We start from the raw sequence: 230,686 nt of genomic DNA, 5'->3' as shown, positions 1-230,686 counted from the left end.
GCCAAACAAATTACTGAAAAATTGTGAAATGAAATAAAAAAAAGGCCATCTGAATTCAGATAGCCTTTTTTTATTTATAAGTTCTTATTTATAAGTTCTTTAATGGAAGGATTAGAAGGTCTTGGAGCATCGGCACTGATGATATTTCCGTTTTTGTCAATCAATATAAAACGCGGAATAGATTTAATTCCGTATGCGTCAGAGAAAGCACGCTCTGCCTCGGATTCAGCATATAATTGAATTCCGGAAGGTTTTTTAGTTGATTGAAAGTCAATCCATTTTTGTTTGTCTTGGTCAATTGAAATACTAACAAACGCAACATCTTTTCCGTGGTACTCTTTCTCAAGTTCTTGAAGAGCAGGCATTTCATTCATACAAGGAATGCACCAAGTTGCCCAAATGTCAATATAAACTAACTTTCCTTTTAGTTTTTCAAGAGAAGTTTTGCCGCCTGCAAAATTTTCAAAATCGAAAGTAGGAGAAGGTTTTCCCGGAGCTATATTTTGGAAAAGTGAAATTTTTGCTTCAGATTCTTTTATCAAATCTTCTTTTTTTGAAAATTCTTTAACAACGCTTAATATTTTTTCATTTACCTCAGAAGAATTTCCGGCAGATAACCCTTGAGCCAGAATTTCAGAAAGGTGTTTTTTGATATTTTCAGATTTTAAACTACGTACATAATCAGCCAAATCACCCCAATTTGAATCGTTTGAATCAAGTTTTGAATAGAAATTATCGGTTAACAATCGTACATATCCGGAATAAAGCTCAAAATCTTCGGCATTATCGTAGTTTATTTTTGCAAGTTCTTCCTCAAATTCAGCTGGGCTTTCAATGTTATTTCCCGTCAAACTTTGATGAACTCGTGAATAGGCAGATTTCAAATGCAAATTGAAGTACTCGATAGACTTTTTCTCTGCTGAAACGAAATTGTCCGACAGACCTTTATAGTTAGCTAAGAAATTGGCATACTTGTTATTAACATCAGCTAATGAAGTTTTGAATTCATCAAGATTTTTTGAAAATAAATCGGAAAACTCTGCTTGCATATCTCCGTCAAGCTTTGTTTTATCTCGCAAATAAGCACTTGCAATGGTGTCTTTTCCTGAAAATTTAACCTCGGCAGGCACTTGTGAAAAATCGACTTCAATGTTTAGTCTATCCCCTTGTTCCAAATATAAAGGAACGTAGAATCCTGTTTCGCTGAAAATTGTGTAATAGCTTGATTTACTGAGGGTATCAGAGAAACTGCCATCAGGATTAATTTTCAGGTTTTTCTCATCATTTCCTCCGATTAAATGAAAATTACCTCCATTATGATTTTTAATTTTTCCGGAGATAATGATGTTTGCTTCTTTTTTTTCACAAGCAACAAAGCTCAATGTCGCAAGCGATAGAATAAATAGTTTCTTCATAAGAATAATATAATGTATATGTAAATTTCAGGCGAAGATACGATAATTTTTTATTACAAACAGAAAAGAATTACAGATTTTGTGAAAATAACTTATTAACAATCTGTTTATAAGAATTCAAAAATTAAATTGTTAATTTGTTTCTCAGTAGAAAAACCCCGATAGAGCAATCCAAGCAGCGTTTTGGCTGACAATAATTTTTGTATTGTTGTAATATAACTTGAGTGTCAAATGCTGATTCTGAGTGCTTTCCTAAGTTTTCAAATTTTTCGGTGATAGCATTTTTTTCCGGAGCAATACTTTGCAAGCTTAGTATTAATGATGAAGTTATATCTTTATTCAATGATTTGAAATACAGGTATTTAATGGGGATGATTGTGTTTATCCAAATTAGTTCAATGAGGGAGTTAGAAATTTTCTTTTTCGTTTTTGGGGAAGTTTTTCCAAAAGTGTAATGAGTGTCCCAAAATTCAGAAGTGCCTACGCAAAAAATCTTTTTCAATTCGTTTACTTCTTGAATTTCAATGATTTTTGAGAATAAACTTTCCGTTTTTTCGTACAATTGTGCTAATTGTGAAAGCCTAATAGTAGGGAATCCTTGCGGTCTTAGTTTTGAAAAATATACATTTGTTACAGAAGGTTTTAGGTTATATTTGCTTTTTAGATATTCATATTCTTTGGATAAGCTTTTGAAATAGAATTCTTCGTATGTATCTGATAATAAGTTTGATTGACCAAAAAATAGAGCTTCCAGATGAAGAGGAACATTTCTTTCTTTACGAATGATTGAAAAATCAATGGTTTTGCCCATTTCAAGGAAAATTTCACCATTTACGGCTCCTCCAAAATTTTTTAAAAGCATCAAAAAAAGTACTTTTTCCCAATCCGATTGAGTTTGTTTTAGGAGATTTTCAACGTAATCAGATTTTTGTTTCAGTCGTTCCGTAAATAAGAAATCATTCCAAGATGAGGAAATCATTTTTTCGGCTTTCGGATAGAATTTTTCGCAACTGATAAAATCATTTTTTGATAGTAAAAGTTTCTTGTAGTTATTTACTATTTCTGTATCAATTTGATTTTTAAGCTCTAACGTCGGGATTATTTGTTGATTGCTATTGAAAACTTCCACGTCGTGTTCCCAAACCACGTGTAAAATGACATTGTTATAGGCTTTGTCTTGTTCGTGACGATGAGCATACCAATGTGATGATTTTAAGTGAATTTCTACATTTCCAGCCCATAATTGCTCCCCGATTTTTAGCTGTGCATTGAAAAAATCAGGACCCGAAAGAAGATTATGTTCACCAATTGATTGAATAAAGAGGTTTTCCCCGGAAGTTAGGACAGAGTTTTGCGGAATTTTTCCGTATTTCCAGAGATATTGCAGGAAATCTTCTTTCATAAAAATCTCTAATTCAAATCGTTTTCGATAATATTGATAAGTTCTTCGTCGGTTTTAAAAGCAACGAAATTACCATTTTTGATATATGAGATTTTCCCTGTTTCTTCCGAAACAACAAGAGCACTTGCATCTGTTTTTTCCGAAATTGAGGTCGCCGCCCGATGCCGTAATCCGTAATGTTTTGGGAGTCTGTTTTCTCCGGCAACAGGTAAAATTACACGAGTTGCTACAATATAATTACCGCTAATTACAATAGCACCATCGTGTAAAGGACTGTTTTTGAAGAATATACTTTCTATTATTGGTTCTGAAACTTGTATGTTAACATCATCACCGGTTTCTTTTACAAAATTTAAAGGGATGTTTCTTTCCAGTACGATTAATGCCCCCGTATTTGTAGAACCAAGCTTTTTACATACTGAAATTAAGCTTCTTACATCTAAATTTGATTTGTTTTTGGCAGTTTTTAACGATTGGAAAACTTTGAAAAATTTGTTTCGGGCAGCGATATTTGTAGAGCCAATCGTAAGTAAAAATTTTCGTATTTCTTCCTGAAAAACCACAATCAGAGCAAAAACACCCACACCGATAAATTGCCCTAAAATGCTACTAAGTAATTGCATTTGCAAGGCTTCGGTAATTTTCCAGATAAGATAAATAATCACGATTCCCAAAAAAATATTAACGGCAACCGTACCTCGAGCCAATTTGTAAACGTAGTAAAGTAACAACGCAACTAAAAGAATATCAATTACATCTACTACGGTAAAATCTAAAATATCAAATATTTTCAAAGGACTTATGTTTTTAAATGATAATTATATTTTTGAAGAAGATACCTTCATCTTGAATTTTCTGTAAAAATACAATAAAATCTTGAAAGGAAATATCTCCGCTTACTGAAATTGTGTCAGGAACATCTGATTTTTTATTTTTAATATTATCCGAAAAATCGGATAAATCCTTTTTTTTCAGAATGTTATCTGTATCACTCTTTTCTTTTGATATATAAAAATGTGTTTTGGTAAACTCAAGAAATTTGAGTTTTTTGTCACCCATATCAGCTACAGAGAAAAAGTTTCGGGAATCGGGATTTTTGTGAATGTTAGGAGCATCTTTCTTTTCTTGAAGCTCAACAATGTTTTTTCCTGCTTCGGTGAGCGATAAACGTCTGTCTATATTGAAAACCCAATGCGTTGAGGTTATCAAATTATTTCTGTTCAAATCCGCTTTTTGTGTAGTTTCATCAAAAAAAACATAAATCACGGAATAATCGTTGATTTCTGTCATCAAATTGCATTGATGAACTTGCGGTAGCCAAACGTCACGTTTGTTGCAGGAAATTAGAAACAACGTAAGTATGATAAGTGTAATTTTTTTCATCTGTTAAAGGTTTTATTGAAAATTTTGACGCACTCTTTGGCTTCTTTTACATCGTGTACTCGAAGAATGTTAGCTCCTTTCATTAAAGAGATTGTATTTACAACCGAAGTAGCGTTCAAGGCTTCATTTGAATTGATTTCCAGTAAATTATAAAGCATTGATTTACGGGAAATTCCAACCAAAATAGGAGTGTCTAATTCTTTGAAAAGATTTAATTTTTGTAATATTTCGTAGTTTTGGTCTAATGTTTTGGAAAATCCGAAACCGGGGTCGATAATAACATCATTGATACCGAAACTTTGAGTTTTTGCTTTAATTTTTGAAAAATAATAAATCATTTCGGTGATAATGTTTGTGTAATTTGTGTGGCTTTGCATCGTTTGAGGTGTCCCGACCATATGCATAGCGATGTAAGGCACTTGAAATTCTGCTACCACTTCAAACATTTGATTATCAAGGTTTCCTCCAGAAATATCATTCACGATACAAGCTCCTTCAAGTAGGGACTGCCGAGCCACTTCACTGCGAAAAGTATCGACAGAAAGTTTGATTTTCGGGAAATGCTTAACAATTGATTTCACAACGGAAATTACTCGTTCCAATTCTTCTTCCTGCGATACTTCTTTTGCATTGGGTCGAGAACTATATCCGCCAAGGTCAATAAAATCAGCTCCTTGCAAGAGCATTTCTTCTGTCCGATTTAAAACATCAGCCTGAGTAACACGACTACTTTGAAAAAAGGAATCAGGTGTTATGTTCAGAATTCCCATTACTTTGGGAGTTTCCAGCGAAATCAGTTCTCCGTTACAATTGATATACATTTTTTCAAAAAATCAGAAAGAAATTAACAATCCGCAATATTTACAGCCACAGCCAAACCGCCTTCCGAGGTTTCTTTGTACTTGGAATTCATATCTTTAGCGGTTTCCCACATAGTGTTTATTACCTTATCAAGAGGCACTTTTGCATTTTTTGGGTCGGTTTCGATTGCTAGTTCAGCGGCGTTAATAGCTTTGATAGCTCCCATCGCATTTCGCTCAATACAAGGTACTTGCACTAATCCTCCGATAGGGTCGCACGTTAGCCCCAAATGATGTTCCATAGCAATTTCGGCAGCGACCATAACTTGTTCGGGCGAGCCTCCCATTAGTTCGCACAATCCAGCTGCTGCCATTGCCGAAGATACGCCTATTTCGGCTTGGCATCCTCCCATTGCAGCGGAAATCGTAGCTCCTTTTTTGAACAGACTGCCAATTTCGCCTGCAACCAGCAAAAATTGTTTTACATCTTCCTCCGTAGCACTGTGATTCTCAATGACTAAGTAATACAAAAGCACGGCGGGAATTACACCTGCACTTCCGTTGGTCGGAGCTGTAACCACACGCCCTAATGAAGCATTTACTTCATTGACAGCCAGAGAGAAGCAGTTTACCCATTTTAAAATTTCTCGAAATTTGATTTCCGTTTTTTTGATGGAAGTGAGCCAACTTTTAGGACTGTCGTAGGTAACTACCCCAATCAGGTTTTTGTGAATATCATAAGCACGTCGGCGCACGTTTAGCCCTCCCGGAAGAATTCCTTCGGTGTGGCAACCGATGTAGGTACATTCAAGCATTGTATTCCAAATACGAAGCAATTCGTTATGGATTTCTTCATCTGAACGCAATGACCTCTCATTCTGATAAACGATTTCAGAAATTTTTTTACCTTCTTTATGGCAATATTCTAAAAGTTCAGTGGCTTTATCAATAGGGAAGGGAAATCTTTTAGTGCTTTCAGTTACAGGAGTTTCTTCTCCTTCCTTAACAATAAAACCTCCGCCAATGGAGTAAAAAGTAGATTGATATTCAAAACCTTCACCCCAAGCAGTAAAAGAAATTCCGTTGGAATGAAAAGGCAAAGAATTTCGATTAAAAACGATGTCTTCCGCGGGGTTGAATTTGATAATGAATTCGTTACCCAAACAAATTTCTTGATTTTTGTTTATAGCTGTGATAATCACGTCTAAACTTTCAATAGGAACATACTCAGGGTCAGCACCGCTAAGCCCGAACATTACCGCCAAATCCGTTGCGTGCCCTTTTCCCGTTAAGGAGAGAGAACCGTACAAATCCACACGTACTTTTTGGGCTTTATCGAGTAGTTTTTCCGATTTTAATTCTTTCAGAAAGGCTTCGGCAGCTCGCCAAGGTCCTAATGTGTGTGAACTTGAGGGTCCAACACCTATTTTTAACATATCAAAAACGCTGATACATTCCATAAAAATCAAAGTTTATTTACGAAGAGGCAAATATAAAGTTAAAAGTTAAAATTGAAAAGTGAAAAATAAAAAGAATATAAAATATTTTCCATCTATTATTTTTAAAACCAATAACCTACGTTGAAAAACCAGATAGCTTTCTTAATTTCAGGAGAATAGGTACATTTCAGTTCAATAGGCCCTAAGACGCTATCAACACTGTAACCGATTCCATAGCCCGAAAAGTCAGGGTAGGACTTCCAATTTAAGCTATCGAAGAGTTTGTTATCCACTTTGGCAAAGTTTGCGTGAAGCAATATATGATGTTGCTTGAAGTGATTGATATCAAGCGTAATATCAGCTTTTAAATAATTCTTTTCACCAAAACTTAAAAAGTCATATCCGTAAAAAGGAATGTAATTACTGAAAGCATTTTTGTTGTATCCTCCGAAGAAGAAATCCAAGGAATACACATTTGTTCCTCCGAGAGTGAACCCTCCGCTAAAATCCAAACGTGTTGAAATCCTTGAAGATAAAGGAATTGCGAAACCTAATTCTGTTTTTCCCATTGAAAATTGATTGAAGTTCTCGTACGCACTTCCTAATAAATACAAATTAAAAACCGAATTGAAATAAATTCCTTTGGTCGGGAAAAAAGCGTTGTTGTACGAGTCATATTTCAGATAAGCGTATGTGCTTCCGAAGTGTGAATTTTCTCGATAGGAGGAGTTGTTATAATTTGTTTTTGAGTAAAATACGTTTTCAGTTTCGATTTTAACTTTTCGATGTTCCAAACCTAATCCGAAAACAAATCCGTTGCCTAAAAGTGTCTGAAAATAAACTTGGTTAATCCAATCGGCTGCATCAACGTTCAATTTATTGATGTTTGAAACCTCAATATCATAATTAGCAACCAAACTGGGATTGATTTTTCTGCCAAACTGACTGAATTTTGACCGAATTCCGTAACTGATATAAAAACCCTTATCTACAAAATAATCAAACTGATAGCGTAAATTATCTCCCAAAACAATATCTAACGACAGAAAATCATCGGTTTGCAGAGCGTAATGCTTTGTATAATTGAACAGAAAGCCTGTTTTGAACAGATTATCGTAATGTAATCCGAATTTCAAGAAAGTGCGTTCAGGATTTTCTTTTATCACAAAATCAATGTGTTCGCCCTCGTACGTATGCCGAATTTGGTGATTTATGGAATGAAAATTTCGAGTAGCCATCAGGTTAGAGATTCCTTCTTCGAGTTCTTTGAAAGAAATTTTCCTGTCGAGTTCTTTCAGGTGTAGTTTTCCTCTTAGATAACTTCGGGAATAGTGCTTATTTCCGTGAAAATGAATATTTTTTAAGTAAAAAGAATCTATTTTTTCAACTTTTTCTCTCGTGTAATTTTCCTTTTTTTGAAGAGAAGCGATTTTCTTTAGGCGTTCTAAAAACTGTCTTCCGGCAATCTCTCCGTTTTTGATGATGGTATTTCCTTTGTCAAAAGAAACTACGTTGAATCCGTGTATGTCAGGTTTTATGTAAATATCTGTTTTCTCGGCTTTTTCGGTCATATCGTTTACCATTGGGAAAGAGCTTATTTGTGATAATATCCCGAAAACGGAAGCGAGTTCTTCCCTTGTATATAAAGGACTTTGGACGTCAACTCCTATGATAATATCCATTCCTTTGGCTTTAACTTCATCGATAGGATAATTATTTACGATTCCGCCATCTGTCAGAAATTTTCCGTCAATTTCCACCAAATCAAACAATGAAGGAAAAGCACCACTTGCCATAATGGCTTTGGGCAGAAAACCTCCTTCCAGATGCATTGCTTTGCCCGTTTCGATATCCGTTGCCACACACAAAAACGGAATGGGAAGCTTTGAAAAGTCGTAAATATCGCTCACGGGATACAATAATTTAACAAATTCGTTGTATAAATTTTGCCCTTTTGAAACGGAACGAGGGAAGCCCAGTTTGAAGTTGTTGAACGGAAGAGCCACAGCATATCTGTCGTGTAAATATCTCTCGTGCAGAGATTTCGCTCGTCTGGAGGTTTGGTCTTGCAATAGTTTTTTAAAGTCCAATTGCTGAAAAATAGAATCCAATTCTCGTGCCGAGTAACCAGCGGAGTACATTGCCCCCACGATGGCTCCCATACTTGTCCCTCCGATGTAGTCAATGCGTACGCCTGCTTCTTCCAAAACCTTCAGAACGCCAACGTGAGCCAATCCCTTTGCACCGCCACCGCTGAGAACAAGCCCTACTTTTAAGTCTTTTTCGGGTTTAACATTCTGTGATACAACGAAATTGGAGATAAAAAAAACTAATATGAATAGAAATTTTCTCATCTTTTAAAGATTTAGGCGAAGATACAAAAAATGATTGCAAAAACAAAATTTTTTTAAGTACGATTTGTTTTAAAATTTTACATTAGAAGATGTATTTTTCTTAAAAATGTACAGAATTGAAACTTTTTTTGAGAATTCTTTTCCAGATTTGTATTTGTTTTCATTGATTAAAATATAATAATTTAAAATATTTTTAGAATTAAAATTCAAACGTACGAAAAATATACTTACCTTTATCGCAAACAAATTGATTCAGCATTATGAAGTACGAGAAAAAAGCAACAGGAAATCTTCAAGGCTTGGAAGATTCGGCAAGGAAAATTCACGAATCGTTGAAAGCTTTGAACGAACGTTATTACAATATCAATTCTCTGGCAAGATATATTGATATTTATCGACTTTCACAAAACGACCCTATTGAATTTTGGGAAACTATCGCCAATAATAATTTCCAGTGGAGAAAAAAATGGGATAGTGTTTTGGAATGGGACAAGGAAAAATGTGATGTGAAATGGTTTTCGGGAGCAAAACTCAACATTACAGAAAACTGCATTGACAGGCATCTTGCGGATAAGGGCGAACAAACCGCTATCATTTGGGAGCCTAATGACCCTTCAACGCCTCCAAAACATTTGACATACAATGATTTGGCAAGAAGCGTGTACCGAATGGCAAATGTGCTTAAATCACAAGGAATAAAAAAAGGCGACCGCGTTTGTATTTATTTACCGATGATTCCTGAGCTGGCTATTTCCATTTTGGCTTGTGCCAGAATAGGGGCGGTGCATTCGGTGGTGTTTGCAGGCTTTTCCTCCGCATCACTCGCCTCTCGGATTAATGACGCCGGTTGCAAGATGGTCATCACAGCCGACGGAGGTAGCCGTGGAGAAAAAACAAATGCTTTGAAAAGTATTGTTGATGAAGCCTTACTGTCAGCAGAAACTGTTGAAAAAGTATTGGTTGTGAAGCATTCTAATTTGGAGGTACAAATGAAAGAAGGCAGAGATATTTGGCTGGAAACTTTGTTTAATGAAGCATCAGAATTCTGTCCGGCTGAAAATATGGAAGCCGAAGATATGTTGTTTATTCTATATACTTCAGGTTCAACAGGAAAGCCCAAAGGCATCGTACATACAACGGCAGGTTATATGGTTTATAGTGCTTTTACGTTCAAGAATATTTTTCAGTATTCGCAAGGAGATGTTTATTGGTGTACTGCGGATATTGGCTGGATAACAGGACATAGTTACATCGTGTACGGACCTTTGCTAAATGGAGCTACAACCGTTATATTTGAAGGAACTCCGTCATATCCTGATTACGGAAGATTTTGGGAAATTGTTGAAAAATACAAAGTTACTCAGTTTTATACGGCACCTACGGCTATTCGTTCGTTGGCAAAACAATCATTGGAATTTCCTGCCAAATACGATTTGTCTTCACTGAAAATTCTGGGTTCGGTGGGTGAGCCTATCAATGAGGAGGCTTGGCACTGGTACAACGACCACATCGGGAAAAAATCCTGCCCCATTACCGATACTTGGTGGCAAACAGAAACCGGCGGAATTATGATTGCACCCATTCCGTTTGCAACTCCCACAAAACCAACCTATGCCACTTTTCCCTTACCGGGAATTTTCCCTGTGCTGATGCAGGAAAATAAAGAAGAAATCACTGAAAATTCAAGAGACGGACATTTATGTATCGAATTTCCTTGGCCTGGAATGGCTCGAACGATTTACGGAGACCACCAGCGTTATATCGACACGTATTTTTCTGCCTACGAAGGGAAATATTTTACGGGCGACGGAGCATTTCGTGACGAGGTGGGATATTACCGAATAACGGGACGTGTAGATGACGTTATCATCGTTTCAGGGCATAATCTGGGAACAGCTCCCATTGAAGATGCTATAAATGAGCATCCTGCGGTGGCAGAGTCAGCAATTGTTGGTTTTCCTCACGATGTTAAAGGAAACGCCCTCTACGGATTTGTTATTCTGAAGGACGAAACTCGCGTTCAGGATAATGTGCGACGTGAGATTAACAAGCTGATAACCGACAAGATAGGAGCAATCGCCAAGTTGGATAAAATTCAGTTTGTGAAAGGGTTGCCTCGTACTCGAAGCGGAAAAATTATGCGTCGGATTTTGAGAAAAATAGCCTCAAACGATATATCTAACTTAGGAGATACCAGCACGTTAGTGAATCCGGAAATTATAGAAGGAATCATTCAAGAAGCACTTTAATTTTAATGAAAAAAGAGAAAGGCAAAGGTTCATACTTTTGTCTTTTTTCTTTCTGTTTCCAAAAAATACAAAGTTAAATCTATCTGTAAAATAATGAGTTAAAGAAATAACTTAGAAGAATCACTTGTAAAAATGAATTACAGCAATTTTAAAAGTTAGTATGATGAAAGAGCTTAAATAAGTTTTAGATAAAACAAAGCTTGTTTATAATGTTTAGATGTATTGAATTATATCGATTATCTCGTTAAAAAGATGCTTTTTTATAAGTGTAAAATTGAAAGAACTTCAAAATTTACTTATGTTCAAAAGCAAGTAACTCAATGATAATAAAATTTATATGGGTTTTATTTTATTTTTTGAAGAAAATATTTAACTTTGCCTCGTGTGTGTTGTTATATCACTATTTTATGTAGAAAACTGACAATCAATTGAATAATAGCTTAAAATGAACGTTGTATTTTTTGAAAAAATAAGCATATCTGACACTGTTTTTAAAATAGATTGCTCATTTGACTATTTTCGTTCGGACTTGGTTGAAAATCAACGAAATCAAGCCCGAGTGAAAGGTTTGTCTCCTTTGCGTATTTGAATGTTTTTCAGCATTTTAAAAGATTGATTTCTTTTACAAAAATGATTGAAAAACAGTTGTTTATTTTATTCTTCAAATTATATTTAAAACAATGAAAAACAAATACATAGACTTAATAGACCAAACTTATTATTTTCCGCAAGAAGAGTTCAGATTAGAAGGAGATGAGCTTCGTTTTCACGACATTGATTTGATGGAACTTGTACGCCAGTACGGGGCACCGCTCAAATTTATGTATCTCCCAAGAATTTCTGATAATATTCAACGAGCAAAACGCTGGTTTGAAAAAGCCATCAAAAAACACAGATACAAAGGAACTTACAATTATTGCTATTGTACTAAAAGTTCTCATTTTAAGCACGTTATGGTGGAGGCTTTGAAAAATGATATTCATTTGGAAACCTCATCTGCCTTTGATATTGATATTATCAATAATTTAATAAAAGAAGGACGAATTACAAAAGATAACTACATCATTTGCAACGGATTCAAGCGTAATGGTTACATTGATGGCATCGCGGATTTGGTAAATCGCGGATTTGATAAATGTATGCCAATTATTGATAACTATGAGGAAATCAACCTTTTTGATAAAAAGATTGAAGGACAGTACAATATAGGTATCCGAATTGCTTCGGAAGAAGACCCTCGTTCAGAGTTTTATACCAGTCGTTTGGGAATTGGTTATAAAAACATCGTTCCGTTTTACAACAGGGAAATCAAGGATAATAAAAAGGTGACTCTTAAAATGTTACACTTTTTTATCAACACAGGGATTAAAGATAATGCTTACTATTGGAATGAGCTTTTAAAATGTTTGAAAGTATATATTCAGCTCAAAAAAGTAGCTCCTGAGCTTGATAGCTTAAACATTGGAGGAGGATTCCCGATTAAGAGTTCTTTGGCGTTTGAATACGATTATGCTTATATGGTTGATGAAATTATCCGTCAGATAAAAATCGCTTGTGAGCAAGAAAAAGTTCCTGTGCCTAACATTTTTACAGAATTTGGAAGCTTTACGGTTGGAGAAGCCGGTGGTGCGATTTATGAGATTATGTACCAAAAGCAACAAAATGACCGCGAAAAATGGAATATGATTAATTCATCTTTCATTACTACATTGCCTGATTCTTGGGCTATTAACAAAAGGTTTGTGTTGCTTCCAATCAATCGTTGGTATGATGAATACGAGCGTGTATTGCTTGGCGGGCTTACTTGTGATGGAGACGATTATTACAACAGTGAACAGAATATGAACGCGATTTACTTGCCTAAATATAACAAAAACAAGCCTTTATATATCGGATTTTTCAATACAGGAGCTTATCAGGATACTATTGGTGGAGTAGGTGGGTTGCAACACTGTTTGATTCCGCAGCCAAAAATCATTTTGATTGACAAGGACGAAGAAGGAAAAATAAGTACGCATTTATTTATGGAACAGCAAAAAGTTGAAGAAATGCTGAAAATATTAGGATACTAAGTATATGAAATAAAAAAAAGTGGAAGTTTTAAACTTCCACTTTTTGTTTGCAATATTTTTCTTAAAAATTGGTAGTGATATTAAGCGTAAGCCCAGCTGATTCCGGCACGATACGGCAAACGCCACCCACGCACAGCACACCTCCACGTTGTCTTCCGTAGCTTAGAGCCACTCGCGTAGCTTTGTAGGAGAAGGATGTCCCAACGTTGTAATAATGAATTCTTTTGGCTTTGTCATCGTTTCCGTAATTGTACAAATCACTTACAAAAAACGACCATCGTGCATTGGGAATGTATTCCAAAGTATTGCCTATCCAATTTTTCAAATCTTCATTAGCCCACTGATGTTGCATTTCCAATCGAATGGATTGTGTATCAGAGAGAAAATAAGTTCCTTCGGCAGAAATGGTATGAGCTTTTACCTGATACGGTTTTTGAATAATCAAAGAACTGTTGTAATATTGATTCAAGTACGAAAAAATAGTGGTGAAATGGTCAGAGAAAGGTTTTCGGTATTCGATAGCGATATCGTGATAGTATTTCTCCCCAAACCCGATAATAGGGCTGCTTAGTTCCACTTCTTCATTTTTGATGCCGTATTTGTCGGTTACTATGGTGGTTTTCACGTTGTTTTTAAGTCCCGCCCAATACGAACCATTTATAGCAAAACTTGCACCCGTTGAACCACCTAAAAATGAACCGGACGGAGCTTCGTAAAAGAGGTCAAACTGCCCACCGATTTCTCCCTGCTTTTTAAAATAACTATAGTAAGCCATTTGCGGTTGAGCCTGATATACATATATGTTTTGCAGGCTGTGTTCGTACTGTTTGGTTAGTGCGGGAATGTAATTTATCATTCCGTAATTGTAAACATTATCCACTAAATTTCGTTGTGAGAAAAATCTGAAATTTTCCAATCGGCGGAGGTTTAGGTTGAAAGCAACATTGTCTCCGTTGTTGTATCCCATATTGAGTAACAGCGCATTACCGGCACGATTGATTTTGGGGTAGAATTCCTGCAATTCGTAGTGAATGTCTTTGGTTTTATACAAATATTCTCCGCTGAAATTGAATTTTTCTCCGCTGTAATCGGTTCGGAAACCAAAAATGGAAGTATTTTTTTCTGACTGAGGTTGTTTTTTGGAAATATCTTCGTTTCGTATTGTGAACAAGCCTCCGATTTTTAGCGTATATTCTTCTTTTTTAAGTAATTGGCTTATATCTAATTCGGCATCACTTCCTAAAATAAATCCTTTGGAAAAGTCGAATCCCATACCAATGCGTTGCCTTCCACCAAGAACTTTCAACTGAAAAATATCTTGTAAATTCCATTTGATACGTCCGCCGAAAAGAGCGTTATTGATGCCAAGAGCTCGGTCTTCCCAAAAACGAAGTGCCAGTCCGCTCCCGAATTGCTCGTAGAAATGTCCTGCGGTGATGTCAATTCCTTTTTGAAGATTGTTATAACGAGCGAAAGCCGTACCGATGTGATAATCTTTGAGTTGCGGATTATAATGAAGTAATGCTTTTGGAGCGTACGACTCGCCTTGTAGCCCAAATTCAAAATTTTTGATACGATAATCGATTTTCAGATAGTTATTGGAACGGAATCGATTTTCGGCTTCAAATTCATCTAATTTAATTTGGTTGTCATCGATGTAGTATTGTGAATTTGATTCAAAACCGACGCGGAGTTGCGAAAAACCCATTGCCGAAACCAAACAAAATCCGCAGGTTAGTAAATATTTACGCATAATTATTTTGATAAAGATTGTAATTTCTTATAAATTTCAGTTTCGATACCCGGCGTGTAACCCGAATGTACGAATACCACTTTGCCTTTGTGCAAAATAAGTGTGTATGGAATGTTGGCAACGTTTAAGGCTCTTTTCAGCTCGTGGTTGTCGTCCATAAGTATGGTGTATTGCCATCCGGCTCCTTTCACTTGTGATTTTACGCGATTTTTGGTTTTGGCATCGTCTGTGGAAACGGCGATTAGCTCCGCACCGAACTCATTTTGCCACTGTTTGTAGTGTTTGCTGAATGTTTTCAGTTCTTTGATGCACGGAGCACACCACGTAGCCCAAAAGCTCACGATAACGGGATTTTGTTTGGAATTGTACTCGGAAAGGTTTACTGTTTTTCCTTGTAAATCTTTCAGTTGAACATTGGGTAGCGACGCTTGTGCGAAGCCAAGAGTACTAAAAAGTACCACTGTGAGTGTAGTTAAGATTTTCATTGTTATTATATTTTTTCTAATAAAAAGCCCGCAAAGGTATATAAAAATGGAGAAAATACATTAAAGTTTACTTTTAATTTTTATCTTTGCACCGCATTTAAATATTATAATAACAATGAGAAAAAGTTTTTTATCAGGTTTAGCCGTAGTATTGGCTTCTTTTTTAGTGGTTTCTTGTAGCAAAGATGACAACTCTTCTTCAAATGAGGTAGAGGAAAGAAATGAAACAAAAGAAAATGAGGAAAACAACCCTTCAGCAGAGGATAAACGTCCTTTTGTTTATAAGGCTTTAGTAGAAGATGTTACGGGTAGTTGGTGTCCTCCTTGTTTATATATGATTGAGGCTATCCGCGAAGCAAAAAACTCAACCACACCGCTTAAGGAAAGATTTGCAGTTGTTGCAATCCACGATTCAGGTGGAAGGTATGATCCTATGGAAATTAGAGGAAGTGATGCAATATTAAGGCATCTTACCACTCTACCAAGTAATGATTCTGAATTTCCTTTTCATTGGAGTTATCCGTGGCTTAGGTTAAATAGAGATCAAGAGTTGTTTAAAAGTAATGCAGCTCAGCATATTTTTGAACGCTTAGAAAAAAATCTAACTTCGCCTATAGGAATAAAAATATCCTCTAAGTTAACAGAAACAGGTGGTACAGTTTCGGTTAGTTTTAAAACAGCAGAAAACGGACTAAAAGATTTGAAATATAACGTCTTTATAACAGAAGATAATATTACATACTATCAAGCTGGCTCAGGAGACTATAATTTCAGACACGACGATGTGTTGAGAGCTTTTTATGGAGATGGATCGGGTAATGCGTTGGAAACATTAACTGTAGGAAAGGAAGTTACGAAAGCCGACTTAAATTTTTCATATAATTTAATGAGTAGAGAGAAGTTAGCTAACGTAAAAGTTGTAGTTTTTGTTACCAACAAAAATAAAGCTGTAGTTAACGTTCAGGAAGCCAAAGCCAATGAAACTAAGGATTATCAGTACGCAGAGTAATAAAATACAAAACATAAATTAGCAATAAGTCTTGATGTGAAGCATCAGGGCTTATTTTTTTATATCTTAAATAAAACCAAAAAGAGTAGCTTTTTTGTTTCTAAAAGCGTACATTTGCCTAAACAAAATATAATTAAGGATATGAAAAGATTACATTACTTTAGGTTGGTTATTGTTCTGGCAGTAATTCTGACGGCGTTTTCTTGTACGAAAGATAACAACAATTCGGAGGAAGGGTACTATTTCAAGGCAAAAATTAATGGTACTAAAACGCAAGCCATCTTGCATCACGCAGCTATTGGCGAGGCGAACGGAAAAGCAATTTTGTTTTTGTATGGCAGATGGGGCGAAAAACTTGTTCACGGGATAGACATCAAGCATTTTGGTTTCCCGAGAGCCGCAGGAAGCTATACCATTGATAATAAAGCCGAAATGGTGAAAGCATCGTACCGAACCAATGAAGAATTATTTAATTCTTCGCAGGGAAAACTTATGATTGAAAGTATTACTGATAACACCATCAAAGGAACATTTGAATTTACTTCGGGAGATGCAACTATCACAGAAGGAGAATTTTATCTTCCTCTGCTGAATGTAGGAACCGTAAACACTCCGGAAATAGATGTGGAAATAAAAAGCATTCTTTCCGAAATAAAACCTGAAGACCTTGAGCGACTTAAAGAAGGAGGAATGGCGATTCACGAAGGAAACAATCCGCCGAATATTGAGGGCATCTATCTGTCATCGCCTCACATTTTGATGCAACCTTACCCGGGTGACAATTACAAAAAAGGACACCAATGGAATGATTACACGTACCGAATTTCAACTCAGAAAAATGGGCACGCTACTTTGGATTATAAGGCGGCAGATGCTAACCTCAGTGGTGCAGGTGTTTACATCACCGGAAGCGGTAATCGGTTTACGCTATATGCACGAATGTACGGGCAGGAGAAAAACGTAAAAAATGCTAATATCGTTGTGCTTTCAGGAGAAGTTACTCCCGAGGGGATTAAGAATTTCACCTCTTCATATGTGCTTATTTGGAAGCAGGGCGACAGCTCCAACACCATACTAATGCCTGTGGGAGCACATCGGGTGAGTGGCGATAAGGACGGAATGGCTCAAAGAGTGAGTACTTATTAAAGAAATTGATTGTCGTCACTGTTAGTTTGTGTATTTTTGCAACGATATGAACGATAAAAAATCTTAAAACCGACTGAAAAGCAGTCGGTTTTTTTGTAATAGTCAATTCTCCTCAAATTGTAGGGCTTTAAAATCCTCCTTTGAAGGAGGTGTCCGAAGGACGGAGGATGTTGTACTGACAAATACATCCCCCTGCCCCCTTGAAAGGGGGAATCGTAGCGACAAATGATTGTAAGTTAGTTATAAATAAAAATCTATAGCAGGAAATGTCACTCCGAGCGTAGTCGAGGGGAAAAGGTAATGGGCTTCGACTTCGCTCAGCCTGACAGATGGTGTTCTGTTTTGGTTTTAGTGTCACCCCGAGCGTAGTCGAGGGGAAAAGAGGAGGGGCTTCGACTTCGCTCAGCCTGACAAGTGTTGTTCTGTTTTGGTTTTAATGTCACCCCGAGCGTAGTCGAGGGGAAAAGGGAAGGTTCTTCGACTTCGCTCAGCCTGACAAGCGTTATTCTGTTTTAGTTTTAGTGTCACCCCGAGCGTAGTCGAGGGGAAAAGAGGAGGGGCTTCGACTTTGCTCAGCTTGACAAGTGTTGTTCTGTTTTGGTTTTGTACTTTATCTTTCTGAAATAAATAAAAATTTTAACAGAACAGTAATAGCACCTCAATAATTGTTAAAATATTTAACAGGAAAACATCAGCACCTCAAGAATAGTTAAAATCTGTTATAGGAATAATGATAGCACTTTGAGATTAGTAAAATTCTGCAACAGGAAATCATCAGCACTTTGAGGTTAGCAAAATTCTGCAACAGGAAATCATCAGCACTTTGGGGTTAGCAAAATTCTGCAACAGGAAAATATCAGCACTTTGGGATTAGTAAAATTCCGTAATAGGAAAAATATTTCCTAATTCGGATTGTGAAAAAAATGTCTGCGGAAATAATCTTCACAATGATAAATAAAATAGAAAAATATTCTTTTCTTTTGAAAATCAGAAAATAATAACTATCTTGCCGGCAGTAATCTTTTAAAAATACAAGAAATGATAAAAACAACCTACCTTAAAGAATTACGGCAGAAGGATTATACACAAGTATTGCTTAATATTTGCACTTTTGCCAAACAAGAAGACTTGGAGACGTTGCAGTTGAAGACAATTTTTGACGTATTTGAACAAAAAGTGAAAGTGCTTGATAGTTCCACTTCCAAAGAAACTACCAAAGAGGAAACAAAAATAGTAGAAGAAACTGATTTGGCAAGAGATAGAACTTTCACGGCAATAACAAGTGTAATACGTGCTTATTTTCTTTCGCCCGATGATGCTCAAGCAGGAAGAGCCAGAAAACTTATTGATGAGATTGAAAAATACGGCAAAAAGATTACAAAACAGTCTTTTAAGTCCGAGACTACTTCCATTCGGAATATTATTAACGATATTAATCAGTCCGAAAAGCTAAAAGGGACTATTTCTGAATTGCATCTGGAAGAATGGCTTACGCTTTTGGGCAAGCAAAATGAGGAATTTGAAAAGATTTACAACGCTCGTACTGAAAAAATGTCGGAAGAGGAAACTGGTAAATCTAAAATTGCCAGAGCCGAAGCACAGGAAAGTTTTGAGCATTTTGCTAAGGCAATCGGTGCGTATGCTTTCGTTCGTGGGGAAGCTCCTTATAAAAGTCTTGCCGATAAAATCAATACCGAAATAGCACAGGCGTTGAGCAATATCCGCAAAAAGCGTAAAAAAGACACCAAAGAAGAGCAATAACATTCTGAAAAAGAATTGAATTGTACAATATGCAAGAAAGTCTTTTGATAATTGAGAGTAAATAAAATTTTAATCGGTTATGAAAAAAATATTGACATTATTAGTTATGGTATTTTTATCTTTTAGTTGTGCTAAAAGTAAATTCAATGATACTAAAAAGGTTAAAGGCGTTTGGATGCTGGAGAGTTCTTCTAATCAATTTGAACCTAATGTAAATTTATCAGATTGTGAAAAGAAAACATTTTATAAGTTTGATGATGATTCCGTTTTTTTGTCTCATTCTTTTATAAAAGAAGGAAATTGCGAAACGATTAAAAGTAAAAATAGCTCATATAGGGTAGAAGATAATCAGGTTTATATCAATGATGACCAGTATTTATCAATTTCGGTAGAAGGAGATAAGCTCACAACCCGAACAACAACTAAAAGAGGTATTGACCCTGTAGTACACATATATAGAAAAGTGAAGTAAAATATGCATCATTTGGCTAAACAGGCAATAAACAAATGTTTTTCAGAGTCTTTTTGTATGGAAGATATGCAATGTTATATGTAAAAAAGTGTATCTTTGCATCAAAATTAAATAGTTAAAATAGATAAGAAATGAATAAAGGACCTATTTCACAATTTATAGAGAAGAATTTTTTGCATTTCAATGCAGCAGCGTTGGTAGATGCGGCGAAGGGGTATGAAACGCACCTTTTGGAAGGCGGAAAAATGTTGGTTTCGCTTGCTGGGGCGATGAGTACTGCCGAGTTGGGTATTTCATTGGCAGAAATGATTCGTCAGGGGAAAGTGGATATTATCTCGTGTACGGGGGCAAACCTTGAAGAAGACGTGATGAACCTCGTGGCACATTCGCACTACAAACGCGTCCCCAATTATCGCGACCTTACCCCGCAAGATGAGTGGGAATTGCTTGAAAATCATTACAATCGTGTAACAGATACGTGTATTCCAGAAGAGGAGGCTTTCCGCCGTTTGCAAAAACATTTGGAAGAAGTTTGGCACAAAGCCGAAAAGAAAGGAGAGCGTTACTTCCCACACGAATTTTTGTATCAGGTGGTAAATTCGGGAGTGTTGGAACAGTATTATGAAATCGACCCCAAAAATTCTTGGATTGTAGCCGCAGCGGAAAAGAATCTTCCGATAGTATGCCCAGGTTGGGAAGATTCCACCACAGGTAACATTTTTGCTTCCAACGTGATAAAAGGTAAGTTAAAAGCCTCGACCGTGAAATCGGGGATTGAATATATGGTGTACTTAACGGAGTGGTACAGAGCTAATTCTGGCGGAAAAGGCGTAGGTTTCTTCCAAATAGGAGGCGGTATTGCGGGCGACTTCCCGATTTGTGTGGTTCCGATGATGTACCAAGATTTGGAATGGACGGACGTACCTTTTTGGGCGTATTTTTGCCAAATTTCGGACTCTACAACAAGTTATGGTTCGTACTCAGGAGCGGTTCCGAACGAAAAAATCACGTGGGGGAAATTGGACATTAACACCCCGAAATTCATCGTGGAGTCGGACGCTACCATCGTTGCTCCGCTGATTTTTGCCTACATCTTGGGGCAATAAATTGTTGTGTTTTCATATTAATTTAAATTTAAATATTTAATTCGGAGGTTGTTCATTTTTTGAGCAACCTCTTTTTGTATTAATTGTATAATATTAAGAATATTGTTTCTCTATATTTGATGTTGGTACTAATCGGATAAATTATATCAACGAAATTAACATTTTTGTTTTGTATGTTTTTGATTTTTAGTGTTTAATGCTAAAATAAAGATTTTGATACTCATAAATGATTTATTATTAGTTGTTTGTCTTTTTTTATTGTTATAAAATAGTTAAAGCTAAACATTTAATAGGATAGTAAAACAATTATATATACCTTTACCTCAGAAATTAAAACTATAAAAGTGATGAAAAAAACATTTTTTTATGTAGTGTTTTTGTTGGTGGTAACAATCACTACGAGTTGCGTATTGTTAAATCCGGTGTATGATAATTTAAAGTTGAGTGCTTCGGAAGTAACTGTTGAGGAAGGAGATAAAGCTGCCTTTGAAATTATATCAGGAAGTGGAGATTATTTGATAACTGTTGTAGATACGAGGATAGGAGTTGCTACTTTGTCGGGGACTACCGTTGTTATTAAAGGCATTAAGGAGGGCAAAAGTTCAATAATAGTATTTGACAAAAATACTGATGAACGGGCAGTTGTTGAAATTAATATAACTAAACTAATTCCGAGAATGACTTTTACAACTACTGAATCCATAGGAAAGATGTTTACATTAGGACTTTTGGGTTCTGAATACAATGGAGGGGAATTGCCTAACAATGTATGGATTGACATTAATAATAATGGTATGAAAGAAAAGGGGGAAGACTTATCTGAAATTCAAAGGGAATATGAACACAACTTAGGATATGTTCTCGTAAACTACCCCAGAACTCATATTTATGCCTTTAAATTACTCTCACAAACGGTTACTATTTATGGAGATGTGGCTCATTTAGATTTTTTAAATTTAGGAGAAGTTACGAAGCCTTATTATGAAAAAGATTATCCTAATATGCATTCTGGCTCCGAGTATAAAAAAAATCCTACGAAACTTACTTCATTAGAAGTTAAAAAGAATAAAAAACTTGAAGTACTCCGATGTGGTCTAACAGGGATTTCAACATTAGATGTAAGAGGAATGAGATTGTCGCTATTAGATTGTTCGAAAAACAACCTAAAATCATTAGATGTTGGAGGTTCAAGTATTTCTGTTTTACGTTGTTCTGATAACCAATTGACGTCTTTAAAGTTAGGCTATGTAGAAAGACTTAATTGTGAAAATAATCAGTTAGCCGATTTAGGCAATTTAGAATTGGTAAAAAGGCTGTTATGTGCAAACAATCAATTGACGACTTTGGCTTTCAAAGGCGGTTCTATTGAATATTTAGATTGCACTGAAAATAGAATAAATGCAGAAGCTATGGCTAATTTGGTTAATAGTTTACCTTTTGGAAAAATTGAGTATGAAAGGGTTGGATTGGATGGACTTCTATATCCCATACAAAATATTATCATCACCAATTCCAATTCACCTACTGAAAAAAATCAAATTACGCCAGAAAATATTGCTGCTTTGAAAAAGAAACAGTGGAAAGTAGGCTGGACTGACCACACCGATAACGGTAAATTCAAAGAATATTAGTAATTGTTATCAATTTTATAAACAAAAAACCTTGAATTTTTCAAGGTTTTTTGCTTTTTTTGTGTTTTAAATTTTTAAATTCTATGAGAGCTATTTTCTTTCTTTTTGTAATTGTATTTATTTCCTGTCAACGTACAGAGAATCAGTATTCTGAAATCAAACCTAATGAGAAACTAACCAATTTTGTTAATCCGTTTATAGGTACAGATGGTCCGGGAAATACATATCCAGGGGCTACGGTTCCTTTCGGAATGGTACAACTAAGTCCGGATATCGGGATACCTGGTTGGGACAGAATTGCGGGTTATTTCTATCAAGATAGTATTATTTCGGGTTTTTCGCATACACATCTCTCGGGTACAGGAGCAGGTGATTTGTATGACATTTTAGTGATGCCTACTAACAGCCGATTTAGCGAACGGATTAAAGAAAATTCATATAAACCTTTTTCAAAGTTTAGCCACGACAGGGAGGCAGCCACAGCAGGATATTACACAGTGGATTTGCTCAGTTACGGAATCAAAGCTGAATTAACAGCTACTGAACGCGTTGGTATTCACCGATATACATTTCCAAAAGATGAACATACAAAAGTAACCGTTGATTTAGGATTTGCGATGAATTGGGACGCTCCCACTGATACATATATTAATGTGGTGAATAATACTACCATTGAAGGGTATCGCAAGTCCACAGGTTGGGCAAAAGACCAGCGGATTTATTTCGTAATGGAATTTTCGAAGCCTTTTTCGGGGTATGTTCTTTTTAATGACGAAAAAGAAACTACCAATCCCACAACGGGAAAGAACACGCGAGTGGAGTTGTTATACAATACGGAAGAGAATGAGCAAATAATCATAAAAACAGCACTTTCCACCGCTAATCTGGAAGGAGCGTATGCTTCAATGCAAACCGAAGCGACTGATTTTGACTTTGATAAATATCGTAAGCAAGCCAACGAAGCTTGGGAAAAAGAATTACAAAAAGTGCGAATCGTATCCGATGACCGCGACAAGAAGACGATTTTCTATACAATGCTGTATCAATCAATGCTATGTCCTACCCTTTTGAGCGACCCTAACGGAAACTATAAAGGTGCTGATAATCAAATAAGAAAAGCAGAAGGCTTCCGACGTTATGATACTTTTTCACTCTGGGATACATTTCGTGCCACACATCCGCTTTTTACCATCACACAACCTGAACGCACAAATGATTTCATTCAATCGCTTTTGGCACATTATCAAGAAACAGGCAGGCTTCCCGTTTGGTCAATGCAAGGAAACGAAACCAATATGATGATAGGCTATCACGCTGTTCCTGTGGTGGTTGATGCGTATTTTAAAGGTTTTTCTATGAATCCGGAATTAGCATATAAAGCTTGTAAGGAAAGTGCAATGGTTGATGAACGTCAGATAGATTTGTACAAAAAATTAGGTTATGTCCCCACCGATGGGCATCACGAAAATTGGTCGGTTTCCAAAACGGTAGAATATGCCTACGGAGATTGGTGCATTGCGATGTTTGCCAAGGCTTTAGGAAAAACTTCTGATTATGAATATTTTTTAAAACGCTCTGAAAGTTGGGGAAATCATTATGATGAAAAATCAACTTTTCTTCGTCCGAAAGATAGTGAAGGTAAGTTCGTAAGTCCTTTTATTCCAAAGGAATATACTCCTTATTTTTGTGAAAGTAATGCGTGGCATTATTTCTGGTTTGTGCCTCAAAATATTCCTGCATTGGTAAGGAGAATAGGAGGGAAGGAGCGTTTTGAACAAAAATTGGATTCGATGTTTACATATTATCCGTTTCCTGAAGATAAACTCCCGATTTTCAGTACCGGAATGATAGGGCAATATGCACACGGAAATGAACCAAGTCACCACGTTGGATTTTTGTACAATTATGTGGCAAAACCATCAAAAACGCAAGAAATTACGCAACGAATTTTGAAAAGCCAGTACAAGAATAAGCCTGACGGACATTGTGGCAATGAGGACTGCGGACAGATGTCGGCTTGGTTTATTTTCTCTTCCTTAGGATTTTATCCTGTAAACCCTGCTCAAGGAGTGTATTTATTTGGAAATCCGTATTTTAAGCAAGCTGAAATTCAATTGGCAGAGGGTAAAACATTTGAAATTAAAGCCAATAACTTTTCTGAGCAAAATAAATATATAAAGGCAATATATTTGAATGGAGAACCTTATAAAAAGCTTTATATCAGGCATAAAGATATCGTCGAAGGGGGAACATTAACCTTTGAAATGAGTGATGTGCCTAATGATGAAGTTTTAGGAAAGTACGAATTACCGGAAGTTAATACGGTTTATTAATGTGTATTTGGTAAAACGTTTCGGTATTCATTTAAAAATAATTATCTTTGCCCACAAAATTAAGAAACTATGAGTGCTATTGTAGCTATTGTGGGTCGTCCCAATGTTGGAAAATCGACCTTTTTTAATCGACTTATAAAACGCCGTGAGGCGATTGTTGATGCCGTAAGCGGAGTTACTCGTGATCGTCACTACGGAAAAACGGACTGGAATGGAGTTGAATTTTCGGTTATTGATACGGGAGGTTATGTTGTAGGGAGTGACGATATTTTTGAAAAAGAAATAGATAATCAGGTTAATTTAGCCATTGAAGAAGCTGATGCCATCATCTTTATGGTGAATGTTGAAGATGGAGTGACAGGTATGGACGAAACTGTAGCTGATTTACTCCGACGCTCCAAAAAGCCAATATTTCTTGCTGTAAATAAGGTGGATAGCAATAATCGTATTGCTGATGCACAGGAATTTTACGTTTTCGGATTTGAAAATCTTTATACGCTTTCGAGCATCAACGGAAGCGGAAGTGGTGAACTTCTGGACGATTTGGTTAAAGTATTGCCCGAGCGTGAAAGCAAGCAAGAAGAGGAACTTCCTCGCTTTGCTGTGGTAGGTCGCCCAAATGCCGGAAAGTCCTCATTTATAAATGCTTTGATAGGAGAAGACCGATACATTGTGACGGATATTGCGGGAACAACACGTGATGCTATTGATACTAAATACAATCGTTTCGGATTTGAGTTTAATCTGGTTGATACGGCAGGAATTCGCAGAAAATCAAAAGTTAAAGAAGATTTAGAGTTTTATTCCGTAATGCGTTCAATCCGAGCTATTGAACATTCTGATGTTTGTATTTTAATGATTGATGCAACTCGTGGATTTGAAGGACAAGACAGTAATATATTTTGGCTTGCTGAAAGAAACCGAAAGGGAATTGTAATTTTGGTTAATAAATGGGATTTGGTGGAAAAGGGAAACAACACTACCAAAGAATACGAAGCCTTGATTCGCAAGGAGATAGCTCCCTTTACCGATGTCCCAATTATATTTGTGTCGGCACTCAATAAGCAACGTATTTACAAAGCCATAGAAACCGCTGTTGAGGTTTACAAAAATCGTTCAAAACGTGTTGCCACACACAAACTTAATGAGGTTATGTTGCCTATTATAGAGAATTATCCGCCACCGGCAATAAAAGGTAAGTATATCAAAATCAAGTACTGTATGCAGTTGCCTACGCCAATGCCTCAGTTTGTGTTTTTTGCTAACTTGCCTCAATATGTTAAAGAACCTTATAAGCGATTTATTGAAAATAAATTGAGAGAAAATTTTAATTTTAACGGAGTTCCGATAGATGTGTATTTCCGACAGAAGTAAAATAAACGAAAAAAACAGAGATTTGATTTTTCAAATCTCTGTTTTTTTATTAAGCTTCGCAACTGCTACAATTTACGAAATTCATTATCATTTCTTTTGCAACGGATTGACTACGTTGGTAGTACAAAGTTTTTACTCCCAATTTCCAAGCCTCAATCATTACTTTATTAACATCTTTGATAGGCATTATTGACGGAATATTCAAATTTAAACTTTGTGTTTGGTCGATATAAGCCTGACGCTGTGCAGCTTGTGTTATAATTTCCATTGGGGAAATTTCTTTGAATGTCTTAAATACATTTTTTTCTTCCTGCGTAAGCTCTGCCAGATGTTGCACCGAACCGTCATTTAATCGGATGCTACGCCAAGTATCTTCATTGTTTATGCCTTTTTCTTCTAACAATTGTGTTAAATATTTATTCTTACGCATAAAGTTTCCTTTTGCCAAACCAACTTTGTAATAATTGCTTGAATACGGCTCAATTCCTGGGGAAACTTGTCCTAAAATAGCTGAACTTGAAGTAGTTGGAGCAATAGCCATTGTGGTGGTATTTCTTCGTCCGTAACCTTTTAAAAGCTCAGGTTCACCGTAGATGTGTGCTAATTCCTGAGTAGCTTTGTCGGCTTCTTCGCGGATATGCTTGAAGGCTCTCGCGTTGAACTGCGTTGCTTCGAAGCTCTCAAACGGAATCATATTTTTCTGTAAATAAGAATGATATCCTAAAACTCCCAAACCTAAAGCTCTATGACGAATAGCAAAATTACGAGCCGATTGCAAATAGTAATTATCTTTGGTTTTTTCAATAAATTCGGAAAGAACCGCATCTAAGAAGAAAATAGCCAATTTCACGGCTTTTGTATCTTTCCACTCATCAAATAACTCCAAATTCATAGAAGACAAGCAACAAATGAATGATTCATCAATTCCTGACGGAAGCATAATCTCGCTACATAAATTGCTTGAACGAATCACCATATTTTTGTCTTTATATACTTGCGGACGCTTGCGATTTACGTTATCGGTAAAGAAAATATAAGGTAATCCTTTTTGCTGACGACTTTCCAGAACCCTCGCCCAAAGTTTACGTTTTTCAATATCGCCATCAATCATTTCTTGCATCCAATAATCAGGAACACACAAACCGAAGAAAAGATTTTGTATAGGGAATCCTACGTCTTTTATTTGAAGAAACTCCTCAGCATCAGGGTGGTCGATATCCAGATAAGCCGCAAATGCACCACGACGAACACCTCCTTGCGAAACCACGTCCATAGCCGAATCAAACAATTTCATAAAACTTACCGCCCCGCTCGATTTTCCGTTATCGGTCACTGCCGAACCACGGCTGCGTAGCTCTCCGAAATAACCTGAAGTTCCACCACCTATTTTTGTTTGCATAATCACCTCGCCCAATTTGTGAGTGATTCCTTCAATACTGTCCGGAACGTGAACATTAAAACAAGAAATAGGCAAGCCTCTTTCCGTTCCCATATTTGCCCAAATAGGGGAAGAGAAACTAATCCAACCTTTGGTAATCATCTCCTTGAAGGCAGGTTGCAACTCAGGTTTATAAAGCCTGCGAGCTGCAGCGTGTGTGATGCGGTCAATAGCTCCTTCCACAGTTTCTCCCTTTAGTAAATAACCTCTGTTGAGGATTTGTTCAGACTCTTCATTGAGCCACCATATGTTGGTTTCTTCGTTCATATTGACTTGTTCTTTAGTGTTATCTGATTAATTTTATATTTATTTTTTCCTTTTTTTTGTTTTTATTTTCCGTTACTGACAGAATTTTATCAATTGCTGAAAATTATTACACTTCTTTCAGTTTTAATTCTTTTTTCAAGAAATTTTCGAGCGACTCAAACTCAAAAATAAATCCTGTTTGTTTCATTTTTTCATTAGAAACTCGGCTTCCTTCAAGCAAAAGTACCGAAGCATCTCCAAAAATCCACTTTACTAAAAAAGCGGGTACGTTAGGCAAATATATTTTCTTGCCGAGATGTTTCGCTAAAAGATGTGTCATTTCCTGATGTGTAACACTCTCTGATGCAACCACATTGTACGTTCCTTCAAGTGAGTTTTCAATGGCATATTTCACAAATCGGCACACGTCATTCATAGCCACCCAAGGGACATATTGTTTACCACTTCCCAGAACTGCTCCTAAACCTAACTTTATGGGTTGTAGTATTTTAGGAAGAGCTCCGCCTTCTGTGCTGAGAATCACCCCAAAACGTAATTTTGTTACTTGTGTTGCTACTTCACGGAATGCATCTGCTGCTTGTTCCCATTGTAGGCAAACATTGCTTAAAAAATCGTTTCCGTGCGGGTTGCCTTCTTTGTAAATATTCTTAGTTGTTGTAGTTCCGTAGAAACCTACTGCCGAAGCACTTATGAAGGACTTCAATTTGATATTTTCACTTTTTAACTTCTCCAAAAGAAACTTTGCGGATTGAACCCTGCTGTTTATAATCCTCTGTCGTTGTGTTGCCGTCCAACGTCCTTCAGCAATCGAAACTCCAGCCAAATGCACGATATGTTTTACCCCAATTAAGCTTCTTACATCCAAGTATCCTTTATCGATATCCCACTGATAATCATTAGGGTTTCGTGCTTTTCGCGTCAGAAATCGTACTTCGTAATCAGAGCGTAGCAAACTTGCTAACTGTTTGGATAACATTCCGTTAGCTCCAGTAATAAGTACGATATCTTTTTCTTTTTCCAATTATGTTATTGAATTATTTCTGCCAAAGATAAAACCATAGAAATTAATTTTCGTACTATAATGGAATAACTTTTCAACAAAGGTTTTAACAATTTTGACAAGTGTTCGTAAATCAATCTTTTATAAAAAATAAAGTGAGTGATTTTTGTTCACTCACTTTACGTATGATTATTTCAGAAGCAAAATTAAGCTTGCCGACGAAATTGTATTTATTTTGTAAGTACTCCTATTTCTGCAAAAGTAGCTCTGTTTGAATCATCAACAACGGCAGTAGAACTTAGTCTGATGAATTTAGCCTTTTTGGCATCGAAATGGATTCGTTGCTGAATAGGATTATTTTTGATGTTTCCGAACTCGCCTTCAGAGGCTTTTACCCATTTTTTTCCATCAAGGCTTACTTCAAATACGTAATGGCTAATAGTTCCCGAAGCCCATCTGTCTTGTGATGGTAAATATGTAAATCCTTTTAATTCAAGTACTTCGCCTAAATCAATTGTAACAGATTGTTTTACACCTTCTTGAGGAGTTGAAAACGAAGAGCTATGATTTTCATCAATAATGCTTGTAGCTTTTGATAAATCACCTGAACTAACAGCGGTTACAGTCCATAATTTTTTTGAAACATCTACTTGATGAGTTGATACATCACTGAATTTGTTTCTTACTCTGTCAAAAGCGATGGTTTTCAATGTTGTAGGCTCGTTCAAAAAGAATGGATTTTCGTATTTCAGAGAGTTTTCCGTAGGATTTGTTCCATCCAAAGTATAGAAAATTTCTGTGTTTTTTTCCGGAGCAGACAATGAAATTTCACCGTCTTTAGTTCGTTTGAATTTAGGTGCAACCAGTAGGTTAGGAGCATTGTAAATTCCAATGTTTGAAATGATAGGAATATCTTTTGAATCAATGATTGTAAAACGAATTTTGGAAGTAGTGACAGGCTCAAAACGCAAAATACGTTTGTAACCGATGGTAGTTTGCTTGTCAATTGTATTCCATTGTCCGTTTGCTTGATACTCAAGTTTAAATTCTTTAACTCTCTGTCCTAAAGGAATGTACTCCTGAATTAAAAATCGGTTGAAGGTTGTAGGCTCATCGAAAGAAAACTCCAACATAGCAGTTTTGATACCTTCATCGGTTGTCCAATATGTGCTGTTGTCTTCATCAGCCACGTTTTTTACATCAAAAAGAGAGTGTTTTTCTCGTACGTTAGAAGCCTCAATTTTTGCTTTAGATATCAGGTTATCAATAAAATCGGCATCAATTACGGATTTTAATTCCATTAATCGTTTCACATCATTTTCGTGAACTAATCCTCTGGTATCAACAGGTAAATTTAGCAATAAAGTGGCATTTCTTCCCACAGAATTGTAGTAAATTGCCACGACCTCTTCCAATGAACGCACTTGGTGATCTTCACGTTTGTGGTAATACCATCCCGGACGAATTGATACATCAGCCTCTGCAGGAATCCATTTGTCTCCGTCTTCATCTCCTTTTTGCAGATGTTCACGTTTGGAGTGTCCAGCCCAAGTGTTATCATTATTGAAAGAAGCCCAATTGGTTTCTGTCCCGAAGCCGTATTCGTTTCCAATCCAGCGAACGTCAGGACCTCCATCTCCAAAAATAACAGCATTGGGTTGTAATTCTCGCACAATTTGCGTTACCTTATCCCATTGATAATAAGTTTTGGAGTCAATTTTACGAGTTTCATTCGCTCCACCATAATAGCCTGAACCCCCGTTAGCTCCGTCAAACCAAACTTCAAAAATTTCTCCGTAATTTGTCAGTAATTCACGAAGTTGGTTGTGGAAATATGTGACGTATTCTTCTTTTCCGTATGCTGCGTGGTGTCTGTCCCAAGGCGATAAATATACACCAAATTTCAATCCGGCTTTTTTACAAGCTTCAGAAAGTTCTTTTAGCAAATCTCCTTTTCCGTTTTTCCAAGGAGAATTTTTTACAGAATGCTCAGTGTAAGCAGAAGGCCATAGGCAGAATCCGTCGTGGTGCTTAGCTGTGATGATAACTCCTTTCATACCAGCACTTTTGATGACTCTAACCCATTGATTTACATCTAAGTTTGTCGGATTAAATTTTTCAGGTTTTTCATCTCCCAACCCCCATTCCATATCGGTAAAAGTATTCATATTGAAATGAATAAAAGCATAATATTCCAACTGATGCCAATCTAATTGACGTTGTGAAGGAATTGCCCCGACCGCTTGAGGTTCTCGGATGGTTTTGCAGGAAAATAGTAGCCCCGCAATGGCTAAAAAAGCTAACGTTTTTGTAGTTTTCATTGTAATAAGTATTTAATTAAGCTAAATTATATATTTTTTGATGAAATATTAATTTACATTATATTTTCTAAATCTTGTAGGTTATTTGTTGATTTTGTGTCTTTATTATCGGTTTTTTGAATTGTATCAGGTTGTGATTTAATGTATTGCATTTGACTTTCCAAGTCACTATCATAAAAATTATTAATTCTCAAGATAATATCATTAAAGGTATTTTGCATATTTCTGATACTTTTCTGGACGTCTTCTTTTTGAAAATTAGGGTTATTTTTCACATTATCAGCGAGTTCTTTTACCTGAGCCTCAAATAATCGGAAACGAGCCTTTACCGCAGGTGCTTCAATTTTTTCAGGAAAAGCATCTTCCGCAAGTAGTTGTTTGAGTTCCTCTTCAATTTGTATAAGCCAAAAGAACACAGTGTAGTAAGAACTTTCCACAGAGGATTGCTCTTTGATAATTTTGTCAGAATATTCGCCAATTTTTGAGAAATATTTTGTTGGAATTTGAAGAGTTGGACGATAAAAAAGAATATTATCTCCATTTTTTGAATCTTCTTCAAAAGACAATTTGATACCGTGTATACCTTCATTTTTCGGAACGAATGTGAGCTGGAGTTCCTTCCAATTATCATCAAGTAACTTGATTTTCTTCGTATTAGTGTGTTCAACGTAGGAACTATCCAAAACAAAAATTTCTTTAGACAAATCTTCTTCTTTTTCAGAAAATCCTAAAGTCACCGTGTTATAATTCAAGTTTTTTACAAAAACAGAAAATGTATAAGGAATATTTTTAACCAGAAATTTATTCCATTGTATGAAAGAAAACTCTTGATCCTTTTTTTTCTCTAACCGAAAAATAGTGTCTTTCAGGTCATTATGAGTACGCCAATCTCGTTCAACAGTGGCATTTTCGTGAATGGTTTTTTTATTTGTCGGAGATAAACGATTGTAAATCAATAAGGAATCAGGGTTTGAATTTACAAGATTTTCGGTATTTTTGATTTTTGAAGGAGCCATACTAACGATTACTTGCATCAACGATTGAAATGACTTCCAGCTTCTAATATCGGATTGTGCATTTGCAGAAATATCCACAATGCCGAACTCTTCAAACTCAATGGACTTTACCTTATGCTCCTTAGGTAGTTTGCTTGTGCCTGTATTGTTTCTACAAGAATATGAGGCTGTTAGTAATATTATGATAAGTAACCGATATACCATATCCACATTTTTAAGAGTCCAAAGATAAGGCTTTAAAATGAGAAAAAAAAGAGAAAAATAGTTGATTAATGCAATAGTTTTGAACAAAAGATATAAAAATATAGCCAAGTTATGGAATAACCTGGCTATAATAATAAATCTAAAAACCTAAATGACTATTTAGCTAACTTGTTCAGATGTTTTGCTAAACTACTTTTTAAATTTGATGCTTTATTGCTATGAATAATATTTTTCTTAGCTAACTTGTCAATCATTGAAACAACTTTTGGGAAAAGCTCTTTAGCTTCATCCAAATTCTCTAATGCACGTAACTTTCTAACAGCGTTACGAGCTGTTTTGTGTTGGTAACGATTGCGCAGACGAGCAGCTTCGTTTCTTCTAATTCTCTTTAATGCTGATTTATGGTTTGCCATTTTTGATACTTTCTTTATTTTTTAGTTGAAAAAGATATAGGTTTATATCTAAAAAACTTTTGTAGTCCGTAGGGGAATCGAACCCCTGTTACCAGGATGAAAACCTGGCGTCCTAACCCCTAGACGAACGGACCTTAAAAACAAAACTATTATTCTATGTTACGAAAATTTGTAGTCCGTAGGGGAATCGAACCCCTGTTACCAGGATGAAAACCTGGCGTCCTAACCCCTAGACGAACGGACCATTTTTCAGAACTTACAATGTTACATCTGCTTCATTGCGGTTGCAAATGTACAACAATTTTTTATTCCTGCAATAGCTGCGACGAAAAAAAATAGTTTTTTTTTATAATTCATTTTTAATTATCTGATAATTAGTTTTTTATATTTTGTGTTTTTGATGAATTATTTTTCAATAAAAGTAATTTTGAATCAAATTAGAAGCTTTTTTGAAAATGATTTGCAGATTGTGATTAGAAATTTGCTTTCTCAGAACTTCATTTAATCCGCTGGTTTTTTAATTTATTCCTTACATTACTATAGTGTCATATTATGTTAGAATTCGTTTTAATATTTCAAATAATAAAATATTTATAATAATAGGAATAATATTGTTGATAATTTTAAATTTTTTGTCTTGCACTGTTAATTTTTTTCTTAAAATGTTGTTTATTGATGTGTTTTTTCTTATTTTTGTCCCTGAATTTTTAATTTTTAAGTAAAAAGATAGGATTAGATGAAGCAAACAAAATTATTTAAAGAATTTTTTAATAGTGAAAAAGCAGGTGGAATGGTGCTTATTTTTTGCACAGCGATTTCGTTACTTGTTGCAAATAGTTCTTTTGGAGAGGGGTATCTTGGTTTTTGGAATACTCATTTTCAAGGGCATAGCGTAGCTCACTGGGTGAATGATGGATTAATGGCAATATTCTTTTTGCTTATCGGTTTGGAATTGGAAAGAGAAGTATATAAAGGTGAGTTGTCCAACATCAAAGATGCCTTGCTTCCTATTTTTGGAGCATTAGGGGGAATTTTATTACCGGCAGGAATTTATCTTCTGTTTAACTTTGGAACTGAAACTCAGTCGGGAGCGGGAATTCCGATGGCAACGGACATTGCTTTTGCTTTGGGGATTTTAGCTTTGTTAGGAAACAGAGTTCCGGTGTCGTTGAAGGTTTTCTTGACTGCGTTGGCTGTAATTGATGATTTGGGTGCGATTATTATCATTGCCATATTTTACACGAAGGAATTATTCTTGTCCAACCTTTTCATAGCATTAGGTATTTTTGCTTTTTTATTGGTTTTAAACAGATTAAAAGTACGAAATTTGATTCCTTATATTATAGGCGGTGTTGTTATGTGGTACTTTATGCTACATTCAGGAGTTCACGCTACTATAACGGGTGTGTTGCTTGCCTTTGCAATTCCTTTTGGAAATGGAGATGAAAAATCAACATCGTACGTGTTGCAACATTTTCTACATAAGCCGGTTGCCTTTGTGATTCTTCCTATTTTTGCGTTGGCTAATACGGCAATTTTGTTTAGTGGAAGCATTACCGAAACACTAACAGAAAATTACAGTTTGGGAATATTGCTTGGTTTGGTAGTGGGTAAACCTTTGGGGATATTTTTATTGACATTTTTGGCTGTAACTTTTGGGCTTTGTAAGTTGCCTTCCGAATTAAATTGGAAATCCATATTCGGAGTAGGACTTTTGGGAGGAATCGGATTTACGATGTCGATTTTTATAACATTGTTAGCTTTTGATAATGAGTTGATTATAAATAACGCAAAATTAATTATCCTAATATCTTCATTGGCTGCGGGTATTCTTGGTTTTGTCACATTAAAATTGTCATTAAAATCAAAAATAGTTGCGGAAGAATAAAATTTGTTGCAGATTATCAGTAAATTACAGATAAATGTAATTTAGTTTTTGTATATGAATTCACTGAAGAAATTTGGATATTTGTTTGAATTTCTTCGGTGAATTTTTATTATTATGATTTTTGAAAATGAAAAAGAATAGTTATCAATTTCGTAAGGCTTTGCCGGCTGATTTCTGTGAAATTTGGGACATTATTTTGTTTGCAAAGGAAGTGCGTAAACGAGAAGGGAGCCAGCAGTGGCAGGACGGTTATCCGAATGAAAAAACAATCCGTAATGATATTGAAAAAGGATATGGAAATGTGATTGAATCCGAAGGGAAAATATTAGCGTATTTTGCTTTAATTTTTGATAAAGAGCCTGCTTATGAAGTAATTGAAGGCAAGTGGAGAACACAAGGAAGTTACGCGGTTGTGCATCGAATGGCTGTGGCCAAAGACGCTAAAGGCAAGGGAATAGGCAAAGAAATTCTTAAAAAAGTTGAAGAAATAAGCATTCAAAATAATGTTTTCAGTGTACGTATCGACACCAATTTTGATAATATCCCGATGCTCAAAATAGTTGAAAAATTGGGGTATGTGTATTGTGGTGAGGTCTATTTTAGAGGTTCTGCACGCAAGGCTTTTGAGAAAGTTTTAGTCACCTCGGGAAATTTGTGATTTTACCTAATCATTTGATAGGATTAACTGTTTGATAAACAAAAATTTCTCATTATATTTGCGGGTATAATTAATCTTTTTTGGATGGAATTAATTGATTATTTGCGTCAAGAAATAAAATTAGCGAAGCCTCTTTTGGAAGAAGTTGATAAAATATTTGATTATCAGGAGGTAAAGAAGGGAACGATTCTTTTTAAGGAAGGAAGCAAGTCGCAACAGGTTTTCTTTTTTGAAAAAGGACTGGCACGGATGTTTTATCAGAAAGATGGCAAGGACATTACTCATTTCTTTTTTTCGGAGGATATGTTTTGTCTTTCAACACAAAATATTTTTCTGCAAGAAAGACATTTTCAAAATATAGAAATACTGGACGATAGCATATTAAGGGTTGCTAATTTTGAAGATATAGAAAATTATTTAGAAACAATTCCTCAAATTAATAGATTGATTTTTAAGGAGTTTAGTAATTACATACAAATGCTAAATCATAAAATTTATGGTTTGCAATTTCAAACGGCGGAAGAGCGTTACCTGCATTTGCTTGCTCAGCATCCGAAAATTTTGCAACGGGTTTCGCTCGGGCATATTGCTTCCTACTTGGGAATTACGCAGCAAACTTTGAGCGTAATTCGCCGAGAAACGGCTAAAAATAAGTGATTTACGTTTTGTAAAGCTTTTTTAATAAATATTAAAAATTTTGAAACAAACACAGGCTATTTTTGCCACCGAATTTTCAAAAACATTTTTATGAAATATTCTTTCACAGTTATTATTGGATTGTTAGCGATTAATGTTTCTGCCCAAAGTCTTTCTTTTTCAGAGGCTTTGGATAAAATGTATGGCAGAAACCAAAAGCTAAAAGGTGTTGAAAAGCAACAAGAAGCGTCGGTTTTTGAGCAAAAATCGTACAGAGGATTGTATTTTCCTCAGGTGGGGCTCAGTGCGAGCTATTTGCATATGAGTGATGCTTTGTATTTGGATATGAACGGAACTCGTGACAAAATAGCACAAACCCTTTCTACTTTGCCTCCGTCACCAATTTTAGGACAATTGCTCACTCCTATGATGCCTCATTTTCAGCAAGATTGGAATTACAAATTTCAAGAACCTGATATTTTCAAATTTACGGCAGACCTTAAATGGGTGCTATATGCAGGAGGAAAGGTTCGTGCTGCGAACAAAGTAGGTTCTTTCAAAGCTGAAATCGCTAACGAGGAATTGGAAAAAACTGAAAATGCACTCATTTCGGAGTTGGCTGAACGTTATTTCCAAACGCAATTGGCACAGTCCGCAATTGAAGTACGTCAGAAGGCGTTGGAATCTGCTAAATCTCACTATATCAATGCTCAAAAACTTGAAGCAAACGGAATGATTGCTCCAATCGAAACGATGCAAGCAGAAAGAGCAGTTACCGATGCCGAGAGAGAGCTTTTGGCTTCACAGAAGGATTTTGAACTTGCTCAAACGGCTCTTTGGGGAGTGATAGGAGGGGAGCAAGGAGGTGTTTTTACACAACTTTCAACCGAATTATTTGAGGTGGGAGTACTTAAACCATTGGAATTTTACCAACAACAAGCAAAAGAAAATTACCCTGCCATAGTTCAAGCCCGATTGAAAAAACAAATGGCAGAGCAGAATATCAAGGTGCAACAATCGGGTTTTTTGCCGGATGTGGCTGTGGTTGGGAAAAAATATATTTGGGAAAAAAACTTACCTATTACTGAGCCTAACAATTGGTATGTAGGAGTTGGGCTTCAGTGGAATTTGTTTAATGGTTTTCAGGATAAAAATCGCATAGCACAAGCAAAATCTGTTAAGGAAAGTGCGGAACTTCTGACAGCCCAAGCAGAAAAAGATATTCAAACTTTGGTCAAAAAATATTATACCGAAATACAAAAGCAGCAAGAACAATTACAAAGTTTAGAAAAAAGTGTGCGTTTTGCTGAAGAATTGGTTCGTGTGCGTCAAAAATCTTTCACGGAAGGATTCAGTAATTCCACCGATGTAGCAGATGCAAATCTTTATTTGGCGGCGATTAAAATAAAACGCTATCAGGCGATGTTTGAGATGGATAAAGCTCTTGCACAACTTCTGGAAACCAGTGGTTTGAGCAAAGAATTTGTAAATTACGTAAAGTAAATTTCAGAAAGATTACATAATATTAAATACAAAATTCGTACAAAAAAATTAAGAAATGAAAAGAGGAAATATAACAGGAATCATCACCACAATAATCATTTTTCTACTTGTTATCGGAGTATCCGTTTGGATTTTTAGCAGTTCCGAGCCTATTTACTTGCAAGGACAAGTGGAAGCTAAACAGATAAACGTAGCTCCTAAGGTGCCGGGAAGGGTAAAGGCAATTTATAAGAAAGAAGGCGATTTGGTTGAGGCTGGTGATTTGCTTTTGGAACTTGAAAGCACAGAACTTGATGCCAAACTTTCACAGGCTCAGGCTGCCCGATTAGCTGCTCAGGCTCAGTCCAATAAGGCGCAAAAAGGGGCAAGAGCAGAACAAATACAAGGAGCTTATAATGTTTGGCAGCAAGCTCAGGCAGCGGCTAATTTAGCTGAAAAAACGTACCAAAGAGTGAGCAATCTTTATGAAGATAAAGTTCTTCCCGCACAAAAAAAAGATGAGGCTTACACACAGATGATTGCTTTGCAAAAACAAGCACAAGCAGCTCATTCTCAGTATGAAATGGCAAAAAACGGAACTCGTTCTGAGGATAAAGAAGCTGCACAGGCTTTGGTAGCGCAAGCCCAAGGAGTAATCACTGAGGTAGAAGCTTACAAAGAAGGAGCAAAAGTATTTGCTCCGTCACGTGCTGAAATCCAGACGATTATCCCCAATGAAGGAGAAATAGTTAATGCGGGTTATCCTGTTATGAATCTTATCGACCCGACAGATAAATGGGTGGTTTTCAATATCCGAGAGGATAAAATGAATCAATTTAAAATGGGGGCAAAATTCAAAGCGATTGTTCCGGCATTAAACAATGAAACTATTGAATTGGAAGTAAAGCACATAGCCTTACAAGCCGATTTTGCTACTTGGACGGCAACAAAAAGTAAAGGTGATTTTGACCGAAAAACGTTTGCTATCAAGGCTTATCCGGTTCGTGATGTGAAGGATTTGCGTGCAGGTATGTCGGTTTTGGTTGCTGAGTAATTTGTGAGGAAGAAATTCCTTACTTAATGATTTTCCATTATGAAGCATTTTTTATTTATTTTCTACAACGAGTGGAAGAATCTTCTTTTTGCACCCAAACGCCTATTTTACGTATTGGTATTGCCTCTGTTGCTTTTCACTCTTTTTAGTTTGCTCTTTAAAAGTGAAGTACCAAGGGATTTGCCAATGGCATACATAGATAGAGATCAAACTCAACTTTCTTCAAAGTTGGTAACTATGCTTGACGCTACTCCTTCCATTCGGATGGCAGTTCCCGTAACAGATGAATCGGAAGCTAAAAAACTTATTCAGCAACAGAAAGTTTTTGGATTTATAGAAATACCTTCGGACTTCCATAAGAAAATTTTACAAGGAAATTTTCAAGAGGTCGTTTGCTATACCAATGGTCAGTTTATTATGGCTTCGGGATTGATATCCAGAGATTTTCAAACCACTCTCGGTACTTTTTCCGCAGGTGTTGCTATGCAAAAGAAAACTCAAAAAGGAATGCAAACTCAAAAGGCACTTGCTGAGGCACAACCCATATTGATAGATGAGCACGTGTTGTACAATCCGTTTACTAATAACGCTTTTTATTTGCTTACGGCTCTTCTCCCGATGATGTTACAAATGGTTGTGATGATGGTAACTGTGTACGTTTTGGGGATAGAATTTCGATATCATCAAGGAAAATATTGGCTTGAAAAGAGTGGAGGAAATCCTGCTATAGCGCTGATAGGCAAGTTGTTACCCTACACGATTGCTTTATTTTTTGTGTCGTGGTGGATGAACTTTTTGCTGTTCAAACTCGTGGGAGCTCCTTTGCAAACAAGTATGTTTTCGGTAACTTTGATAACTTGTCTTTTAGTGGTAGTTTATCAAATAATTGGAATTACCATTGCTTCCGTTATTCCTGATTTTCGTACGGCACTTACCATAGGGAGCGGATTTACAGCCATTGCCTTTTCTTTTTCCGTATATACATTTCCTGTGGAAGGATTACCGGCTTCGATGCAGTATTTGGCAAATGTGTTTCCGTTTACACACTTTTTGGAATATTACGTGAACAGAGCAGTTAAGGGAATACCGTTCTTATTCACTTGGAAACCAATACTATCGTTGAGCCTTTTTATGTTGCTATTTGTATGGGGATACGGAAAATTTGTAAAAATGATTAAAAAAGGAGGATATGAAAAAGCTTAATGAATATTCGCAAGCATTTATAAAAACATTTTTCTGGGAATGGAAATACATTTTCAGAGATAAAGCGGTGTTTTCATCCTTCATTTTGGTCGCTGTTTTGGTTTCTTTTTTATATACATATTTGTATTCGAGAGAAACGTTGCAAGAACTTCCCATAGGAATAGTAGATGAAGATAATACAGCCGGTAGTAGGCAATTTTTACGTATGTTAGATGCTACAAGTCAGGTGGTTATTACCGGTTCGTATGCAAACTTGCAAGAGGCTGAACAAGAATTTAAAAAACAACATATCAGAGGAATTGTTGTTGTTCCTAAGGATTTTAACAGAGATTTGCAACGAGGCGAACAACCCGTAGTTTCCGTCTTTACAGATGCTTCATATTTATTGTATTACAAGCAGGTTTTGACAGCAACAAAAGTGAGTGCAACTTATATGAATGTGGGAGTGCAACTTAAAAAAACAGCATCACAGGGGAAACTTCCTTCACAAGCTAAGGATGATACTCTTGCGGTGGGAGGAAAGGTTGTGAGTTTGTATAATCCTTCGTTGGGATATGCTACTTTTTTGATTCCCGCAGTTTTGGTAATTATTTTCCAGACAACAATTTTAACCGCAATAGGAATTTTAGGCGGAACGATGCGTGAAGAAAAGAAATTTCATAAACTTTACGCAAATTCGGAAGGATTTATCGGTTCTTTATTCATAGTAATGGGAAAGGCAACTGCATATTTGATTATTGGATTGATAATTCTTTTGATGATGCTTGGTATTGTGATGCCAATTTTTGGAATTCCAATGCGTAGCGGTTTTATTTCTGTGGTAACGTATATGATTCCTTTTCTGTTGGCTGTAGTATTTTTGGGTATTTTTCTGGTTAATTTCTTCAAAAAGAGAGAAGATGCCATATTGCTGGTGATGTACACTTCCATACCTTCTATCCTTTTAATTGGGATTGCGTGGCCTCCACAAGCGATGCCTCAATGGTTGGAAAAACTTAGTTACCTTATTCCCACTACATTAGGAGCAAAAGGTTTTGTGTCATTGACTCAAATGGGAGCAACTTTACCAACAATACAGAATTTCTGGTTTGGAATGTGGGCATTGTGTATTCTTTACTTGGTTTTGGCAGTTTTTTCTATCAGAAAAATGGTAAATGAATAGCAATTTTTTTCTATTTTTGCCAAGATTTTTACTAAAAAAGAATAAAATGAAAAAAAGATTACTATCAATAAGCTTTCTTGTTGCTTTGGTTTTTTCAGCTTGCAACAACACCAAAACAAAAACAAATTCGTCTGCTGAAAATACGGAATCAAACACAGAAATCACCGAATTTATACCGCTTCCTGAGGAAACTATCGTTACTAATTCCGAAGATGATATTCAGGTTTATACCGTGAAAATTGGGAATGACCCCGAAAAAAGCCACCTGACGGCTTCGTTTCCTATTACAGCGTATGATTTTGTAAATCAGAATGAAAGAGCTTTTACAGAAACCCTTGTAAACGAATTTAAGCAAACCTTTAAGGAAGACCAAAATCAAGAATCTGTGTCGAGTTTGGATTTCAATCAACATTTTGAAGTGAAATACCATACGGAAGATTTTATGATTTTTCTTCACGAGCGAAATGTTTCTTACGGAAATACTTACGATGATTCGTTTGTGGCTTCGGTTTTCGATTTGAAAAACAAAAAGAAACTTCAACCCGAAGATTTTTTCAAAAGCAAGGAAAGTTTTGAGCAATTTACTCAAGAAATTAAGAATATTGCTCGTGATTTATTGAAAAAACGCGTGCAAGAATCTCCAAACTACGCTAATGACGATGAGCGAAACGAGGTAATACAATCTTTGGAAGAGGCACTAACAGAAGGCACGCTTCCTACCGAAAAAAATTACGATGCGTTGTTCTTTGATGAGAAAGGTGATTGGTACGTTCTTTTCGATAAATATCAGATAGCCAGTGGTTCAATGGAAAATTTTTCGGTGAAAATCCCTCAAAATATTATTGAAAAATATGTAGCGGATACCTTCTTAAAAATTTTCAAGAAAGAAGAAGTAACTGCTCAGATTTCTGACGTAAACATTTCTGAACCAGTGTATTCGGAAGTAGATTGTTCTAAAGTTCCGTGCGTGGCACTTACTTTTGACGACGGACCTTCGGTGTACACTTCGCAACTATTGGACGTCTTAAAAGAAGAAAGTGTAAAAGCTACTTTTTTTGTGTTAGGAAAATCGGCATCGGTTCAAAAACAAACGCTTAAGCGAATGGCAGAAGAGGGGCATAACATTGGAAATCACTCATATGACCACAAGGATTTTCGTAAAATTTCTGATGAAGAAGCATTACGGCAAATAAAACTAACCGATGACATCGTAGCGGGAATCACGGGCGAAAAACCCCGATATTTTCGTTTTCCGTATGGGGCTCACACTAAGGAAAATTTGGCAATGGTGGGCAGACCTGTGATTATGTGGAACGTTGACCCATTGGATTGGAAATATCGCGAGGCAAGTCGCGTAGCCGAAGCAATGTCAAAAACTTCGCCACAAGGAATCATCTTGGCACACGATATTCATAAAAGTACTGTTCAGGCTATTCCGCAGGTAATCAAAAACTTGAAGGCACAAGGATACCAAATTGTGTCGCTTGATGATTTGTTCCGTCAGAAAGATTTGAAAAACGGACAGAAATATTCCAGTGGGAAATAAATTTCTTAAACGAAGAAAAATATTTACAAAAATTTGGATAGAATAAAAAAAGTCGTACATTTGCCCACATACACTGATAAAGTGAGTTATAAAAATAGAAAAGAAAAATGAATTTTATTAATACAAATAACCGTTGGTGGAGCAATTGCAGTCTCATAAAAAGGGAGTGTGATTGATTTTTTGTATTTGTAAAGTTTCAAGAAAATATAAAAGTCATTAGGGTACTTCCTAATGGCTTTTTTTATTGCTGTTATTTAAGTAAAACAATATTAAAATTTTAGATATGGAAAAAAAGTATTTTGAAAAACAAGCAGTTATTAAAGTGTCGCCATTGGCTGAAATGTTAAATTATCAAGGATATTACGGGGAATACGGAGGAACTCACGTACCGCCAATGTTGGAGGCTAAATTAAAAGAATTGAGTGATTTTTTTGATGAAATTACCAAATCAGAAGCTTTTCAGGAAGAGTTTGTTGAGATATTAAAAGACTTTGTAGGCAGACCGTCATCTCTTTATTTTGCTAAAAACTTGAGTGATTATGTCGGTTCTAAAATTTATCTCAAACGTGAGGATTTGAATCACACAGGTTCGCACAAAATCAACAATGCCATTGGGCAAATTTTGGTAGCAAAAAAAATGGGAGCGAAGGAAATTATCGCAGAAACCGGAGCGGGACAACACGGGGTAGCAACTGCCACAGTGTGTGCATTTTTGGGCTTGAAATGCAAAATTTTTATGGGGGCGGTAGATATGAATCGTCAGGCTTTGAATGTACGCCGTATGCAAATGTTGGGAGCAGAGGTAATCGCTTGTACATCAGGAAATCAAACTTTGAAAGATGCTGTTGATACGGCTTTGAATTATTACATCGAAAATCCGGAAAGTTACTATTTGCTTGGTTCTCACGTAGGTCCGCATCCTTATCCTAAGATGGTGGGATACTTTCAAAGTGTAATCGGAAATGAAGCAAGACAACAAATTTTGCAAAAAGAAGGACGTTTGCCGGATAGTATTGTTGCTTGTTTGGGAGGCGGTTCTAACGCAATAGGTTTATTTTCAGCTTTTTTGGAAGATAAAGATGTGAAAATTTATGGAGCAGAAGGCGGAGGAGAAGACACCTATCAAAACACTGCAGCAACGCTTAATTATGGGAAACCAATTGTTTTTCAGGGGACGTATTCCTATTGTTTGGTGGATGATAAAGGAACTCCAATAGCTTCAAAATCAATTGCTGCAGGATTGGATTATCCTGGAATTAGTCCGCAACACGCTTATTTGAAAGACACAAAAAGAGTTGAATATCATTCTGTTACTGATAAAGAAGCTATTGAAGCTTATAAACTTTTATCTCGTTTGGAAGGAATTACACCTGCTATTGAATCTTCGCACGCTGTGGCATTGGCGATGAAACTAATGAAAAACAAAAATCAATTGGTGATTGTAAATCTCTCAGGAAGAGGAGATAAGGATTTAGAACGAGAGGTATAATTAAAAAGATAAATCATTTTCTGATTTTAGAAAAACAAAAAAGGAATCGAAATTTTCGATTCCTTTTTTATGTTTATTTTATTTATGTCCGAAAGGGCATTTCATTTCTTTGTGTGCAACAGGACCTAAATTCAGTGCAGGATGTTCGTAGGTTAAAACCTCTTGCATAGTAAGTCCGAGGGCATCAGCTACTCCTTTAGCATACGCAGGGTCAGCGTGATAGCAGTTGCGGATATGTCGGATTTGAATGAATTTTTGAGCTCCGCCGATGGCTCTTGCCGTATTTTCAAACAAAGCTTTTTTCTGCTCATCATTCATCAATTGGAATAATTTACGTGGTTGCGTGAAGTAATCATCATCGTCCTCACGGAAATCATAATTGTAGGCATCTCCGTTAAGTGACAAAGGTGGCTCTTGGAATTGCTTTTGCTCCTGCCAAACTCCGAAGCTGTTCGGTTCGTAATGCTTGGTAGAACCGTAGTTACCGTCCACTCGCATTGCACCATCTCTGTGATATCCGTGTACGGGACATTTAGGAGCATTCACCGGAATTTGATTGTGATTTACGCCCAAACGGTAACGGTGCGTGTCTCCGTAAGAAAACAAACGACCTTGTAACATTCTGTCAGGTGAAAAACCAATTCCCGGTACTACATTCGCAGGACTGAAAGCTGATTGTTCCACTTCGGCAAAGTAATTTTCAGGATTTCTGTTTAGTTCAAATTCTCCCACGGGAATCAAAGGAAAGTCTTTTTTGTACCAAACTTTTGTTAAGTCGAACGGATTATATTCCAAATTACGAGCTTGCTCTTCTGTCATAATTTGCACGAACATTTTCCATTTCGGGAAGTTTCCGTTTTCAATAGCTTCGTACAAATCTTTTTGGTGTGATTCTCTGTCCATTCCCACCAACTTGGCAGCTTCTTCATCGGTTAGGTTTTCAATTCCTTGTTGTGAAACCAGGTGAAATTTTACCCAGTGGCGTACTCCTTCTTTATTTATGAAAGAAAAAGTATGACTACCGAATCCGTGCATTGTGCGGTATGATTTTGGGATACCACGGTCACTCATCACGATAGTAACTTGATGAAGTGCCTCAGGAAGCAACGTCCAGAAATCCCAGTTGTTATCCGCAGAACGCATATGAGTTCGTGGGTCGCGTTTTACGGCGTGATTCAAATCGGGGAATTTCAAAGGGTCGCGAAGAAAGAACACAGGCGTGTTGTTGCCCACCAAATCCCAGTTTCCTTCATCGGTGTAGAATTTCATTGCAAAACCACGGATATCACGCTCAGCATCAGCAGCTCCACGCTCTCCGGCAACAGTAGAAAAACGTACGAACATTGGTGTTTCTTTCCCGATTTCGGCAAAAATAGAAGCTTTCGTATATTTAGTAATGTCGTGTGTTACTTTGAATATCCCGTAAGCCCCTGAACCTTTGGCGTGCATTACTCGCTCAGGAATTACTTGACGGTCAAAGTGAGCCATTTTCTCTAAAAACCACACATCTTGCAAAAGAGCAGGACCTCTTTTGCCTGCGGTCATCGTATCTTGATTATTAGCAACAGGAGCTCCCGTTGTAGTTGTCAGTTTGTTGTTGTTCATTTTTATTCTCTATTTGTTTTGTGGTGCAAAAGTAGTGCTATGTTTTTTCTATAAAAGGCTTTATCGACTGTTATTTTTTATATCAAAATAGATTTTTCTTATATATTTTAAATTATTCTATAAGTTTTTATAATGGTTGTTGATTTTCAGTTGAATAAAAAAATATTATTAATCTTACGGAAGATGGAAAGTAAAAGCGTTGGAAAATTATTTTCAAAAAATTATTTTTGCAGTGGATTTTTTAAGAATTACTCATACAATCTCTAAAAATAGAATTTTAATTATTAAGGAATAAGTTAAATAAGTGAAACAAAAGGAAGAACAAATAACGCAGTGGATTGAAATTTATTCAAAAGCATTGCTTAACAGGGCTTTATACTTGGTTTCGGATAAGGAAGATGCGGCTGATATTGTGCAAGAGGTTTTTCTTGTGGCTTACACTTCGTTTGATTCTTTTCAGGGAAAAAGTAGTCCGCTTACGTGGTTATACAATATTCTTCGCAATAAAATCGCTGATTTTTACCGTAGTAAATATAAAAATCCCGTCAATACCAATCTTTCCGATTTTTTTGATAAAGAAGGCTCTTGGGCGGACCAAAGCGTCCTTAACTTTTGGCAAGAAATATCTGAAAATTCCTCAGAAAAAGAAGATTTTTCACGAGTTTTGGAGGAATGTATTGAAAAATTGCCACCACGATGGAAAATTCTCGTCAAACTTTATTATCTGGAAGAGAAAAAGACGGAAGTAGTTTGTCAGGAAATGGAAATTTCAACGACTAATCTGTGGAAAATATTGCAAAGGAGTCGTTTACAGCTCAGAAAATGTTTGGAAATTAATTGGTTTGGAAATGTTTAGCAGAATTATACATTATTTTATATTGCCTTGTAGCGAAATTTCATTGCTCATTGAAAAGAAAACAGCGGGAAAAATTTCTTTCTTTGAAAAAGTGCGTCTTTTTTCACATTTGAGGGTGTGTCGCCTTTGTGAGATGTATCATAAAAAAGTGATATTTTTGGATAAATCACTTCAAAATACAGAAATTGGTGAAAAAAAAGTTGCTTTTGATGATTCTGAAATTCAGTTATTTAAGAATAAAATGAAAGAAAATATAAAAAAATAGTTCTTTTTTCTGTCAGGTTTCTAAAAAGTTACCGACTATGAGAATGTACGATTAATCATACGTTTTTATAAAATAACTTTTTAATAATTGAACCAGATGGAAAAACAAACTTCAAATTGTCCGTTGTCGGATGAAAAAATCTACAAAATAGGTTATTATGTATCTCTTTTCGGGATAGCTTTAATATTGTTTTGGATAGGAATTTTCAAATTCACAACCGCTGAAGCCAATGCGATAAAACCTTTGGTGGAAAATCATTTCTTAACATTTTGGGCATACGATTCGATGAGCGTACAAACGGTTTCAAACCTCGTAGGTATCGTTGAAATTACATTGGCTTTACTGCTTTTACTCAGTCCGTTTTTTCCAAAATTAGGAAAATATGCTGCTTACGGAATGGTAGTAACCTTTTTAGTAACAATTAGTTACTTGTTTACAACTCCGAATATGTGGCGAAAAGTAGAATGGCTTCCCATTACGGATTTTTTTATATTGAAAGACGTTGTGTTATTGGGTTTTAGCCTAATGCTGGTAGGAAAACAAGCGAAAAAATAATTTAAAATTAAATATCAAAATGAAAAATATAACTACTTTTATGGCGGTATTGCCTATGATGATTTTGCTTACAAGTCAATGTAAAACATCAAAAGAATCAATGAAAATGCAAGAATCAGGAATGAAAATGCAAAATATGGAAATGAAAACAACGAATAATAAAAAGAATATGAAAGAAATTTACTTTGCGGGAGGCTGTTTCTGGGGAACGGAGCACTTCTTTAAGCAAATTCGTGGTGTGGTTGCCACTCAGGTTGGATATGCCAACGGAAATACGCAGAAACCAAGTTATGAAGAAGTATATACCGATAAAACGGGGTTTACGGAAGCAGTGAAAGTCGTGTACAACCCAAAAGAGGTTGATTTACAATTACTTTTAGATTTGTTCTACGAAACGATTGACCCAACCAGTTTAAACAAACAAGGAAACGATATAGGAACGCGTTATCGCACAGGGATTTACACCATTGATGATTCCGATAGAAAAATGATTGAGAAATCACTTAACGAATTGGCTTCCAAATATAATCAGCCGATTGTGGTGGAGAATTTACCATTGAAAAACTTCTATGATGCGGAAGAATATCATCAGAATTATTTGGATAAAAATCCAGATGGATATTGTCACATAAATCCCAAATTGTTTCAAATAGCGAAAAATGCCAATCCGATGCCCCAAGCAAACGAAAAATCTTATGAAAAACCAACTGATGAGGTTTTAAGAAGTAAACTTACTGAAATTCAGTACGATGTAACGCAGAAAAATGCTACAGAGCGTCCGTTTGATAATGAATATTGGGATGAGTTCCGCGAAGGAATTTATGTGGATATTACCACAGGTGAACCACTTTTTATTTCAACAGATAAATTTGAATCGGGATGCGGTTGGCCAAGTTTCTCTAAACCGATTGATAAAAAACTCATTGCCGAAAAAATAGATAAATCGCACGGAATGACCCGTGTAGAAGTCCGAAGCAAAACAGGTGATGCCCATTTGGGACACGTTTTTACCGATGGACCTTCTGATAAAGGTGGGTTGCGTTACTGCATCAACAGTGCTTCTTTGCGTTTCATTCCAAAGGAAGAAATGAAAAAAGAAGGTTACGGAGATTACTTGAAGCTTTTGAAATAATTACTTGATATAGAATTATACAGAAAAGGACGGAAATTTATAAATTTCCGTCCTTTTTGTTTTGAAAATATTTGTTAATCTCTTAAAGTTGCACCTAACTTTTCTCCAAATTTTTGCAGTAAATTTTGCATTGATTTGTCAATTTGTTTGTCTGTCAGGGTTTTATTAATATCTTGAAGTGTGAAGCTCACTGCGTAACTTTTCTTGCCTTCCGGAAGTTTATCTCCTTGATAGACATCAAATAAGCTTACATTTTTCAAAATAGATTTTTCCGTTTCAAAGGCAATTTTATAAATATCGCCGAATGAAATATTTTCATCAAGAAGCAGAGCCAAATCACGTCTTACTTTCGGGAATTTAGAAATTTCTTGATAAACAATTTTCTGATTTTTAATGCTTTCAAGAACTACATTCCAACAGATATCCGCAAAGAGAACTTCCTGTTTGATGCCGAAATTTTTGAGAACCTTACCTTTGACTACCCCAATAGTGCCCAGAAAAGTCTCTCCTAAGAACCATCGGAATCCTTCTTGTACAAAAGAGTTATTCTCACCTAATGGCTTTATAGCAACATTTTTCAGCCCCAAACGCTCAAAAATCGCTTCGATCGTTCCTTTTAAGAAGAAGAAATCTGTCTTTTCAGAAGAAATATTCCAGCTCTCATTGTTCTTATTTCCAGTTGAATACACAATTAGATGCTTGCCTTCATTGTACTGTCCATTCTCAAAATGATAACTTTTACCAAATTCGAAAAATTTCAAATCCGAGCTTTTGCGATTGATGTTGTATTCAATTACTTCCAACCCTGAGAACAGCAGATTTTTACGCATAAAGCTTAGGTCATTACTCAACGGATTAAGAATTTTTACCGCTTTTGTTGCATCTTGTTCGTAATCTGTAATGACTTTCTCAGGAACAAGACTGTTTGTCATAATTTCAAAGAAACCTTGCCCAACAAGCTGATTTGCAACGATATTCTGCACATTATGGTCATCAAATTTTGATGAATGTGACATTGAAGCGTTGGTTTTTTCCGAAAAACTAATGTTATTATAGCCGTAAACGCGTAGTATTTCCTCAATAACGTCAGCTTCTCTCTGAACATCAACACGATACGAAGGGATTAGAAGCCCTAAACCTCTTTCAGTAATTGAATTTACCTTAATATCTAACGAATGCAGAATGTTCTTAATTGTCTCAGTTGGAATAACTTGCCCAACAACTTTGTTTACCTTATCAAAAGCCAAGAAAACTTGAAAATCTTCTTGTTTTTTGGGATATAAATCGATGATGTCAGAAGAAATTACTCCTCCGGCGATATTTTCTATCAAGATGGCTGCATACATCAAGGCATATTTTACGTCATTGATATTGATTCCTCTTTCAAAACGAAAAGAAGCATCAGTGTTGATTCCGTGTCGTTTAGCAGTTTTTCGAACCGAAATTGGGTTAAAATAAGCACTTTCTAAGAAAACAGTTCGGGTGCTGGTTGTCACACCTGAATTAAGCCCGCCGAGTACTCCTGCAATACATAGAGGTTTTTCGGTATCGCAAATCATCAAATCTTCCGCATCAAGAACGCGTTCTACTCCGTCCAAAGTGGTGAATTTTGTTCCTGCTTCCGCTTTTTTAACGATTATTTTTTTGCCGACGATGTGATTTACGTCAAAAGCGTGAAGAGGCTGTCCAAGCCCGTGAAGAACATAATTTGTTATGTCAACTATGTTATTTTTTGGAGTTAATCCAATGGCTTTGAGCTTGTTTTTTAACCATTCAGGCGATTCGGCAACCTTCACATTACTGATGGTAACACCTGCATATCGTGGTGCTAAATCTTTGTTTTTAACTTCTACATCAATTTTGGCTAACCTATTATCTACGTGGAACTTAGTCACAGAAGGAGTGATTAATTCCAAGTTCGTTCCTCGTTGCATCAAGCCTGCACGCAAATCACGAGCAACGCCGTAATGGCTCATTGCGTCGGCTCGGTTGGGAGTTAGCCCAATTTCAAAAATTTCATCACTTTCTACTTCAAAAACTTCACTGCAAGGAGTTCCCACTTCGTATTTGTTGTCCAAAACTAAGATTCCGTCGTGTCCTTCACCCAAGCCAAGTTCGTCTTCAGCACAAATCATCCCGAAGCTTTCTTCTCCTCTTATTTTTCCTTTTTTGATTTCAAAAGGCTTACCTTCTTTATCAAAAAGAACTGTGCCAATTGTTGCTACGGGTACTTTCTGTCCTTTGGCAACGTTAGGAGCGCCACAAACAATCTGCAATACATTTCCTTGCCCGATATCTACTTTGGTTACTTTTAGTCGGTCGGCATTTGGGTGCTGTTCACATTCTAAAACGTGACCAACCACAACCCCTTTGAGTCCTCCTTTTATGCTTTCGAAAGGTTCAACTCCTTCAACCTCAAGACCTAAATCAGTTAGTAGAGCACTTGTTTGCTCGGAAGGTAAATCAATTTTAATGAAGTTTTTAATCCAATTATATGAAATTTTCATAGTGTGTTTTTAGTAAAATTAAATCATTTTTGATGAGGTGCAAATTTACAATTTTCTTATGAAAGAAAAATAGTTTTTCTGCTGAAAAAATCGAAAAATTAATCACAAAGAATACAATTTATATTCTGCCTCGCTTCCGATTTACCAAACGGATATTAAAAATCTCCGTAATTCACTTGAAAACAAGGTAGTCCGAGTTCTTTTCGCCACATATCCACCACTTGATTTCTGTCGTCCAAAAGAAATTCTACAAAATATTTTCCTTGAATTTCTTTTTCAAAAATTTCCCGTTTAATGATACTATCTTTACGGAAATCATTTGCATTTCGCATTATAAGTAAATCATAATCAATGAGATGCTTTTCTAAAAAGCGGATAGTAGGCTCACGGTAAATATTTTCTCTACCTGAAAGTAAAATTACCTTATATCCCTCATTTTTAGCCATTCTCAATACTTTCGCGACAGGTTCGTTTAGTAAATCGTTATCACAAGTCGAAGCATTATAAGGGTCACGACCATTCAAAAGAGAAAGTGTACCATCTAAGTCACAAATCACGGCTTTTGGTAGATTTTCACTTTGCGTAACGTATTTAATTTCAGTTTCTTTCAATCTTTTTGGAATTGGCTTGAAATCAAATTTTTCTTTCGTAAAACGCAGTTGATTGACATATTTTTCAATCACTCCTTTTGAAATGAATTTCCCGATTTCCGCATTGCGTTTGTCGCAACGTGATACAAGTTCTTCGAGCGGTAAATCGAATACTTTAAACTGAATATCAGCATATTCTGTGTAAGTTTCTACCATATCTTCGATGGTTCGAAGTCCGCAATTTGTGGCATCAATTATTACGTTGGTTTTACTTTTCAAAAGTGCAATTGTGGAGGCTTCTACCATTTTTGAAATACGCTCTTCATAGAAGGAATTCATTTTCGTGTCCCCGAATTGCATCATCCGAAAGTCATCACGATTCACACGCACCCAATTATCTTCAGTACGCAAAAAATATTTAGCGAAAGTGGATTTTCCTGACCCGGGGGCTCCCACCAAAATAAGCAATTTCGGAAATGTATGTTTATTAATATTTTGTCGTGTCATAGTCTGCTATCTAATTGTTTTTCAATTTCTTCTCCTAAAATTCTGTCAAGTACTAAATTTTTGAAGTAATAATTTTCCTCATCAATTTGATTGTAAGGCATTTTAATCATTTTTTGATTGATAGCCCAATCATTGATGGAACATTTTAATTTTGATTTTATGTTTCTTTTTGCAATATTTTCCTGTAATCTATCCTGAAAATCAATTCCATAGACAAGCGTTAAGTAATCATTATTCCGAACTTTGAACGCCGGAGGCATTCCGGATAAAAAAGCAGTTCGGGGTTTTATCATCACGCCTTCTTCATTGCTTTGATTTACTTGATTTACCCAAAGCTGAATTTCTGGAAATTTTTGTTCGAAATCTTCCTGATTTTCAAATTTATAGTGTAAAAAATCATCGTCATTTACTTGTTTGAAACTTAAATTGTCATTTATAAAAGTTTCCGAGCCATCTGAATGAATTTCTTTTAAGATGTTGAAAGGTTTGAAATACATTTCATCATCTTTTCCGAATACATCTAATTGTTTTTTAAATAATTGAATGTTATTTTGATAATTCTCCAGATTTAAAAATTTGAATTTTTTCACCGATTCATACTGACGGATAACGTGCATCGGATATTTTTCTTTTAACTCCTTCGATGATAATGTTTTAGAGTCTTCCGTGAAAGAAAGAAATTCAGGAGTTTGCTTGATTTTGTTTAATTTTTCGTACAAATCAGATTCTTTTAAATAATCACAGTGGATTTGGTGCGAAATATAATATCCTGAAAATTCATTGTTAATCAACCCTTTACCTAAAACTGACCAAGGCATTAATTCCGATTGAATAACACGAATTTTCGTATTTTCCCACGAAAACCGAGCGTGAAGTCCTTTTAAAGCATTGAGCCATTTTTCTTTATCCAAATGATTAATTTGAAATCCGTTTCGGCTTACTAAATAGCTTTGTTCCAGATTTTTATGTAAATAAATATCACAGTATGAACCCATATATTTCTTCTGAATTACAATCTCTGAAACTCCAGCATTTAAAAACCACAAAATTCCTTCGTATAGGCTTTCTATCTCATTTCTTTCCAGTGACTTAGGAGCTGGAGAAATAGTCGGAGAAAAAGCATTTATCTTATTTTTACAGAACCAATCAATTCTTTTTTTAATGATATTTTTATCTTCCATTGCTGTTGATTTTATTTTCTATTATTCTCAATTACAACTGCTTGCGTTGGGCAAGTTCCATTGATTTTATCACCAATGCCGTGAAAAGTATATTTGTAATTTTTTCCTTCCAAGCAATTTTTCACGAAATTCTCAAATTCGGATTTATTCCATTCAAAATGATGGTCATTGTGTCGCATATTGTCCTCATTTTCAAAATAATGTATGTTGAATTCACTATTTGGTGTAGTGATAATTAATTTGTTGAAATTGAACGATAAACATTGCTTTACTAAGTGCTTGGCGTCTTCAGGAGTGTTATGCTCAATGACTTCCGTAAGTAAAATATTTACAGGCTTATCGTATTTAAAATCAGATAAATCACTGAAGAAAAATAAGTTTTCAGCATCGAATTTTTCTTTAAAATTTTCAGCAATTTTTTGTACTTCAGGGTCTGTATCCACCGCAAAATAAGGATGATTATAATTATAATTTTTTCGCATAAATCGGCGGTAATATTTCAACTCGCCACAACCAATATCTAAAATAGGAAAATCAAATCCTAATTGATTGACAGCAAAATCCATACGGCTTCCGTGTGTATCCGCAAATTGGAATTCAATTTCAATGTTTTGCTTGCGGAAATACGCCTCAAACATCGGTTTGATTTCATTTAGTTGGCGTTCACTTTTCACCGCTTTTTTAATGAATAAGTAAAACACGAAATAAGGAACGTTATCAATATTTGTTAAAATACGAGCATATTTTTGAGCAAAAGAATCATCAATGTACGTAAATTCCCCGTATTCATTGGTAATATGGACAATTACAGCGATGAAACTCAGTAAATTGAAAGCCTCAAAAACGTTTCTTCCTTGTATGGAAAGACTGACGTTGTTCCCAATTAAAGGAGTGATTTTCACGTTTTTGAAATATTTTTCCATCAAAAAATGTCCGTGTTTGTACCAAGAAGAATTGATGTACATATTTTTTACCTCGATGTTACATTGTTCTGTATCAACTTCTTGCTTGGTTTTGTTCAACCATTTGACGGATTGATTGAAATACGTTTCTTTGTCTTGCAATAAATCTTTAAAAAGTTCGTTACAAATGTGCAGAATTACAAGCGGAGAGCAATAGCTTTGAAAATCAATCTGGTTGTTTTCCTCTGGCAAATAGCTGTATCGCGTATCCTGAAAAATAACATCGTAACGATTTGAATTTAAGGCATTTCCTATGATTTGTCCGTTACGCAGTGATTTGGCATAAATCCCGAAATCGGTGTTTGGGTTTTTGTTAAGGACGTCCAGTAATTTCGGGTTTTCTGATTGAATTTGTATAATCATTTCCTTGATATTTAAGTTAAAGAAGTGAAATTTCTTCTTCTGTTGGTTTGACGATGCAAAATAAATAATATGGTACGCAATCTTTTTGCGTAGATAAAATAATTTTATTTTTTTCAATAATTTTTTGTAAGTATTTAATTTTGAAGATAGTCAAAAGGTAAAATTAGGTTATTTATTGTCTTTGTTTTATGTTGATAATCAGTTTTTTATAAAAATATTGCATTTTTGTTATGAATAAATTGAAAAAATCAAAATAGTTTTTTTACATTTGTCAATCAGGATTATAAATTAATTACAAATGAATTTACACGAATATCAAGGAAAAGAGATACTTTCAAGTTTTGGCGTACGTGTACAACGCGGAATCGTAGCACAAAGCCCAAAAGAAGCGGTAGAAGCAGCAAAACAGCTAACAGCCGAAACGGGAACGCAATGGTATGTAGTTAAAGCTCAAATTCACGCGGGCGGACGCGGAAAAGGAGGCGGGGTAAAGTTAGCCAAGGGATTGCAAGAAGTTGAACCGCTTGCACAGCAAATTATTGGTATGAACTTAGTTACACCACAAACGCCACCAGAAGGTAAAAAAGTACATCAGGTGCTTATCGCTGAAGATGTGTATTATCCGGGAGAAAGCAAACCTGAAGAGTTTTATATGTCTGTTTTGCTTGACCGTTCCAAAGGAAAAAATATGATTATGTATTCAACCGAAGGAGGAATGGATATTGAAACAGTTGCTGAAGAAACTCCTCATTTGATATTTACTGAAGAAATTGACCCGGCTGTGGGGTTGTTGCCTTTCCAAGCTCGTCAAATTGCTTTCAACTTAGGGCTTTCGGGTGATGCACAGAAAGAAATGGTGAAATTTGTAACAGCGTTGTACAATGCGTATGTTTCTTCCGATTCAAGTCTTTTTGAAATTAATCCCGTTTTAAAAACTTCTGACAATAAAATTTTGGCTGTAGATGCTAAAGTAACTCTTGATGATAATTCGCTTTATCGTCATAAAGATTATGCTGAGTTACGTGATTTGCGTGAAGAAAATCCGATTGAAGTGGAGGCTAAAGCTGTGGGACTTAACTATGTAGCTTTAGATGGAAACGTAGGATGTATGGTAAACGGAGCCGGACTTGCGATGGCAACAATGGATTTGATTAAGCAAGCAGGTGGTTCTCCGGCGAATTTCTTGGATGTTGGAGGAACTGCTGATGCCAAACGTGTGGAAACGGCTTTCCGTATTATTTTGAAAGACCCAAATGTAAAAGCGATTTTGGTTAATATTTTCGGTGGAATTGTACGTTGCGACCGTGTGGCACAAGGTATCGTAGATGCGTATAAAAATATGGGAGGAGACATTAACGTGCCAATCATAGTGCGTTTACAAGGAACCAATGCCGAAATAGCCAAAGAGATTATTGACAATTCGGGCTTGGCGGTGCATTCGGCAATTTTATTCCAAGAAGCAGCTGACAAAGTTAAAGAAGTACTAAAATAAGAAATTATTTTACCGAATAAATTTTAAGGATAGAGTTCATTCTCTGTCCTTATTTTTTTATGTTTTTAAGAAAGTGAAATCAAGCAAAAAATAATTAAATTCCAGAAAGTTATTTGTTAAAAAATAATCTGATTTTGAATTTTGATATTATATCTTTATTTATTTGAAAATCAAGTTTTTTGAATATCTCATATTGCTTAAATTTTAACACGTGAACTAAAATAAAATAGTTAAATAAAAAATATTGTTGAAAAAATAAATGTGATTTTCCATAAAACTTATATATTTGCACTTTGTCGTTATTGTATGCATAGGTATTTATATTACATAGCAATTCTTTTAGGGATGCAGGCAGTGACAGCCCAAACGCACGAAATAGGTGTTTTTTTGGGTGGTAGTAATCCTATTAGTGACGTTGGAAGAACGCATTATGTGCTTCCTAACAAGTTGGCTTTTGGAGGTTTATATAAGTGGAATTTTCACGACAAAATGGCTTTGCGTTTGCAAGTAAGCACAACTAATTTGACAGGAAAAGACAAACAATCTGATGTGGTGGGGAAAGTGAATCGAGGTTTTTCTTTTTCCAACAAGATTGTTGAAGCGAGTTTGGGAGCAGAGTATAACTTCTTCAAATTCAATATGCATAAACCTCTTGACAGACCCATAACACCTTATCTATTTACGGGAATTTCCTACATTGAACACGATGATTTGTACTTCGAAAGTTTATTGATAAGGCAACAGGAAGCGAGAAAAACATCAAAAATATACAGCACTTGGGCTCTCCCTGTTGTGCTTGGCGTAAAAGCAAAAATGGGAATATATTTTGTAGTGGCAGTTGAGGTAGGAACACGTTTTACTTTCACAAACAACTTGGACGGAAGTACTCCTAAATATGGTGCGTCGTTTGGAAATGTTGCAACTAAGGATTACTATACTTTTTCAGGCGTTACCTTAACTTACACATTCGGAAGAAAACCGTGTTATTGCAATTAGGATTAAAAAGAATATGGAAGAGATAACAAATTATCCTAAGCATCTTGCCATTATTATGGACGGTAATGGTCGTTGGGCAAAAAAGCAGGGAATGATGCGAATTTTTGGTCACGAAAGTGCAATGAAAGCAGTAAGGCAAACCGTAGAATATTGTGTGGAAAACAATATTGGATACCTTACTTTATATGCCTTTTCAACAGAAAATTGGAATCGTCCTGCTATTGAGGTAAATGCCTTGATGGAGCTTTTGGTTAAATTCTTAAAAAAGGAATCGAAATCGTTGAATGAGAATAACATTCGTTTAAAAACAATAGGAAGATTAGACCATTTTCCTAAAAAAGCGAAAGAAACATTATTAGAAACAATTGATAAACTGAAGAATAACACAGGATTAATACTCACTTTGGCTTTGGGCTACGGAGCTCGGGAGGAGCTTTCTACGGCTATAAAAAACATTGCTACGGATGTGAAAAACGGAGTTATTTCTGCAGAAAATATAAACGAATCTGTAATTAATTCGTACCTTTACACTCACGATTTGCCAGATGTGGATTTGCTTATCAGAACAAGTGGTGAGTATCGCATTAGTAACTTTTTGTTATGGCAAATTGCCTACGCCGAATTGTATTTTACAGATGTGCTTTGGCCTGATTTTAACAAAAATCACTTAAATGAGGCGATATTAAATTATCAAAAAAGAGAGAGAAGATTTGGAAAAACAAGCGAACAACTTAAGTAAACGTATGTCATTGAAGAAATATTTATTTATAGCATTGTCTGCAATCGTAGGACTTGTAAATGCTCAAGAGGAAGAGAGATTATCAATAGAGAATGGGAAAAAATATATCATTGGAGGAATTGAGGTAACAGGTTCAAAACGTTACAATGCACAAACTATCTTGACTACTTCGGGGCTGAGAGTGGGTGATGAAATTATTATTCCCGGTGAAAAATTCAGTGCTATAATTCACAAATTATGGGGCTATAAGTTGTTCAGTGACGTAAATATTTATATCCAACGAATAGAAGGAGATAAGGCGTTTTTGGAACTCGCCATTAAGGAAATTCCGTCACTTATCGATGCAAAAGTAACGGGAATTCGTGAGAAAAAGGCTGAGGAAATCATAAAAAATGCCAACTTAAAAAAAGGAACGAAGGTAAACGAGAGTTTCATTGCAGATACCAAAAACTACATTATTAATAAATATCGAAAAGAAGGATATCTCAATACAAAAGTAACCATTGATACTAAGGTAGATACCACAGATGCCAACGGAGTAAATATGTTGGTTCATATTGATAAAGGAAACAAAGTGAAAGTGGACAAAATCACTTTTGCAGGTAATGAAAAATTTTCTGATGAAAAACTTCGCAGAAAGCTCAAAAACACAAAGCAACGCACTTTTGGTCGTTTTTGGAAACGTTCAAAGTATGTAGCTAAGGATTACGATGAGGATTTGGTGTCATTGGTCGATTTTTACAAAGAAAATGGATATCGAGATGCCCGAGTTGTAAGTGATACACTAACATATGATGCTGAAGGTAATGTAAATCTGAACATTGCTTTGGAGGAAGGACACAGATATTACTTTGGAGATATTCGCTTTTTAGGAAACTCGGTGTATAATGACCGAATTTTACATCAAATTTTAGGTATCAAAAAAGGAGATGTATATAATGGTGTTCATCTTAAAAAACGCCTTCAGGACCAAACTAAACCTGATGCGGAGGATGTTTATAACTTATATCAAAATAGCGGATATTTATTCGCACGGGTTATTCCTGTAGAAACTTCTGTGGTAAATGACACAATTAATTTTGAAGTGCGAATTTCCGAAGGAAAGCCTGCGTATTTTAATAAAGTTACAGTAGTAGGAAACCAACGCACTAATGACCACGTGATTTTCCGTGAGTTGCGCACACGTCCGGGGTATTTATATAACAAAGATGCTGTAGTACGTACAATTCGTGAATTAGGTCAGTTGCAACTTTTTGATGCTCAGAATATTGTTCCTGATTTGAAAAATGCCGATGATGTTGCAGGTACAGTGGATGTTGAGTATAACCTAACAGAAACAGGTTCCAGCCAAATACAGTTACAAGGTGGTTACGGTGGAGGTTCTTTCATCGGTACATTAGCATTGGTTTTCAACAACTTTTCTATCAGAAATATTTTTAACAAGAAGGCTTATGATAGAATGCCGATTCCGATGGGTGACGGACAGAATTTATCTCTTAACATACAAGCCAGTAGATATTACAGAACGTACGGATTCTCATTTACGGAACCTTGGTTCGGAGGGAAACAACCTGTACAATTTTCAATTTCATTCAATCGTACGGAGCAATTCGGGTATAATTACTACACGTATGATGTGGATAGAAGCAAAAGAGTTTTCATAACGGGAGCAAGTGTAGGACTTGCAAAACGCCTCAGAGTGCCAGACGATTATTTCCAAATTTCGCACGCATTGAGTTATCAACATTATGATTTGAGAAACTATTCGTTAGGATTGTTTACATTCAATGAGGGAGAGTCTAACTCTTTGGCTTACACGGTTGCTTTATCGAGAAATTCAAGCGGTCCGAACCCTATTTTCCCGATGTCGGGTAGTAGTTTTTCAATCAGTGCGAAGGTAACACCTCCATATTCACTATTTAATAACGTGGATTACAAGTCGTTATCTGCTGAAAGTTCACAGGCAGAAGCCAACAGAGATACTGCAAAAATGGCAGAAATTGACCAAAAACGTTTCCATTGGTTGGAATTCTACAAAATAAAACTTAACGGAACTTGGTACACAAATATTTATGACAAATTAGTATTGAAGTTCGGAGCTGATTTCGGGTACTTAGGTGCATATAATAAAGATAGAGGAATTGTACCTTTTGAAAGATTCTTTATGGGAGGTGATGGTTTAGGGTATTATTCAATGGACGGACGGGATAACATTCAAATGCGTGGATATACGAATTATTCACTTTCATCGCCTGACGGAGAAAATATTTATAACAAATTTTCTTTGGAGTTGCGTTACCCAATTACGTTGAAACCGATGGCGTCAATTTATGGGTTAGCCTTTGCTGAAGGAGGAGGGACTTATTCAGGATTTTCAAATTTTAATCCTTTCCAAATCAAGCGTTCAGCAGGATTGGGCTTGAGATTGTTTATGCCTCAATTTGGTATGTTAGGAATTGATTTCGGTTACGGATTTGATAAGCCGTTAAACTCAAATACCAATGGCGGTTGGCAAACACATTTCATTTTCGGACAGCAATTCTAAAAATTTGGCACGATATTTTCTATGCAATAAATAGAAGAACGTATAAAAGTTTTTTAGCTATGATAAAACTAAAACATATCTTGCTTTCGGGCTTGTTCTTAACGGCAAGTTTTATATCCGCTCAAAAAGGAGTTAAGATTGGGTATGTGGATATGGATTTTATTTTGTCAAATTTGGAGGAATATAAAGTAGCTAATGAACAATTTGCCTTGCAAGTGAATGGCTGGCAACTTGAGATAGAAAAACGCCAGAAGCAAATTCAAGATGAAAAAGATAAGCTGGAGGCTGAAAAATCATTGTTAACGGCTGAACTCATCAAGGATAAGCAACAAGAAATAAGCCTGCTTGAACATAATTTGAATGCTTATAAAGAGCAAAAGTTTGGAGCCGAAAATGGAGAGTATGTCACTCAAAAATTTATGTTAGCCAAGCCAATTCAAGACCAAGTGTTTAATATTGTTCAAGAAATAGGAAAGCTCAGAAAATATGATATGATTTTTGAAAAAAGTGAAGTTTCGATGCTTTATTCAAACAATCAGCATAATTTAACCAATGTTGTGCTTCGGATTTTGAGAAGAAAAGACAATGCGGAGGACAGAAATAAAGAAATAGGGGAGCTTTTAAAGGAAAGTTATGATTTTGAGTTTGTTGATGAACGAACAAAAAAACGTAAAGAATTAGAGCAAGAAAAGGAAAGAAAAAGAGCTGAGTACGAAAAGGAAAAGCAAAAACGCATAGAAGAAACACGACGCAAACGAGCGGAAGAACAAGCACAGAAAGAAAAAGAAAAAGCTGAACGCTTACAAAAACAACAAGAAGCAAAACAAAAAAAGAATAAATAGAGTACTAACATTAATAATTTATAAACACAAGTAAGATGATGAAAAACTTTAAAACAATTATGATTGCATTGGCTCTTGTATTAGGAGCAACATCAATGGCTACTGCACAAAACAAAATAGCCCACATTGATACACAAAAGCTTTTGGAAGAAATGCCTGAAAGAAAATCGGCTGAAGCTCAATTGAAAAAATTACAACAAACTTATGAGGCTGATTTTCAAGCGTCAATTAAGGAACTTCAAACCAAAGCTCAAGCGTATCAGAATGAGGTGTCTGCTTTAACAGAAGCTCAATTAAAAGCGAGAGAGTCAGAATTCCTTAAAAAATCAGAAGAACTTCAAACAATGGAGAACAATCTGCGTCAGGCACAGCAAACAGCTTCTATGACAATTCAGAAAAAACAACAAGAATTGATTGAGCCAATTTTGAAAAAAGTAAGAGCTGCTGTTGAAAAAGTTGCTGCTGCACAAGGAATTCAATACGTTTTGGATTCAAGCAATGGTTCAGGAGTGATTGTAGCTAAAGGAACTGATTTATACAGTGCAGTAAAAAAAGAATTAGGATTTTAATTGTCCATAATATACAAATAATTTTAGTTAAAAGTGTTCGTGTTTTGCGGGCACTTTTTTATTTTTGTATTATGATTAATAAAGAAAAGCCAATAGGATTATTTGATTCAGGGGTAGGAGGAACCACTATTTGGAAGGAAATAGTAAAACTTATGCCTTATGAAAATACATTGTTTCTTGCAGATAATAAAAACGCTCCGTATGGAGGAAAAACGAAAGAAGAAATTATCGTTCTATGTGAAAAAAATACGGAATTTCTGCTGGAAAAGGAAGTTAAAATCATTGTAGTTGCTTGTAACACAGGAACAACAAATGCGATATCACATTTGCGTGCCAAATACAAAGATATTTCTTTCATTGGCATAGAGCCGGCTATTAAGCCTGCCGGATTACAAAGTATTACTAAAAAAGTTGGTGTTTTGGCAACTAAAGGTACACTTTCAAGTGAATTATTTATGAAAACGAGCAATGATTTGATTAAACGAGAAGGAATTCAAATCGTTGAAAAAATAGGGGAGGGGTTAGTCAATCTTATTGAAAAGGGACAGATAGAAAGTCCTGAAATGTTTGAATTATTAAAGAAGTATTTGCTCCCTATGGTGGAAGAAAATATAGATTATCTTGTACTTGGTTGTACTCATTATCCGTATTTATTGCCTCAAATCCAAAAGATTATCCCAGAAAATATAAAGGTGATAGATTCGGGATATGCCGTTGCAAAACAGACAAAAAACATACTTTCACAAAGCAATCTGTTGAACGATACTAAAAACAAACCCCATCACATTTGGTTTAGTGATGGGGATTTATCTGTTTTACAACAATTTGCACCAAATATAGATAATTTGGAACTTCAAAAGATTTAAAAATCAATCTGTCCGAAATCGTCTCCGTCACTTGATTGTTCGTCTTTTTTACAATCAACGGGGATTTCCATATTTTGAGGAGAAGGAAAAGCAGCTTTTGACACACTTAATTCTTTGTCTTCATAGCATTTTTTCATATAATATCCCCAAATGGGTAGTGCCATTGTTGCTCCTTGCCCATAGGTAGTGCCTTTAAAGTGTACGGCTCGGTCTTCGCCACCTACCCAAACTCCGGTAACCAAATTCGGAACCATTCCCATAAACCAACCATCACTGTTGTTTTGAGTTGTTCCTGTTTTTCCTGCAATTGGATTCGTAAAGGCATACGGATAGCCTGTCATCACATTTTTGTACAAACTGTTATAAGAATCAGCTCCTTTGGTTCTGAGTCTTGCTCCCGAACCATATTGCGTAACTCCTTCCATTAAATTTACAACAGCACGAGCCACATCAGCACTTACAACATCGTGAGTTTCAGGAGTGTTTTCAAACAGAACGGTTCCGTTTTTATCTTCAATACGGGTTACCAAAATAGGTTTGACATATACGCCTTCGTTGGCAAATGTGCCATAAGCTCCTACCATTTCGTAAACCGTAGCATCAGAAGTACCCAAAGCAATTGAAGGCATTTCCGGAATTTCAGAGGTAATTCCTAAATTTCTAACCATATTAATTACAGGAACAGGACCCACTTTATCCATCAGATTAACTGTAATGGAATTGACTGAATTTGCCAGAGCATACTTTAGTGTCATCATTTTACCTGAGAACTTCCCGTTGGAATTTTTAGGACACCAAGCAGTTACGTTTTGATATTTTCCTTCTTCGATACAAGTTTGAATATCAGGTAATTCGTAGCAAGGAGAATAATGTAATTGATCGATTGCAGTTGCATAAACAAAGGGCTTGAATGTAGAACCGGTTTGTCTGGCACCTTGAATCACTTGGTCATATTGGAAATGCTTGTAGTTAATGCCTCCCACCCAAGCTTTTATGTGTCCCGTTTGTGGCTCCATTGACATCATTCCCGTACGTAAGAAAGCCTTATAGTAAAGAATAGAATCCTTTGGAGTCATAATCGTGTCTTTTTCGCCTGCCCACGAAAAGATTCTCATTTCCGCTTTCTTCGTAAAAGATTCTTTGATTTCATCTTCGGAATATCCTAAAGATTTCATTTTTCTCCATCGTTCGGAGTTTTTCATTGCCCTTGTTATCAAGGTGTTGAACTCATCTTTGGAAATATCTAAAAACGGATAAGTTTTATTTTTAGTAGGATTATTTTCTGCATCAAAAGCCTTTTGAAGTCGCATCATATGCTCTTTTACAGCCATTTCCGCATAAGTTTGCATTTTGGAGTCAATGGTTGTATAAACTTTCATTCCGTCCAAATACAGATTGTGTTTTGAGCCGTCTGGTTTAGGATTTTTTTCAATCCAATCTCGCATATATGAACGTAAATATTCACGAAAATAGGTAGCAATTCCTTCATTGTGGCTTTCGGGAGTAAAGTTAATTTTCAGAGGAATTTGTTGCAGAGAGTCTCTCATTTTATTGCTAATGTATTTATTTTTAGCCATTTGTGAAAGAACTACATTTCGCCTGTTTGTAACTCCTTTTGGATTTCGCACAGGATTGTAAAGGGAAGAGTTTTTAAACATTCCTACCAACACAGCACTCTCTTCAATCAATAAATCTTGTGGTTCTTTATCAAAAAAGATACGTGATGCGGAACGGATTCCATCAGCTTGATAACCAAAATCATATATGTTGAAGTACATCGTCAGAATTTCTTCTTTAGTGTATTGAGTTTCCAAACGTGTGGAAATCACCCATTCTTTAATTTTTTGAGTGTAACGTTCCAGTCCGCGAGCTTTTGTTCCGTGAAATAGCTGTTTTGCAAGCTGTTGCGTTATTGTTGAAGCCCCTCCTTTGCTTCCCAGAAAAGCAATGGCACGCAATGTTCCTCGAGCATCAATTCCTGAATGTTCATAGAAACGCTCATCTTCAGTGGCAACTAATGCATCAACTAAATGCTTTGGTAAATCCTTGTATTTCACAGGAGTACGGTTGTCGTCCAAGTAAAATTTACCCAACGTTTTTCCATCCGAACTAACTATTTCCGTAGCTAAATTGGTTTCAGGGTTTTCAAGTCTTTTAAAATCAGGCATTTCTCCTAAGAATCCCCAAGAAGCAAACATAAATAAAAGCACCACGAATATTATCCCTCCGGCAAATATCCGCCAGAACCATTTTACAAAAAAGCTTTTATTTTTTTTTGTATTATTTGTATTTTTTGCCATAAATGTTTGGATATCAAATTTTTGATTTTATAAATTTAATTGGCTGCTTCTATTCGCAAACCTACCTCTGTAATTCCTTCCAGAAGTTCAATTCCTTCATTTTCACCTATTTTTCGCATTGCTTGCTCTATTTTTATGGTGTATTTTCCTTTGGAGGGAAAGTTGAAATTTTCTTTGTACCAGAGTTTACTTTCCTTAACGGCAGAAAAACCATAGCCAAGCCATTCTCCTTCAGGGGTTGCCATTTCGTATTGTAAAGTATCTACAATTACTTTGTTGTCAGGTTGTTCTAATTTTGTGATTATGAATAAGTTACTAAATTCGTACTTTTCATCATTACGTAACATTATGAACAGATTTTTCTTAGCAATTGTGTCCGTTTGCTCAAGTTGAAACAGAACAGGTTTCCCCTTTTCCCAACCGTTGGAGAGAGAAACATACTGGCTATACTCAACATTATCGTTGCAACCGGTTAGAAAAATAAGTATAAATAACGTTTTTAAGAATCTCATTTTTAGGTTTTTAACAGTTTTAAGAAACTCCAAAAAGAATAGTATTATTTTTCTTTATTTGTATTATTTCTGTTGTTTGGTCTCTTTTTGGTATTTGGTTTCTTTGATTCGTTTGTGTTTTTTAAATTTTTTTGAGTATTTTCTTTATGAGGATTTGGCTGTTTTTGTTCTTTCACATTTTTCGGGAGATTATTCTGACTTTCTCCTTTCTGTTGATTTGGATTTTTCGCCTGTTTTTGATTTTTCGGGCTTTTTTTACCTTTTTTTCGTTTATTGGCTTTGTCAAATCGGGTGATATCCTCCTCAATCATTTCTTTACCTCCGTCGTTGCCCAAAGTAGCCGACATCCCAACTCCGTCACTTACAATGGCATAACTATCCAAAGAAACCACTTTTTGCTCTTTTTCGTTCATAGTAATGATTTCTTTCACGCTATCAACGGAAATTTTGTACCAATTTATCGGGTCGTCATCATAGGTGAACCACATAAATCGTTTGAAAATATCTATTTTTTGGCAACTTGCTCTTCCTTTTTCGGTTACGAGTTTGACTTCTGTTTTTGGAAAATCCTGTAAAGCATCAAGATACGTATCTAATTCAAAATTAATGCAACACTTTAGTTTTCCGCATTGTCCGGCTAATTTTTGAGGATTTAATGAAAGTTGCTGATAACGAGCCGCTGCCGTAGTTACCGTTCTGAAATCAGTTAGCCAAGTGGAACAACAAAGTTCCCGTCCGCATGAGCCAATCCCGCCCAAGCGAGCTGCTTCTTGGCGAAATCCAATTTGTCGCATTTCTATTCGGACAGAAAAAACCCGAGCCATATCTTTTATCAACTGACGAAAATCAACGCGTCCTTCCGCCGTATAATAAAAGGTAGCTTTTGAGCCATCTCCTTGAAACTCAACATCTGATATTTTCATTTCCAAACCTAAAGCAATAGCCAACTCACGTGATTGCTTTTGAACGGCTTCTTCTTTGTTTCGAGCTTCTTGCCAAATATCAATATCTTTTTGATTTGCTTTACGATATATTTTCGGAACGCCATCACTTTTCCAATCAATTCGATGCTTTTTCATTTGTAAACGAACTAGTTCGCCCGTTAGTGTGATAATGCCTACATCGTGTCCGGAATTGGCTTCGGTAGCAACGACATCACCTATTTGCAGAGGGATATTATCGCTATTTCTGAAATATTCTTTGCGGCTGTTTTTAAATCGAACTTCTACGCAGTCAAATTGTTTTTGCCCACCTGGTATTTGCGTGTTAGAAAGCCAATCAAAAACGGCTAATTTTCCGCTTCCACAGCCGCCTGTTCCGCAACTACCTGTTCCACAGCCACCTTTTTTATTTTTTGTTGTGCAATTATTGCAACTCATCCTTTTAATTCTATGTTTTTTTGCAAGAGAATAATAAAAAATATGATTTATCTCTTGTTTTATTAAGTTAGTTAAAATTGTATAATTATTAGTTTTTCCTTCCAATGAAGGAACTTCAAACTGCAAAAATACATTTTTTATTTTACTTATAATAATAAGCAGACAGGTTTTTTGTGTTGCTTGGTATTGAGTACGAATTAATGCGTAATAATTGTTTTATTACGAAAGCGGATTATTTTTTTGAAAAAAATGAATGTTAAAAGTAATTCAGAATTATTTTAAATAAAAAAAATATTGTACCTTTGTACGAAATTAAAATTAATATTCATATGAAAAAAGTATTTTTAGTGGCTCTTATGGGGGCGTTTATTGTATCGTGTGGTAATACGGAAACTAAGAAAAACGAGGCAAGTTCTTCAATGGAAGCAACTCACAATCACGACCATTCAATGCAAGAACAAAAACCGGCAGCAACAGAACAAAAAGTTGAAGATGGTGCAATTGTGTTGGAAAGTACCGACCAAATGACTTTTAGTACAAACGAAATCAGAGTAAAAGCAGGTGAGAAAGTAACCTTGACTTTGAAACACGTTGGTAAAATGAAAGTGGAAGTTATGGGACACAATTTCGTGTTGTTGAAACAAGGAACTGACCTTGCTGCTTTCGCCGGAAAGGCAATGAATGCAAAAGATACAGATTATGTACCTGCCGGAAGCGATGAAGTTATTGCTCATACTAAGATGATTGGTGGTGGCGAGTCAACAACAATCACATTTGATGCTCCAGAAAAAGGAACTTATGACTTTATGTGTTCATTCCCTGGGCATTATGCAATTATGAAAGGTAAATTTATTGTTGAATAAATAAAAAACAATTTATTATCTACGTTAGGCTATCCTGCTTTTTGGGTAGCCTTTTTGTTTTAAATTAATTTTTCGTACTTTTGCAAAACCTGATGAATGGGGTTTCTCAATAAAAAAAGATAAAAGAATAAAGAAGTAAAACTATGAAAGTTAGGATTTTCTATCTGAGGAAAAATAAAAAATACAATTACACACCTCGATATTATGAAGGCAAGGATTTGGGAAATCCGTATGAGTTTGATTCACGCATACGAAAAGACCGTGAAACGCAAACCAATCATTTCACTGTGGAATGGCAAGATATCCGAAAGGAAAGCCGTAACCGCAAAAACAGAGAAATCAACAAAACTTTTTTGGTAGTTTTGGCTATACTGATTTTTTTAGCCCTCTATTTTCTTGATTTTGATATATCAATATTTAAAAAGTAACAGAAAAAGAGTCTTTTATTTAAAAGTTTTGAAAACAAATACGCAATGTTTTTAAACTTTTTTGACTTCAATTTATGACAGATATAATTCGCTTATTACCAGACCACGTAGCTAACCAGATTGCAGCAGGAGAAGTGATTCAGCGTCCCGCCTCGGCTGTGAAAGAATTGCTTGAAAATGCCATTGATGCCAAAGCTACAGAAATTAAACTTATTATTAAAGATGCGGGAAAAACTTTAGTGCAAGTTATTGATAATGGGATTGGTATGAGCGTTACAGATGCTCGCTTGGCTTTTGAACGTCACGCAACTTCAAAGATTCAAAAAGCGGAGGATTTGTTTCATTTACAAACAAAAGGATTTAGAGGTGAGGCTTTGGCTTCAATTGCCGCAATTGCTCACGTAGAGCTAATTACAAAACGCCCATCTGATGAATTGGGAACGGAACTTCGCATTGAGGGAAGCAAAGTTACTTATCAGGAACCTTGCGTAACTGCCAACGGAACTTCCATTGCGATGAAAAATCTGTTTTTTAACATTCCGGCTCGTCGGAATTTCTTAAAATCTGATTCTGTGGAACTTCGGCACGTGCTAGACGAATTTCACAGAGTTGCATTGGCTCATCCGAATATCCATTTCTATTTTTATAATAATGGAAGTGAGCTGTTTAACTTGCCCGTTGCAAATTTCAGACAACGGATAGTTCACATATTCGGTGCTAAAACAAATGAGAAATTAGTTCCTGTTGAGGAAGAAACTCCTATACTGAAAATCAGCGGATTTATTGTAAAACCCGAATATATCACAAAAAGCAAATCATTACAATTTTTGATGGTTAATCATCGTTTTGTGAAAAGCAGATACTTAAATCACGCAATTACAACGGCTTATGAAGGCTTGATTAACAGTCAGCAACAACCCGATTATTTCATTCAGCTTGAGGTTGACCCTTCTTCCATTGATATTAACATTCATCCTACAAAAACTGAGGTTAAATTTGAGGACGAACACAGTATTTATGCTCTTTTAAAATCGGCGGTGAAACACAGTTTAGGGCAATTTAACATAGCTCCGACACTTGATTTTAACAGAGATGCTTCTTTTGATATTCCGTACAATTACAAGGATAAAGAGCCTGTTTTTCCGAAAATAGAAATAGACCCCGATTTTAATCCGTTTAAGGAAGAAATAAAGCCAAAATCATCATATTCAAGTAGTTATTCACATCAATCAAAAAAGCAACCTGCTTGGGAAAGCCTATATTCGGAAATAGATTCTGGGCTGAATAATTTTGAGTCTCAAGTGATTGAAAGTAAGCTGTTTGATACTGAAACTCCAATTTTGCAAACAGGAAAAAAAATCATTTCCTTTGGGAGGAAGTACCTCGTAACGACATTGGGAGGAGAATTAATTGTGGTTAATATTCATCGGGCACATCAACGTGTTCTGTATGAGGAATTTATAAAAACCTTACAATCAAGCAGTACGGCAAGCCAACAGTTGATGTTTCCTATTGAACTTTCTTTTTCAAAACCCGAAATTGAAAGTATTTTAAAATTGAAACAATTTTTTGAGGATATTGGATTCATAATTGATATTGAAGCAGATAAAGTTATTTTGACCGGAATTCCGCTTCATATTTCGGATAGCCAAATACCGGAAGTTTTTTCGGAAATAGTACAACAACACATTGAAAATGTATATGGAGGAGAAAACTCTCAAAAAGAGGCATTTGCAAAAAGCATTTCTAAAAATTTGGCTGTAAAAACAGGGCAAACTCTAACGGAGGAAGAGCAAGAAACTTTACTGAATAATTTGTTTGCTTGTGAAGAAAGTTTAACTTCGCCCTCTGGAAAACGGATTTACAGCACATTTTCACTAACTGATATTGATAAATATTTTTAATTTTAAAAAATTATGGAACGCATAACGCAGACAGTCAAGCACTTGATAATAATAAATGCTATTTTATTTGTCGTTGTACAATATAACCTTATTCCAAGCTTAAATCTAAAGGAAATAACTCCTATCTATTTCTTTGAAAATCCGCAATTTAATTGGTGGCAAGTTATTTCTCATATGTTTATGCACGGAGATTGGGCTCATTTATTCTTCAATATGTACGCACTTTGGGCTTTCGGAAGTCCGCTGGAACATATTTGGGGAAGAAATAAGTTTTTGTTTTTCTATCTTTCCTGCGGAATTGGAGCTGCACTGATACATTCTGGCGTAAATTATTATTATTTCCAACAAGGTCTTCAGGCTTTGGAAGAGACTGGATTTTCTGCCGAAATGGTAAAAAGTGTTTTAGCCGAAGGTAAATACAACACAGCTTGGGAGCAAATCATTTCAAAAAGCACTTTTGATGATATGATGTCAGCGTATTTCACGCCAGCTGTTGGGGCTTCGGGGGCGATTTACGGTATTTTAGCAGCATTTGCAATGATGTTCCCTGATGCCAAATTGATGCTTTTCTTCATTCCTTATCCTATAAAAGCAAAATATTTTATCCCGATTATAGTTGGTTTGGACTTATTTTCAGGTGTTACGGGATTTTCTGTTTTCGGAGGAAATATCGCACATTTTGCCCACGTGGGAGGAGCTTTAATGGGCTTTTTGATGATGTGGTACTGGAGAAAAAAATCATTTGACCAGAACCGTTGGGATAGAAGATAATCAAGGTAAGATAAAATTAAATTGGAAGCTAAGATATTGATAAATAATTAATTATTTTGCTTCTGTTTATAAAATAAAGATAAAATCAATTATGCAATTTTTTTCAGAAGAAGAAAATTATTCTGTTTCAAAATTCGAGTCAATGTTGCAACAAAATCATATTTTGTTTTTTGATGTTGATGAATTTGAAGAAATCATTGAATATTATTTGGAATTAGGAAAAATGAGTAAAGCCAAGCACGCGTTGCAAATTGGTTTGAATCAACATCCTTCGGCTATATCATTGAAACTCTTGCAGGTAGAGGTAATGATTTTTGAAGATGAATTGCAACAAGCATCGCTTATTCTTAACGAATTGGAGTTGCTTGAGCCTTCAAATTCAGAGGTTTACGTGCAGAAGGCAAATCTGTATTCCAAACTTAATCAACACGAAAAAGCAATTGATTTGCTAAAATTCGCACTTCCTTTGGCTGATGATTTGGTAGATGTTTATTCGCTCATCGCAATGGAATATCTTTTTATAGAAAATTATCAAGAAGCGAAAAAATACTTCAAAAAGTGCTTATCAGAAGATATTGAGGACTATATGTCGTTACAACAATTGCTTTTCTGCTATGATATTTTGGAAGAAAATGATGAAGCAATTGCCTTTTTGAATTCGTATTTGGATAAAAATCCGTATTGCGAAGTGGCTTGGCATTATTTGGGAAAACAGCATTTGGCAAAAGAGGAGCTAAATGAAGCGTTGAGATGTTTTGACTTTGCCATAATAAGCGACGATACTTTCACGGGAGCTTATTTTGAAAAAGCTAAAGTGTTGGAAAGGCTTGAAAATTATCAGAAAGCTATTGAAAATTACAAGATTACACTCACATTAGACGATGCTTCTCCTTTGGTGTATTTGCATATCGGGCGTTGTTTTGAGAAAATGAACGACGATGCCACTGCTGAACAGTATTATTTTAAAGCGGTTCACGAGGACCCTCAATTGAGTAAATCTTGGCTCACGTTGGCTGAGTTTTACTACCTTAGGGGGAATCATTCCAAGGCTTTGAAGTATATAAACAAAGTGTTGCTTCTTGAGGACAACAATCCGTATTATTGGCGTCGTTGTGCCGAAATTAATTTCTGTTTGCAGGATTATGAACGAGCAGAATATGCTTTTAGTCAGGCAGTTGAGTTTGGTGATTATTCGTTAAATACGTTGATTAATTGGACGGATTTGTTATTATTAAATGAAAATTATGCCAAAGCCTTGTCCGTTGCCTCAGATACGATGCGCATTTTCCCTGATGATGTGACTACTTTTTATCGCTTGTCAATTGCTTTTGCTGGTATTGGAAACTTCTTGGAATCAGAGCGTTATTTGAAAATTGCTTTCGAGAAAGGAAAAGAATGGATTGCTTTTTTCGATAAAAAATTCCCAGCTTTTTTTAGTTTGGATTTTGTAAAAGAAATAATGAAGAAAAACTAAAAATGCGATATTTCATAGAATTTTCATACAACGGGAAAAATTATCACGGATGGCAGAACCAACCACATTCGGTTAGTGTTCAGGAAGTTATGGAGAAAAGTTTGAGTACACTTTTACGAACTCAAATAGAAATCGTTGGAGCTGGACGAACCGATAGCGGAGTGCACGCTTTGCAAATGTTTGCCCATTTTGATGTTGAAAATCCTATTGATAATCAGTTGGTTTACAAATTGAATGCTTTTTTGCCTAAGGATATTGCCATTTACAAAATTCATCGCGTGAAGGACGATGCACACGCCCGATTTGATGCGATAAAAAGAACCTATGAATATCACATTTGCACAAAGAAAGATGCATTTCGTTATGAATCAAGTATGTATGTGAATCTTCCGTTAGATGTGCAAAAAATGGAAGAGGCGGCAAAACTTCTTTTTAAATATGTTGATTTTCAGTGTTTTTCAAAGTCAAATACGGATGTGAAGACTTATAACTGCAAGATTTATGAGGCTTTTTGGAAACAAGAAGAATCGCTTTTAATTTTTACGATTTCAGCTGATCGTTTTTTGCGAAATATGGTGCGAGCCATCGTGGGTACGTTGATTGATGTAGGGCTTGGAAAAATATCCCTTCTTGATTTCCAGAAGATTATAGAGAGTAAAAATCGTTGTAGGGCGGGGGCTTCCGTGCCTGCTTGCGGTCTTTTTTTGAAAAAAGTAGAATACTCTGAAAATATTTTTCTTGTAAACGATTAATTATCAAAAATTTTCATAGCCTCGTTATAGCTACTCTCAAAAGCCAAAAGATTTAATTGAGTTGAAATTTTCTCCTTCTGAAAGTAGGAAATTAATTTTTCGGTAGGCATATTCCCAACAAGTTCATCTTTTGCCATTGGGCAACCTCCGTAACCACGAATAGCTCCATCGAAACGCAAACATCCTGATTTATAGGCATTATCTACTTTTTCAAACCAATTATTAACGGATGTGTGAAAATGAGCTCCAAATTCCACATTTGGATATTTAGGAATCAGGTATGAAAATAAGTTGGTAATCACTTCGCCAGTGGCACTTCCTACAGTATCGGAAAGCGAGATAATTTGAACGCCTTTTTGGGTAAGTTTTTCAACCCATTGTTCTACAATTTCTTCATTCCAAGGGTCACCATAAGGATTTCCAAAGCCCATTGAAAGATAAACAACCAATTCTTTTCCGTGTTTTTCGGTTTGATTTTTAATATAATCCAAAGTTATGAGGCTTTCGGCTATGGTTTTGTGTGTGTTACGCATCTGGAAATTTTCCGAAATGGAAAACGGATAGCCCAGATAATCAATTTGTTGGAAGGATAAAGCCTCATCAGCACCTCGTTGATTGGCAACAATTGCGAGGAGTTTGCTCTTGGTTTTGCTAAGGTCTAACTTCTCAAGAACTTGCGATGTGTCTGCCATTTGCGGAATTGCTTTGGGCGACACGAAACTTCCAAAATCAATAGTGTCAAATCCCACATTCAGAAGCGATTGTATATAATCTATCTTCTTTTCTGTAGGAATAAAATTTTTGAATCCCTGCATTGCATCACGTGGGCATTCAATTATTTTTACACTATTTTTTTTAGAATTTTCCATTATTTCGGATTAAATTTTCAATGAAATCATCTGTAATATCATTCATAGAATGGATTAGCAAATCGGATTTTGAAAGGTCTTGATTTCCCGAATTTGGGTTTTTGAATCCGATACAATTCATTCCCGCACTTTTGGCGGCTTGCACTCCGTTTTTGCTATCTTCAAGTACCCAAAAGTTTTCAGGTTCAGCCTGATACCACTGAGCTACTTTAAGAAAAATTTCTGGAAAAGGTTTGCTGAATTTCACATCGTCACCACTGATAATTACATCAAAAAAATGACTGATATTTATCTTTTCGGTGAAATAATCAATTAATTTTCGTGAGGAAGAAGAAGCCAAAGCCAGTGAAAATCCACGGTTTTTTAGTTTTTGTATGACGTTTTTAACTCCTTGTACTTCAATGACTTCTATTTCTTCAAATCGATTGTAAAAATAACTTCGGTGAAATTGCAATAATTCTTCAGCCTGTTCGGAACGATTGGCATCGTGCTTTATTTTTTCCCACATAGGGATTGCGGACATTCCTGTCAGAGTTTCTTCGATGTAGCTTTTAGGGAACGGAATTTCAAGTTGTTGAAAAACTTCGTGAATGATTTGACAATGCATCGGCTCACTATCCACCAGCACTCCGTCCATATCAAAAATAAAATATTTCGGATTCATTTTTCTGTAATGTTTCAGAGCCAAAAGTAGTATTTTATTTAATGATTAACAAATTGCAAAAATCATAACTTCACAGTTCTCAAACGCAAAGCATTGGCTATCACACTTACCGAACTGAAACTCATTGCCAAAGCTCCTAACATTGGTGACAGCAAAATTCCGAAAAAGGGAAACAAAATTCCCGCTGCGACAGGAACCCCAATGGTGTTGTAAATCATTGCAAAGAATAAATTTTGTTTAATATTCTTCACCACGGAATGACTTAGTTTTTTGACCTTTACAATTCCGCTTAGGTTGCCTTTTACCAGCGTAATTTCAGCACTTTGTATGGCTATGTCGGTGCCTGTTCCCATTGCGATACCCACATCGGATTGTGCAAGGGCGGGAGCATCGTTGATACCGTCACCCGCCATCGCTACGATTTTTCCTTGTTGTTGCAGTTTTTCCACCTCATTTTGCTTATCTTGAGGCAACATTCCGGCTTTGTAGTTTTTTAGCCCGATTTCATCAGCTACGGCCTTTGCCGTGAACGGATTATCGCCCGTTAGCATCACAATTTCTATCCCGAGTGATTGCAGATTTCTCAAAGCCTCTTTCGTTGTTGTTTTAATTGGGTCGGAAATAACCACAGCTGCAATAATTTCCTTATTTTCAACCAAAAAAGAGACTGTTTTCCCTTTTTGTTGTTCTTGTTTTACTTGTTTGTTTATCGAAATGGGAATCAAAATACCTACATCGGCGATGAGTTTGTCATTTCCAAAGTAATATTTCTTCTGCCCAAAAGTTCCCGAAACACCTTTGCCTGAAATGGCTTTGAAATGTTCTATCTCAAAAGAGATTACATTATTCTGCTTGGCGTAATCATTAGTAGCTTTGGCAAGTGGATGCTCGCTATTTTTGTTCAGAGAATAAACGATGCTTAGTAACTGGTTTTCAGTGTAGTCAGAAAAGGAAATTATCTTCTCCAAACTCGGCTTTCCTTCGGTTATAGTGCCTGTTTTGTCAATAATGAGCGTATCGACAGAGTTCATACGTTCCAAAGCCTCCGCATTTTTGATAAGAATCCCGTTTTGAGCTCCTTTTCCGATACCGACCATCACTGACATCGGTGTAGCCAATCCCAAAGCACACGGACAAGCAATAATCAGCACTGCGATGGCATTCACTAAGGCGTATGTATAGGCGTTTTCCCCTCCGAAGACCATCCAGAGGATGAATGTAATCATCGAGATGATAACAACGATGGGAACGAAGTACGATGAAATTCTATCGGCGAGTTTTTGAATTGGGGCTTGGCTTCGGCTTGCTTTCTGAACCATATCTACAATTTGGGAAAGTAATGTTTCTGCTCCTACCTTTTTGGCTTGCATTATAAAACTGGTTGTGCCGTTGATTGTTCCTGCCGAAACTTGGTCTCCCACTTGTTTTTCAACGGGAATAGGCTCGCCTGTAATCATACTTTCATCAATGGTTGCCGTACCTTGCGTAATTTTTCCGTCAACGGGAATTTTGTCACCCGGTTTTACTCTTAAAAAATCATCTTTAACTACTTCATTGATAGAAACTTCTATTTCCTCACCATTCACAATTTTGATAGCAGTATCAGGAGCTAATCCTAATAATGTTTTGATGGCATCTTGTGTTTTTCCGTGTGCCGAAGCCTCCAACAGTTGCCCGAGCATTACTAAAGTGAGGATAACGGTTGTAGCCTCAAAATAAACGTGAACCGCTCCGTGATGTGTTTTGAACTGAGAGGGAAACCAATTGGGGAAAAGCATTCCTACCACACTGAAAACCCACGCAATTCCTGCTCCAATTCCGATAAGGGTAAACATATTGAAGTTAAACGACTTCAAACTTTTCCACGCTCTGACAAAAAATATATTACAGAAGTAGAACACAACAGGCACAGAAAGTACAAATTGCACCCAATTCCAATATTTTTGTTCCATTAACTGGTAAAGAATGTTGTTTGGAATCATTTCGCTCATTGCAATAATGAAAATAGGAATGGTAAAAGCCACCGAACCCCAGAATTTGAATCGAAGTTCTTTTAATTTTTTGGCTTCAGCGGAGTTTCCATTGGAAGTAAAGGCTGAAACTTCCTCCACCAAGTCCATTCCGCAGATAGGACAATCGCCCATCTTGTCATAAGTCTTGTCGCCTTCGCATTGCATTGGGCAATAGAAAGTTACATTGCCTTTTTTAATATTTTCGGTTGCTTTTGAGGTGGTCTCGATTGCCTGTTCAAAGGTTTTGCATAAAGTATAGTGAGTACCTTCCAAACTTCGGCTTAATTTGGCAAACGAAACAGGTTTTGACAGACGAACAACAACCTTTTTTTCCTTTACATTGACTGAAATTTCCTGAACGCCATTTATCTCCTGCAATGCTTCACGAACCGTGTTTTCGCAACCCGAACAACTCATTCCCTTTACGAAGTATGTGTAGGTTTGTGCTTCTTTCAAATCGGTATGAATGCTATAATTTGTGCCTTCCAATGCCTTTTCGAGTTGGTTGAAAGGAATTGCTTCATCGGACTCTATTTCAGCTTGTTGTGAATCCAAGTCTATTTTTACAGAATGAATATTTGTAATACCTGCAAGGGCTGTTTGCACTGTCCCAACACATCCGTAGCAACTCATTCCTTTGATGTAATATATCTGTTTCATAGTATTTTACGATTGATTAGCTATAGTTAATGATTTGTTATAAATAAATATTGTACAAAGTTATAAAAAAAATGAAATAATGGAAGTAAGTCTTCATTTGTAAGTAATGGTTTATACCTTTTTATACTTTGGAATATCTTTTTAATTATCAGAAGAATAAGTTTAATGATAAAGAGTATAAAATAAATATTTGTAAATATCTTTTTTGTTTAATATTTAGTTTCAAAAATATTGTAGAATATTTTTCTGATAATCAATATAATTTTTAAATTATTTCAGAGTATATTTACAATAATAATATTTATTTTAGAAATATTCCAGATGATATTTTAGATATATCATATGACCTATGAGGTATTTCGGATAACCTTTTTAATGATAATTAATACCTCGGAGATTATAATTAATACCTCGGAGGTCATAATTAGTACTTTGGAGGTTATAATTAGTACCTCGGAGGTCATAATTAGTACTTTGGAGGTCATAATTAGTATCTCCGAGGTTATCCAAACCATCTCCGAGGTCATCCGAATCGCTTCCGAGGTTATCTGAACCACTTCCGAGGTTATTCGAACCACCTCCGAGGTCATCCGAACCACTTCAAAGGTCATATTTAATATTTTTGTAATGAGACGAAAGAAAGAAAATAAAGTGAGGGAAAGATATTAAAAAATCCGTTCTGTAAAATGGATTTACAAAACGGATAAACAATGATTTATGAAGAATTTTTTAATTGTTTTTTCGTCCAAAATCGGCAGGAATTTCGCCCCACGCTTTGGTTTCCCATTTCAAAATATGGTTCGGGAAGGTGTTTTCGTGCAACCAAATTTCGGCACGGTCAATAAGTTCAAATATTTTTTGATTTTTATCGTTTTCCTTAACGTTGGTTTTGCATTTTTTTTGTCTGACCCAATTAATGGCAATCCGGCTATCAGAATAAACAGGCATTGTTTGGTTGTGTTTTTTAAGCAGTGCCAGTGCGTGGACAATTGCCAGAAATTCGCCAATATTGTTTGTTCCTCCTTGCATTGGCGGAATTCTGAAAAGCTCTTTTTGGGTCTGCGTATCAACTCCCCGATATTCCATTACACCCGGATTACCGCTACAAGCGGCATCTACCGCAATGGAGGGTACTTTTGGTTTTCCGATTAATTTTAATTCATTATCAGAGAGTTCCGATTTAAAAAATGTTTTACCTTTGTAATTATCAAAACTTTCGGAAAAAGCCTTCCGAGCAAGTTCCGAAGAGGGAAAAGCTTTATATTTAGCATTCGGGAAACCTTCCACAGCCTTTTTGCACTGCTCCCACGAGGAGAAAACGCCTGTTTTATGTCCCTCCCAAACAACGTAAAATTTCTTTTTAGCCATTTTCATTGAAATTGGACAAAGGTAACCATTTTACCGAAAAAATAAAGCCTCTTTTTTGCAGAAAGCTTTTTTGGAAAATGTAAAATAAACATTTATTTTTGCCAGAGTTGCCAGTATAACCTGATAATAAGTATTATAAATATCATTATGAATACTATTTTTACGATAGGAATTTTTCTTTCGCTGTTTTTGGCTTTTTTGCTATTTACTAAGCGGAATAAAACCTTGTCCGATACCGTTTTATCAATATGGATGTTATTTATTTCGATACATCTACTGAGCTACAATTTGTATTATTTGGGGTATTGGAAAGTATATCCGCATTTGGTGGGGCTTACACACCCGTTTCCGTTGCTTCACGGACCGTTTTTGTATCTGTATGTTGTATTTTCATTGCGTTCAGACCAGAAATTTCGCTGGAAGGATATGTTACATTTCCTGCCTTTCGTGATTGACTACTTAGGAATGTTTCCGTTTATTTTTGGTTACACGGCTCAGCAGAAATTGCTTATGGATAGCCAAGATATAAACAGCGAATATCAATGGTTTTTTATTATTTCGTTGGTATCTTTTGTTATTTCAGGTATTACGTACCCTGTTTTATCATACCGTAAAATCACGAATTATCAGCAACTTATCAATGAAAATTTCGCTTATGAAGAAGGGATAAGTTTGCGGTGGCTCAAGGTATTCATTATGGGGCTGGGAATCATTTTTTTAGTGGGAACTATCATCATTTTGATGCGTGAGGTATTCCAAATTGATTTTGGATTCAATTCGGATTTAATTATTTTTGTGCTAATTGTGTTATTGGTGTTTCTGATTGGTTTTTCGGGCATTCGTTATCAGGGAATTTTTACGGAAAAAGCCATAAAGGAACATAGCATCGTTGAAGTAAAAACAGTTTCGGAGTACAGAAAGTCAGGTTTGAAGTCCGATGAAGTTACACAATTGCATCAAGAGATGTTATCGTTAATGAAAGAAAAGAAACCATATCTTGAACCTAAATTAACGTTGAGCCAATTGGCAGAACAATTAGCGATTTCTTCCAATAATTTGAGTCAGGTTATTAATCAATGTGAAGGTAAAAATTTTTATGATTTTGTGAATAGTTACCGAGTTGATGAATTCATAAAACGAGCCACGAATGATAAAAACAGAGGATTAAATCTGCTCGGGATTGCACTTGATTCGGGGTTTAATTCCAAATCTTCATTCAATCAAGTATTTAAAAAGCATACGGGAGACACTCCTTCTAATTATTTGAAAAACAATATTTAATATTATCTCGTTCAAAGAAAACACGTCCAATCCTGCCCGATTGGACGTATTTTTTGTCTGCATATATAGGTCTGGACGATTGTTTTTTATTTTTCTGGCAATTTTGCCGAAAAAAGATTAACGATGAAACGATTTATTTATTTTATGCTGATTGTTTTTTTGAATTTGGGAGGTTTCATAACATATGGACAAGCACCCATTTTTCAAAATTTGAAAGGAAAAGTATTTGACGCGAACACTCGCGAACCACTTATGGGAGCCACAGTAGTTATTGAAAATTCCGATCCTGTATTGGGAACAACTACCGATGTTGAAGGAAATTTTTTCATTGACAAAGTACCGATTGGGCGACAAACAATAAAGGTTTCGTTTATTGGATATGAAAGTTCAATTATTTCAGAGTTGATGATTACCTCATCAAAGGAAGTTGTGCTTGAAATTGCCTTAAAGGAAAACATTACCCAAATGGAAGAAGTTGTGGTACAGGCATCTCTTCAAAAGGAACGTCCGCTTAACGCGATGGCAACCGTTAGTGCACGGTCGTTTTCGGTAGAAGAAACCACTCGGTATGCAGGCGGAATGAATGACCCGGCACGTTTGGTTTCTGCTTATGCTGGAGTTACAACTGGTAATTTACAGGATAATTCTATTATTGTTCGCGGAAATGCTCCGCAGGGTGTTGCTTGGCGATTGGAAGGTGTTGAGATTCCTACGCCACATCATTTTGCCGGTGCGAATGTTGCCGGAGGTGGTATTGTTACACTTTTTAGCAATCAGGTGTTGGGCAATTCCGATTTTTTCACGGGAGCTTTCCCCGCCGAGTATGGTGATGCGTTGGCGGCAGTTTTCGATATGAAATTACGAACAGGAAATGCTTCAAAACACGAACATACGGCACAAATCGGTATTTTAGGACTTGATTTTTTTTCAGAAGGACCTATTTCTAAAAAAAGCGGTGCATCTTATATTTTTAATTATCGCTATTCAACTTTTGGTTTATTGGGAGATTTGAATCTTATTCCGTCAGAACAAAAACTTAAATATCAAGACCTTTCTTTTAAATTTAATTTTCCTACTAAGCGTTCCGGAACGTTTTCTTTTTGGGGAATTGGAGGTATTGACCACACACATAAAAGTGTTGAAAAGAATCCTTCCAAATGGAAAGTTGATTTTGACCGCATTGAGAACAATTGGGATACACATCTGGGAGCAACTGGGATCACGCACCGAATTAGTACGGGAGGAAATTCGTTTTTACAATCTAATTTGGCTTTTTCCGGAGTAAGTGCTTTTATCAAAACAGAACGATTAGGCGATGATTTACAGAATTTTACTCCTGATATGGATTTGAAAAATATTACAAAAACTTTCACACTTGCCTCTACATTCAACCAAAGATTTTCCTCCAAGTCGATGCTAAAGGCTGGATTTACATATAAAAGGTTATTTTATAACTTCGATTTGAGTAGCACACAAGACCATAACTTACCGCTAACTTACGCACAACTTATTGATGATGATGGATATACAGATGCTCCTGAACTTTTTACTCAACTGAAATATAATCTTTCTTCTACCTTTTTGTTTAATGTAGGTTTGCACGCAACTTATTTTGGGTTGGGTAAGGAATTCGTTTTGGAACCTCGTTTTGGTGCACAATGGGCTTTCCACCCGAAACATAGTTTGAGTTTAGGATATGGGAAGCACAGTCGTCCTGAATCATTAAATGTATATTTTCTGAAAATCAATAATGAAAGACCTAATAAGGAACTAAAACTTCCTAAGGCTCACCATTTTGTGTTGGGATATGACTGGAAAATTGGTCAAAATCTCCGTTTAAAAGCAGAGGCATATTACCAGCATATTTATGATGCATTGGGCGAGGAGGGAAGTTCGTATTCGCTTCTTAATTTTAAACAAGATTATGGACTTAACAAGAAGTTGGAAAACAATACTTTAGGAAGAAATTATGGAATAGATATCACCCTAGAAAGATTTTTGAATAAACACTATTATTATCTCCTAACAGCCTCATTATTTGATGCTCAATATAAGGGAGGAGATAATATTTGGCGAAATACACGTTACAACAAAAATTATGTGTTTAATGCTTTGTTCGGAAAAGAATTTTTCTTTAAAGATAATCGTAAAGTGTTGGATATCAATGCGAGAGTAACATTGACGGGAGGTGAAAGGTATTCTCCCATTTTAGAGAATCATTCCATTGCAAATGAACGAATTATCACTGATGAAACTCGTGCTTTTGAGGAGCGTTTTCCAGCCATTTTGTATGCCGATTTTACATTGAATTACAGAATAAATCATCGTAAAAGTTCCAGTGTTTTTTCTTTTCAGATGAAAAATATTTTTGGAGCTCCAATTTATTTGGGACATAACTACAACTTTATTACCAAGAAGATACAGTTTGACAAAGCCAATATGGTTATTCCGAATATTAGTTATAAAATAGAATTTTAATTTCCCCTTAAAAAGCAAAGAAATACAGCACTTTAGCTGTATTTTTTGTTTTTATTTATTTGCCAATAAAACAGATTTATTCATTTAAACTGGATATTTCTGCAAGTTATTATGTATCAAATATTTTAAATGGAAAGGAGACGGATACTTTTTAATTTCCCTAAAATTCCTATCTTTGCCCGCCGGAGATAACTCATTGAATATTAATCAAAACAAAAAATACGGAAAAAATCGGTATGATAAAAAAAATTACAAATCACAAAATATTTAAACTTTTTAAAATCACTTCATTAGAATTTTTGGACGATAACTGCCTGAAATTAAGTGCTTCGTTGTCCTACTCCACGATTTTCGCTTTGCCTTCTTTGGCTATTTTGATTATTTCGTCAGTGGGATTGTTTTATGATGCCAATGAGGTCTCGTCCGAATTTTTCCATCAACTTGCTGATTTAGTGGGAGAAAAATCGGCTTTGCAAATTCAATCGGTTATTGATAACATTCAAATTGACGACTCGGGAAGGATAGCCCAATGGATAAGTATTGCGACACTTATTTTCACAGCTTCGGCGGTATTCGCTGAAATTCAGAGTTCTATAAACTATATTTGGGAACTGAAAGCCAAACCTCAAAAGGGAATTTTACGCATTATCATCAACCGATTGCTTTCCTTTGCGATGATTGGAGCTTTGGGTTTTGTACTGTTAGTCAGTTTGTTAATAAACACATTTATTGATATTTTGTTCAAACAATTATCACGAATGTTTTCGGAGAATTCAGTTTATCTTGCCCAGATTTTCAATATTGCAATTGTTTTTTCGATAGTTACGATTATATTTAGCTTCATTTTCAAGACCTTACCTGACGGGAAGTTAAAATGGAAGGATACGCTCATTGGGGCAGGATTTACTTCTATTTTGTTTATGTTGGGTAAATTTGTAATCGGGAATTATTTGGTAAACACTGCTAAATTAGATGTTTACGGAGCGGCAGGTTCTGTTTTGGTTTTGTTGGTATGGGTTTATTATTCGGCAATCATACTTTATTTCGGAGCAGTGTTTACCAAAAACTATTCGGAAATGTACGGAATTCCCATAGAACCAAGTAGTTATTCCGTTCGTGTTATCATAGAGGAAAGAGAGGTGGATTATGCCAAACAGCCTTCGGAAATTGCTGAAAAACACGAAGATATGTCCAACAAAAGAAAGAAAAATAGCTAGAAAGTGAAGCTGATTTTTCTTCCTGAAAAAAGAATTTTTTTATCAAAACCGCATCATCTTTCCGAAATAAAAAATCCGTTTTTGGAGGTGGTTGTACTGCAATTTGTTAAATATAAATTCTTTTTCAAGAAAAAAGAGTATTTTTGTCCCATAAATTTATGCGTATGATATAAAAAAAACAGAATTATAAATATAAAATATTTTGCGTTAGCTTTTATTCTTAGTAACAGAAATTTCGCCAAAAATTCAAATTAGGAAAAGCACAGAAAAGTTTAAAGGGTAACCTGCGTTTAGCGTGGGCTTACTTGTTTTTCTGTGTGGGCGTTTGGCGATGCCCCTGTTACGGATAAGTGGCTCACGCTGCTTTTATTAACATTTTTAAGTAACAGAAATTTCGCCAAAATGACTGAACACATTAAACTTCCGTATGATAGCATCATACAAGGGGATTGCATTGACATTCTCAAAACGCTCCCTCCCAATTCTATTGATTTAATATTTGCCGACCCTCCCTACAATATGCAAACGGAGGGCGAACTGCTACGAACCGACGGCTCTGCTTTCAGTGGAGTAACCGATGCGTGGGACAAATTTGACAGCATAACCGATTACGACCATTTTTGCAAACTTTGGCTTACCGAATGCAAAAGAGTACTCAAAAATGACGGTTCTATTTGGGTAATTGGTTCATTTCAAAATATTTACAGATTAGGATACATTATGCAAGATTTAGGTTTTTGGATTTTGAATGATGTTGTATGGTCAAAGCCCAATGCTGTGCCTAATTTCGCAGGTACTCGTTTTCAAAACTCACACGAAACGCTTATTTGGTGTGCCAAATCCAAAAAATCCAAATATCAATTTAACTACAAAACAATGAAAAGTCTCAACGGAGACAAACAGATGAAAAGCGTTTGGGACATCGGAATTTGTATCGGAAATGAACGACTGAAAGATGAAAACGGACAAAAAATTCATTCCACTCAAAAGCCTGAAAAACTGCTTTATAATATCATTCTTTCATCTACCGAGCCAAATGATGTGGTTTTAGACCCTTTCTTCGGAACAGGAACAACTGGGGCGATTGCAAAAAAACTCGGACGGCGTTTCATCGGCATTGAGCGAGAGGATTTTTACATAAAACACGCTGAAAAAAGAATCCGAAATGTGGCTACTGAAATTGATATGGTTTCCAAATTGGAATTGGAAGTAAAACCGCCTCGAATTTCAACCAAAGAACTCATCGTAAAAGGATTTTTAACCGCTGGGCAACAGTTGTTTAGCAAAGATAAACGCTTTTCGGTAACGCTCCAACAAAACGGAAATGTTTCCGATGATGAGGAAACGCTTTCCATTCATAAAATGTCTGCCAAATTATTAGGACGAACCAATAACAACGGCTGGGATTATTTTTGGACAAATCACAACGGAGATTTTGTAAGTATAGATTCATTAAGGTATTTAGCTGATAAACAATAAGATGTATGATTTTAGAATACGAATATTTTAAGAATCTTCTCAATCAAAAATTGTTTGAAGACAGTTACAGTGATTTGCTACGAAAAATAGCCGAAAATCCTGATAGATACATCGGTATATTTCGCCCAACAAAGCCGAAAACCAAACTCATTCAGAACATTACACAGTCGCACGAAATCCGTTTTGGCGATGCGTTAGAATATTTGTTTGAGAAATATTTTCAAACCGTTGGCTTTACGCTTTTGCCCAAACGCTTTCGCAATAGTCAGGACAAGGAATACAATATTGACCAACTTTTTAGCGATGGAAACACCATTTTTATGATTGAACAAAAAGTGCGAGACGACCACGACAGCACCAAAAAAGTGGGGCAATTCAATAATTTTGAAAGTAAATATTTTGAATTAACGCAACTTTATCCCACGCATAAAATTGTTCCAATAATGTGGTTTATAGATGATTCGCTCCGTAAAAACAGAAAATATTATCTTTCCGAGTTGGAAAAAATGGCAAATGATTACGATTGTGAAAATTATCTTTTTTATGGGGAAGAAATTTTTGGTGAAAAGGGTGGAATTACGACTTTTGACTTTTCGATTTGGCAAGAAGTATTGCAATATCTGGAAATTTGGAAAAACACTTTGCCCGATATGCCGGAAATTAATTTTGACCACAAAGCCAATGAAGTTTTTGAGGAAATAAAAAATTTGCCTCCTATCGTTTTTCGTAAAATATTTGGAAATGAGGAAGTTGTACAGCAAATATTTCCGATTATTTTCCCCACAGGCGAAACACTGAATTTGTTACAAAATTATTTCCAAAGTAAAGCAGATAAAATTTATAACACACTGGCAATGACGCTCCAAGATGTTTTAGCCCTCGGAAATCAATGATAAATCAGGAACGAAAAATTTTTCGTTCCTTTTTTGTGGTTTCAATCTCAAAACCGCACCATCGTTCCAAAATAGAAAATCCGTTTTTGGAGGTGGTTGTAATGTAAATTTGTGTAATTCGAATTGTAATACACCGAAGCAGAATTATTGAAATTCAGTAAGTTATTAACTGAAACAAAACCAATCACAGCAGTTTTTCCAATGAAGAAAAGTCGGTTTGCTGAAAAATCCAAGCGTTTATAATGAGGCATTTCAGCGGAATACCAATCGCCGAAAATCGGTTGAAAATCATTGGCTTGTGGATTAAAAACTGCCGACTGCACAGGAGTAAAACGATTTCCCGGACGCGTGGCAAAAACCAACGAAGCCGTAAACCATTTCGGATTTTTGTAAATTAGTTGCGACTTGATAAAATATTTTAAGTTTAAAGGGGTGTTATATTTTTGATTTCCAATAGCATACTTCTGATTTAGAAAAGTATTCGATATTGAAAAAGAAAATTGATGATTCAATTTAAAATCCACAGAAGCCTCACTTCCAAAGGTTTGTGTTTTATCAAATTGCTCGTAATGATTGGTTACAATATCGCCCTTATCCACTTTGTAATACACTGCCGAAGACAAGATAAAACGCTCATTTTCAAAGGAATAGTCCAAAGCAAATTGACTGCTAATCAGCACATTAAAATTCTGAATGACATAATTCGGCGTGGTGTAGCTGTGGTATTTCCCTGTACTGAAAAGCAAACGATGTTGATTGTTTGGTGTGTAATTGGCTGAAAATTGGTAACTTACAAAATTTTTGCTATCCTTGTGAAGAAAAATATTTTTCCGTAAAGCCGATGAAAAATTCCACTGATTATCAGGCGAATAATGGGCGTACAAATACGGCTCTACATAAAAAAAGTCAGTTGTTTTTTGATTGGTAACTATCGGACTATCAGGTTTCAAACTGAAATAAAACTGCGGAAAAACAGCATCATATCGGTAACGAAACACCGAAGTATCGACTCCGTATTGCAGGGTGAAATTTCGTGAAAAACGCGTTTTGAAACTTAATCCATTGAAAATCTGAAAATTATCAATTTTGGAATTCATATTTCCGTAGCGAAAACCCGAGTCGGAAAAATCCACCATTGAAGCCCAACGAATTTTGGTTTTTTGCGTAAAATAATCCAAATTATTCACCGAAAAAAAGCGTTTTTTGGAGGCTTCAACATCACCTGAAAAATTTAAAGAACGATTCAAAACCGAATATTTTTCATCAATAAAATAATTAAATGTATTGAAAGACAGATTTTCATTGATTTTCAGATGGGTATTCGCACCCAAATCAAAAGTGGAAAAATGATGCAGTTGGTCTAAACTTTTTTTGTTCAGTCCGATGATGGCATCGCTACATTGATAATTGGCATAAATTTGTGTAAAACTCTCATTGCCAAGTGATTGATTCCGCATCAAACCAACATTGGAAAGTGCCAAAGCGATTTGGGTAAATTCGTTAATAGGTTGGGTTTTGGTTTCAATTTCCACCAATCCTGCACTCGAATTGCCAAAATTCAAAGGCGGATTACTCGAATAAACATATTGTTTATCAATGAGTTCCGTATTGAAAAGCGAAAAATTTCCCAAGCCATCATTTCGGCTGAATCGCACAGGATTCAGCACAGGCGACCCATTGAGATAAACCCTTGACCTGTCGGGACTTCCGCCTCGAAGCGAAGGGTTAGCACTTTCGTCCGTATTGGTGGAAGCAGGAAGCGTGGTTATGGCTTTGAGCGGGTCGGCATTGGCGGCAGGATTGAAATAAATATCCAACGAATTGAGTTTTTTTACTGCAAATTTTTCGGAAATAGGGTCTTTTTTCACGATGATAACCTCTTCCAATTGGTGGGTTTGTAAGCTATCTTGTTGAGCTTGTACAAAACTGAATATTAACAAATTAAGTGTAATAAATAATATTTTCATAAGATTCAAAGTATGTAGGGAATGGATATATCCATTCCATTTGGGTAATCTGTTCTGTGGGGGAATACATTCGTTTGGTTGATATGAACGGCAGAGATGTATCTCTGCCCTACCGCATTGTATTTTTTCTATTTTTCGGAAAATTCTGCGTGAAATTTTTTCTGTAATTCGTTGGCTTTTTCTTTCTGATTTTCAGAAGAATACCATTTTAAAAGACTTTGGTAGGCTTCCTTTTTGCCCCAAGTGGGCAGGTGGTCGGGATTTTGGTTCGGCTCGGCGAGGGAAATGGCTTTCAGTAGCGAGGTTTCCGCCTTTTTGCCACCGCCGTACTGCTTGGGCGTGTGCGTGTCGTAATTGCCTTCCACATAGTACAAACGCGGATTTTCCTTTTGCAAACGAAAACCTTTTTGCAGGTTTTGACGAATTTCGGCATCAATTTGCATCGCTTCCATTTGGTTTTTCATAAAGACAAATGACAGACTTAAATTATTGGCTAACAGGGCGTAATCTTCGGCGTTTTTATTTTTCTTATCTTGCAGAATATCAATGCTTTTTTGATTGTATTCACTCGCTTTTTCTTTATTATCTGTTTTCAAATAGAAAATGGTTTGATAAAAATTCAAATAAGATTTCCAATACAAATTCCATTGGCTATTTTCCTTATTTTCAGAAAGCTGTTTTTCCAAATTTTCTAACGGAAGTCCATTTTTGGTCGTAAAAGCCTCGCCTAAAGCGGTTTCTATTTGTTGTTGAATGCCATTGAGCGAAGACTGATTTTCTATTGTCTGAATTTCAGATTGTTGTGTACTTTGAGCTTGTGTATTGATTGCAAGAAATGAGCAAACCACAGCAAAAACGATGTTTTTAAAATTTCTGTTCATTGTATTTATTGTTTATAAATTAGTTTATTTTGTAAAGTAAAATTGTAAAAAAATATTATTTTTCCTCTTTCTCCATCAACTCTTTGATTTTGCGTTCTTCCCAATTTTTTCCAAAGAAAATATTAGGGGCAAATACTTTAAAAGCGTGCGAAACCAGCCCAATACCCCAGCCGAAAATCACCCACAAACACCATAAATGATTGGGATTTTGATAGAGATTCAGCCCAACAAGAAAGGTGTTTACCACAATGTAAACCGCCAAATGATTGTAGAATTTTTTGAGTTTCTTCACTCGCTTTTGTGCTTTTCTGTAAGCGTTTTGTTCTGTTGTGTTCATCATATTCAATTTTAAAATTATTTTAAATAACCTTTTAACGCCTCTACATATTCTTCAAAGGCTTGTAATCCCTTGGCAGTAAGAGCGAGTTCAGTGTTGGGATAATTATCTTTAAATGATTTGGTTACAGTAATGTATCCCGCTTTTTCGAGTTTGCCTATCTGCACACTAATATTGCCCGAAGTAGCTTGGGTGACTTCTTTCACTCGGTTGAAGTCTGCCTTTTCCTCCGAAACCAAAAGCGACATTATTGCCAACCGCAACTGCGAATGCAAAAGGGGGTCTAAATCTTTAAACATTTTTTCTTTTTTTATAATCGGAATGCAATTGAATCCCTGGAATTAAAAACAACAAGGCAGCCAAAACTACGGTCATCAAAATGATGTAATATCCATAATTAACAAACAACGAACTGTAAACCAAAGCAAAGGAAATCAGCGAAGTGCTTACCCAAAGTCGATTTTTCAGCTGTAATGCCGTTGCCAAAGAAGCCATTGCAAAGGGGAGGTATATCAGTATAATAATCCACTTGGAAGATTGCGTAAATCCGCCTACCATTGCACCGATTCCCGCCACGAGCCAAAGCCAGCCCATCCAGTCGATGCTTTTGCCTTGTTTTTCGGCTTTTATGCCTTCTCGCATTTTAGCGACAAAGGTAAAAATAAATCCCAAAGGCATCAAAATTGCCCACACCAATCCTGATTTATCAAAATGAAAATCAAATTGATACATCAGGAAATGTATAGTTCCCGCCAACATAATAAGTACGCCCCAAAAGATGAAGAAAAATCCGTTTTGTTCGTACTTTTGTTTCCGCTGATTGATGATTTCCTGAATGATTTTCAGGCTGTCGTTAGGTTGTAATTGTTCCATTTTTTTAATTTTTTTAGGTTGATGATTCTACTTTTAAATTTGGTTTATTTTGTAAACTAAGTTTTCAAAAAAATATTTCTTTCTCTTTGATGGTGCAAATGTAAATAAGTTTATTTTATAAACCAAATTTTTTTATCAAAAATACATTAATTTTTAATTCCATAAATAGAAAAGAGATTACCCTAAAACTGAGTAATCTCTCTTTATAAAAATAATTGGTTGTTACTTATTGATATATAACCAACTTGCTTTGGTGTGTTTCTTGTTGTTGTCATCAGTGTATTCGATGATATAGAAATATGTACCTTGTGGCAATTTCTCAGGTGCTTTAACCGTTACTCGTCCATTTGAAATCGCTCTGAATACATTATTTACATTGTCATACCCTTTCGCATCGAATACTTTAACTCCCCAACGATTATAAATTCGGACAGTATTATTAGGAAATTTCTCTATCCCTTGAATATGGAAATAATCGTTCAATCCATCTTCATTCACAGAAATAGCATTATAAGGTATAACTTCATTCAACACTGTAATTGTTACTTTTGCTATCGAACAGTTGCCCATTACATCACAAAGCTCATACTCGAAGGTATCTACTCCTGCATAATCTCGGTTAGGTGTATAGACAACCTCGTCATACGATGGATCATCAGGCGTTCCGCTATTCTTGATAACAACTGTTCCGTTCTTAGGTTGTGTCACAATATTCAATGTTCCTACCGTTGGCACATTCTCATCATTAGCAACAACAGGTATCGTGACAGGTGAATTAGCTACTGTTTCTTCAACATCATCCTTCGCCACAATAGGAGTCGTAGGTGTCGTCACTGCCGTAACTTCTATCGTTGCCGTTGCCGTATCGCAAGTAATTGTTCCTGATTTTGTACAAATTTCATATACAATAACATAAGTTCCCGTTGGTGTTCCTGAAGGTACAGTCACATCTCCTGTCGAGGGATCTAACACCGGTACTGTCGTTCCTGTTGGCGTTGAACTTACCGTTATCGTTACATCAGACGTTGTTGGTGTATTCGTACCAATTCGGTCATTATGCAACACATTTATTATCGTTGCACTTTGGGTAGTCGTTACTGTTACTGAATCGTCATTCGCAGTTACTACTGTTGGTATTGTCACCTCCGTAACTACTACTGTTACCATAGCCGTATCACAATTGGCAGGAATAGCTCCTTTTTCACAAATCTCATACGTAAAGGTATGTGTACCCGATACCGCCGTGTTGCCAATGGTTAATGTTCCATTAGGATTTAATGTTACGCCAATCGGTAAGCCCGTAGCAGTTACACTAACCGTAGCCTCCGTTGGAATGTTGCCATTGAGCTGGTCGTTTTCAAACACCGTCCTGCTAGTAGTTCCTACCCCTTGTACGCCAAAGTTATCATCAACCGCGTCTATATTCTCAATGGTAATGGTTACCGTAGCTGTATCGCAAGGAGTACCATTTACTTTTTCGCAAATCTCATACGTAAAGGTATGTGTACCCGATACCGCCGTGTTGCCAATGGTTAACGTTCCATTAGGGTTTAATGTTACGCCACTCGGTAAGCCCGTAGCCGTTACACTAACCATAGCCTCCGTTGGAATGTTGCCATTGAGTTGGTCGTTTTCAAACACCGTCCTAGTAGTAGTTCCTACCCCTTGTACGCCAAAGTTATCATCACCCGCGTCTATATTCTCAATGGTAATAGTTACCGTAGCCGTATCACAATTGGTAGGAGTAGCTCCGTTTTCGCAAATCTGATACGTAAACGTATACGTGCCAGATACTGCCGTATTGCTAATAGTTAATGTTCCATTCGGATTGAGTGTAATCCCCATTGGTAAAGCCCCCACAGCAGATAATGTTACTGTCGAGGTAGTTACTCCTATACCACTTAGCGTGTCTCCCCCAAAGACAGTTTGTGTAGTAGTTCCAGGGACTTGTACGCCAAAATCATCATCAACAGCATCTATCACGTTCTCTACTTTTATCGTTACCGTTGCCGTATCGCATAAAGAAGGTACTACTTTCGAACAAATCTGGTAATTGAAGCTGTAATTACCACTTGGCGTACCCGAAGGCATATTAACGATTCCCGTTATTGGGTTTAATGTTATGCCCGATGGCGGAGTTCCAATAGTGGTAATGGTTACACTATTAGTCGAAGACAAATATTCTCCATTGTATTTGTCATTATTCAATACACTACCCGTATTGCCTCCTGCGGTTACCGTAAAATTATCATTATCAGCATTGATGTTTTTAACCGTTAATGTTACCGTTGCCGTATCGCAAGGCGAAGCATTTACTTTATCGCAAATGGTGTAAGTAAGCGTATGTACTCCCATTGGTACGTCATTACCAATATTTACTTTACCATCTGCCGCAATGGTTATTCCACTGTGCGAACTAATCACATTGCTAATCGTTACATTGGTAGTGGTTGCCGAAGCTGTTCCCAAGGTGTCGTTATCCAAAATGCTTCCCGTTGTGGTTGTATTTGCTTGCACTACCCCGAAATCATCATCAACAGCATCAATGGTTATCAATTTAATAAACGCCGTTTTAGTGACCGTATTACCAAAAGTATCTGTTGCTGTGATAGTTACCATTACCGTATTGCCCGATACATTACACCAATCTGTAGGCTTAACCACAGCGTAGTTGTTCGTGGTATTAGCTATCGCTCCACAAGTATCTGTAACGGTAGTTGTTGACAACCAATTATTTACCTGATTATCAATATCAGTAGCTTGACAACTAATCGTTAAATCTGCTAAATTACCAATGGTCGGTGCGATGGTGTCATCAATGATAATACTTACAGGCACTTTATCACTTTCACATCCCTCTGCATTTATTTGGCTTACGTATTTGGTAACCACGGTTTTAGTTGTTACATTTCGTGAAATCGTTGGTGTGGCTGTTAGGTGAGTAGGTGATGTAGCCGTATCATACCAACGTAAGGTATGTCCTGCCGTTGGCGTTGCCACAAAGTTTACTGTATCCGCGGAAGTACAAAATACCTGATTGGTAACCGCAGGAGGGGTCGGAACAGGAAGTGCTACCTTAGCTTGGAAAGGCGTAGAGGCTACTGTACAAGTTCCATTTCTCACTTCTAACGTATAACTTGTTCCGAGTATCATACCTGTAATGGTATTTCCGCTTAGGGTAGCAGTATTAGGCGTTAAGGTATAAGTATAACCGCCGTTATAATTAGTGATAGTAGCCGTTGTTCCATTTATTCCGCATTGAGCATCAGCCACTTGTGTTGTTGGTGCTGCCAAATCATTTACAGTAACGGTATAAATATTCCCCGTAGTTGGTGTAGTTACACAGCCCGAAACACTTTTTACTGAAACCACTTGCAATATTTGGGTGGCGGTTGCCCCACTTACCGTATGGGTATAAACCCCACTTGCGGGTAAAGTGATGGTTGAAGGCACTCCATTTACCGTATAATGTACTTCTTCATTGGGTACTCCTACGAAAGTGAATTTCACGTCCTCACCACATTCCACCGATGAAGGGATGGTTACCGTTGGCAAGGTGGCAACTATACCCGTAACTTCTACTTTTACAATATCGGTATATGTAGGTACGTTACAAACCTTATCAACGGTTACCTCCACGAAGTAGTATTTCGCTCCTACGTTTGCTGTGGTAGACGTATAGGTTGAAACCTCCCCTCTATCAAGCGTTTGAGTGTGTACCAGGGTAGCTCCTACCGTTCCGTTGTAGGTGTTTTCAAACCATTTGTAAATCATTTTACCTGCGGTTGGCGGTGATGTTGAGTCGCCCGAAGCCGTTAGTACCACCTGCACTCCCGAACAAACGGTATGCGACACGGGTTGTGTAACAATACTGGTTTGATTGAAATTCAAGGTAATATTCCTCCACGATGAAGGGCAACTGCCTTCTTCCATACGGTATCGATACACTTCGGAAGTGGTAAGAGCATAATTATCGGGCAATTCTGCTGAAGTTTCCACACCGCCTATCACACGAATCAGATAAACTTTTGGGTTTGAAGTACGTCCAAAAATTTGCCGTAGCCTTGCTCTTACATCTTGTATTGTTACTCCGTTAGCACAAGTGTCATAGCTCAAATCCACTAAACGAGGGTCATCGGTGCCATCTGGATTTTTGTAAGTTGATTTTTTTACAATTCTTACTCTGGCTATGCTGGAACAGTAATTGGTTCTGTTTATTTTGTAAAAAATATCTTTACTGCCTCCAACAAGGTCAAACTGGTGAATGGGCGTATTACCTTGTTGGTCGCTAAAAAACTCAATGACATCAGTAGTTCGTGCCGCATTGTGAGTTTTTACAAACGTTGTCAAATCGTTAAAATGTGTCGCTCCAAAGGTTACAAAGTTAGTCAAATTCGCATCACAAACGTTAAAAGTATTGTGAGCTGCAGAAAGGTCTTTGGGCGAAATATTTCGTTTAACCGTTAAAGTGGCTGTTTTAGTAGCTTCCAAACCACAGGCGTTTGAAACCGTATAGGTAAAGGTAAACGTTCGCCCTTCTAATATAGGTGTCATATTGCTGTGCAACGCTATATGCCCGTTTTTTGAAACTGGATACATCCCCGAAACTTCTCGGATAACGCCGTTGGTATAGCCCGAAGCTGTCGCATTGTTATGCACCGTGGCAAACAAATTAGTACGCACATCATAAGAAGTTTTACCGTTTAATTCCGAAGCACACAACATCACATCGGTAGCGTTTGCCGTTAGTACAGGGGCTGATGCGGTACTTCCCGTTAGCTGTACTTCATATTCGGCAGGGATACACAAAGTGAAAGACGCATCTTTCGGAGCTACTCTTAATTTGTACTTATGAACAAAATCTGTAGCTTGTAGATTGCTCACCTGCAAAGTAGGTGAATGGGATAAAATGGTGCTTGGGTCGTCTTCACGGAACCATTCATAAGTATAAGCCAACGACAAATCGGGTACGGAAAGGGTAGTCGAAGTGCCTTGGCAGTACTCGGTGCGGTCGGTAGTAATGACAAAAGGTGTAAAATTTCGTATTTCCACATCTTTGGTTTCCTGGCTGCACACATCTTCCACCGCAAATTTGTACGAAGCCGAAGGATCGGTCTCCGTGATAGTGAACTTCCCTGTTGTATTCGTAATAGGCATAAAAGAAGTATCCAAGGATCCTCCTACGCTTCTGCTCAATATTTTATAGGTAAACGGAGGCGTTCCTCCATTTGCAACTACCATAATGTCGTACTGATTTAACCCACAAGTAGCACCCACTATATCCACAAGAGTTGGTAGAGCTGAAAGTGCTCGGTACTCGCCTATCACTTTTGAGCACATAGCAAGAAGTCCTGTAGTAGCGGTCAATTCTATCACTCGATAACGGGTATAGAGTCTATAATTGCTATGTAATAATTCCTTAGTAGTATTTCGTTTTCTGTCTGACAAAATATCACTGTAAGGATCTGCATTAGGGTTTATCATATTTACCCAACGGGCTTGTATCTCGTCATAGCCTTGTAACACATACTTGCGATTGTAGTTGTCTTCAATGGCATCATAAAGCTGTATTTGAACTTTACAACCCGTTACGACTGAAAAACGAACCTTAGGGTCGGGGGTTGGCGGACGTACCGTTACTACTTTATTAACTACATCTTTCTGACATTCAAAGCCTAATGCCGATAGGGTATATGTACCGAAAGGTAAACCGTGAAGTACGCGTCTTCCATTGGTTACAACCGTCCATTGGTCGTAGTCATACTCTTGGGGTACGGCAAATGTTCCCGAAGTGCCCGGTGCAGGCGTAAAACTCGTGATACGGATTTTCTTCGGAGTTCCGGAGTTGCCAGTTTCAAGAAAACCAATGCCATAGCTTTGATTTTCACAATAATAGGTGCTATAAAAATAACTTGTATTAGATACTCCCGCCGGATTTTGTAAATCGGTTATGGTAATTTGGCGTTGAACTTCAAAGCCACAACCCGCGTGTACATAGGTAAACTTATAGTTTCCTAACAACAGATGCGGATGGCTTACCAAAACAAAAGGTCTATGGTCTAACTGACCATATTTGTAATATCTCCCGCCAAAACGATGGTTTTTTGTGAAACCTGCCGCCACGGGGTCAAACCCTGCGGGTGCTTCGTCCAATACTATGTATGCAGGTTTATAAAACCATTGTATGGAGGCATAAATATAGGTTTTTCCGCAAGCGTCATAGTGCCGGTTAAGACTTGCCCACTGGTTAAAATCATCCTCTTTTGTTTTTACATTCTCGGTAAGAGGAGCTAAATTATTCACCCCACAAGCGGTAGTAACTTGGATATTATGCACCCAACTACCACTTTCATACGGGATTTGCACTCCGTCACCAAAGAAATTTTGCCTACCTGGTAAATTATGTCCAAAATAGATACTTGCTTGGTTATGATCATACCACGCATAGGTGGCTAATTCAGTTCGGTTATTGAAAGTACGTGTCATCGCATACGATGCCCCGTTGGGGGAAGTAAGCGTATAGGACACCGTCATCGGGTAGGGAATGGCATCGGTATACCAATGCTCCCTTGACATTTTTATTCCGCGTTGTAACCTAACAAGCCCTCGTCCACACTCATCGGTAGGATTTATGTAAGAAGCCCCCCCAATAGGTCCTATTGAAAAAAGTTGACCTTCTATTTTAAAACTTATGGTACGCCCTTGCCCACAGGCATCTTTCACGTACATTGCATAATTTCCAGCAGGCAAGTTTTCAAACACATTGTTTCTTTGTTCGGGTCGGGTTACAGGTCCGGAGGTAATTTGAAAAGTAAACGGGTAGGATACCCCTTTAGTAATATTTACGATAGCTCGCCCTGTATTGACTGCACAAATTGGCGGTTGTCCAGTAATGGTGTATTCAATACCTGGTGGGTTAGGCACTTTTGCATCCTTTACAGTTACCATTTTTTCATAAAATGTAGCAGGATTAGTTTTTAACTCGGCACGAATAACGTAGGTCTTGCTACCTTGTATGGTTTGTAAATCATTTCTGTCTGCAGTAGCTGTCTGAAAAGTAGATTGCGTGGAAAGTTTGTGATAAAAATTATAGTCATTATTGTTGCCTCCTATAATTTGGTAGTAAATTCCACCCGAGTTATCGCAATACTCATCACGTACACGGGTTTGTAGATGCACTTCAGTAGTTGGTTTTACCTCAAAGGTAACGTCATTTGCTACCTTGAAGCTACAACCACCCGCAATGGCGTGTATTTCAAAAGTGGTATTCTCAGCAAGGTTGCCCACAGGAATCGTAACGATAGACATTTCAGGGTCATAATTCCCCGAAAACCAATACCCTGTGGTTTTGTTCACTGCAAAATAAGTTACGTTAGTAGCCATACGTGAGTTATCCAAATAGATAACAGCATTTGTTCCTGCCTCAATGGGTGAAAACACACTTGCCTTAGTCTGTTTAATTAACCCGTCATAATACGCATTGCAATCGCCAGAAGGCGTTGGTCGTGTCGCCGGAGGATTTCCTTGACCCCAAATCATAGAGCTAACGAAAAGGAAAAATAACTTAAAGAATATTCGCATTGTGTTTAAAAATAAAGTATAATATGCTAAAAATAAGTATTTTTACAAAAAATAGATAAAGAAAACTACATTTGCTTTTATCAAACTAAGGGCAAAATTAAGAAAAAATTCAAATAAAAAAGTTATTTATTTTGTTTTTTTGAAAAAATTATAACTTTATTTATGGAAAATGAAGAGAATGAAAACAATTATGTGAAATGTATTTCACTTCTAAGATTATAATACGATATATAAATGCAAGCTACAATTTGCCTTAAAAAATATACCAAAAGAATTGTGTAGATATGTTTAAAAATGAATGTAAAATTTATAAATCAAAAACAGAACTTCTTTTAGTGTAAAACAAATCCTTAATACGGAGTAAAAAAGCCAACAAAAGATATATTCCAAACCAAGCTCCAAGAGTAGCAAACGCACTGTAAATAAAGAAGATACGAACATCTTTGGCACGCATTCCTAATTTTTCGGATAGGCGAGAAGAAACAGCAAAACCGTACTTTTCAAGGAAAAAACGAAAATCTGAAAGATGTTGATTCATAATAGATTGGTTTTTAATTCCGTCGTAAAAATAGAAAAATAATTTGATAATTGAAGAATATCTGTACGATTTTTCAAAAATAAAAAAATCGGAAAAACTTAGCTTCCCGATTTCTGACAATATTGTAAAATTAAAATTATTGTTTTAGCAGCTCAAAACTCACGTTAATTTTGGCACTGATGGCGATGTTTCCGACAGCTAAAGTTTCTTTTGAGGAACTGGTATTTTCTGCCAAAGCAATAAATTCACCACTACGCGGCATAGTTAAACCTGATGATAATTCGCTAACTGATAGTGCTTTACCGATATTTTGATCTAAACTTACAGCATAAAAAAGTGCTTTTTGTCGAGCATCTTCTACGGCTGCCAAGCGAGCTTCACGCAAAAAATTTTCTTTATTTTTTACATCAAAAGAAATGTTATCTATTTGATTTACACCTGCTTCAAAAATGGCCTCCATCAGAGATTCATATTTGCTGATGTCCTCTAACTTGATTTTAATGCCTTGCGATATATAATATTTGTACGTTTTGGTATTATAGTCGTAGTGTTTTGTTAATGAAACGTGGCTGGTTTGGAAATTCTCCAAAGGTAATTCATTGGTAAGAATTTGGATTACTTTAGCAACGGTTTCGCCATTTTTCTGTTTAAGATGTTTTATATCATTTCCTTCATTTTCAATGCTTAATGAAATATTTACAATATCAGGCTTGGCGTAAACGATTCCTTCTCCCGTAACGCTTACTGTTGGAATAGATTGTGCTGAAATCATAGTAGATACCAATGAAAATAATAATAAATAAGGTTTCATAATCTAATTATTTTGAATTTTTTGTTTTTTAGTCAATTTGTGTGCCAATATGGTTTATCTTTCCAATTTTTTACGAAAAATAAATAGTAACGCTATGGGAATCAGCATTCCTCCAACCAATAAAGGTTCTCTGCTAATTAGCGATGGTTGGTAGGCAAGAGCATAAATAAGTCCGCCCACAGCTCCTCCAAAATGAGCCGAATGTCCGATGTTATCCGTGCGTGATTTCATTCCGTAAATTGAATAGAGCAAGTAACCGATTCCGAAAATATATGCCGGCATCGGGATTACAAAAACTATAATCATCATATTGGGATTGAACAAAATAGAAGCATACAAAATCCCTGTAACAGCTCCGCTTGCCCCAACTGCAGTGTAGTAAGGTTCGTTTCGGTGAAGGAATAACGCAAACAAACTTCCTAAAATCAGAGAGAAGATATAAATGAGCACAAAATGCGTGATTCCTGCGTATGCAATGACAACATCGGCAAAGAAAAACAGCGTTATCATATTGAAAATAAGATGTTGCCAATCGGCGTGAAGAAAGCCACTGGTTAGCATCCTGATGTATTCGCCACGCTGAACTTCACGAACGCCAAACTTATATTTGTTAAAAAATGAATAATCCTTAAAACCTTGCATAGAAAAAAGCACATTGGCAATAATTATGGCAAGGGTAGCTAAACTTAAATCTCCCATTGTATTGAATTTTTTCGGACAAATATAATTATATTTGCAGAAATTTTTGATATAAATGGATTTGTTGGTATATATTTTGGCATATCCCATTATTTGGATATTGTCAAAACTTCCTTTCCGATTGCTGTATGTAGTATCGGATTTTGTGTATTTTGTGGTATATAAACTATTGAAATTCAGGGCGAAAGTTGTTCGTAAGAATTTGAATATTGCCTTTCCTTTTAAAACGCAAACGGAGTTACTGAACATCGAAAAAAAATTCTACAAACATTTCTGCGACATATTTCTGGAAATGATAAAATCCTACGGAATGAGCGAGAAAGAAATGAAACAGCGGATGACTTATACCAATTTGGAAATATTCAAAGAGAAAAGTATTGAAAACCGAAGTGCAATCCTAATGTGCGGGCATTATGCAAGTTACGAATGGTTGCTTTCGCTGGCTTACAATTTAGAGCATAAACCTTACGCACTTTATACACCACTGAGTAACAAGTATTTCGACCGACTTGTTCAAAAAGTACGAATGAAACACAAAAGTTTTTTACTTTCGCGATACAGAGCTTCTGTGGAAATGAAACGACATAAAGATCAGGGACTTATCTGCTGTTATGGCTTCGCTGCCGACCAAGTGCCGAACAATTCCAAAAGTTATCGCCGACCGTTTTTGGGGCTTCGAGTTCCTGTGTTTACGGGTGCCGAACGAATGGGAAAACAGCTTAATGCAGTGATTTTGTTTGCAAACATCCAGAAAATTAAGCGTGGATATTACCAAACTACTTTTGAAATTTTGTCAGATAATCCTACGCAAGTTCCCGATTATCAAATAACTGATATGTTTTTTGAACGATTGAATCAGCAAATCTATAAGCAACCCGAATATTATCTTTGGACACATAATCGCTTCAAAAGAATGTAATTTTTAGCAAGGACAGAAATAATATTATATTCCAATAAGTTTCAGAGCTTTGACAAACATTTTTTTAATTCTGAAAAAGAAAAAACCACAACTAACACAGATTAGCCATAGGAATTTATTTGCATCTATGATAATTTATGTCAGCTGTGGGATTTCAACAATCAAACTTTATTTTTTATTACTTTTTTGAAATTTTAAACACAAGTGATTGTAATGGAGCAATATCCACACGCATTTTACCTTGTCCGTTTTGAATGTTGAGTGTGGTTTGCTGCTTTTGATAAAGTGCATCGTTTGCGGTGTATGCTCCATCGTTCAAAAACCAACTTCCAACTACAAATTGCGGAATTTGTAAATCGAACCCAAAACCATCAGTATCACTGAAATTCACTACGATAATCCACTGATTTTCTTCATCGCCGCGTACAAAGGCATATACTTTGTCGTTGTAGAATTCCGTATTTTTTCGGTTATGTTCGTGAATATCAGCGTAAAATCCGTTTACGTCCAAGTTCAGCAAACGTTTGTAAAAATCACGTAATTGTTTCTCATTTTCAGAAAGTTGACCTCCGTCAAATTGCTTGTTGTTCATCCAACGTTGGTGTGCAGGAACGCCTACATAGTCGAAAATTGAAGTGCGTGACGGACTTCCGAAACCGCCTCGTTCTGCTCCTTTTTCGCCCACTTCTTGTCCGAAATAAATCATTACGGGAGCATCGCTAATAAGTGCAGAAACTGTCATCGCAGGCTTTGCTTTTTCGGCATATCCTGCAAATTCAGGTGATGCAATACGTTGTTCGTCGTGATTCTCCAAAAAGTGAAGCATATTTTCGGAAATATCAGCTAACTCCTTCTGAATAGGAGCAATAGCATCTGTTGAACGTCCGTGTGAAATGATGCCTCGCAATGTATCATACAATTGTACTTTATCGTACAGATAATCCATTTTTCCTTTTCGGATATAGTCGCGATAGGCTTTCGGATTATAGATTTCCGCCAGCAAAAACGCATCAGGATTTTTCATTTTAATGTTGGAATTCAGATAGCTCCAAAATTCCACGGGAACCATCTCTGCCATATCAAAACGGAATCCGTCCACACCCAAACCAAGCCAAAATAAGGCAATATCTCTAAATTTCACCCACGTATTCGGAACGGTTTTTGTTTCCCAAAATTGGAAATGTGCTTTATAGTCTTTGTCATTGAAGTCGTCGGAAAGTTCAGGAAAATCTTTTGTGCCATCGGGTCGCACTCCGAAATTGAGCTTCACTGTTTCATACCAATCGTTGAAATCAGGTTTGGATTTTCGTGAGCCATTGCCTGTCCATTTAGCAGGAAATTCTTGAAATTTGTGGTCGTTGGCGATAGGTTCACCTCCCAAGGGCAAATATCCTTCCATATAATCAGGCACTTGAAATGCTTCGCCAGGATTGTAGTAAAAATTATTGTTTACATCGTACTGAACGGAAGTATCGTCATCTTCTCCAAATCCTTTGATTCCTTGAGGTTTAGAAATGCTTTCGTACTTTCGAGCCACGTGATTTGGCACAATATCGATGATTACTTTAAGTCCGTTTTTATGAGTGCGTTCGATTAGGGCTTTGAATTCTTCCAATCGGTTTTCAGGGTTGTCCGCCAAATCAGGATTCACGTTGTAGTAGTCCTTCACGGCGTAAGGCGAACCTGCACGCCCTTTTACCACTTCCGGAGAGTCGTTTGATACGCCAATTGCAGTATAATCGCCCACCAAAGCGTGATGCGGAACGCCTGTAAACCAGATATGTGTAGCTCCTAAATCTTTGATTTCTTGCAGTGCTTTATCCGTAAAATCAGAGAATTTACCCACTCCGTTTTCGTGTTTTGTTCCCCAAGGCTTGTTCGTGTTGTTGGTGTTGCCGAAAAGGCGTGTAAATACTTGATAAACTACTTTTTTGTTGCTTTCTTTCATCTGCTTATTAGTTTTTTCTTCTTTATTTTTACAAGCGGCTGCAAAAAAAAGAAAAATTAAGGAAGAAAGCATTAATGTTGAAATATTTTTTTTCATATAAGACAGTTATATTTTTATGTTGCATAAATTTTTATTCTGGTAAAGCACGCCATTTGTGCAATATGTGGGTGTAAAGTAATACAAATAAAAATCCTAATCCAAAAATAAAGTAGGACACTGGTATAAAATTATGTTCAAAAAAATCAGAATTAGTTATTAATACCACAAAACCAAAGGTTGCTGGTACAAAGAAAAGCAGTGAAAAATTTAAAAGAATGCCAGAATACAACTTTCTTACTTGTGTTACAAGACCAAAAGAAATTACGATAATGCCATATGCCGTAATGATGTACAACCAAAGAATAGATGAGTGACCTCCACCCAAGGCCATAATTAGTGAAAAAATACCTAACACGAGTACCAATATCCCCGAGAATATAATGGTAAAGAGTAAAGTTCGTAAATTAGTTACACGAAAACAGAAAATCAAAGTAGATAGTATAAATATTAAAGGGATGTAAGCTAGAATATTTTCAGTCATAGAAAAATTCTCAATCATTCTGAGATTTTCTGTCAAATTATCTGTTTTACTATCGTAGTATTGGTGCTCGTCGTAGCCAGAATGGTCAACTGTAGCGGTTGTTTCTGTAGTCTCACTGTTATTATCATCAATTGAAGTGACTGATTTTAAAGTATCTAGTTTTTGATGAGACAATACTTTGGCGGGTTCTTCAAAATCTGTTGAGAGACCATCCAACACTTGGGGGCTAATTTTGTTTTGTTGCTGGAAAGGGAATTTATCACTTAATTTTTTGATATAATCATCTGTGTAGTATATGTTTACTCTGGTTTTTACTCCCAAGCTGAAGGAAATTGAAAACAGTGTTGAACAAGATAAAATAATGAAATACTGCACAAACTGCCCGAAGAGTTTCAATGGACTACTCGGGTAAAAGTTCTTAAATGCATTATGTTTAAATAGCATTACCAACCATCCTACAATCAGTAAGATGGAAATTATTAAATGCAATAAAAATGGTGTCACGAAGTATTCATCTATATGGGGACTGTAATAATACCTTATTAGTTTTTCTTCATCAAGCAATAGCCAGCCAAGCATAAAAAAGAATGCGTGTATAGGCAAGCTTATGATTAAAATCCAACATAATTTGGTATTCCAAAGAGAAGGAAATCGTTCCAGCAAAAATTTTTCTATCTTATTGTACATATATTCAATTGATTAATTGACGAAAAAACGTCGGGTTGAACTTGAAATGTTACGCAAATATGTGATACTGATTTTTGATTTTCCTAAATTGCTTAGTACTTCTGATAAATCGGTATTGGTTTGAAAATAAGCAATATAAATTCCTCCGTTGTAATTAAGTTTTTCAAGAGGAAGTGAGGCAAAGGCACTGATGAGTTCCTCGCGAGAATTGGTGGTGTCAATTTCAACAATCAGCGGGTTGTCAATACTTTCCTGTTTGCTTTGTGATGAGTTATCAGTATATTTTCCGTTTTTCAGGAAAATAACTTTGTCTGAAATTTTTTCAACTTCGTACAATTGCTGTGAACTTAAAATCAAAGCGATAGGATTATTAACAGAATTGGCAATCATTTTCAGGTCTTCCAAGATGATCTGTTGTGCCATTACATCCAAATTTCCTAATGGTTCATCAAGCAGTAATAATTCAGGTTTACGAAGCAATGTACGAGCAAGTTCAAACCGCATTTTATACCCTGATGAAAGCTCGCTCCATTTGAGGTCTTTGTATTTCCAAAGTCCTAAACGTGCTATCATCATTAAGGTTCTTGTTTCGTTTTCCTTGGGGGGAATGCCGTAATTTGCCAACACAAACTTCAGATTTTCTTTGAGGCTTCCATACCATTTTGCAGTACGTTGCGGGATGTAAACGAGCTTGGTTTTCAGGTCATACTCGTTTTTTGAATTTTCCCTGAAATTATATTCAAGTGTACCGATGTTAAACGACAAATCGTTGGCTAAAATACGCAGCAGGGTAGTTTTTCCATTACCATTTTCTCCTACGAGTCCGTAAACTTGTCCTTTTTTTATTTCTACTGAAATCGGACCTAATACAAAGCTACCCAAGCCGTATTGTTTTTGAATGTCTTTTGCCACCAAAACGGCTTGTTGGGTGTCTACTTCATTGACGCTGTGTTTCTCTATATTGGCAAGCAATGTTTTGGCTCGTTCTACAAATTCAGTTGTGTTTGTAGGATTGTTTTCTTTCCAATCGGTTAGTGCAATGGCTTGGTTGTAGATTTCCATACTTTGGGTATCGGTAGCACAATCAAGCAATTTGCGAAAGCCTAATGAAATATCGTTATTTTCAATGTTTTGTAAGGCTTGTTGTATGCGTTGTTGATGTTTTGACATTTTTTAATACATATTTATTATTACTTAAAAAGTTCTTCTGGCTTCGCTCAGTAAAATAGCGGTTGCGGTTGCAACATTCAGGCTTTCAGTTTGTTGTAATTGTCCAAAACGAGGAATTGTGATTTTTTTTGTGGCAAATTTAAAGATTTCTTCGGAAATTCCGTTGGCTTCGTTGCCCATTACTAAGATAAGATTCTCAGGAAAAGGAGTTCGATACACACTTTCTCCGCTCATCGCCGTAGTATATACGGGTAATTTGGTATTGTTTAGAAAGTGCTGTAAGTCAGTGTAATGTACGTTTACCCGAGTTAGCGAACCCATTGAGGCTTGCACTACTTTTGGATTATAGCAATCTACCGTTTCTTGGCTGCAAACCAATTGATGCACGCCAAACCAATCACAAATCCGAATGATAGTTCCCAGATTTCCAGGGTCGCGAATGTCGTCCAAGGCAACGATAAGTCCTTTATTTTTAATGGGTTGTTCGGTAGGGATTTTGAAAATAGCAAAGCCTTCATCAGGATTTTTGAGCGAACTGATTTTCTTTAATTCTTCTTTTGTGGTGATAGTTGTTTTGTTTTTCGGTAATTTTTTGGAGAAGTATTCCGTAACAAAAATTTGCTCGACATCAAAGTTTGGTTGTAGAAACTCAAGAATTGATTTTTTGCCTTCTACTATAAACATTTGATGCTGAAAACGATATTTTTTTTGTTGTAACTTCTGAATAAGTTTAATTTGATTTTTGCTAACCATAAAAAATATGTATTTTTGAGCCCTAAAAACAAAAGTTTGTGAGATTATTTATTCCTAAAATATTACTCTTTGCGTTGGTATCTGTTTTGTTATCAGCCTGTAACGCTGTAAAAAGGGTTCCTGAAAACTCGTATTTGCTCAAAGAAAATACCGTTTACGTAAATGATAAAAAAACAGAAGACGCAAAGATAAATAATTTTATTTTACAAAAACCAAATGCGTCTTTGTTTGGGTTGCCTTTGGGGTTGTTCATATACAATGCCGCGAAACCAAATCCTGAGGAAGATTTTCAAGATTGGCTTGACGAACACCCGAAGTGGAATAGCACTTTGGAAAGGATATTGTCACAAAAACAAGTAAGAAGATTAAAACAATCCTTCCTTGTTTCAGGGATACATAAGCAGCTGAAAAACATTGGTGAAGCTCCTGTTATTTTAGATAGCTCGAAAATAAAATCAAGCGTAAATTACTTAAAATCATATCATAACAGTATCGGATATTTTAATTCTACTGTGAAAGATAGTGTTACCTATAATCCTAAAAATAAGAAAAAACGAGCAATTGTTTCTTATCATATTCAGACCGGAGAGCGTTATTATTTGGATACTTTAAAAACTTCGATAGCTTCTTCGGAGATTGATTCTGTGTATGATACACATTTATATAACAGTTTTTTGAAGTCGGGAAATCCGTATCAATTAAGTGATTTTAACAGCGAACGCAGCCGCCTTACAACTTTATTTCGGAATAATGGTTTTTATACATTTCAGCCAAGTTCAATAAATTTTGAGATTGAGCGTGACACGATTCAGGAAAATAAAGACCAAAAACTTGACGTAACAACCGTTATTGATGATTTGATTGAGCGTGATGGGGATATTATCACTAAAAAAGTTTATAAAGTTCATTACCTTAACAACATTCGAATTTTTACCGATTATGATTACACTATGGATCCAAAAACTTTGGATTCAATTACTTATAAGGATATAACAATATTTTATAAAGATAAATTGAAATACAAACCTCGTATTTTGAAAATGGCTTCAGCTTTGGAAAAAGGAGCAACTTATTCAGATGAAAATAGAGGACTTACCTATAAGCAAATCAATAATTTACGTATTTTTAAATATCCGAATATTGAGTTTAAATATGCTGAAAATGATACACTTCAGAAAAGTTTAGATGCCAATATATATTTAGCTCCGTTGGATAAATTTTCGCTTCGGCTTACAAATGAAATAAAACGCTCTGAAATTGAACGAATTGGTATAACATTAGGGACTTCATTTGCAACGAGAAATGCCTTCAGAAGAAGTGAAATATTGGAATTGAATTTGCAGGGGACTTTCGCTTCACAAAGAAATTCAAGTGAGAAAAGATTTTTCAATATGTCAGAAATCAGCGGGGATATTCGTTTGGTTTTTCCTGAGATATTGTTCTTTTTAAATACAACTAAAATAATCCCATATTCGATGACTCCGCAAACGATGTTGCAAGTGGGTACGAGTTACCAAACCAACATCGGTTTAGATAAGCAAAATGTAACAGGAGTATTGCGATATTCTTGGAATCCACGAAATGATAAAGCCGTGTTTGATTTACTGAATGTTCAGTACGTACATAACTTAAATCCGGGGAATTTTTTCAACATTTATAGATCTACTTACGATCGATTGAATACAATTGCTAAAAAATACGCACTTGACCCCTCGTATTTAGATGATCAAGGAGATTTGATTGTAGAAAAAGGCACATCAGGATTTTTCAAGGATATTATTAATCAGAGAGTAACTCTTAAAGAGGAAGATATAACGCCAATTTTGAGTATAGGACAAAGACAAGAAAGGCTTACGCGTAATGATTTCATTCTTTCAACAAGTTTTACTTATGTATTCAATAATAATTCGCAGTTTTTCCAGAGAGATTTCTCGCAATTCCGTGTGAAGTTGGAAAGTGCGGGTAGCTTGTTGAACTTATTTTCAAGTTTGTATGGTGTTGTAAAAGAGGAGAGCAATCCAAGAAAATTTTTGGGAGTTGAATACGCTCAATTTGTAAAAACAGAACTTGATTACATTAAGCATTGGCCAATAGGGGAGCAGAGCTCTTTAGCGTTTCGTGGCTTTTTAGGAGTTGCTATTCCGTACGGGAACTCAAAAAATATTCCGTTTTCACAAAGTTACTTTGCAGGAGGCTCAAGTGATAACCGCGGATGGAGAGCTTATAGTTTGGGACCAGGAAGCAGTGAGTCTATCTTGGATTACAATGAGGCAAATATGAAACTTACACTGAATTTGGAATATCGTTTCCCGATAGCAGGAAGCTTTAAAGGAGCGATTTTTACCGATGCGGGTAATATTTGGAATGTTCTTGATGATGTTTCATTTGATTCGTACAAATTCAAAAATCTTTCGTCATTGAAGGATGTGGGAGTGAGTTCGGGTTTAGGACTTCGGTATGATTTTGGATTTTTTGTTTTCCGATTGGATGTCGCAAACAGAATATACAATCCGGCAAATCCGTTGGGAAGTCGTTGGTTTACGGATGTATCCTTAAAAAATTTGGTTTATAACATAGGTATTAACTATCCTTTTTAATGAATTTTTGAAGATAGGCTATAATTGCTAAAATGTTTATAATCGGAATATATAAAACCTAAAAAAAATAATATTTAATGCTCTTTTAAATTATTTTTCTATTTTTGTTGCGGAAAAAACGAAATATTGTTTTTACTACAAACGAAAAAAATAGTTTTTTGTTTTTTACAGTATTGGTTTTTAGGAATTTAAAAGTACAAAAGTGAAATTTACAGCTTTACAAATAGCAAATATATTGCACGGAGAAGTAGAAGGAAATCCTGATGTAGAGATATACAAACTTTCGAAAATAGAGGAAGGAGAGGAGGGAAGTATTACTTTTTTGGCAAATCCGAAGTATAAAAATTATATATATACTACAAAAGCCTCTGTAGCAATAGTTAATAAAACTTTTGAGACGGAAAGTGAGCTTTCGGTTACTTTGGTTAAGGTGGATGATGCTTACTCGGCTTTTTCAAAATTGTTGGAGTATTATAACCAGATAAAGCTAAACAAAAAAGGCATTGAAGAGCCTGTTTTCATCTCAAAATCAGCACGAATAGGAGAGGATGTGTACGTAGGGGCTTTTTCCTACATCGGAGAAAATGTGGTTATAGGCAATAATGTAAAAATTTATCCTAACACTTATATAGGTGATAATGTGACCATTGGCGATAATACCACGTTATTTGCCGGCTGTAAGATATATTCCGAAACGGTTATAGGTAAGCATTGTACGCTACACGCAGGAGTCATATTAGGTGCTGACGGCTTTGGGTTTGCTCCCGTTGAGGAAGGTTTTTACAATAAAGTTCCGCAAATTGGAAATGTGATTATTGAAGATTACGTTGATATAGGAGCTGGAAGTACCATTGACCGAGCTACTTTGGGTTCGACAATTATCCGTAAAGGTGTAAAATTAGACAATCAAATACAGATAGCTCATAATGTGGAAATTGGCAAGAATACAGTAATTGCTGCACAAACTGGTGTGGCGGGTTCTACCAAAATAGGAGAAAGCTGTATGATTGGCGGTCAGGTAGGGATTGTCGGGCATTTGAATATTGGAAATCGGGTGAAGATTCAAGCACAATCAGGTGTTATCAGAAATGTAGAAGACGATGAAGTATTGCAGGGTGCGCCGGCAATAGGATATTCTGATTATAATAAATCATATGTGATTTTCAAGAAGTTACCATCTTTGATGAAGCGATTTTTAGATATCGAAAAAAAATATTTGGAAAATAAATAAAGTCTTATGGTAAAGCAAAATACTTTAGCAAGAGAGATTAGTTTAGAGGGAGTAGGTCTGCACACAGGGCAAAATGTGAAAATGACATTGAAACCGGCTCCGGTAAATCACGGATATACTTTTGTTCGTGTTGATTTAGAGGGTTCTCCTGTAATTGAGGCAGATGTCAATTACGTAACAAATACCGAAAGAGGTACCGTTTTAGAAAAAAAAGGTGTCAGAATTCAGACTTGCGAACACGTTTTGGCGGCTCTCGTGGGAATGGATTTGGATAATGTTATCATCGAGCTAAATGCTTCAGAACCACCGATTATGGATGGTTCGGCAAGATATTTTGTAGAAGCCATAGCAGAAGCGGGAATTCAAGAGCAAGATGCACCACGAGAGGAATACGTTGTTAAGGAAGTGATTTCGTATGTAAACGAAGAAACAGGAAGTGAGATTACTGTGATACCTTCTGATGAATATCAGGTAGCTACAATGGTTGATTTCGGAACGAAAATCTTGGGTACGCAAAATGCCTATTTGAATAAACTTTCTGAGTTTAAAGATGATATTGCTAACTCACGCACATTCAGTTTTTTACACGAGTTGGAAATGCTTCTTGACCACGGGCTTATCAAAGGAGGAGACTTGAACAACGCTATCGTTTATGTAGATAAAGAAATTTCGGAAGAAACGATGCAAAAGCTGAAAAAAATCTTCAATAAAGAGGATATTTCTGTTCAGCCAAACGGAATTTTGGATAATCTGAAATTGCATTATTCCAACGAAGCTGCTCGGCATAAACTCCTTGACGTGATTGGAGATTTAGCTTTGGTTGGTACACGTATACGAGGGAAGGTAATTGCCACAAAACCAGGGCATTTTACCAATACACAGTTTGCTAAAAAATTATCGAAAATTATTAAAAACGAACGTAGAAATAATGTTCCTTCAATTGATATAAATCAGCCTCCGTTGATGAATATCAATGATATAACAAAATTATTACCGCATCGCCCACCGTTTTTGTTGGTTGATAAGATTTTTGAACTTTCGGATAAGCACGTTATCGGGTTGAAGAATGTAACAATGAACGAGCCTTTTTTTGTGGGACATTTCCCAGGAGCTCCTGTAATGCCAGGAGTTTTACAAATTGAGGCAATGGCACAAGCAGGTGGTGTATTGATTTTGAGTACAGTACCTGACCCTGAAAATTATTTGACATATTTTATGAAGATAGATAATGTTAAATTTAAAGTTCAGGTAATGCCAGGCGATACGCTCATTTTTAAATTGGAGCTTTTAACGCCTATCAGAAGAGGTATTTGCCATATGCAAGGGTATGCTTATGTAAACGGAAAATTAGCAACCGAGGCAGAGTTGATGGCTCAAATTGTGAAAATTAAATAATTAAAAGGCTATGAATCAACCTTTGGCGTATGTGCATCCCGGAGCAAAAATAGCTCAGAATGTGGTAATTGAACCTTTTTCAACCATTCATAATAATGTTGAAATTGGTGAAGGCACTTGGATAGGACCTAACGTAACGATTATGGAAGGGGCGAGAATTGGGAAGAATTGCTCTATCTTTCCTGGGGCTGTGATTTCTGCGATTCCTCAGGATAAAAAATTTCAAAATGAAGAAACTGTCACTATTATTGGAGACGGAACAACTATCCGAGAGTGTGTAACAATCAACAGAGGAACGGTTGACAAGATGAAAACTGTGGTAGGGGAGAATTGCTGGATAATGGCTTACAGTCACATCGCTCACGATTGCATCGTAGGAAATCATTGTATATTTTCAAATAACACTACTTTAGCAGGTCATACTATAGTGGGTGATTACGTGGTTCTGGCGGGGATGGTTGCGGTTCAGCAATTTACCACTATTGGAAATCACGCATTTGTAACGGGAGGGTCTTTGGTTCGTAAAGATGTGCCACCTTACGTGAAAGCAGCCCGTGAACCGCTTTCTTACGTGGGAATCAATTCCGTTGGCTTGCGAAGAAGAGGTTTTACTCCAGAGAAAATCAGAGAGATACAAAATATTTATAGGATTATTTTCCAAAAAGATTTCAATACCACACAGGCACTTTCCATAGTGGAAGCAGAAATGGAAGCTACTCCTGAAAGAGACGAAATTTTAGACTTCATCCGTAATTCCTCACGAGGTGTAATGAAGGGTTACACGGGAGGAAGTATGTAGAACATATTGTGCTTCTGTGTTTTATGAAGAAGTTTCGATATCATTTATGAAAAAGTAAAAAATTTAATAACAATTAATTATAATAGATGGCAACAACAGCAGATATTAGAAAAGGATTATGTATCCGTTTTAATCACGACATTTACAAAATAATCGAATTTTTGCACGTTAAACCTGGAAAAGGACCCGCTTTCGTTCGTACAAAATTGAAAAGCGTTACTACGGGAAAAACTCTTGATAATACATTTTCGGCGGGACATAAAATTGACGATGTACGTGTAGAAACACGCTCTTTCCAATATTTGTATGAAGAAGGAGATGATTTTGTATTTATGAATACAGAGGATTACAATCAAGTAAATATCCGTAAAGATATGCTTGATAATCCTGAACTACTTAAGGAAGGAGAAATAGTAATGATTATTTTTAATGCAGAAGATGAATCTCCTCTTTCTGTAGAAATGCCTGCCAGTGTGATACTTACAGTAACTCACGTTGAGCCGGGAGTAAAAGGAAATACGGCAACCAACGCCACAAAACCAGCTACTGTGGAAACAGGTGCAATCGTGAACGTTCCGTTATTTATCAATGAAGGTGACCGCATTAAGGTTGAAACTGAAAAGGGAACATACGTGGAAAGAATGAAAGATTAACTATCTTTTTATATGTAAAAAATCCGAATTTCATAACGAAATTCGGATTTTTGCTTCTATTTAGTTATGACAATATTTCTCAATAGCTATTTTACATTCTTCATTGAAAAGTTTTTCTAAGTCGTTGATTTTAAGTCGAAGTTCCAAAATATCACTTTCTTCTGAAATATTGTTCAAATAGTTTAATATTTCTACTTCTCTTTTAGCGTTTATTTGTCCGAACATACTTCGCATTTTATGGGCAATGGCTCGGATATTTTCATATTCTCTAATATTTGCAAATTGCTTCAAATTTGAAATGTTTTTTACAGAATCGTTTATAAAAGTTTCATAAAGAGCAATAATAGCATCTTTATCATCTCCCATAAATTGTTCCAAAACCTCAGGACGATATTCCACAGAATCAACAACTAAAGGAGGAGGTGCTGCAAAATTATTGGTTTCTATTTTCGGGAAAAATGAATTCAACTTCTCATAAAATTGCTGAGGAGTGAAAGGTTTTGGTAATATTCCTGAAAAACCGCTTTGTGTATAGAAACTCTCGGGAACGTCTTTTCTGCCCGTAATAGCCAACACCGGAATAGGATTGTCTTTATATTGTTCATTGAATAACGTAACAAAGTGAAAACCATTCATTTCAGGAATCTGAATATCCGTGATAACCATATCAAAATTGAGTGAATTCATCTTGGAAAGAGCTTCTTTTCCGTTGCTAAAAGGAGTAACTTTTATGTTTTTCTGATGTAAAAGTTCCTGAATAAGTCCTAAAATGGTGGCATCGTCATCAATTGCAAGAATTTCGATTTCGTTAGGAGCTTTGTCAGAAGTCCATTTGTTTGAAACAACTTTCTGATTTTCAGTAACTTTTTCAGATACAAAACGGAAAGTAAACGTACTTCCTACATTTTCTTCACTTTCAAGACTTATTTTTCCTTTTAGCAAATGAGCCAATTTTTGTGAAATATGCAAACCTAATCCTGAACCTCCGTAGCGTTTTGAAACATCTGTGTTGGCTTGCGTAAATTCGTCAAAAATGTGAGCCTGTTGTTCTTTTTTTATACCGATTCCGGAGTCTGAAACCGAGATGATAATTTCGGAAGCCTTGTCGGTGAAAGGTTTTGCTTCGGCTTTAATGCGAATTTCTCCTTTTTCAGTGAATTTAAAAGCATTGGAAATCAGATTGTAAAGAATCTGTCTGATACGATACGAATCATTTGTAAATTTACTATTGCGAATTGTATCGGAAATTTCCATTGACAAGGTGATAGGTTTGGATTTGTATATAGACTTCACATTATCAGATACTTCCTTGATAGTGTCAGCAATATTTATAGGAACCTTTTGTATCGTAATTTTTCCCGCCTCCAACTTGGAATAATCCAGCAGTTCATCAACCAACTTTTGAATATACTCCGAAGAATATTTGATATGTGAAAGATAATTTTTGCCTTTTTCCGTAATGTCTTGTTTTCTAAGGAGTTCGGAGTATCCTATTATAGAGCTGAGAGGTGTTCGCAAATCGTGGCTAACCATAGAAACGAGTTGCTCTCTACTTTTTAATAAACGATTGGTTTTCAGGTTTGCTGTTTCCAATTCTTGCCGGTAAGCCTGAATTTTCCAAAAGTCCCTTATTATAATAAAGGAAAGTAAAACGGTGACAATTATCGCAAAGACATAAGAAAGAATCAGGAAAGACTTACTTTTTTTGAAAATAATTTGTCGTTCATTGTTAATTTCTTGTGAACTTTTTAGTATATCTTCTTCAAAATCAGAAAGTAAATCGCCAATTTTCTCCGACATACGATTGTCATTATGCCAAAGAGTTTGTATTTTTTCGTTTTGCTTATATTTATATTTTTGAGTTTCTCGATGAACTTTATTTAACAATTTTAAGGTTTCCATAACAGTTTCATCAAACTTTGACTGATTCCGAGTGGGAGGAATTTTTATGTCCTTATATCGTTTTAAGATGGAAGGAATATCTTGTTGTGTTTCACTTTCCGTACTTGTTGAATCTCTTCTGGGGCCTATCCTTTCTTGACTTGTTACAATGTTGTCATTCAGCAGAAAATGCCCAAGTGAAGGCTCCAAGCTCGAAAGTTTTTTGATGGCATTACGAATGGTAATTGATGAAACATCACTACGCTGAATGGCTTTCAATTCTTGAAGGTTTTTACTTTTTAATTGAATTAACATCTGCACAGTATCAAGCATTTGCAAGTGTTTTTCAGATGTAATGTTTTTTCTGAATTTGATAATACTATCTTCCAGAATTTTATTTTTTTCCAAAAAAGATTTAAGAGCTTGCTCATCATCAGTACGGATTGCTATTTTTCCGGCACTTTCCGTTTCATTCATAAGAGTTAGTATTCTGCCGATTTTCAGCATTTTATCTCTATTGGATTGGTTTATGTTTTCTGATGAGGTTAATTTTTGAATTTCTTTATAAGTAACAGCCGCAACCGTTGCAGATGTTAATATTAACAGAAGATATCCTAAAATTATTTTTAATGTTATTTTTTGGGATTTCATATATTTTCTAAGCTAAAAATTTAACTCTAACAGCAAAAGTAACATTTTTTTATGATTTAAAATAGCATTTTGTGAATTTAAGGATTAAAATTGAAATTTGTTTGGAAAAACATTTTTTTTTTCATAAAATTGCAGTCGCATAAATAGAATAGTTTTCTTTTTATAAATGATTGATTTTAAACAAATTATATTTAATACAACTACACAAATATGGGTTTTTTTGACTTCTTAACGGAAGAAATAGCAATAGATTTAGGAACAGCAAATACATTAATCATTCATAATGACAAGGTGGTGGTGGATAGCCCATCGATTGTCGCTCAAGACCGAACTTCACACAAAATTATAGCAGTAGGCAAGGAAGCTCGGTTAATGCAAGGAAAAACACACCCTAACATTAAAACAATTCGACCATTAAAAGATGGAGTAATTGCTGATTTTGATGCTTCGGAGCAAATGATTAGTATGCTTATCAGAAGTGTACCTGCATTGAAAAGGCGTTTTTTCTCTCCCTCATTGCGTATGGTGGTTTGTATTCCTTCAGGAATTACAGAAGTGGAAACGCGTGCCGTTCGTGAGTCGTGCGAGCGTGTAAACGGAAAAGACATTTATCTTGTTCACGAACCGATGGCGGCAGCTATTGGGATTGGATTGGACATTATGCAACCTAAAGGGAATATGATTATTGATATCGGAGGGGGAACTACAGAAATTGCCGTAATTGCCTTAGGAGGAATCGTTTGTGATAAATCTGTGAAAATTGCGGGTGATATTTTTAACTCTGATATTGTTCATTATATGCGTACTCAACATAACCTTTACGTAGGTGAAAGTACTGCTGAAAATATCAAAATAACGATTGGTGCAGCCACAGAAGATTTAGACCTTCCGCCAGAAGATATTATGGTGCAAGGGCGTGATTTGCTAACAGGAAAACCTAAACAAGTGCAAGTTTCATATCGTGAGATGGTGAAAGCATTGGATAAATCCATTTTGCGTATCGAAGATTCCATTATGGAAACATTGTCACAAACACCGCCTGAATTAGCTGCAGATATCTATAACACAGGGATTTATATGGCTGGTGGTGGAGCTATGCTACGAGGTTTGGACAAGCGAATTTCTTTAAAAACCGATTTGCCGGTTTACGTAGCAGAAGACCCATTGCGTGCAGTAGTTCGTGGAACGGGAATCACTTTGAAAAATATAGATAAATTCAGAAGCATACTTCTTAAGTAATAGTTTATGATTTTGAAATTGTAAGGTGTAGGATGTTGAAAGCTTGCACCTTACAATTTGTCTTTTAAAAATATGTAATTTAGAGCTTATGCAACAAATCATTTTGTTTTTTATTCGTAAAAGAAACTTTTTTGTGTTTTTGTTGCTTTTTTCTTTTTCTATCTTTTTGATTATCAAAGATAATTATTATCCACAAAGCAGATATATCAATTCCGCTAATGCTATCTCGGGGAGTTTGTATAATTTTTCAAGCTATTGGGCTCAGTATTTTGATTTAAGAGGTCAAAATACTCTTCTTAGTGAAGAAAATAAGCAACTTCGAAGCAAAATATTTGCATTGGAGAATCAGCTCAAACAAAGCACTTTAGCCGATAGCCTGCCTTTTTTTGATGCAAATCAATATAAAGTTTACACAGCTAATATTATCAAAAATAGTTTCTTGCGGAAGAAAAATTATTTGACAATCGATAAAGGAGAAGAAGAAGGAGTAAAACAAGATATGGGAGTGATTTCTCCTAAAGGAATTGTGGGAATTGTTGAGAATACTTCTGGTCAGTTTGCTACTGTTCAGAGTGTTTTGAATATAAAGTCTTCTTTGAATGCAATGGTAAAAAGAACAGGGCATTTTGGTTCACTCAAATGGAACGGGCAAGAACTAAATATTGTTCAATTGGTGGATATCCCTAATATTGCTCCAATTCAAAAAGGTGATACTATTGTTACGGGAGGAATGTCAAGCATTTTCCCTAAAGGAATTCCTGTTGGGCGTATTATGAACATCACCAGAAGCCAAATGGATAATTCCTTTGTTATTGATATTAAGTTGTTTACAGATATGTCAAATGTAGATTTCATTTACATAATTGAAAATAAAGACAAAGAAGAGATTAGTAATTTAGAAAGCCAAAATCCTAATGAATAATCTTTTTATTAAAAATACTTTTTTATTTATTGTGCTGGTACTGTTACAAGTACTTGTATTTAGTAATATTGGTTACTTGGGATATGCAAACCCGATGGTATATCTACTTTTTGTAATTATTTATCCATATAGAGAATCCAAAATACAATTTTTGTTTGCGGCTTTTCTGATAGGTTTGTGTATTGATATTTTCTCAAACACGGGAGGAATTCACGCAGCCAGCACGGTTTTTGTTGCGTATGTTCGTGCGAGAATATTAAAGTTTGTATTTGGGAATAATTTTGATTTTCAGGAGATAAAACTTTTACAATATCCTCCTGCAAAAGTATTTTCCTATACAACAATTATAGTTGTATTACATCATACGTTGTTTTATTTTCTCGAAATATTTAACTTCAATCATCTGTTTACAACTTTTGTGAAAATAGGAACTGCCTCTGTTTTTACAATTATTGTGTGTTTGCTAATTACGTACATATTTAGGAGCCAGAAGAAATGAGAAAGTACTTGCTGTTTATCATAATTATCTTAACATCAATCGTTTTTGTGATTCGTTTGGTGTATCTTCAGGTTGTGGAATTTGATGAAAATTCACGTCCTGATGAAGATGTTGCGGTTGAGGTTGTTTACGATTATCCGGAGAGAGGCTATATTTACGACAGAAATGGGCAACTTCTGGTTTCGAACCAACCGGCATACGATGTTATGGTAATTCCTAATGATGTTAAACAATTGGATACGTTGGAGTTATGCGGATTATTAGCAATTTCAAAAGAAGATTTTAAAGAACGTTTACAAAAAGCAAAAAAATATTCTTATCGCAAACCATCTGTTTTGGTAAATCAGCTTTCAAAGGTTGATTATGCTGTTTTGCAAGAAAAATTACGCAAATTTGATGGTTTTTACATCCAAAGACGTTCTTTACGTCATTATTTAACACGTAATGCGGGAAATGTTTTGGGGTATATAAGTGAGGTAAACGAATGGGAACTGAAAGAAAATTCGTACTATATCGCTGGGGAATTGGTTGGACGTCAGGGAGTTGAAAAACAATATGAATCTTTTTTACGAGGAGAAAAAGGAGTTCGCTATTTTCAAAAAGACAGACATAATCGCCAGATAAGCAGCTACAAAGACGGGATGTTGGATACACTTCCTGTTATGGGGCAGTCTCTACAATTGACTTTAGATATTGGTTTACAAGCTTATGGAGAAGAATTAATGCAGAATAAGCGAGGTGGTATCGTAGCAATCGAACCTAAAACAGGAGAAATATTAGCACTAATTTCCGCTCCTACTTTTGACCCTAACTTGCTTGTCGGGAGGCAACGCTCGAAAAACTATACGGCTCTTTATCAGGATTCTATAGCTAAACCTTTGTATGATAGGGCTTTACTTGCTGAATATCCACCAGGTTCTCCTTTTAAGGTGATTAATGCACTGATAGCCTTGCAGGAAAACGTGATAGCTCCTTCAACTTCCTTTGGTTGTGGAGGAGGATATCGCTACGGAAATCGTATAATGCGTTGTCATTGTGGACGTTCAAGTAATGATTTGCTACACGGCATTGCACATTCTTGCAACGCTTATTTTGCTAATTCATACAGGCGTAGTATTGAAAAATATGGCAAACCTTCCGTTGGAATGGATGCGTGGAGCAAGCACGTGAAAAGTTTTGGTTTGGGTGGCTTTTTAGGAAGCGATTTTCCCACAGGGCGACCCGGAAAAATTCCGAATACAGCTTTGTATGATAGGCAATATGGGCAGGGCCGTTGGGCGGCAACGTACAATATTTCAAATGCGATAGGGCAGGGAGAAATATTGACAACTCCGATACAACTTGCTAATGTAATGGCTATTATAGCCAACAGAGGGCATTTTTACACGCCTCATATCGTAAAGAAAATAAACGATGAGGTTACACCATTTAAGGAGTTTACAACAGTCAAACGGACAACTATTGATAAAGAACATTTCGAGCCTATAATCCAGGGAATGAATACTGCATACAATTCGGGGACTGCACGAGGGACAAGAATAGAAGGAATTGATATTGGGGCAAAAACGGGAACTGCTGAGAATTTTGTCCGAATTAACGGAAAGCGAATGCAACTAACCGACCACTCCATTTTCGTAGCATTTGCACCAATTGATGACCCTAAAATAGCAATTGCCGTTTTTGTGGAAAACGGATATTATGGGGCGAGAGTAGCGGGACCAATTGCTTCGCTGATGATAGAGAGATATATTAAAGGTGAGGTCTATCGTTGTGATTTAGAGAAGCGAATGCTTGAAAAGAGCTTGGAGGAAGAGTATGCAAAACCATACAGCGGGCAGCCTTTCCGTATCAATCAATAGGAGTTAATCGACTTTGCAAGTCAGTAAATCTTAATTTTATGATGCAGAAATTCTGCTTAAAAAAATCCTCAAAAATATGAAATACTTCATTTTTTTGATTTTTGTAATTTATTAATAATCAAAATGTAAATGTTTTATATATAATTTTATAACGGACTATTTTTCAAAATAGTTTTGTGATATTGGATTTTTGATTATATTTGTCACTATCTATTTCTTAATGTTACGGAAGTGTAAAAAATGCTTTCTTTTTTTAAGAAAATTTTAAAAATAAAAACATACATAAAAAAATATGAAATTTATTGTATCAAGTTCGTACTTATTAAAAAAATTGCAAGTAATAGGAGGTGTTATTAATAGCAGTAACACAATGCCAATCCTTGATAATTTTTTATTTGAATTGACTCCTAATGTGCTAACTATTTCAGCATCAGATTTGGAGACAACGGTTAAAGGAGCTTTAGAAGTGGAATCAGATTCGGAAGGAAGCATTGCAGTACCCGCAAAGCTGTTGATAGAAATATTGAAAACTTTTGCTGAACAACCACTTACATTCATTGCAAAAGATAATAATACAATAGAAATCAGTTCAACACACGGAAAATACTCATTGGCATACTTGGATGGAGAGGAGTTTCCAAAACCTGTGAGTTTGTCCGAAGCCAATAAAGTGACTTTACTTGGAGATGTTCTGGCTACTGCAATTCAAAAAACGATTTTTGCTGTCGGAAACGATGATTTGCGTCCTACAATGAGCGGAATTTTCTTTGAATTCAATGAAGAAGGTTTGACTTTTGTGGCGACAGATGCTCACAAACTGGTAAAATATCAGCGTACGGACATCAAAGCGACAGAAACTTCAGAATTCATTATGCCTAAAAAGCCTTTGAATTTGTTGAAAGGAATTTTGGCTGGAAGTGAAACAGAGGTTACTGTTGAGTACAACGAAAGTAATGCTAAGTTCTCTTTCGATGGAATGGAATTCATTTGCCGCTTGATTGATGGAAAATATCCGAATTATGATGCGGTAATTCCGAAAGAAAATCCTAATAAGTTGACGGTTAATCGTGTACAGTTCTTAAACTCAGCACGACGTGTTTCAATCTTCTCGAACAAAACTACGCATCAAATCCGTTTGAAGATAGCAGGTTCTGATTTACAGGTTTCAGCAGAGGATATTGACCACAGTAACAAAGCAGATGAGCGTTTCGCTTGTAATTATCAAGGTGATGATATGGAAATCGGGTTCAATTCTCGTTTCTTGATTGAAATGCTCAATAATTTGGATTCAGATGAAGTAATGCTTGAAATGTCAATGCCAAACAGAGCAGGGATTTTAACACCTCTTGATGGATTAGACCCAGGAGAAAGAGTGCTAATGTTGGCTATGCCTATAATGTTGAATAACAACTAATTGAAAACATCGATTAAAAAAGGGAATAAATTTTTTATTTATTCCCTTTTTTTGCTTTTTACTCAATTTCAGCATTCAAGCCGGCATCTAATAAGGCAAGGCACATTGGTCTTAATTTTTCATAACTTCCTGATTTTACATCACATTTTCCTTTGAAATGAACTATTATGGTACATTGTTCGGCTTGGTCATAAGTGTGCTTACAAACACTGACCAAGGTTTCGATAACGTGGTCAAAGGTGTTCACATCGTCATTGTACAAAATAAGATGGCATCCATCATCCAAGAGTTCTTCCGTGGAAGTTTCATTCTGTGTTTTTTCTTGGTGATTGAAAATCATAGTTTTAGGGATTTTAAATTTTTCTAAATTTCAGAGCAACCCATTGGTTACGTTCCAGCTTCTCTGCAAATTCTAAATTGTTTTCGTTACATTTATCTGTTATTGCAGGCACATCGGATTCATAAAATCCGCTTAAGAAAAGCATTCCTCCAGAGGATAGACTTTTTGCATACTGAGGAATGTCCGAAAGTAAAATATTTCTATTAATATTGGCTATAATAATATCAAAATTCTCATTGTCAAGTAGTGAAGCATCACCTAATTTTACGGTAATATTTTTACAATTATTTCGCTCCGCATTTTCAAGGGAATTTTCAACACACCAATTGTCAATGTCAATAGCGGTTATGGATTTTGCACCTCGTTTTTCAGCCATAATAGCCAAAACACTTGTTCCGCATCCCATATCTAATACTTTTTTCCCTTTCAAATCAGTGCTTAGCAGGAATTGTAACATCATATATGTGGTTTCGTGATGTCCCGTGCCAAAGCTCATTTTTGGTTCTATAATGATGTCATAAAGGGTGCTGGGAAGTTCGTGAAAAGGAGCCCGAACTGTGCAAATATCATCAATAACAATTGGGTTGAAATTTTTTTCCCACTCCTCGTTCCAATTGATTTGCTCTATGGTTTTGAAAGTGTATGAAATTTTAAATTCAGGCGATTGTAAAATATAAACATCATTCAAAATATTTTCATTCCACAAATTTTCCTGAATATAAGCCAATATTCCCCTTTCGGAGTCCACAAAACTCTCAAAACCACATTCCGCCAATTCAGCAACCAAAATTTCAGAAGCTACGCCAAGTGGCTCAATTGTAAAATCGTATTCTATGTAATTATGCATTTCCTTGATTTTTTACTCCATTTTCTTTTTGCGAAGTTCAAAGTTTTTACCTAAGTAAACTTTTCTAACTATTTCATCTTCAGCAAGTTCTTCCGGAGTTCCTGCTTTCAAAATACCTCCTTCAAACATCAGGTAAGTTCTGTCTGTAATTGAGAGAGTTTCCTCAACACGGTGGTCGGTAATTAAAATTCCAATATTTTTGCTTTTTAGTTGAAATACAATAGATTGGATATCTTCAACAGCAATTGGGTCAACGCCTGCAAAAGGTTCATCAAGCAGAATAAACTTAGGGTTTGTAGCCAAGGCACGAGCAATTTCGGTACGTCTTCTCTCTCCTCCAGAAAGCAAATCTCCTCGATTTTTTCGGATGTGTCCCAAACTGAATTCTTCAATAAGCTCATCAACTCTTTTTTGTTGCTCTTTTTTAGATAGTTTGGTAAGTTGCAACACACTTTTGATGTTATCCTCAATGCTTAGTTTTCTAAAAACAGAAGCCTCTTGTGCCAAATACCCAATTCCGTATTGTGCACGCTTGTACATCGGGAAATTTGTAATATTCTCACTGTCAAGGTAAATTGTTCCTCCATCTGGTTTGATTAAACCAACAATCATATAAAAGGAAGTTGTTTTTCCAGCTCCGTTTGGTCCTAAAAGCCCAACGATTTCCCCTTGATTTACTTCCAAGGAAACACCCTTAACAACTTTTCTTCCTTTATAGATTTTAATAATGTCGTTTGCAATTAGCTTCATTTCGTATAATTAAAAAACTAAAAAATTATGTGCAAAAAAAGATTCTGCCGGAATTTTTTGGTAAATAGAGTTTTTAGATTTCTGACTAAAATTCAAATCGGTAGGGCATTTCGTCCAATTCGGTTTCCAAATCCACCCAATCGTGAACTTCAGTTACCAAGCTGTAAACCATTTTCTCAGTCAACACTTTTCCTTCATATATATCAGAAATTGTTTGTTCTGACATATCCTCTCTTAAGAAAGTTTCATCTCCGAAAAAGTCAATTGCCCAATTTTTGTATTCTTCTGGTTTGGTGGTAATTTGGTCAAATTTATGAATAAATTCGTCAATTTCAAAATTTTCCTCACAATTCCAAGTCTCCCCGTCCAAAGACCAAATTACAAACGGAATGGCGGCATCCGAGAAATTTTTGCGATAGTAAGGAAGAAAAACTTTAGGAATTCTTTTTTCAAATGACTGATTGTCAGATTCTCCACTTTCTTCCGAATTTGTTGACGGAACGATTAAGCAAGCTTTATCAATAAAGTAAAATGAGAGTGAAGTGCCATCTTCTTCTTCAAATCCGAGTCCCCATTGAGCTTCAATTCCATCGTATTCTTCTTGATTGCTTTTGTAGTAAGTGTGGTACGTTTCAAATTCATAACCACAAATAATCCAGTCAATTACAGCTCTGCCTTTGCAAATCTGTTTCAACGTTTTCACGTTGGGTAGTTGTTGTAGGTAGGTTTTACAATCCATTGAACCTTATTGTATTATAAATTAAAATTTTTGATTTTATTTTTTGAAAATCTGAATTTGTTATGCATTAAGCTCAGATTTTTTCGCTTTTTCATCTTTCTTTATTACGTATTTTGAAATGAAAATACTCAATTCATATAGCACTAATATTGGGATAGTTACAATAATTTGGCTGGTTACATCGGGTGGAGTGATGATGGCTGAGATAATTAAAATAACTACAATGGAGTGCTTGCGATATTTCCGCATAAAGGACGGCGTTACTAATCCTAATTTTGTTAAAAAATAAACGATTATCGGAAGCTCAAAAACCAATCCGCAAGCAATTACAGATGAGCGAACTATGGAAATATACGAACTTAAATCAATTTGGTTTTGAACTTCGCTACTCACCGAATACGAACCCAAAAAATTAACGGAAAGCGGAGCTATTAGGTAATATCCGAACAAAATTCCGGAGAAAAACAATGCGGAAGCAACAATTATGAAGCCACTGGCTAATTTTCGTTCGTTTTCGTAAAGTCCGGGACTTATAAATTTCCAAAGTTCGTAGAGAATATAAGGAAAGGCAACGATGACTCCAGTCCAGATGGAAGTCCAGATGTGGGCTGAAAACTGCCCTGCCATCGTTCTGTTTTGTAATGTAAAAGGCAGTTCTTGAGCACAAAAAACACTTTCATAATCAAAGAGTTGCCCGAGTTTACAGAACATTCGGTATGTGAAAAAATCTCCTTCTTTTGGTCCAAAAATGATTGCAAAAACGTAATTTTTGTAAATAAAAGCAAGGACAGCGACTATTAAAATAGCCATCGTTGAACGAATTAAATGCCAACGAAGCTCTTCTAAATGGTCTAAAAAAGACATTTCATCTTTTTGATTTGTCATATTTTCTTAAACTGAAAAACTTTCTTTTGATGGTTAAAATACTGTGCAAATATACATTTTGTTTTCAATTTTCAGCATTTTTAAAAGGAATTTTTTGCGATGATAAAAATGCAGAAATTACTCAGAGAAATTAAATCGTTTTTTGTGATTCTAAATGCTTCTTTCCCAGTGAGTTTTGAACAGACGAAGTTCGTCCCAAGTGTATTTTCCGTTGAGTTTTTCAAATATATTTCCGAGCGAATGATTCTCTTCTTCATTGAAAATATTATTGAGCTCCTGTATTGTCGCTTCCGGCAAAATATCCGAAACCATAACTTTTTCTTGCTCAACGAGTTTTATTAAATGACGATAAACGGTGGCTTCGGTAAGCATTCTTTTTTCGGCAACAGATTTTATGGAGCGAGTAGCCTCCCAAAGTTGTAGCGTGACCTCGTAAGTGGAGGTTTTCTCTTTTTGAGATTTTGTTTCTTCCTTACTGATGTCTTCTGCTACAAAAAGTTGTTTTTCTTTTAAATATTTTTCTACTTTTGATATTAATTCTGTTCGCATATTTTTGAATTTTTCAGAATTAATATTCTCATTTTCAAAATCTTTTCCTTTTTTGGATAATTCAATTAATTGTTTGGTTTTTAAAAGATTTCGAATGATCTTTGAAGTAACGTCTTCCAAATCAGATAATTCATCTTTGAATTGCTTAACTTTTTTCAAAGCTCCTATTTCGGCATACGTACGCAAAATTTCATACCAAATTTCCTTCAATTGTGGCATAAAATAGGAGTATGCCTTCTCAAAACGTTCATAAATAAACGCAAATTCATAGCTTGAAACGAAAATGTTTTTCAGCTGTGAGGTGAATTTTTCAGTAATTTGCGTTAATTCAATGACTTGTGATAATTTTTCATTTGCCCAATTTTTATACGTATTTTTTTTGCCGATGTCACCAATGTAACTCGATTTGTGTAAGTTCCACTGTGATAGGAAGTTATCCCATTGAAAGCATTCTAAAATAGATTTTTCCAAAAATTGCTTTTTGCCCGTTTTGCAAGCGTTAAGTATTTCATTTTCAGAAGCTTTGTTTTTAGCGTATTGCCTTACATTTTCATTGTTATCGATTCCGTGTTCGTTGACGGAAGAAAGTAAAACCAAGCCATCCAAAGAACGCAAGCGAGAAAAAGCTACGTAAGCCTGCCCTGAAGCAAAAACCTTGTCCAAATCCAAAGCCGCCTTTTCAAAGGTAAGTCCTTGACTTTTATGCACTGTAATTGCCCAAGCCAATCTGAGCGGATACTGGGTAAACGTTCCTAATCGTTCTTCTTCAATGTCTTTCGTATTTTCGTTTATGCGGTAGCGAATGTTCTCCCATTCATAGCGTTCCACGTTGATTGTTTTTCCGCCATCTAACTGTACTTCAATCTCATTTTCGGAAAGAGAAGTTATTGTTGCCATTTTTCCGTTGAAAAAAAGTTTTTCGCCAGATAAATCATTTTTGATAAACATAACTCTTGCACCTTTTTTCAAACGGATTTCTTTCTCAATAGGATACATATTTTCAGGAAAATCACCAACAACGATGGCTTCATAGGTGAATTCTTTCGTTGTTAGTTCGCTCATTTTCTTGTTGTTAATGGCGTCTGCTTTGGCGTTGTGTGTTGTTAATGTTATGAAATCATTTTCAGGCTTGAAATTAGGTTTTACATATTGTTGTAAATATTGTATGTCTTTTTGTGTTAAATTATTGTCTCTTAAATTGTTAAGAATAGAAATGAAATGTTCATCCGATTGACGATATATTTTCTCCAGCTCAATGTAAAGTAACGGATTTTGCGAAATTACTTTTGATTGGAAGAAAAACATTCCGTCGTAGTACATTTTCAAAATGTCCCATTCATCGTTTTTTACCACAGGCGGAAGTTGCAGTAAATCACCGATAAACAAGATTTGCACTCCTCCGAAAGGGAATTTATTTTTGCGAATGGTTTGTAGCATAAAGTCTATCGCGTCCAAAACATCGGCACGTAACATACTCACTTCGTCAATTATTAAAAGTTCCATACTTTCAATAATTTGACGTTTGTTTTTATGCATTTTGAAGTGCTTTCGCAGCGAAGTTCTGTTTTCAAATCGTGCATTTTCGCTTACAACAGGAGGTGTGGACGAAGTTGGCAAAAATGAAGCAAAAGGTAGCTGAAACATCGAATGAATTGTAACGCCTCCCGCGTTAAGTGCAGCAATGCCCGTTGGTGCTACCACAACAGTATTTTTGTGGCACGTTTCGATAATTTTACGCAGTAGGGTAGTTTTTCCGGTTCCTGCTTTTCCCGTTAAAAAAATATTTTGATGAGTTTGATTAACTAATGTAAGAATTTGCTTTTCCATAAAAAAATCGGTAACGAGCAAAAGTAATAAATTATTTTGGAAGTTGGATTTTTATAAAAAGAAAGAAGTTGCCTTTTCGGGCAACTTCCTCTGAAATATCGTTTTGTATTTTTACCAGAAAATAGCGTATAAAGCTACTAAAAGTATGATAATTACGTAAGAAGCAATATTGAAAGTTGAATCTGTTTTGAAAGTATTTTTATCAATGATAATGGCTTTTTCATTGATAGCACCTTTATTTTCAAAATGACTCACAACGGCAATAATCAGCATTGAAACAATCCAAGTAATCATCATTTGATGCATCCACGGAAGTGTAACGAACAAGCCACTTAAGGCAGAATCAGCCATCCAACCATTAGGACCTATTTTGAAATAGAACGCAATTAAAGTAGAAAGAAGTATTCCCCAAATTGCTCCTTTGTTCGTAGCTCGTTTATAGAACAATCCCATCATAAACACGGCTAAAATTCCAGGGCTTACAAGTCCGGTGTATTCTTGAATATATTGGAACATTTGGTTAATTCCTCCTAATGCGGGAGCTACAACCAAAGCAATTATTAAAGCCACAGCTGCCGAAATACGTCCTACGCTAACTAATTGTTTTTGAGAAGCATTCGGGTTAAGATTCTGTTTGTAAATATCCATTGTGAAAATCGTAGCCGTTGAATTCAACATCGAAGCCAATGAAGAAACAATCGCCGCTGCCAAAGCCGCTACAACCAATCCTTTCAATCCCGTTGGAATAAAGGTTTTGATAAGCCAAGGGTATGCGTTATCATTCATTATAGCTCCGTTTGCTCCCGTGAAGGCTTCTTTCACGCCATCAATAGTAGCTGTTCCTGCTTGGTTTTGATACATAACGTAAGCTACAATCCCCGGAATTACCACCAAAACAGGCACAATCATTTTCAAGAAAGCCGCAAAAACGATTCCTTTTTGTGATTCTTTCAAAGATTTTGCAGCCAAAGTACGTTGAATAATATACTGATTGAATCCCCAGTAGTACAAGTTTGCTACCCAAAGTCCGCCAACAAGAACAGCGATTCCGGGCAAATTCATATATTCCGGATGCGATTCGTCTAAAATCATTTTGAAGTGGTCAGGTGCAACGTCAAAAATATGTTGCAAACCGGTTATCACTCCGCCTTGAGGTGTTACATTATCCAATGCGATGTAGGCAGTGATAAGCCCCCCCACAACAAGTAACGCCACTTGAATAACGTCCGTCCAAGCAACAGCCGAAAGCCCTCCCCATAGCGAGTATGCCGCCGCAAAAAGAGCTAAACCAACCATCGCATAGAAAGGATCAACGCCCAAAACTACTTGCAAGGCTTTTCCTCCTAAGAACAAAACGCTGGTAAGGTTCACGAAGATGAATAAGGCAACCCAGAAAACAGCAAGAATAGATTTCAAGTTGGTGCTGTAACGTTTTTCGATGAATTCGGGAATGGTGTACAATCCTTTTTCAATGAAAATAGGTAAGAAATATTTTCCTACGATAATTAATGTAAGAGCAGCCATCCATTCATAGGAAGCAATTGCTAAGCCCAATGCAAACCCTGAGCCCGACATCCCGATGAACTGTTCTGCGGAGATATTTGCAGCAATTAACGATGCCCCAATCGCCCACCAAGGAAGGGATTTACTTGCCAAGAAATAATCTTCCGCAGTTTTCCCCGAATCCTTTTTGTTGCGTGACACAAAAAGCCCCACACCGAGAATAACTGCCGCATACAATGCGAAAATTACATAATCTAATGTTGTAAATGAATTCATATATTAAAATTTTAGTATGTTTTTATTTTTTCGGGTGCTAATTTAAGAAATTTTTATTTATGATTTAGTATTTCCCCCGAAAGATTTAAACATTTTAAAGATTAATGAGCTTAATCAGGTAGATTATATCTTAATAAGATTGTTATATAATTACCTTTATGTTCGGGTTGATTTCTAATAAATCTTTGATAAAATCTGATTCATTTTCAGGAGAAACTTTAATAGTCTCGTATTTGTTGTAAAGAATTTCAAGTGCTTTACTACTTGGAGCGGTGGCTCGGTCTGTTCCCGTAGCTATAAAGTTATTACTTTTTTCTATTTTTCGGATGGTCTTTACGTCAATTATTCTGTTGATAAATGCAGCTGAAACAAATAAATTTTCACCTGAAATAATGTAAGTTACATTCTTATGAATTTGAGAAAGTCCCCATAATAATGGAGCCATAAAGATAGGAACTATCAAAATTAAAAACCAAGGAAAATCCTGAATAATTATAATAGCAACCGAAAATATCATCATCGCAGATAACTGAATAATGAAATTCGATTTAAAATTAGTTTTAGCTTTATACAATTTCATTAGTTTAATTTATTTTTATTTTCCAAAAAATAAAAGCCAAATGAAATAATGTTTTCACTTGGCTTTCTGATGATTATAATTCACGAGTGCCGTCACCGATGCTCACGTCATACACCGATGGGGCGTACCCGATTTTTTGCGTATAGCTTTCGATAATGTGTTTTTTATAAGCTTCTACTCGGTTGTTTTTAACCAGTGCAATGGCACAACCGCCAAAGCCCGCTCCCGTCATACGAACGCCTGTAACTCCGTCAAAATTAATACTTTCCAAATAGATGGTATCCAGTTCCTTACCTGTAACTTCGTAATCTTCCATTAAGGATTTGTGTGAGGCAGACATCAACTCGCCAAAACGCTTCACATCGCCCGATTTTAAGGCTTTTTCGCTTTCTTTTACACGTAAATTCTCATAAATCACGTGCTTAACTCGTTTTTGCATCTCTTCTGTAAGTTCGTTTTTGTGCGCTTCAAAATATTCGGCGGGAATAGAACAAAGGTCTTTGAAATTGGCGTTTTTGTTGAAGATTTCCAACGCTGCCTCGCAAGTAGCACGACGCTCATTATATTTGGAATCCGCCAGTTTTCGTTCTTTATTGGTGTTGATAATCAGTAATGTATCTTCTTTTAGAACGAAAGGCGTATAGGTATAATCCAGCGTTTGGCAATCCAAAATGATGGCGTGGTCTTTTTTTCCCATTCCGATGGCAAATTGGTCCATAATACCACAATTCACGCCCACGAATTTGTTTTCTACGTTTTGTGAAATTTTCACCAACTCGATTTGATTTTTACCCAATCCGAAAAGCGAATTCAAAGCGAAGGAAGTCACCAATTCAATCGAAGCCGAAGAGGAAAGTCCGCCACCGTTTGGAATATTTCCGTAGAAAAGAAACTCCATTCCGTTGAATTTCACGCCCTGACGCGTAAAATAGTCGATGCAACCCAGCGGATAATTTATCCAAAGGCTTCCGTTTTTGGTATATCCTTCGTGATTGATAGTTACTTGGTGTGCCGATTCCGGAAAGTTTAAACTCTTGAATGTAAATGTATTGTCGTTTGTTTTCCGAACTGCTAAGTAAGTTCCGTTTTCAAGAGCACAAGGCATTACAAGTCCGCCATTGTAGTCGATGTGTTCGCCAATCAAATTCACGCGAGCCGGTGCAAAAAACACCTTATCGCAAGGTTTTCCGTAGTTTTTCTGAAATTCTTCTTGTATGTATGTTTTCATTTTTTGAAATATTTTTGTCTGTTTTGTATTATTTAGAGATACTTTTTTAATTTATCTATTTTGGGTTTCTTTTTCGGGAAAACCCCGAAGGTTCGGAACGCGTGTTTTTACCTTTCGGGAACATCCCGACGCGTGCCTTCCGATGTTTTCTTTAATCGGGAAAACCCCGAAGGCTCAAAACGTGTGTTTTCGTTCTTTTTATAAATGTATAAAGCTTCGGAACACGTGTTTTTTAGCTTTTGATAAATGCCCGAAACGAGAAATCTTGCGTTTTGATGCTTCGGGCATTTATTAAATGATTTACTTCTTTCGTTTTGACTCTAAAAACTTACTTTATTTCACTGAACTTAAACACGGTAAAGTGTTTGTATTCTTGCCCTGGGTTCAGCTGTGTGGATTGAAACTGTGGATAGTTCAGTGCATCGGCAAAACCTTGGCATTCAAAGCAAATACCTGCATTTTGTCCGGTAGATTTTCTGCCTTTAGGATGCAATTCAGGCACATAATATCCGCCATAAATGTGAAGCACAGGATGATTAGTTCGTACGTCCATACGGATGCCGCTATCGTTGCAAATTAGTGACCCAACGGTTTCATTTTCCGAAACTTGACGTGGGAAAGCGTTGTCAATATCGGGATGAACGGGTGTTGGTTTGCGATAATCCCAATGAGTGCCTTCCACGAGGAGTAATTCGCCCGTTGGGGAATAATCGGGGTTTAGTGGAGAAACTTTATCGCCGTTAATTTGCAAATGGTGATTTAAAACGTTGCTTGAATCAGTATTGAGGTTAAAATAAGCGTGTTGGGTCAGGTTCAGGATAGTGGGTTTGTTGGTTGTTCCGTGATAATCCACCCGAAGTTCGTTGTCATCGTTAAGTGAATAAGTTACTTGTGCGGTAACTTCGCCAGGGAAGCCTTCTTCGCCATCGGCAGAAACATATCGGAAAGTCACTGACGGAATTGGCTCATCTTTCACCGAAACGAGTTCCCAAACTTTGCTGTCAAATCCTTCAAAACCACCGTGTAGTTGTGCTCCGTTGTGATTTACGGTCAGTTGCAACGTTTCGCCGTTAAGGGTGGTTTTTCCGTTTTTGATACGTCCGGCATTTCGCCCGATAATCGCCCCGAAATACGGATATTCTTTGCGATAATCCGAGCTTAAATATTCTTCTAAGGTATCGAACCCAAGTACGGTTTCGATGTTTTTTCCGTCTTTTGGAAATTTAATGGAAGTGATGATGCCACCGAAGTTAGTTACCGATACTTCCATAGCGTTTTTGTTGGTTAAGGTGAAGAGTTCTACCTTTTTATTTTTGTGAGTTCCGAATGGTTTTTGTGTAATATTTTTCATTTTCAAAAATTTTGACGAATGTACGAAAATTTTGCCAGAGCACAATATTTTTCCGTGCAGAAATATCCAAAAACAGAAAATATTTTTTCTCTTCCGACGAAAACTGCTATCTTTGCAAAAAAAGTTTTAGAATGAAATCAGAGCAAGAATTGACTGAATTTTATGAGCGTTTAAAAAAAGAATTGGAAGAAACTACTTCTTTCCCAACGATGTATCTGTATAAGTTTATCATACCTACCGATGCTCAAAGATTAGAAACACTTAATTCAATTTTCAAGCAAACCAATGTAGAGATAAAAACTCGACCTTCCTCAAACGGGAAATATACGGGCGTTTCCGTGTCTGTTCTTTTACAAAATCCGGACGAAGTGATTCATTATTACAGAGAAGCGGGCAAGATAGAGGGAATAGTTTCGTTATAGGAAATTGCAGAAAATTAAATTTTAAAAGCTAAAGAATTTAAAAAAATGGAGAATCAAAATACACAGAATATGTCCGAAAATATGGGCTTGGAATATAACACGGAAAGAACTCCTTTGATAATCCCCGAGTACGGAAGGCATATACAAAAAATGATTGAAAAAGCCATAACGATTGAGGATAGGGAAAAACGGAATAATACCGCGAAAAGCATCATAGCCGTGATGGGAAATATGTTTCCTCATTTGCGAGATGTTCCTGATTTTCAGCATAAATTGTGGGACCAGTTGTTCATTATGTCGAAGTTTCAACTTGATGTGGATTCTCCTTTTGAGAAACCGACTTCTGATGTGTTAATCAAACATCCTGATATTCTTCAATATCCGCAAAATCATCCAAAATACAGATTTTACGGCAACAACATTAAAAAAATGATTGAAGTTTGTGTTGGCTGGGAAGAAGGTCATCTGAAAGAAGCACTAAAATACGCAATAGCTAATCATATGAAGAAGAGTTATTTAACTTGGAATAAGGAAGCTGTTGAAGATGAAGTGGTTTTTCAGCATTTGTACGAGCTTAGCGATGGTAAAATTGACCTTGCCAAAACAAAAGAATTTCTGACAAACAGTAACGAACTTATCAAAACCAAGCAGAATTTAACGAAAAGAGCTTCAGGGCAAACTAAAAAAGCAAAGAGAACTAAAAATACTTGATTATGGGCGTATTTAAAATTGAAGGAGGACATACACTAAAGGGTGAAATAACTCCGCAAGGGGCTAAAAATGAGGCTCTTCAGGTTTTGTGTGCAGTATTGCTTACAAACGAAAAAGTGACCATTCACAATATTCCTAATATATTGGATGTTAATAAATTAATCTCCTTACTTGAGAATTTAGGAGTTAAAATACAGAAGTTAGGCAAAGGTTCGTATAGTTTTCAGGCTGATGAGGTTAATTTGCAATATTTGAAATCAACAGCTTTCCAGTCCGAAGGGCAAGGTTTGCGAGGCTCAATTATGATTGTGGGACCGCTTCTAACACGTTTCGGGGTGGGTTATATTCCTCGTCCGGGCGGAGATAAAATCGGTCGTCGCCGTTTAGATACGCACTTTGAAGGGTTTATCAAATTGGGAGCCGATTTCAATTATGATAAAGAGCATCAAACATATAGCGTAACTTGCAATCGCCTTAAAGGAGCAGATATGTTGCTTGATGAAGCCTCTGTGACAGGGACTTCAAACATTATTATGGCTGCGGTTTTGGCAGAAGGAAAAACAACTATTTACAACGCTGCTTGTGAACCTTATGTACAGCAATTATGCCGGATGCTTAATTCAATGGGAGCTGATATTCAGGGGATTGGTTCTAACTTTTTGACCATTAACGGAGTTGAAAAGCTCTCGGGATGCACGCACACACTTCTGCCGGATATGATTGAAATTGGTAGCTGGATTGGGTTGGCGGCTATGACCCAAAGCGAGATAACTATAAAGAATGTAGGTTGGGAGCATTTAGGTCTGATACCCAATGTCTTCCAGAAGTTGGGAATTACACTTGAGCGTAGAGGCGATGATATCTATATTCCGGCTCATACGAAAGGATATCAAGTTCAGAATTATATAGATGGCTCTATTTTAACGGTTTCCGATGCTCCTTGGCCAGGCTTCACTCCCGATTTATTGAGTATCATATTGGTAATGGCAACTCAGGCACGCGGTGAGGTGTTAATTCATCAAAAAATGTTCGAAAGTCGTTTGTTCTTCATTGATAAACTGATAGATATGGGAGCTAAAATTATTTTGTGCGACCCGCATCGGGCTACGGTTATCGGTAACGATTTTAAATCGCCACTAAAAGCTACTTTGATGACTTCACCCGATATCAGGGCTGGGATTGCTTTGCTGATTGCGGCTCTTTCTGCCAAAGGAACTTCTACCATTTATAATATAGAACAAATAGACAGAGGTTACGAGAACATTGACGAGCGTTTAAGAGCTTTGGGAGCGAAAATAATTCGTGTTAATTAACAGAGAATAAATACTTTATATATAATTAAAAATGCTAATCATAGGAATTACGGGAGGAACAGGATGTGGAAAAACAACTGTTGTAAATCAGATAGTTAAAGAATTGTCAGGAAAGGAAGTAACGGTAGTTTCACAGGATTCATATTATCGGGATATGAGTCATTTGCCTTATTCTGAAAGGGTTAAAGTTAATTTTGACCATCCGAGTTCTATTGATTTTGATTTATTGAAAGAACATTTGATTGCTCTTAAAGAAGGAAAATCGGTAGAAAGCCCTGTATATTCATTTGTAGAACATAATCGCACGGGCGAAACCGTACTGATAAATCCTACGAAAGTGATTATCGTTGAGGGAATTTTGATTTTTTCGCACGCTGATATCCGTAATTTGTTCGATATCAAAATTTATGTTCACGCCGACTCGGATGAGCGATTGATTAGACGTATTAAAAGAGATACCACGGAACGAGGCAGAGACGTGGAAGAAGTTCTGAATCGTTATCAAACTACCTTAAAACCAATGCATTTGCAGTTTATTGAACCTACGAAAGAGTATGCCGATATCATCATCCCGAATAACAAAAGAAACAATGTAGCTATTGATATTATAAGAACCATTGTTCATAACCGAATTTATCAAACTGTTTCCTGATGAAGTCTGTTTTTCAATACATTGCACTTTTGAAAGGGTATAGGTTGTATGCTTTTATACTTCTTTTTTTCTTCGTCTGGATGGCTTTCTTTGACGCAAATTCTCTATTGACACACAGGGAGTTAAATAAGGAAATTAAAAAACTGAACAAGCAAAAACAGTTTTTAGAAAAGGAAATAGAGAAGGACAGAAAAAGTCTGAAAATCCTCAATACCGACGAGGGAAAAGAGAAAATGGGAAGAGAGGCATATTACTTAAAGCACGATAACGAGGAAATTTTTATAATAGAATACGATACAATAGATTGAAAATTAAAGTTATATGAACTTTGGAATTATCATTCCTGCTCATAATGAAGCAGATTGTATTGAAAAAACGTTAGAATCTCTTTTCAAACAAACGAAAAAGCCTCTGCAAGTTATCGTCGTTGATGATTGCTCCACCGATTCAACTCCTCAAATTTTAGAAAAAATTAAGCAAGAAAACCCTTCTCTGACAGTATTGCGTAGAGAAGAGGGAGCTACGCATTTGCCTGGAAGTAAAGTAGTTCAGGCATTTAATGCGGGGTTGCCTCTTTTGAAAGAAAACATAGATGTAATTTGCAAATTTGATGCAGATTTGATTTTCCCACCTAATTATTTAGAAGTTTTAGCGAATCATTTTTATGAAAATCAGAAAGTTGGTATGTGTGGGGGATTCTGTTATGTGGAAAAAAACGGCAATTGGGTTTTGGAAAATCTGACAAACAAAGACCACCTCCGAGGTGCAGTTAAAGCCTACCGAAAAGCCTGTTTTTCAGATATTGGAGGACTGAAAACTGCAATGGGTTGGGATACAGCCGATGAGCTTTTGGCTCGCTTCTATGGTTGGGAAGTAAAAACAGATGATACATTGAAAGTTAAGCATTTACGACCAACGGGAGCGGGATATAATCTGAATGCTCGTTTTTTGCAAGGAAGTGTTTTCTATCGTTTACGTTATGGTCTTTTGCTTTCTGTTTTGGCTTCGGGCAAATTGGCTTTTAAAAAGAAAAAAATTGATTTATTCAAAGATTATTTGCGAGGTTATTTCAAAGCCAAACAGGAGAAACAAGAATTTTTAGTGACTCCTGAGCAGGGCAAATGGATTAGAAATTACCGTTGGAAGAAAATTTTGGCGAAGGTTTTTAAAGAAAATTAATATTTGCCAAAGATATTTCTCACAGATTTCACAGATAATACTGATTTTTAGGATAAAAATCTTCTACTTTCATTTCTTGACATTCTTATCTTCTAAATCTTTTTGTTAAATTTCGTTGAAATATTTTGTATTATAGTTAATTTTTATACATTTGCCCCCACATACATTAACTCAACTCCAAGCATAAAAATACTATGAAAAACTTGTGTAATTCACATAAAATCAGTATATTTGTACGTGCCTTAGCACAGCACAGCACAGCACAGCACAGCACAGCACAGCACAGCACAGCACAGCACAGCACAGCGTTTAGACAGCCGAGATAATATAATTTTTTAAAATATATATCCGCTTGATGGAGAGAACTTTCTCCATCAAGCGGATTTTTTTATTTTCTTGTAAGTTAACAATTTAAAATGTATAGATATGGCTTTTGAAAATTTGATTCAGGTATCTTTTACCGATGAGGAGCTGAGCAAGATTGACGTAGCCCTTCAAACTATTGAAACCGTACTGAAAAGCAAAACGGTAAACCTAACTCCCGATGAGCGTAGGCAGTATGGCAGTATCGCTGAGCAGAACAAACTTTTTGTAAACAAATGCAAGGAGCTAATGGAGCAGTATCCCCAGTATGTGCCGAGTTTTTTGGATAAGGAAGAATATGACCGCGATTTTCTGGCTCGCACACAAATTGAAACTCGTTTGCAACGACTTGAAAACCTTGCCGAACAGCTTTCGGACACCAAAGTATTGCTTGACCACGATAATTATTTCAATTCGCTTAGTTTTTACCGACATATCCGATTTTTAAGTAAGGAGAATATTCCGGGAATTAAATCCATTTGGGAGGCTTTAAGTCAGTTTTTTAAGTCCGGAAAACGCACAACCAAGCAATAAAAATTCTATTTTAAAAATTTTAGACCTATAAAATGCGGTTCAGAACCATAAAAATTAGGTTGCAGATTGGTAAAAAGCACTTCAGAACTGATAAATTGGAGTTCATAACCGCAAAAAAGGAGTTTTAAACCGTAATTTAGAGGTTATTTGAGGGAGTAAATACAGTTCAGAACTGTCTAAATGCGGTTCGGAACCGGTAAAATGGAGTGTTAAACCCTAAAAAAATAGAAAAAGACAATGAAAAATTAATAATGAACAATATTTCTTTATAAGAACTGTTACTTGTTCATTGTATAATTATTCTTTGTTCATTGAATATTTATTCATTAAAATAAGGCGTAACCCGAAAAGCCTGTAACAGAGTAGGGGTAATTTTAATATTTTTAATAACAATGAGAAAAATTTTAGTAATGGCAGCTTTGATAATAGGTGTTATCGGTTGCGGTAAGGATGAAAATTCTGCTACGGGAGACTACCCTGAAATTGTAGGAACTTGGAGGATAGTTGACAGTGAAGTGGGTGGGAAGCGTACCTCACAAATACCTAATTTGACGGAAGCGGATAGACAAGCAAACCATTGCATCAATAGCTCTGTATTTAAGTTTTTAGCTAATGGTGATATCAGAGGCGTATATTATGTATCATCAGTGGATCCTAAAAAGAATAATGAAAAATATTATGGGTTCTCCTCATATGCGGAGTGTTACCCTTTATTTGATTTTGATGAGGCGGCAACTGAAGGTAGTGTGAAATACAAAATACGAGAAAAAAAAATCATTATATATGGTAAGAGTAATGATGGAAGTTCTGGAGAGGTAGAGTTTTTTAACATAGAAAGCCTTTCAGGCAGAACTTTAAAACTTTCCTATTCAGAAGAAATGAAAAGAGGGACACGTTCAACTTATGAACGAGGAAAGCAATTTTTACAACAACACAATTTGGAATTGCCTGTAGATATGAATGTTTTTATGAACGGTTTTATTATAATGGAAAAACAATAAGGTGTCTTTTAAATATTTTTTAACGTTTTAATTTTACAAAAATGAAGAATTTTATAATTGCGGTAACGGTTGCCATTGCAACTATTTTTACAACACAAGCACAAGAGGTTAAATTTGGTGCAAGAACAGGGCTTAACATATCAACAGTATCATTTAAAGGTTCAGAAACAGAGGCAGGGCATTCATATAATGTGGATGTTGAAACAGGTTTTAAAACGGGCTTTCACGTGGGAGCTTTTGCTGAATTAGGGCTTTCCGATCAACTTTTTATAGAGGCAGGGCTGGCATACTCACAACAAGGAGCTACATTGAAATCAATGACGGGAACCTTTGGCAGTCGGACTATAAAACAAGATTTTGATAAAGATTCTTACATTACCTTGGGGCTTATTAACTTGCCCGTTTGGTTAAAATATGATATTGCAGGGTTCCGTCCTAAAGCAGGGTTGAATATCGGTTACTTGGTAAATGCAAGCTCAAAAATTGGTGGTGAAAAAAGATCAGAAAAGATTAATGATAATAACTTTGATTTCGGGTTAGGTATTGGTTTGGAATATAATTTACCAATGGGAGTGTTTTTTGATGCTAATTTCAATTTTGGCGTAACAAATTTGGCACAAGAAAAAGGCTCGACAGTTAAAAATCGTACTTTCCAAATAGGGGTAGGCTACAAATTTTAATATAAATTATTAAGGAGGGGATAACTATACAACTTTGAATTAAAAAAGACATCTTAACACTGTTTTGTATAGTTGTCCCCTATTTTTGAAGTTACTAATTTAAAATATAGGAATACAAGGCAGCCTAACAAATTACTAAGAATTGTCTCCTTCTTATTAAACTTTAATAATAACATCTCTTACTCATCAAAAAAATCATCGTCATCATCAATTTCGTTGAGGAGATTGTCAATGGCACGGCGGTCTTTTTTGGTGGGGCGTCCTTCTCCTTTTTGTCGGTAATATTCTTGTGCAAGTTTTTGTATTTCAGCTTGCTCAAAGGCTTCTGGGGGAGTTAAATCGTGTCGGTATAAATCCACCAATTTTGCTCCAACTCTTGAAAGGGGAACGTCCAAAACTTTTAATTCGTAGTTAATCTGATTTTTACGAACGATAATTTTATCGCCAACGAAAACTTCCCGCGATGGCTTAACTGCCTCACCGTTAATGCGTATGTGTCCTTTTTTGCAGGCTTCCGTTGCGATATTTCGGGTTTTGAAATAACGCACACACCATAGGAATTTATCAATTCTCATAAAAATCTTTGATATTAAATATTTATAAAGTATGGTGCAAAAATAATATAATTTCGTATCTTGCACCCTCAAAAAAATATAATTTTTGTATGGTAAAGAAAACTATATTCAGTATCAGTTTGTTATCGGCGTTGGTGGCGGTTTCGTGTAAAAAAGATGACGACGATAATAAAAAAGTAACTCCTCCTCGTGATGTAACAGAAGTACGAGATGAAAATGAGTCTTCAATTGTATCATATTTAAAAACACATTTCTATAAGTTTGAAAATAATGAAGTTACGTTAGATACCATTGCAGGGAAAAACGCAACGGAAACATCTTTGTTTGAAAAAGTTAAAACTGTGGAATTGGATGTTCACGATATAAATAATAAAAGAGTACGTCATAAAATGTACTATTTGCCTGTACAGGAGGGTACTGGAGAAAAATCAACTATTGCAGATTCTGTTTTTGTGGCTTACAAAGGACAACTGCTAAACGGCAAGGAATTTGACAGAACGGTGGGATATACACGCTCCAACTGGATGGATTTGTTAGGTGCTAAAAGTGAAGGAAACTTGGGTTCTGTTTTAGGTTTCAGAGAGGCTGTTTCTTTGTTAAAAGATTCAAAATCAGGAGTGATGTCAAATGCAGACGGAACATTAACTATCCCGAACGATGGTGGAGTAGGGGTGTTCTTTATGCCATCAGGCGTGGCTTATTTTAACTCGGCGACAGGAAGAATTCCTGCATATTCTCCGCTCATATTTATCATACATTTGATAAAAACCAAAAACGCAGACCACGACAGAGATGGTATTCCTTCCATCAAAGAAATCAAACGTGATGATTATGGAGTAACTACCTTGCCGGATTGTAATAAAAATGGCGTTCCTGATTATTTAGATAAAGATAAGTGCGAATAATAAAACATATGTAAAACACATAAGATGAGAGCTTTATTTGGTTTTCATCTTGTGTGTTGCTTTTTTAAGATGAGAAAACAAATTCCTAATATTATCACTTTATTAAATTTGTTTTGCGGAACAATAGCTGTTGTTTTGGCTGTTCAGGGCAGATTGGATTGGGCTTTCTTTTTTGTGGCATTGGGTATATTTTTTGATTTTTTTGACGGATTTTTTGCACGTCTGTTAAATGTAAAGTCCGATTTGGGATTGCAGCTGGATTCGCTTGCTGATATGGTAACTTCGGGAGTGGTTCCGGGCGTGGGAATGTTTCAGCTTCTTTCAAAAAGCGATTTTGTAACTCAAAATGGTGGTTTATTTTCAGAAATATTCCCTTACTTCGGATTTCTAATCACCTTAGCTTCAGCATATCGATTAGCGAAATTTAATATAGACACTCGTCAGACTACGGGTTTTATAGGCTTGCCAACCCCTGCTAATGCATTGTTTATCTTGTCCTTGCCTGTTATTTTACAGTATCACTCTGCGGATTTGTTTCAAAATGTTTTGCAAAATACGTGGATTTTGGCGGGAATTACTCTTTTGAGCAGTTATATGTTAAATGCCGAAATTCCGCTATTTGCATTAAAATTTAAGGATTATTCCTTTCAGAATAACAAGATAAAATATATGTTTCTGATAGTTAGTGTATTGGGACTATTATTTTTCCAACTCATTGCTATCCCGATGATTATCGTTCTGTATGTTATAATTTCTATTTTTCAGAATAGATGTAGCTGTAAACTATGATTTTAGAGGCTCTACCGTTGTGTGAGGTTGAAAAATGTAAATTTTTCTTGTTTTTATTTCGATACATTCATAACATTTAATTCTTCTTTTGCCTTTTTGAAAAACTCTTCCGTCTTTGGTACGGAATATAGCTCCGATAGGTAATTCAAAAACAAAGCTCGTAACTTCTTCTTTATCAAAGTCTTTCAAGGCAATTGATAAAACAGGGTCAATGTCACTACTTGCAGCCGGATTTTTAAAATGATTGGCAACAATTCCTAACAATTGAGAAGGGAAAATACTGGGAGAAATGAAAGGCAACATCAGCATACGAAAAGTGTATTTCCATTCGTTTCCGTGTGGTTTAATTTGTCTTCCGAATTTTTCAAAAGCCAGTAAATGAGCAATTTCGTGAATGAGAGTGATTAAAAAACGATACTTATTACTGTTTGCATTTATGGTTATAAGATGTTGTCCGTTAGATAGTTGCCTGTAATCTCCGTGTCTTGTTTTTCGTTCATCTACAATCTTTAGATATATTTTATGGAGTTTGATAAGCTCAAAACAAGGAGAAACCGCATTTTCAGGTAAATATTTAGCAAGAATATATTCCATTTCGTTCGGAAAAGTACAAAATAATTAATATTTTATTACTGAAAATTCAAATTCAAAAGGATTAAAATTTTCAACCAAATTGGGGATAAAATCTGTTCCTTGTTGTATGTAAAAATCGGAGAAATTACAGTAACGTTCTTGTAATGAATTATTTGGGAATAATTCACTCTTTAAAAGTAAGATGCGTTGTAGTTCGTCTGCAAACTTCCGTTTTTGTGCTTTTAGCAACCGTTTTTCAAGGTTTTCCAATCCTTTTAGTTGCTTCACTTCCTGGGCTTTGACAGCATTTTTGAAAGAAGCATCTGTTTTTTCAGCGATTAAGTATAAATCCGAAAATTGTTCTTTTAGAGCATTTTTCTGCTGGGTGAAATCAATTGGAAAATCACTAAGTTCTTTAACTCTTTTATTTTTTAAATCATCTGTTTTTAAGAACAAATCTGTTACGGAAATATTCAGTTTTTTGATTTTATTATGTTGATTTTCAGATATTAATAAAGCTGAATTCCGAAGCATTAGCATAGGGAAAGGAACTTTCTCCGCTTCAAAAAAACGTTTGAGTTCCAGCCAATAAGCAATTTCTCCGCCTCCGCCAATGTAAGCCAAGTTCGGTAATGTAACTTCTTGATACAGAGGGCGCATAATTACGTTCGGAGAAAAACGCTCGGGATAATTCTCTAATTCTTCCAGAATTTCATTTTTGCTAAAAAAAATGTCCGTTTGGTGAATTTCAAATCCTTTTTCGGAAGAAACGATGCGATTTCTTCCATTATCGGTAAGATAAAAAAGGTTAATCTCACGCGGATTTACTTGTATGGGGTACGTTTTGTTTGTATTCTGAATTTCTGAAATAGTTTTTGTAACTTCCTGATAAGCAATGTTTTCTAATAAATCATTTTTGATGTAAGGAATGAAAGATTTTTTAAGTTCACGGTGATTTCCATCTACAATTACCACGCCGTATTGCTCAAAGAGAGCGTTTACCAAAAAACGAGTCGCCGAAGCAAGGTTATTATGTTCTAAATAGCTGGACTTGAACAAGTTTTTTAAGAAATCGGCATTCTTTCCAACACCAATTGAACTTTCAAAAATATCAAAAACTTTGTCAAGAGAGTCGGTTTTGAATGCTCCGGTCATTCCCTTTTCGGAACTGTGCCAGTGCAGACTTTTGTTTTGCAAATGAAAATGATTTATTTCTTCAAAATCGTGGTCTTCCGTAGCCATCCAATATATCGGAACAAACTTAAAATCAGGATATTCCTCGGAAAGAATTCTTGCTGTATTGATTGTGGAAACGATTTTGTATATGAAGTAAAGATGCCCCGTGAAAAGGCTTAACTGATGTCCCGTTGTGATTGTAAATGTATTTTTGTTGCCTAAAAGCTCAATATTTTCGAGTACTTTTGGAGATGTTTTTATTTCAGAATATTGTTCTTTTAAGGATTGAACCAAACGAATTCTCGCTTCATTTGTGAAACTATTTCGCTTTTCTTCAATTTGTTTTTTGAAGTTTGAAATATTCGGAAAGTGATTATAAAAACTGCGTAATTCCTCTTTTTCAAGCACATAATCACTTATGAGAGACGAAAAAAAGTGAATTTGTTCAAACGGAATTTGGCTTACAATCATATATTTATCAATTACGTATGCAAAAATATTAAATTTATCAATACAGAAGAATTATTTAAGAAATATTTTTACTGAAAATGGAAATATTAAATATTAATTTTTAATTTTCATTAGTGAGTGAAAATAAAAACTTAAAATGTTTGTATAATTGAAAAATAAAATTACTTTTGCAAAAAAATCGATAGAACAAAAAATTAATACCAGAAGAATTATGTATTGGACATTAGAACTTGCGTCATATTTAAGTGATGCACCTTGGCCTGCAACAAAGGATGAATTAATTGATTACGCAATCAGAACTGGAGCTCCAATGGAAGTTGTTGAAAACCTTCAATCTCTTGAGGATGAGGGTGATATGTATGAATCGATTGAGGAAATTTGGCCTGATTATCCTTCTGATGAGGATTACTTTTGGAATGAAGATGAATATTAATGCGTTTTGAACATAGAAGAAAAAGTCTCTTGAAAGATAAGAGACTTTTTTTGTTTTTGGTAAAGAACTGAATTTTTGTCAGTTTTTCTGAAAATGGTACAATTATTGGGCAATCTTGCCAGAGACTGAGAAAAATAAATGTTATCAGATTGTTAATAATTTCGTTTTTTAATTAAATATATATGAATGTTGTAAATTCACTAATAAAAATTTTTGTAGGAGACAAGGCAAAAAAGGACTTGAGGGCAATTCAGCCTATTGTCGAGAAGATAAAAGCTTATGCCAATCAGTTGGAAAATATTTCTAACGATGAGTTACGTGCAAAAACCATCGAATTTAAAGAGAAAATAAAAGGTGCAAGGGCTGAAATAGATGCTAAAATATTTGATTTACAGCAACAAGTAAACCAAACTGAGGATATTGACAAAAAGGAAGATTTGTACACGGAAATAGATAAGTTAAATACAGAAGCTTATGAAATTTCTGAAAAAACGCTGAATGAAATCCTTCCTGAGGCTTTTGCCGTTGTTAAAGAAACTTCAAAACGATTTGCTAATAATGAAACGCTAACTGTTACTGCAACTCCTTATGACAGAGAACTTTCTGCAACGAAAAGTTATGTAACTCTTGAAGAAGATAAAGCTATCTGGAAAAATTCGTGGGATGCTGCGGGTAAGGAAGTTACGTGGGATATGGTGCATTATGACGTGCAACTTATCGGAGGAATTGCCCTGCATCAAGGAAAGATTGCAGAAATGCAAACCGGTGAAGGTAAGACACTTGTGGCGACACTGCCCGTGTATTTGAACGCCTTAACAGGAAATGGAGTTCACTTGGTAACAGTGAATGACTATTTGGCAAGAAGGGATAGTGCGTGGATGGCTCCGTTGTTCGAGTTTCACGGAATGCGTGTGGATTGTATTGATAATCATCGACCTAACTCGGAAGAAAGACGTAAAGCCTATGACGCTGATATCACTTACGGAACGAATAATGAATTTGGATTCGATTATTTGCGTGACAATATGGCACATACTTCTGCCGATTTAGTGCAACGTGCTCATAATTATGCTATTGTCGATGAGGTGGATTCCGTATTGGTGGACGATGCTCGTACCCCGTTAATTATTTCAGGACCAACGCCTAAGGGGGAATATCACGAATTTAATGAATTGAAGCCTATTGTTTCCGATTTGGTTTCAAAACAAAGGCAGTATTTAACAAAAGTTCTTGCTGATGCACGTAAACTTATTGCCGAAGGAAATACCAAAGACGGCGGATTCTTGTTACTTCGTGTGCATCGTGGATTGCCTAAAAATAAGGCACTTATCAAGTTTTTGAGTGAGGAAGGTGTGAAGCAACTTCTCCAAAAAACTGAAAATTATTATATGCAAGATAACAATCGTGAGATGCCAAAAGTTGATGAAGAACTTTATTTCGTGATTGATGAAAAAAATAACCAGATTGAGCTGACTGACAAAGGTTTCGCAGATATTTCTTTCGATGGAGATAAAAATTTCTTCGTACTTCCTGATGTTAGCATCGAGATAACAAACATTGAAAAACAAAACCTTCCAATTGAGGAAGAAGCTGCTCTGAAAGAAAAACTTTTCCAAGAATTTAGCGTGAAAAGTGAGCGTATCCACACGCTTAACCAATTATTGAAGGCTTATACTTTATTTGAGAAAGATGTTGAGTATGTGGTAATTGACAACAAAGTTTTGATTGTTGATGAGCAAACAGGACGTATAATGGATGGTCGTCGTTATTCTGACGGATTGCACCAAGCCATTGAAGCCAAAGAGAATGTGAAAATTGAGGCTGCAACACAGACTTACGCCACTATTACGTTGCAAAATTATTTCCGTATGTATAATAAACTTTCGGGAATGACGGGTACAGCGATTACAGAAGCGGGAGAGTTCTGGGAAATTTACAAATTGGATGTGATGGAAATTCCAACGAATCGCCCGATTGCTCGCAAAGACCAAAATGACCTGATTTACAAAACAAAACGTGAAAAGTATAATGCTGTAATTGAGGAAGTTGTACGTCTGTCAGAAGCTGGTCGTCCTGTGCTTATCGGTACTACTTCGGTAGAAGTTTCCGAATTATTGAGCCGAATGCTTACAATGCGAAAAATCAAACATAACGTATTGAATGCTAAGTTACATAAAAAAGAAGCTGACATTGTGGCAGAAGCTGGACAGCCTGGTGTGGTAACGATTGCAACCAATATGGCTGGTCGTGGAACGGATATCAAACTTACTCCTGAGGTGAAAAATGCGGGAGGTTTGGCGATTATCGGTACAGAACGCCACGATTCACGTCGAGTTGATAGACAGCTTAGAGGTCGTTCCGGACGTCAAGGAGACCCAGGAAGCTCTCTTTTCTACGTATCGTTGGAAGATAATTTGATGCGATTATTTGGTTCTGAACGTATTGCAAAACTTATGGATAGTTTGGGTCACAAAGAAGGAGATGTAATTCAGCATTCTATTATGACCAAACGTATCGAAGCAGCACAGAAAAAAGTAGAGGAAAATAACTTCGGAATTCGCAAGCGTTTGTTAGAGTACGATGATGTGATGAATGCACAACGTGAGGTTATTTACAAACGTCGTCGTCACGCTTTGGAGGGAGAACGTCTTAAAGTGGATTTGGCGAATATGATTTTCGACACTTGTGAGGTAATTGTAGAAGGAAACAAGGGCGGAAATAATTATAAAAACTTTGAATATGAGCTAATTAAGTATTTTGCTTTGAAAACTCAAATCACAGAATCTGAGTTTGCGAAAACTTCGGCTAATGATTTGGTTTTCAAATTGTACAAAGAAGTTTTAGCTCATTATCAACAGAAAACAGAGAAAAGTGCTGAAACGGCTTTCCCTGTTATAAAAAATGTGTACGAAAATCCGTCAAATACCTATGAGCGTATCGTAGTTCCTTTTACGGACGGGCAGAAGGCACTCAATATCGTTACGGACTTAAAAGAAGCTTACGAATCAAATGGTAAACAGCTAATTAACGATTTTGAGAAGAACATTACTTTGGCGATTATTGATGAGGAATGGAAGACACATTTACGCCGAATGGATGAGCTTAAACAATCAGTACAGTTAGCAGTTCACGAGCAAAAGGACCCATTGTTGATTTACAAATTTGAGGCGTTTGAGCTTTTCAAAACGATGATTGAAAAGGTAAATAAAGAAATTGTTTCGTTCCTATTTAAAGCAGAATTGCCTCAGCAAACGCAACCTGTGGAAGAAGCGAGAGTTTCTCACGAACCGGAAAATTATCAAACTTCAAAAGAGGAAGTTTTGAATAGTGACGAAATGGCGAGCCGTCATCGTCAGGCGATGGAACAAACACAACAACGTCCGCAAGTTGTGGAAACTATCGTGCGTGAACAACCTAAAATCAATAGAAATGAGCGAGTTACAATTCAAAATATTCGAACAGGTGAGCGAAAAGAAATGAAGTACAAACAAGCCTTGCCTCTTATCGAAAAAGGAGAATGGGTAGTTTTGCCTAATAATTAATTGATTACGTTATAGATAAAAAAAATAGTCCTGATTTTTTCAGGACTATTTTTTTGTTTTTGTGTAAGCATTAATAAGTAAACAATGGTCTATCTTCCATAAAATCATTTACTTTTTCAGCAATTTCTTCTAAATATTCGTCGTTTTGATGATTTTTGATAACCTCGTCAATAAAATCGGCAATGATTTGCATATCATCTTCTTTTAAGCCTCGAGTAGTTACGGCAGCTACTCCAAGACGAATCCCTGAAGTTACAAACGGGCTCTTATCGTCAAACGGAACCATATTTTTATTCGCTGTAATGTCCGCCTTTACAAGTGCTTTTTCAGCGTCTTTTCCGCTTATGTTTTTGTTTCTTAAGTCGATGAGCATCAAATGGTTGTCTGTTCCCCCCGAAACGATATCGTAATCTTTTTCAATTAAGGCTTTTGCTAAAGCTTTTGCATTTTTTTGTACTTGAATTGTATAATGAAGGAACTCATCAGAGAGGGCTTCACCGAAAGCAACTGCCTTTGCAGCAATGACGTGCATTAGAGGTCCTCCCTGATTTCCAGGGAAAACCGCCAAATCCACCAAAGATGACATCATTCTGATTTCTCCTTTTGGTGTTTTCAATCCGAACGGATTTTCAAAATCTTTTCCCATTAGGATAAGTCCGCCACGAGGTCCGCGAAGTGTTTTGTGAGTGGTGGTTGTAACAAAATGGCAGTGAGGAATTGGGTCGTTTAGTAAGCCTTTTGCGATAAGTCCCGCAGGATGAGCAATATCTGCCAGAAGGAAAGCTCCAACACTATCTGCAATTTCTCTAAAACGTTTGAAATCAATATTTCTTGAATATGCGGAATATCCTGCTACAATCATTTTTGGTTTTTCTTGTTGGGCAATTTCCGCAATTTTGTCATAATTGAGCATACCTGTTTCTTTTTCAACTCCGTATGATACAGCACGGAAAATTTTTCCGGAAAAGTTTACAGGAGAACCGTGAGTTAAATGCCCTCCGTGAGCAAGGTCTAACCCTAAGATGGTATCGCCGGGTTGCAAACAAGCGGAGTAAACAGCTGCATTGGCTTGCGAACCACTGTGAGGCTGTACGTTTGCGTATTCCGCCCCAAAGAGTACTTTTGCTCTGTCAATTGCAAGTTGCTCAACTTCGTCAACTACCTCACAACCACCATAATATCGACGCCCAGGATAGCCCTCAGCGTATTTGTTAGTTAAAACCGAACCAGCCGCTTCCATCACTTGTGGGCTTACAAAATTTTCAGAAGCAATAAGCTCAATTCCACGGAGTTGTCTTTCTTTTTCGTCTTCAATTAACTCAAAAATGTGTTTGTCTCGTAACATATGGTTTCAAATTGTTTATATTATCCCCCAAAGGTAATACTTTTTGCAATATTTTGATGCATTTTTCAAGGAAAAATTTTCTGATTGTTTTACTTACGTGATTTATAAAGAAATAAATGATTTGAGCATTCATTTTGGAAATATTTTTGCTAAAAATTTCATTTATATGCCACAAAATAATATATTTGTTTCTTCAAAAGTGTGGAAACTATAAATTGTAAGAGATATGTTTGAAAGTTCAGTTTCACCAGTGCTTCAAACTTGGATTGATGTCTCGGAGGATTCCGATTTTCCGATTCAAAATATTCCTTTTGGAGTTTTTTTGACCCCCGATGATGTTGTAACTATTGGGACACGCATAGGGGACACAGCGATTGACTTGGGAGCGATGCATCGTTTGGGATATTTCAAAGGAATTGCCTTGGCGGATGATATTTTCTCTCAGGATTGTTTGAATGATTTTATTTCAGATGGAAAGAAAACTTGGCGTTTGGTCAGAAATCGTATTGCGAAAATATTTGATGCCAATAACGCTTCTTTGAGGGATAATGAGGAACATCGTGCGATAATTTTGTTCAGTTTGGATGAAATTGAAATGCAATTACCTGTGCGAATAGGGGATTACACGAACTTTTATTCGAGCAAAGACCAAATGTCTTATATGGAAAATTTGAAAAAAATCAACCAATATGAAGATTTTTTGGTTTCTCCATTGAGTTTTCCTTTGGGATATCACGGCAGAAGTTCTTCGATTGTGCCTTCAGGTATTCCTATTCACCGTCCGTACGGGCAAATTCTGCCAAAAGACGCTTCAAAATTGGAACTTTTGCCATCAAATGAGGTCGATTTTGAGTTGGAAATGGCATTTATAACCACAGATGCAAATGTTTTGGGAGAAAGCGTACCTGTTCGGGAGGCTGATGAGTACATTTTCGGGATGGTAATTTTTAATAATTGGAGTGCAAGAGACATTCAAAAATGGGAACGAACCCAGCCAACTTCTTCATTTTTAGCTAAAAACTTTGCTTCGTCAATTTCTCCTTGGATAGTAACAATGGATGCTTTAGCTCCGTTTAGAGTTAGAAAAGAGAAGCAAATTCCAGAGCCTCTTCCATACCTTCAAAAAGAAGAAAATTACACTTATGATATTCATTTAGAAGTATTTCTCGCAGATTCAACAGGAGATACAACGATGGTTTCAAAAACAAATTATCTGAATACTTTTTGGACTATGGATCAGCAACTTACACATCATACCATCAGCGGATGTAAGGTGAATAGCGGTGATTTGATGTCAAGCGGAGCCATTTCCGGAAATACTGATAAAAGTGGCAGTTCTTTGCTTGAAATTACACAAGGAGGAACTAAAAAAATCATCTTAAACAACGGAAGTGAACGGACGTATCTTAAAGATAATGATACAATTACAATAAAAGGTTACTGCAAAAAACATAACCTTCGTATTGGGTTTGGAGAGGTAAGTAATACGTTGCTAAAACCTTGGACTAAGCACGCAAGATAAATTTTGAAAACTATAAACAACTGAAAACAAGAAGGTATGATGTAATGAGTATTGTTTAATTTTTGTTTTCAAACTACTAAAATAAAAGAATTTATGATACAATCTATGACTGGCTTTGGCAAAAGTGTTGTTTCCCTTGCCGACAAGCACGTAAGTATAGAAATTAAGTCATTGAATAGCAAGAGTATAGATATTAATACTCGTATTCCATTGATATACAGGGAGAAGGAGTTGGAATTTCGTAAAATTCTGGCAGATGAATTACAACGAGGAAAGGTAGATTTTAGCATTTTTGTTGAGAATACGAGTGCTCAGACCTCAGTGAAAATCAACGAAAATGTTGTGAAATCGTACATTGCACAAATGAAAAATATCGTTGATGGAGACACAACGGAACTTTTGAAAATGGCTGTGCGTATGCCAGATGCATTACAAACTTCTGTTGAAAATATCTCTTCAGATGAATTTGAAATTGTATTGGAACATATTTTGTTGGCAATTAATGATTTGAAAAAATTCAGAGCAGAAGAAGGCATTGTACTAAAGGAAGATTTTATACTTAGAATACAAAACATTCGAGACTTATTGAAAGATGTAGAAGGCTTAGATTCAGAGCGTTTGGTACTTGTTCGTGAGCGTTTGGAGAAAGCTGTTGCCGAAATCCGTAATGTAGATGCTAACCGTTTTGAACAGGAGCTAATTTTCTATTTGGAGAAATTGGATATTACGGAAGAAAAAATTCGGTTGAAAAATCATTTGGATTATTTCATCGAGACATTAAATTCAGGAGAATCCAACGGACGAAAATTAAGTTTTATAGCTCAAGAGATTGGAAGAGAGGTAAATACGTTGGGTTCAAAAGCCAATTTTTCACCAATGCAACAAGTTGTCGTAAAGATGAAAGATGAGCTTGAAAAGATTAAAGAACAGCTTTCAAACGTGTTGTAAATCTGATATTTACTTAAGAACAATTAAATTAAGATGAATAAATTAATTATATTTTCGGCTCCTTCAGGTAGCGGAAAATCAACTATTGTAAGGCATTTATTATCACTTGAAAAGTTAAACTTAGCATTCTCTATATCAGCAACTTCAAGAGCTCCCAGAGGAGAAGAACAGCACGGAAGAGAATATTATTTTCTTTCGGTAGATGAATTTAAAAAACGAATTGCTTCAGGTGATTTTTTGGAGTGGGAGGAAGTTTATGCAGGAAATTTTTACGGAACTTTGAGAACAGAGGTGGAACGCTTGTGGTTGCTTGGGAAAACTGTCGTTTTTGATATTGATGTGGTTGGAGGACTACGAATTAAAGAACAGTTTCCTGAGCAAAGTTTGGCTATTTTTGTAAAACCACCAAGCATCGAAGAATTAGAAAAAAGATTAAGAAATCGGCAAACTGAAAGTGAAGATAAAATAAAAATGCGGTTGGATAAAGCCTCTCAGGAGTTGGCACAGGCTGAAAAATTTGATATAATAATTGAAAACGATAATTTACAGAAGGCTTTACAAGAGTCTGAAAATGTGGTTGTTGAGTTTTTAAAGTCAAAATAAGTTATAATGAGCAAAAAGCAAGTAGGACTGTTTTTTGGGTCATTTAACCCAATCCACGTAGGTCATTTAATTATCGCAAATCATTTGGTGGAGCATAGCACAATGGACGAGCTTTGGTTTGTGGTTACTCCTCAAAATCCTTTTAAGGAAAAGCATTCATTGTTAGATAATTACAGTCGTCTTGAAATGGTTCATAGGGCAGTTGAGGGTTATGAAAAATTGCGTCCATCTGACATAGAATTTCATTTGCCTCAACCTAATTATACGGTAAATACGCTGGCTTATTTGGGAGAAAAATTTCCTACGTTTGATTTTGCTTTGATAATGGGAGAGGATAATCTCAAAAGTTTTCATAAATGGAAGAATTATGAGTATATCTTGAAAAATTATCCCATTTTTGTTTATCCTCGTATTTCGGAGGGCAATATTTCTAAAGAGTTTGAAAATCACCCGAATATAACAAAAATTAATGCTCCCATAATTGAATTATCAGCGACTTTCATTCGCAATGAGATTAAGGAAAAGAGAAATGTACGTCCGTTATTGGCTCCGAAAGTTTGGCAATATATAGACCAAATGGGATTTTATGAGAAATAAAGTTCAGAAAATTAAAGAAAATTAAGCTAATTTATTCTGTTTTTTTGCTTTTCTGTATTCTTTTTTTATATTTGTCCGAAAAATTTCATAAAAATAGAAATATGAGAAAGAATGTAATGACTTGCTTGCTTGTTTTTGCTTCTATGTTTGCACTACAAGCACAAAGCGTTTTGGGTAAATGGAAAACCATTGATGATGAGACAGGTAAAGAGAAGTCAGTGGTTGAAATCTATGAGAAAAACGGTTTGATTTATGGAAAACTTGTAGAACTTTTAGAAGAGAAAAACAAAAATGCTGTTTGTTCTGCTTGCTCCGGAAAGAATAAAAACAAACCTTACTTGGGCTTGGTTATCATTACCGATTTGAAAAAAGACGGAGATGAATGGAGTGGAGGAAAAATTTTAGATCCCAAAACAGGAAAAGAGTACAAGTGTTATATGGCTTTGGAAGATTCTAACAAGTTGAAAGTGAGAGGCTATCTGGGGATTTCTCTCATAGGCAGAACGCAATATTGGCAAAGAGTTAAATAACAAGAAGTTAAAATAAAAAATCCGAAGTATTCAAGCTTCGGATTTTTTTGTGTTCCTATTTATTAATAAAATATACAAGCAAAATTACACCGATTATAATCCTGTAATAACCCCAAATCTTAAATCCATATTTGGTTAGTAAATGAATGAAAGATTTTACCGCAATCATTGCCACAATAAAGGCAACGACATTTCCGATGATGAAAATTAAAATATTCTGTTCGGAAGCCAAAATCATTTCATAGCCCTTTTGTTTTACAGTTCCGGTTCCCCAATCTTTAAGGAAAATGGAATAAACCGTAACGGCAAGCATTGTTGGTACAGCAAGGAAAAAAGAAAACTCAGCAGCTGCTTTTCGGCTAAGTCCTTGTGTCATACCACCAATAATTGAGGCGGCAGAACGTGAAGTTCCCGGCATCATTGCCAAACACTGCCAAAAACCAATAATTACAGATTTTTTTATTGAAATTTCTTTTTCATTAGTAATTTTCGGATTTTTGAACCAATTATCAGCAAAAAGAAGAATAAATCCTCCTACAATCAATACAATTGAGATAGCAATTTGATTACCTAAAACAGCTTCTATCTTGTCATCAAATAATTTTCCTAAAACAAGAGCAGGAATCACAGCACAAATCAGTTTGATGTAAAAGTTTAAGTTTGAAAAATCAAAAAACTTTTTCCAATATAAAACAACGACAGAAAGAATCGCTCCAAACTGAATGGAAACCTGAAACATCTTCAGAAATTCAGATTCTTCAATGCCAAGCAAAGAAGCCGTAAAGCCCATATGAGCCGTGGATGAGATTGGTAAATATTCCGTAAGTCCTTCAATAATAGCAATTATGATAGCTTCAATCGTATTCATTATTCTTTAGATTTATTAGGATTTAACAAAATGGCATAAACTTCAACGGCAAAACCCAGCAGAACTAAAGTCGGAGCCAAGTGAATGCGTCTGAAGCTGAAAATAGAAGGGTCAAAAGCATTCGGGTTATCGCTTCCTCCTCCGCTCATTAATATAAATCCTAATGCAATGATAGCTAACCCAATAAGCATAAAAATATAGTTTTTTCTTCCAAAAATTAATGTCGAATGATGTTTATTCATAATTTAAATATTGAAATTTAATATGTTTTACTTTTTTAGTAATAAAGGTCGTTGGTATTTAAATTCAAGAATCGTTGGGCAGCAAAAAAAGTACTTATCCAACTAATTAGCACTCCTATTATGAAGATAACTGTGAAAACAATAATCATATCATCAGTGCTGGAAAAAATCTCAAATTCAGGAGATATCGAACCAATGTACCTCAGGCAACCGTATAGGAGCGATACGGCAAGGATTGCACTTAAAATTCCTAACCGAATGTTTGTTAAAATGAACGGTCGGCGAATGAATCCGCGAGTTGCTCCAACAAGCTGCATTGTTTTGATAATGAATCGCTTAGAATATATGGATAAACGAATAGAAGAATTTATCAACAAAATAGCAATAAAAGTAAATAAACCACTAAAAATGAGTAATATAACTCCGATTCTGTTTACATTTTCGTGGATAAGCGTAATTAAGGACTTATCGTAAACTACTTCGGAAACGAAAGAATTTTGAGATAATTCTTTCTCAAGTTCCTTCATTTTTTCAGGTTCTGCAAACTCGGCTTTTAAACTCAAATCAATAGAATTTTGCAATGGATTATCACCGATGAAAGTAACAAAATCTTCTCCAACTTCTTCACTAAAAGTTTCTGCTGCAACCTCTTTTGGTATGAATTTCAGTGATTTAACATATTCTGCAATAGAAAGGGTTTTCTGCAATTGTTCAATATCGGCCTCTTTAGCATTGTCTTTCAAAAAAATTGTCATTGAAACTTGTTCTTTGAAATAATTTGCTAATCGTTTTGAACTTAAAATCAAAAATCCTAAAATACCCAATAGAAATAATACCAAAGTGATACTTATTATCACTGAAAAATAAGAAGTTATTAATCTTCGTCTGTTGAATTTTTCAATTGATTGTGCCAATTTTTAATATTTTTCAAAATAATTCCGTAAAGGTATAAAAAAGTCAGGGAAATACAATAAAAAATTAAATAAATGAATAATTAAATATTTCATAATATTTAATTTGAGATTTCTTCAGGACATAAACGCCTTAAAAACAGATAATTTAGAAGTGAAACTTGTAATTTCATTTCTAAATTGCCTCAAAAAACATAAGTTTTTTTATTTAATTATTTTGCATTCAAATCTTTTAAAATATTTACAGCTTCATCAATGTAAACATCTTGTTGTAGTGTTTCGTGCCAACGGTCGCGACGTAATTTCAAATCTTCATTACCTTGTATTTTAGCCTCTTCAGAAGGAAGAGAAACAAATTTCAAGTTTGATTTGTAATCCGAAATGGCTTTAAATCGTTTTGCTTCCTCCTCATCTTTTTCAACAACTTTTTTGTAAGCTTCGTGATTTAAAGGAAAAACATTTTTGTTTTGTTGTTGTTTTACCCATTTAGCATTTTCATCAATGAGCTTTAAATGTGCATTTTCGCCAATTCTTTTATTACTATTTTCGATAGCCTTGTTAAAATTAGCATTATTTTGCCAAGATTCAAACTGCACTGGGTCAATTTTGTCCCATTTCATCGCGTTTGTTAGGTCACGTTCTCCAACGTCGATATATTTATATTTATCAGGAACAACGATGTCACTTTTTACTCCTTCCAATTGAGTAGAACCTCCGTTAATACGATAGAATTTCTGAATAGTGTATTTCAAAGCTCCCAAATCTCCGAATGAATTTTGACGAACGTAATTGTTTAAGTCCTCAAAGCTTTGAACAGTTCCTTTTCCGAAAGTTTGTTTGCCTCCAATTACGATAGCTCTTTTGTAATCTTGCATAGCGGCAGCCAAAATTTCAGAAGCAGAAGCCGATAATTCATTAACCAGAATAACTAACGAGCCATCCCACTGTATGCGAGAATCAGTATCTGACAAAACGTCAATACGACCGCGAGGTGATTTTACTTGAACGATAGGTCCGTTTTTGATGAACAAACCGCCGAGTTCAACAACAGCTCTCAATGAGCCACCACCGTTATTTCTCAGGTCAATGATTAAGCCATCAATATTTTCTTTTTTAAGTTTTTCAATTTCTAAAGCTACATCTGAAGCGGCGTTTCGTTCTCTTTGATTTTTGAAATCAATATAGAATTTAGGTAGGTTGATGATACCGTATTTTTTGCCACCATCTTCAATAATTGCAGCTTTGGCAAATGTTTCCTCCAGTTCCACCATATCACGAATGATAGACACCACTTCAATAGTTCCGTCAACACGTTTTACAGTAAGGCGAACTTCCGTTCCTTTAGGACCTTTTATGAGTTTTATGGCGTCATCTAAACGCATACCTACAATATCCACAGGCTCTTCACTTCCTTGTGCTACTTTTAAGATGTGGTCACCAACTTCCAAAAGTTTTCCTTTCCAAACCGGACCGCCAAGCATCACGCCTGTAATGCGGATACCATCTGCTTTTTTCTGTAATTGAGCACCAATTCCCTCAAATTTTCCTGACATATCACGGTCAAAATTATCTTTGATATCAGGAGCCATATAGGTTGTGTGAGGGTCAAAAGTTTCAGTCATAGCATTGACATAAATGCTGAACCATTCTTCTTTTACCATATCATCAAGGAATGAAAATAGCTCGAGAAGCGTTTTTTCAGAAGTTTCAGTGGCTTCTTTTCGTAATTCCTCTTCCGATTTTATTTTGTAGTTAGCATCTTTTTCCTTTTTGGTTTTTTCTTCTTTTTCCTTTGTTACATAGCTGGACAAAATTGAAAAAGTGATGATTTGTTGCCAACGTTTTTGCAATTCGGCTTTGTTTTTTGCATACGGAATCTTTTCAAAATCAGTGTTAATAGTTTCTTTTGATGAAAAATTAATAGGTTTTTTGAAAATATCTTTAGCAATATCTTCAGCTTCTTTCATTCTTTGAATCAGTCTGTTATAAGTCAGATTGAAGAATGAAAGGTCGTCATTTTTTAAATCGTCGTCCAAACGAGTTTCATATTTTTTGAATTCATTGATGTCGGATTGTAAAAAATAACGCTTTTGGCTATCCAAATGCTCAATGTAGTTTTTGTACATCTGTTTGGAAAAATCGTCATTAACTTCAACAGGATTGAAATGTTTGTTGGTAAGAATGTGTTGGATGATTTCCACCAAAAGTTTGTCTTTCTCCGGATCATCAAATTTTTTGCTCACGAAACTACACGAAGCAAAAGAGATAAATAATAGTGTAAGTGATATTGAAAAATTTCTCATTGTGTGAAAATAACTTTAAAGATTATACGTTAAATAACAGCCTGCATTTTTTAAAATGCAAAAAGTGAAAGCAAAATGAATGTCACACTTATAATTAAAGAGGCAAACTTACATAAAAAAAATTAATTTCTTGTAGATATTGACAAGGAAAATAGAGAAATAAGCTTTGAAAATATTTGATGCTGTTTTTAGAAAAATAGATTAGAAGCATAGTTTTCAAAATATTTTTACGAAATATTCTGATTATTAGTTGTTTATTTATTTTTAAGGTGGAGGATTTTTATTCTTGCTTGAAAGATAAAGAAGTTGTAGTTTTTATGAAAAGTTTGTTGTTTCGTTCAAAATCTGTACTTTTGAACAAAAATTTTGAAATATGTCAGTCGAAGTAAGAGAATTAACGCGACAATATGGAAGTCAAATAGCTGTAAATCAAATTAGTTTTACCCTGAAAAAAGGTGAAATAACAGGTTTTTTAGGACCAAATGGAGCCGGAAAATCTACAACGATGAAGATGATTACAGGTTCGTTAATTCCTACCGAAGGAGAAATTCAAATAAATGGGATTAATATGCTGAAAAATCCCATTTTAGCTCAAAAAAAAATAGGATATTTACCGGAACATAATCCGTTGTATTTGGAGATGTATGTTCGTGAATATCTTTCTTTTATGGCTGATTTATATGGGAAAATTCCTCGAAATAGGGTAGAGGAAGTTATTGAAATTACGGGACTTACGCCTGAAAGTAACAAAAAAATTGAGCAACTTTCAAAAGGTTATCGCCAACGTGTTGGGCTTGCTTCGGCACTGATTCACGACCCGGAAATTTTGATTTTGGACGAGCCAACCACAGGGCTTGACCCTAATCAACTTGTTGAAATTCGGAATATTATAAAAGAATTAGGGCAAAATAAAATAGTTTTACTTTCGTCGCACATTATGCAGGAAGTTCAAGCGATTTGCGATAGAGTTATCGTGCTGAATAAAGGCAGCATAGTTTTAGATAAAAGAATGTCAGAACTTCAAGGAAAAGAACAAATTATTGAAGTTGCATTTGATTTCAGAGTGGAAGAACGCCTTTTAAAGCAAATCCCGAATGTAAAATCAGTTGTGAATGAATTTGAGTTTCTGTACAATATTTCATTTGACACGGAAAAGGATATGCGTCCTGCTGTTTTTGATTTTGCAAAAGAAAATGGGCTTAAAATTCTGCAAATCAATCATAAGCATAAAACTTTAGAACAGCTTTTTACCGAATTAACAAAGTAAAATTACTTTTTAGTTTGATACGTTCCAAAGATAAAGTTGGAATCTACCAATTTATTACCTTCAGAATTTAATATCACTAAATCTGTGATAGTTATCAAATGGTCGTAACGAATTAATTCTTGCGTAGTTTCGTTCAGAATGGGTTTGGTAATGATTGAAATTTTCCCTCCTGTAGCCTCAAATTGAGATGTAACGGAAGGCGATGAAGGCGGGTAACTTCCACAAAAATAGGAGTTGTTTACATCATCACTAAAGGTTCTGTAATATAGCTTGTAATCGTTTGATATAACGCCAGATGCTGTATTTTCGCTATTTCTTAAAACTCCTTTTGGTAATTCCAGAATCAAGGCTTGTTTTGAGTTGTATTTAAATAAGAATGTAGCAGTTGTATCGCTTGTGCAAGATAAAACATCCGAATTTTCAAAAGAGATAGTTTCTACCTCCAAATCTCCGTCGTTACAGGCGATTAGGCACAAAGCAAAAATAAAACTCAAAAAAAGCACTTTTCTTTTCATCATTTTGAATATTTTTTGCAAAAGTAAAAAATAATCTGAATAGGGAAAGTTATTTTCAATTTTATCTCCTTTTATCTACTTCGCTGTGGAAACCTTTGGCTGACTGAAAATCATCTTTTTCTTGTCTGTGTTTCGCCATTGTTTCAATTTGGCTTGTAAGATTTTTTAGTAACTAATCCCCAAAAAATCAGTCATTTGTTTTCTTTTTGCTTTATTGTTTTGTCTAAAATACTGTATTCCAATAATCAGACAATGCTAAATGCGACAAAATGACTAAGCTTCAGATAAAAAGCAATGGCTTAAATACCAAATAAAATTAAATTTGTTATAACAACATCTTTAAATTTCACAAGTTCTTTGTGAAAATCTCCTAACCTCTATTTTTTTCCGTATTCGGATGATTTTTTTAGAAAATGTGTTTTTTGAAAATTCAAAATAGCGTTATTTTTCATTGTTTTTCTAAATTTTTCGAGGCGATTTTAATCAAAATCGACCTCTTTTTAGCCTTTTTTATCAAAAAGCAGGGGCTATCTCAATCTTCGAGTTTCGCTTCAGATGCTATGCAATGGACATAACAGATAGTGTTTTGGCTCGTTTTATAGTAAACACGCAAAACAAATGCTTAATAATAAATTATTAAACTTTTTGTTTTTACCTTGCAAAGCACTCTAACTTATTGATTTGTTATTTTTTCGTTTATCTGATTTAATTCAATTAAAATTTTATCATACGGATAAGAATAAAAATTCAGCCGAATCCTGTCCTTCTCTTTTTTATCTTTGAACTCAATTATTTCTAAGTGTACATAAATATTATCTGATTTATACAAGTAGTTTTTGTGATACATAAAAGTATTTTTATCAGAAATATCCTCTTTTAGCATTTCTTCATCAGTTAAATCCACCATTTTAAATGATTGATTTAAACTTTTTATGACTTCCTTGATTTTATCTTCATCTGCTTCGGCTTCCAATTCGAGGAGAATTAGTTTATTTGTTTTTTTATCAGCCCAAAATTGCATATAGTCGAAAATAATATTTGTACTGCCTATATTAAGTAAAATATTTTCAGGGGAATTGATGTTGTATAAAATGGCTTTATCACTGAAATCGCCCATTACATATCCTACATTTGATAGTAAAACATCTTTATTTTCATTAAATGACAATCTGTCCAAATAATATATTTGATTTTTTTCACCTAATGTCTTAGGATTTTCTTTTTCTTGAGATTTGCAACTCATCATCAATAAAAGGCTTAATGTTAATACGAGTATTCTTTTCATTCCTATTGTTTTTTTCTTCTTCGATATAAATTTCCTTATAATACACTCAACTTTTGTTTTTTTTATGTCGCGAATTTATAAAAAATTGTGTAGTCGTTTGGTAAGAAATATTATTTTTGCAATATATCTAAAAATGTATTAAAAATGAAAAAATTATTTTTTTGGGGAATGTTGTTGTTTTCTTTACAGGGATTTTCACAAACCATCATTTCCCAAACCTATTACGAAGGCACTATCGGAACGGACTTGAAAGTAGGGCTTTACCTCGCCATTAAAGAAACCGGATGTCCAAACACCTATGCCGAAGCCTATTACAAATACGAAAAATCCAACGAACGCATTTTGTTATCGGCTTATATGGACGATAAAGAAGAGCGATTTACTTTCGTAGAATTCGGAAATACAGGCATTTTGTTGCTCCATCGCAAAGGCGAAACCTTGGAAGGGCTTTGGATAGCCCCTGACGGAAAAAAACAACTCCAAGTAAAGCTCAAAGCCCTACCACAATCTGAAAAAAGTTATGAGCGTATGGAAGACCATTACGAGCGACTCCATTACGAATCACACGACTGTTAAACACCTGAATCTATGAGAAATATATTATTTCTATTGCTATTATTCCTTTGTTCTTGTGATTTTTCTTCAAATAAAAAGCAAGAGAGCAAAGAGAGCGTTTCAAGTAATCAAATGTATGAAAATGAGACTTCTAAAAATGATTCAATAACAGAGGTAACGTATATCAAATCATTTTTTAATGAAGACTTACCCCTTGAAATTCATCAAATAAGCGAAAAAGAATTTCATACCGCTCAATCCAAAGCTCTAAAAAGCGATTCAATCCCTAAAATTACAAACTTTGCTCAGGCAGAAAAACATTTGAAAGACATTGTAACATTTAGAAAAGATAGGGATTGGACACACTTTCCGCAGGAAATCCGTTTTCGTAACGGAACCAAGCTCGACACCATTTATGATTTGTTGAACGAAATTGGTTTTGTCGCTTATTTTCCTACCGAAGACATCTTGCTTTTCGAGGGAGGGCATAGCTCTGATGTAAGTTTTAATCTCTCCAATGGCAAAGAAACCGAAGAGGTCGGCAACCCTGAATTTGTGATAGCTTCGCCTAATAATAAAGTTCGATTAAATGGCTACTACGGAGGGCAAGAATGCGTGTTTTATTTTATTCAGCAGTACAAAAATGGTCAGTGGCAAAAAACCATTAACTTGGACCATATTTTTGAAAAAATTACGACAAAAATGCTTTGTAATCTCAGTGCTTTTTGGGCAGATGACACTACCTTGTATCTTGCACATCCCAATTATGATGAGCAGGGAACAATGGAATTTATCCATTACAAAATCATTCTAAAACCTACCATTTCTGATGTAACGTGGTCTGATTTTCCGACCATTTCTTTTCCTAAAAAAGAACAAACCAACGCCGATAATTACGATTTGTTACCCGCATTAAGTGCTAATCAAGCCCGATTATTACTTTCAGGATTGTTTCCTGATGCGGAAAATTTCAAACGCGTTTATAGCGTGCCTTTCTCGGACGATTTTACTTCCGTAGTGGTGGCTTTTCAGCAGGGAGAACATCAATTTTCAACGATACTTTTTAATTTGGATAAAAACAATCAAATTATTGATTATCTTTTGATTGCTTATGATGAAATTGCCGAAAGTGCTGTATTTACGGAATCCGTTTTAAACAAAGATTCTATTGTTGTGAGAAAAGAATTTTACGAAAATGCGATAACTTTTACCTATGAAATCAGTCCGAAAGGGGAGTTTGTTTTGAAAAAAGTAAAATAAATCACAGGCAAAAACAATCGAATACAATGAAAAAAATAATCACACTCGCACTAATTTTCCTAAACGGAATGCTCTTGGCACAGCAATACAGACCGCTCTCCGAACAGAAAAACGGACTGATACTCTCAAAATTAGATTGGCAAAACGACCTGCAATCCGAAAACCTCAAAGGAAAAATAAAATCAATCGAAACTTATTTTTACAACGAAGGTTCGCTTTCTCCGCAGGGAAAAGAATTTATGAAGCAGGAAAAACGATTTTTTGAATTGTTTACCTACAACCCATACGGAAACCTCACAGAACACCATCCCCCACACGATTCTATTCCCGTGGTTTGGAAGTATAACCCAAACCATCAGCCGATTGCGGTGAGCAGTCGTTGGGCAAATATTCAGTATTTTTATGAAAACGGACTACTTATGGGAGCTGTTTTAAAGACAGAAAATACCGTTACCGAAAGTAAAATTACCCTTAACGAAAAGGGAAACGTCATAAAACAAACGCTTTCCCGAAAAAAAATATCAGTAGGAGAGTATAATTTGGAATATGATGAAAACGATTATCTTTCTAAATTTCAGGAAGTAAGTCCGCTCGGAATTTTGGATATTCTTTACACCAACGATTCACTCGGAAGGGTTTTAAAGGAAACGATACTTGAAAACGATGCGGTTGTAAAAACAAAAACGATGCAATACAACCCCAATGGCGATTTGATACAGGAAATAGACGGAGCATATACCAAAACATTTTCGTATGAGTATGATAATCAAAGTAATTGGATGCTTCGATATGAATACATCAACAACAAACGAACGGGCATTACCGAAAGAGTCATTACCTATTATGAATAATGCTTTTTTGGAAATCTTCAACGGAAGCGGTTACATTGTTAAACGGGAGCGTACCTGTTAGTAAATAGGTGCGCTCCCGTTAATCAATAGATACGTATCGGTTGAGGTAATCAAGCGGAAGCATTAAAACAATATCAACTTTTTATATCAAAAAAACAATGAACAAAAAACTAAAAATTCAACATTTACTGAAATTATTTGTCGCTTTGGCGATGTATTCTTGTAGTAACGGACAAACGCCAACTGCGTACCACATCGGAAAAATTCCTCAATTGGAACGATTTGAAACGCTGACCAAAAACGAAATCCGTTTGGATTCTTTGAAAAATAAGCACCAAAAGGAAGAACTCCAAATGATGCTTGACGGCAAAGCCTTTATAGCGGAAGCACCCCAAGAGTTTGTTCAAAAAATGATTGAAAAACATAAAATCACTGCTCTGCGATACAAAGACAACCGCAGCCGATATTTTGTTAAAACTTTAGCAAAGGGCAAGGAATATCCGTTTTTAAGCACGGAAGAGGAGCCTTTCACTACCGATTGTACTTGTGTGTTGGACAACGATACCATCAAAATACGAATGGGAATTTGGGTTTTCGGAGGTTTTCAGTTTAATATCAATCTGAGTAAGAACGATTTCCAAACCCTTTATTGGGAAGATACGCACGAGCGAAACACTTATAAACAAACTCTTTCCGATACACTGACGGACAATATCACTCTTGAAATGCAACAGCAAAAACTTATCTTGGCACAAAAGCCCACTTTTACTCTCGGAGAGGAATTGTTGGGGCATCTTACCTTCAAAACGAATGAATTTTATCAACAGGCAGAAGAAATTGATGCGGAAAACAGCCAAGATATGCTAAAAGTTGCTAAGGCGGGAGAGCTTTATTTCCGTTGCCAAGTACGGCAAAAAACGGAGGACGACAAATAATGGTATTGTTGGGGCTTATCGGAATCAGTTATAAACAAATGGACAATGTAGTTGCGGGAAATTGGTATGAATGACAGTATTTTTAAAGACAACGCATACTCCCCATACGATATGGTGCATTAGCAAGGGTAAATTAAAATAAAAATATTATGGAATTTTCACAAACAGAACAAAAGCTCACCTCGGCGGATATGGATGATTTTGAAAGAAAAATCGGACTAAAACTTCCGCAAGATTTTAAAGAACACTATCTAAAATTCAACGGAGGCTATCCTTCTTTTGAGTATGTAAAAGGGCTGAGAAATATTTTTACGATAAATGGTTTTGATTCCATTAAATATGGAGCACTCCCCATAGAAAAACTAATAGACGACTTTCGAGAAAGTGGTGTGGATTTCAATAATAAAATTCCTTTTGCAAGTGATAATGGCGATAATATCTTCTTAATTTCATTAGATGATTCGGATTATGGTAAGATTTATATCATTGAAGCCGAATTTTTAGAGGATAAAAATTATATTTTGGTTTCCGAATCTTTTACGGATTTTCTAAATTCTTTCTTTAATGAGTGATTTTTTTTGCATAATATCATTAAAAAGTTTATAACTTTGACATCGCCGACAATGAAAATTATTATGTTGCCGAAGACGGCATTTTGGTGCATAATGGGTATCAGGAGGCGGTGGATGATAGTGGTAGTCCCCAAAATAAGACTCACGCCGAAGGTGGCGATGCTCCGATAGAATCTTCTGATAAAAAATTAGGCGGAGCTTATAAAGACCTTGATTTTGATAACTCAATTGCTCCAAACAGAAAGAAAGAAACCGTAGAGCAACGACACCATATGCCAAGCCAATATAGCGGAAATAAAGGAAGTAATGGCGGAGCAATAACAATGATAACCGATGACCATAAACAAACAGCTTCTTGGGATAATATTGATGGCTCTAAGGAATATAGGCAGAAACAAAAGGAATTGATAGAGCAAGGGGAATTTCAAGAGGCTTTTGAAATGGATGTTCGAGATGTTAGAGAAAAATTTGGAGACAAATACGATGAAGCTATCGAACAATTAAGAGATTGGTATAAAGAAAATGGGAAATTTTAATAATTAAATTATGAGAAATATAATTAAACCGTTTGAAAAGGTAGGTGAATTAAAATTTGGAATGGATAGAAACTTTATAAATACATCTATTTTAAAAAAAAATGATTTTGATTCTGTTCAAAATAAAAATATTAAATATGGGGTTCTCTCTATTAACGACTATTTTAAAAATGGATTGGTGTTAGGCTACTTACAAACTCATTTATCATTAAGATATGTTGTTTTGTCAGACCCCTGTGAAGCAATATTTGAGGGTGAAGATTTGTTAGCAAAGACCTATTCGGAATGTTTGGAATTTATGAAACAATTTGATTCAGATATTGAGGAAGAAGAGTATGTAGGTTTCACAAGTTATAAATTGGGCATTGCTATCTATGCTCCTAACGCAACAGATGACCCCGATTGCAACATTGAAGCCGTAACAGTCGGCGAAGTAGGATATTTTCAAAGGACATAACAGATATAAAAAGCGTTTTAACCATAGGCGGCACTACCCAATATTCAATAGTTTTGGTTCGATGATTGAGTGTATAAAAGCTCATAATTTCCTTTATCAAACCAAAAAGTTTATAACTTTGACATCGCCGACAATGAAAATTATTATGTTGCCGAAGACGGCATTTTGGTGCATAATGGGTATGCTTTTAGAGACAAACCCAAATACGCACCAGACCCTAAAAAATGGGAAAAGAAAGGTGGTAAAGTAGAGGTTTTGGAAGACGGCACTTGGCGTTATACCGATTGGGAGGGAAATGTAGTAGATTATGTAAATGGTTACCCTGTGTTTAAAATACCTGACCACGCTCGGCAAAATGTAGATATTGGAAAACAAAAAGGAAATCACACTACAGATTATACAATGGCTGAAAAGAACTCGAATTTAGATCCTCCAAAGTTATCAAATCAGCAAACCACTTGGCATCATCACGAAGACGGAAAAACAATGCAAGAAGTGGATAGAAAAATACATAATAGGTTTACTCATCAAGGAGGAGTTTCACAAGTTAAAAAGAATAAAGTTGGCATTAAAAAAAGAAAATAAAACGATTATGAAAATTATAGGCTATCCAAACGGAAAGAAAAGTAAAATTTCCGACATAGAAAAACATTTTAAAATAAAACTTCCGCAAGATTATAAAGATTTTTTAAATATTTATAATGGAGGCGAAACCGAGGAAGATGCTTTTATATATGTAGAAGATTTAGACGAGTATATGATTATGGGGAATTTCTTCGGAATTGATATCGATGAAGGTTTTGCAGATATTTATAAAATCAATGAAGAGTATAATGATGATATACCTCCAAATTCATTGCTCATTGGTAGTGATATGGGAAGTGGCTTAATTTTACTTATTCAAGATGGCGAAAATGACGGCATTTGGTATTACGACCATTCGTATTTTTTTGAACAATCTTCCGATGAAGAAAACACTTATTTCATTTGTGAGACTTTTACCGAGTTTTTAGAAATATTGGAAAATACAAAACTTCCTGAGGAATAATTTATAAAATAATTATGAAAATACAAACAATAGAAAAAGGCATAAGAGAAAGTTATAAGATTGTAGAAGAGCAATTTGGTATAGAATTACCAAAAGATTATCGTAATTTTTTAGATTTGTATAATGGAGCAGTTATAGATAACGGATATTTTTATGTAGAAGATTTGGACGAATATATCACAATGCACTCTTTTTATGGCGTTAATACCGATGTTCGTTCCCATAATATCATTTTCAAAAACGAAGAATTTATAGATGATATTCCTGAAAAATCCATCCTTATAGGAAGAGACCAAGGAGGCGGATGGCTTTTACTGATAAATGATGGCGAAAATGATGGCATTTGGTATTACGACCATTCGTATTTTTTTGAACAATCCTCAGACGAAGAAAACACTTATTTCATTTGCGAAACTTTTACCGAGTTTTTAGAAATGTTGGAAAATACCAAACTTCCTGAGGGATAATATTTTCAACTTTGAAAAAACGGCGACTATACCACCATTATCAGCATAGAAAATTTTCCTAAATACCAAAAAGTTTATAACTTTGACATCGCCGATAACATCGTTTTAAAAATAAAGTAGCGATAAAAATGGAAAAATCCAAAGTGAATACAAAAAATAAACGCGTGTCAATGCTTTTGCTCTCAGCCATTGGTTTTTTGCTGGGTGTGGTGGTTTATGTATTTGACTTAATGGTCTCAAATGCAGAAGTTTCATCGATAGAACCCACGCTCGGCGAATTATTGCGAAACGCGGATTATTTTGTTTTACTTTTATATGGAATCATAGGCTTGGTAACGCTGTATATGTTGATAAAACTGTTTTATAAATTAACCCAATAGATTGAAAATGAATATATTCAGTATCTTATTCATATTATGCAGCCTGATTACTTTGGGGCTTTGCTTTTTAATCATTGCAAAAATCGTCCTGTTGTACAAACAAGCGCAAGGCGACACATCACACGTTTTTCAAATTCCCAAGGGACTTCCAAGATTTAAAAACAAATGGATAGATAAGCTGGTTATCTTGCTGATTTTTAATCTTTTGGGTTTGTTTACGCTTTTTTCAACGGGGCGGTTTTCCGGTGGGCGTGGCATTCCCATAGAGGTTTTTGTTGAAAATATCAGTAATTATTTGATTATTGTTACTCTAACTAATGTGTTGATTTTGAGTTTGATGTATCTTTTTAATAAAACCCAAATGCTTTGGCTGAAAAGATTACAAATGGTGTGGTATTATGAAGCGATTTTGTGGGCGTTGTTGCTGTTACTGACGCTCTATTTGGGGTTTTTCGTGCAGAGCGAATTAGAAATACTGATGATGGCAGGTTGATTTTTTAGAAGATTGCAATGATTTGATTGTTTATGAAAGAAGATTGTATTTATTTTATAGGAATAGCTCTTTACCTATTGGTATTGGCAGGATGTATTGTTTTATTTCGTAAGAAAAACATCACAAGCCTTCGATTTTTGTTATTATCGGCTTTGTTTTTATTGATGCTCAATATCATATATTGGGTTGCGATAAGGATATTTACTAATTCTTATGAAGGCGTGCTTTTGGTTTATGCTGCAATGGTGCTAAATGTCATCGCCATTCCGACTATCGTTATATTGTCAATAATAAAACATAAAATAAGCAAAAAATGAAAAAACCCAATGTCTTTTGTTCTTTATTGCTATTTTTTTATAATTGCATATAATTATTTAAAAGATATGAACATTTTAGATTTAATATAAACGATGATGAATAAAAATTCTAACACACCGCCCACCAACAAACGCAAGGGAATCTTGCAGTTGCTTTTAGCAATGCTAACTATGTTTGTGTTTTTCTTCACTTGGCTGGGCTTGGTGATTCTGGGTAATAAAATGGGCTTGGAGCTGTCTGCCACACGCTTGTTTTTGGGTCTTATTGCTCTGATAGTTGGCGGAGCGTGGGCTTGGCTGAGCCTAAAAGGAAGAATGCCCCTCCAAGAGGGCGAAACTCTGTCCAGTCCGCCGCCCCCTGCAAGAAATCTCACAGAAAAACTGATGCGAGGGCTGTTTTTGCTGGTCGGAATCGCGGTTTATGTGGCTGTGGCAATGCTACCCGATGCAATAGTGTCTTCTTTTTTGCGTATCTTTTCTTTTGGACGCGTAGGCGATACACTGGGAATGTTGGCTTTATTGGGAATGCTTTTGGTGGCTGGCGTGGTTTATCTGATTTCTGCCATAAAAAACAAACTTTCGCCCCATAAAAAATCCGAAGAATACAACCCTTATGCTCATTGGTATGTAACGACTATGCTCAACTGGGTGCTATTTTTCGTGGTCATTGTCCTTGGAATGTATATGATTGAGAGATTGGTGAAATAGCGATAAAATAGCCGTATCGGTCATTTTAAACCCAAAAATTCATACCTTTGCAAAAATTAGGCTAAAAAACGCTAAAAAAGCCCCAATTAAAACCATTAATATGAATGTAATTACAAATAGATAAAAATATGAGAATCATTAAAAGTTTAATCCCATTATTTACAGTTGCCCTTATGATGTATAGTTGTTCGTCTCCCAAGCTCGGGAAAGACCGTTTGGATTTGGAAAAGTTCGACTTGAATTTCGATGTTGATGCTTTTTATGCCGATGAAATTAAGAAAGGCAAAGAAAATATGAAAGAATTGGAGAAACTCGAGCAAAAAAGAGAAAAGGAGGGGTTTTCTGAAAAGGAAAGAAAAGAATTGGTCAAAAAGGCTTGGAAACTTCTCAAGTTTAAGAGCATTCAAAAAGATACGATTTTTAACGCCCAATTTTACGAGGACGAACGAAATCCGATAGGGTATCAATATGATATGTGGGGCTGGAATTCTGCTGACAGTTTGGCGAATTATCATAAGATGCACTTTCACAAAATAAATATGGCAACAAACCTTGAAGGTGATTTTATGGCGTTAGTCGCCCAAAGCCAAGGCGAAGGTACGGACGATTTTGAAGCCTTACTCCGTTATTTGGAGCAAAAACACGGCAAGGTAACGGTAAAAGAAAAAAACTTCTTCCGAAATTTTCCTATTTATTATTGGGAGTTGGATGACCGCCTATTGGCAATGATTTCTAAACAACAAAAACAGGCAAATCTAATACTGAAATTAAGTAAAGAAGCTACTGAAAACAATCCAACGACAGATACCATTAGATTTAATACAACCCATTTGTTTATACTCAATAACCAATACAAACACGATAGTATCATTAGTAATTTTCGCTCTGGCGATTGGATAGATTTTAATGCAGTTCTCAAAAAGTGATTTTTTGTATTTTAACAATGTAATTGTTTAATTTTTAAATATTTATAAAAGTATGAAAGCCATTAAAAGTTTAACCTTATTCTTTATTTTTATCCTTATGTTGCATAGTTGTTCGTCTCCCAAGCTCGGAAAAAATCGATTGGATTTGGAAAAATTCGATCTAAATTTTGATGTAGCCGCTTTTTATACCGATGAAATCGAAAAAGCTCAAAAAAATATGAAAGAATCCGATAATCTTTTGGAAAAAAGAAACAAGGAAAATCTTTCCAAAAAGGAAAGAGAAAAATTGACTGAGAAAATTTGGGAACTTTTGCGTTTTCACGTCATTCAAATAGACACCGTTTTTAAAGGTAAATTTACGAAAGAAAAAACTCCGATGGCGTATCGATACGATATGCGAAGTTGGAGTACTCGTGATAGCTTGGCATATTTTCAGAAAATGCACTTTTGCAAAATCAATATGGCAACCAGTCTTAAAGGCGATTTTATGGCGTTGGTTACGGAAAGTGAAAGCAAAGGAACGGACGATTTTAAAGCCCTACTTGATTATTTAGAGCAAAAACACGGCAAACCAACCGTAAAAGAAAATAGTTTTTATAACGATTCATTTACCTATCATTGGGAGCTGGACGACCGCCTACTGGCAATTTTTTCTCGTTACGACAACAAAGAAAGCAGCCTAAAATTGGGTATCGAAGTTACCGAAAATGATGTAAAGGTAGACACCACCAAACACCCCACCCACGTAACGCGTTTGTTTATACTCAAAAACCAATATAAACACGATAGCATCATTAGAAATATAAACTCGGGTGATTGGGTTGCTTTTTACAGAATCCTTGAGAAGTGATTTTTTACATTGAATAATATAATCGTTTAATTTTTAATCGTTTATAAAAAATATGAAAACGGTGATAAGCTTTGTTATCTTCCTGATTTTATTGGCATTAATTCATTCTTCGGATTTGGGTTTTAGGTCGCGTAAATATGCCAATCGTGCGCAAAATCCCCCTGCCAAGGTGTTTCGTGGCGAGGCGTTGTCCGCCGCTCAAAAAATATTTGACGGCGACATCAAGGGAATGGAGCAAGAGATTAAACAAAAAAATATCAATCTCAATGCGTTAGACCCTGAAAAAGGTTATACGCTATTGATGTACGCCACCATTATAGAAGATATGAAAGCGATGCGAAGGCTACTGGAATTGGGGGCTGACCCTAATATTATTTCTGCTGATTATAGCACGCCATTAAAATACGCAGCGGCACTTGATAATTATAAAATGTTGGACTTGCTTTTTGAGTTTAAAGCCCATCCGAACCCCAAAATAGGGCGTTCTCCGTTAATTGATGTTTTGCTAATGGGTGGTTTTGAGCGTACTAAAAAGAAAATGGTGGATTATCTGTTGGCGCACGGGGCGGACATTAATAATATTCCGCTTAGTGGAGACAATACAATGGAGGCGGTTACCAGAATTAATTTGGATATGGCGTTTTATTTTTTGGAAAAAGGCGGACAGCCCATCATCGAAGGGACGAACCTAAGTCCGATGGCACGTTATATTCAATCCGAAGAAAAGTGGTTGAAAAAAAATAATAAATCAGAAACGGAGTATTATAAAAAATTATTATCCCTAAAACAGCTCTTAATTGACAAATACGGCGTTCAATTCCCTTATGAAAAAGACACCTTACAGGAAGCCAAATTAAGAATCAAACTATACGAAGCCCTAAGTCCGCAAGATAAAATTTCTATTAATTTTAAATACAATGCCGGTGAAAATTCTTACCAAGAAGATTTAGAATTTGTAAAAAATAGTGAATAATTTTGTATCAAAAAATATATTTTAAAGCGATTTATAAAGGAAAATTTTATAAGTTGAATCTAAATATTAATACAAGTTTAGAGAAATCAAGCAATGAAAAATCAAAAAATTGCAATGGATAGTTTTAATGTGAAATATTCTTTTTGGGCGAGTATTATCACTATTTTTATTCTTTTTCCAATGGCATTATTAGTATTAAAATGGGGCAATATTAAAAATACAGGAAGCCAAACACAACTCATTATTTTGTTACTTTCTATGACATTTGGATTTTTGATCGTCATTATGAAAAGTACAATGAAGAAAGTTTATTTTATAAAATCAGATGAAAATATTTTGATAAAAGATAAGCATCATACCGAAATAAAATTGGATAAAAACTTTAATTATAACTTGTATAATTACAATTCCAAAAAAGCATTTATGATAAGAATATCAGACGAAAATAAATCATATTTTTACTTATCTCCTAATATGCATTTAAAAAGTGATATAGAAGCTTTTTTTCCTGCGTCAAATAAGAAGAAAATTAGAATGGATTTTTACGCTCAATATTTCCAATAATACTTTTTTTAGCCTATTTTATTATATCTGTTGTGTTTGTTATTTTTATTATTTAAAAATAAGTATGGGAGTTTAAAAAAACATCAAATTAAGTATGAAAAACTCAAAAATGAATAAAAAATATTTGTTTGCGATTATAGGTTTTTTGGCGGGTGTAATTTTCTATCTGTTTGGCGTAATGGTGTCCAATTCAGAAGTTTCATCGGTAGCCCCTACGCTCAGCGAATTATTGCGTAACGTGGATTATGTTGTTTTGTTTTTGTACGGAATTATAGGCTTTATAACGCTGTATATCTTGACAACAAGTCTTAATAAACTTATTAAATAGACAAAGCAAGACGCTCAAATTTTCTGCTTTACGCATTATAATATCTTTAAAATTCGCATATAAAATAAGAAATCAGATGACTAAAAAATATACCATAAAAGACATTGATTTAAAATTAGAAATTTTAATGGCACTGCCTATTATTCCTGTTGGTTGTGTTGGCTTTGCGGCTTTTCTTTGCCGTGGCTTATCTGATTTCCACCATAAAAAACAAACTACTGCCCCATAAAAAATCCGAAGAAAACAACCCTTATGACAATTGGTATGTAATGGCTATGTTCAACTGGGTGCTGTTTTTTGTATTGATTATTTTGGCTGCATTTTTGGTGTATGGGTATATGAAATAGTGATTGTATTAAGAAATGGTGCAAATATAGAGTTAAGAGCTCTATATTTGTAAGTATTTCTATAAAAGGGAGCAAGAATTTGCGTGAGCCTGAAAAGAATATTTCTCATTTTCGTATTTATGTGTCTAAAAGTGAACTGATTATTTATACACTCTGTAAAGGTTTGCTCCTTGGTAACTTTAATAGTACTGATAGTGATTTTCGGAACTCTTTTTTATTTGGAACGTTACACTCTATTTTTAATAAAATCTATGTTTTACAGTAAAAATAGTTGTGTTTTCTAAAAACAAAAATCTCTCCTAAAAAATTGTTTTACAAAGTTTTAAGAGAGATTCTATTTCTTTAAAAAAATCATTTTTTAGCCACAAGTTCTGCAATTTTTACGATAACTTGAGTGGCTTTCTCTAAACTTTGTACAGGAACGTACTCAAATTTTCCGTGGAAATTGTGTCCGCCGGCAAAAATATTCGGGCAAGGAAGTCCCATATAACTTAATTGCGAGCCGTCTGTTCCGCCTCGTATCGGTTTGATAATCGGAGTGATACCTAATTCTTTCATTGCTTTTTCAGCTACTTCTACAATGTGAAAAACAGGTTCTATTTTTTCTCGCATATTAAAGTACTGGTCTTTGATTTCGGCTGAAACTGCGTTTGGATATTCTTTATTTAATTCATTTACAATCTGTTGCACAGTTTCTTTACGTTTTTCAAATAATTTTCGGTCGTGGTCACGGATAATTAACTGAACTACAGTATTTTCTATATCTCCTGAAACGTCGGTAATGTGGTAGAATCCTTCGCGTCCGCTCGTGCGTTGTGGGATTTCATTTTCAGGTAAAGAGCTAATAAATTGATTTGCAATTAATAATGAATTTACCATTTTGTTTTTTGCATAACCGGGATGAACGCTTTTTCCTTTGAAATGTACTTTGGCTCCTGCAGCATTGAAGCTTTCGTACTCCAATTCACCAATTTGGCTTCCATCCATCGTGTAAGCCCAATCTGCACCAAATTTTTTCACATCAAATTTGTGTGCTCCACGACCTATTTCTTCATCGGGAGTGAAACCAACTCTGATTTTACCGTGCTTAATTTCAGGATGTTGTATCAAATATTCCATTGCTGTAACAATTTCAGCAATTCCGGCTTTGTCATCAGCTCCCAAAAGTGTCGTTCCGTCGGTTGTGATGATAGTTTGCCCCTTGTACAGAAGTAAATCTTCAAAATAAGAAGGAGAAAGAACTATGTTTTTTTCTTTGTTCAGAACAATGTCACCTCCGTCGTAGTTTTCAACGAATCGCGGATTTACATTTTCTCCTGAAAAATCAGGCGATGTGTCAAAGTGAGCTATGAATCCGATGGTAGGTACTTTATAATCAATATTGGAAGGAAGTGTAGCCATTACGTATGAATTTTCATCAATTGTAACATCTTCTAAACCAATAGATTTTAATTCTTCTACAAGCAAACGAGCCAAATTCCATTGTTTTTCGGTACTTGGAGTGGTTTGGCTTTCAGGGTCAGACTGAGTATCTGTTTTTATGTACGTTATGAAACGTTCTACTAACTTTTGCATAATATTTTGAGTGTTTTGATTATAAAATTAACGCCCAAAGGTATAAAAAATTATCAAATTAGGTATCCAAAAAATCAAAAAAATGATTGAAGTTTCATCGTTTTTTTCTATATTCGCACCAAATTGACATTTACAATGAATTTAACTTCAGAAAATATACTATTAATCGGGTCTTTGTTATTGTTAGTCAGCTTAGTTGCAGGTAAAACGTCCTACAGGTTTGGCGTACCAACGCTAATTTTGTTCTTGGGTGTAGGGATGCTTGCTGGTACTGACGGAATATTGAAAATTCAGTTTAATGACCCGAAATTAGCTCAATTTATAGGTATTATTTCGTTGAATTTTATTTTGTTCTCCGGAGGTTTGGAAACCCGATGGAAGTCGGTAAAACCTATTCTTTTTCAGGGTATTATGCTTTCAACTTTGGGTGTTTTACTAACGGCTGTCAGTTTGGGGCTTTTTGTGTGGTATATTACTGATTTTACGCTGTTTGAAAGTCTTTTATTAGGTTCAATTGTTTCCTCAACAGATGCGGCTGCTGTGTTTTCCATATTGCGTTCCAAGAATTTGGATTTGAAGTATAATCTCCGTCCTACGCTGGAATTTGAAAGCGGAAGTAACGACCCGATGGCTTACGTATTGACAACCACCTTTTTAGGTTTGGTTCAAATTCCTGAACAGTCCGTTTGGATGGTGATTCTCGTATTTTTACGTCAGATTATTTTAGGTGGTGTTCTTGGTTTTGTTTTTGGAAAGCTTAGTAAGTTGATTTTTAACGGGATACAATTAGGTTTTGAAGGTTTATATCCGGTATTGGCAATCGCTTTGATGTTCATTACGTTTTCGGGAACTGAGGCACTTGGCGGGAATGGATTTTTAGCAATTTATATATGTTCGGTTTTTCTTGGAAATCAAAACTTTATACACAAAGGAAGTGTCTTAAAAGTTTTTGACGGACTTGCTTGGTTAATGCAAATTGTTCTGTTCTTAACACTGGGGCTTTTGGTTGTTCCGACAGAAATAATTCCTCTGGCAGGTTTAGGGCTTTTAATATCAGTATTTTTGATTTTAGTGGCTCGTCCGTTGAGTGTATTTTTAAGTACGATTCCTTTTAAAATGTGTTTCGCTCGGCGTTCCTATATTTCGTGGGTGGGATTGCGAGGAGCCGTGCCAATTGTATTTGCAACGTATCCGCTTTTGGCAGAAATAGATAAAGCTCACATCATTTTTAATATTGTGTTTTTTATTTCTGTGACTTCGGTTTTGATTCAAGGAACAACGCTTTCGGTGGTGGCGAAGTGGCTGAATATAGCTTCTGTTCAGCAAGATGTTGAAAATGATGAAAATCCTGCCGATGCGATTATTCGTGAGCATCCGAAAGCCGTAATGCAAGAAATTCTGATTCCTGCAGATAATCACGTTATCGGGAAGAAAATAGTAGAACTTGAATTTCCGAAAAATTCGATTATTGCAATGATAAAACGAGATGAAAAATACATAACTCCTAACGGTTCAACCAAAATAAATCCTAACGATATGCTTATTGTTATTTCCGATAACCAATTGGCTATGACGGAAGTATATGATATGCTGGAAATTGTTAGTGAATAAGAAATTTACATAAAAGGAGAAGTCAGTCGTAATATTTTTTCGGCTAATTGTTTGTATTTCGGACGTTTTTCCCACTTTTCCAATGTGAGTTTTTCTGCATCAAGAAGGTCCTTGTAGAAAGTTTCTCGCAATCGTAAAGCGGTTTCTTTGTGATAGATAAGTGCCGAAACTTCAAAGTTAAGGTCGAAACTTCGTGCATCTAAGTTCGCAGTCCCTACGGAAGCCCATTTGCCGTCAATTACAAAAGTTTTTGAATGCACAAATCCTTTTTTGTACAAATAAATTTTAACGCCAGCTCTAAGCAATTCTTCAAGAAATGATTGAGAAGTGACGTTTACCAAAAAGGAATCACCTTCTTTTGGAAGTAATAATTTAACGGATATTCCGCTGAGTGAAGCAATGATAAGGGCTTCTTGCAGAGAAGTATCGGGAACGTAATAAGGCGTAGTTAAAATGATTTCTTCTTTAGCCGAATATATAGCTTGAATAGTTGTGTAAAGGATTGTAGGTAAGTCCGAATCAGGACCGCTATAAGCAATTTGAGCATAGTAATCACTTGGTAAGTTCAGAAAATCTGTGGGGAAATAAGCAGGTTGTATGGCTATATTTTCATTGCTACAGAAATTCCAATCCGATAGAAAAACCATTTGCAATGAAAGAGAAGTTATTCCTTTTATCATCAGGTGAGTATCACGCCAATACAGCTCGTTATTCGCCGAATTGATGTACTTATCACTCACATTAATTCCTCCCACAAAAGAAGTTTTGCCGTCGATAACCACAATTTTTCGGTGATTGCGATAATTTATTCGGTTGGCAAAATAAATGAAATTGATTTTATGAAAAGGAAATACTTGTACTCCGTTTTCTTTCAGTTCTTTAACAATATTCTTGCGGATGCTACGACTTCCAAAATCATCATAAATGAAACGAACTTCAACTCCCTCGCGAGCTTTTTCAATCAGCACTTCTTTTACTTGATTTCCAATAGTGTCATTTTCATAGATATAATATTCAATGTGTATGTGCGATTTTGCATTTCGCATTTCACGAAGTAACACAGGAAAAAGATTTTCTCCATTATCTAAAACTTCTATTGAGCTGTTTGGAGCCACAAAAGTTTGTTCTGTTTGTGAAAGAAATCGGATGATTTCCGTATTTTCACTTAAAGAAGGATGTTCTAAGTGAGTTTTTTTCAGAATTTCGATTTTTGATTCCAATTCATTACGGAAAAATTGGTCTATTTCCAGCTTTTTGTTGTAGATTTTGTGTCTTCTGTAATTAATTCCGAAAGAAAAATAGAAAATTATGCCTAAAATCGGTATAAAAATCACTAAAAGCAGATATGCCAGCGTCTTACTTACCGAACGTGTGTCCCAAATAATCCGAAGGCAAACAGCAATCAACAGAGGAATATATACAATTTGAGCTAAAACTAATAAATTCATTTTATGTCTTTTAGATTTTTAAGCTGAAAAAGCCAAGTTACAAAGCTACAAAATAAAATATATTTATCAAAAAGAAAGATTAATTTATTTATAATCAGTTTTTTAATTTGGTTTAGGAAGAAAAATAAATTAAAATATTCTGAAATAAATTTGCAGATTAAATATTTTTCCATACATTTGCACCCTTGAAAACCAGTACATAATAATCATTAAATAATATTGGAATGTATTTAACAAAAGAAGTAAAAGCAAAAATTTTTAAAAAACACGGTGGTTCAGAGACTAACACCGGATCAGCTGAAGGACAAATCGCTTTGTTTACTTTCAGAATCAATCACTTAACAGAACACTTGAAAAGAAACAGAAAAGATTACAACACAGAGCGTTCGTTAGTGAAATTGGTAGGTAAACGTAGAAGTTTACTTGATTATCTGAAAACTAATGATATCGAGAGATATCGTGCAATTATCAAAGAATTAAATATCAGAAAATAATCAAAAAGGGGCTTTTTGCCTCTTTTTTTAGTTATTACCAAAAATAAAAGTATTTCTTCTTAGGAAAATCAAATAAAACTAAAATAAGCCGTTGGTATGAACCAACCATTGGAAAACCTGAACAACAACACAACGCCTAATGTTTAATTAAAAAAAATAACAAAATGATTCCAGAAGTTAAAAAAGAAATTATCGATTTAGGCGACGGAAGAACCATTTCCATTGAAACGGGAAAATTGGCTAAACAAGCCGATGGTTCGGTTGTTGTACGTATGGGAAATGCAATGTTGTTGGCAACAGTCGTTTCCGCAAGAGAAATCAATCCAGAAACGGATTTTTTACCTTTAACGGTAGATTATCGTGAGAAATTCGCTGCTGCGGGGCGTTTCCCAGGCGGATTTTTCAAACGTGAGGCACGCCCAAGCGACCAAGAGGTATTGACAATGCGTTTGGTTGACCGTGTGTTGCGTCCGCTATTCCCGAAAGATTATCACGCTGAAACTCAGGTGATGATTCAATTAATGTCACACGATGATAATGTGATGCCGGACGCTTTGGCAGGATTGGCAGCTTCGGCTTGTATCGCTGTGTCTGACATTCCGTTTGACGGACCTATTTCAGAGGTACGCGTGGCACGTATCGACGGAAAATTCGTTATAAATCCTAATAGAGAGCAACTTGCACAATCCGATATGGATATTATGGTGGGAGCTTCAAAGGATTTCGTAGCGATGGTGGAAGGTGAAATGGATGAAGTTTCCGAAAAAGATATGGCGGAAGCTATAAAATTTGCACACGAAGCCATTAAAGTTCAGATTGATGCTCAAATCCGTTTGGCTGAAAAAGTGGGTAAAACCGAAAAACGCACTTATGAGCCGGAAGTTGAAAATGAAGAAGTTGAGCAAAAAGTTTATGGTTTGGCGTATCCAAAATGTTATGCCATAGCTAAAGAAGATACTGCTAAACAAGAGCGTGGAGAGAAGTTTGCAGCCGTAAAAGAAGAGTGTTTGGCACTATTCACTGAAGAAGAGCAAGAAGAGTTTGCAGCTTTAATCAGCAAATATTTCGGGAAGGCTCAAAAAGAAGCAGTTAGAAATCTTATTTTAGATGAAAATATCCGCTTGGACGGACGAAATACAACGCAAATTCGTCCAATTTGGTGCGAGATTGATTACTTGCCTTCAGCTCACGGTTCTTCTATCTTTACACGTGGTGAAACTCAATCACTTACAACAGTAACCTTAGGAACTTCTCGCGAGGCAAACGTAATTGACTTGCCAACAGAACAAGGCGAAGAGCGTTTCTATTTACATTATAACTTCCCGCCGTTTTCAACCGGTGAGGCTCGTCCGCTTAGAGGAACTTCACGAAGAGAAATCGGTCACGGAAATTTAGCACAACGAGCCCTAAAACGAATGATTCCTGCCGACTGCCCTTATACAGTTCGTGTAGTTTCTGAAATTTTAGAATCAAATGGTTCGTCATCAATGGCAACGGTTTGTGCTGGTACACTGGCACTTATGGATGCCGGAGTGCAAATGACAAAACCTGTATCAGGGATTGCGATGGGGCTGATAACCGATGGCGAAAAATACGCTGTACTTTCTGATATTTTAGGTGATGAAGACCATTTGGGAGATATGGATTTCAAAGTGACCGGAACTAAAGATGGTATCACAGCTTGCCAAATGGATATCAAAATCAAAGGATTAACTTATGAGATTTTAGAAAAAGCTTTAGAACAAGCTCGCGAAGGGCGTTTGCACATCTTAGGAAAAATCACAGAAACTATTGCACAGCCAAAAGCCGAAGTGAAGCCGCACGCTCCGAAAATCGTTACTATGGAAATTCCGAAAGACTATATCGGTGCGGTTATTGGTTCCGGAGGTAAAAACATTCAAGGTATTCAGCAAGAAACCGGAACGACTATCGTTATCGAAGAAGAAGGCGATTTCGGTATTATCGAAGTATTGGGAACAGACCCGGAAGGAATGCAACGTGCTATCGATACTATCAAGGCTTGTGTTTTTGAGCCTGTTGAAGGTGAAACTTACCAAGTAAAAGTAACTAAATTATTAGATTTTGGTGCTGTAGTTGAATTTGTTCCTGGTAAAGATTCTCTATTACACATTTCTGAAATGGCTTGGGAACGCACCGAAAAACCATCGGATTTGGTGAAAGAAGGAGATATTATCGAAGTGAAATATATCGGTATAGACCCTAAAACACGTAAACAGAAGGTTTCTCGTAAGGCTTTGTTGGAGCGTCCGCCAAGAAGTGAAAAACCAAGGCACGATGGCAACAAACCGAGACATCAAAAATCGGATAAGAAAGAAAATAATCAATAAATGAAAAGAGGCTTTTAATAGCCTCTTTTTTATTTTATGAATGAATAATGGTTAAAATATTTTTTCCCAATTTACATTTGGGTTATATTCCAAAAATCCTTTTTGAACAGATAAGGGAGAAGCAATGTTGTTAGTGTACAAAGCTCCCGTTCCCAAACCTTGAGGCATTGGGTTGTTGAGCGTGAAAGTCCATTGTGCAATGGCATTCAGCCCGATATTACTTTCCAAAGCACTGGTTATCCACCAACCGATATTTTGCTTTTCGGCAAGAGAAATCCATTCTTCCGAATTTTTGTATCCTCCTAAAAGAGAAGGTTTTATGATGATGTATTGCGGATTTATTGCTTCCAAAAGCCTTTTTTTATCAGAAAAAAGAATCACTCCGATAAGTTCCTCATCTAATGCGATGGGCAGGGGCGTTTTTTGGCAAAGCTCAGCCATTTTTTCGATTTGATTTGCTTTGATGGGCTGTTCGATAGAGTGCAATTCCAACTCACTGAGGCGTTTTAGTTTCTCCAAAGCCTCCTCGGCAGAAAACGCTCCGTTGGCATCTACCCGAATTTCAATGTCTTGCACCGAAAATTCTTTTCGCAGGTTTTTCAAAATTTCATATTCCTGCTCAAAGGCAATCGCCCCGATTTTCATTTTAATACAACGAAATCCTTGCTCAAGCTTTTCCTTAATTTGCGATTTCATAAACTCGGGCGAACCCATCCAAATCAGTCCGTTTATGGGAATAGAAGCCTTTCCGAGGGTAAAATCCGAAGCAAATAAAATGTATTCATTATCAGATATTAGAGACCGAAAAGCCTGTTCCACACCAAATTGAATGGAGGGAAATTCGGGAAGTTTTTTGAGTAAATATTCTTCTCCCAACGAAATGTTATCACACACCCATTGTAAGGTGTCCTCGTAGTCGGGGCGGTCGTCAAAACTTAATGTTTTTAGTAAACCGCATTCACCAATTCCTTGTTTTTCTCCATCGGTTATGGTCAAAAAATAGGTTTCTTTTTGGGTGAGTACGCCTCTTGAGGTGCCCGACGGACGCTTAAAGTCTAAAATATGTTTTTTATAAAAAGCTTTCATTAATTTTTCTGATTGAAAGTACTTAATTATCTTCAATTAAATCAACCTCAAGATGTTGTTCTTCCTCTTCGATTTCTTCTTTCTTTTTGGTGATGAGTTTTTCCATTTTTCGGTCATTTAGCACATATGAAACCGATTTTTGGTCTAATTCATCAAGGAATTCTTTAGAAATATCAACTTTTAGCTGTCCATTATCCATATTCAGATGGATATTTTCTTTATTATTGTGAATAACAAATGAAATTGGATGGTTTCCGTGATATTTTTCGATGATTTCTTTATAATTTTTGATTAAATCTTTTGAAATTTCTTCTACATTTAGATGTAAAGCTATTTTTTTGGAATAATTTTCCAATACATCTTGAAGCACCATCATTTGATTGAAAATGATGCGAGGCTCTGATTTTTCGTTACTTTCTTTCTTTTGCCATCCTTCTTTAACTCCAAACTTACAGAACAGAAATGTGCCTAAAACCAGATAATTACGGAATTTTAAATAATCATCATTGAAAAGTTTAAACTCGTATGAACCGTCATAATCCTCCAAGATGAATGAAGCCCAGCCTTTGCCGTTTTTTGAAGTGCGATGCTGAACATCGGTAATCATTCCGGCAACGCTTATTTCTCTGTTAATCAGTGGTGAAAGGTCTTGCAGCTGTGAAAGTGTAAGATTACAAAAATGGTCTAACGAATGCTTGAAATCATCGAGCGGATGCCCCGAAATGTAGATGCCAACCACTTCTTTTTCACGACGTAACTGCTCCAGATTGCCCCAAGTTTCACAATTCGGAATTGTCGGTTCGGGAATTTCTACCTCATTAGTTCCACCGAAAAGACTCATTTGTGCGGAATTTTTACTTTCCTGATATTTATTTCCAAAACGGATTGCTTTTTCCAAAAAGGGAATTCCATCTGATTCAGTATGAAAGTATTGGGCTCGATGTACTTTCGTGAAAGAATCAAAACCTCCAGCCAAAGCGATATTTTCAAAGGCTTTTTTATTAATATTTTTGTAATCAACACGCTTGGCTAAATCAAAAATGGATGAGTAATTTCCGTCTTTTCGATGTGAAACGATTGTATCCACCGCGTTTTTCCCTACGCCTTTGATAGCTCCCATTCCAAAGCGAATGTTTCCGTCTTTATTTACCGTAAATTTATAAAACGATTCGTTTACATCAGGGCTTAACACCTTGATTCCCATACGTTGGCATTCTTCCAAAAAGAAAGAAACTTGCTTAATATCGTTCATATTATTGGAAAGCACCGCAGCCATAAATTCCGCTGGATAGTTGGCTTTCAGATAGGCAGTTTGGTAGGCAATCCACGCATAACAAGTGGAGTGTGATTTATTAAAAGCGTAACTTGCAAAGGCTTCCCAATCCTTCCAAATTTTTTCCAAAACATCGGCAGGATGACCGTTTTTGATGCCTCCTTCCACGAATTTAGGTTTCAATTTTTCAAGTAGGGCAAAAATCTTTTTCCCCATCGCTTTACGAAGCATATCGGCATCACCCTTGGAAAATCCCGCTAACTTCTGTGAAAGTAACATCACTTGCTCTTGGTACACCGTAATTCCGTAAGTTTCTTTTAGGTATTCTTCCATCGCATCAAGGTCATACACAATGGGTTCGGTGCCGTGTTTACGCTTAATAAAACTCGGGATATACTCCAACGGACCTGGTCGATACAAAGCGTTCATCGCAATCAAATCGGCAAAAACAGTGGGTTTAAGCTCACGCATATATTTTTGCATTCCGGGCGACTCGTATTGGAAAATCCCCACAGTTTCACCACGTTGGAAAAGTTCGTATGTTTTTTTATCGTCAATCGGAATTTCATCCGGATTGATTTCTATGCCGTTACGTCTTTTGATGAGTTCTATCGAATCTTTGATAAGCGTAAGTGTTTTAAGCCCCAAGAAATCCATTTTGAGCAGTCCGGCACTTTCCACAACCGAGTTATCAAACTGAGTTACAAACAAATCCGAATCTTTAGCGACAGAAACAGGCACAAAATTGGTGATGTCATCAGGCGTGATGATAACCCCGCAAGCGTGAATCCCTGTATTTCGGACAGAACCTTCCAAAACTTGAGCTTGTTGCAGTGTTTCGGCGGCTAAGTCCGTCCCCTCGGCTATTTGCTTGAGTTCGTGTACCTTCGGAAGCTCATCGGAACGCAATTTTTCTTTCAGTTGCTTGTCATCCATACTGAAGATTTTCGCCAACTTCATATTCGGCACGAGCTTAGCAATTCTATCGGATTCGTGCAATGGCAAATCCAGCACGCGGGCAGTATCTCGAATGGAGGATTTTGCTGCCATCGTTCCGTAAGTAATGATTTGTGCAACCTGATTTTTTCCGTATTTATTGATAACGTAATCCATTACTAATGAGCGACCTTCGTCGTCAAAGTCGATATCAATATCGGGCATACTCACACGATCAGGATTTAGGAAACGCTCAAAAAGCAAGTCGTACTTTATGGGGTCTATATTGGTGATTCCGAGGCAATAAGCCACTGCCGAACCCGCTGCCGAACCCCTTCCCGGACCTACGGAAACGCCCATTTCACGAGCTGCGGCTATAAAGTCCTGAACGATAAGGAAATAACCAGGATATCCCGTTTTTTCGATAATCATCAGCTCAAAATCCAATCGTTCGATAACTTCTTCAGAAAGAGGTAGTTCGTAACGTTTTTCTGCTCCAAGATAAGTCAGATTTCTGAGATATTTGTTTTCTCCTTTTTTTCCGTCGGGATCGTCTTCTACCAAAAATTCGTTCGGAATTTGAAATTTTGGCAATAAAACCTCACGAGCCAAGTTATAAATTTCAATTTTATCGATGATTTCTTGAATATTTAAGATGGCTTCAGGAACATCCTTAAACAAAGTTTTCATTTGCTCGGCGGATTTGTAATAATATTCCTGATTGGGCATCCCAAAACGATATCCGCGACCTCTTCCGATAGGAGTTGCCTGTTTTTCTCCGTCTTTAACGCACAGCAAAATATCGTGTGCATTGGCATCTTTCTGATTGATATAGAAAGTGTTATTGGTGGCTACAAGCTTTACTTGATGCCTTTTGGCAAGTTCTATAAGTACTTGATTGACACGATTTTCATCTTCCTGTTGGTGACGCATCAATTCGATGTAAAGGTCATCACCGAAAAGATTTTTCCACCAAAGTAAGGCGATTTCAGCTTGTTTTTCACCGATATTCAGCACTTTGGAAGGCACTTCGCCATTCATTCCGCCAGTTAATACAATCAGGTCGTTTTTATATTTTTCAACGATATTTTTATCAATTCGTGGCACATAATAAAATCCGTCGGTATAGGCAATGGAAGCCATTTTAGCCAAATTATGATAACCATTTTTGTTTTTTGCAAGCATAACAACTTGGTAACCATTGTCTTGATGACTCTTATCCAAATGGTTTTCACAAATGTTGAATTCACAACCTACGATGGGTTTTATCTCAATTTCTGTAGGAATTTCGCCTTTTTCGAGGGCTTCATCATTTTTTGCCTTGGCGGATTTGTTGTGTCCCAAAACTTCCTTGATGAAGTGAAAAGCCCCCATCATATTTCCGCTGTCGGTCATTGCAACAGCAGGCATTTTTTCCTGAATGGTTTTTTTAACTAAACTTTGAATGGATGTAGTTGCTTGTAAAACAGAGAATTGTGTGTGGTTGTGTAAATGAGCAAATGGTGCGTTTTCCAACAAAGCGATATTTGCATCGATTTCTTGCTGGCTTAATCCGCTTCCCGATTGCTTTTGAATTTCTTTACGGATTTCCTCCGAAGCCTTTTTCAGGTTGATATGTTTCAGCCCAATAGGTTGAATTTGAGTTGGGTTATATTGCTGAAATTCAGAGATATACTCCGTGCTAATATCCTTCGATTCAAAGCCTTCCCCGATGCGTATCAGTTCGAAAAAACAACGCGTGGTGGCTTCTACGTCGGCAGTGGCGTTGTGGGCTTCGGCAAAAGGTTCTTGGAATAGAAATTCGTGTAACTCAGTGAGTGTAGGGAGTTTAAATCGTCCGCCACGACCTCCGGGTATTTTACAAAGTTCGGCCGTAATTTCGGTACACGTATCCAAAACAGGAAGCGTGGTAAGCGGACTTTCCACACCATAACGATGGAATTCCGCCCCCATAATATTGATGTCAAAACCGATGTTTTGTCCCACCACGTAAGCCGATTTTTGTAACGCTTCGTTAAATTGCGTGAATACCTCGTGAATTGAAACTCCTTGTTGTTGAGCCAATTCGGTGGATATTCCGTGTACTTTTTCGGCATCGTACGGAATGTTAAAATCATCGGGAGCAATCAAAAAATCTTTATGCTCGATGAGCTTCCCGTGGCGGTCGTGCAGTTGCCAAGCAATTTGCACAGCCCGAGGCCAATTGTCTGAATCTGTGATTGGTGCATCCCATCTTTTTGGTAATCCGGTGGTTTCGGTATCGAAAATTAGGTACATAAATGTAAAAATATTAGTCGCAAAAATACAAAATAATTACAAATACATTTGGTGTAAATTTATAACAATTTTTTTGATTTCCTCGCGAAACCAAATTGGCGAAATAATCTCAATTTCAGCTCCGTGGGAGAGAATTTCTTGTCGGAAATCATAAGTCGGTCGCAAGAAATATTCGAAAAAAGTGTACTCACCTTCGGTTTTGATTTCTTTTTGTGAATGATGTAAAGGCAAGGAATTGAGGTATTTAGTTTTTTCTTCGTTGGCTTTTATAATAATTTTTTCAATTTGTTTATCGGTAAAGACACCAAAACTTGAACTGAAAAAAATTTCAAGATTGAAATCTGTTGGGAACTTAAATTTTTCGGTAGTACGTTGTAGTTTTAAAATTCGATCAAGACCAAAGATACGAATGTCTTTCAATTCACTACAAAAACCAACTACATACCAGCGTTGTTTAAAAATCTTCACTCCATAAGGAGCTAATACATAGTGTTTTGTAACATCGTTTTGAAAACGTTGATATGAAATGGAAATTTGTTCATTTTGCTTCATTGCTTCCATTATATCTCTTAAATATTCACGACCCGAAGGAATATCCTCTAATGAAATACGATGATATAAAGGTTTCCACTCTTGTAAAAAATTACTAATGGTAAAGCTGTTGAGTATCCATTTTTTTAGTGTATCTTTTTTTATATCTTCTTTATTATCAATATAATATTTGTTACTTTGTTGTATAATTGAAATTCCAAAAATATCTTCAATGGTATTTCTGTATCGGTTGAAAGTACTTCTATCAAAGTCCTTTTTTTCATCGTTTAAATAACTTTTCAACCATTTTTCTTTTATCTCTTTGAGCGTAATTCCATCTCGTTCTAAAATAGTGTCAATCAGCCAAATCTGTTTATTTAATGCATCTTGTTTCATAAAAAAATCGAGTTTACCCGAAAAGCAAAAGTACGGAAATTATCCGTACTTTCGTTGGCTTTTGCAAGTTAAAAATTACGACAGAAACCTTTTTAAGATTGATTTTTTAATTTTGTAAATTTGCTTTTCTACTATTCTTTCAACCATATCATTTTTAACCAATTTGCTTGCTTCAAGATTGCTCAACAAGAGAATTGTATCTATTGAAGAATTAAAAACTTCGTGATTTTTCACCTCAGACAAAACAAAAACAGCTTTGTTTTCGATAATAAAAAAATATACAAAATACAAGAATAAGATTTGTTCTGCTTCTGAAAGATTCTGATTTTTAAGGTATTGTACAGAATTCAGTTGCGAATTGTTTTCTATAAAAAGTTTTACTTCTTCGTTTGATTCGTCAAAAGTGTAACTTTCGGTAAATATCATTTTCAGAAGTTCGAAAAAGTCGTGCAATGAACTATTTGAATAATCTGTTGGGGAGAAGGCTTCATCGTTAGCGATTGCCTTTTCAGCCTGTGAATTGATAATACCTATATATTCATCATTTGTTTTGTGGCAACGTATGAATTTTCGATTTATTAAATCATCTAATTCATCGAAAAAAAATAAATAAAATCCTAAAAAATTTCTTATATCAGTGAGTTTAACCTTATCTTTCTCTATCATAAAAATGGATAGGAGAACGGCTTGTACAGGAGAAATATTAAGTTTTTTGCATACAAAATCGATGTAAGAAGCTTGTTCTTCAAAAAACTTATCGCTTAACTCAGAGTTTTTTGATTTCATATAGATTTGCAACATTAAGTTAGGTAATGTCATTTGATTACTTGAATCCAAATGATTTAATAACATTTTGATTTTTAAAGATTTGTATTTCATAAAATATTTTTTACTATTTTCAAATGCAAAATTAATGGACAAGTATCTCAGATTGTGATACATAAAAAAGTTTTTTCAGAAATTGATTCGTTCGTACAATAAACGTTCTATAAAATCGGGCATATCAATAGCTTGATTTAATTTTGTTTCGATAATTCGTTTAGGAAGTCTAGAAAAATCTAAACTTTCACAACATAAAAAAGCCGAAAACTCCCACTGAGTAACGCTATCAGGAATGTGAATTTTACTTAGTTTTTGGCAGCCCAAAAATGCTCCGTGTTTGATGGTGGTAAGTTTATCAGGTAAGATGACTTCTTCTAATCTAATGCAATCTAAAAAGGCACATTCCCCAATGATAATGACATCTTTTAAGAATGTATCTTTTTGCATATCAATAATATTTGACGAATGGTCAAGCCATTTTATTAGAGTGTTTCGCTCCTGATTTAAAACATATATTTTCATAGACTACTTCTTATTTTCAAGAGCAAAATTAGGAAGTAAGTGTATCATATTTTGATACAGGTGTAAGATTTTATATAAAAAAACACGGAGGGAAATCCGTGTTTTTTGGGGTGAATATGATTAAGATTCTTGTATCATTTCTCGAATCATTGAAATAAATGGAGTTCTGTTTTTTCGTGCATTTTTACTCGTATTTTTGTACCAGTCATTCGTTACATAATAGCTTTTTCCTTTATATTCAAATAGGTTTTTGTTATAATATCGAAGTTTATCAACATTCTTTTTAGAATCCACTAAAACAGGATAATTCTGCATAAAATATTCCTTACATAAATATTCATCAATCAAAATAGGGAACAATTTATCAAAAATTTCATATTCAACAGAAAGATTCAAAAGATTGAAAATAAACTCCTTATTGTTCAGATTGTTAATTACATCAAGTTTCTTTTCAAAATCGTTATCATCAAAAATGTTTAAATCTTTAACAGTGGCGAGTTCTTTTTCTTCCTCTACGATTTCTTCTGTTTCAGAGATAACTTCCGAATTTTCAGGTAGATATTTAATCCAATTCTCTTTAATGGCTTCATCTGCTCGTTTTAAAAATTCCTCTTTGGGCTGTTCAATTTGAACATAGGATTTCATAATGTCGTTTGGATTATACAATCTGTAACAAATCGCTTTCATCGTTTCTTGTATATCTTCATTTATTGAATGCTGATTTTTAGGCTTATCCATTATGTAATTCAAGAAGTTAGGAATAATTACTACATTCCATAACGAACTGAAAAATAAAGGGTTATTGGTTGTACCTTCCCAAATGTGAGAAATTGTAAAGTTGATAATCGTACTTTTTGATGTACTTACCAAATGTTTTGTTGCTTGGTAAATAGCGTTTACAGCAGCTTGATTACCCGTTGGGTCTATACTAACAAAAATGTTTTTCTCATTAAAACGTAGATTTCCTTTATCAGCAAACTCGGTGATAGCTTTTTTATCTTTTTTATCTAAGGCTTTTGCTCCATCTACTTTGTAGTTGGCATTTAACTTTTTTCCGTATCGAATAGGTAATTTACCTCCCGATTTTATGGTTTCTAACATCTCTGTTGCTCTATCCTGCACTGATTTTACAGGCATAAAGTAACAATTTTTGATAAAAAATTCAATGAATTTTTCTTGATTTTCAAATAAATCGATTAATTTTTCAGTTCCGTTCATATTATTATCTAATTTAATTATATATTTTTTTGTTATAATCCCCTCAATGCTGAAGAAATAAAAAAGGACACAGCACTTATTTTCCGTATTTTTTCGGTTGGGCTTCGGCAAAAGCCTGAGATGAAAATAGGTAAAACAGCCTGCGTCCCTCGAAGGGAGCAAACACTTACCAATTACTTTTCATCTCGCTTTAATTTTTGCCGAATTTAACCGAATAAAATAATTGTCAGTAAGTTATGCGATATTTTTAACGTTTCGTGTTTCTTATATTTTTCGTTTTTGTTAGCGGAGGCTAAAATACGAAAAAACAACAAAACTATCAATAACAACGCTCAAAAAATCCGCAGGTTGCATTAACGAAAGCAAAATTAAAATACAAGTGTATCAAATCGTGATACAGCCAAAAATTACTTATAAAACCCCTGCATTTGGCTTACGATTTTTTTACGAAACCACTTGGAAGATAGAGCTATGCAAAAATCACTCCCGATATTTTCTTGTCCAAGTAACGCCCATTTCCCGTGCCTTGTCCTGCCATTCCTTTCGATGTCCGTATCCAACCCCTACAATAGCGTGGGCAATCTCGTGTAAAATGGTATTTTTCACATCTGCCAAATTGTAATAAAAATTACTCCTTCCGTATGTCAATACGATTGCTATTTTTTTAGTCCTACCAAAACAACACCCCTTATAACGAAGAGATTTCGTAAAAAATAAGGTATAATCAACCTCATATTTTTCCATCTGCTCAAAGGTATAAGCTATCACTTTTTTGAGATGTTTTTCCAGCTTATCGCTCTTTAAGACATCGTTTAGTAATCTGACAAAAAATGTATCTTTCAGATTGAGCCAAGCGATTTCTCCTCTGTAAATCATCATTTTTTGAGAATTATACGATAACGACCCTTTTTTGTCTATCCGCTTAATGCTTTTTAATAAACCTTCTAAAAAGATGCTAAATTCCTCTGATTGAAACACTTTACTTTCGCCAATTCTCGCTTTGCGTTTCTTTGTTTTGCGTTGGAGGTTGATGTCGAAATTAAAATTTTGCAACCTATCAATGTGTTTCCAGCCCAAGGATTTTAATACGTTCCACCTGCATTCTAAACTTTCTAATTGTATGTTTTTTGATAAATCCAACATTTCCAGTCTGTTATCACTGCAATCCAAATGCTTTAAGGCGGTGTTTTGACTTAAATCCAAGTCTTTCAATAGATTTCCGAAACAATCTAATCGTTCCAAAAATGGAGTATTGACTAAATCTAACATTTCCAAATCATTATCCGAAACATCTAAGGTTTTCAGTGCCTTATTCCGACTTAAATCCAACGATTTGAGTGCGTTATTAGAGCAATCCAATTCCGTTATATTCTCGAAAGCCACTATTTCAGAAAGATTTTCGATGTCAAATCCGCTGATATTCATTTTCCCTGTGTAGGCTTTGGCTTCAAGATGAGTGATTTCGCTTTTTTCATCGGCAATAATCCCCAACGCCGCCAAGGCTTTTTTGAACCCAATGTCCGATATGATTACAAAATCGGTGTCTTTAAATTCTCGTGTCATATTTTTACCCTGATTATTTTCAAGGGCAAAATTAAACCTACACTATGCCAAACCGTAGCACAAGCAAAAACTACTTATAGAACCCTTGCATTTGGCTTACGATTTCTTTGATTTCATTACGAAATGATTCTGGGGAAAGTACTTCAATTTCAGCTCCGTGCGAGAGAATTTCTTGTCGGAAATCAAATGTAGGACGTAGGAAATATTCAAAAAAAGTGTACTCGCCTTCGGTTTTGATTTCTTTCTGTGAATGATGTAAAGGCAAGGAATTGAGATATTTAGCTGTATAATATTTGACTTTAAGAGTTATTTTTTCAAGTTTGACGCTATCATCAATGATAATTCCGAAATTGTTTTCAAAAAGTGTATCTGCTTCAAAATCATTCGGAATTTCGAAGGTTTCGTTCGTGATTTTCAATTCTTTAATGCGGTCGAGAGCGTAAATTCGTAAGGCATTGTCAGTCTCCTTGTGAGCGATTACATACCAACGCTGTTTGAAAATTTTGATACAATACGGATGAATAACTACCTGCGAAGGGCTGTCGGAAAAGAAGCTTTGGTGTGTGATTATCAGCTTTAAGTTCTCTTTCATTGCCTCGACAATTTGCCCCAAAAATTCTCTTCCTGATGGCACGTTTTCGAGTAAAATCCGATGGTGCAACGATTTTTTTTCTTGTAACAGATTTCCCACAGTGAATGTGTTTAAAAGCCAACTTCGGAGTGTATTTTGGGCAATATCTTCCATTCGAGGGATGTAATATTTATAACCATTTTTTGTATCGCACTCAATATCAATATCAAACATTTGTGCGATGGCTTCCCGATGATTATGAAAAGTGCGTAAGGGAAAATCCTTTTCATCTTCATTCAGAGGCGAACGCAACCAATGATTATTGATTTCTTCATACGTAATTTCTTGTTTTCGAGTGATTAAATCGATTAACCATATATAACGATTAAATAAACGGGAGGTGCTCTCTTTTGCTGTTGTTCGTTTCATATTTATTTTTTTTGGCAAAGATAAATTAAATGTATGCGAAATAATGGTATAGGGGTAAAAAATAAAAAACCTACTTGAATTTTAAGTAGGTTTTTGTTTGATTTACTGTGCTTTACATTCTTCGTTGATTTCTTTAAATAATTCTCTTATTTTGACAGTTTGTAATTTTTGAATTTTTTTAAGAATTTGATTGGCAAATTCTTCGGTTTTGTTGCCAGCATATTCCTTAAATCCGGATATCAGCATAAGTGCCTAACAGACAATTTTGTAAGTGTCTGATTTTATCCTGCTTTTTCTTTCATTTTGTTATGTTTCTAGTAATATTCTCTGATAAATTCCGTAATGATAATTTCCTTGGTTTGTTCTTCATAAAAATATTCGATATATCGGATTTGATGAATAAGATTTCCGTTTTCGTCATAAGTATTTTGGCAGACATCACTTTCCAATAAATAGCCTTGCGGAGTTTCATCATCTTCTTTTACGCTATACCTTTCATAAATAAAACATTTATATTCAACACAATATCCTTTGTTATCATATCTTTTGATGCATCTTCTGGATAAATTCCCATTGTTGTCATAAATGCAATATTCTTCAAAATCCTCTTTGATTATTTTTCTATCTGACAATATTCCTTTGGGTTCTTGATACAAATAAAAATGAGAAGACAACACTACATTCCCTTCCGCATCTTTGTGGATTATTTCAGCTTTATCACCATTACTAAATGTTGTTATTTCGGTTAAGTTGGTTTCAGGGTTATAAAAGTAGGAATAGGAAGATATACTTATTTCTTCGTCTGTGCTGTGCCATTTGTGCTCTGATAAATTCCCTTGCTCATCATATAAATAGGTTGTAATAGCGTGTAATTTTTCTCTCCAATACCAATCGCTTTGTATCTTATTGCCTTTATTATCGTAAGTATAAATATCTTTGGAATCAAAACCTTCTTCGGAATTAAATTCTGATTTTTTATACTTAATCAATAAATTTCCGTTAGTATTATAAATAGACATCGATTTGGAAAATTTATCTTTATTGTAAATCGTTTTTCCATCTACCTTTTCTTTACGATAAAAATAGCGGCATTCTTCAATCAGATTTCCGTGGGCATCATACAGATAGGTGGCTTTGTTATGAATATGCTCATTATTTTCTATGTAATATGCTGCATTTTCTTCATATACATCTTCTTTATATATATTTTCTTCTACCAACCGTCCGTGTGCGTCATACAAATGGTCTTTTATTTCTTCAATGGTTCCGTCAGGATAATAAAACGTTTCTTTGAGCAGATTTCCTTGCTCATTGTAAAGTCTTTCTTGGTTTCCTATATATTCGTCTTTTTCTACTTTGCCTTGATTTTCAACACCTTTGTAGAACATTTCTTTTTCTGATTTTATTTTCATATTGTTTAGATTGATTAAACAAATTATTCGATACGGCTAAAATATTTAACATTTTTTAAGTTTCCGAATTTGTCATAACTTTCCATTTTATTTCCTCTTTGGAAATTGATATTTGTACCGATAACCGATTTAAAAACAAAAGCTTTGTCATAAAGAATCGAACCAAGCGTCTTCCCAAATTTGTCGTACATTTCATAAACTTGATTGTCTTCCGTAAGCATTGTGTACGTTTTTTTTAACACGAAAAAATCCGTACCTACTCCTAAAAAATCACTTTCGTCAAGCGTTATTTTTGCCGACAGCTGGTCGTTTTGGTCGTAAATGTATAAATTCTTATTATTCTGTAAAATGTTTGCAATCATATCATTTCCTTTTTAAGGCAAAATTAAATGACTGATATGCGAAATTATTGCGTATCTAAATTATTTTTGAAAAAAATTAGACACATTTTTTGTTAAATATTGATTATAAGTATTTTGCAAATGATTAAAATATGAAACATTACAGAAAATTGTTTTTTCTCCTTGCCATTGTTGCAATCCTTGTCGATGTATATGCCCGAAAATGTGATACTTAGGGGCGGATTCAGTAACGAGTGTACGCAAATTAGGACAACCAATATCATCATCTAAAATTCCTTTTATGGGAGCGTGCGTGATTAAAAAATCTACATTTTCAGGGATTTTTACCTCATTTTTCAAATACGGACGTGCCACTACCGAACAAAAGCGAATTCCATCAAACTCAATTTCTTGATTTTCAAGTAATGTGATTTCAGGCGGAATAAAACTTTTGGCTCGTTGCGGGTACAAATCGAAGAAAATTTCGTGATTTCCGGCTACAAACAGTCGTAATTTGGCAGGAATCGAGGCGTACCATCTTAAAAAATGTGGAAATTCTTTCTCGGAAAATCCTTGTATGCCATCTCCTGCACAAATCAGAATATCAATGTTTTCTGGAATTTCTAACTTGTGATGCATTCCGTGTGTGTCGGAAAAAGCAAATATTTTATGGTTTTTATACTCAAAAAGCATATCGTTGGGGTTTAGAAAAATAAAGGCAGAAATTTTTATTTTTCTGCCTTTAGGGTTTTTATTTTACTTGCTGAAATTTAGTTTTTAAATTTTCTATCTCGTTGATGATTTCCTCAGCGATTTCATCGTCCGAAAAACCGTCAAAATCCTTAAAATTCTTTTGTCCAAGCCAAGTAACGGCTGAAGTATATCCAAACTCACTCAAAATTTCTGAAAAACTATCTTGCTCATAATATTCTTTTTTTGAATAGTTTTCTTTTGGATTAAAATCCGTATGACGAACACCGATACTTCCTTTACCACTCTGTGTTATAGTTAGTTGTAATTTACTAACATTAGGAAAAGGAATGCGGATTGTTGTTTTATTTTCTTCCAAAATGGTTGAATCCTTAAAATTTTCTTTCAATAGATTGAAAATATTTTTCGGATTGATATTTGGCTGAAAATTAAAGTCTTCCATATTTTTAGGTTGCGTTGTATTCTCTAAAAAACAAGATTTCAAGTATATTGATTTTGGTTTATATTTTCCTCTCCCTATCAAATACAGCGGATGATAAAAACTATTTTCGTTAAAATCATCATATAAATAATTCTGATTCAACGACTTTGCTTTTTCAAAGAATTTTACGGCAATGGGTTTGAATTGTTTATCGTTTCCTAAACCTCCCCAGCCCAAATAAATGGGAGCTTTTAAGTTGTTCAAATCGTCATCGGTAGTTTGGTAAAACAGCTGATTTTTAACATTTTGAGCAATTTTTAAGGCTTCATCTAAATCGGCTTCTCTAACATTAAACAGATTAAAAATTTGGATAACACCTTTAAAATCAGAATTGTTGAATTTTGAATATTCTTTAAACAATTTTTCAATGTTTTGCATCGTATTGTCAGCCGTAAATTCGTACCATTTTTCGGTGGCATCAAATTTATTTAGTTGTGCAAGGATTTTCTAATCGCGGACTACTAACTTTGATTCGGCACTACCTGGGTTTTTCATCACCACCGAACCGATAATTTCCCAAGAATCACCGAATTGCAATAGTGTTCTCCATCGATATTGAACTTCTTTTTCTCCTTTCTCTTCAAAAAAATGTGCGTAAACTTTCATACTATTGTATTCCAATTATTATTGTTTTTCGATGCAAAATTAAATTATAGTTATGCCAAAACACAGCATAGATTTATTTTTTTAAATTTATCAGAAAAAGAACACAGTACTTGTTTTGCTCTATTCATTTGGTTAGATTCTGGCAAACCTCAAATGAAAACAGATAAAAACAAATCTTGAGATGCTAAAATATAAAAAATAATATAAATATTAAAATCGTGTTAAAAAATTTAAGGATTGTGGATTTTGGAACAAAATTACGATTCCGACGGATAATATTCGATATGTTTTTCTTCAATAGAAGTGGTGATGCCATCGGTTTTGGTACGCGTTTTTTTAATCAAGTTTCCTGTATCATCGTAGGTTTCCAGATATTTTTCAATCATTTCGGTGCTAATCATTTGTCCATCTGAATTGTAGGCGGCTCTTTTACGTTCCGACGGATTTCCTCTGTGATAGGTTACCAAGTAATAATCTCCGTTTTGTTCAGTAATTTTGCGTTCTACAAGACGGTTTTCGGCATCGAATTTTTGAGTACATTGTCTAATTACAACTCCATTTTCATAGTCAACGTTTTCTAAAAAATAGAAAAATTCGTTTGTATCATCGTTATCCGAAACGCACATATAAACGGTTCGTTTTTTAATTTCTTTATTTCCTTTTTTCTTTTTCGTACGTTCATATTTTGTCACTTCTCCGTCATTATATTCAACGCATTCCATTACATTTTCTTCTTTTTTAAAGTAGTGAAAACTTCTTTTGTAGAGAGTGTGATTTTCCTTGTCCAAACGCTCTATTTTGTGCATTATTTTTTGCCCTTGTTCGTAATAAGCAAACTCTTTTGTAATATCTTCGGCAGAATTATAATATTTATTCCACGAAACAAGATTATTGTCGTCATCGTACTCAAAATTCTCATTACCAATTAAAATTCCATTATTAGAGTATTCAACAGCTATTAGTTTATCGTGCGATTCATCGTATTCATACTCAATTATTTTGGCTTCATTTGTTTCTCCCAAAGTGTAGTATTCTTTTCGGATGATTTTTCCTGAGCCGCAGTAAACTTCTTTTTCTATACGATTGTCTTCTGAAATGATGGAAATGTATTTTTGGCTAAAATGATGATAGAAAAAAGATTCTTGTCGTATCATTTTATGATTTTGAAAAACTTTCACATTGGATAATTTATTTCCTACATCATATTGATTTTCATAAGTTTGGCTTTCTGGGGAGACAACGAACTTTCCGTCAATGACTTCTTCAATACGGTGCAGGGTGATGTTCCCGTGCGGGTCGTATTCTTCTGTGATTACTTTTTTGGGCTTTTGATGGGTAATTTCGGTGGTGTTACCGTTTAGAAAATAGATTTTTCGAATTTCTTTTTTAACCTTATTCATATTGCAATTTTTGTATTTTCAGGCAAAAATAGCTACCATCTATGCGAAATAACTGCATAGATATTCTTAAAGAAGAAAAATTCTACTTGGGGGTGTTGATTATCTTTAAAGTATATCTTCTTCAAAAATGAGTTTAATTCTTAACTTATTCTATATGAATGATATATAAGTTACATCAGATAGAAGAATATTAATATTTCTTGAAGAAATTTCTTTTTAATATTAGAATTATTTTCTTCTGGTAGGGCTGATAATTTTCACGTTGTGAAAAGCAATTGCACCACGAATAACACCCGAAATGACCTCGTATAAAGCATTGATTGTTTGCGATTTGAGTTCATTTTTGTGGTAAATCAGACTGATTTCGCGTGCAGGGTGAGGTTCGGCGAAAGGATGTATGTGTTTTTTCTCGTTTTCTTTCAATTCCAAAGAATGCAAGTAAGGAATGAGAGTCATTCCCAAACCTTCGTTTGCCAATCGGATTAACGTTTCAAAACTTCCACTTTTAAGTTGGAAATATTTCTTGGACTCAACGATATCTTGATTGCATATATTTAAAACGCTTTCTTTGAAGCAATGTCCGTCTTCTAACATTAAAATATCATTGACATCCAAATCTTCCGAATAAATAGTTTTATTTGCTTGTAGTCTGTGATTATCAGGTATATACGCTACAAAAGGTTCGTAATAAAGTGGTTTTTCAACTATGTTAGGATGATTCAAAGGAGTTGCCAAAATAGCGGCATCGTAAGAGCCCTCTTCAACTTTTTGTAGGATACTTTCAGTGTTTTGTTCTTCAATTTTTAAACAAACTTTCGGATATTTATGAATGAAATTAGCCAAAAACATCGGCAGTAGAGTAGGGGAAACCGTAGGAATTATTCCCACGCGGAATTCTCCACCAATAACCCCCTTTTGTTGAGCAACAATATCATTCATTCTATCAGATTCATTAATAATAACTTGTGCTTGTTTGATGATTTGCTGACCAATTTCAGTAATCTGTAGCGGTTTTTTGCTTCTGTCAAAAATAATTACGCCTAATTCCTCCTCCAATTTTTGGATTTGCATACTTAAAGTAGGCTGAGTTACAAAACTATTCTCGGCTGCGGTGGTAAAATTTTTGTATTTTGCAACAGCTAAAACGTACTGAAATTGAGTGATAGTCATAGTTTCTTATTTAAAAAGTTGGATAATTTTTCGGTTGCTAAAAAGTTCTCTTTAGTTGAGGGAGAACCTCTCTCCCAATTTCTTCTAAAACAACATCTACTGGGCGTGAACTGTATTTCAGGACTAACATTATGTGATTGACACCTATTTTCCTTAAAGTCAAAAACATATCAATCAGGTAATTTCTACCTAATCGAAAGCCCAAATTAATATTAACGGGTTTGAAATCAGGGTCTTCCATAAGGTCAATGTATATGGATTGAATGTAGGGTTTTCGAGGTTGTCCTTCTTTTTCCAGAGTTTCTATCCAATTTTTAACAACTTTCCCTGTGAGAGCAAAATCACGCGGATAGTAAATCCATCCGTCAGAATTTTTCGCAATCCATTCCAAATTAACTCCCCCAATATGCCCCGTAACGTACATAGGAATATTTCTTTTCAAAGGCTTGGGAATCACATCGCCCGATTTGTTCATAAGAATGCCATAATCGTTATTGTAATGAGGAAATTCCTTTGACCAAAAATTTCTTAACATCTGCATATGCTCAAATACTCGAGTGCTTCTTAATCCAAAAGGCTGATTAAAAGCAGGATACTCAATAGGGCGGTCACCTGATGCTACTCCCATATGAAAACGATTCGGGAAAAGAACGTCCAAACTTGCTGAAGCTTTTGCTACGTGTAACGGATGGCGTAAAGGCAACACTAAGCTTGCTATTCCTATTTTGATGGTTTTCGTAAGAGACGCAATATGAGAAAGATATATCCAAGGATCAAAAATCTGACCTACATCTCTAAAATCAGGGTCTTTTAATGGAATATCACGAACCCAAACAGTATCAAAACCGTAGGATTCAGCTAATTGTATTAAACGTATCTGATTTTCCATCTTCGGAACACTTCCTTCATAAGCCTCTATAGGAAGAAGTAACCCTATGGATAGATTATAGGCATCGAGCATAATGTAGCTTTTTACGTATGCAAAGGTAGCTTTATTTTTCAAAAATAACAAAAAATGAAATTGGATTTGTTTTGAAAAAGTTATCTTTCCGTAAAATTGCGAATAATTTTTCTTTTTTCCTTAAAAAATATATCTTTGCTACAAAAACAGACCATATTATGAAAATAATAGCAATGATTCCCGCACGTTATGAGGCTTCTCGCTTTCCTGGGAAATTGATGAAAGATTTGGAAGGAAAACCTGTGATTGTCAGGACTTTTGAAGCGGTGTTTAATACACATCTTTTTGAACAAGTGTACGTAGTTACCGATGATGACCGAATAGAAGAAACAATCTTAAATGCAGGAGGGAAAGTCATCCGCAGTAAAAAGGAACACCAAAGCGGAAGTGACCGAATTGCAGAGGCTTGCGAAGATTTGGAAGCCGATGTAATTGTAAATATCCAAGGAGATGAACCTTTTACAGAGAAGAAAAATTTGGAAATGTTACTCAAAATATTTTCAGAAGATGCTAATAATCAGGTAAGTGTAGCCAGTTTGATGGAACGATTGCACAATCCTGAAGATGTTTGCAATCCGAATAACGTGAAAGTTGTAGTTAGCAAAAGTGGCGATGCACTCTATTTTTCAAGGGCTTTTATTCCTTTCCCAAGAGATGAGAAATCGGAAGGTGCTTATTTTAAGCACATTGGAATTTATGCGTACAGAAAAGAAGCCTTGATGCAGTTTACACAATTGGGAGAATCAATTCTGGAAAAGACAGAGAAATTAGAGCAACTTCGTTATTTGGAAAACGGATTTAGAATTCGTTTGGCGGAAACTGATATTTCAACCATAGGCATTGACACAGAGGAAGATTTGCAAAAGGCAAGGCAACTTTGGAAAAAATGTAATCAATAGCAATTAAATTTTTTCGCAAGATATTTTTAGTTGTAAGGGTTGTTTTTTTCGGAAAACACCCTTTATTTTTTTGTAATTTAAAAAAAGTATTATTTTTGCCAGCTTAAAAAGCAATAATATAGATGAAACTACTTACCAAAAGATTGAAACTAAAGTCATTTGCTTTAGCAGGGCTTTTTGTGTTTGCGTGTGCAAAAAACGAAAAAGAAGAAAAAATTGTTGAAGTTGAAGTTGAAAAGCAAGTTGTTAAGGATTTTGACTTTGCTAAAGTTCCTACAATGACGGCATTACAAGTTCAAGCCTCTGGAACAGAAATGTTTACAGATGAGGATGACAAAGAAGTAAACGGAAAGGTGATTCTTTACAATGATGATTTGAGAGCTTTCCGTGTAAATGAAATGCTGGAAATACGTGCCATTGAAGGAAATAAATACCGAATTCGCAATTTCTTGCCCCACACTTTCACTAATGTTGAACTTCAAATGTATGTTGAAGGCTTTAAAGCTCCCGTGAAAATTGCCTTTTTTGAAGCATTTCCTCCTCTGTATGAATATGTTGGTGATTTGCCTTTTTCTGCCAGAGAAACATTTTTTGAAGATATTAACGGACAAAAGATTTCTGTAGAAAACATAGGTAACCTTTCTCCTTCCGATTTGAAATTTTCTTTGATAAGCAATGACCCGATGCTTGAAAAAATGAGAAACATAAAGCTTAACACTCTTTACTGTTTCAGACCTTACGAAAAAGATAGAAAATGGGGGAAATTAACAGCCGAAGATGCCAGAAATTATCTGCCGGTTGTTATGAATATGGCATATATGTTTAGCTCTGACGATTTTGAAAAGTCAATTAAGGAAACTCCATATGAATTTGAGAATAAAAAAGGAATTTCCCTAAATAGAGAGCAAATAATAAAAAGTTTTATAAATATTCCTCGTCAAGATTTGGGTATAATCATTGAGCCTGGTTTGGGGGGCTTAGGCGGAGGAAGTACCTTTGGTGTTCGCCGTGAGTACATTAACAATCCTAAAAGTGCTTATTATACAAAGTCGGATTTAAATGCTCCTTGGTATAGTTCTTTGGTTATGAATGTCTGGATCCACGAATTTGGTCACGTAGCTGGTTATGGTCACGACGGAAATATGACTTATTTCTACGATAAAGGAAAAGATGCTAAAGGTTTGGTTCCTGTAGGAATGGCTGTTTACCAAAAATTATTGTTAGACGGAGAGCTTCCTTTCACAAAATATCCTTACGAAAAATAAAATAACACAACAGATGAAAAAAATATTTACATTTATCTTGCTTACTACTTTGTTTTCGTGCGGGAAGCAAGTTGAAGAAGTTATTATAGAGAAAAAAGTTGAAAAAATAGTAAAAGTAGATCCTAAAATTAAATCAGAATCAACCGTTGCATACTATTTTGAAGAACAGAATCCAATATTAACAAATAAAAAGCAAAACGAGAACTTTATTACTATTGATTGGTATGAAGATGAACTTTTCTTGGGAGTAGAAGCCACTAACGGAACAAATAAAACATATTCTGTCCAAAAATTAGACCTACAAACAGGAGTGCTTACTGAATTGATTTCCAATTTGAAAGAAATAAAAGATGTGGCAATCAATAATGATTATTTGTTTATTACACAGTCAAATACGGTACAAGTTTTTGACCGAAAAACTTTTTCTTTACAAACGACTATTGGCACAGGAAGAGACGGTTACGGAAACAATGGAATGTTTCAGGCTTTGACATTATTGCCTATGGAAAATCATTTGTTAATTCGTGATTTACGGAGGCTTCTTTTCTACAGAAATTCAGATATTATACCTGAAAATTCAAAGAAAATTTCTGCTCCCATAAGAAGTGCTTTTTCACAAAGAAGTAACGCTTCATTGGCTCATATTGACAAAAAATTGTATTTATCAAATAATAATTCAATAGAAACGTATGATTTACAAGAAAATATGCTTATAAATAATGAGCAGTCTGCTTCTAAAAGTATAAATTTTGGAACGAGAATATACCAATTAGCTCAGTTTAGAGGACATCTTTACGCCAGTTTTGGAGAGTTAGGATTTGCCAGAATTGATACTGAAAAAGGAATTGTAGGAAAAAAATATACAAATTTTCAATCTACACCACTTAGCGTTACGTGCTTTACTTTTTCTGAAGATAAACTATTTGTAATCAATAATATAAATAGTTCAATTTCACTCTATAATGTAAAGAATATTATTTATAAAGAATATTAACAGATTTGTCAAATATGTAAAAAGCTGCCTTTTATGGGCAGTTTTTTATTTTATCAAAGAATAATTTTCACAAAATAAAATGGGATTATTGCAAAAAAAGTATAAATTTGCAGAATTGATTAATTTTAAAAAAAATATCACTATGGCAAAACAAAAATATACCCGATTGCAAACAAGCTTGCATCCTGAAATTATCGATTTGTTAAATCAACAAGTTAGCAAAGAAGCTGAGGCAAGTTCCATTTATTTGGCGATGGCATCTTGGTGTGAAGTTAACGGATTTCCACGAAGTGCTGAGTTTTTCTACTGTCACGCAGTGGAAGAAAGAGATCATATGATGAAAATTTTCCGTTTTTTGAATGAAAACGGTGCCAGAGCTTTTGCTCCCGAAGTAGGAAAAGTACAACAAGATTTCAAATCGCTTAAAGAGGTTTATGAAAAAACATTGGAACACGAAATTGAAGTAACTAAATCTATTTTTTCTATCTTCCAAAAGGCAAGACAAGAAGCCGATTACGCAAGTGAAAATTTCTTGCAATGGTTTGTAGAAGAGCAACTTGAGGAAGAGCGTTTGGTACACGGCATCTTGGATATGTTTGAACTTATGGAAGGCAAAGACAATCCGTTGGCACTTAAATTAATTGACGAACGTATTCCGTTAGAAGACGCGTAATGATTTTAGTTACTGGCGGAACCGGATTGATAGGAAGTCATTTATTATTCTATCTAACTCAAAAAGAAGATAGAAAAGTACGGGCGATTTATCGTTCTGAGGGTTCGTTGGAAAAAATCAAAAAAATATTTCAAAAATTATCTCATACGGGAGAAAAGCAATTCTCTCAAATAGAATGGGTTAAGGCTGATATTAATGACATCCCGAGGCTGGAGACGGCTTTTCGGGATGTTTCTTATGTTTTTCACGCAGCAGGATTTATTTCATTTCAGCCTGGTGATTTTGAAAAGCTTATCAAAATTAATGTAGAAGGCACGGCTAATATAGTGAATCTTTGTATTGATTTTCAGGTGAAAAAGTTGTGTCACGTAAGTTCTGTATCGGCTTTGTCTTCAGCGGTTGGTAAAATTACGAATGAATTAAGTGACTGGAATCCAGAAGATAACAATCACGATTACGCCATCAGTAAGCACGGAGCTGAAATGGAAGTTTGGCGAGGTTCGCAGGAAGGCTTAAAAGTTGTGGTTGTAAATCCGTCAGTGGTTTTGGGAGCACACTTTTGGAACTCAGGTTCAGGGCTTTTCTTCAAAAAAGTAGCAGACGGGCTTTCTTTTTATCCGGCAGGCGGAACAGGTTTCGTTAATGTTGAAGATGTTGCCAAGGCGATGATTGCTCTTCAGTTTTCAGATGTTGAAAATCAGAGGTTTGTACTCAATGGCTTAAACCAAACGTATGAATATATCCTTAAAAACATTGCCAATTATCTGCAAGTAAAATCTCCTCAAAGAAAAATAAGTCATAAAACGCTTCGTTTGCTTGCTCGCTTGGATGGTTTTTTAAGTTTTTTTAGAATTAAAAAGAGAACATTAACCTTAAGGAGTGCAGATTCATTGGGTCGTATGATTAATTATGATGGAAATAAAATAACTCAATTTATTGATTTTCAATATAAAGATATAGATAATTCCTTGAAAGAAATCTGTCAGGAATATAAGAAATAAAAAATATAAAGTAATTTTTCTTCTTTATTTTTCCAAAAAGCTCAATAGTGCCAATTCATAACTTTTCATACCAAATCCTAAAATAATTCCTTTGGCTACTGGCGAAATGTAAGAGTGATGTCGGTATGTTTCCCGAGCGAATGTGTTCGATATATGTACTTCAATTACAGGAGTTTGTACTGATTTTATAGCGTCAACAATGGCTATGGAAGTATGCGTGTAGGCTCCCGCATTGAGGATTATTCCGTCATAATCAAATCCAATTTCGTGAATTTTATTAATAATTTCGCCTTCTATGTTACTTTGGAAATAAATTAGCTGAGTTTGCGGATATTTTTCTTGTAAATTACTGAAAAAATGCTCAAAAGTTTCGTTTCCGTAGATTTCTGGTTCTCTTTTTCCTAAAAGATTAAGGTTAGGACCATTAATGATAGCTATTTTCATTATTTTTTATTGTTTGGAGTGATAATTTCTTCTATTTTAGTTAAAATTTCTTCTGTTTTTATAGTTTTTATAGCTCTTTCGTATCCTTTTGGGTATTTATTTCCATAAATAGAAGTAGGAATGAGCGGAAAAGCTTTTCTGTCTGCCAAAAGTGCATTTTCGGTAGGCTGACCATAGGGATAAAATCCGGCAAAAGGATGTGTTACTCCCCAAATGGTAATCGTTGGAACTCCGTACATTGCTGCCAAATGTGCGTTTCCGCTATCCATTGCAACCATAACATCAAGATTTGCAATAAGTTGTAATTCTGTTTCAAATGAAAAACGCCCTACCATATTTTCTACATTTGGCAAGAAATCAACTTCTTCAACAATCTTTCGCTCGTGCTCTCCTCCACCAAAAATATAAATTTTGCTGTTTGGATAAGTTTCTGATAGTTTGAAAATCAAATATTTAAGATTTTCAAAAGGATACTGTTTCCCTAAGTGTGAAGCAAACGGAGCAATACCAATATTTTTTTCTTCCGAAAGTAAATTTTTTACCTCTTCTGACAGCTTAGGTTTCGGCACAAAATAATTTTTGTCCAACGAAATAGGAAAACCTAACTTTTCAAAAACATCAGCATAACGCTGATAAGAAGGTTTTAATTGTTTGAAAATCTTATTTTTAGGTCTGGTCAAGGCTTTTTTCTCCTTTCTTCCTTTGTCGATTTGAAAAAATGGAATGCCTGAAAGTTTAAAAAATATTTTTAAAATATTGGTTCTTAATACATTATGAATATCGACAACAGCTTCAATTTCTGAATTTTTCAGTTCTTTGAATAGTCGATAAAGCCCTGAAATACCTTTATTTTTTCCTTTCAAATCAATGTTAAACACTTCACAATTAGGTATATGTGTAAACATTGGAGCAAATATGGGGCGTGTGACAAAGGTAATTTTTACATCGGGATATTGTTCCGCAAAAGCAGTTAAAACGGGAACACTGATAGCGACATCACCCATCGCCGACATACGAAACACTGCAATATGTTTGAAAGCCATTTTGTTGATTTGTTGGAATTTATTCGTTACCTTTGGCTTCTGTTATTTATCTTATTCAAATGTGAATAACAAAAGCAACTACAAATATATTGAAATTTTCAAAAATGAAACGTATTTTATTGATTTTTTTTAGTTTTTTGGTTTCCGGAATATTTTATTCGCAAGAAAAAAACTTCGATTTTAGCAAAAGTCTTCGGATTGATTTTTATTTAGGAGGCGATGCTCACACGGCGGAAGTAATCCTCACGCAAATGAAAAAGGAGCCATATTGGGGAGGTTCAAAAACTAATTTGATTTTTCCGAATTATGGGGAATTTCGTTTGCAATTGATTGACGAAAAAGTGCAAAAAGTTGTTTTTTCAAGAGGATTTAATTCTCTTTTTAACGAATGGCAGCATATTGAACAGGCAAAAACGGATAAAAAACTGTTTTCACACGCTGTACAAGTGCCATTTCCTGCTAAAAATCTGAAATTACAGATAGAAAAACGCAATAGAAATGGAAAATTCGAGAAAATATTTGATAAAAATATCAATCCGAATGATTATTTTATAAAAGAAGAAATGGTTTCGGTTTATCCTGTGAAGAAATTACTTGAAAATGGCAGTCCCTCTCAAAAAGTAGATATTGCTATTTTGGCAGAAGGATACACTGAAAGCGAAATGGAGAAGTTTTACGCTGATGCCAAAAGAATGACTGATTATATGTTTACAATTTCGCCTTTTGATGTTTTGAAAAAGGATTTTAACATATATGCAATTGGCGTAACTTCCAAGGAATCAGGCACAGATATTCCAGGTAAACACATTTACAAAAAAACTGCCTTTGATGCTTCTTTCTATACTTTTGATATGGAAAGATATCTGACAACCAACAATATGCGAGCAATTGCCGATGCTGCTTCATTAGTGCCTTATGACCAAATTTATATTTTGGTAAATACGCCAACTTACGGAGGAGGAGGATTTTATAATCATCTGAATTTAGCGACTTCTGACCACGAATTATCGGAAAAGGTCTTTATTCACGAATTTGGTCACGGTTTTGTAGGTCTTGCCGATGAATATTATGATTCTTCCACTGCTTTTGATTCATTTTATAACACTTCGGTAGAACCTTGGGAGGAAAATATCACGTCTTTGGCTAATTTTGATGCCAAATGGAAAGATATGGTTAAAAAATCAACACCAATTCCTACTCCGAGAACTCCGAAATATGAAAAAGAAGTGGGCGTTTTTGAGGGAGGAGGTTATGCTTCCAAAGGAATTTACAGTCCGGTGCAGGATTGCCGAATGAAATCAAACGTACCAAAGGGATTTTGTCCTGTTTGTGAGCGAGCTATTCGTAAAGTTGTGAAATTTTACACAGAATAGGTACGCACTAAAAAAACAAAAGTAAAAGTTTGTAGAATTGATTGCCTAACAAATTATCAAACGAGTTTCTATATCCGAGTTTTTTTCTATTTTTGCAAAAATTTTTTGGAAAATGAATTTTGATATTAAGGAAATTATATCTACAACAATGGTGCTTTTTGCTGTTATTGATATTGTTGGCAGTATCCCCATAATCATTAATTTACGTCAGAAAGTGGGGCATATTCAGTCGGAGAAAACAGCAATTGTTTCGGCTATTTTACTGATTTTGTTCTTATTTTTAGGGAAAGAGATTCTTAATCTTTTTGGCGTAACGGTGGAATCATTTGCTGTTGCTGGGGCGTTCATTTTGTTTTTCTTGGCCTTGGAAATGATTCTGGGAATTACCCTTTACCGTGATGAAGAGCCACAAACGGCATCAATTGTTCCTTTGGCGTTTCCGTTGGTAGCAGGTGCGGGTTCTATGACTACAGTTCTTTCATTACGAGCGGAATATCACCTTGAAAATATCATAATAGGAATTGTAATCAATATCATATTTGTTTACATTGTTCTGAAATCTTCCAAAAAAATAGAAAAAATATTAGGAAAACAAGGAATAAATGTAATCCGTAAGATATTTGGGGTGATTTTGCTTGCCATCGCTGTGAGATTATTTGCTGCAAATGCCAAAGGATTATTCGCTTAAAAAACTTTTTTAGAAATTAATTTTTATGAAAATATTTATTGTAATATTATTTATTCTTTCTTTAGTTATCATTGGGTTTAATATCTATTTGATAGATTTTTCAAATCCGTTTGAAGGAAAGAGTTTTGTGGCTTTGATTTCGGCAGGTGTAGCAGGAGTTGCACTGTTGTTGCTTTCGATTTTTTATCTATCAAGGCGAATCAAAGACAAGTTGAAATAAAACATCTGATTTTAATTATTATTTAATTGAAATTCAGTGAAATAATATCTGAAATTATGCTTGTATCTAATAAAGAAAACAATTTTTTCCTTTTGGCAGGTCCTTGTGCTATTGAAGGAGAAGAAATGGCGATGAAGATTGCCGAGAGAATAGTTTCCATCACGGATAAATTAAATATTCCGTATGTTTTTAAAGGAAGTTTCAAAAAGGCAAATCGCAGTCGTATAGATTCTTTTACGGGAATTGGTGATGAAAAGGCGTTAAAAATTCTTGAAAAAGTTGGAAAAGAATTTGGAGTGCCAACGGTTACTGATATTCACGAAGTTAGCGAAGCTGAAATGGCTGCTCAATATGTTGATATTCTGCAAATTCCAGCTTTTTTGGTGCGTCAGACTGATTTGGTGGTTGCAGCCGCCAAAACGGGTAAGGTCGTTAATTTAAAAAAGGGACAATTTATGAGTCCTGAAAGTATGAAACACGCCGTTCAGAAAGTACTTGATAGCGGAAATAATAGTGTTTTAATTACGGATAGAGGTACGATGTTTGGTTATCAGGATTTGATTGTTGATTTCAGAGGAATACCAACAATGCGTTCGTATGCTCCTGTAATTATGGATGTTACGCACTCTTTGCAGCAACCTAACCAAACAAGTGGGGTAACTGGAGGTCGTCCTGAAATGATTGAAACCATTGCTCGTGCAGCCATTGTGAATAATGCTGACGGACTGTTCATAGAAACCCATTTTGACCCGGCAAATGCGAAAAGTGATGGAGCTAATATGCTTCATCTTGACTTGCTTGAAGGTCTTTTAACAAGATTAACAGCAATCAGACAAACAATTTTATCATTTGAAGATTAGCATTTTGAATTTTTAAAATTCGCTAATTTTCTAATTTTTTCAAACTAAAAAAATATATGTATCATAAAGAAGCTCTTTCAAATCCAATTTTTTCGTTAATAAGCAAAATTTCAGATGAAATTTCATTGGAAAGTTATGTTATTGGTGGATTTGTAAGGGATTATCTTCTGAAGAAGAAACTTCCGAAAGATATTGATATTGTTTCTATCGGGAGCGGAATTTCTTTGGCGGAAAAAGTAGCTGAAAAATTACCAGATAATCCCAAAGTATCTGTTTTTAAGAACTTTGGAACTGCAATGATAAAGGCAGACGGATTGGACATTGAGTTTGTCGGAGCGAGAAGAGAAAGTTATGAATCCAACTCTCGGAAACCTTACGTAGAAAGCGGAACACTTCAGGACGATCAAAATCGTAGAGACTTCACAATCAATGCGATGGCTTTATCTCTTTCGGAACATAATTTCGGAGAATTGATTGACCCTTTTGATGGGCTTTCAGACCTTAAAAATAAAATTATACGCACACCGCTTGACCCGGATATAACGTATTCGGATGACCCTCTTCGTATGATGCGGGCTATTCGGTTTGCGACTCAGTTAGGATTTGAAATAGAAGAAAAGTCATTGCAGGCAATTGCTAAAAACAAAGACCGTTTGAAGATTATTTCAAACGAACGTATTGTAGATGAGCTAAATAAGATACTTGCTTCGCCAAAACCTTCGATTGGGTTAAAACTTCTGTATGAAACAAAACTTCTTCATTATATTCTTCCGGAACTTGTTGAATTACAGGGAGTAGAGGAACACGAAGGACAACGACATAAAGATAATTTCTGGCATACGTTAGAGGTTGTTGATAACATATCCCAAAACACAGATGATTTATGGTTACGCTGGTCGGCTTTATTGCACGATATTGGAAAAGCTCCAACGAAACGCTTCGACAAAAAAAACGGCTGGACGTTTCACGGTCACGAATTTTTGGGAAGCAAAATGGTTTTCCATATTTTCAAACGATTGCGAATGCCCTTGAATGATAAAATGAAATATGTTCAGAAGATGGTTCGTATGAGTTCACGTCCCATTGTCATTGCTGAAGATATAGTTACAGACTCTGCGGTAAGGCGGTTGGTTTTTGATGCTGGAGATGATTTTGAGGATTTAATGACGCTTTGTGAGGCGGATATTACGACCAAAAATCCAAAGAAATTCAAACAATATCACGATAATTTTCAGTTGGTGCGTCAAAAAGTTGTAGAAGTAGAAGAAAAAGACCACATTCGTAACTTTCAGCCTCCAATTTCGGGAGAAGAAATTATGAAAACGTTCAATTTGAAGCCTTCACGTGAAATAGGAATGCTAAAAGATGCTATAAAAGAAGCCATTTTGGACGGAAAAATATCAAATGATTATGAATCTGCTAAAAAATTTATGTTTGATAAGGCTAAGCAGATGAAACTAATATAAATCAAAAAGGCTGAAAAGAAAGCAAATTTCTTTTCAGCCTTTTTGGTTCAAAGATTAGATTTTTTACAGCAAATTATTGGCAACCAGATATTCAGCAATCTGAATTGTATTGGTAGCTGCTCCCTTTCTCAAATTATCTGAAACTATCCACATATTCAATGTATTGGGTTGAGATTCATCTCTGCGAATACGCCCTACAAAAACTTCGTCTTTTCCCTGTGCGTACAAAGGCATAGGATATGAATTTGTACTGGTGTCGTCTTGAAGAACCAGTCCCTGGGATTTTGAGAACAGTTCGCGAACTTCTTCCAAATCAAAGTCATTCAGAAGCTCAACATTTACGGACTCGCTATGCCCACCAACAACAGGAATGCGGACAGCCGTAGCAGTAACGGAAATACTATCATCACGGAGAATTTTTTTAGTTTCACGAACCAATTTCATTTCTTCTTTTGTGTAGCCATTATCCTCAAAAACATCACAATGCGGAATGGCATTTCGGTGTATTTGGTAGTGATAAGCCATATCTCCTTTTTCTCCTTTGTACTCGTTTTCAAGTTGTTTCACAGCTTTTACTCCAGTACCTGTGATTGATTGATAGGTAGAAACCACAACGCGTTTGATTCCATATTTTTTTTGTAGCGGAGCCAAAGCAATCAGCATTTGAATTGTGGAGCAGTTCGGGTTCGCGATGATTTTATCCTCTTTTGTAAGAACATCGGCATTGATTTCAGGAATTACCAATTTTTTAGTTGCGTCCATACGCCAAGCGGAAGAATTATCAACCACAGTTGTACCTACTTGTGCAAACTTAGGAGCCCATTCCAGTGAAACACTTCCTCCAGCCGAAAACAACGCAATATCAGGCTTTAAGGAAACTGCTTGTTGTAATCCTACAACGGTGTATTCTTTTCCTTGGAAGGTTATTTTTTGCCCAACAGACTTTTCCGAAGCAACAGGAATTAACTCAGTTACAGGGAAATTTCTTTCTTTTAGTACTTCTAACATTACGTTACCAACCATACCGGTAACGCCCACAACAGCTACTCTCATAAATGTTCAAAATAAAAATATGACCGACAAATTTACATATTAAATTTTAATTATGGAATTTATAAAACTAAAATGTTGAATTTGTAACAAAATATTATTTTCTTGTTGATTTGAAAGCCTTTATGTCAAAAATATACGAAAATGATTGTATGATAGCAGTATTTAGGATGATTTTATAATAAAGATGTGGCTCGTTTATCTCTTTTAAATTTCAAAAAAAATAATGACCTTTGTAGCCGTTTTTGATGATTTAAAACCAGAAAAAAGAATGCTGCCACTAAAGGATACTTTGAAACACAAAGGGTTACGGAACCAATTAGCCGAATTATTAAAGGAAAAAGGAATTACGGATACGAACGTTTTGAATGCCATTCGAACAATTCCAAGGCATTTGTTTATGGATAGTAGTTTTGAGGCTCACGCATATCAGGATAAGGCTTTTCCTATCGGAGCAGGTCAAACGATTTCTCAACCTTATACTGTGGCTTTTCAAACGCAACTGCTACAAGTTTCTGCCGGACAAAAAGTTCTGGAAATAGGTACGGGAAGTGGTTATCAATCAAGTGTTTTACTTTTTTTGGGAGTAAATTTATTTACCATTGAACGGCAACAAAAACTCTTCAAACAAACACAATTACTACTCCCGAAGTTGATGCCTCGTCCCGCTAAAATGTACTTTGGAGATGGTTACAAAGGACTGCCTAATGAAGCACCTTTTGACCGTATTTTGGTTACGGCCGGAGCTCCGGAAGTGCCAACCGCCTTGTTAGCTCAACTGGCAGTAGGAGGAAGATTGGTTATTCCTGTCGGGAATGAAACACAAGTGATGACCCTTTTTGAAAGAATATCTCCAAGTGAATTTCATAAAACAGAATATGGTGATTTTCAGTTTGTTCCTTTGTTAAAGGACAAGGTTTAGAAAAATAAAAAGAGAGCAAATCATAAGCCGGATTCTGTTTCTTGACTGGCAAGATGCTTATCATTTATCTTGATTTATAATTACTTATAAACTCAAACCGCCTACCCTCCAACATTGGGCGAGCAACCCTAAAAAGCTGGTTTACACGGCGTTGCACCACATAGAGTTTACCTGATTTCACTACAGCCTAACTGTACTTGCTTTCTGTTGCACTTGTCCTCATCTTACGACGGACGGGCGTTACCCGTTATGCTGCTCTTTGGTGTCCGGACTTTCCTCTATAAAATAGCGATAAGCCGATTTACTCTCGGCGGCAAAGTTAAGAAATTATTTGAATTTTAATTTCTGAAAATAATCAAAATAAATCTTTTTGAGTTATACCTTTTTGTTTATATTTGCCCTCAAACATTTAATTTTATAATGGTTCTCACAGAAAATATTTACAAAAAATACGGAAACCACACAGCTTTAAATAATGTATCCATCACAGTTCCTAAAGGAAGTATTTTTGGACTTTTAGGACCTAACGGAGCGGGAAAAACTTCTTTCATAAGGATACTCAATCAAATAACATATCCCGATTCAGGAAAGGTATTTTTTGATGGGAAACCACTTCATCCTGAGCATATTTCACAAATAGGATACTTGCCGGAAGAACGAGGACTTTACAAAACAATGAAAGTAGGGGAGCAGGCTCTTTATTTGGCACAACTGAAGGGACTTTCCAAAGAAAAAGCAAAAGAACGTTTGAAGTTTTGGTTTGAGCGTCTGGAAATCGGCGATTGGTGGAACAAGAAAATACAGGAGCTTTCCAAAGGAATGGCACAGAAAATTCAGTTTGTTGTAACGGTGCTTCACCAACCGAAACTTCTTATTTTTGACGAACCTTTCAGCGGATTTGACCCCATTAATGCTAACATCATTAAGGACGAAATTCTTTATTTGCGAGAACAGGGAGCCACAATTATATTCTCCACTCACCGAATGGAATCAGTGGAGGAACTTTGTGACCATATCGCACTGATTAACAAATCAGAAAAAATTTTGGAAGGCAATTTGTTGGAAATCAAACGCTCTTTTAAAAACAATGTTTTTGAAGTGGGGTTGAAAATTGACGATGACAAACAAGCCAAGCTCTTAACCGAACTTAAAGAGCATTTTTCAGTAAGTGAAGCCAATTTTAAAAGTTTATATAGTGGCTTGAAACTCAATATCTACAAGAAAGAACATCAAAACGCAAACGATTTATTACAATTTTTGAATTCCAGAGCCGAAATTATGCATTTTGTGGAAAAAATTCCGACAGTTGACGAGATTTTTATGCGTTCGGTTGAAAAAAATAACTAAAAAGAAAATTTTCTGTTTTCATAACCTATTTTTTGTAATAATTAAAGAATGAAACATTTAGGAATAATAACAAAGCGAGAATATCTAAATAAGGTACGAAATAAATCATTCATTATTATGACTTTCGTCAGTCCGCTGGTGGTGATATTGTTTGGCGTTCTGATTGGCTATTTAACCAGTGTTAATAACGCTGGGAATGTAAAAAAAATAGCTATTTTGGACGAAAGTAATCGTTTTTCAAGTAGTTTTGAAAATACTTCGGCAGTGGAATATCTTTTTTTAAGAGACGCTTCCCTGCAAGATGCAAAAACCATAATTTTGGCTGAAAGTATGTACGGATTGTTATATATTCCCCCACAAGATGGCGAATATTGGCACCAGAATATTGAATTTTTTAGTGAAGAATCACCAAATATTTCATTATTAAACCAATTTTCGGACAATATGGAAGCAACTCTTTTTCAGGATAATCTGACATTAAAGGGAATTGATAAAAAGCAAATAGACGAATCGAAAGTAAAGGTAAATATCTCTTTGGAGAATTTCAGTGGAGAAAAAAGCTCGGAGTTGGACAGTATCATAAAAATTGCTATTGGTGGAATGGCTGGTTATCTGATTTTTATGTTTATTATTATTTACGGTAATGCAATTATGCGTAGCGTTATTGAGGAAAAAACCAATCGCATTGTTGAAATTATTATTTCGTCCGTTAAACCTTTTGAATTAATGTTGGGTAAAATTTTTGGAACTTCGTTGGCAGGAATTACTCAGTTTATGATTTGGATGATATTCGGAGGATTTTTAATGACCATTTTAACCTCATTCTTAGATGTAAATCCTTCATCAACCAATGAGGTTTTGATGAATAAATCAGGATTGGACAAGATGACTTCGGAAATTTTATTGGCTTTTTTTAAATTTCCGTTTATGGAAATGTTTACTTCATTCCTGTTGTATTTTGTGGGGGGGTATTTGTTGTACAGTTCTTTTTATGCAACAATAGGAGCAATGGTAGATAATGAAACGGATACACAACAATTTTTGATGCCGATTTTAATGCCTTTAATATTAGCAGTTTATGTAGGATTTTTTACCGTTATAGAAGAACCTCACGGTACGGTTTCGGTGGTACTGTCGTATGTTCCACTTACTTCACCCGTAGTAATGCTGATGCGTATTCCTTTCGGTGTAGCTTGGTGGGAAGTGCTGATTTCCATACTGTTATTATACATTTCTTTCTTTTTAGTGATAAAATTTGCTTCGAAAATCTATCGTATAGGAATTTTGATGTACGGCAAAAAGACAACGTATAAGGAGGTTTGGAAATGGCTTAAATACTAAAAAGATAAGGGCAAAAGTTAAGTTTTTGCCCTTATTTATTTGTTATTTTTGAAGTTTTAATATTTGAGCTAAGATATCTTTGGCTACCTCTGTTTTATTTTTCAAGGGAAATGAAATTTCATTTTCAGGAGTAATGAACGTAATTTTATTCGTGTCCGTTCCGAATCCCGCTCCCTTGTCTTTCAGTGAATTAAGTACAATTCCGTCTAAGTTTTTTCGGTTTAATTTGTGCTTAGCATTTTCGAGTTCGTTATTGGTTTCCAGAGCAAAACCGATGAGAATTTGCTGTTTTTTTTGTTTGCCCAATGTAGCGAGAATATCCGTTGTGGAGACGAGTTCTAATGTAAGGTTAGCCTCTTTTTTCTTGATTTTTTCGAGAGCTTTTATTTTCGGGGTGTAATCGGCTACGGCAGCAGAGAGGATTGCAATATCTGATGTATCAAATTGATTTATAGCAGCTTGATACATATCATCGGCACTTACCACACGATGTAAATGTATATTCTCGTCAATATTTTTTTCAGCAGAAGGACCTAAAACCAAGTGAACTTCAGCACCTTGCTTCACGGCTTCATTAGCGATGGCAATTCCCATTTTTCCTGTTGAAAAATTACCTATAAATCGCACTGGGTCAATGGCTTCATAAGTAGGACCGGCTGTGATTAATACTTTTTTTCCTTTCAAAGGAAGATTTTCGGATAAGTTAGTTTCTATGAAATTTACGATATCTTCAGGTTCAGCCATTCTTCCTTGTCCGACTAATCCGCTTGCCAATTCACCATAAACAGCAGGAATTATCTGATTACCAAATGATTTCAGTTTATTAAGATTTTCATTCACGGTAGGATGTGCATACATATCCAAATCCATAGCAGGTGCTACAAATACGGGAGCTTTAGCAGAAAAATAAGTAGCTAATAACAAGTTGTCACATAGTCCGTTAGCCATTTTTGCTAAGGTATTTGCCGTTGTAGGAGCGATAAGAATTACATCAGCCCAAAGAGCTAATTCTACGTGATTATTCCATTGATTATCAGTTGTTTTGAATGATGAAATCACCTTGTTTTTAGACAATGTAGCTAATGTTAAAGGAGTAACAAATTCTTCTGCACTTTCTGTTAAAATGACCTTTACATCGTGTCCTTTTTTTGTTAATAAACGCACTAAATGAGGCGTTTTATAAGCGGCAATTCCTCCCGTGATTCCTAAAATTATATTCATAAATTTTAATCAAATCAAAAAAGGTTTTAAGGAATAAACCACTTGTGTTTACTGCTTAAAACCTATGTTTTACAAATTAATACAAATAACAATCCCGACCTAATTAGTTGGTTTCTCTGTAATAAACCTTATCCTCCAACCATTCTTTAATTGCAATTGCTTGCGGCTTCGGAAGTTTTTCGTAGAATTTAGAAACTTCAATTTGTTCTTTATTCTCAAAAATTTCTTCCAAATTATCGTTATTAGTTGCAAATTCATCTAATTTTTCGATTAATTCCTTTTTAATTTCGGAATTTATTTGCACTGCACGCTTTGCAATGATTGAAATGGCTTCGTAAATATTTTCAGTAGGAGCTTCAATGGCACTTCTGTTGTAAGTAACTGTAGAAGTTGGAGCATCAATCTTTTTAAAATCCATAGTATTTTCTTTTTTATAAATTTTTATGAGTAAATTTTCAATGATGTTTCAATTTTTTCGAGCATTCTGTCAGCTTCTTTTTTGTAAGATGTTTCGGGATACGATTTTACCAAAGTTTCGTATGCTTCTTTGGCGATTTTCAAACGTTCCTCTTTTTTGTGTTCCACACTATTGATAGCCCACTCATAAGCTGAATGCAGGCGTACGAAAAGAGCTTCTTCTTTAAAAATAGTTCCCGGATTGCCTGATAAGAAATTATCCAAAGCCTTCATAGCAGCTTGATAATCACGGATTAAATTGTACTGTTTTGCAATTTCAAACTCTTTTTTCTGAAGACGCGTTAGCAAATCCAGCGTCATTTCATTAGCTTCTTTTGCATATTCCGTATGAGAATATCGGTCTAAGAATAGTTGTAACTTTTCCAGTGCTTGATGCGTAATTTCTTGATCAACACTGTATTTAGGAGTTTCCAAATAGATTGTTTTAGCTGTTAAAAAAGCGGCTTCGGCTACTTTTTCACTTTTTGGGTATAATTTGCAAAAACGTTCAAACTGATATGAAGCTTTACTGTACTGCTTGGTTTTATAATAAGCGTCCGCAGCCATATAAACCACTCGTTCACCTTGCGGTCTTCCTGCATATTGGTTCACGATATTTTCAAACAGTTGAATTGATTTTCTGTATTTTCCCTCTTTGTATAGTTGTTCAGCCATATTGTACTTAACTGTGGCATCATCAGACTTTAAGGCTTTCTGATATTCCCCACAGGAACTCAACAAACTCGCACCAACTAAACCTATTACGATGTATTTCTTAATTTGCATTCGGCAAAAGTAAATAGTTTTTATGATTTATCAAAATTATGTAAGCATTCCTCCATCAACATTCAAAACTTGCCCTGTGATGTATGCGGACATATCCGATGCTAAAAACACGCAAGCATTGGCAACATCTTCCGGCTGACCGCCTCTTTTCAAAGGAATATTATCTCGCCAACCTTGTACTACTTTTTCATCCAAAACGGCTGTCATTTCAGTTTCTATGAATCCCGGAGCGATTGCATTACAACGTATGTTTCTGGAACCCAGCTCCAAAGCGATGGATTTTGTAAAACCTAACATACCCGCTTTTGAAGCAGCGTAGTTGGATTGACCTGCATTTCCTTTCACTCCCACAACACTACTGATGTTGATAATAGAACCTTTACGCTGTTTTAACATAGTGCGTTGAACAGCTTTGGTCATATTGAAAACAGATTTCAAATTTACTTCAATTACTTTGTCAAAATCTTCCTCTGAAATTCGCATTAACAGATTGTCTTTCGTGATTCCGGCGTTATTTATCAGAATATCAATACTTCCAAACTCGGCAACTACATCTTCAGCCAATTTTTGAGCAGCTTCATAATCAGCAGCATTACTTTGATATCCTTTGGCTTTCACGCCTTTAGCTCTTAATTCATCTTCTAATTTTTGAGCAGCTTCCACTGATGAACTATACGTAAAAGCAACATTAGCACCCTGCGAAGCGAAAACTTCGGCAATTCCTCTCCCAATACCTCTACTTGCTCCTGTGATAATTGCAGTTTTTCCTTCTAATAGTCTCATATTTAGTTTATATTTTATTATTAAAAATTATTGCTTTTGGTCTGAATGCGTTAAAAATAACTTTATTTGTTATCCGCCAACGCGTTTTACTTTAAATCCTTTTCCTTTGAGAAATTCCATAATTTTATCGCGGTAATCTCCTTGAATTATGATACTTTCATCTTTAAAAGAACCTCCAACTCCTAAGAGAGTTTTGATTTCTTTGGCTAAAATTTTGAAATCTTCATCAGCTCCTGAATATCCTTCGATGATTGTTACAGGTTTGCCTTTGCGTTTTTCATATTTGCAAATCAGAGGTTCGTCCTGAAGCCAAATGTTTGATACACTTTCCGCAGGAGTTTCTTCCTCAATATGGTCAGGAAATAAATTTTTTAACTGTTCACGTAACATTTCAGATAAAACATTTTCAGAGTGCAAATATATAAATAAAATTTAATTTTCTTGATTTGAATGAATTCAATATTCTTTATTACATTTGCCATCGATTAATTTTAAAGTAAAAGAAAGTCAAACAAATGAAAAGAATATTTTTATCCTTTATTGCTATTTCTATTTTTGGTTGTAGCATTCAAAAAAATGATGTTCAGAGCGAAGATAAGGTACTTCCGATTTTCCTGAATGAAATTTCCGAACAAAGATTAAATGAAACGCTGAAAGTAATCGCTTCTGATGAAATGGAAGGGCGAGATACAGGAAGTGAAGGCATCAAAAAAGCGGCAAATTACATCGTAGAGCAATACACAAAGGAAGGAATTACGTATCCGCCAAAGGCTTCAGGATGGTTTCAAACTGTGCCGAAATCTTTTTTCAGAAATAAGTTTAACGATTCGGACAATATTTGGGCTTTTGTTGAAGGAAGCGAAAAACCAGAGGAAATTATCGTAGTATCAGCACATTATGACCACGTAGGAATGGAAAACGGAGAAATATACAATGGTGCAGACGATAACGGTTCTGGGACGGTTGCTGTAATGGAGTTGGCACGCGTTTTCAATTTAGCCAAGAAAAAAGGACACGCTCCAAAACGCTCAATTATGTTTTTACTTGTAACGGGCGAAGAAAGAGGGCTTTATGGGTCAAACTTCTACTCTAAAAATCCGTTGTATCCTTTAAAAAATACGGTAGCCAACATAAACATTGATATGATAGGGCGAGTTGATGATTTGCATACAGACAATAATTATGTGTATGTTATTGGTGCAGACCGATTAAGCTCGGAATTGCACACAATTAATGAAGAAATGAACAGAAAATACGTCAATTTGAAGTTGGATTACAAATACGACGACCGTAATGACCCGTGGCAGGTTTATTATCGTTCTGACCATTATAATTTTGCAAAACACGGAATTCCTTCGGTTTTCTTTTTTAATGGGTTACATTCTGATTATCACCAGCCTACGGATACACACGAAAAGATAGATTTTGAAGCGATGACAAAACGCACCAAACTAATTTTTGCCTTAACGTGGGAGCTTGCCAATCGTTCCGAGCGTATAAAAGTGGATAGAGACGGAAAATAAATTTTTGTAATTAGGACTTAATTTATTACCTTTGCGTTTCGTTAAAAAAAAATACAAAAAATGAAATATTTGCAAAATAAATATGTAAAAATCGCTCTTGCTGTATTGATTAATGTCTATGCAATATATCAATTTACACAAGGAAATATAGGAAACGGAATAGCTTTGATATTGTTGTCTTCAATTCCTATATTGTTGTATTTCAGGAATGAATTTATTTTGTTGGCATTCCTCAGATTGAGAAAACAAGATTTTGAAGGAACGAAGAAATGGCTCAGTAAAATAGTTGAGCCTGAAACGGCTTTAATTAAAAAACAACAAGGATACTATAATTATTTGCACGGAATCATTTATTCGCAGATAAACCTTACTCAAGCCGAAAAATATTTCAGAAAAGCATTACAATTAGGTTTGAATATGAGTTATGATATTGCGATGGCAAAGTTGAGTTTGGCAGGAATTATGATTCAAAAACGCAGAAAACGCGAAGCTCAAGAGTTGCTTGCTGAAGCCAAAAAACTGGATAAGCAAAATATGATGACGGAACAAATCAAAATGATGCAACAGCAACTTAAAAGAATTTAACAAAGTTTTACTTTACATAAAAAAGGTGGTAATTGAAAATTATCACCTTTTTTGTTTTTTGACTCTCATTTTCACGGATATAAGACAAAAAAGGAAACCACTTCCCAGTGATTTCCTCCTTAATGATAAAATGTTTAAAACTATGAAAAAAACTTTTTATATGTGTAAAGCACGATTATCTGTGGCAGCCAAAGCAGCTTCTTTAATTGCTTCGGTAAAGGTTGGGTGTGCGTGGCTGATGCGTGAAATATCCTCAGCACTTGCCTTGAATTCCATAGCAGTTACGGCTTCGGCTATCATATCGGCAGCTCTTGCACCAATCATATGAACCCCAAGAATTTCGTCGGTAGAAGCATCAGCTAAGATTTTAACAAATCCGTCTGTATCCATACTCGCTCTGGAGCGTCCCAAAGCACGCATTGGGAATTGCCCTGATTTGAATGCAATGCCTTCTGCTTTAAGTTGTTCTTCCGTTTTACCCACAGAGGCAACCTCTGGCCAAGTATAAACAACTCCGGGAATCAAATTATAGTCAATATGAGGTTTTTGTCCAGCCAATTGCTCGGCAACCAAAACTCCTTCTTCTTCCGCTTTGTGAGCCAACATTGCTCCGCGAACTACATCGCCAATTGCGTAAATATTTGATACATTGGTTTGTAGGTGTGAATTTACTTCAATTCTGCCACGTTCATCTATTTTAACGCCAGCTGCTTCCAAATTTAGCCCGTCCGTGTAAGGTTTTCTTCCTACAGCAACCAAGCAGTAATCTCCTTCAAGTGTGATTTCTTCTCCTTTTTGAGTAGTGGCTTTTACGGTTACTACATCTCCACTTCGTGAAACTTCTTTCACTTGATGACTTGTATAGAACTTAAATCCTTGTTTTTTAAGCACTTTTGTGAGTTCTTTTCCTAAACTTTTGTCCATTGTAGGAAGAATTCCGTCCATATATTCAACAACGGAAACAGAAGCTCCCAATCGTTTGTAAACTTGCCCAAGTTCCAAACCGATAACACCACCTCCGATAACAATTAAATGTTTCGGAATTTCAGTTAGTTTCAGAGCTTCGGTAGAAGTTATAACTCTTTCTTTATCAATGGTTATAAATGGTAGGGAAGAAGGCTTGGAACCAGTAGCGATGATGGTTTTTTGAGCTTCTATCTCTTCAGAAGAACCGTCTTTTGATGTAATTTTGATTCGGGTAGGATTTACAAAACTTCCCAATCCGTGAAAAACATCAATTTTGTTTTTGTCCATCAAGAATTTGATTCCCGAACAAGTTTGTTCTACTACTGCTTTTTTTCTGTCAATCATTTTTTTAAGATTGATTTTTACCTCGCCGGAAACTTCAATTCCGTGTGCTTCAAAGTGTTTCAAAGCGTCTTCGTAATGATGAGACGAATCTAACAAGGCTTTTGACGGGATACAACCCACATTCAAGCAAGTTCCTCCTAAAGTGTCATATTTTTCAATAATAGCAGTTTTGAATCCCAACTGTGCCGAGCGTATAGCCGCTACATAACCACCGGGTCCTGAACCTATTACAACAACGTCGTATGTTTTCATAACTTAATGATTAAATTCTATGATTAATGCCACAAACATACAAATAAAAAGATAGAAATACAAAAACTTTCCTAAATTGTTCTAATTTATTGAACTATTCGCCTTGTATCATTCCTTTTAAAAACTTGGCGGTGTAGCTCTTTTCTTGTTTTGCCACTTCCGAAGGAGAGCCAAAAGCCACGACTTCTCCGCCTCCTTTTCCGCCTTCGTAGCCAATATCGATGATATAATCCATTGCTTTAATTACATCAAGATTATGTTCTATCACAAGGACTGTATTTCCTTTATCGACCAACTTGTCAAGCACTTCTAACAGAACGCTAACATCTTCAAAATGAAGTCCTGTGGTGGGTTCGTCCAATATGTAGAAGGTGTTGCCCGTATCCTTTTTGGAAAGTTCCGTTGCCAATTTTACACGTTGAGCTTCACCACCCGAAAGTGTTGTAGATTGCTGACCCAGAGTGATATACCCCAAGCCTACTTCCTCTATTGTTTTTAATTTACGATGAATTTTCGGGATATTTTCAAAAAATTGAACCGCATCACTGATGGTCATATCCAAAACATCGGCTATTGATTTTCCTTTATAACGTACTTCCAGCGTTTCTCGGTTGAATCGCTTACCCTTGCAAGTTTCGCATTCTACGTAAACGTCTGGCAGAAAGTTCATTTCGATGACTTTTAGTCCCGAACCTTCACAAGTTTCGCACCTGCCACCTTTAACATTAAAGCTGAATCTGCCCGGTTTGTATCCGCGTATCATTGCCTCGGGTGTTTGTGTGAAAAGCGTACGAATTTCACTGAAAACCCCTGTGTAAGTCGCTGGATTAGAGCGAGGTGTACGCCCAATCGGGGACTGATCAATGGCGATGACTTTATCAATATTTTCCAATCCTTCGATGCTTTCATAAGGCATCGGAACTTTTACCGCATTAAAAAAATGAGCGTTCAAAATCGGATAAAGCGTTTCGTTTATCAAAGTCGATTTTCCACTGCCCGAAACGCCCGTCACGCCAATCATTTTTCCCAAAGGAAAGGTTACAGACACATTTTTAAGATTATTTCCCGTACAGCCTCGTAAAATAAGCTCCTTTCCGTTGCCTTTTCGGGGCTTTTTAGGCTCGGAAACCTGTCGCCTGCCACTGATGTAATCCGCAGTGATGGTTTTTGCGTCCATCATCTGTTTTGGAGTACCTTTGAAGATGATTTCTCCGCCGTTTTTGCCCGCTTTTGGACCTATGTCGATAACATAATCGGCTTCGAGAATCATCTCTTCATCGTGTTCAACCACCAAAACCGAATTTCCGATATCACGGAGGGATTTTAAAGAATTGATAAGTCGTTGGTTGTCACGTTGATGCAACCCGATACTGGGTTCGTCCAAAATATACAAAACGCCCGTAAGTTGCGACCCGATTTGCGTTGCCAAACGTATCCGCTGGGCTTCTCCACCCGAAAGCGATTTTGAACTTCGGCTTAATGATAAGTATGTCAGCCCCACATCGACCAAAAATTGCAAACGCGTGCGTATTTCCTTGATGATTTCCGATGCAATTTTGCGCTGTTTGTCCGAAATTCGGTCAGAAAGTGTCGCAAACCATTCCGAAAGCTCTAAAATATCCATATTGGAGAGTTCCGAAATGTTTTTTTCGTTTATTTTGAAATAAAGAGCCTCTTTCCGCAATCTGCTTCCGTTACATTCCTGACAAGGAAGCGTGTCCATAAACTCGGAAGCCCATCTTTTTATGGAAGAAGAATCGGAGTTATCATATTGATTTTTAATAAAATTGACAATTCCTTCAAAATCAATTTCATAATCTCGGGTGATGCCCAAAACATCCGATTTTACGGAAAATTTTTCTTTTCCGCCGTACAAGATAAGCTCCACAGCCTCCTGAGGAAGTTGCTGAAAACCGTCAGACATTTTCGCCCCGAATTTATGCAAAATGGTTTCCAATTGTTTGAAAATCCACGTGTTTTTTTGCTCTCCAATAGCTGAAATAGCTCCGTTTTTGATAGAGAGTTGTTTATTCGGAATTATTTTATTGATGTTTACTTCTTGAACTTCTCCCAATCCGTTACAATGCGGACACATTCCTTTGGGAGAGTTGAACGAAAAGGTATTTGGCTCGGGCATCGGGTAGGAAATTCCGCTTGTAGGACACATCAAATTACGGCTAAAATACTGAACTTGACCTGTTTCCTGTTCAAGAACCATCAAAACGCCATCGCCGTAATGCATTGCAGTTTTGATGGACTCACTCAGTCGTTTTTGGGTTTCCTCCTGATTATCAATAAGCATTCGGTCAATGACGATTTCGATGTCGTGCGTTTTGTAACGGTCGAGCTTCATTCCTTTCTCAATGTCACGAATTTCGCCGTTGGTTCGCACTTTTACGAAACCTTGTTTGGCAATCTGCTCGAAAAGTTCTCGATAATGTCCTTTTCTGGATTGCACTACCGGAGCTAAAATGTTAATTCTTTGATTGTTATATTTTTCGGAAATAAGTTCTTGTACTTGAGCATCGCTATAACTCACCATTTTTTCTCCCGTCTGGAAACTGTACGCATCCGAGGCACGAGCGAAGAGCAATCGCAAGAAATCATATATCTCAGTGATAGTACCAACGGTGGAACGCGGTGATTTTGAGGTAGTTTTCTGTTCAATAGCAATAACGGGTGAAAGTCCGTCGATTTTATCCACATCAGGACGCTCCAATCCGCCTAAAAACTGCCTTGCGTATGCCGAAAAAGTTTCGATGTAGCGTCGTTGTCCTTCGGCGTAAATGGTATCAAACGCCAATGACGATTTTCCACTTCCGGAAAGCCCCGTGATAACCACCAATTGCTCTCTGGGAATGTCAATATCTATGTTTTTAAGGTTGTGAACGCGAGCACCTTTGACGGAAATATTTTCCTCAAATTGGGTTTGTTTTTCTTCCAAACAAGTCGTGGTCTGATTTTTTTTGCGTTGTATTGTTTTGTTGTTTTTTTCTTTTTTTTGGCTCTCTTTCATTTGAATATGAGATTAGGGGGCAAAGTTACGAATTTAAGTTAAAATATAAGAGGTGAAAAGGAAATAGTGATAAGTCATAAAAAAATAGTAGCTTTGCACTTTAATTGTTTCGACAAACGAAGTTGTATCGTAGAAAAAAATGAAAAAAGTAGTAGTAGGGCTTTCAGGCGGTGTGGATAGCAGTGTTGCTGCGTATCTTTTGCAACAACAAGGGTATGAGGTAATTGGCTTGTTTATGAAGAACTGGCACGATGATTCGGTTACGATTTCCAACGAATGTCCTTGGCTGGAAGATAGCAATGACGCCCTTCTGGTAGCTGAAAAATTAGGCATTCCATTCCAGACTGTGGATATGAGTGAGCCATATAAACAACGCATTGTTGATTATATGTTTCGTGAGTATGAAAATGGTCGTACTCCTAATCCTGATGTGTTGTGTAACAGAGAGATAAAATTTGATGTGTTTATGAATTTGGCTCTTTCACTTGGAGCTGATTATGTGGCAACCGGGCATTATTGCAGAAAGGAAGAAATCATTGTTGATGGCAAAAAAATCTATCGTTTACTTTCAGGAAAGGATACAAATAAAGACCAATCTTATTTTTTATGCCAATTATCACAGCAACAGCTAAGTAAAGCTCTTTTCCCGATTGGTGAACTTCAAAAATCGGAGGTTAGAGCTATTGCCTCGGAACAAGGATTAGTTACCGCCGAAAAGAAAGACTCTCAAGGGCTTTGCTTTGTAGGAAAGGTGCGTTTACCTGAATTTTTACAACAACAATTACAACCTAAAGAGGGAGATATTATTGAAATTCCGAATGATTGGCAAGGATATAAATCTTTTGATTACTTAAAACTTTTTGAAACTTATGAAGATGAATTGAAATATCTTTCAAAAAGATTTGAATATCAGCCTTCTGACGGAAAAAAAGTAGGTACACACCAAGGAGCTCATTATTTTACCAAAGGTCAACGTAAAGGTTTGCACGTGGGAGGCACACCCGAACCACTTTTTGTTATAGAAACTGATGTAAATCAGAATATTATCTACGTAGGGCAAAGTCATAGCCACAGAGGTCTTTTCCGAAAAGCTCTTTTTATAAAAGAAAGTGATGTGCATTGGGTTCGTGAAGATTTGGCTTTGCAAATAGGTGAAAGCAAGGATTTTATGGTGCGTATTCGCTATCGTCAGCCGTTGCAGAAAGCTATTTTGTACAAGACCGAAAGTGGGCTTTTTATTTATTTTGAAGAACCGCAAAGTGCCATTACCGAAGGACAGTTTGCCGTTTGGTATGATGATGAGGAACTCGTTGGAAGCGGAGTGATTAGTTGAAAATCCGGAAATGGGTTGTAAATCATTGGATTAGAGGAAGATGATGAATTTTTTTCTGATTTTTAAACTTTTATTGAAGAATTTTAAGAGATGAGATTGTTTAAAAGAAGTCCTTTTGGGCAAATATTGTGGATAAAACGCTGGTTAATCAGGCTTTTCGGGATTATTACGCACAGCCGTTATAATGGGTTTAATCAGTTAAAAATAGAAGGCTCAGACGTCATCAGAGCGTTACCTGAAGCAAATGTATTGTTTATATCAAATCACCAGACGTATTTTGCTGATGTAGCTGCGATGCTTCACGTTTTTAATGCAAGTCTGAAAGGAAGGGTAAATACAATTAAAAATATAAGCTATTTGTGGAATCCGAAGCTAAACATCTATTACATAGCAGCTTCCGAAACGATGAAGTCAGGCTTGCTTCCAAAAATTTTGAGTTATGTCGGTGCAATTCCAGTGGACAGAACTTGGCGTGAAAAGGGAAAAGATATCAAACGCGATGTTAAACAAAGTGATGTAAATAACATCGGAATTGCTTTAAATGACGGCTGGGTAATTACTTTTCCACAAGGGACTACATCTCCTTGGAAACCTATTCGTAAAGGCACAGCTCACTTAATAAAACAATATAAACCTATTGTAGTGCCTATTGTGATTGATGGTTTTCGTCGTTCGTTTGATAAAAAAGGAATCAATATCAAGAAAAAAGGCGTTCAACAATCAATGGTTATCAAAGCACCTTTACAGATTGATTATGAGAATGAAAGTGTTGAACAAATTGTTGAGAAAATAGAAATGGCAATCGAGCAACACGAATCATTCTTGAAAGTAAAAAATACACAAACCGACAACTAATTTTGTAGCTGTCGGTTTTTTTCTATTTTGGATAAATCTCTTTTAAAGCTTTTACATACACCAAAACTCCTTTATCCTTAAATTCCTCTTGCTCATAGAGTTTGATGGCACCGGTTTTGTCGGCAGAAGTGAAAAGCAGGATTTCTCCCAAATCTAATGACTTTCCCTTTTCGATAAGGGCTTGAATGAGTTTTTTTCCTATTTTTTTTCCGCGTTGAGATTCACTCACAACAACGTCCTCAATCCAGCCTTTATGTCCGGAAATGACCTTGTAAACAGCCATTGAGGCCATCCCTAAAAGCCTTCCGTCCTCAATATGGCAAGCTATGAAAGGAGCTTCTTTTTCATTTTTAAAAATCTCAGAAAGAGAAAGTTGATTTCTTTTGCTCAGCAAGGAGAATAAATCACGAGCATCTTGCTCAATTACCGGAGTAATGAGTTCTTTTGTTAAAAATGTAACCATAGTTTTCTTCTTTATTTCTTCAACAAAACTAATCAAAAAAATATAAAAAACAATAAAGAGTGTAAAAAATCTATAAAAAAGTAAAAAAATATTTGTGATGAAAATTTATTTGAGATTATAAAAATGTTTGTAACCAATTAGTAATTAGTTTTTTATATGTAGAATCTTTAAAAATTAGAATTATTAATTTCTTTTTCGTTAAACCATTTATTTTTTTCGATGTCTAACGAAGTATATTTTATAAAAACGAAATCATTTATTATGAAGAAATTAGTATTTTTACTCACTTTTGTTACATTTTCAGTTTGGGGACAAGAGTTTTCAATATCAGGAAAAGTGATTGATAATGAAACTAAAACGCCTTTGGAATATGCAACTATCGTGCTTGAATCGTTGGATAATCCAAGCAAAATAACAGGAGGCGTAACTAACGAAAAAGGAGAGTTTGACGTAAAAGCTCCTAAAGGAATGTATCATTTGAAAGTTCAGTTTTTTTCATTCAAAACTTATGAAGTGAAGAATTTTAACTTAAATGATAACAAAAAGTTAGGTAATATTATTTTAAAAATTGATGTTGAGGAACTTAGCGGAGTTGATGTTGTTGCCGAGCGAACTACGGTTGAGTTGCATTTGGATAAAAAAGTGTACAATGTGGGGCAGGATATGACCGTTAAAGGAGGTTCAGTTTCCGATGTTTTGGATAATGTGCCTTCGGTTTCGGTTGATGCGGAAGGAAAGGTAAGCTTCCGAGGAAATGAAAGTGTTCAAATTTTAATTAACGGCAAGCCTTCCGCTTTGTCGGGAGTCAATGATGAAGCTTTGCGTCAGCTTCCTGCGGAATCTATTGAAAGAGTGGAAGTTATTTCAAATCCTTCATCACGTTATGATGCCGAGGGAACAGCAGGAATTATCAATATAATTCTTAAAAAAGGAAGTGCAATGGGCTTTATGGGGTCGGTAACTGCTTCGGTAGGAAACCCGCAGGCGTATGAATTGGGAACAAATCTGAGTTTGCGAAAAGAAGATTGGACTTTCTTTACAAATCTGTCGTATAATCATCGAAATTCTCCCGGAAATACGAATTTTAGTCAGGAAAATTTGGATAATTTGGGCAAAACTGCCAATTTTCAAGATGAAAATCGCAAAACAAATCGTCTTAGAGATGGTTATAACCTTAATTTAGGGGCTGAATATCGTTTTAATGATAAATCTTCCATTACAAACAGCTTTGTTTTGAGTTCGAAAAAAGGAACAAATACCACAGATAATAATTTTTTAAATTACGATGCCAATCGTGTGCTAACAGCAAAGCGTTACAGAAATAATACGGAATCAGATGATGATTTTCGTTTTCAATATTCGCTTAATTTTGAACATAAATTTAATAATGATGGACATAAATTAACTGCTGATTATCAGTTTTCTTCATCAAAAGAAGATGAAAATGCCATCATTAAAGAAAGAAATTTGACAACGAATATAGATTTAGAAACGGAACAAACCATCGGGAAAGAGAAAGGCGTAAAACATCTGGCTCAGATTGATTATGTGCTTCCGTTTGGGGAAAATAAAAAATCGCAGTTTGAAGCGGGTTATCGCGGAACGTTAGATGAAACGGATATTGATTTTACGGCAGGCATTTTGGACGGAGCAGGAAACTTGGTCAGAAATCCGAATTTTAGCAATCACTTTGTGTATGAGCAGAATGTGAATGCATTTTACTCACAACTTGGAACGAAATTTGGCAAATGGAACTTTATGGGAGGATTGCGTTTTGAACATACCAAAGTTACTTCTCTGCTGAAAAATACGAACGAAAACTATTCAAAAGAATATTCAGCATTGTTTCCTTCAGTGTATTTGGGATACGAATTTTCGGGAGAACAGCAGATTAGTTTGAGTTATAGTCGCCGTTTGCGTCGTCCTTGGTCACGATTTATCAATCCGTTTGTATCTCGTTCGAGTAACACGAATTTATTTAGCGGAAATCCGGATTTAGATCCAACGTACACCAATGCTTTTGATGTTGCGTATTTGAAAAAATGGGATAATTTAAGTTTGAACACGTCTGTTTATTACAACCATTCCACAGAGGTTTTTGAAATGATTTCGTTGGAAACGGGCGATTTTATTACGATAAATGGGCTTTCGGTTCCTGTGATGTTGCGTCGTCCGATTAATCTTTCCGATGAAGATAGGGTAGGGGTAGAATTTACAACGAATTACACTCCGAAAAGAAATTGGCGTTTTTCATTAAATATGAACTTTTATCACTATAAATCAAGCGGTTCATATACCTATACGAATTACCAAAATGTGACAAGTACACAAAATTTTAATACAGAAGCCAATTCGTGGTCAAGTCGTTTTACGGCGAAATTACCTTTAATATATAATATTGATTTTCAAACGAATGTTATGTATAATGCTCCCAGAAAATCAGCTCAATCGGAGATAGAAGGAGAGCTTTCGGCTAATTTGGCTTTGAGTAAGGAAATATTAAACAAGCAAGGAAATATCTCCTTGAATGTGAGCGATGTATTCAATTCGCGTAAAATGATTGCCGATACGAAAACGGAAAGAGTGATTACACATACCGAAATGCAATGGCGTCAGCGTCAAATAATGCTGAATTTTACATATCGCTTCGGAAATATGAAAGGACAACAAAAAGAACGAAAATCCCAGCGTGACAACACAATGGATGAGACAGAGATGGAATTTTAGAGAAAAATGTTGTCAGGGATGAGTTCTTTATGGTCGGCTTACAATACTGTGAGTCGGCTTTTTTGTGTACAAACTTTTCTCTTTCATTTAATAATGATATCTTTGCCCCCGATTTAATTTTTAAAGACAATGCTAACAGTTTCAAATTTATCGGTTCAGTTTGGGAAAAGAGTTTTGTTCGATGAGGTAAACGTAACTTTTACACAAGGTAATTGCTATGGAATTATCGGAGCAAACGGAGCAGGAAAATCTACCTTTTTAAAAATCCTTTCGGGAAAAATAGAGCCTACCAGTGGGCGTATTATCCTTGAGCCCGGCAAACGAATGTCAGTTTTGGAGCAAGACCACTATGCTTATGATGAGTTCACGGTTTTGGAAACCGTTATTATGGGCAACAAAGTGCTTTCTGCCATAAAAAAGGAAATGGACGAGCTTTACGCTGATTATTCCGATGAAAATGCCGACCGAATTGGCGAATTACAACTACAATTCGATGAAATGAATGGTTGGAATGCCGAAAGCGATGCTGCTGCCTTGCTTTCCAACTTAGGAATTTCGGAAGATATGCACTATACTTTGATGGGCGAAATGGACGGAAAGTTAAAGGTTCGCGTGCTTTTGGCACAGGCACTTTTCGGAAATCCTGATGTGCTTATTATGGACGAGCCTACCAACGACCTTGACTTTGAAACCATCGGTTGGCTCGAAAATTTCTTGGCAAATTACGACAATACGGTGATTGTGGTTTCGCACGACCGTCACTTCTTGGATGCGGTGTGTACGCACATTTCCGACATTGATTTCGGGAAGATTAACCACTATTCCGGAAACTATACCTTCTGGTACGAAAGTAGCCAATTAGCCGCTCGTCAGCGTGCGCAACAAAACAAAAAGGCTGAGGAAAAAGCCAAAGAGTTACAGGAATTCATCGCACGTTTTAGTGCCAACGTAGCTAAGTCAAAACAGGCAACTTCGCGTAAAAAAATGTTGGAAAAATTGAATATCGAAGAAATCCGACCTTCTTCGCGTCGTTATCCTGCCATTATTTTCGATAAAGAACGTGAGGCGGGCGACCAAATTTTGCACGTGGAGAACCTTTCGGTTTCTATCGATGGTGAAATTTTGTTCCAAAATGTAGATATCAACTTGGCGAAAGACGATAAAGTGGCAGTGATTTCAAAAGATTCGC

General features: G+C 35.7%; 203 protein-coding genes, 2 tRNA genes, 1 other RNA gene and 2 pseudogenes (2 of these 208 cut by a window edge). 115 read left to right on the top strand and 93 right to left on the bottom strand.

Annotated elements, in window-relative coordinates; genetic code table 11:
- Positions 1-27, top strand: the final stretch of a protein-coding gene (locus CGC58_RS02100; protein ID WP_095894909.1) for a Gfo/Idh/MocA family protein. It extends 939 nt beyond the left edge of the window; only the last 27 of its 966 coding nucleotides appear in the window; its start codon lies beyond the left edge, outside the window; it ends in the stop codon at positions 25-27.
- Positions 28-74: 47 nt separating this feature from the next.
- Here the strand turns inward: CGC58_RS02100 and CGC58_RS02095 are convergent, their stop codons facing one another.
- The 7 genes from CGC58_RS02095 to CGC58_RS02065 form a co-directional block, all read right to left on the bottom strand.
- Positions 75-1,415, bottom strand: coding sequence for a TlpA family protein disulfide reductase (locus tag CGC58_RS02095; RefSeq protein WP_095894908.1), 1,341 nt, complete (start codon positions 1,413-1,415; stop codon positions 75-77).
- Between the two features lie 124 nt (positions 1,416-1,539).
- Positions 1,540-2,817, bottom strand: coding sequence for a DUF2851 family protein (locus CGC58_RS02090; RefSeq protein ID WP_095894907.1), 1,278 nt, complete (start codon positions 2,815-2,817; stop codon positions 1,540-1,542).
- 8 nt (positions 2,818-2,825) lie between these two features.
- Positions 2,826-3,611 (bottom strand): diadenylate cyclase, encoded by a 786-nt coding sequence (locus CGC58_RS02085; protein WP_095894906.1) that lies wholly within the window; start codon positions 3,609-3,611, stop codon positions 2,826-2,828.
- Positions 3,612-3,624: 13 nt separating this feature from the next.
- Positions 3,625-4,200: a hypothetical protein gene (locus CGC58_RS02080; RefSeq protein ID WP_095894905.1), complete on the bottom strand. Its 576-nt coding sequence runs from the start codon at positions 4,198-4,200 to the stop codon at positions 3,625-3,627.
- Positions 4,197-5,021 carry a dihydropteroate synthase gene (folP, locus tag CGC58_RS02075; protein WP_095894904.1) on the bottom strand — a complete coding sequence of 275 codons (825 nt, stop codon included), beginning with the start codon at positions 5,019-5,021 and terminating at the stop codon, positions 4,197-4,199. The genes CGC58_RS02080 and folP overlap by 4 nt, the downstream gene beginning before the upstream one ends.
- A 23-nt stretch (positions 5,022-5,044) precedes the next feature.
- Positions 5,045-6,460, bottom strand: a complete 1,416-nt coding sequence (locus CGC58_RS02070; RefSeq protein WP_095894903.1) for an L-serine ammonia-lyase — start codon at positions 6,458-6,460, stop codon at positions 5,045-5,047.
- Positions 6,461-6,561: 101 nt separating this feature from the next.
- Positions 6,562-8,793 carry a patatin-like phospholipase family protein gene (locus CGC58_RS02065; protein WP_095894902.1) on the bottom strand — a complete coding sequence of 744 codons (2,232 nt, stop codon included), beginning with the start codon at positions 8,791-8,793 and terminating at the stop codon, positions 6,562-6,564.
- Positions 8,794-9,053: 260 nt separating this feature from the next.
- Here CGC58_RS02065 and acs point away from each other — a divergent pair, with 260 nt between their 5' ends.
- Together acs and CGC58_RS02055 are read left to right on the top strand one after the other, a co-directional pair.
- Positions 9,054-11,042, top strand: a complete 1,989-nt coding sequence (acs, locus tag CGC58_RS02060; RefSeq protein ID WP_095894901.1) for an acetate--CoA ligase — start codon at positions 9,054-9,056, stop codon at positions 11,040-11,042.
- Between the two features lie 680 nt (positions 11,043-11,722).
- A complete protein-coding gene (locus CGC58_RS02055) occupies positions 11,723-13,114 on the top strand; it encodes a type III PLP-dependent enzyme domain-containing protein (RefSeq protein ID WP_095894900.1) in 1,392 nt (463 codons plus the stop codon).
- 61 nt (positions 13,115-13,175) lie between these two features.
- Here CGC58_RS02055 and CGC58_RS02050 read toward each other — a convergent pair whose 3' ends face one another.
- Positions 13,176-14,867: a DUF6029 family protein gene (locus tag CGC58_RS02050; RefSeq protein ID WP_095894899.1), complete on the bottom strand. Its 1,692-nt coding sequence runs from the start codon at positions 14,865-14,867 to the stop codon at positions 13,176-13,178.
- Between the two features lie 2 nt (positions 14,868-14,869).
- On the bottom strand, positions 14,870-15,352 hold the full coding sequence (locus CGC58_RS02045) for a TlpA family protein disulfide reductase (RefSeq protein ID WP_095894898.1): 483 nt from the start codon (positions 15,350-15,352) through the stop codon (positions 14,870-14,872).
- A 115-nt stretch (positions 15,353-15,467) separates the two neighbouring features.
- Between CGC58_RS02045 and CGC58_RS02040 the strand changes: the two genes are divergently transcribed.
- The 8 genes from CGC58_RS02040 to der all read left to right on the top strand — a co-directional run bounded on the left by CGC58_RS02040 (position 15,468) and on the right by der (position 26,184).
- The gene (locus CGC58_RS02040) at positions 15,468-16,361 is read left to right on the top strand and encodes an Omp28-related outer membrane protein (protein WP_095894897.1); all 894 of its coding nucleotides are present in this window, start codon (positions 15,468-15,470) and stop codon (positions 16,359-16,361) included.
- A gap of 141 nt (positions 16,362-16,502) precedes the next feature.
- Positions 16,503-17,507, top strand: a complete 1,005-nt coding sequence (locus tag CGC58_RS02035; protein WP_095894896.1) for a hypothetical protein — start codon at positions 16,503-16,505, stop codon at positions 17,505-17,507.
- 1,038 nt (positions 17,508-18,545) lie between these two features.
- Entirely contained in the window at positions 18,546-19,268 is a 723-nt protein-coding gene (locus CGC58_RS02030; protein WP_095894895.1) for a DUF6261 family protein, read from the top strand.
- A 106-nt stretch (positions 19,269-19,374) separates the two neighbouring features.
- Positions 19,375-19,740 carry a lipocalin-like domain-containing protein gene (locus tag CGC58_RS02025; protein ID WP_157909176.1) on the top strand — a complete coding sequence of 122 codons (366 nt, stop codon included), beginning with the start codon at positions 19,375-19,377 and terminating at the stop codon, positions 19,738-19,740.
- Between the two features lie 131 nt (positions 19,741-19,871).
- Positions 19,872-20,846: a deoxyhypusine synthase family protein gene (locus CGC58_RS02020; protein WP_095894893.1), complete on the top strand. Its 975-nt coding sequence runs from the start codon at positions 19,872-19,874 to the stop codon at positions 20,844-20,846.
- Positions 20,847-21,193: 347 nt separating this feature from the next.
- Positions 21,194-22,477 carry a leucine-rich repeat domain-containing protein gene (locus CGC58_RS02015; RefSeq protein WP_095894892.1) on the top strand — a complete coding sequence of 428 codons (1,284 nt, stop codon included), beginning with the start codon at positions 21,194-21,196 and terminating at the stop codon, positions 22,475-22,477.
- An 83-nt stretch (positions 22,478-22,560) separates the two neighbouring features.
- On the top strand, positions 22,561-24,810 hold the full coding sequence (locus CGC58_RS02010; RefSeq protein ID WP_095894891.1) for a GH92 family glycosyl hydrolase: 2,250 nt from the start codon (positions 22,561-22,563) through the stop codon (positions 24,808-24,810).
- A gap of 69 nt (positions 24,811-24,879) precedes the next feature.
- Positions 24,880-26,184 carry a ribosome biogenesis GTPase Der gene (gene der / locus CGC58_RS02005; protein ID WP_095894890.1) on the top strand — a complete coding sequence of 435 codons (1,305 nt, stop codon included), beginning with the start codon at positions 24,880-24,882 and terminating at the stop codon, positions 26,182-26,184.
- Between the two features lie 49 nt (positions 26,185-26,233).
- On the opposite strand, the gene CGC58_RS02000 is transcribed toward der, so the two are convergent.
- From CGC58_RS02000 to CGC58_RS01970, 7 genes are all read right to left on the bottom strand, one after another.
- Positions 26,234-27,889 carry a ribonucleoside-diphosphate reductase subunit alpha gene (locus CGC58_RS02000; protein ID WP_095894889.1) on the bottom strand — a complete coding sequence of 552 codons (1,656 nt, stop codon included), beginning with the start codon at positions 27,887-27,889 and terminating at the stop codon, positions 26,234-26,236.
- A 106-nt stretch (positions 27,890-27,995) separates the two neighbouring features.
- Positions 27,996-28,910 (bottom strand): TIGR01777 family oxidoreductase, encoded by a 915-nt coding sequence (locus CGC58_RS01995; RefSeq protein ID WP_232748856.1) that lies wholly within the window; start codon positions 28,908-28,910, stop codon positions 27,996-27,998.
- A 209-nt stretch (positions 28,911-29,119) separates the two neighbouring features.
- Positions 29,120-31,210, bottom strand: coding sequence for an alpha-L-fucosidase (locus CGC58_RS01990; protein ID WP_095894888.1), 2,091 nt, complete (start codon positions 31,208-31,210; stop codon positions 29,120-29,122).
- 53 nt (positions 31,211-31,263) lie between these two features.
- The gene (locus CGC58_RS01985) at positions 31,264-32,430 is read right to left on the bottom strand and encodes a hypothetical protein (RefSeq protein WP_095897069.1); all 1,167 of its coding nucleotides are present in this window, start codon (positions 32,428-32,430) and stop codon (positions 31,264-31,266) included.
- 155 nt (positions 32,431-32,585) lie between these two features.
- Positions 32,586-32,843, bottom strand: coding sequence for a 30S ribosomal protein S20 (gene rpsT, locus CGC58_RS01980; RefSeq protein ID WP_041990149.1), 258 nt, complete (start codon positions 32,841-32,843; stop codon positions 32,586-32,588).
- A 62-nt stretch (positions 32,844-32,905) separates the two neighbouring features.
- Positions 32,906-32,977: transfer RNA gene (locus CGC58_RS01975), tRNA-Glu, on the bottom strand.
- Between the two features lie 38 nt (positions 32,978-33,015).
- Positions 33,016-33,087 (bottom strand) — tRNA-Glu (locus CGC58_RS01970).
- Between the two features lie 492 nt (positions 33,088-33,579).
- On the opposite strand from CGC58_RS01970, the gene nhaA reads away from it, so the two are divergent.
- From nhaA to trpB, 9 genes are all read left to right on the top strand, one after another.
- A complete protein-coding gene (gene nhaA, locus CGC58_RS01965) occupies positions 33,580-34,731 on the top strand; it encodes a Na+/H+ antiporter NhaA (protein WP_095894887.1) in 1,152 nt (383 codons plus the stop codon).
- Between the two features lie 127 nt (positions 34,732-34,858).
- Entirely contained in the window at positions 34,859-35,389 is a 531-nt protein-coding gene (locus tag CGC58_RS01960; RefSeq protein ID WP_095894886.1) for a GNAT family N-acetyltransferase, read from the top strand.
- Positions 35,390-35,473: 84 nt separating this feature from the next.
- Complete coding sequence (locus CGC58_RS01955) at positions 35,474-36,046, top strand: Crp/Fnr family transcriptional regulator (RefSeq protein ID WP_095894885.1); 573 nt, start codon at positions 35,474-35,476, stop codon at positions 36,044-36,046.
- 90 nt (positions 36,047-36,136) lie between these two features.
- On the top strand, positions 36,137-37,528 hold the full coding sequence (locus tag CGC58_RS01950; protein ID WP_095894884.1) for a TolC family protein: 1,392 nt from the start codon (positions 36,137-36,139) through the stop codon (positions 37,526-37,528).
- 55 nt (positions 37,529-37,583) lie between these two features.
- Positions 37,584-38,561, top strand: a complete 978-nt coding sequence (locus tag CGC58_RS01945; protein ID WP_095894883.1) for an HlyD family secretion protein — start codon at positions 37,584-37,586, stop codon at positions 38,559-38,561.
- A 39-nt stretch (positions 38,562-38,600) separates the two neighbouring features.
- A complete protein-coding gene (locus CGC58_RS01940; RefSeq protein ID WP_095894882.1) occupies positions 38,601-39,764 on the top strand; it encodes an ABC transporter permease in 1,164 nt (387 codons plus the stop codon).
- Positions 39,751-40,926, top strand: a complete 1,176-nt coding sequence (locus tag CGC58_RS01935; protein WP_095894881.1) for an ABC transporter permease — start codon at positions 39,751-39,753, stop codon at positions 40,924-40,926. The genes CGC58_RS01940 and CGC58_RS01935 overlap by 14 nt, the downstream gene beginning before the upstream one ends.
- 46 nt (positions 40,927-40,972) lie before the next feature.
- Complete coding sequence (locus CGC58_RS01930) at positions 40,973-42,472, top strand: polysaccharide deacetylase family protein (protein ID WP_095894880.1); 1,500 nt, start codon at positions 40,973-40,975, stop codon at positions 42,470-42,472.
- 283 nt (positions 42,473-42,755) lie between these two features.
- Positions 42,756-43,961 carry a tryptophan synthase subunit beta gene (gene trpB, locus CGC58_RS01925; protein WP_095894879.1) on the top strand — a complete coding sequence of 402 codons (1,206 nt, stop codon included), beginning with the start codon at positions 42,756-42,758 and terminating at the stop codon, positions 43,959-43,961.
- Positions 43,962-44,039: 78 nt separating this feature from the next.
- Here the strand turns inward: trpB and CGC58_RS01920 are convergent, their stop codons facing one another.
- Positions 44,040-45,566 carry a catalase gene (locus CGC58_RS01920; protein WP_095894878.1) on the bottom strand — a complete coding sequence of 509 codons (1,527 nt, stop codon included), beginning with the start codon at positions 45,564-45,566 and terminating at the stop codon, positions 44,040-44,042.
- A gap of 304 nt (positions 45,567-45,870) precedes the next feature.
- Between CGC58_RS01920 and CGC58_RS01915 the strand changes: the two genes are divergently transcribed.
- From CGC58_RS01915 to msrB, 4 genes are all read left to right on the top strand, one after another.
- Positions 45,871-46,422, top strand: a complete 552-nt coding sequence (locus CGC58_RS01915) for a sigma-70 family RNA polymerase sigma factor (protein WP_095894877.1) — start codon at positions 45,871-45,873, stop codon at positions 46,420-46,422.
- The gene (locus CGC58_RS01910; RefSeq protein WP_095894876.1) at positions 46,415-46,687 is read left to right on the top strand and encodes a hypothetical protein; all 273 of its coding nucleotides are present in this window, start codon (positions 46,415-46,417) and stop codon (positions 46,685-46,687) included. Before CGC58_RS01915 ends, CGC58_RS01910 begins: the two co-directional genes overlap by 8 nt.
- A 96-nt stretch (positions 46,688-46,783) precedes the next feature.
- Entirely contained in the window at positions 46,784-47,242 is a 459-nt protein-coding gene (locus CGC58_RS01905; RefSeq protein WP_095894875.1) for a DUF417 family protein, read from the top strand.
- Positions 47,243-47,261: 19 nt separating this feature from the next.
- Positions 47,262-48,374, top strand: a complete 1,113-nt coding sequence (msrB, locus tag CGC58_RS01900) for a peptide-methionine (R)-S-oxide reductase MsrB (protein WP_095894874.1) — start codon at positions 47,262-47,264, stop codon at positions 48,372-48,374.
- 74 nt (positions 48,375-48,448) lie between these two features.
- On the opposite strand, the gene pheT is transcribed toward msrB, so the two are convergent.
- The 4 genes from pheT to CGC58_RS01880 form a co-directional block, all read right to left on the bottom strand.
- Positions 48,449-50,881, bottom strand: a complete 2,433-nt coding sequence (gene pheT / locus CGC58_RS01895) for a phenylalanine--tRNA ligase subunit beta (RefSeq protein ID WP_095894873.1) — start codon at positions 50,879-50,881, stop codon at positions 48,449-48,451.
- A 155-nt stretch (positions 50,882-51,036) separates the two neighbouring features.
- The gene (locus CGC58_RS01890; RefSeq protein ID WP_095894872.1) at positions 51,037-51,978 is read right to left on the bottom strand and encodes a phosphatase domain-containing protein; all 942 of its coding nucleotides are present in this window, start codon (positions 51,976-51,978) and stop codon (positions 51,037-51,039) included.
- Positions 51,975-53,159 carry a hypothetical protein gene (locus CGC58_RS01885; RefSeq protein ID WP_095894871.1) on the bottom strand — a complete coding sequence of 395 codons (1,185 nt, stop codon included), beginning with the start codon at positions 53,157-53,159 and terminating at the stop codon, positions 51,975-51,977. Before CGC58_RS01885 ends, CGC58_RS01890 begins: the two co-directional genes overlap by 4 nt.
- A gap of 11 nt (positions 53,160-53,170) precedes the next feature.
- Entirely contained in the window at positions 53,171-54,484 is a 1,314-nt protein-coding gene (locus CGC58_RS01880; RefSeq protein ID WP_095897068.1) for a methyltransferase domain-containing protein, read from the bottom strand.
- Between the two features lie 298 nt (positions 54,485-54,782).
- Here CGC58_RS01880 and sucC point away from each other — a divergent pair, with 298 nt between their 5' ends.
- The 7 genes from sucC to murI all read left to right on the top strand — a co-directional run bounded on the left by sucC (position 54,783) and on the right by murI (position 62,533).
- Positions 54,783-55,976, top strand: a complete 1,194-nt coding sequence (gene sucC / locus CGC58_RS01875) for an ADP-forming succinate--CoA ligase subunit beta (RefSeq protein ID WP_095894870.1) — start codon at positions 54,783-54,785, stop codon at positions 55,974-55,976.
- A 306-nt stretch (positions 55,977-56,282) separates the two neighbouring features.
- The gene (porG, locus tag CGC58_RS01870; protein ID WP_095894869.1) at positions 56,283-56,972 is read left to right on the top strand and encodes a type IX secretion system protein PorG; all 690 of its coding nucleotides are present in this window, start codon (positions 56,283-56,285) and stop codon (positions 56,970-56,972) included.
- A 13-nt stretch (positions 56,973-56,985) separates the two neighbouring features.
- Positions 56,986-57,711 (top strand): isoprenyl transferase, encoded by a 726-nt coding sequence (locus CGC58_RS01865; protein ID WP_095894868.1) that lies wholly within the window; start codon positions 56,986-56,988, stop codon positions 57,709-57,711.
- A gap of 4 nt (positions 57,712-57,715) precedes the next feature.
- The gene (gene bamA, locus CGC58_RS01860) at positions 57,716-60,256 is read left to right on the top strand and encodes an outer membrane protein assembly factor BamA (RefSeq protein WP_095894867.1); all 2,541 of its coding nucleotides are present in this window, start codon (positions 57,716-57,718) and stop codon (positions 60,254-60,256) included.
- Between the two features lie 59 nt (positions 60,257-60,315).
- On the top strand, positions 60,316-61,098 hold the full coding sequence (locus CGC58_RS01855; protein WP_095894866.1) for an OmpH family outer membrane protein: 783 nt from the start codon (positions 60,316-60,318) through the stop codon (positions 61,096-61,098).
- Between the two features lie 35 nt (positions 61,099-61,133).
- Positions 61,134-61,667, top strand: coding sequence for an OmpH family outer membrane protein (locus CGC58_RS01850; RefSeq protein WP_095894865.1), 534 nt, complete (start codon positions 61,134-61,136; stop codon positions 61,665-61,667).
- A 71-nt stretch (positions 61,668-61,738) separates the two neighbouring features.
- Positions 61,739-62,533 (top strand): glutamate racemase, encoded by a 795-nt coding sequence (murI, locus tag CGC58_RS01845; RefSeq protein ID WP_095894864.1) that lies wholly within the window; start codon positions 61,739-61,741, stop codon positions 62,531-62,533.
- On the opposite strand, the gene CGC58_RS01840 is transcribed toward murI, so the two are convergent.
- From CGC58_RS01840 to CGC58_RS01830, 3 genes are read right to left on the bottom strand one after another with little or no spacing between them, the layout of a single operon-like run.
- Complete coding sequence (locus tag CGC58_RS01840; protein WP_095894863.1) at positions 62,530-64,833, bottom strand: penicillin-binding protein 1A; 2,304 nt, start codon at positions 64,831-64,833, stop codon at positions 62,530-62,532. The genes murI and CGC58_RS01840 overlap by 4 nt on opposite strands.
- 35 nt (positions 64,834-64,868) lie before the next feature.
- Entirely contained in the window at positions 64,869-65,345 is a 477-nt protein-coding gene (locus tag CGC58_RS01835) for a gliding motility lipoprotein GldH (protein WP_095894862.1), read from the bottom strand.
- Between the two features lie 44 nt (positions 65,346-65,389).
- Entirely contained in the window at positions 65,390-66,724 is a 1,335-nt protein-coding gene (locus CGC58_RS01830) for a PSP1 domain-containing protein (protein ID WP_095897067.1), read from the bottom strand.
- Between the two features lie 329 nt (positions 66,725-67,053).
- Here CGC58_RS01830 and azu point away from each other — a divergent pair, with 329 nt between their 5' ends.
- The 6 genes from azu to truA all read left to right on the top strand — a co-directional run bounded on the left by azu (position 67,054) and on the right by truA (position 72,916).
- Entirely contained in the window at positions 67,054-67,587 is a 534-nt protein-coding gene (gene azu, locus CGC58_RS01825) for an azurin (protein ID WP_095894861.1), read from the top strand.
- A gap of 143 nt (positions 67,588-67,730) precedes the next feature.
- Positions 67,731-68,015, top strand: a complete 285-nt coding sequence (locus CGC58_RS01820) for a hypothetical protein (RefSeq protein ID WP_095894860.1) — start codon at positions 67,731-67,733, stop codon at positions 68,013-68,015.
- A 74-nt stretch (positions 68,016-68,089) separates the two neighbouring features.
- On the top strand, positions 68,090-69,919 hold the full coding sequence (gene mutL, locus CGC58_RS01815; RefSeq protein ID WP_095894859.1) for a DNA mismatch repair endonuclease MutL: 1,830 nt from the start codon (positions 68,090-68,092) through the stop codon (positions 69,917-69,919).
- A gap of 12 nt (positions 69,920-69,931) precedes the next feature.
- The gene (locus tag CGC58_RS01810; RefSeq protein WP_095894858.1) at positions 69,932-70,690 is read left to right on the top strand and encodes a rhomboid family intramembrane serine protease; all 759 of its coding nucleotides are present in this window, start codon (positions 69,932-69,934) and stop codon (positions 70,688-70,690) included.
- A gap of 91 nt (positions 70,691-70,781) precedes the next feature.
- Positions 70,782-72,164, top strand: coding sequence for a tetratricopeptide repeat protein (locus tag CGC58_RS01805; RefSeq protein WP_095894857.1), 1,383 nt, complete (start codon positions 70,782-70,784; stop codon positions 72,162-72,164).
- Between the two features lie 2 nt (positions 72,165-72,166).
- Positions 72,167-72,916 (top strand): tRNA pseudouridine(38-40) synthase TruA, encoded by a 750-nt coding sequence (gene truA, locus CGC58_RS01800; protein ID WP_095894856.1) that lies wholly within the window; start codon positions 72,167-72,169, stop codon positions 72,914-72,916.
- Here the strand turns inward: truA and CGC58_RS01795 are convergent.
- The 5 genes from CGC58_RS01795 to CGC58_RS01775 form a co-directional block, all read right to left on the bottom strand.
- Positions 72,913-73,785 (bottom strand): hydroxymethylglutaryl-CoA lyase, encoded by an 873-nt coding sequence (locus CGC58_RS01795; protein WP_095894855.1) that lies wholly within the window; start codon positions 73,783-73,785, stop codon positions 72,913-72,915. The genes truA and CGC58_RS01795 overlap by 4 nt on opposite strands.
- Positions 73,772-74,449: an HAD family hydrolase gene (locus CGC58_RS01790; RefSeq protein ID WP_095897066.1), complete on the bottom strand. Its 678-nt coding sequence runs from the start codon at positions 74,447-74,449 to the stop codon at positions 73,772-73,774. The genes CGC58_RS01795 and CGC58_RS01790 overlap by 14 nt, the downstream gene beginning before the upstream one ends.
- A gap of 62 nt (positions 74,450-74,511) precedes the next feature.
- A complete protein-coding gene (locus CGC58_RS01785; RefSeq protein ID WP_095894854.1) occupies positions 74,512-77,121 on the bottom strand; it encodes a heavy metal translocating P-type ATPase in 2,610 nt (869 codons plus the stop codon).
- Between the two features lie 347 nt (positions 77,122-77,468).
- Positions 77,469-77,732, bottom strand: coding sequence for a hypothetical protein (locus CGC58_RS01780; protein WP_095894853.1), 264 nt, complete (start codon positions 77,730-77,732; stop codon positions 77,469-77,471).
- Positions 77,733-77,850: 118 nt separating this feature from the next.
- Positions 77,851-78,489: a ribonuclease H1 domain-containing protein gene (locus tag CGC58_RS01775; RefSeq protein WP_095897065.1), complete on the bottom strand. Its 639-nt coding sequence runs from the start codon at positions 78,487-78,489 to the stop codon at positions 77,851-77,853.
- 147 nt (positions 78,490-78,636) lie between these two features.
- On the opposite strand from CGC58_RS01775, the gene CGC58_RS01770 reads away from it, so the two are divergent.
- The 5 genes from CGC58_RS01770 to CGC58_RS01750 all read left to right on the top strand — a co-directional run bounded on the left by CGC58_RS01770 (position 78,637) and on the right by CGC58_RS01750 (position 85,837).
- Positions 78,637-79,770 (top strand): helix-turn-helix domain-containing protein, encoded by a 1,134-nt coding sequence (locus tag CGC58_RS01770; RefSeq protein WP_095894852.1) that lies wholly within the window; start codon positions 78,637-78,639, stop codon positions 79,768-79,770.
- Positions 79,771-79,893: 123 nt separating this feature from the next.
- A complete protein-coding gene (locus tag CGC58_RS01765; RefSeq protein ID WP_095894851.1) occupies positions 79,894-82,248 on the top strand; it encodes a TonB-dependent receptor in 2,355 nt (784 codons plus the stop codon).
- Positions 82,249-82,484: 236 nt separating this feature from the next.
- Positions 82,485-83,465 (top strand): YihY/virulence factor BrkB family protein, encoded by a 981-nt coding sequence (locus CGC58_RS01760; protein ID WP_111970130.1) that lies wholly within the window; start codon positions 82,485-82,487, stop codon positions 83,463-83,465.
- 402 nt (positions 83,466-83,867) lie between these two features.
- Positions 83,868-84,944 (top strand): DNA-methyltransferase, encoded by a 1,077-nt coding sequence (locus CGC58_RS01755; RefSeq protein WP_095894850.1) that lies wholly within the window; start codon positions 83,868-83,870, stop codon positions 84,942-84,944.
- 5 nt (positions 84,945-84,949) lie between these two features.
- The gene (locus CGC58_RS01750; RefSeq protein ID WP_095894849.1) at positions 84,950-85,837 is read left to right on the top strand and encodes an HpyAIV family type II restriction enzyme; all 888 of its coding nucleotides are present in this window, start codon (positions 84,950-84,952) and stop codon (positions 85,835-85,837) included.
- Between the two features lie 47 nt (positions 85,838-85,884).
- On the opposite strand, the gene CGC58_RS01745 is transcribed toward CGC58_RS01750, so the two are convergent.
- The 9 genes from CGC58_RS01745 to CGC58_RS01705 form a co-directional block, all read right to left on the bottom strand.
- Positions 85,885-87,804, bottom strand: coding sequence for a TonB-dependent receptor plug domain-containing protein (locus CGC58_RS01745; RefSeq protein ID WP_095894848.1), 1,920 nt, complete (start codon positions 87,802-87,804; stop codon positions 85,885-85,887).
- A gap of 128 nt (positions 87,805-87,932) precedes the next feature.
- On the bottom strand, positions 87,933-88,685 hold the full coding sequence (locus tag CGC58_RS01740; RefSeq protein WP_095894847.1) for a hypothetical protein: 753 nt from the start codon (positions 88,683-88,685) through the stop codon (positions 87,933-87,935).
- A 55-nt stretch (positions 88,686-88,740) separates the two neighbouring features.
- Complete coding sequence (locus CGC58_RS01735) at positions 88,741-89,022, bottom strand: 2TM domain-containing protein (RefSeq protein WP_095894846.1); 282 nt, start codon at positions 89,020-89,022, stop codon at positions 88,741-88,743.
- A gap of 17 nt (positions 89,023-89,039) precedes the next feature.
- A complete protein-coding gene (locus CGC58_RS01730) occupies positions 89,040-89,321 on the bottom strand; it encodes a winged helix-turn-helix domain-containing protein (RefSeq protein WP_095894127.1) in 282 nt (93 codons plus the stop codon).
- Complete coding sequence (locus CGC58_RS01725; RefSeq protein WP_095894845.1) at positions 89,314-89,895, bottom strand: hypothetical protein; 582 nt, start codon at positions 89,893-89,895, stop codon at positions 89,314-89,316. Before CGC58_RS01725 ends, CGC58_RS01730 begins: the two co-directional genes overlap by 8 nt.
- 222 nt (positions 89,896-90,117) lie before the next feature.
- Positions 90,118-97,434 (bottom strand): T9SS type B sorting domain-containing protein, encoded by a 7,317-nt coding sequence (locus CGC58_RS01720; RefSeq protein ID WP_198540741.1) that lies wholly within the window; start codon positions 97,432-97,434, stop codon positions 90,118-90,120.
- Between the two features lie 349 nt (positions 97,435-97,783).
- Positions 97,784-98,014: a hypothetical protein gene (locus CGC58_RS01715; RefSeq protein WP_095897063.1), complete on the bottom strand. Its 231-nt coding sequence runs from the start codon at positions 98,012-98,014 to the stop codon at positions 97,784-97,786.
- 136 nt (positions 98,015-98,150) lie between these two features.
- Complete coding sequence (locus CGC58_RS01710; protein WP_095894843.1) at positions 98,151-98,825, bottom strand: SIMPL domain-containing protein; 675 nt, start codon at positions 98,823-98,825, stop codon at positions 98,151-98,153.
- Between the two features lie 54 nt (positions 98,826-98,879).
- The gene (locus CGC58_RS01705) at positions 98,880-99,524 is read right to left on the bottom strand and encodes a rhomboid family intramembrane serine protease (protein ID WP_095897062.1); all 645 of its coding nucleotides are present in this window, start codon (positions 99,522-99,524) and stop codon (positions 98,880-98,882) included.
- Positions 99,525-99,579: 55 nt separating this feature from the next.
- Here CGC58_RS01705 and CGC58_RS01700 point away from each other — a divergent pair, with 55 nt between their 5' ends.
- The gene (locus CGC58_RS01700) at positions 99,580-100,443 is read left to right on the top strand and encodes a lysophospholipid acyltransferase family protein (protein WP_095894842.1); all 864 of its coding nucleotides are present in this window, start codon (positions 99,580-99,582) and stop codon (positions 100,441-100,443) included.
- Between the two features lie 178 nt (positions 100,444-100,621).
- Here the strand turns inward: CGC58_RS01700 and CGC58_RS01695 are convergent, their stop codons facing one another.
- The 4 genes from CGC58_RS01695 to CGC58_RS01680 all read right to left on the bottom strand — a co-directional run bounded on the left by CGC58_RS01695 (position 100,622) and on the right by CGC58_RS01680 (position 105,581).
- Complete coding sequence (locus tag CGC58_RS01695; RefSeq protein ID WP_095897061.1) at positions 100,622-102,391, bottom strand: alpha-amylase family glycosyl hydrolase; 1,770 nt, start codon at positions 102,389-102,391, stop codon at positions 100,622-100,624.
- A gap of 130 nt (positions 102,392-102,521) precedes the next feature.
- Positions 102,522-103,658 (bottom strand): hypothetical protein, encoded by a 1,137-nt coding sequence (locus CGC58_RS01690; RefSeq protein ID WP_095894841.1) that lies wholly within the window; start codon positions 103,656-103,658, stop codon positions 102,522-102,524.
- Between the two features lie 12 nt (positions 103,659-103,670).
- The gene (locus tag CGC58_RS01685; protein WP_095894840.1) at positions 103,671-104,828 is read right to left on the bottom strand and encodes an ATP-binding cassette domain-containing protein; all 1,158 of its coding nucleotides are present in this window, start codon (positions 104,826-104,828) and stop codon (positions 103,671-103,673) included.
- A 24-nt stretch (positions 104,829-104,852) separates the two neighbouring features.
- A complete protein-coding gene (locus CGC58_RS01680) occupies positions 104,853-105,581 on the bottom strand; it encodes a TrmH family RNA methyltransferase (protein ID WP_095894839.1) in 729 nt (242 codons plus the stop codon).
- 38 nt (positions 105,582-105,619) lie between these two features.
- On the opposite strand from CGC58_RS01680, the gene tamL reads away from it, so the two are divergent.
- From tamL to efp, 5 genes are all read left to right on the top strand, one after another.
- Positions 105,620-108,178, top strand: a complete 2,559-nt coding sequence (tamL, locus tag CGC58_RS01675) for a translocation and assembly module lipoprotein TamL (protein WP_095894838.1) — start codon at positions 105,620-105,622, stop codon at positions 108,176-108,178.
- A 202-nt stretch (positions 108,179-108,380) separates the two neighbouring features.
- A complete protein-coding gene (gene lpxD / locus CGC58_RS01670; RefSeq protein ID WP_095894837.1) occupies positions 108,381-109,409 on the top strand; it encodes a UDP-3-O-(3-hydroxymyristoyl)glucosamine N-acyltransferase in 1,029 nt (342 codons plus the stop codon).
- A gap of 6 nt (positions 109,410-109,415) precedes the next feature.
- Complete coding sequence (locus CGC58_RS01665) at positions 109,416-110,804, top strand: bifunctional UDP-3-O-[3-hydroxymyristoyl] N-acetylglucosamine deacetylase/3-hydroxyacyl-ACP dehydratase (protein WP_095894836.1); 1,389 nt, start codon at positions 109,416-109,418, stop codon at positions 110,802-110,804.
- 10 nt (positions 110,805-110,814) lie between these two features.
- Positions 110,815-111,603 (top strand): acyl-ACP--UDP-N-acetylglucosamine O-acyltransferase, encoded by a 789-nt coding sequence (gene lpxA / locus CGC58_RS01660; protein WP_095894835.1) that lies wholly within the window; start codon positions 110,815-110,817, stop codon positions 111,601-111,603.
- An 86-nt stretch (positions 111,604-111,689) separates the two neighbouring features.
- Positions 111,690-112,256 (top strand): elongation factor P, encoded by a 567-nt coding sequence (gene efp, locus CGC58_RS01655; RefSeq protein WP_095894834.1) that lies wholly within the window; start codon positions 111,690-111,692, stop codon positions 112,254-112,256.
- Between the two features lie 60 nt (positions 112,257-112,316).
- On the opposite strand, the gene CGC58_RS01650 is transcribed toward efp, so the two are convergent.
- Positions 112,317-114,788 carry a hybrid sensor histidine kinase/response regulator gene (locus CGC58_RS01650; protein ID WP_095894833.1) on the bottom strand — a complete coding sequence of 824 codons (2,472 nt, stop codon included), beginning with the start codon at positions 114,786-114,788 and terminating at the stop codon, positions 112,317-112,319.
- A gap of 210 nt (positions 114,789-114,998) precedes the next feature.
- On the opposite strand from CGC58_RS01650, the gene CGC58_RS01645 reads away from it, so the two are divergent.
- The 5 genes from CGC58_RS01645 (at position 114,999) to dnaN (ending at position 120,721) form a co-directional block, all read left to right on the top strand.
- Positions 114,999-116,027 carry a rod shape-determining protein gene (locus CGC58_RS01645; RefSeq protein WP_095894832.1) on the top strand — a complete coding sequence of 343 codons (1,029 nt, stop codon included), beginning with the start codon at positions 114,999-115,001 and terminating at the stop codon, positions 116,025-116,027.
- An 88-nt stretch (positions 116,028-116,115) separates the two neighbouring features.
- Positions 116,116-116,949: a rod shape-determining protein MreC gene (mreC, locus tag CGC58_RS01640; RefSeq protein WP_095894831.1), complete on the top strand. Its 834-nt coding sequence runs from the start codon at positions 116,116-116,118 to the stop codon at positions 116,947-116,949.
- The gene (gene mreD, locus CGC58_RS01635; protein ID WP_095894830.1) at positions 116,942-117,448 is read left to right on the top strand and encodes a rod shape-determining protein MreD; all 507 of its coding nucleotides are present in this window, start codon (positions 116,942-116,944) and stop codon (positions 117,446-117,448) included. The genes mreC and mreD overlap by 8 nt, the downstream gene beginning before the upstream one ends.
- Positions 117,445-119,307, top strand: a complete 1,863-nt coding sequence (gene mrdA, locus CGC58_RS01630; RefSeq protein ID WP_095894829.1) for a penicillin-binding protein 2 — start codon at positions 117,445-117,447, stop codon at positions 119,305-119,307. The genes mreD and mrdA overlap by 4 nt, the downstream gene beginning before the upstream one ends.
- A gap of 292 nt (positions 119,308-119,599) precedes the next feature.
- Positions 119,600-120,721 (top strand): DNA polymerase III subunit beta, encoded by a 1,122-nt coding sequence (dnaN, locus tag CGC58_RS01625; RefSeq protein ID WP_095894828.1) that lies wholly within the window; start codon positions 119,600-119,602, stop codon positions 120,719-120,721.
- A 58-nt stretch (positions 120,722-120,779) separates the two neighbouring features.
- On the opposite strand, the gene CGC58_RS01620 is transcribed toward dnaN, so the two are convergent.
- From CGC58_RS01620 to CGC58_RS01575, 10 genes are all read right to left on the bottom strand, one after another.
- Positions 120,780-121,061, bottom strand: a complete 282-nt coding sequence (locus CGC58_RS01620) for an ATP-dependent Clp protease adaptor ClpS (RefSeq protein WP_095894827.1) — start codon at positions 121,059-121,061, stop codon at positions 120,780-120,782.
- Between the two features lie 13 nt (positions 121,062-121,074).
- Positions 121,075-121,908, bottom strand: a complete 834-nt coding sequence (prmA, locus tag CGC58_RS01615; protein ID WP_095894826.1) for a 50S ribosomal protein L11 methyltransferase — start codon at positions 121,906-121,908, stop codon at positions 121,075-121,077.
- A gap of 12 nt (positions 121,909-121,920) precedes the next feature.
- The gene (gene lptB / locus CGC58_RS01610; RefSeq protein WP_095894825.1) at positions 121,921-122,658 is read right to left on the bottom strand and encodes an LPS export ABC transporter ATP-binding protein; all 738 of its coding nucleotides are present in this window, start codon (positions 122,656-122,658) and stop codon (positions 121,921-121,923) included.
- A gap of 85 nt (positions 122,659-122,743) precedes the next feature.
- Positions 122,744-123,397 carry a hypothetical protein gene (locus tag CGC58_RS01605; protein ID WP_095894824.1) on the bottom strand — a complete coding sequence of 218 codons (654 nt, stop codon included), beginning with the start codon at positions 123,395-123,397 and terminating at the stop codon, positions 122,744-122,746.
- A 60-nt stretch (positions 123,398-123,457) separates the two neighbouring features.
- Entirely contained in the window at positions 123,458-124,282 is an 825-nt protein-coding gene (gene tatC / locus CGC58_RS01600; RefSeq protein ID WP_095894823.1) for a twin-arginine translocase subunit TatC, read from the bottom strand.
- A 150-nt stretch (positions 124,283-124,432) separates the two neighbouring features.
- Entirely contained in the window at positions 124,433-126,658 is a 2,226-nt protein-coding gene (locus tag CGC58_RS01595) for a helix-turn-helix domain-containing protein (RefSeq protein ID WP_095894822.1), read from the bottom strand.
- A 111-nt stretch (positions 126,659-126,769) separates the two neighbouring features.
- Positions 126,770-128,437, bottom strand: coding sequence for a sodium/sugar symporter (locus CGC58_RS01590; RefSeq protein WP_095894821.1), 1,668 nt, complete (start codon positions 128,435-128,437; stop codon positions 126,770-126,772).
- A 142-nt stretch (positions 128,438-128,579) separates the two neighbouring features.
- A complete protein-coding gene (locus CGC58_RS01585; protein ID WP_095894820.1) occupies positions 128,580-129,017 on the bottom strand; it encodes a PH domain-containing protein in 438 nt (145 codons plus the stop codon).
- A gap of 73 nt (positions 129,018-129,090) precedes the next feature.
- Entirely contained in the window at positions 129,091-130,245 is a 1,155-nt protein-coding gene (locus tag CGC58_RS01580; protein ID WP_095894819.1) for a galactokinase, read from the bottom strand.
- Positions 130,246-130,573: 328 nt separating this feature from the next.
- Positions 130,574-131,596: an aldose epimerase family protein gene (locus CGC58_RS01575; protein WP_095894818.1), complete on the bottom strand. Its 1,023-nt coding sequence runs from the start codon at positions 131,594-131,596 to the stop codon at positions 130,574-130,576.
- Positions 131,597-131,727: 131 nt separating this feature from the next.
- Here CGC58_RS01575 and CGC58_RS01570 point away from each other — a divergent pair, with 131 nt between their 5' ends.
- The 9 genes from CGC58_RS01570 to CGC58_RS01530 all read left to right on the top strand — a co-directional run bounded on the left by CGC58_RS01570 (position 131,728) and on the right by CGC58_RS01530 (position 138,451).
- Complete coding sequence (locus CGC58_RS01570) at positions 131,728-132,018, top strand: DUF493 family protein (RefSeq protein ID WP_095894817.1); 291 nt, start codon at positions 131,728-131,730, stop codon at positions 132,016-132,018.
- Between the two features lie 45 nt (positions 132,019-132,063).
- The gene (locus tag CGC58_RS01565; protein WP_198540740.1) at positions 132,064-132,729 is read left to right on the top strand and encodes a DUF4290 domain-containing protein; all 666 of its coding nucleotides are present in this window, start codon (positions 132,064-132,066) and stop codon (positions 132,727-132,729) included.
- 2 nt (positions 132,730-132,731) lie between these two features.
- Positions 132,732-134,042 (top strand): UDP-N-acetylglucosamine 1-carboxyvinyltransferase, encoded by a 1,311-nt coding sequence (murA, locus tag CGC58_RS01560; protein ID WP_095894816.1) that lies wholly within the window; start codon positions 132,732-132,734, stop codon positions 134,040-134,042.
- A 31-nt stretch (positions 134,043-134,073) separates the two neighbouring features.
- The gene (udk, locus tag CGC58_RS01555) at positions 134,074-134,694 is read left to right on the top strand and encodes a uridine kinase (protein WP_095894815.1); all 621 of its coding nucleotides are present in this window, start codon (positions 134,074-134,076) and stop codon (positions 134,692-134,694) included.
- Entirely contained in the window at positions 134,694-135,002 is a 309-nt protein-coding gene (locus tag CGC58_RS01550) for an FtsB family cell division protein (RefSeq protein ID WP_095894814.1), read from the top strand. Before udk ends, CGC58_RS01550 begins: the two co-directional genes overlap by 1 nt.
- A gap of 13 nt (positions 135,003-135,015) precedes the next feature.
- A complete protein-coding gene (locus CGC58_RS01545) occupies positions 135,016-135,873 on the top strand; it encodes a glycosyltransferase (protein WP_095894813.1) in 858 nt (285 codons plus the stop codon).
- A 426-nt stretch (positions 135,874-136,299) separates the two neighbouring features.
- On the top strand, positions 136,300-136,770 hold the full coding sequence (locus tag CGC58_RS01540; RefSeq protein ID WP_095894812.1) for a hypothetical protein: 471 nt from the start codon (positions 136,300-136,302) through the stop codon (positions 136,768-136,770).
- Positions 136,771-137,180: 410 nt separating this feature from the next.
- Positions 137,181-137,771, top strand: coding sequence for a lipocalin family protein (locus CGC58_RS01535; protein ID WP_157909175.1), 591 nt, complete (start codon positions 137,181-137,183; stop codon positions 137,769-137,771).
- 41 nt (positions 137,772-137,812) lie between these two features.
- On the top strand, positions 137,813-138,451 hold the full coding sequence (locus tag CGC58_RS01530) for a porin family protein (protein ID WP_095894810.1): 639 nt from the start codon (positions 137,813-137,815) through the stop codon (positions 138,449-138,451).
- Positions 138,452-138,630: 179 nt separating this feature from the next.
- On the opposite strand, the gene CGC58_RS01525 is transcribed toward CGC58_RS01530, so the two are convergent.
- A complete protein-coding gene (locus CGC58_RS01525) occupies positions 138,631-139,026 on the bottom strand; it encodes an RNA-binding S4 domain-containing protein (protein ID WP_095894809.1) in 396 nt (131 codons plus the stop codon).
- A gap of 89 nt (positions 139,027-139,115) precedes the next feature.
- On the opposite strand from CGC58_RS01525, the gene CGC58_RS01520 reads away from it, so the two are divergent.
- Both CGC58_RS01520 and CGC58_RS01515 read left to right on the top strand, forming a co-directional pair.
- A complete protein-coding gene (locus tag CGC58_RS01520) occupies positions 139,116-139,931 on the top strand; it encodes an FKBP-type peptidyl-prolyl cis-trans isomerase (protein WP_095894808.1) in 816 nt (271 codons plus the stop codon).
- A 69-nt stretch (positions 139,932-140,000) separates the two neighbouring features.
- On the top strand, positions 140,001-140,720 hold the full coding sequence (locus CGC58_RS01515; protein WP_095894807.1) for a CDP-alcohol phosphatidyltransferase family protein: 720 nt from the start codon (positions 140,001-140,003) through the stop codon (positions 140,718-140,720).
- On the opposite strand, the gene CGC58_RS01510 is transcribed toward CGC58_RS01515, so the two are convergent.
- Together CGC58_RS01510 and bshC are read right to left on the bottom strand one after the other, a co-directional pair.
- On the bottom strand, positions 140,715-141,314 hold the full coding sequence (locus CGC58_RS01510; protein ID WP_095894806.1) for a SprT-like domain-containing protein: 600 nt from the start codon (positions 141,312-141,314) through the stop codon (positions 140,715-140,717). The two genes, CGC58_RS01515 and CGC58_RS01510, sit on opposite strands and share 6 nt — an antisense overlap.
- A 24-nt stretch (positions 141,315-141,338) precedes the next feature.
- Positions 141,339-142,940, bottom strand: a complete 1,602-nt coding sequence (gene bshC, locus CGC58_RS01505) for a bacillithiol biosynthesis cysteine-adding enzyme BshC (protein WP_095894805.1) — start codon at positions 142,938-142,940, stop codon at positions 141,339-141,341.
- Between the two features lie 211 nt (positions 142,941-143,151).
- Here bshC and CGC58_RS01500 point away from each other — a divergent pair, with 211 nt between their 5' ends.
- Both CGC58_RS01500 and secA read left to right on the top strand, forming a co-directional pair.
- A complete protein-coding gene (locus CGC58_RS01500) occupies positions 143,152-143,373 on the top strand; it encodes a DUF2795 domain-containing protein (protein ID WP_026193747.1) in 222 nt (73 codons plus the stop codon).
- 182 nt (positions 143,374-143,555) lie between these two features.
- Entirely contained in the window at positions 143,556-146,915 is a 3,360-nt protein-coding gene (secA, locus tag CGC58_RS01495; RefSeq protein WP_095894804.1) for a preprotein translocase subunit SecA, read from the top strand.
- Between the two features lie 70 nt (positions 146,916-146,985).
- Here secA and glyA read toward each other — a convergent pair whose 3' ends face one another.
- A complete protein-coding gene (gene glyA, locus CGC58_RS01490) occupies positions 146,986-148,260 on the bottom strand; it encodes a serine hydroxymethyltransferase (protein ID WP_095894803.1) in 1,275 nt (424 codons plus the stop codon).
- A 226-nt stretch (positions 148,261-148,486) separates the two neighbouring features.
- Here glyA and fahA point away from each other — a divergent pair, with 226 nt between their 5' ends.
- The 5 genes from fahA to CGC58_RS01465 all read left to right on the top strand — a co-directional run bounded on the left by fahA (position 148,487) and on the right by CGC58_RS01465 (position 152,460).
- Complete coding sequence (gene fahA / locus CGC58_RS01485) at positions 148,487-149,782, top strand: fumarylacetoacetase (protein WP_095894802.1); 1,296 nt, start codon at positions 148,487-148,489, stop codon at positions 149,780-149,782.
- A 93-nt stretch (positions 149,783-149,875) separates the two neighbouring features.
- The gene (locus CGC58_RS01480) at positions 149,876-150,730 is read left to right on the top strand and encodes a YicC/YloC family endoribonuclease (RefSeq protein ID WP_095894801.1); all 855 of its coding nucleotides are present in this window, start codon (positions 149,876-149,878) and stop codon (positions 150,728-150,730) included.
- Positions 150,731-150,763: 33 nt separating this feature from the next.
- Entirely contained in the window at positions 150,764-151,333 is a 570-nt protein-coding gene (gmk, locus tag CGC58_RS01475; RefSeq protein WP_095894800.1) for a guanylate kinase, read from the top strand.
- A gap of 6 nt (positions 151,334-151,339) precedes the next feature.
- Entirely contained in the window at positions 151,340-151,930 is a 591-nt protein-coding gene (nadD, locus tag CGC58_RS01470; RefSeq protein WP_095894799.1) for a nicotinate (nicotinamide) nucleotide adenylyltransferase, read from the top strand.
- A 101-nt stretch (positions 151,931-152,031) separates the two neighbouring features.
- The gene (locus CGC58_RS01465) at positions 152,032-152,460 is read left to right on the top strand and encodes a DUF2147 domain-containing protein (RefSeq protein WP_095894798.1); all 429 of its coding nucleotides are present in this window, start codon (positions 152,032-152,034) and stop codon (positions 152,458-152,460) included.
- A gap of 55 nt (positions 152,461-152,515) precedes the next feature.
- Here the strand turns inward: CGC58_RS01465 and CGC58_RS01460 are convergent, their stop codons facing one another.
- From CGC58_RS01460 to CGC58_RS01445, 4 genes are all read right to left on the bottom strand, one after another.
- Positions 152,516-153,328, bottom strand: a complete 813-nt coding sequence (locus CGC58_RS01460) for an undecaprenyl-diphosphate phosphatase (RefSeq protein ID WP_095894797.1) — start codon at positions 153,326-153,328, stop codon at positions 152,516-152,518.
- Positions 153,328-153,570, bottom strand: coding sequence for a DUF3098 domain-containing protein (locus CGC58_RS01455; RefSeq protein WP_095894796.1), 243 nt, complete (start codon positions 153,568-153,570; stop codon positions 153,328-153,330). Before CGC58_RS01455 ends, CGC58_RS01460 begins: the two co-directional genes overlap by 1 nt.
- 35 nt (positions 153,571-153,605) lie before the next feature.
- A complete protein-coding gene (locus tag CGC58_RS01450) occupies positions 153,606-154,484 on the bottom strand; it encodes a cell division protein FtsX (protein ID WP_095894795.1) in 879 nt (292 codons plus the stop codon).
- A gap of 209 nt (positions 154,485-154,693) precedes the next feature.
- Positions 154,694-156,784, bottom strand: coding sequence for a carboxy terminal-processing peptidase (locus CGC58_RS01445; RefSeq protein WP_095894794.1), 2,091 nt, complete (start codon positions 156,782-156,784; stop codon positions 154,694-154,696).
- A 373-nt stretch (positions 156,785-157,157) separates the two neighbouring features.
- On the opposite strand from CGC58_RS01445, the gene gldA reads away from it, so the two are divergent.
- The gene (gene gldA / locus CGC58_RS01440; protein ID WP_095894793.1) at positions 157,158-158,051 is read left to right on the top strand and encodes a gliding motility-associated ABC transporter ATP-binding subunit GldA; all 894 of its coding nucleotides are present in this window, start codon (positions 157,158-157,160) and stop codon (positions 158,049-158,051) included.
- A 2-nt stretch (positions 158,052-158,053) separates the two neighbouring features.
- Here gldA and CGC58_RS01435 read toward each other — a convergent pair whose 3' ends face one another.
- Positions 158,054-158,566 carry a hypothetical protein gene (locus CGC58_RS01435; RefSeq protein WP_095894792.1) on the bottom strand — a complete coding sequence of 171 codons (513 nt, stop codon included), beginning with the start codon at positions 158,564-158,566 and terminating at the stop codon, positions 158,054-158,056.
- A gap of 673 nt (positions 158,567-159,239) precedes the next feature.
- Positions 159,240-159,851 (bottom strand): hypothetical protein, encoded by a 612-nt coding sequence (locus CGC58_RS01430; RefSeq protein WP_157909174.1) that lies wholly within the window; start codon positions 159,849-159,851, stop codon positions 159,240-159,242.
- Between the two features lie 144 nt (positions 159,852-159,995).
- On the opposite strand from CGC58_RS01430, the gene CGC58_RS01425 reads away from it, so the two are divergent.
- The 21 genes and pseudogenes from CGC58_RS01425 to CGC58_RS12650 all read left to right on the top strand — a co-directional run bounded on the left by CGC58_RS01425 (position 159,996) and on the right by CGC58_RS12650 (position 172,300).
- Positions 159,996-160,427, top strand: coding sequence for a hypothetical protein (locus tag CGC58_RS01425; protein WP_095894790.1), 432 nt, complete (start codon positions 159,996-159,998; stop codon positions 160,425-160,427).
- Positions 160,428-160,439: 12 nt separating this feature from the next.
- Positions 160,440-161,666 carry a hypothetical protein gene (locus CGC58_RS01420; RefSeq protein ID WP_095894789.1) on the top strand — a complete coding sequence of 409 codons (1,227 nt, stop codon included), beginning with the start codon at positions 160,440-160,442 and terminating at the stop codon, positions 161,664-161,666.
- A 26-nt stretch (positions 161,667-161,692) separates the two neighbouring features.
- A complete protein-coding gene (locus tag CGC58_RS01415; RefSeq protein ID WP_095894788.1) occupies positions 161,693-162,517 on the top strand; it encodes a hypothetical protein in 825 nt (274 codons plus the stop codon).
- A 158-nt stretch (positions 162,518-162,675) separates the two neighbouring features.
- Positions 162,676-163,452, top strand: a complete 777-nt coding sequence (locus CGC58_RS01410) for a hypothetical protein (protein WP_095894787.1) — start codon at positions 162,676-162,678, stop codon at positions 163,450-163,452.
- A gap of 149 nt (positions 163,453-163,601) precedes the next feature.
- The gene (locus CGC58_RS01405) at positions 163,602-164,024 is read left to right on the top strand and encodes an SMI1/KNR4 family protein (RefSeq protein WP_095894786.1); all 423 of its coding nucleotides are present in this window, start codon (positions 163,602-163,604) and stop codon (positions 164,022-164,024) included.
- Positions 164,025-164,053: 29 nt separating this feature from the next.
- Positions 164,054-164,560: pseudogene (locus CGC58_RS12655) on the top strand (hypothetical protein); the annotation flags it as partial.
- Positions 164,561-164,570: 10 nt separating this feature from the next.
- On the top strand, positions 164,571-165,017 hold the full coding sequence (locus tag CGC58_RS01395; protein ID WP_095894784.1) for a hypothetical protein: 447 nt from the start codon (positions 164,571-164,573) through the stop codon (positions 165,015-165,017).
- Between the two features lie 111 nt (positions 165,018-165,128).
- Positions 165,129-165,188, top strand: a pseudogene (locus CGC58_RS12885) (hypothetical protein); the annotation flags it as partial.
- Positions 165,186-165,602 (top strand): HNH endonuclease, encoded by a 417-nt coding sequence (locus tag CGC58_RS12920; RefSeq protein WP_198540739.1) that lies wholly within the window; start codon positions 165,186-165,188, stop codon positions 165,600-165,602. The pseudogene CGC58_RS12885 and the gene CGC58_RS12920, both read left to right, overlap by 3 nt.
- Before the next feature lie 7 nt (positions 165,603-165,609).
- Complete coding sequence (locus tag CGC58_RS01385) at positions 165,610-166,065, top strand: SMI1/KNR4 family protein (protein ID WP_157909172.1); 456 nt, start codon at positions 165,610-165,612, stop codon at positions 166,063-166,065.
- A 14-nt stretch (positions 166,066-166,079) separates the two neighbouring features.
- On the top strand, positions 166,080-166,532 hold the full coding sequence (locus CGC58_RS01380) for an SMI1/KNR4 family protein (protein WP_095894781.1): 453 nt from the start codon (positions 166,080-166,082) through the stop codon (positions 166,530-166,532).
- A 128-nt stretch (positions 166,533-166,660) separates the two neighbouring features.
- Positions 166,661-166,912: a hypothetical protein gene (locus CGC58_RS01375; protein ID WP_232748855.1), complete on the top strand. Its 252-nt coding sequence runs from the start codon at positions 166,661-166,663 to the stop codon at positions 166,910-166,912.
- Between the two features lie 91 nt (positions 166,913-167,003).
- Positions 167,004-167,405 (top strand): beta-carotene 15,15'-monooxygenase, encoded by a 402-nt coding sequence (locus CGC58_RS01370; protein ID WP_232748854.1) that lies wholly within the window; start codon positions 167,004-167,006, stop codon positions 167,403-167,405.
- 32 nt (positions 167,406-167,437) lie between these two features.
- Positions 167,438-167,722: a hypothetical protein gene (locus tag CGC58_RS01365; RefSeq protein WP_095894779.1), complete on the top strand. Its 285-nt coding sequence runs from the start codon at positions 167,438-167,440 to the stop codon at positions 167,720-167,722.
- Between the two features lie 93 nt (positions 167,723-167,815).
- Positions 167,816-168,430 carry a hypothetical protein gene (locus CGC58_RS01360; RefSeq protein ID WP_232748853.1) on the top strand — a complete coding sequence of 205 codons (615 nt, stop codon included), beginning with the start codon at positions 167,816-167,818 and terminating at the stop codon, positions 168,428-168,430.
- A gap of 128 nt (positions 168,431-168,558) precedes the next feature.
- On the top strand, positions 168,559-169,356 hold the full coding sequence (locus CGC58_RS01355) for a hypothetical protein (RefSeq protein WP_095894777.1): 798 nt from the start codon (positions 168,559-168,561) through the stop codon (positions 169,354-169,356).
- A gap of 52 nt (positions 169,357-169,408) precedes the next feature.
- Positions 169,409-170,206 (top strand): hypothetical protein, encoded by a 798-nt coding sequence (locus tag CGC58_RS01350; protein ID WP_095894776.1) that lies wholly within the window; start codon positions 169,409-169,411, stop codon positions 170,204-170,206.
- A 52-nt stretch (positions 170,207-170,258) separates the two neighbouring features.
- Positions 170,259-171,179, top strand: coding sequence for an ankyrin repeat domain-containing protein (locus CGC58_RS01345; RefSeq protein WP_232748852.1), 921 nt, complete (start codon positions 170,259-170,261; stop codon positions 171,177-171,179).
- A 93-nt stretch (positions 171,180-171,272) separates the two neighbouring features.
- Positions 171,273-171,743: a hypothetical protein gene (locus tag CGC58_RS01340; protein ID WP_095894775.1), complete on the top strand. Its 471-nt coding sequence runs from the start codon at positions 171,273-171,275 to the stop codon at positions 171,741-171,743.
- 109 nt (positions 171,744-171,852) lie between these two features.
- Positions 171,853-172,071, top strand: coding sequence for a hypothetical protein (locus tag CGC58_RS01335; protein ID WP_232748851.1), 219 nt, complete (start codon positions 171,853-171,855; stop codon positions 172,069-172,071).
- A 76-nt stretch (positions 172,072-172,147) separates the two neighbouring features.
- Positions 172,148-172,300: a hypothetical protein gene (locus tag CGC58_RS12650; protein ID WP_157909171.1), complete on the top strand. Its 153-nt coding sequence runs from the start codon at positions 172,148-172,150 to the stop codon at positions 172,298-172,300.
- A 469-nt stretch (positions 172,301-172,769) separates the two neighbouring features.
- Here CGC58_RS12650 and pepT read toward each other — a convergent pair whose 3' ends face one another.
- Positions 172,770-173,993, bottom strand: coding sequence for a peptidase T (gene pepT / locus CGC58_RS01325; protein ID WP_095894772.1), 1,224 nt, complete (start codon positions 173,991-173,993; stop codon positions 172,770-172,772).
- A gap of 135 nt (positions 173,994-174,128) precedes the next feature.
- On the opposite strand from pepT, the gene CGC58_RS01320 reads away from it, so the two are divergent.
- Positions 174,129-175,604 (top strand): potassium/proton antiporter, encoded by a 1,476-nt coding sequence (locus tag CGC58_RS01320; RefSeq protein ID WP_095894771.1) that lies wholly within the window; start codon positions 174,129-174,131, stop codon positions 175,602-175,604.
- 5 nt (positions 175,605-175,609) lie between these two features.
- Here CGC58_RS01320 and cls read toward each other — a convergent pair whose 3' ends face one another.
- Positions 175,610-177,052, bottom strand: coding sequence for a cardiolipin synthase (gene cls / locus CGC58_RS01315; RefSeq protein ID WP_095894770.1), 1,443 nt, complete (start codon positions 177,050-177,052; stop codon positions 175,610-175,612).
- A gap of 224 nt (positions 177,053-177,276) precedes the next feature.
- Here cls and rpsO point away from each other — a divergent pair, with 224 nt between their 5' ends.
- Positions 177,277-177,546, top strand: coding sequence for a 30S ribosomal protein S15 (gene rpsO / locus CGC58_RS01310; RefSeq protein WP_095894769.1), 270 nt, complete (start codon positions 177,277-177,279; stop codon positions 177,544-177,546).
- Between the two features lie 164 nt (positions 177,547-177,710).
- On the top strand, positions 177,711-179,894 hold the full coding sequence (locus CGC58_RS01305) for a polyribonucleotide nucleotidyltransferase (protein ID WP_095894768.1): 2,184 nt from the start codon (positions 177,711-177,713) through the stop codon (positions 179,892-179,894).
- 51 nt (positions 179,895-179,945) lie between these two features.
- On the opposite strand, the gene CGC58_RS01300 is transcribed toward CGC58_RS01305, so the two are convergent.
- The 16 genes from CGC58_RS01300 to CGC58_RS01225 all read right to left on the bottom strand — a co-directional run bounded on the left by CGC58_RS01300 (position 179,946) and on the right by CGC58_RS01225 (position 198,600).
- On the bottom strand, positions 179,946-180,980 hold the full coding sequence (locus CGC58_RS01300) for an o-succinylbenzoate synthase (protein ID WP_095894767.1): 1,035 nt from the start codon (positions 180,978-180,980) through the stop codon (positions 179,946-179,948).
- 22 nt (positions 180,981-181,002) lie between these two features.
- Positions 181,003-185,466, bottom strand: a complete 4,464-nt coding sequence (dnaE, locus tag CGC58_RS01295) for a DNA polymerase III subunit alpha (protein ID WP_095894766.1) — start codon at positions 185,464-185,466, stop codon at positions 181,003-181,005.
- Positions 185,467-185,502: 36 nt separating this feature from the next.
- Complete coding sequence (locus tag CGC58_RS01290) at positions 185,503-186,393, bottom strand: WYL domain-containing protein (protein WP_095894765.1); 891 nt, start codon at positions 186,391-186,393, stop codon at positions 185,503-185,505.
- 75 nt (positions 186,394-186,468) lie between these two features.
- Positions 186,469-187,272, bottom strand: a complete 804-nt coding sequence (locus CGC58_RS01285) for a hypothetical protein (protein WP_095894764.1) — start codon at positions 187,270-187,272, stop codon at positions 186,469-186,471.
- A gap of 75 nt (positions 187,273-187,347) precedes the next feature.
- Positions 187,348-187,737: a leucine-rich repeat protein gene (locus CGC58_RS01280; RefSeq protein ID WP_095894763.1), complete on the bottom strand. Its 390-nt coding sequence runs from the start codon at positions 187,735-187,737 to the stop codon at positions 187,348-187,350.
- A 120-nt stretch (positions 187,738-187,857) separates the two neighbouring features.
- Entirely contained in the window at positions 187,858-188,874 is a 1,017-nt protein-coding gene (locus tag CGC58_RS01275) for a hypothetical protein (RefSeq protein WP_157909170.1), read from the bottom strand.
- A 561-nt stretch (positions 188,875-189,435) separates the two neighbouring features.
- Complete coding sequence (locus CGC58_RS01270; RefSeq protein WP_095894761.1) at positions 189,436-190,518, bottom strand: hypothetical protein; 1,083 nt, start codon at positions 190,516-190,518, stop codon at positions 189,436-189,438.
- A 70-nt stretch (positions 190,519-190,588) separates the two neighbouring features.
- Positions 190,589-191,518, bottom strand: a complete 930-nt coding sequence (locus CGC58_RS01265; protein ID WP_095894760.1) for a helix-turn-helix transcriptional regulator — start codon at positions 191,516-191,518, stop codon at positions 190,589-190,591.
- A gap of 314 nt (positions 191,519-191,832) precedes the next feature.
- A complete protein-coding gene (locus CGC58_RS01260) occupies positions 191,833-192,930 on the bottom strand; it encodes a hypothetical protein (RefSeq protein ID WP_095894759.1) in 1,098 nt (365 codons plus the stop codon).
- 23 nt (positions 192,931-192,953) lie between these two features.
- On the bottom strand, positions 192,954-193,292 hold the full coding sequence (locus CGC58_RS01255; RefSeq protein ID WP_095894758.1) for a hypothetical protein: 339 nt from the start codon (positions 193,290-193,292) through the stop codon (positions 192,954-192,956).
- Between the two features lie 60 nt (positions 193,293-193,352).
- Positions 193,353-193,964: a metallophosphoesterase family protein gene (locus CGC58_RS01250; protein ID WP_095894757.1), complete on the bottom strand. Its 612-nt coding sequence runs from the start codon at positions 193,962-193,964 to the stop codon at positions 193,353-193,355.
- Positions 193,965-194,022: 58 nt separating this feature from the next.
- Entirely contained in the window at positions 194,023-194,841 is an 819-nt protein-coding gene (locus CGC58_RS01245; protein ID WP_095894756.1) for a hypothetical protein, read from the bottom strand.
- Positions 194,842-194,910: 69 nt separating this feature from the next.
- Positions 194,911-195,084 carry a hypothetical protein gene (locus tag CGC58_RS12645; protein ID WP_157909169.1) on the bottom strand — a complete coding sequence of 58 codons (174 nt, stop codon included), beginning with the start codon at positions 195,082-195,084 and terminating at the stop codon, positions 194,911-194,913.
- Between the two features lie 242 nt (positions 195,085-195,326).
- The gene (locus tag CGC58_RS01235) at positions 195,327-196,469 is read right to left on the bottom strand and encodes a hypothetical protein (protein ID WP_095894754.1); all 1,143 of its coding nucleotides are present in this window, start codon (positions 196,467-196,469) and stop codon (positions 195,327-195,329) included.
- A gap of 228 nt (positions 196,470-196,697) precedes the next feature.
- Positions 196,698-197,639 (bottom strand): hydrogen peroxide-inducible genes activator, encoded by a 942-nt coding sequence (locus CGC58_RS01230; RefSeq protein ID WP_095894753.1) that lies wholly within the window; start codon positions 197,637-197,639, stop codon positions 196,698-196,700.
- A gap of 37 nt (positions 197,640-197,676) precedes the next feature.
- Entirely contained in the window at positions 197,677-198,600 is a 924-nt protein-coding gene (locus tag CGC58_RS01225; protein WP_095897057.1) for a TIGR03571 family LLM class oxidoreductase, read from the bottom strand.
- A 158-nt stretch (positions 198,601-198,758) separates the two neighbouring features.
- On the opposite strand from CGC58_RS01225, the gene kdsB reads away from it, so the two are divergent.
- From kdsB to CGC58_RS01200, 5 genes are all read left to right on the top strand, one after another.
- Positions 198,759-199,499 (top strand): 3-deoxy-manno-octulosonate cytidylyltransferase, encoded by a 741-nt coding sequence (kdsB, locus tag CGC58_RS01220; RefSeq protein ID WP_095897056.1) that lies wholly within the window; start codon positions 198,759-198,761, stop codon positions 199,497-199,499.
- A gap of 122 nt (positions 199,500-199,621) precedes the next feature.
- Complete coding sequence (locus tag CGC58_RS01215) at positions 199,622-200,764, top strand: hypothetical protein (protein WP_095894752.1); 1,143 nt, start codon at positions 199,622-199,624, stop codon at positions 200,762-200,764.
- A gap of 13 nt (positions 200,765-200,777) precedes the next feature.
- Positions 200,778-201,758 carry a YncE family protein gene (locus tag CGC58_RS01210; protein WP_095894751.1) on the top strand — a complete coding sequence of 327 codons (981 nt, stop codon included), beginning with the start codon at positions 200,778-200,780 and terminating at the stop codon, positions 201,756-201,758.
- Positions 201,759-201,900: 142 nt separating this feature from the next.
- The gene (locus tag CGC58_RS01205) at positions 201,901-202,431 is read left to right on the top strand and encodes a ferritin (protein WP_095897055.1); all 531 of its coding nucleotides are present in this window, start codon (positions 201,901-201,903) and stop codon (positions 202,429-202,431) included.
- Complete coding sequence (locus CGC58_RS01200; RefSeq protein ID WP_095894750.1) at positions 202,431-203,432, top strand: NAD-dependent epimerase/dehydratase family protein; 1,002 nt, start codon at positions 202,431-202,433, stop codon at positions 203,430-203,432. The genes CGC58_RS01205 and CGC58_RS01200 overlap by 1 nt, the downstream gene beginning before the upstream one ends.
- Before the next feature lie 24 nt (positions 203,433-203,456).
- Here the strand turns inward: CGC58_RS01200 and aroQ are convergent, their stop codons facing one another.
- A complete protein-coding gene (gene aroQ / locus CGC58_RS01195) occupies positions 203,457-203,876 on the bottom strand; it encodes a type II 3-dehydroquinate dehydratase (RefSeq protein ID WP_095894749.1) in 420 nt (139 codons plus the stop codon).
- Entirely contained in the window at positions 203,876-204,919 is a 1,044-nt protein-coding gene (locus CGC58_RS01190) for a glycosyltransferase family 9 protein (RefSeq protein ID WP_095894748.1), read from the bottom strand. Before CGC58_RS01190 ends, aroQ begins: the two co-directional genes overlap by 1 nt.
- Positions 204,920-205,023: 104 nt before the next feature.
- On the opposite strand from CGC58_RS01190, the gene CGC58_RS01185 reads away from it, so the two are divergent.
- From CGC58_RS01185 to CGC58_RS01165, 5 genes are all read left to right on the top strand, one after another.
- The gene (locus CGC58_RS01185; protein ID WP_095894747.1) at positions 205,024-206,292 is read left to right on the top strand and encodes a M64 family metallopeptidase; all 1,269 of its coding nucleotides are present in this window, start codon (positions 205,024-205,026) and stop codon (positions 206,290-206,292) included.
- 112 nt (positions 206,293-206,404) lie between these two features.
- Positions 206,405-206,980 carry a MarC family protein gene (locus tag CGC58_RS01180; protein WP_095894746.1) on the top strand — a complete coding sequence of 192 codons (576 nt, stop codon included), beginning with the start codon at positions 206,405-206,407 and terminating at the stop codon, positions 206,978-206,980.
- Between the two features lie 25 nt (positions 206,981-207,005).
- Positions 207,006-207,200 carry a hypothetical protein gene (locus tag CGC58_RS01175; RefSeq protein WP_095894745.1) on the top strand — a complete coding sequence of 65 codons (195 nt, stop codon included), beginning with the start codon at positions 207,006-207,008 and terminating at the stop codon, positions 207,198-207,200.
- Between the two features lie 56 nt (positions 207,201-207,256).
- Positions 207,257-208,060, top strand: coding sequence for a 3-deoxy-8-phosphooctulonate synthase (gene kdsA, locus CGC58_RS01170; protein WP_095894744.1), 804 nt, complete (start codon positions 207,257-207,259; stop codon positions 208,058-208,060).
- A 56-nt stretch (positions 208,061-208,116) separates the two neighbouring features.
- Positions 208,117-209,526: a CCA tRNA nucleotidyltransferase gene (locus CGC58_RS01165; RefSeq protein ID WP_095894743.1), complete on the top strand. Its 1,410-nt coding sequence runs from the start codon at positions 208,117-208,119 to the stop codon at positions 209,524-209,526.
- 63 nt (positions 209,527-209,589) lie between these two features.
- On the opposite strand, the gene CGC58_RS01160 is transcribed toward CGC58_RS01165, so the two are convergent.
- Complete coding sequence (locus CGC58_RS01160) at positions 209,590-210,579, bottom strand: aspartate-semialdehyde dehydrogenase (RefSeq protein WP_095894742.1); 990 nt, start codon at positions 210,577-210,579, stop codon at positions 209,590-209,592.
- Between the two features lie 268 nt (positions 210,580-210,847).
- Between CGC58_RS01160 and CGC58_RS01155 the strand changes: the two genes are divergently transcribed.
- A complete protein-coding gene (locus tag CGC58_RS01155; RefSeq protein ID WP_095897054.1) occupies positions 210,848-211,498 on the top strand; it encodes a protein-L-isoaspartate(D-aspartate) O-methyltransferase in 651 nt (216 codons plus the stop codon).
- An 8-nt stretch (positions 211,499-211,506) separates the two neighbouring features.
- On the opposite strand, the gene rnpB is transcribed toward CGC58_RS01155, so the two are convergent.
- Positions 211,507-211,806, bottom strand: an RNA gene (gene rnpB, locus CGC58_RS01150) — RNase P RNA component class A.
- A gap of 112 nt (positions 211,807-211,918) precedes the next feature.
- Between rnpB and CGC58_RS01145 the strand changes: the two genes are divergently transcribed.
- A complete protein-coding gene (locus tag CGC58_RS01145; protein WP_095894741.1) occupies positions 211,919-212,845 on the top strand; it encodes an ABC transporter ATP-binding protein in 927 nt (308 codons plus the stop codon).
- Between the two features lie 48 nt (positions 212,846-212,893).
- Positions 212,894-214,186, top strand: coding sequence for an ABC transporter permease (locus CGC58_RS01140; protein WP_095894740.1), 1,293 nt, complete (start codon positions 212,894-212,896; stop codon positions 214,184-214,186).
- Positions 214,187-214,228: 42 nt separating this feature from the next.
- Here CGC58_RS01140 and coaBC read toward each other — a convergent pair whose 3' ends face one another.
- The 5 genes from coaBC to CGC58_RS01115 form a co-directional block, all read right to left on the bottom strand.
- A complete protein-coding gene (coaBC, locus tag CGC58_RS01135) occupies positions 214,229-215,407 on the bottom strand; it encodes a bifunctional phosphopantothenoylcysteine decarboxylase/phosphopantothenate--cysteine ligase CoaBC (protein WP_095894739.1) in 1,179 nt (392 codons plus the stop codon).
- A 103-nt stretch (positions 215,408-215,510) separates the two neighbouring features.
- Positions 215,511-215,825: a DNA-directed RNA polymerase subunit omega gene (locus CGC58_RS01130; RefSeq protein ID WP_095894738.1), complete on the bottom strand. Its 315-nt coding sequence runs from the start codon at positions 215,823-215,825 to the stop codon at positions 215,511-215,513.
- A 23-nt stretch (positions 215,826-215,848) separates the two neighbouring features.
- Complete coding sequence (locus CGC58_RS01125; RefSeq protein WP_095894737.1) at positions 215,849-216,649, bottom strand: outer membrane protein assembly factor BamD; 801 nt, start codon at positions 216,647-216,649, stop codon at positions 215,849-215,851.
- Positions 216,650-216,685: 36 nt separating this feature from the next.
- Positions 216,686-217,432 (bottom strand): 3-oxoacyl-[acyl-carrier-protein] reductase, encoded by a 747-nt coding sequence (gene fabG / locus CGC58_RS01120; RefSeq protein WP_095894736.1) that lies wholly within the window; start codon positions 217,430-217,432, stop codon positions 216,686-216,688.
- A 69-nt stretch (positions 217,433-217,501) separates the two neighbouring features.
- Complete coding sequence (locus CGC58_RS01115; protein WP_095894735.1) at positions 217,502-217,822, bottom strand: translation initiation factor; 321 nt, start codon at positions 217,820-217,822, stop codon at positions 217,502-217,504.
- A 125-nt stretch (positions 217,823-217,947) separates the two neighbouring features.
- On the opposite strand from CGC58_RS01115, the gene CGC58_RS01110 reads away from it, so the two are divergent.
- Positions 217,948-218,955: a M28 family metallopeptidase gene (locus CGC58_RS01110; protein ID WP_095894734.1), complete on the top strand. Its 1,008-nt coding sequence runs from the start codon at positions 217,948-217,950 to the stop codon at positions 218,953-218,955.
- 60 nt (positions 218,956-219,015) lie between these two features.
- Entirely contained in the window at positions 219,016-219,540 is a 525-nt protein-coding gene (locus CGC58_RS01105) for a hypothetical protein (RefSeq protein WP_095894733.1), read from the top strand.
- A gap of 156 nt (positions 219,541-219,696) precedes the next feature.
- Here CGC58_RS01105 and lpdA read toward each other — a convergent pair whose 3' ends face one another.
- The gene (gene lpdA, locus CGC58_RS01100) at positions 219,697-221,103 is read right to left on the bottom strand and encodes a dihydrolipoyl dehydrogenase (protein ID WP_095894732.1); all 1,407 of its coding nucleotides are present in this window, start codon (positions 221,101-221,103) and stop codon (positions 219,697-219,699) included.
- 94 nt (positions 221,104-221,197) lie between these two features.
- Positions 221,198-224,119, bottom strand: coding sequence for an excinuclease ABC subunit UvrA (gene uvrA / locus CGC58_RS01095; protein ID WP_095894731.1), 2,922 nt, complete (start codon positions 224,117-224,119; stop codon positions 221,198-221,200).
- A gap of 139 nt (positions 224,120-224,258) precedes the next feature.
- On the opposite strand from uvrA, the gene mnmA reads away from it, so the two are divergent.
- Together mnmA and CGC58_RS01085 are read left to right on the top strand one after the other, a co-directional pair.
- A complete protein-coding gene (mnmA, locus tag CGC58_RS01090; RefSeq protein ID WP_095894730.1) occupies positions 224,259-225,452 on the top strand; it encodes a tRNA 2-thiouridine(34) synthase MnmA in 1,194 nt (397 codons plus the stop codon).
- A gap of 90 nt (positions 225,453-225,542) precedes the next feature.
- A complete protein-coding gene (locus CGC58_RS01085) occupies positions 225,543-226,307 on the top strand; it encodes a lysophospholipid acyltransferase family protein (RefSeq protein ID WP_095894729.1) in 765 nt (254 codons plus the stop codon).
- A 22-nt stretch (positions 226,308-226,329) separates the two neighbouring features.
- Here the strand turns inward: CGC58_RS01085 and CGC58_RS01080 are convergent, their stop codons facing one another.
- Entirely contained in the window at positions 226,330-226,770 is a 441-nt protein-coding gene (locus CGC58_RS01080) for a GNAT family N-acetyltransferase (protein WP_095894728.1), read from the bottom strand.
- A gap of 261 nt (positions 226,771-227,031) precedes the next feature.
- On the opposite strand from CGC58_RS01080, the gene CGC58_RS01075 reads away from it, so the two are divergent.
- Positions 227,032-229,497 carry an outer membrane beta-barrel family protein gene (locus CGC58_RS01075; RefSeq protein WP_232748850.1) on the top strand — a complete coding sequence of 822 codons (2,466 nt, stop codon included), beginning with the start codon at positions 227,032-227,034 and terminating at the stop codon, positions 229,495-229,497.
- 129 nt (positions 229,498-229,626) lie between these two features.
- Positions 229,627-230,686, top strand: the 5' portion of a protein-coding gene (locus tag CGC58_RS01070) for an ABC-F family ATP-binding cassette domain-containing protein (protein ID WP_095894726.1). The gene runs 563 nt beyond the window's last position; 1,060 of the gene's 1,623 nt are visible here — the first part of the coding sequence; it begins with the start codon at positions 229,627-229,629; its stop codon lies off the right edge, out of view.

The sequence above is a fragment of the Capnocytophaga stomatis genome (assembly GCF_002302635.1).
Taxonomy (GTDB): Bacteria; Bacteroidota; Bacteroidia; order Flavobacteriales; family Flavobacteriaceae; genus Capnocytophaga; species Capnocytophaga stomatis.
The sequence above is the reverse complement of the archived record's forward strand: the minus strand, read 5'-3'. Positions and strand labels throughout refer to the sequence as shown.

What these genes read in the sequence shown, in the direction of transcription:
- fahA (WP_095894802.1), top strand. Translation starts at nt 148,487, where the DNA reads ATGTTTGAAAGTTCAGTTTCACCAGTGCTTCAAACTTGGATTGATGTC.
- pepT (WP_095894772.1), bottom strand. Translation starts at nt 173,993, where the DNA reads ATGCAAAAGTTAGTAGAACGTTTCATAACGTACATAAAAACAGATACT.
- CGC58_RS02050 (WP_095894899.1), bottom strand. Translation starts at nt 14,867, where the DNA reads ATGCGTAAATATTTACTAACCTGCGGATTTTGTTTGGTTTCGGCAATG.
- CGC58_RS01665 (WP_095894836.1), top strand. Translation starts at nt 109,416, where the DNA reads ATGGTAAAGCAAAATACTTTAGCAAGAGAGATTAGTTTAGAGGGAGTA.
- pheT (WP_095894873.1), bottom strand. Translation starts at nt 50,881, where the DNA reads ATGAAAATTTCATATAATTGGATTAAAAACTTCATTAAAATTGATTTA.
- CGC58_RS01175 (WP_095894745.1), top strand. Translation starts at nt 207,006, where the DNA reads ATGAAAATATTTATTGTAATATTATTTATTCTTTCTTTAGTTATCATT.
- CGC58_RS01575 (WP_095894818.1), bottom strand. Translation starts at nt 131,596, where the DNA reads ATGAAAAATATTACACAAAAACCATTCGGAACTCACAAAAATAAAAAG.
- CGC58_RS01445 (WP_095894794.1), bottom strand. Translation starts at nt 156,784, where the DNA reads ATGAGAAATTTTTCAATATCACTTACACTATTATTTATCTCTTTTGCT.
- CGC58_RS01155 (WP_095897054.1), top strand. Translation starts at nt 210,848, where the DNA reads ATGCTGCCACTAAAGGATACTTTGAAACACAAAGGGTTACGGAACCAA.
- CGC58_RS01430 (WP_157909174.1), bottom strand. Translation starts at nt 159,851, where the DNA reads ATGAAAAGAATACTCGTATTAACATTAAGCCTTTTATTGATGATGAGT.
- CGC58_RS01955 (WP_095894885.1), top strand. Translation starts at nt 35,474, where the DNA reads ATGGAATTAATTGATTATTTGCGTCAAGAAATAAAATTAGCGAAGCCT.
- CGC58_RS01745 (WP_095894848.1), bottom strand. Translation starts at nt 87,804, where the DNA reads ATGAAAATATTATTTATTACACTTAATTTGTTAATATTCAGTTTTGTA.
- CGC58_RS02055 (WP_095894900.1), top strand. Translation starts at nt 11,723, where the DNA reads ATGAAAAACAAATACATAGACTTAATAGACCAAACTTATTATTTTCCG.
- CGC58_RS01705 (WP_095897062.1), bottom strand. Translation starts at nt 99,524, where the DNA reads ATGGGAGATTTAAGTTTAGCTACCCTTGCCATAATTATTGCCAATGTG.
- secA (WP_095894804.1), top strand. Translation starts at nt 143,556, where the DNA reads ATGAATGTTGTAAATTCACTAATAAAAATTTTTGTAGGAGACAAGGCA.
- sucC (WP_095894870.1), top strand. Translation starts at nt 54,783, where the DNA reads ATGAATTTACACGAATATCAAGGAAAAGAGATACTTTCAAGTTTTGGC.
- CGC58_RS01360 (WP_232748853.1), top strand. Translation starts at nt 167,816, where the DNA reads ATGATGAATAAAAATTCTAACACACCGCCCACCAACAAACGCAAGGGA.
- lpdA (WP_095894732.1), bottom strand. Translation starts at nt 221,103, where the DNA reads ATGAAAACATACGACGTTGTTGTAATAGGTTCAGGACCCGGTGGTTAT.
- CGC58_RS01385 (WP_157909172.1), top strand. Translation starts at nt 165,610, where the DNA reads ATGAAAATTATAGGCTATCCAAACGGAAAGAAAAGTAAAATTTCCGAC.
- CGC58_RS01820 (WP_095894860.1), top strand. Translation starts at nt 67,731, where the DNA reads ATGAAAGTTAGGATTTTCTATCTGAGGAAAAATAAAAAATACAATTAC.
- CGC58_RS01680 (WP_095894839.1), bottom strand. Translation starts at nt 105,581, where the DNA reads ATGGTTAGCAAAAATCAAATTAAACTTATTCAGAAGTTACAACAAAAA.
- CGC58_RS01500 (WP_026193747.1), top strand. Translation starts at nt 143,152, where the DNA reads ATGTATTGGACATTAGAACTTGCGTCATATTTAAGTGATGCACCTTGG.
- CGC58_RS01570 (WP_095894817.1), top strand. Translation starts at nt 131,728, where the DNA reads ATGAAATCAGAGCAAGAATTGACTGAATTTTATGAGCGTTTAAAAAAA.
- CGC58_RS02070 (WP_095894903.1), bottom strand. Translation starts at nt 6,460, where the DNA reads ATGGAATGTATCAGCGTTTTTGATATGTTAAAAATAGGTGTTGGACCC.
- CGC58_RS01710 (WP_095894843.1), bottom strand. Translation starts at nt 98,825, where the DNA reads ATGAAACCTTATTTATTATTATTTTCATTGGTATCTACTATGATTTCA.
- aroQ (WP_095894749.1), bottom strand. Translation starts at nt 203,876, where the DNA reads ATGAAAATAGCTATCATTAATGGTCCTAACCTTAATCTTTTAGGAAAA.
- CGC58_RS01345 (WP_232748852.1), top strand. Translation starts at nt 170,259, where the DNA reads ATGAAAACGGTGATAAGCTTTGTTATCTTCCTGATTTTATTGGCATTA.
- CGC58_RS01185 (WP_095894747.1), top strand. Translation starts at nt 205,024, where the DNA reads ATGAAACGTATTTTATTGATTTTTTTTAGTTTTTTGGTTTCCGGAATA.
- CGC58_RS01890 (WP_095894872.1), bottom strand. Translation starts at nt 51,978, where the DNA reads ATGACACGACAAAATATTAATAAACATACATTTCCGAAATTGCTTATT.
- CGC58_RS01420 (WP_095894789.1), top strand. Translation starts at nt 160,440, where the DNA reads ATGAGAAATATATTATTTCTATTGCTATTATTCCTTTGTTCTTGTGAT.
- CGC58_RS01210 (WP_095894751.1), top strand. Translation starts at nt 200,778, where the DNA reads ATGAAAAAAATATTTACATTTATCTTGCTTACTACTTTGTTTTCGTGC.
- CGC58_RS01245 (WP_095894756.1), bottom strand. Translation starts at nt 194,841, where the DNA reads ATGCAAAACATTGAAAAATTGTTTAAAGAATATTCAAAATTCAACAAT.
- CGC58_RS01720 (WP_198540741.1), bottom strand. Translation starts at nt 97,434, where the DNA reads ATGATTTGGGGTCAAGGAAATCCTCCGGCGACACGACCAACGCCTTCT.
- CGC58_RS01250 (WP_095894757.1), bottom strand. Translation starts at nt 193,964, where the DNA reads ATGCTTTTTGAGTATAAAAACCATAAAATATTTGCTTTTTCCGACACA.
- CGC58_RS01930 (WP_095894880.1), top strand. Translation starts at nt 40,973, where the DNA reads ATGAAAAAAAGATTACTATCAATAAGCTTTCTTGTTGCTTTGGTTTTT.
- CGC58_RS01125 (WP_095894737.1), bottom strand. Translation starts at nt 216,649, where the DNA reads ATGCAAATTAAGAAATACATCGTAATAGGTTTAGTTGGTGCGAGTTTG.
- CGC58_RS01910 (WP_095894876.1), top strand. Translation starts at nt 46,415, where the DNA reads ATGTTTAGCAGAATTATACATTATTTTATATTGCCTTGTAGCGAAATT.
- CGC58_RS01510 (WP_095894806.1), bottom strand. Translation starts at nt 141,314, where the DNA reads ATGGAATATATTCTTGCTAAATATTTACCTGAAAATGCGGTTTCTCCT.
- kdsA (WP_095894744.1), top strand. Translation starts at nt 207,257, where the DNA reads ATGCTTGTATCTAATAAAGAAAACAATTTTTTCCTTTTGGCAGGTCCT.
- CGC58_RS01105 (WP_095894733.1), top strand. Translation starts at nt 219,016, where the DNA reads ATGAAATATTTGCAAAATAAATATGTAAAAATCGCTCTTGCTGTATTG.
- CGC58_RS01405 (WP_095894786.1), top strand. Translation starts at nt 163,602, where the DNA reads ATGGAATTTTCACAAACAGAACAAAAGCTCACCTCGGCGGATATGGAT.
- CGC58_RS01775 (WP_095897065.1), bottom strand. Translation starts at nt 78,489, where the DNA reads ATGGCTAAAAAGAAATTTTACGTTGTTTGGGAGGGACATAAAACAGGC.
- CGC58_RS01460 (WP_095894797.1), bottom strand. Translation starts at nt 153,328, where the DNA reads ATGAATACGATTGAAGCTATCATAATTGCTATTATTGAAGGACTTACG.
- gmk (WP_095894800.1), top strand. Translation starts at nt 150,764, where the DNA reads ATGAATAAATTAATTATATTTTCGGCTCCTTCAGGTAGCGGAAAATCA.
- CGC58_RS01200 (WP_095894750.1), top strand. Translation starts at nt 202,431, where the DNA reads ATGATTTTAGTTACTGGCGGAACCGGATTGATAGGAAGTCATTTATTA.
- CGC58_RS01865 (WP_095894868.1), top strand. Translation starts at nt 56,986, where the DNA reads ATGGAAGAGATAACAAATTATCCTAAGCATCTTGCCATTATTATGGAC.
- dnaE (WP_095894766.1), bottom strand. Translation starts at nt 185,466, where the DNA reads ATGTACCTAATTTTCGATACCGAAACCACCGGATTACCAAAAAGATGG.
- lpxA (WP_095894835.1), top strand. Translation starts at nt 110,815, where the DNA reads ATGAATCAACCTTTGGCGTATGTGCATCCCGGAGCAAAAATAGCTCAG.
- CGC58_RS01465 (WP_095894798.1), top strand. Translation starts at nt 152,032, where the DNA reads ATGAGAAAGAATGTAATGACTTGCTTGCTTGTTTTTGCTTCTATGTTT.
- mreD (WP_095894830.1), top strand. Translation starts at nt 116,942, where the DNA reads ATGAATAATCTTTTTATTAAAAATACTTTTTTATTTATTGTGCTGGTA.
- porG (WP_095894869.1), top strand. Translation starts at nt 56,283, where the DNA reads ATGCATAGGTATTTATATTACATAGCAATTCTTTTAGGGATGCAGGCA.
- CGC58_RS01760 (WP_111970130.1), top strand. Translation starts at nt 82,485, where the DNA reads ATGATAAAAAAAATTACAAATCACAAAATATTTAAACTTTTTAAAATC.
- rpsT (WP_041990149.1), bottom strand. Translation starts at nt 32,843, where the DNA reads ATGGCAAACCATAAATCAGCATTAAAGAGAATTAGAAGAAACGAAGCT.
- CGC58_RS01830 (WP_095897067.1), bottom strand. Translation starts at nt 66,724, where the DNA reads ATGAGTTGCAATAATTGCACAACAAAAAATAAAAAAGGTGGCTGTGGA.
- glyA (WP_095894803.1), bottom strand. Translation starts at nt 148,260, where the DNA reads ATGTTACGAGACAAACACATTTTTGAGTTAATTGAAGACGAAAAAGAA.
- nadD (WP_095894799.1), top strand. Translation starts at nt 151,340, where the DNA reads ATGAGCAAAAAGCAAGTAGGACTGTTTTTTGGGTCATTTAACCCAATC.
- trpB (WP_095894879.1), top strand. Translation starts at nt 42,756, where the DNA reads ATGGAAAAAAAGTATTTTGAAAAACAAGCAGTTATTAAAGTGTCGCCA.
- CGC58_RS01305 (WP_095894768.1), top strand. Translation starts at nt 177,711, where the DNA reads ATGATTCCAGAAGTTAAAAAAGAAATTATCGATTTAGGCGACGGAAGA.
- CGC58_RS01235 (WP_095894754.1), bottom strand. Translation starts at nt 196,469, where the DNA reads ATGAATAAGGTTAAAAAAGAAATTCGAAAAATCTATTTTCTAAACGGT.
- CGC58_RS01780 (WP_095894853.1), bottom strand. Translation starts at nt 77,732, where the DNA reads ATGACCTTTGAAGTGGTTCGGATGACCTCGGAGGTGGTTCGAATAACC.
- rpsO (WP_095894769.1), top strand. Translation starts at nt 177,277, where the DNA reads ATGTATTTAACAAAAGAAGTAAAAGCAAAAATTTTTAAAAAACACGGT.
- CGC58_RS01690 (WP_095894841.1), bottom strand. Translation starts at nt 103,658, where the DNA reads ATGTACAATAAGATAGAAAAATTTTTGCTGGAACGATTTCCTTCTCTT.
- CGC58_RS01115 (WP_095894735.1), bottom strand. Translation starts at nt 217,822, where the DNA reads ATGTTACGTGAACAGTTAAAAAATTTATTTCCTGACCATATTGAGGAA.
- murA (WP_095894816.1), top strand. Translation starts at nt 132,732, where the DNA reads ATGGGCGTATTTAAAATTGAAGGAGGACATACACTAAAGGGTGAAATA.
- CGC58_RS01885 (WP_095894871.1), bottom strand. Translation starts at nt 53,159, where the DNA reads ATGGAAGATAAAAATATCATTAAAAAAAGAATTGATTGGTTCTGTAAA.
- CGC58_RS01565 (WP_198540740.1), top strand. Translation starts at nt 132,064, where the DNA reads ATGGAGAATCAAAATACACAGAATATGTCCGAAAATATGGGCTTGGAA.
- CGC58_RS01765 (WP_095894851.1), top strand. Translation starts at nt 79,894, where the DNA reads ATGAAACGATTTATTTATTTTATGCTGATTGTTTTTTTGAATTTGGGA.
- CGC58_RS01265 (WP_095894760.1), bottom strand. Translation starts at nt 191,518, where the DNA reads ATGAAACGAACAACAGCAAAAGAGAGCACCTCCCGTTTATTTAATCGT.
- CGC58_RS01365 (WP_095894779.1), top strand. Translation starts at nt 167,438, where the DNA reads ATGAAAGAAGATTGTATTTATTTTATAGGAATAGCTCTTTACCTATTG.
- CGC58_RS01645 (WP_095894832.1), top strand. Translation starts at nt 114,999, where the DNA reads ATGGGTTTTTTTGACTTCTTAACGGAAGAAATAGCAATAGATTTAGGA.
- CGC58_RS01230 (WP_095894753.1), bottom strand. Translation starts at nt 197,639, where the DNA reads ATGACTATCACTCAATTTCAGTACGTTTTAGCTGTTGCAAAATACAAA.
- CGC58_RS01605 (WP_095894824.1), bottom strand. Translation starts at nt 123,397, where the DNA reads ATGGATTGTAAAACCTACCTACAACAACTACCCAACGTGAAAACGTTG.
- CGC58_RS01685 (WP_095894840.1), bottom strand. Translation starts at nt 104,828, where the DNA reads ATGTCAAAACATCAACAACGCATACAACAAGCCTTACAAAACATTGAA.
- mrdA (WP_095894829.1), top strand. Translation starts at nt 117,445, where the DNA reads ATGAGAAAGTACTTGCTGTTTATCATAATTATCTTAACATCAATCGTT.
- CGC58_RS01140 (WP_095894740.1), top strand. Translation starts at nt 212,894, where the DNA reads ATGAAACATTTAGGAATAATAACAAAGCGAGAATATCTAAATAAGGTA.
- CGC58_RS02040 (WP_095894897.1), top strand. Translation starts at nt 15,468, where the DNA reads ATGAGAAAAAGTTTTTTATCAGGTTTAGCCGTAGTATTGGCTTCTTTT.
- CGC58_RS01290 (WP_095894765.1), bottom strand. Translation starts at nt 186,393, where the DNA reads ATGAAACAAGATGCATTAAATAAACAGATTTGGCTGATTGACACTATT.
- CGC58_RS01520 (WP_095894808.1), top strand. Translation starts at nt 139,116, where the DNA reads ATGGTAAAGAAAACTATATTCAGTATCAGTTTGTTATCGGCGTTGGTG.
- CGC58_RS01935 (WP_095894881.1), top strand. Translation starts at nt 39,751, where the DNA reads ATGAAAAAGCTTAATGAATATTCGCAAGCATTTATAAAAACATTTTTC.
- CGC58_RS01750 (WP_095894849.1), top strand. Translation starts at nt 84,950, where the DNA reads ATGATTTTAGAATACGAATATTTTAAGAATCTTCTCAATCAAAAATTG.
- CGC58_RS01375 (WP_232748855.1), top strand. Translation starts at nt 166,661, where the DNA reads ATGGAAAAATCCAAAGTGAATACAAAAAATAAACGCGTGTCAATGCTT.
- tatC (WP_095894823.1), bottom strand. Translation starts at nt 124,282, where the DNA reads ATGACAAATCAAAAAGATGAAATGTCTTTTTTAGACCATTTAGAAGAG.
- CGC58_RS01205 (WP_095897055.1), top strand. Translation starts at nt 201,901, where the DNA reads ATGGCAAAACAAAAATATACCCGATTGCAAACAAGCTTGCATCCTGAA.
- CGC58_RS01785 (WP_095894854.1), bottom strand. Translation starts at nt 77,121, where the DNA reads ATGAAACAGATATATTACATCAAAGGAATGAGTTGCTACGGATGTGTT.
- CGC58_RS02095 (WP_095894908.1), bottom strand. Translation starts at nt 1,415, where the DNA reads ATGAAGAAACTATTTATTCTATCGCTTGCGACATTGAGCTTTGTTGCT.
- CGC58_RS01395 (WP_095894784.1), top strand. Translation starts at nt 164,571, where the DNA reads ATGAGAAATATAATTAAACCGTTTGAAAAGGTAGGTGAATTAAAATTT.
- CGC58_RS01160 (WP_095894742.1), bottom strand. Translation starts at nt 210,579, where the DNA reads ATGAGAGTAGCTGTTGTGGGCGTTACCGGTATGGTTGGTAACGTAATG.
- lptB (WP_095894825.1), bottom strand. Translation starts at nt 122,658, where the DNA reads ATGAAGCTAATTGCAAACGACATTATTAAAATCTATAAAGGAAGAAAA.
- CGC58_RS01940 (WP_095894882.1), top strand. Translation starts at nt 38,601, where the DNA reads ATGAAGCATTTTTTATTTATTTTCTACAACGAGTGGAAGAATCTTCTT.
- CGC58_RS01985 (WP_095897069.1), bottom strand. Translation starts at nt 32,430, where the DNA reads ATGGTATATCGGTTACTTATCATAATATTACTAACAGCCTCATATTCT.
- CGC58_RS01350 (WP_095894776.1), top strand. Translation starts at nt 169,409, where the DNA reads ATGAAAGCCATTAAAAGTTTAACCTTATTCTTTATTTTTATCCTTATG.
- uvrA (WP_095894731.1), bottom strand. Translation starts at nt 224,119, where the DNA reads ATGAAAGAGAGCCAAAAAAAAGAAAAAAACAACAAAACAATACAACGC.
- CGC58_RS01255 (WP_095894758.1), bottom strand. Translation starts at nt 193,292, where the DNA reads ATGATTGCAAACATTTTACAGAATAATAAGAATTTATACATTTACGAC.
- CGC58_RS01960 (WP_095894886.1), top strand. Translation starts at nt 34,859, where the DNA reads ATGAAAAAGAATAGTTATCAATTTCGTAAGGCTTTGCCGGCTGATTTC.
- prmA (WP_095894826.1), bottom strand. Translation starts at nt 121,908, where the DNA reads ATGCATAATTACATAGAATACGATTTTACAATTGAGCCACTTGGCGTA.
- CGC58_RS01835 (WP_095894862.1), bottom strand. Translation starts at nt 65,345, where the DNA reads ATGAGATTCTTAAAAACGTTATTTATACTTATTTTTCTAACCGGTTGC.
- CGC58_RS01540 (WP_095894812.1), top strand. Translation starts at nt 136,300, where the DNA reads ATGGCTTTTGAAAATTTGATTCAGGTATCTTTTACCGATGAGGAGCTG.
- CGC58_RS01525 (WP_095894809.1), bottom strand. Translation starts at nt 139,026, where the DNA reads ATGAGAATTGATAAATTCCTATGGTGTGTGCGTTATTTCAAAACCCGA.
- CGC58_RS01735 (WP_095894846.1), bottom strand. Translation starts at nt 89,022, where the DNA reads ATGAACACAACAGAACAAAACGCTTACAGAAAAGCACAAAAGCGAGTG.
- kdsB (WP_095897056.1), top strand. Translation starts at nt 198,759, where the DNA reads ATGAAAATAATAGCAATGATTCCCGCACGTTATGAGGCTTCTCGCTTT.
- truA (WP_095894856.1), top strand. Translation starts at nt 72,167, where the DNA reads ATGCGATATTTCATAGAATTTTCATACAACGGGAAAAATTATCACGGA.
- CGC58_RS01080 (WP_095894728.1), bottom strand. Translation starts at nt 226,770, where the DNA reads ATGGTTACATTTTTAACAAAAGAACTCATTACTCCGGTAATTGAGCAA.
- bamA (WP_095894867.1), top strand. Translation starts at nt 57,716, where the DNA reads ATGTCATTGAAGAAATATTTATTTATAGCATTGTCTGCAATCGTAGGA.
- CGC58_RS01340 (WP_095894775.1), top strand. Translation starts at nt 171,273, where the DNA reads ATGAAAAATCAAAAAATTGCAATGGATAGTTTTAATGTGAAATATTCT.
- CGC58_RS01280 (WP_095894763.1), bottom strand. Translation starts at nt 187,737, where the DNA reads ATGAAAATATATGTTTTAAATCAGGAGCGAAACACTCTAATAAAATGG.
- CGC58_RS02045 (WP_095894898.1), bottom strand. Translation starts at nt 15,352, where the DNA reads ATGAAAATCTTAACTACACTCACAGTGGTACTTTTTAGTACTCTTGGC.
- CGC58_RS02025 (WP_157909176.1), top strand. Translation starts at nt 19,375, where the DNA reads ATGGTATTTTTATCTTTTAGTTGTGCTAAAAGTAAATTCAATGATACT.
- CGC58_RS02065 (WP_095894902.1), bottom strand. Translation starts at nt 8,793, where the DNA reads ATGAGAAAATTTCTATTCATATTAGTTTTTTTTATCTCCAATTTCGTT.
- efp (WP_095894834.1), top strand. Translation starts at nt 111,690, where the DNA reads ATGGCAACAACAGCAGATATTAGAAAAGGATTATGTATCCGTTTTAAT.
- CGC58_RS02020 (WP_095894893.1), top strand. Translation starts at nt 19,872, where the DNA reads ATGAATAAAGGACCTATTTCACAATTTATAGAGAAGAATTTTTTGCAT.
- cls (WP_095894770.1), bottom strand. Translation starts at nt 177,052, where the DNA reads ATGAATTTATTAGTTTTAGCTCAAATTGTATATATTCCTCTGTTGATT.
- nhaA (WP_095894887.1), top strand. Translation starts at nt 33,580, where the DNA reads ATGAAGCAAACAAAATTATTTAAAGAATTTTTTAATAGTGAAAAAGCA.
- CGC58_RS01905 (WP_095894875.1), top strand. Translation starts at nt 46,784, where the DNA reads ATGGAAAAACAAACTTCAAATTGTCCGTTGTCGGATGAAAAAATCTAC.
- CGC58_RS01075 (WP_232748850.1), top strand. Translation starts at nt 227,032, where the DNA reads ATGAAGAAATTAGTATTTTTACTCACTTTTGTTACATTTTCAGTTTGG.
- CGC58_RS01435 (WP_095894792.1), bottom strand. Translation starts at nt 158,566, where the DNA reads ATGAAAAGAAAAGTGCTTTTTTTGAGTTTTATTTTTGCTTTGTGCCTA.
- CGC58_RS02015 (WP_095894892.1), top strand. Translation starts at nt 21,194, where the DNA reads ATGAAAAAAACATTTTTTTATGTAGTGTTTTTGTTGGTGGTAACAATC.
- CGC58_RS01285 (WP_095894764.1), bottom strand. Translation starts at nt 187,272, where the DNA reads ATGAAATACAAATCTTTAAAAATCAAAATGTTATTAAATCATTTGGAT.
- CGC58_RS01810 (WP_095894858.1), top strand. Translation starts at nt 69,932, where the DNA reads ATGGAACGCATAACGCAGACAGTCAAGCACTTGATAATAATAAATGCT.
- CGC58_RS01180 (WP_095894746.1), top strand. Translation starts at nt 206,405, where the DNA reads ATGAATTTTGATATTAAGGAAATTATATCTACAACAATGGTGCTTTTT.
- CGC58_RS01850 (WP_095894865.1), top strand. Translation starts at nt 61,134, where the DNA reads ATGATGAAAAACTTTAAAACAATTATGATTGCATTGGCTCTTGTATTA.
- CGC58_RS01215 (WP_095894752.1), top strand. Translation starts at nt 199,622, where the DNA reads ATGAAACTACTTACCAAAAGATTGAAACTAAAGTCATTTGCTTTAGCA.
- CGC58_RS01355 (WP_095894777.1), top strand. Translation starts at nt 168,559, where the DNA reads ATGAGAATCATTAAAAGTTTAATCCCATTATTTACAGTTGCCCTTATG.
- CGC58_RS01840 (WP_095894863.1), bottom strand. Translation starts at nt 64,833, where the DNA reads ATGGCAAAAAATACAAATAATACAAAAAAAAATAAAAGCTTTTTTGTA.
- CGC58_RS01730 (WP_095894127.1), bottom strand. Translation starts at nt 89,321, where the DNA reads ATGTTTAAAGATTTAGACCCCCTTTTGCATTCGCAGTTGCGGTTGGCA.
- CGC58_RS01320 (WP_095894771.1), top strand. Translation starts at nt 174,129, where the DNA reads ATGAATTTAACTTCAGAAAATATACTATTAATCGGGTCTTTGTTATTG.
- CGC58_RS01165 (WP_095894743.1), top strand. Translation starts at nt 208,117, where the DNA reads ATGTATCATAAAGAAGCTCTTTCAAATCCAATTTTTTCGTTAATAAGC.
- CGC58_RS02090 (WP_095894907.1), bottom strand. Translation starts at nt 2,817, where the DNA reads ATGAAAGAAGATTTCCTGCAATATCTCTGGAAATACGGAAAAATTCCG.
- CGC58_RS01515 (WP_095894807.1), top strand. Translation starts at nt 140,001, where the DNA reads ATGAGAAAACAAATTCCTAATATTATCACTTTATTAAATTTGTTTTGC.
- CGC58_RS12650 (WP_157909171.1), top strand. Translation starts at nt 172,148, where the DNA reads ATGACTAAAAAATATACCATAAAAGACATTGATTTAAAATTAGAAATT.
- CGC58_RS01945 (WP_095894883.1), top strand. Translation starts at nt 37,584, where the DNA reads ATGAAAAGAGGAAATATAACAGGAATCATCACCACAATAATCATTTTT.
- CGC58_RS01990 (WP_095894888.1), bottom strand. Translation starts at nt 31,210, where the DNA reads ATGAAAACTACAAAAACGTTAGCTTTTTTAGCCATTGCGGGGCTACTA.
- acs (WP_095894901.1), top strand. Translation starts at nt 9,054, where the DNA reads ATGAAGTACGAGAAAAAAGCAACAGGAAATCTTCAAGGCTTGGAAGAT.
- CGC58_RS01545 (WP_095894813.1), top strand. Translation starts at nt 135,016, where the DNA reads ATGAACTTTGGAATTATCATTCCTGCTCATAATGAAGCAGATTGTATT.
- coaBC (WP_095894739.1), bottom strand. Translation starts at nt 215,407, where the DNA reads ATGAATATAATTTTAGGAATCACGGGAGGAATTGCCGCTTATAAAACG.
- CGC58_RS02030 (WP_095894895.1), top strand. Translation starts at nt 18,546, where the DNA reads ATGATAAAAACAACCTACCTTAAAGAATTACGGCAGAAGGATTATACA.
- CGC58_RS02080 (WP_095894905.1), bottom strand. Translation starts at nt 4,200, where the DNA reads ATGAAAAAAATTACACTTATCATACTTACGTTGTTTCTAATTTCCTGC.
- CGC58_RS02035 (WP_095894896.1), top strand. Translation starts at nt 16,503, where the DNA reads ATGAAAAGATTACATTACTTTAGGTTGGTTATTGTTCTGGCAGTAATT.
- CGC58_RS01650 (WP_095894833.1), bottom strand. Translation starts at nt 114,788, where the DNA reads ATGAAATCCCAAAAAATAACATTAAAAATAATTTTAGGATATCTTCTG.
- CGC58_RS01855 (WP_095894866.1), top strand. Translation starts at nt 60,316, where the DNA reads ATGATAAAACTAAAACATATCTTGCTTTCGGGCTTGTTCTTAACGGCA.
- CGC58_RS01700 (WP_095894842.1), top strand. Translation starts at nt 99,580, where the DNA reads ATGGATTTGTTGGTATATATTTTGGCATATCCCATTATTTGGATATTG.
- CGC58_RS01725 (WP_095894845.1), bottom strand. Translation starts at nt 89,895, where the DNA reads ATGGAACAATTACAACCTAACGACAGCCTGAAAATCATTCAGGAAATC.
- CGC58_RS01920 (WP_095894878.1), bottom strand. Translation starts at nt 45,566, where the DNA reads ATGAACAACAACAAACTGACAACTACAACGGGAGCTCCTGTTGCTAAT.
- mreC (WP_095894831.1), top strand. Translation starts at nt 116,116, where the DNA reads ATGCAACAAATCATTTTGTTTTTTATTCGTAAAAGAAACTTTTTTGTG.
- dnaN (WP_095894828.1), top strand. Translation starts at nt 119,600, where the DNA reads ATGAAATTTATTGTATCAAGTTCGTACTTATTAAAAAAATTGCAAGTA.
- CGC58_RS01085 (WP_095894729.1), top strand. Translation starts at nt 225,543, where the DNA reads ATGAGATTGTTTAAAAGAAGTCCTTTTGGGCAAATATTGTGGATAAAA.
- CGC58_RS02000 (WP_095894889.1), bottom strand. Translation starts at nt 27,889, where the DNA reads ATGAACGAAGAAACCAACATATGGTGGCTCAATGAAGAGTCTGAACAA.
- CGC58_RS02010 (WP_095894891.1), top strand. Translation starts at nt 22,561, where the DNA reads ATGAGAGCTATTTTCTTTCTTTTTGTAATTGTATTTATTTCCTGTCAA.
- CGC58_RS01425 (WP_095894790.1), top strand. Translation starts at nt 159,996, where the DNA reads ATGAAAAAATTATTTTTTTGGGGAATGTTGTTGTTTTCTTTACAGGGA.
- CGC58_RS01950 (WP_095894884.1), top strand. Translation starts at nt 36,137, where the DNA reads ATGAAATATTCTTTCACAGTTATTATTGGATTGTTAGCGATTAATGTT.
- mutL (WP_095894859.1), top strand. Translation starts at nt 68,090, where the DNA reads ATGACAGATATAATTCGCTTATTACCAGACCACGTAGCTAACCAGATT.
- CGC58_RS01300 (WP_095894767.1), bottom strand. Translation starts at nt 180,980, where the DNA reads ATGAAAGCTTTTTATAAAAAACATATTTTAGACTTTAAGCGTCCGTCG.
- CGC58_RS01410 (WP_095894787.1), top strand. Translation starts at nt 162,676, where the DNA reads ATGAACAAAAAACTAAAAATTCAACATTTACTGAAATTATTTGTCGCT.
- CGC58_RS01130 (WP_095894738.1), bottom strand. Translation starts at nt 215,825, where the DNA reads ATGGATTTTAAAAAGATTGATGCTCCAACTTCTACAGTTACTTACAAC.
- CGC58_RS01415 (WP_095894788.1), top strand. Translation starts at nt 161,693, where the DNA reads ATGAAAAAAATAATCACACTCGCACTAATTTTCCTAAACGGAATGCTC.
- udk (WP_095894815.1), top strand. Translation starts at nt 134,074, where the DNA reads ATGCTAATCATAGGAATTACGGGAGGAACAGGATGTGGAAAAACAACT.
- CGC58_RS01790 (WP_095897066.1), bottom strand. Translation starts at nt 74,449, where the DNA reads ATGAATCCGAAATATTTTATTTTTGATATGGACGGAGTGCTGGTGGAT.
- CGC58_RS01715 (WP_095897063.1), bottom strand. Translation starts at nt 98,014, where the DNA reads ATGAATCAACATCTTTCAGATTTTCGTTTTTTCCTTGAAAAGTACGGT.
- folP (WP_095894904.1), bottom strand. Translation starts at nt 5,021, where the DNA reads ATGTATATCAATTGTAACGGAGAACTGATTTCGCTGGAAACTCCCAAA.
- CGC58_RS01110 (WP_095894734.1), top strand. Translation starts at nt 217,948, where the DNA reads ATGAAAAGAATATTTTTATCCTTTATTGCTATTTCTATTTTTGGTTGT.
- CGC58_RS01805 (WP_095894857.1), top strand. Translation starts at nt 70,782, where the DNA reads ATGCAATTTTTTTCAGAAGAAGAAAATTATTCTGTTTCAAAATTCGAG.
- CGC58_RS01480 (WP_095894801.1), top strand. Translation starts at nt 149,876, where the DNA reads ATGATACAATCTATGACTGGCTTTGGCAAAAGTGTTGTTTCCCTTGCC.
- CGC58_RS01260 (WP_095894759.1), bottom strand. Translation starts at nt 192,930, where the DNA reads ATGAAAATAAAATCAGAAAAAGAAATGTTCTACAAAGGTGTTGAAAAT.
- CGC58_RS01530 (WP_095894810.1), top strand. Translation starts at nt 137,813, where the DNA reads ATGAAGAATTTTATAATTGCGGTAACGGTTGCCATTGCAACTATTTTT.
- CGC58_RS01755 (WP_095894850.1), top strand. Translation starts at nt 83,868, where the DNA reads ATGACTGAACACATTAAACTTCCGTATGATAGCATCATACAAGGGGAT.
- CGC58_RS01695 (WP_095897061.1), bottom strand. Translation starts at nt 102,391, where the DNA reads ATGAAAGAAAGCAACAAAAAAGTAGTTTATCAAGTATTTACACGCCTT.
- CGC58_RS01620 (WP_095894827.1), bottom strand. Translation starts at nt 121,061, where the DNA reads ATGATTTTCAATCACCAAGAAAAAACACAGAATGAAACTTCCACGGAA.
- azu (WP_095894861.1), top strand. Translation starts at nt 67,054, where the DNA reads ATGAAAAAAGTATTTTTAGTGGCTCTTATGGGGGCGTTTATTGTATCG.
- CGC58_RS01795 (WP_095894855.1), bottom strand. Translation starts at nt 73,785, where the DNA reads ATGGAAAATTCTAAAAAAAATAGTGTAAAAATAATTGAATGCCCACGT.
- msrB (WP_095894874.1), top strand. Translation starts at nt 47,262, where the DNA reads ATGAAAAATATAACTACTTTTATGGCGGTATTGCCTATGATGATTTTG.
- der (WP_095894890.1), top strand. Translation starts at nt 24,880, where the DNA reads ATGAGTGCTATTGTAGCTATTGTGGGTCGTCCCAATGTTGGAAAATCG.
- fabG (WP_095894736.1), bottom strand. Translation starts at nt 217,432, where the DNA reads ATGAGACTATTAGAAGGAAAAACTGCAATTATCACAGGAGCAAGTAGA.
- CGC58_RS01275 (WP_157909170.1), bottom strand. Translation starts at nt 188,874, where the DNA reads ATGCCTGTAAAATCAGTGCAGGATAGAGCAACAGAGATGTTAGAAACC.
- CGC58_RS01190 (WP_095894748.1), bottom strand. Translation starts at nt 204,919, where the DNA reads ATGGCTTTCAAACATATTGCAGTGTTTCGTATGTCGGCGATGGGTGAT.
- mnmA (WP_095894730.1), top strand. Translation starts at nt 224,259, where the DNA reads ATGAAAAAAGTAGTAGTAGGGCTTTCAGGCGGTGTGGATAGCAGTGTT.
- CGC58_RS01770 (WP_095894852.1), top strand. Translation starts at nt 78,637, where the DNA reads ATGAATACTATTTTTACGATAGGAATTTTTCTTTCGCTGTTTTTGGCT.
- CGC58_RS01585 (WP_095894820.1), bottom strand. Translation starts at nt 129,017, where the DNA reads ATGAAATTGTATAAAGCTAAAACTAATTTTAAATCGAATTTCATTATT.
- CGC58_RS01270 (WP_095894761.1), bottom strand. Translation starts at nt 190,518, where the DNA reads ATGACACGAGAATTTAAAGACACCGATTTTGTAATCATATCGGACATT.
- bshC (WP_095894805.1), bottom strand. Translation starts at nt 142,940, where the DNA reads ATGATTGTAAGCCAAATTCCGTTTGAACAAATTCACTTTTTTTCGTCT.
- CGC58_RS01590 (WP_095894821.1), bottom strand. Translation starts at nt 128,437, where the DNA reads ATGAATTCATTTACAACATTAGATTATGTAATTTTCGCATTGTATGCG.
- CGC58_RS01550 (WP_095894814.1), top strand. Translation starts at nt 134,694, where the DNA reads ATGAAGTCTGTTTTTCAATACATTGCACTTTTGAAAGGGTATAGGTTG.
- CGC58_RS01455 (WP_095894796.1), bottom strand. Translation starts at nt 153,570, where the DNA reads ATGAATAAACATCATTCGACATTAATTTTTGGAAGAAAAAACTATATT.
- CGC58_RS01335 (WP_232748851.1), top strand. Translation starts at nt 171,853, where the DNA reads ATGAATAAAAAATATTTGTTTGCGATTATAGGTTTTTTGGCGGGTGTA.
- murI (WP_095894864.1), top strand. Translation starts at nt 61,739, where the DNA reads ATGATTAATAAAGAAAAGCCAATAGGATTATTTGATTCAGGGGTAGGA.
- CGC58_RS01740 (WP_095894847.1), bottom strand. Translation starts at nt 88,685, where the DNA reads ATGAACAGAAATTTTAAAAACATCGTTTTTGCTGTGGTTTGCTCATTT.
- CGC58_RS01380 (WP_095894781.1), top strand. Translation starts at nt 166,080, where the DNA reads ATGAAAATACAAACAATAGAAAAAGGCATAAGAGAAAGTTATAAGATT.
- CGC58_RS01595 (WP_095894822.1), bottom strand. Translation starts at nt 126,658, where the DNA reads ATGGAAAAGCAAATTCTTACATTAGTTAATCAAACTCATCAAAATATT.
- CGC58_RS01145 (WP_095894741.1), top strand. Translation starts at nt 211,919, where the DNA reads ATGGTTCTCACAGAAAATATTTACAAAAAATACGGAAACCACACAGCT.
- gldA (WP_095894793.1), top strand. Translation starts at nt 157,158, where the DNA reads ATGTCAGTCGAAGTAAGAGAATTAACGCGACAATATGGAAGTCAAATA.
- CGC58_RS01580 (WP_095894819.1), bottom strand. Translation starts at nt 130,245, where the DNA reads ATGAAAACATACATACAAGAAGAATTTCAGAAAAACTACGGAAAACCT.
- CGC58_RS01225 (WP_095897057.1), bottom strand. Translation starts at nt 198,600, where the DNA reads ATGCTCGATGCCTATAATCTATCCATAGGGTTACTTCTTCCTATAGAG.
- CGC58_RS01880 (WP_095897068.1), bottom strand. Translation starts at nt 54,484, where the DNA reads ATGATTATACAAATTCAATCAGAAAACCCGAAATTACTGGACGTCCTT.
- CGC58_RS01535 (WP_157909175.1), top strand. Translation starts at nt 137,181, where the DNA reads ATGGCAGCTTTGATAATAGGTGTTATCGGTTGCGGTAAGGATGAAAAT.